This window comes from Nocardia sp. N2S4-5 (genome assembly GCF_044628355.1).
Lineage (GTDB): Bacteria > Actinomycetota > Actinomycetes > Mycobacteriales > Mycobacteriaceae > Nocardia > Nocardia wallacei_B.
In genome coordinates this window covers 512,795-740,156 of sequence record NZ_JBIUPM010000001.1, presented here as the reverse complement: position 1 = coordinate 740,156, position 227,362 = coordinate 512,795, and the positions used below count along the sequence as shown (strand labels likewise).

Here is a 227,362-nt window from a genome sequence, read left to right as displayed (position 1 = left end):
CCGGATGTGACAATGTTACGGGTGTCCGACCGATGGTTCGACTACATTCCTCTCGACCTACCTGGCGACGCTGATGCACTGCGTGCCAACCGAATACGCATTGATTGAGATGGATGTAGAGTTTCCGGGTATCGTCGGATAAATGTCGATCGATCACGTGCCCGGGGCCGTGTGGACGCAGAAATGGTGGTGATCACGTGCCTGTCGACGACGAGGACCGGGTGGTCGTCACCGGGCTCGGCCCGATCAGCAGTGTCGGCATCGGCGCCGCGGAGTTCCTGGCGGCGCTCGCGGCGGGCCGTTCCGGTGCGCGACCGATCAGCAGCTTCGACACGACCGGGTTCGCCCACAGCACCGGGTGCGAGGTCACCGGTTTCGACCCGGCGCCCTATCTGACCGGACACGAGCCCGGCGAACTCGGCCGCGCGACCGCGTTCTCCGTGGCCGCGGCCGCTATGGCGCTCGCCGACGCCGGCCTGACCGTCGCCCGATTACGCGAACTGCCCAGCGTCATCGCCATCGGGACCACCGACGGCGAATCGCGTGATCTCGATCTGCTCGTCGAATCGTGGCTGCGCACCGAACCCCGGCTGCTGCCCGGCGAGATCGCGGCCCGGGTGCCCGCCGCCCGGCTGTCGGCCGCCGTCGCCGAGGAATTCGGATTGTCCGACACCGAAGCGGTGACCCTGCCGACGGCGTGCGCGGCCGGCAACTACGCCATCGGCTACGGCTGCGACGCCCTGCGCAGCGGCGAGGTCGAGGTGGCGCTCGTCGGCGGCGCGGATGCCATCTGCCGCAAGACTTTCGCGGGGTTCTACCGGCTGGGCACCATCGCACCGCGGCACTGCCGCCCGTTCGACAGTGCGCGCCAGGGCATCCTGACCGGCGAGGGCGCCGCCGTCCTCGTTCTCGAACGCCGGGACCGCGCGCTGGCCCGCGGTGCGCGCGTCTACGCCGAGGTCCTCGGGTACGGCTTGAACTGCGACGCCGACCATCCGGTGGCGCCCAACCGGGCGAGCGTCGCCCGCTGCATCACCCTCGCCCACGCCAACAGCGGAATCACCCCCGGCGACGTGGATTTCATCTCCGCGCACGGCACCGGCACGAAAGCCAACGACGTCACCGAGGCGGCCGCGATTCGCGAGGTGTTCGGCGCGCACCCGCCGCCGACGATCTCCACCAAGTCGATGATCGGGCACACCATGGGCGCGGCCAGTGCACTGGCCGCGGTGGCCTGCTGCCTCGCCCTGACCCATCAATTCATCCCGCCCACCATCAATCACGAGCACACCGACCCGGAATGCGGTGGCCTGGACTGTGTTCCGAACCAGGCCCGCCCGGCCGCGCTGCGGGTGGTGCAGAACAACGCGCTCGCCTTCGGCGGCAACAACGCGGTGCTGGTCCTGGCCGCGCACGGCGGCACCGGACGGGAGGCGTCGTGACCGCGGCTTCTACCGCGCCGGTGATGATCGCGGGAACCGGCGCCATCGCCAGTATCGGCGCCGATGCCGCGACCCTCTACGAGAACCTCTGCGCCGGGCGCTCCGGGCTGGCGCCACTGCGGCGGTTCACGCCGGAATCACACATCTCCCGGCACGCCTACGAAATCGACGACGGAGGGCATCCGTCCGGCGATATCGGGCGGTGGCTGTGCGCGGCGATCGCCGAGGCCACGGCCGCCGCAGGACTCACCGAGGCCGAGCTCACCGCCGTCCCGGTTCTCGTCGGCACCGGACTGCGCGCGCTGCGCCGCGCGGAGGTGTGGTGGACCGGCGGCGCGACGCTGTCCGCGCCCGACCTGCATTTCGGACCGGTGCTGCGAGAACGGTTCGGCTGCACCGAGGTACACACGGTCAACAACGCGTGCTCGGCGGCGCTCTACGCGCTCGGGCTGGGTGCCGATCTGCTGGCCTCGGGCGCGCACGACACCGTGATCGTCGCCGGAGTGGACACCGTCACCGAGAGCATGTTCGGACTTCTCGATCGCGCCAACGGATTCGGCGTGGACCGCGTGCGGCCCTTCGACGCCGACCGGCGCGGCGTCCTGATGGGCGACGGGGCGGCGGCGGTCGTGCTGCGGCGGCACGGACCGGCACGGGCATTGCTGCGGTCGGTCGCATTGAACTGCGACGCGGGCCATGTCACCGCACCCGAGGGCACTGGGATCCGGGCGGCCATGCGGGACGCGCTGACGCGCGCCGGAATCGCGCCCGACCAAGTCGCCGTCGTCTTCGCACACGGCACCGGTACCCAGCTCAACGACCGCACCGAGGCCGAGGCGCTGGCCGAGATCTTCTGCACCGCACCGTGTTCGGGACCCTTGATCACCGCGATCAAGTCGATGATCGGCCACACCTCCGGCGCGTCCGGGCTGCACAGCCTCGTCGTCGCCGTCGAGACTCTGACACACGGTGTCGTCCCGCCGATACTCGGTTTGGCGACCCCCGCGGCCGAGGCGAGCGCGCTGCGGTTGTGTGAGCAGGCGACCGCGGCGACCGGAATCACGGTGGCACAGGTGGATGCGTTCGGCTTCGGCGGCGTGAACGCCGTCGCCCTCGTGGAAGCGGCGTCATGAGCGGGCGCGGGATGCGGGACGACGACGCACCGATCGCTATCACCGGGGTCGGTGTCGCCTCGGACCGGCATCACAGCGCGGACGATCTGCTCGATCCGGCGGCGCGAGCGCCCGGAGATGCCACCGACCGGCTCCGGCGGGAACTCGGCCGCGGGTTCCGCTACAAGGATCGGGCAACGAAACTCGGTGTGCTGGCGGCGATTCGAGCCCTGCGCGACAATGGGCAGGACAGCCCCGCGGCAACCACCGGCGTCGTGGTGAGCAGCAATCTCGGCAATCTGCAAACCGTGTGCGACACCGCACGGGTGATCCACGCGGAGGGCGCGGGCGCGACGAGCCCGATGGATCTCCCGAACGCCTCCAGCAATGTGATCGCCTCCACCATCGCCATCCACCTCGGCCTGCGCGGACCCAACGTGACACTCTGCAACGGCGCCCCGTCCGGCCTCGACGCACTGCGCTGGGCCACGGTCCTGCTGCGCACCGGCCGCGCGCGCCGAGTCGTAGTGGTCGGCACCGAGTCTGCCTCCGAAGCCGCCGCGGCCCTACAGAATTGCGCCCCCGACCACCTGTTCGACGGCGCCGCCGCCCTCATCGTCGAACATCCCACCGCAGCCGGCGCCCTGCACGTCCACCAATGCTGCCGCGGCCCCGACCCAGCCGAAGCAACCGCCCGAGCCCTAGCCGCCTCCGGCAACCCCCCGATCAACCTCTGGCTCGAAACAACCCGCACCCCCACCGATCCCGCGAATCCATCGGATGGTCCATGGTCCGCGGCCGCGGGGGCGGCGGTCGATCCCGAGGAGTATCTCGGCCGGGCCGGTGGCGCACTGGGTGTGGTGCAGGTCGTGATCGCGCACCGGTGGCTGATCCGGCATGGTGGCACGGCCGCCCTGGCCGTCGCGGGCAATGCTGTGGAGGGGGCGGCCGCTGTGGTGCTGTCTCGCGAGGAGGCGTCGTGACGCAGCGGGCCGCCGTACCGATCACCTTGCGCCGCCGGGCAATCGACGGTCACGCGCCGGTGCGCATGCTGTTGCTGCACGGGATGGGAGGCGGCACGAACAATTGGAATGCGCTGGCGCCGCATCTCGATCCGGCCGTGGAAGTGTGGGAGGCGGCGCTGCCGTGGGCCGCCACCGCGGACCCCGCCTGGGCGATCGATCGCGACGCCGCGATCTGGATCCAGCGTGCCCTCTCGCAGTGTCCCGGGGGCGCGCCGGATGTGATTGTGGCCCATTCGTTCGCCGCCAACGCGGTGCTCGAACTCATGGATCGGCACGGCAGTGGATGGGAACCGGCCACGGTGCTGCTCGCGCCGTTCTACCGCGCCGATGTCAGCGAATTCGAGTGGGACAGTGTGCGGTACTACTTCGACGGCTTCCGCGCCATGCTCGACCAGGGTGTCGCCCTGACCCTCGGCGACCGCGTCGACGCCGGCCTGCGCGCGGACATGGTCGAGCGCATGTGCACTTGGATGGGCCCCTACACCTGGCTGCGATTCTTCGACAGCTACCTGCGCACCCCGACCCTGCGCCTCGCCGAGATCACCTCTCCCACACTGCTGATCGGCGGCGCGCACGACCCGGGCGCGTTGCCCGCCGGCGTGCGCGCGCTGGGCACCGCACTCCCTCGCTCGGAGACCGTCATCCTCGACGACACCGGTCATTTCGCGATGGCCGAGCGGCCCGCGGAGGTGGCCGCGACGGTCAACGACTTCGTGTACCGCACCGCATCCCGCGCCCGTCCCCGCGTACGCCACCCCCGGCCGCATCCCGCCGATCCCCCAGGAGTCGCCTCATGACCAGCCAATTGCTCAGCGCGCCGACACTGCTGCGCGAATCGACCACGCACCACCTGCGCCCGCGCTACGAGGGCGCCAACATCTGCACCTGGATCGGCTTCAAACACGTCAACTATCTCGTTGAAGAGGCCGTGCTGGCGCATTTCCGGGAACTGGGCCTCTCGGCGCGGACACTGTACGAAACCCACGGGCTGTGTGTGGAATTCGTGGATCTGGACACCCGGATCGGGTCGGCATTCCATCTGGACGACGAAGTGATCGCCGAGGTGTCCGCCGCCAAGCGAGCCGCGCCGGACGAGCTGCGGTTCGCCGTCGTGCTGCGGCACCGGCGCGACGGTCGCGCCGTCCGGGCCGCGAGCGGCACCGTCGCCGTGGCGCTGCGCACCGATCTGCGGGGCGGCCCTCCGGCGACGCCTGTACCCCCGCAACTGACCCCGTTCGTCCGGCCCGATCTACGCCGGACGCTGCCGGACGCCCTGCCGCTGCCGGAGATTCGGCGCGGTTCGCTCGGCCGCGGTGGCGTCGGCGGCGACGAGGTACTACGGGAACTGACCCGCGGCACGAACGGCTTCGCCTGGCGGTGGCGCATTCCCTACCCCTACTGCCATTTCACCGAGCGCCTGCAGATGTCGGGGTACCTGCGCCAGATGGAGGAGGTCGTGGACCTGTTCCTGATGTCGCGCGGCGTCTCGATCAAACGACTGCTGGACGAACAGAACTGGATTCCGGTCGTGCCGCGATCGACTATCTCGATCACCGACGAGGCGCTCATGGAGGAGGACCTGTATACCGTTTTCACCGTCGAGGACATCTTCAAGCGCGCCACCTACACCGCGCGGATGGACTGCTACGTGCTGCGCGACGACGCCCTCCTCCGCACGGCGACCGGGCGAATCACGCACGGCTACGCCGTAATTCACGACCGCACCGACTGGTCGCTGGTCGACTTCGACGACCGATTGCTCACCGCGCTGCGCGGCTGACCGCCACCGTGCCCAGGAGGAGCCGATGACCTCGACGCTGGCGATCACCGGATGGTCGGTGATCTCCCCGTACGGGCCGGGCGGCGAGGCGTTCGCCCGGGGCGTCACCGAACGGCGCAGTGCCCTGCGCCCGCCGCGTGACGGCGAACCCCTGCCGCAGCCGCTGATCGGCGCGATCGACGACTTCGAGACCCGAACCCACCTGGGCCGCAAGGGCACCCGCTCGATGGACCGCGCCACAGGGCTCGCCGTGGCGACGGTCGGCATGATGCTCGGCGCGCACCCCGTCGACCCGCAGACGGCCGCCGGCACCGCCCTGGTGCTCGGCACGACGACCGGCAGCGCACGGTCGATGATGGAGTTCACCCGCGACTCGCTCACCCAGGACAAGCCCTACCACGTGGACCCGTCCCGCTTCCCCAACACCGTGATGAACTGTGCCGCAGGGCAATGCGCCATCTGGCACGGGATCACCGGCCCGAACGCGACCATCTCCAGCGGCCGCGCGACGGTGCTCGCCGCGCTCAACTACGCCCGCCGCCTGCGCCGCGGCGGGCACGCCACGACAGTGCTCTGCGGAGCGGTCGAGGAGCTGTCCGAACACCGCGCCTGGCTGGAATGGCACGGCGCGGCGGACCCGGCCCGGCGCTCGCGGCCCCTGGCCGAGGGGTGCGCGATTTTCCTGCTGGAGCCCGCCGAGACCGCGCGAGGCCCGGTGCTCGCCGAGATCCTCGCTGTCGCATTCCGGCGCGGGACTCCCGCAGACGCCCCCGAGTCGGCTCGCTCGGCGGTCCGGGCCTGCTTGTCTCGTGCGGGTGTGGATCCGAGCCAGGTGTGGGCGATAGCGCAGGAGAGCGACACCGGCACAATCGATGTCGACAGCACGCAAACACCACGGCATATCGCTGTCACCGGTCTGATCGGCGACATGGGCGCGGTATCCGCCGGAATGCAACTCGCCGCCACCCTCACGCACGCGCGCGCGGAGGACGCGATCGGCCGGGTCGCGATCGTCGTGACGGGGGACGACGATGGTTCGGTGACGGCGCTGGCGCTCAGGATCGGTGATCCGCGATGAGCGCCGTCCGACGCCGGGCCCCGCGCTTCTACTTCAATCTGCGCAGTCCGTATTCCTGGCTGGCCGTCTGCGATCTGGAACGGCGGTATCCCGATGTGGCACAGGCGATTCAGTGGCGTCCGTTCTGGGAGCCAGGACTTCGTGACCAGCAGTGGCTGACCGCGGCGGGCGGGTCGTTCCCGTACTCACCGATGACGAAGGACAAACATCTCTACATCCTCCAGGACGTCAAGCGGCTCGCGGCGGACCGGGGTCTCGCGGTGCGGTGGCCGGTCGACGTCGCTCCCCGGTGGGAGGTGGCCCACCATCCGTATTTCATCGCACGTCGGCACGGCCGGGAACTGGACTATGTCCGTGCCCTCGGCCGCGCGAGATGGGAACGAGGCGAGGACATCTGCGATATCGAGGTGGTCGCGGCGGTGGCGAGCGAGCTGGGACTGACCACCGAGGAGGTGCGCGGTGCGGTGGACGCGGAGAGCATCCGGGAGGAGGCCACCACGGCGTTGCTGCACCTGGATCGCGACGGAGTGTTCGGGGTGCCGTTCTTCATTGCCGGGCCCGAGAAGTTCTGGGGCATCGACCGGCTCCCGCGCTTCGCCGATGCCGTGCGGTCGGCCGGGGCGGCCGCCGCGCCGCTGCCCGAGGGCGCGCCCGCGGCAATGCCCCGCTTCGACGACGGGCACGCCGGTGGGTGCGGTTGAGCGCACCGCTCGGGCTACGCCGGTTTGACGGCGACGACGCACCCCGTCCAAGGTTTGAAGAACGTGAATTCGACGTTCTCCGAGCCGAGTTCGTGCAGTGGCTCCACGTATCGGCGCGGATCGATCGCCTGCATCACCGCGGCGCGACGGCGCCCGTAGGCGGTGCGTTCCTGCGGGTGCAGGTCGGCGATCAGCAGCCGCCCGCCCGGACGGACGACCCGATACAGCTCGGCGACCGTGGGTATGCGCTCCTCCTCGGGTAGGTGGTGCATGGCGAATGTCGTCGTGACGACGTCGTAGGCCCCGTCCGGCGCGTCGATGGATTGCGCGTATCCGACCCGGAATTCGCAGTTCGGTGTGCGGCGGCTCTTCTTGGCGGCGTACCGGACCATCGGCTCGGACGGATCCAGACCGACCACCCGGCCTTGCGGCCCGACCCGTTCGGCGAGCTGCCGCACCAGGAACCCCGGGCCCGCGCCCACGTCCAGGATCTGGTGACCGGCGGCCGCGCCGCTCTTCTCGACCAGGGCGCGGTCCAGCTTGCCGCGGCCGCCGAAGAAGAACATCGTGATGATCGAGTTGTAGACCCGCACGTGGGTGACGAGTTCGCCCGCGTACTTGCGCGATGCCGGCGGGACGGCCGGTCTTCCCTGGGACGAGCGCGTTTCGTTGGATGACATAGAACAACGATAGCCGATCGAACGCATTCATAGAGGTGCGGCAAGAAATATTCTTCGACGGCCACCCCGAGCGACACGCGCACACCAATACTGCTGTAACACAGGGCATTTCACCCGTCTATGAATGTGCTTTCAAGACACCGGAAGCGTGCGCTCGATCCGTGTGACGACAATGTTTCCCGCGCTAGACGCGGCAACGCACAATGACACCGGCGGCCCGTCCATCAGACCGGCGGCCACCTGCACCATCGGCTCCAGGCACCCGGACCGCGCGGCCACGACCGCGGTCTCCGGCCCCAGCGCCCGCCGCACAGCCCGGCCGACTCTCGAGTCGTCCACCACCACACCGACGGGCACCGCGGCATCGCGCACGCCAAGCCGCCCGAGCAGCTCACCGGCGCGGTCCGAATCGGCCTCGTCCGGCGGCAGGAAGCCCGAGACCGACGCGCACCGCCCGTACCAGCCCGCTCCCCGGGCGGCCGCGAGCCCGGCCGGTTCGACGACCAGCACCACCGATCCCTCTTCGGAGCGCGCGGCGCCGGGCTCGTCCTCGTCCACCGGACCCTCGGTGGCGCCGACCAGCATCCACCGCGCCCGCTCCGGCGTCAGCGACAGCGCACCGACGTGCAGCGCCTCCACCCCGGCGACATGCGGGCTGGTGAACGTGAGGGTGAATGCCGTCAGCTCGTGTTCGATGGCGAGCTGACCCGCGACGAGATTGATCGAGAAGAATGTCGCGGTCATCGGGCTCAGCTCGTGCGCGCCCGCTCCCACGATCGTCCGGTCCATCTCCGAATGCCACACCGACCCGGCGCTATTGGTTCCGACGGCCGCCGAACGCAGCGAGGACGCACAGTTGGGCGGCCCGCCCGCGTCCGCCACCGCCCGCCGCGCGGCGGCCAGCAGATAATGGCACGCCGGAGGGAAATATTTGTAGCCGCGGCGGCCGAGTTCAGTTCTGTAGTCGAACCACGGCGTCCCGGCCGCGCTGCCCCGCGGACTGACCACGCCGATGCCGGTGACGACCGGATCGTCCGGCGCGAACGTGGTGGTCATGCTTCCGCCAGCACGAGTGACACATTGTTGCCCCCGAAGCCGTACGCGTTCACCAGGATCGACGGGCTGGGCAGCCGCTCCCGCCGCGGTGGCAGCCACACCCGGCACTCGGGATCCTGTTGCCCGATCGGCGGATTCGGCGGGATGGTTCCGTGCTCGAGCATCAGGGCCGCGGCTACCGCCGCGAAGGCGCCCGCCGCGCCGCCGGTGTGGCCGGTCAGACCTTTCAGGCTGTATATCGGTGTGGTGGGAGCGTCCGCGCCGAGCACTCGCTCCAGGGCCCGCGCCTCGATCGCATCGTTGAGCGTGGTGCCGGTGGCGTGCGGGATGACGCAGCCCACCGCGGCCGCCGAGATCCCCGCCGCCGCGAGGGCCGCGGTCATCGCCCGTTCGATCCGCGTGCCCCCTGGCTCGGGCGCGTTGAGATGGAAACCGTCACTGCTCCACGCACTTCCGGCGAGCCGGGCATAGACCCGCGCGCCCGATCGACGGGCGGCCCGTGCGGCGGATTCGACCACGAGCATCGCGGCGCCCTCCCCGAAGATGGTGCCCTGCCGATCGATGTCGAACGGCCTGCAGCGGACGGGATCGACGGCGGCGAGCCGGTTGAAGCACCCCATCGACGTGCGGTGATAGGTCTCCACGCCGCCCGCCACCACCACATCGGCCTGCCCGGACCTGACGAGGTCCACGGCGAGCGAGAGTGCGTAACCGCCTGCGGCACAGGCATTGCTGACGCTGATATTGGGACCGCGCGCGGGCAACTCGGACCCGACCGCGGCGGCGACGGAGAAGGTCGGCACCCAGGCGTCGGTGTCCGGGAAGCCCTCGGTCCGCCACCGCTCGTGCAGCCGCCAATCGCCGAAACCGGTGCCGACGACCACCGCCCGCCGGTCCGGGTCGGTCTCGGCCGCACCCGCGTCATCGAGCGCCTGCGCGGCGGCGTCGATCGCCAGGCGTCCGGCGACGCCGATCGGCAGTTCGCCGACCGCGTCCGGTCCGGCGCCGACCGCTTCCCCCGGCACCGCATACAGTTTGCGGTGCGTCATGCGCGCGTGCTCGTCGGTGACCGGCACCGGCTCGCTGACCCCCGCGGCCATTGCCGCCCAGAGGGTGTCGACGCCCCGGCCGAAGCACGAGACCACGCCGAGCCCTGTGATCACGATGTCGTCCATGCGCTACCCCGCCTCGTCGTCACGCTCGGATGCCAGGGCGAGGGCCACGAGATCGGCGGTGCCCAGGGTGTCGACGGCCGAATACGCGTCCGGGTCCGGCTCGTCGGCCGGTTCCCGCGCGAGTTCGCGCAGCACGTCGAGGATTCCGGCCGCGCGCAACCGTGCGATAGGCACGGTCTGCAAGGCCCGGCGCAGTTCCGGATCGTCGGTTGCGGGCGCGGCGGACGGCCCGGCGCCGGGGAAGAACTGCGCCAGGACGTGGGCGGCCAGCGCGGCCGGGGTCGGGTAGTCGAACAGCAGGGTCGGCGAAAGCCGCAGTCCCGTGGCGGCATTCAGGCGATTGCGCAGTTCGACGGCGCTGAGTGAGTCGAAGCCCATGTCCTTGAAGTTCTGCTCCCCGTCGACCGCGGCCGCGCTGTGATGTCCCAGCACCAGCGCGATCTCGGCGCGCAGGACGTCGAGGACGACGCGGGAGTGGTTGCGGGCCGGGGTTTCTCGCAGTCGGCGAGCGAGACCGTCAGCCGCCCGGGTGGTGTCGCGGGTAGCCGTGACGATCATGTCGGACAGCACCGGCGCGAGCTGTCCGGCCTGTGCGCGGGCACGGAGCGCGGCCGTGTCCAGTCGCGCCGCGACGACGCGGTCGGGTCCCTGCTCGAACGCGGCGTCGAGCATGGCCAGCGCGTCCGCCGTGGACAGGGCCACCAGCCCGTCGCGGTGCATGCGCGCGGCGTCGACCGCGGCCAGCCGACCGGCCATCCCACCGGCTTCGCCCCACGGCCCCCAGGCGATGGACTGGCCGGGCAGTCCGCGGTCGCGCCGCCACGCGGCCAGGCCGTCCAGGAATGCGTTGGCGGCGGCGTAGCTTCCTTGACCGGCGCTGCCGAGCACTCCGGCGACCGAGGAGAACAGGACGAATGCCGAGATCGCCGCGCCGGCCGTCGCCTCGTGCAACTGCCATGCGCCGTCGACCTTCGGGGCGAGTACCGCGGCGACCCGCTCCGGTGTCAGCGATCCCACGACGCCGTCGTCGAGAATGCCCGCGGCGTGCACGATCCCGGTCAGCGGGCGCTCCGGCGGCACCGCGGCGACCAGGTCGCGGACCGCGACCGGATCGGTGACATCGCAGGCCACCGCGTCCACTACGGCACCGGCTTCGCGTAATTGCGCCAGCAGTTCCGCGGTGCCCGGCGCGGCCGCGCCCCGGCGGCTAGCCAGAATCAGATGCCTTGTGCCCCAGCGCATTACGAGGTGCCGCGCTACGGCCGCGCCCAGTTCGCCGGTCCCGCCGGTGATCAGAACGGTCCCGTCGCGCAGTTCGGCCGGGATCGTCAGCACGAGCTTGCCGACGTGCCGTGCCAGGCCGAAGAACCGGAATGCCGCGGGCGCGTCCCTGATGTCCCACGCCCGGGTGGGCAGCGGCCGCAGCACACCGCGATCGAACAGTCCGGTGATTTCGGCGAGCATGTCGCGCAATCGGTCCCGTCCGGCGTCGAACAGGTCGAAGGCCCGGTAGGTGACGCCGGGGTAGCGCTCCGCGACCGCACCAGCGTCGCGGATATCCGTCTTGCCCATCTCCACGAACCGGCCACCGCGCGGCAGCAGTCGCAGGGAGGCGTCGACCAGGTCACCGGCCAGGCAGTCCAGGACGACATCGAATCCCTCGCCCTGTGTCGCGGCGGCGAACTTCTCCTCGAACTCACCGGTGCGGGAGGAGGCGATGTGCGCATCGTCGAAGCCCATGTCGCGCAGCGTGTTCCATTTCGGCGGGCTGGCGGTGGCGAACACCTCGGCCCCCCGGTACCGGGCCAGCTGCACGGCCGCCGACCCCACGCCTCCGGTGGCGGCGTGGATGAGGACGCGATCGCCGGGACCGAGTTCGGCAAGGTCGGTGAGCGCGTATTCGGCGGTGAGGAAGGCGGCGCACACCCCCGCGGCGTCCGTGTCGGTCAGCCCCGCCGGAACTGGCACGAGCAGGCGGTGATCTGCCACGACGCGAGGGCCGACGCCCTGCTCGACCAGTCCCATCGCCCGGTCACCGGGCTCGAATCCGGTTACGCCCGGACCTGTCTCGATCACGACTCCCGAGACCTCGGAACCGATCGGCGTCCGGGTGTCGGGATACATACCCAGCGCGATCAGCACGTCGCGGAAGTTGAGGCCCGCGGCCCGGACCGCGAGGCGCACCTCACCGGGTCCGAGGGGCCGGGCGAGATCCGGGTACGGCGTCAATGCCAGCGCGTCCAGCGCGCCGCCGCCGGTCGCGTCCAGGCGCCAAGGCCCGCCCGATACCGGGGGAATCGTCAAGTGCCCGAATGTTTTCACGGCCTGGAGCCGCGCCGCGTGCGGCACACCGTCGCGGAACGACACGCGGGGTTCGCCGGTGCCGAGAATGCCCGCGACGTCGATCTCCCCCGGCGGCACGTCTGCGATCACCACGCGGCCCGGGTCTTCGGATTGGGCCGAGCCCACCAGACCCCAGACTGCCGCACCGGAGGCGTCGGTGACCTGGTCGCCCACTGCGCCCGATGTGACGATCACCAAGGTACTGGAGGCGAACCGGCGGTCGGACAACCAGCACTGCAACACCTCCAGCACGTGCGCGACTGCCCGGTGGGTGGCCTCCGCGACCGCGGTCTCACGTGCCACCGCACGGCAATCCAGCACGACCGCGGGCGGCACTACTTCCAGGTCGTCTATGTCCGGCCACTCGGCCCAGCGCAGCGGCGGCCGATCCTCCGAATCGACCGGCACCCACCGTAATCCGAGGAGCGGACTCGCTGTTCCGATTGTTCCCGCCGTCTCGGGCATCGGCCGCAACCGGACCGCCCCCACGGACAGCACCGTGCGGCCAGACTCATCGATCCCGTGCAGCGAGTACACATCCTCACCGGAGCGGCGCAACCACACCCGTGCCACCGAGGTCCCCGGCACCGGTACCGACACCTCCTCCCACGCGAACGGCACCACGGGGGCGTCCCCGGGGACCCGATCGAGCAGCAGGGCGTGCAGGACCGGGTCCAGCAGCGCGGGGTGGAGCACGAAACTCGCCGCCTCGGTAGCGGTCTCGCCGGTCAGCTCGGCCGCCGCGGCACGGTCGTCCGCGCCGGACCACGCGCCGTGCAAGCCTTGGAAGCGGGGGCCGTAGTGGTAGCCGAGGTCGGCGAGCCGGTCGTAGGCGGTGGCGGTATCCAGCTCCGTCAGCTGCTCCGGTGGCCAGGACGGCGCGGTGCCCGGGTGGGTACCGGCCTCGGCGCGCAGCACGCCTTCCGCATGCCGGATCCATTCGCCGTCGATGCCGTCGGCGGAATGGATTCGCACCGCGCGGTCGCCGGTGGCCTCCGGCGCCTGCACGACGACCTGGATCCGGCGTGGTGTGTCGTCCGGGAAAGCCAGTGGGGCAAGGATTGTCAACTCGCGGATGGCAGCGCATCCGGCCGCCGCGGCGGCGCACAGTGCCAGTTCGACGAAGCCGGTGCCGGGGAACAGGACCGCGCCGTGTATTCGGTGGTCGGCGAGCCACGGGTGCGTGCCGGGCGATATCCGTCCGGTCAGCCGCAGTTCTCCCGGCTCCGGCCCGTCGAGGACGGCACCGAGTATCGGATGGTCCGGACTGTGCAATCCCAGGCCCGTCGCGTCGCCGCCGTCCGGCATCGGCAGCCAATAGCGGCGATGCTGGAATGGGTATGTGGGCAACGGGATCCGACGCGCGCCGGTGCCCTCGAACAGCGCGGGCCAGTCGACACGTTGCCCGGCCGCGAACGCCCTGCCCACGCCCTCGAGGAGCGCTCGCGGCTCCGGCCGATCCTTACGCAGGGCCGGGACGACGGCCCCGATCTCCGGCGCGGATTCCGTGATCGCCGACACCAGGCTCGCGTCCGGGCTCACCTCCACGATCCTGGTGACGCCCCGGTCCGTCAGCGCCGCAATACCCTCGGCGAACCGGACCGCCTCTCGTGCGTGCCGCACCCAGTAGTCGGCCGTTCCGTAACCGTCCTCGGCGACCGCGCCGGTGACGTTCGAGATGATCGGCAGTCGCGGCGCGCGCACCGTGAGAGCCGCGGCCACACGGCGGAATTCGTCCAGCATCGGATCCATCAGCTGCGAGTGGAAGGCATGCGAGACGTCGAGACGTTTCGTCCGGCGTCCCCGCGCGACGAACCCCGCCGCGACATCGCGCACGCGGTCCTCGATACCCGAAATCACCACCGAGGCAGGCGAATTGACAGCCGCGATGCCGACACCGTCGGCCAGCAGCGGCGGCTCGGCGTCGGCGACAGCCGCCATGGACGCCAGCAGCAACGCCACCTCGTCAGGGCTCGCCTGTACCGCGACCATCGCCCCGCCGCCCGGCAGTTCGTCCATCAGCCGCGCGCGGGCCGCCACCAGCGTCGCCGCGTCCTCGAGCGACAGCACCCCCGCGACGTGCGCGGCCGTGATCTCCCCCACCGAATGGCCCAGCACCACATCCGGCCGCACCCCCCAGCTCTCGAGCAGCCGGAACAGGGCGACCTCGACGGTGAACAGCGCGGTCTGCGCGTACAGCGTCCGGGTGAGCGCCGCGGCGTCCGATCCCCACGCGATATCGGCGACCGCGCGGCCGGTGTGCCGTTCGATCGCCGCGGACGCGGCGTCCCAGGCGGCGGCGAAGGCCGGATACGCCCGGTACAGCTCGCGGCCCATCCCCGGCCGCTGCGATCCCTGACCACCGAACACGAACGCCGTCGCCCCGGTGTCGGCGGCCGCGGTCTCCCCCACCGAGGCCAGGCCCGCCAGGAAGTCACCGCGCTCCGTTCCGAGCAACACCGCCCGATGGTCGAGGGCGGCGCGACCGGCCAGCGACCGGCCGACGTCCACCGGAAGCGCGTCGGGGTGCGCGGACAACCAGACCGACAGGCGATCCACCTGCTCCGCCAGCGCCGACCGGCTGCGCGCCGAGAGCACCCACGGAATCACGGGCGGCGCAACAGGTTCCGGTGATGGCTCGCGCGACGGCGCCTGTTCGACGATCACGTGCGCGTTGGTGCCCGAGATACCGAACGAGGACACCGCGACCCGGCGCGGGCGGCCGGTGTCCGGCCACGGCTGCGGGTCGGTCAGCACGGCGACGTGGCCGGTGTCCCACTCGACATGCGGACTGGGCCGGTCCACGTGCAATGTGCGCGGCAGCACGCCGTGCCGCATCGCCTGCACCATCTTGATCACCCCGGCCACGCCCGCCGCGGCCTGGGTGTGCCCCAGATTCGACTTGATCGAGCCGAGCCACAGCGGCGCTTCCGCCCCGTCGCGCTGACCGTAGGTCGCCAGCACGGCCTGGGCCTCGATCGGATCGCCGAGCGTGGTGCCGGTGCCGTGCGCCTCCACGGCGTCGACATCGGTCACCGTGAGACCGGCGTTCGCCAGCGCCGCCCGGATGACCCGCTGCTGTGAGGGGCCGTTCGGGGCCGTCAAGCCGTTGCTGGCCCCGTCCTGGTTCACGGCCGAGCCCCGGAGCACGGCCAGCACCTCGTGCCCGTGCCGCTCGGCGTCCGAAAGTCGTTCCAGCACCAGCATTCCCACGCCCTCGGCCCAGCCGACACCGTCGGCCGCCGCGGCGAAGGATTTGCAGCGGCCGTCCGGTGCGACACCGCGCTGCCGCGAGAATTCGACGAACATCCACGGCGTCGCCATCACCGTCACCCCGCCCGCGAGGGCGAGTGCGGTCTCCCCCGCGCGCAGCGAGTGCACGGCCTGATGCAGGGTGACCAGCGACGACGAGCAGCCGGTGTCCACCGTTACGGCGGGACCCTCCAAGCCCAGGAAGTACGAGACGCGGCCGGAGGCCACGCTTCCCGCACTACCGGTCAACAGGTAACCCTCGGCCCCCGCCGCGGTCCGCATACCGCCGGAGAACCGCGCACCGTAGTCGCCGTGCATGACCCCGATGAATGCGCCGGTATCACTGCCACGCAGCGACTTCGGGTCGATACCGGCGGATTCCAGTGCTTCCCACGTCACTTCGAGCAACAACCGCTGCTGCGGATCGGTCGCCAGCGCCTCACGCGGGGACATGCCGAAGAAGCCGGCGTCGAAATCGCCCGCTCCGTAGAGGAATCCGCCCTCACGCACGGTAGACCTGCCCACCGCGCCGGGGTCCGGGTCGAACAGGTTCGCCAGGTCCCACCCGCGGTCCGCCGGGAACTCCCCCACCGCGTCACGGCCGTCGGCGACCAAGCGCCACAGATCCTCCGGGGACCGGACATCTCCGGGATAGCGGCAGCCCATTCCGACGATGGCGACGGGCTCGGACCGGGCGGCCCGCAGCGCGGCGAGTTCGCCGTGCAGGCGCTCGTTGTCCTTCGCGGCGACGCGGAGCGCTTCGAAGAGCCGGTCTTGCGGCGCGGTCATGGTGACACCCTCCGTCGATGGGTCGGAAGCGCGCGGTCAGGAACCGCTGTCGGACTGCAGGATGTGCCGGATGAGCGCCTCCTGATCCATCTCGTCGATCTGTGTGCCGCCGCGCTGCGCCAGCGCCTGCCGCGGCTCGGCCGCCAGACCCACGAGCGTGTCGAGGATGCCCGCGGCGCGGAACCGCTCGATCGGGACCGACCGCAACGCCCGGCGCAGGGCATCGTCGTCGCCCACCGGCTCCGACCGGCCCGGAGCTGTCGGGCCGAGTTGCTCGGCAAGGTGCGCGGCGAGCGCGTCCGGCGTGGGGTAGTCGAAGACGGCGGTGGTCGAAAGGCGCAGGCCGGTAACCTTTTTGATGCGGTTGCGCACCTCCACCGCGCTCAGCGAGTCGAACCCCATCTCCTCGAATTTCTGACCGGGGTCGATCGCGCCGGATCCGCTGTGGCCCAGCACTATCGCTATCTCGCCCCGGACCGCGTCGAGCACGAGGCGTTGCCGTTCGGAGGCGGGCGCGCGCCGCAAGCGCTCCGCGAGTCCCCCACCGGAGCGGGCCGGAGCGCGCGCGGGCACCAAGCCGCTCAGCATCGGCGGGAGTTCACCGGCGTGTGCCTGTGCACGCAGGACGGCCGGGTCGAAGTGGGCGGCCAGCACGGCCGCCGTCTCGGTGCGCACGGCGGCATCGAACAGTGCCAGGCCCTCGACGGTGGACATGGCCACCAGCCCGTCCCGTTCGACGCGGGCGAGATCGAGGTCGCCGAGTCGCTCGGTCATACCTCCGTCCTGTTTCCACAGTCCCCACGCGATCGACTGTCCGGCAAGGCCCTGCGCGCGCCGCCAGGCGGCCAAGGCGTCCAGGAACGTGTTGGCGGCGGCGTAGTTTCCCTGGCCCGGACCGCCGAGCACACCGGCCTCCGAGGAGAACAGCACGAACAGCCGCAGGTCCAGGTCCCGCGTCGCCTCGTGCAGCTGCCAGGCGCCGTCGGCCTTGGGCGCGAGCGCCGCGTCCAGCTGTTCGGGCGACAACGCGCCGACGAGACCGTTCGCCGCGACACCGGCGGCGTGCACGATCCCTCTCAGCGGGTGTTCGGGCGCGACCGCCGCGATCAGCTCGCGGACCGCGACCGGATCGGAGACGTCGCAGGCGGCCACGTCCACCGCCACGCCGGTATCCTCCAGTTGCGCAACGAGTTCCGCCGCACCCGGCGCCGCCGTTCCGCGCCGGCTCGCCAGCAGCAGTCGCCGTACACCCCACCGGTCTGCCAGGTGGCGGGCCAGCACCGCGCCCAATCCGCCTGTGCCACCGGTGATCAGCACCGTACCGTCCCGCAGATCCGGTGGCGGCGCGGTCGGCTCGCCGGGCAGGCGAGTCACCCGGGGCACGTGTACCACCCCGTCGCGCAGCAGCACCTGCGGTTCGCCGGACGCGAGAACCGCCTCGACATCTATTATATCGCCGGACGCCACGTCGGCCAGCACGATGCGGCCCGGGTCCTCCGATTGTGCCGAGCGCACCAGCCCCCATACCGCCGCGCCGGGGAGGTCGGTCACGTCCTCGCCCACCGCGCCACGCGTGACGATCACGAGGGTACTCGACGCGTACCGGTCCTCCGACAGCCAAGCCTGCACCACGGCCAGCACACCGGAAACTCTCTCGCGCAACCGTTCCGGCGCGACCGCCCCGGGTTCGCCGGACCGGCAGTCCAGCAGTACCACGGGCGGCACCTGCGCCACCCGCGCCACCTCGCGCCATTCCGCCCACGGCCGCGCGGCACGGCCGCCGACCGTCTCCGTAGCCACCCAGCGCACTTCGGCCAGCCGGTCCCGCGCGTCCGCCGCGCCCAGTTGCTCCGTCGACACCGGACGCCACCGCAGGGTGCCGACCGACAGCACCTCCCGGCCGGACTCATCGGTCCCTACCAGCGAGACCGCGTCGGGCCCGGTGAGTTTCATCCGTACTCGCAGCGCGGGCACACCCGGTTCGGTGACCGAGACGTCTTCCCACACGAACGGCAGCAGCACGTCGCCGTCGCCGCGGTCGGCCAGGAACGCGTGCAGCAGCGCGTGCAGGGACGCGTCCAGCAATGCCGGATGGATCGCGAAATCGCCTGCCTCGCCGCGTATCTCCGTCGGCAGCGCGGCCTCGCCGAAGATCTCGCCGGACTGCCGCCATGCCCCGGTCAGCCCGCGGAACAGCGGCCCGTACTCGAATCCCCACTCGGCCAGCCGCGCGTATCCGTCCGCCGTCTCCATCGGCTCGGCCGCGGCGGGAGGCCACGGACTCGGCTCGCCTAGGTCGGGAGCCGCCGCGCGTTCTCGTGCGAGCATGCCTTGCGCGTGGGTGGTCCAGCTCTGTCCCTGTGCGGTCCGGGAGTGCACGGAGATCGTCCGCTCGCCCGAGTCATCCGGCTCCCCGACCCGCACCTGCACCTGCCGCGGCGCGCGGTCGGGGAAGACCAGTGGCGCTTGCAAAGTCAGCTCCCGCACCGTCGCGCAGCCGGCCTCCGCGGCCGCTCGCAGCGCCAGCTCGAGAAATCCGGTGCCCGGCAGCAGCACGGTCGCACCGACCACGTGGTCGCGCAGCCAGCCGGGTGAGTCCGGCGCCAGTCGCCCGGTGAGCGTGAAGGCCGCCGAATCGGGCTGCGGCACCACCGCTCCCAGCATCGGGTGCGCGGCGGCGTCCAGCCCGGCGGCCGCGGTGTCGCCCGGGCCCGATCCGGTGTCGGCAAGCCAGTACCGGTCGGCGGCGAACGCGTAGGCGGGCAGCCGCACCCGCCGCGCCCCGGCACCGTCGAACAGCGCCTTCCACCAGACGTCCGCACCGGCTTCGAACACCGCGCCCGCCGCCGCCAGCACCGCGTCGACCTCCGGCCGCTGCCGCCGCAAGGTGGTGACGGCGACGATGTCGGTGCGCCGCACCGACTCCTGGACCGCCGCGGTCAGGCCACCGTCGGGCCCGATCTCCACGAACCTGGTCACCCCGGCGTCCTCGAGAAACCGGATACCGTCGGCGAAACGCACCGTTTCCCGGGCGTGCCGGACCCAGTATCGCGCGGACCCGAACTCCGCACCGGCCGGTGCGCCGGTCAGATCGGACACCAGTGGAATCCGCGGCGGCGTGGGTGTCAGATGCGCGATCGCCCGCTCGAACTCGCCGAGTATCGGCTCCATCGACTCGGAGTGGAAGGCGTGCGACACGGCGAGGCTCCTGGTGCGGAAGCCTTGCTCGCGCAACCAGATCACGACCTGTTGCACGGCATGGTCGACGCCGGAGACGACCACGGCTCCCGGCCCGTTCACCGCGGCGATATCCACGCCGTCGCCGACGAACGGACGCACCTCGGCCTCCCCGGCCCGCACCGCCACCATCGACCCGCCCGCCGGCAGCGACCGCATCAGGCGGCCCCGGACGGCGACCAGCGCGGCCGCGTCGTCGAGGGTCAGCGCACCCGCCACGTGCGCGGCCGCGATCTCGCCCACGGAGTGCCCGATCACCAGATCCGGTGTCACTCCCCAGGTTTCGAGCAGCCGGTACAGCGACATCTCGACCGCGAACAGCGCCGCTTGGGCATGATCGGTGCGCTCCAGTGCCGCCTCGCTCGAACCCCACACGACGTCCTGGATCGGCAGATCGTGCCGCGCCAGCGCGGCCGTCACCTCATCCCATGCCGCGGCGAACGCCGGAAACGCCTCGTACAGTTCGCGACCCATGCCTAGTCGCTGCGCCCCCTGTCCAGCGAAAACGAACGCCGTCTTCCCCGGCACCGGACCCGGTCTCGCACTGCCGATCTCCGCCAGCTGCGCGAGCAGCGCGTCCCGGCCGGTTCCGGCCACCACCGCCCGGTGCTCGAACACCGTCCGGTGCGCCAGCGACCAGCCGACGGCCACCGGGTCCAGATCCGCTCGCTCGGTGACGAATTCGCTCAGCCGGTGCGCTTGCGCGGCCAGCGCCTCCGGGCTGGGGCCCGAGACCACCCACACCGTCGCCCGCGACGGTGACCGCGGCGCCTCGGCGACGGGATCGGACGGCGGCGCCTGCTCGATGATCACGTGCGCGTTCGTGCCGCTGATGCCGAACGAGGACACACCCGCGCGCCACGGCCGGTCCACGGCGGGCCAGGGTCGCGCGCCGGTCAGCAGCTCGACGGCGCCGGCGGACCAATCCACGTGCGGCGACGGCTCGTCCACGTGCACGGTGGGCGGCAGCACCCCGTGTCGCAATGCGAGCACCATCTTGATGACACCCGCCACGCCCGCGGCGGCCTGGGTGTGACCCAGATTCGATTTCACCGACCCCAGCCACAGCGGCCGATCCGCCGGGCGGTCCTGCCCGTAGGTCGCCAGAATCGCCTGCGCCTCGATCGGATCACCGAGCGTCGTGCCCGTGCCGTGCGCCTCGACCGCATCCACCTCCGCGGCGGCCAGGCCGGACGCGGCCAGCGCCGCCCGCACCACCCGCTGCTGCGCGGGACCGTTCGGTGCGGTCAGGCCGTTGGACGCGCCGTCGGAGTTGACCGCCGAGCCGCGCACGACCGCGAGCACCTCGTGCCCGTGCTGGCGGGCGTCCGAAAGCCGCTCCAGCACAAGCACACCCACACCCTCCGACCAGCCCACGCCATCGGCCGCGGCGGCGAACGACTTGCACCGGCCGTCCGGCGCCAGGCCGCGCTGCCGGGAGAATTCGAGGAACAGCCACGGCGAACCCATCACCGTCACTCCACCGACCAGCGCCAGCCCGCACTCGCCCGCCCGCAGCGCCCGACCGGCCTGATGCAGGGCCACCAGCGACGACGAGCACGCCGTGTCGACCGACACCGTCGGCCCGTGCAGTCCCAGGAAGTACGCGATCCGGCCCGACGCCACGCTCAGCGCGCTGCCGGTCAGCCGGTAGCCCTCGCTGTCGCCGCCGGAGGCGTGCAGCCGGGGCCCGTAGTCCTGGCCGTATATCCCGACGAAGACCCCGGTGTCGCTGCCGCGCAACGACACCGGGTCGATGCCCGCGGTTTCGAGGGCCTCCCACGACACCTCGAGCAGCTGCCGCTGTTGCGGGTCCATACCGGTCGCTTCGCGCGGGCTGACGCCGAAGAACCGCGCGTCGAATTCCCCTGCCCCGTCGAGAAATCCGCCCCAGCGCACCGTGGACCTGCCACGCGCGTCGGGGTCCGGATCGAACAGTCCCTCCAGCTCCCAGCCGCGATCGGCGGGAAAGTCGCCGACCACGTCGCGGCCCTCGGCGACGACTTGCCACAGCTGTTCGGGCGAACGGATGCCGCCGGGGAACCGGCACGCCATCCCCACGATCGCGAGTGGTTCGTCGGTCGCGACCGCGGCGGGCAGGGCGGTCGGCTCGTCGGCGCCCACCGCCAATTGCGCCAGGCGCCGGCCCAGTTCGGCCGGTGTGGGGTAATCGAACACGGCGCTGGACGGCAGCGGCACACCGGTGCGGGCGCTCAGCCTGGCGACCAGGTCGACGGCCGTCGCCGAGACCATTCCCGCGGCCTTGAACGGCCGGTCGGAGGCGATCGCGTCGGCGTCGCGATGCCCGAGGACGCGCGCCGCCTCACGACGCACGATGCGCACGTAGTCGTCGGGTTCGGCGGGCGCGGGCTCGCCGGGGACGGGCTGCGATGCGGGCGTCGCCGAAACGGGCTGCGGCGGGGGCGTCGCCGGGGCGGGCGCGGGCACCACCACCGAGGTGTCCGGCCAGTGCAGTTGCCGCTCGAAAGCATACGGCGGCAACTCGATTCGCCGACCAGTCCCGGCCGTCGCGGCGAGCACACCCGCCCAGTCGACAGCGCCGCCACCGGCGAACAACCGCGCCGCCGAATCCAGCAGCCGGCCGGTCCCGCCGTCGGACCGCGACAGCGAGCCGACGGCCGCGACCCCCGGCACCGCCGACTCCGCCGCGATGTCCTGCACGCTGCCGATCAGGACCGGGTGCGGGCTCGACTCGAGGAATACGCGATCACCCGCGGCCAGCAACGCGGCCACGGCCGCGTCGAATCGCACCGGCTCCCGCAGATTCCGAAACCAGTACTCCGCACCGAGTTCCGCGCCGTCGAGCCGCCGGTTCTCGACGGTGGAATGGAAGGGCACCGTGCCCGGTCGCGGGCTGATGCCGTCCAGTTCGGCGAGCAGCGGATCCCGGACGGCATCGACATGCCTGCTGTGCGAGCCGTACCCGACCGGCAGCAGCTGGGTACGGATTTCCGCGGCGGCGCATTCGCGCGCCAGGTCGGTCAGGGCCGACACCGCACCGCTCACCACCACTTGGCGCGGCCCGTTGACCGCGGCGATATCGAGGTCCCGGCCGTTCAGCCGCCGCCGCATCCCGGCCTCGGACTCCGCGATCGACAGCATCCCGCCGCCGCGCGGGAGTCGTTGCAGCAGAGCCGATCTCCGCGCCACCACCCGCGCCGCATCGGCCAGCGACAGGATGCCCGCCACGTGCGCCGCGGCGATCTCACCCTGGGAATGCCCGATCACCGCCGCCGGCTCGACACCCCACGAGCGCCACAGCGCCGCGAGCGAGACCATCATCGAGAACAGTGCCGGTTGCAGCACATCGTCGCGCTCGGCGGTCCGTTCCTCGGCGCGTCCGGCCAGCACGTCGAGCAGTGACCAGTCGGTGAGCGGCCGGAACGCCTCGTGGCAGCGGGCGATCGAGGCCGCGAACACCGGTGAAGTCGCCAGCAATTCGCGTGCCATGCCGAGCCATTGCGATCCCTGCCCGGGAAACACGAAGACCACGCCGGACGCCCGCGCCGGGCGGGCGGCGGTGACGACCGTCTCGCCCGGATCACCATCGGCCACACCGCGCAACGCCGCCGTCAGCTGCTCCCGGTCCGCGCCCGACACCACCGCGCGATGTTCGAAGACCGTCCGGGTGGTGGCCAGCGACCAGGCCACGTCCACCGGGTCGGGTCCGGTCTCGTCGCCGACGGTCTCGAGCAGCCGCGCCGCCTGGCCGCGCAGCGCGGTGGCCGAACGCGCCGAGAGCGTCCAGGCGATCGGTGCACCGCGCGGGCGCGACACCGGCTCGGGCGCGACCGGTCCGGGCGCGGACAGCACCAGGTGGCAGTTGGTGCCACCGATGCCGAACCCGCTGACCCCCGCCACTCGCTCCCGGTCGTGGTCCGGCCAGTCGCCGAGCCGATCCTGGACCCGTAGACGCCACTGCTCCAGCGGAATTCGGGGATTGGGCGCGCGGTAGTTCAGACTCGGCGGGATCCGGCCGTGTTCGAGCGCCAGGACCGTCTTGATCATCCCGAGGACACCGGCCGCGCCCTCGAGGTGCCCGATATTCGTCTTGACCGAGCCGACCCGCAGCGGTGTCGCGGCGGTCCGCCCGGCGCCGAGCACCGCGGCGAGCGCGGCGGCCTCGATCGGGTCTCCCACTCGCGTTCCGGTGCCGTGCAATTCGACATAACCGACCCGATCGGGCGCCACGCCCGCGCGCTCGTACGCGGCGCGTAAGACTGCGGCCTGCCCGTCGATACTCGGCGTGGTCAGGCCCATCGTGGCCCCGTCGTTGTTGACGGCCCCGCCCCGCACGACGGCGCGGATGGTGTCGCCGTCGCGCATCGCCGCCGACAGCGGCTTCAACACGACGATGCCGCCGCCCTCCCCCCGCACGAACCCGTCGGCGCGGGAATCGAAAGTGTGGCACCGGCCCCGCGGGGACAACGCGCCGAGCCGCTCGAGCGATAACCCGCTGTCGGCGACCAGATTCAGGTGCACGCCGCCCGCGATCGCGTAATCGCACCCGCCCGAACGCAGGCTCTCGCACGCGAGCTGCACAGCGACCAGCGACGAGGACTGCGCGGAATCCACGGTCAGGCTCGGCCCGCCGAGGCCTAGGGCGTACGACACGCGGTTCGCGATCAACCCGCGGCTGGTGCCGGTGAGAGTGTGCGCGCCGACCCCCGCGCTGCCGAGTCTCGACAGCACCGTCGCGAAGTCGCCACCCGAGGCGCCGACGAACACACCGGCCCGCCCGCCGCGCAGCCGATCCGGCACGATGCCCGCCGATTCCACAGCCTCCCAGCTCAATTCCAGGGCCAGTCGTTGCTGCGGGTCGGTCGCCGCGGCCTCGCCCGGCGACATCCCGAAGAAGTCCGCGTCGAACTCCGCGGCATCGGGCAGGTAGGAGCCGCGGCGCAGGCCGGGCGGAAGCGGCTCGGCCCCGGCCCGGCGATCGGCCGGTGTGTCGCCGATGGTGTCGCGGCCGTCCACCAGCAAGCGCCAGAACTCCCGCGGCGTCCGGGCGTGCGGCACCCGGCACGCCATACCGATCACGGCAATGTCGCCGCGGTCGGTCACCGGCGTCGCGGCATCAGTGGTCTCCATCGCCTCGCGCTCCCCGGGTCGTGAGTGGGCACCGGGCCGGTCCCCCAATGAACGATATCCGATCGGCCGAAGAATGTGATCCCTTCTTTCGCCGAGCTGCCATAACATTGTTGCCGCGGCACCGCCGGCCAGGTCAACCTCCTTGTCGTACAGCATGTTCGGTCCGCTGCGGACGGTCGCTGCCGAGCATTCCTGCCGTGCCCCGCCCGCGAACGGGCCTCCGCATCTATGATGCCGACAATGCATTCTTCGGAGGCAGGCGAGCGATCTTCGGTCCCGGCCCGGCGAAGGGAAGGTCACCCCGATGGCACCAGAACCCCAGCACCTACGGACGATCCGCGAGTTCGTCGCCGAGGAGCTGATAGACCGGCAGGAGTACCTCGACTCGTTCGCCGACGCGCCCCTGCCGCTGTACGAGCGGTTCCACAAGACCGGACTGGCGAACTGGTGGCTCGCGGAGGATCTCGGCGGCCTGGGCCTCGGCCTCGCCGACAGCGTCGACATCGTGTCGGAACTGGCATACGGGGACGCGGGCGCGGCCTTCACCCTGTTCGTGTCGATCCTCGGCACCAGCATCGTCGAGCTGTACGGCTCGGCCGACCTGCGCACCACCTACCTGGAACCGATGGCCCGCCACGGCACGTTCTGCGCCACCGTCGGCAGCGAGGAGGAGGCGGGCAGCGAACTGTCACGGATCACCACCACCGCCACGCGGCACGGCGACGACGTCGTACTCACCGGCGAGAAGTACTTCTCCACCAACGCCGGGTTCGCGGACTTCTACATTGTCGTCGCCCGATCCGAAGCGGCCGCCGACGGATACCTCGCCGTGCTGGTGCCGCGTGACACTCCCGGACTGAGAGTCGTACGGCGCTGGGAAATGATCGGCCTCCGGTCCTCGGGCACCTATCAGCTGAGCCTGCGGGACTGCCGGGTGCCGGCGGCCAATGTGCTCGCGGGCCACGGCTTACGGCTGCTGGAGTTCGGCCTCAATGCCAGCCGGATCCTCATCGCCGCGACCGCGGTCGGCATCGCGCGCCGCATCCGCGACCTGAGCATGGAGTACGGCAGGCACAAACACGTCCGCGGCGAACCACTGACCGCCAACGCCGTCTTCGCCGCCAAGCTCGGTCAGATGGAAACCTGGATCGAGGTGATGCGCAATCAGTGCCTGGCCGCCGCGCGCGAATACGACACGCTCATGGCGACGCCGGACGCCGCGGCCGAATTCCGCCGCCAGGGCTCGCTGCGCTCGGCATTGACGACCAAGCTGTTCTGCGGCCAGACCGGCTGGTCGATCGCCGGGACGGGCTCGGAGATGTTCGGCGGCCTGGGATACACCACCGGTTCGATCATCGGCAAGCTGGTTCGCGACATGCGGTATATCGCAATCGTCGAAGGCGGCGAGGACGTCCTGCGCGACATTGTGTACAGCCGGTACGTGGTTCCGCCGACCAAGCGGATCTGAGATACGGAGCCATCGCACATTGCAAAGAATTTTCAGCTGCCGCGGACCGTGACGAAACGGCAACAACGCCACTTCGCTTTAGCCACACAAGGGTCGCGCGATGGCAACGTCCCATGATTAACGAGGCCGTCCCCGAGACCCGGCGAATATCCGCACTAACCGTACACATTTCCCTCGCATTGCGGACCATCGGCCCTTGCGCCGGTCACCGTGTTTGCTGTGACCTCCATCGCTATCCGCGCACGGGAGCGGCGGAGGAACTGTGGTAATCGTCGTGGTCGGCGTGGCCCGGTTGCATTTCGACAATGCGCGCGTTTACCATGTCCTGCACAAGGGTGTCCAACCTCCGTGAAAGGACTCTGGTGGCAAAAAAAGTCATCACAAAGACTGTCGTTACCGACGATTTCGACGGGAACGAAATCCAGGATGGGCACGCCCTAGAGGTCAAGATCAGCATCGCAGGCACGGAGTACCGGTTGGATCTGCGCCCGGAGAACGTCGACAAGTTCCGCGCGCACATCCGGAAATGGCTCGAGGCCGCCCAGTCCGGCGGCGCCTCGTCTCCGGAGCAGCCCGCCGAGCGCCGCGCCACCCCCGCACGGCGCACCGGCCGGCCGACCACGAAGCGCGGCAGCCGCCGCAAGGGCCCGTCGCCGCGCCGGCCGCGAGAGGAGATCCAGGCGGTCCGCGAGTGGGCGCTCGCGCACGGGTTCGAGGTCTCGCCGCGCGGCCGCATCTCCAACGAGGTGCACGACGCTTTCAAGGCCGCGCACTGAGCGCGAGTTCCGACATTTTCGGACATTTCCGATCATTCGGGCACCGAGAACGGTGCTCACGCAGCGGACGACATGGGCGAACAGGGGCATCGGCCGACCGATGCCCCTGAAACTGACGGCACCGCCGCGGCAGTGCCGCCGGTCCGGACACCCGCTCTCGGTCCTCGCGAGCGCGATGCCTCAACCACCAGCGCCACAACACCTTTCACCGTTCTCGCGACACCGGACGGGCCTCATCACCGTGCCGGTCCACGGCGACAGTGCGCCGCCACAGAACGTTGACAGGGCCTTCATACGCAGGCATCATCTCCCTAACCACGCCAGTCCGTTTCCGAGGAGCCCGCGGGGCCGACACAGCATTGTGTAGGCAACCCACCGATGCGTCCCGAATGGACCCACACCCTTGGTTTACTGCTTTATGTACGACGTATATGATCGAGTTCTGACCTTCGCGGGGGGAGCAAGCATTGCGCAATCAATCATCTTCGCGCCGGGACGAAGTGGTAGCCAAGGTCAGGCAAATTGCAATCAACACACTTCTCGGCCTCGGGGTGATCGTCGCGCCGGCGGCCTCGCTGGAACTGGTCGCGGTCGACGGCACCCGGTATTACTTGAAGACATTGTTGTCCAAGTGCCAGCAGGAGCCCGACACCCGGTGGCCGCACATCGTCTACGACCACTTCACCGCGGCCGGGGTGTGCGTGCCGTCCCAGCCCGCCCGGGATCGGGTCGCCGACCACATTCGCGTCCAGGTGGCGCCGCCGCACACCGCCGGGCGGCGTAACTCGAAGTTGTTGCACGCCAAACCGATTGCGTCCGACATCGATACCGCGGTACCGCTGGCCGGGTTACTCCTGGACGCGCCCGACCCCGCGGCGAGCACCGGCGAGCCCGCCGTGGGCAGCCGGGACGCCGACGAGTTGTGGACCCTCGCCTCGGCGAATACCGCGGCCGAGCCGATCGATCACCGAAACCGGTTGGAGCGCAACGATATCGTCATCGATGTGCTCGAAGGGGAATCACCCTTCGTCGCGTCGAAGATCGCCGTCATGTCCTACCTGGTCGCCAGCGAGATCGGCCCGGCGCCCTACGGGGTACTGATCGCTATCCCCGACCAGCACATGATCGCATTCCACCGATTGAGCAGCGCGGCAAACGCGCTGTTCACCGGCTACCTGCTGATCGATTTCGCGAGCCACTTCACCGAGCGCGGCCGCGCGCCGGTGACGCGCGAGATTTTCTACTGGTACGACGGGCAAATGCAGCAGTTGACCCGTACCGACCCCAAGGGGGTCACCGATCTGCACATCACCGGCGCGTTCGAGCAGGTGTACCGCGAAATGCCCTGAGCGGGCGGGTGTTCAGTCGCCCGCGGGATCGCCGGGGAGTCGCTCACCGAAGACCCGGGCGTAGATGTCCTCACCGTGGCTGGTGGCCTCGGGAGCGCCCGCGGCCACGCGATAGGTGCGACGGCCGTCGGCGGCGCGCTGGGCCCGCAGGAACAGATCGGTGTCCCGTCCCGCCGCGTACCGCTGCCGGACGAAGTCGTAGAGGTGTGTCACCAGTACGACCTTCGCGCCGGAGTCGAGCAGGGCCGACATGATCGGGTCGGCGATCGCCGCGGCCTCGCGGTCGTTGGTGGACGCGAACGGCTCGTTGCACAGCAACATTCCGCCAGGACGCAGGGCCTCGGTGAGTTCGCGCATGCGGGCCAGCTCCTCGTCCAGCCGCCCGTGTTCCATATCCGGATCCTCGGCGCGCACGAAATGCGTGAACACACCGTTCCGCACGTCCGCGCCGAAGTCCGCGGCCGTAACGAACATACCGGCCTGCATCATCAGCTGCGCCGTGCCGACACTGCGCAGGAATGTCGACTTGCCGCCGCTGTTGGCGCCGCTGACCACGAAGAATGTCACCCCGGCGGCCTCGACATCATTGCCGACCACGTCCGCTGAACACAGGCACAGCGCCGCGTCGCGCAGGTCACGGCACCGCACTGCCGGCGCACCCGGCACCGGCACGGGGTAGCACATCGGCGTGCCCGTCCGGCCGAGCCGGTCCCGCAGATTCAGGCAGCCCAGATAGAAGGCCAGCTCGGTGCGCAGGTGCCGGAAGAAATCCTGCACGCTGTCGGTCGCTCCGGACACCACCTCGGCGACCGTGTCGAGCGCGGGCTCGACCACGGCGCTCAACGGATCGTCGGGCAGTTCGAAATCGCTCGTCGCCTCGAAGGTGGCGCCCGAACGCCGCCCGAACAGCGACCGTTTGGCGTTGCGCGGCGGTTCGTGCAGCACGATGCGGTCGGCCTTGTTCCCCGGGCCCAGCGCCGCGCTGAACTGCACGCCGTCGTCGAAATACAATGCCGCCAAGTGGGTTTCCAGCCCGGCGAGATAGTCGTCGTCGAGCATGTCCGTCATCAGCTCGCGGAACCGCACGAGGCCGTCGGAGCTGCACGCGCCGGCGTACTTCTCGCACGTCTGCCTGAGTCTGCGCAGCTGGCCGACCAGGGCCTCGAGCGGTTGCAGCGCCAACCCCAGTTTGCTCCGGGGCGCGCGGCCGCGCCCGACCATCCAGCGCCGCACCGTGGTCGCCTCGGTGGCGACGGCGTACAGCGCGCGCAGCATTTCCGGTTCCGCGGAGAAGTTCGCCAGCACGCCCTGCCGGTAGCGGATGATCTCGATGTCGGTCAGGCTCGCGGGGACGACCGCCCGCACGACGCTCGCGACGAACTCGTCACCGGCGGCCATCACCGAGAACAGTTCGTCCAGGTTCAGGTCCGCCGCGACGGCGGCGCCGTTGCGGGCCACGTGCAGCGGGCGGTCGGGCGGCTGCAGCAGGCCTACGGGGATCATCGGACCCGCGCCCGGATCGCGTCGTAGGTCAGGCCGTGCCGCTCGGCGACGGCGGCCGCGTAGGCCAGCCCGTCCGGCGGCCGCCGCTCGATCCGGAATGTCCTGACGGCCTCGTCGCCCGCGGCGACTCCCGCGACCATGCTCACCACCTCCGGTCCCAGCTCCGCGAGTTCGTCCAAGAATGTCACGTACACGGCGACGGCGCCGCGCTCGACGATCCGGCGCACCACGTCGCCGCCGATCCGCAGCGCGTCGGCGGCCGCTGTGGTGCTGAAGCTTTCGTTCAATACCACGATGCTGTGCGCGGTGATTCCGTCCACGATGTCGCGCATCCGGAGCAGTTCCTGTGCCAGTGCGCCGTCCGGATCGCTGATGTCGTCGTCGTGGACGAAATGCGTGAACAATGCGTCCGGCAGCAGTACCCGCGCCCGCGTGCCCGGCACCGGGCAGCCCAGTGCGGCCAGGTAGAACAATTGCCCGAACATCCGGGCGAAGGTGCTTTTGCCGCCCTGATTGGGGCCGGTGACGACGAGTATCCGCTCGGGCCCCTCGAGCCGGAAATCGTTGCGCACCACGATGGCCGACTTACCGGCGAGCCGGACGGCCAGCGCGGCGTCGTACGCGCCCTCCACGTGAATGTCGGCGAAATCCGAGGTGACCTCGGGATAGCAGAACGGCGCCCCGTGTGCCGTGAGCTTCCGGACGAACCGGAGATAGTCGAGATAAAACTGTAGTTCGGTGTCGAAACGCGCGACGGCGGGCGCGATGAAGTCGCGGTGCCGCTCGGCGTGCTGTTCGAGCCGGCGGAACGGCCGCGCATGCTGACCGGCGACGAGCGCGATGACCTGCTCCTCGACTTCGTTCATATCGGGCCACGGGTCGACCACGCGCGGCCGGGAAACGACGGCGTCGGCCCGGAAGCGCGCGAACGCCTCCCCGATGATCGCGCTGTAGTCGGCCTGGTCGGCATACCGATCGATGACGAGTTGACGCCCGGTGACGTGCACGGTGTACCGCAGCGACTCCAGTTCCGCGCGCACTTCGGCGGCCTCGGCGACCAGCTCCCGATACGCCGGCGTGCCGATATGGTCGTGCAGCCAGTCCCGCCAGTGGCGCAATCCATTGGAGCGCAACGGCAATGCGGTCAGCGCGCTGTCCAGCTCCGCGAGCGTCCGGGAGTAGACCGCCTCGGCGTCGAGTTGCCATCGGTTGCGTTGCTGCGGGTGGTGCAGGCGTCGGCCGCGCTCCACATGCTCTCGTACCGAACGCATTCCGGCCGTGAAGGCCTCGAATGCCGCGCGCACGGAGTCGTCCTCCAGGTCCCGGAAGATCTCGTGCCGATAGGCCACCGAATCGATGTCGCGCAGCGGCCGACGATGGACCGCGTCGTGTGCGATTCCCCCTGTGGCCGTGAAGATCTGGTCAAGATTCAAATCCGCGAGCACATGCGGTTCGACATCGACCGCGTGTGCTTCGTCGCTGCCTCTCCACAGAATGCTCCCGAACTCGGCCAACGCTGCCCTCCCGACGGATGCCCCCAAACATAGCACGCACCCCATCGCCCCTCCGCGACAAACTTCGAACAATGTGCGAGCCGGGCAGCGGCCATTCCACCGACCGGCCCGGCGCGAACCGCTGTCGGCGATACGACACTATGGGCGTATGACAGACATGCCTTCCATGTTCACGATCGACGACGACGGGCGGTACCTCCCGCAGGGCTGGGCGTACGGTCGGTGGGGGGCGGACATGCTCAACGGCCCGGCGATCTGCGCCGCGGCGGCTCGCTCGCTCGAACGCGAGCACGGCCTGGCCGATTTCGTACCGGCGCGATTCACCATCGATATGTTCAAGGCGGCCAAGGGCGCTCCGCTCGAGGTGCGCACCGAGGTCGTGCGCTCCGGCCGGCGCATCCACATCGCCGCGGCTCACGTGCGGCAGGGCGACGTCGAGGTCGCCGAGGCCCGGCTGGTGCAGTTGCGCGCCACCGACGCGCCGCCCGGCGAGGAGTGGCACTCCGAGCACCCGTTCGATCCGCCCGCCGACTCGGGCGTCGACTGGTGGTATCGCAGTGACCACGACTGGTCGACCGCCCTGTCCGACCACCAGAATTCCGGCCGCAAGAGCCTGTGGGCGGTCCCGCTGGGCGCGGTCGAGGGCGAGGAGCGCAGCCCCTTCGTCCAGGCGGTGGTCGCCGCCGAATCCACGAGCCTGGTGACCAACTGGGGTTCGCGGGGCATCGGCTACATCAACGCGGACCTCACCGTCGCCCTCGACCGCGTCCCGGTCGGCGACCGCATCGGCCTGCACGCCGAAACGCACCTCACGAGCAACGGCATCTCGGTGGGCACGGCCACCCTGTTCGATTCCCGCGGTCCCCTCGGCACCGGCATGGTCACCGCGGTCGGCAATGCCGCCGCACAGATCGACTTCAGCGGTTCCTGACCGGCGGCACGGCGTTCCCGCCGTGGCGGACGTCACCCGGCGTGGCAGGAAAACCGCAGGCAAAGGCAGAATGAAGCACGTGAGAGCCTGGCAGCCGATCCCCCACGCCGACGATGTCTCCCCCGCGGACATGGGTCGGGTCACCATCGACGACGTTCGCGCGCTCCGCGAGCAGTTCCTCGATTTCATGCTCGGCTACAAGTTCGCGATCGACGAGATCACGACCAAGATCAATATCTTGCGCGAGGACTTCAACAGCACCCACGAGTACAACCCGATCGAGCATGTGGGATCGCGGCTCAAATCGCCGGAGAGTGTGCTGGAAAAGGTCCAGCGCAAGAATTACGCGATGAACCTGGCGTCCATCCGGGAGAACGTGCTCGATATCGCCGGGGTCCGGGTCGTGTGCAGTTTCATCTCCGATATCGCCCAGATCAGGGACATGCTGGTCGGGCAGGAGGACATCACGCTGCTGGAGGAGCGCGACTACATCACCCACCGCAAGCCGAACGGCTACCAGAGCCTGCACCTCATCGTGTCGATCCCGGTATTCCGCTCCAACCGCACCGAACGCATGCCGGTCGAAATCCAGATCCGCACCATCGCGATGGACTTCTGGGCCAGCCTGGAACACAAGATCTACTACAAATACCGCGGCGAGGTCCCACCCAACCTCCGCACCGACCTGACCCAGGCCGCCGAGGTAGCCGCCCAGCTGGACGAAAAAATGGAAGCCCTACACCGCCAGGTCGACCACACCACCCGCCCCCCGACCACCTCCCTCGACACCCTGGACCTGAGCACCCTGTACAACAGCCTCACCACCTCCCCCGGCCGTCCCACCACCTGACCGATCACCCGAACACGTCCGGCCGGGTCGAATCAGGGGGGACTGTCGGTTTAACGGCGGATCCGACCTCGGTGTGGGTTAGTTCCCGGTCGGGTGGATCCGGCCTTCGAAGGTGATGGCGAAGGCGTTCAATGCTGGTTTCCACCGCATCGCCCATCGTGCCCGACCCTTCCCGGTCGGGTCCAGGGAACGGGTCACCAGATACAGGCATTTCAACGCGGCCTGCTCGCTGGGGAAGTGGCCACGGGCGCGGATCGCGCGCCGGTAGCGAGCGTTCAGGGACTCGATCGCGTTGGTGGAGCAGATGATTCGCCGGATCTCGACGTCGTAGTCGAGGAACGGCACGAACTCGGGCCAGGCGTTGTCCCAGAGTTTGACGATCGCGGGGTAACGCTCGCCCCATTTCGCCGCGAACTCGCCGAACCGTTCGCGAGCCGCAGCCTCGGTCGCAGCGGTGTAGACCGGGTTGAGATCGCGGCTCATCTCGGCCCAATGCTGACGGCCCGCATAACGGAAACTGTTGCGCAGCAGATGGATAACGCAGGTCTGCACGATCGTCTGCGCCCAGACGGTGTTGATCGCCTCGGGCAGTCCTTTGAGTCCGTCGCAGACCGCGATGCAGACATCGGCCACGCCACGATTCTTCAGCTCGGTCAACACCTGCAGCCAGAACTTGGCTCCCTCACCGCCATCGCCGGCCCACAACCCCAGAATGTCACGTTCCCCGGCGGTGGTGACACCGATGACCACATAGACCGGTCGATTGGCCACCTGACCATCGCGGATCTTCACGTGGATGGCATCGATGAACAAGACCGGATAGACGGCGTCGAGGGGCCGGTTGCACCAATCGGTCATCTCCGCGACCACCTTCTCGGTGATCGTCGAGATCGTGTCCTTCGACACCGAAGCCCCATAGATCTCGGCGAGATGCGCCGAAACCTCGCCCGTGGTCAGGCCTTTCGCGGTCAGCGACAACACGATCTCGTCGACCCCAGACAGGCGCCGCTGCCGCTTTTTGACGATCTTGGGTTCGAACGAGGAATTGGTGTCGCGCGGCACGTCGATGCCGACCGGGCCGATCTCGGTGATCACGGTTTTCGTTCGGGTTCCGTTGCGGGAGTTGCCCGTTCCACGGCCGGACGGGTCGTGTTTCTCATAGCCGACATGCTCGGTCATCTCTGCCTCCAACGCGGTTTCGAGCACGGTCTTGGTCAGCTGGTTGAGCAGCCCGCCCGGCCCGACCAGGTCGATACCCTGTTCCTTGGCCTGCGCGAGCAGCTGCTCGGCCAGCTTCTTGGTGTCCACCGCGTCTTTCGCCACGGCAGCCAGTGTCTCCGACATCAGTCGGTCCTTCCTGCCGAACCATCAGGTCCGGCCGATCGGACCGAGATCAAGATCCGCCGTTGTTCCGACAGTCCCAATCAGGGGCAGCAATTGGGGTCTAGGACGGTGCAGAGGGCGGTGAGGGCTTCTCGGCGGGGGCGGTGGAGGGTGTTCATGCCTCGGCGTTCGGATTCTATGAGGCCGGCGTTGCGTAGTTGGGTGAGGTGGTGGCTGACGGTGGATTCCGACAGGCCGACCGTGGTGGCGAGGTCGCCGCCGTTCTCTTCGCCGCGCGGGCTGGTGAGTAGCAGGGACATCAGTTTCACGCGGACCGGGTCCGCGATTGCCTTGAGGCGCAAGGCGACTTCCAATGCGGCGGCGTCGTCGATCGGACCGGCGGCCACGGGTCGGCAGCAGACGGGGGCGGACATGTCGATCACGGGTAGCGCCTTGGGCATGGGACCAACTCTACCCAGTGCATTGACATATGTCGAAGAAGTGGTGCAGACTCAGGCCGTCGAGTTCTTCGACATATGTCTCACAAGTGGAGGTTCGTCATCATGTCCCGCATCCAACTCGCTCTCAATGTCGATGATCTCGAGCAGGCCGTCGCCTTCTACTCGACCTTGTTCGGCACGGCACCGGCCAAGCGCAAGCCGGGGTATGCCAACTTCGCGATCGCGGAGCCGCCGTTGAAGCTGGTGCTGCTGGAGAACACCGGCCAGGGCGGCACGCTCAATCATCTCGGGGTGGAGGTGGAGACCTCCGAGCAGGTGCACGGCGAGATCGCGCGCCTGTCGGAGGCCGGGTTGTTCACCGAGGAGCAGATCGCGACCACGTGTTGTTTCGCCACCCAGGACAAGGTGTGGGTCACCGGCCCGCACGGCGAGCGCTGGGAGGTCTACACCGTCCTCGCCGACAGCGAATCCTTCGGCGCCGCACCGCAACTCGGTGACGCGGAAGCCGTACAGACGTGCTGCGGCACCGCCGAGGAAGCAGCCACCGAGGGCGCGTGCTGCGGCAGCGCGGCGAAGTAGCAGGCGGTCGCGGAAACGAAACGGGGTTGAGCTTCCGGCCTGAAAGCTCGGGCGTCAGCGCTGCTGCGCCGCGCGCAGGTCCAAGGCGATGTCGGTGATCAGGTCCTCCTGGCCACCGACCAGCCTGCGCTCGCCCACCGCCAGCAGGATGTCGCGGGTGTCCAGGCCGTACTGTTTCGCCGCCGCTTCCGCGTGGCGGAGGAAGCTCGAGTACACGCCCGCGAAGCCGAGGGTCAGGGTTTCGCGGTCGACCTGCACCGGACGATCCTGTAGCGGGCGCACGATGTCGTCGGCGGCGTCCTGGAGGGCGAACAGGTCGCAATTGTGTTTCCAGCCGGACAGATCCGCGACCGCGGCGAAGGGTTCGATCGGGCAGTTGCCCGCGCCCGCGCCGTGCCCGGCCAGCGAGGCGTCGACCCGGATCGCCCCTTCCTCCACCGCCACGACGGAATTCGCCACCGACAGCGACAGATTCTGGTGCGCGTGGATCCCGATCTGGGTGCCGGGATCGAGGATGTCCCGGTAGGCGCGCACCCGCTCCCGCACCCCGTCCATGGTCAGCCTGCCGCCGGAGTCGGTGACGTAAACACAGTGTGCGCCATAGGATTCCATGAGTTTCGCCTGGCGGGCCAGCTCGGCCGGTTCGCTCAGATGCGACATCATCAGGAAGCCGCTCACGTCCATGCCGAGTTCGCGGGCGGTGCCGATGTGCTGGGCGGCCACGTCGGCCTCGGTGCAGTGCGTCGCCACTCGCACCGAGGTCACCCCGAGGGCGAAGGCCTGCTTCAATTCGGCGACGGTGCCGACTCCCGGCAGCAGCAGCGTGGTCAGCTTCGCGCGGTGCACGACCGCGGCGGCCGCCTCGATCCATTCCCGGTCGGTGTTGCTGCCCGGCCCGTAGGTGAGGCTGTGCCCGGCCAGGCCGTCGCCATGGGTGACCTCGATGGCGTCGACCCCGGCGGCGTCGAGGGCGGCGGCGATCCGGGCCGCGTTCTCGGGGCTGATCCGGTGCCGCAGGGCGTGCATGCCGTCGCGCAGGGTGACGTCCTGGATGTAGAGCGGGGCGCCGTCGGTGACATTCGGGCGGGTGGTCGTCTGGGTCATCGGGCCGTCTCCACAATCATGTTGTCGGCGATCTTCTCCGCGACTCGCAGGGCCGCGGAGGTCATGATGTCGAGATTGCCCGCGTAGGCGGGCAGATAGTGCGCGGCGCCCTCGACCTCGAGGAAGACCGATACCTTCCACAGGCCGGGCCCCCGGTCGACGCCGCCGGTGAGGGTGGCGACCGATTCGGCATCGTCCAGCTTCGTGAACTGCACATCCTGTTTGAGCCGATACCCCGGCACGTACGCCGCGACCGCGGCGACCATGTCCCGCACGGACTTTCGGATCGCCTCCTGGTCCGGATCGGTGACCAGGGTGAGTACGGTATCGCGCATGATCAGCGGCGGCTCGGCCGGATTGAGGACGATGATGGCCTTGCCGTGCTCGGCGCCCCCGACCCGCACGATCGCCTCCGAGGTGGTCTCGGTGAACTCGTCGATGTTCGCCCGCGTCCCCGGCCCCGCGGATTTCGAGGCGATGGAGGCCACGATCTCCGCGTAGTGCACCGGGGTGACCGCGGCCACGGCGGCGACGATCGGAATCGTCGCCTGTCCCCCGCAGGTCACCATGTTCACGATCGGGGCGTCGAGGTGCTCGTCCAGATTGACGGCCGGCACCACGAACGGCCCGATGGCCGCGGGCGTGAGGTCGATCAGCCGCTTGCCGTAGGGCCGCAGCGCCTCCTCGTTCGCCAGGTGCGCCTTGGCCGAGGTGGAGTCGAAAATGATTCGGATGTCGTCGAATTCGGGATGTGCGAGCAGTCCCCGCACGCCGTTGTCGATGGCATCGATGCCCAGCCGGCGGGCGCGGGCGAGCCCGTCCGAGGCGGGGTCGATGCCGACGAGCGCGGTGATCTCGACGTGCTGTGCGACGCGGAGGAGTTTGATGACCAGGTCGGTGCCGATATTGCCCGACCCGATGACCGCGGCCTTGATCCGGCTCATGGTGTCCTGCTTTCGGGTGAGATGGTCAATCCGTGAAAGTCGCGGTGACGGAGCCTATTTCGGAAATGTGCGCCTGGTAGGTCGCGCCCGGGGTCACCGGCACGATCGGCCCGAGCGCACCGGAGAGGATGACTTCGCCCGCGCGCAAAGGGGATCCGAACACACAGCAGGTGTTGGCCAGCCACGCCAGGGCCTCCCACGGGCTGCCCAGGCAGTCGGCGCCGCGGCCGGTCGAGAGCCGTTCGCCGCCGGAGGTCATGGTCATCGTGACCGCGACGAGGTTGGGGGCGTCGGCGATCGGTAGCGAGTCGCCGAGTACATACAGCCCCGAGGAGGCGTTGTCGGCGACCGTATCGGCGAACCTGATGTCCCAGTGCGCGATTCGGCTGTCGACGATCTCGAACGCCGCGTGCACCCGATCCACGAAATGCGGCGCCTCGGCCGCCGTGATCGGGCCGGGAATGTCACCGGACAGGGTGAAGGCGATCTCGGCTTCGATCCGGGGCTGGAGCAGCCTGCCGAGGTCGACCTTGTCGTCGTGGGTGCAGTCGAAATCGTCGAGCAGGACACCGAAATCGGGTTGGGCCACGCCCAGCTGGCGCTGCACGGCCGGAGAGGTCAGGCCGATCTTGCGGCCGATCAGCGTGCGGCCACCGGCGAGCAGTGCGTCGATATTGCGCTGCTGGATCTCGTAGGCCGCGTCCAGGTTGTCCGGCCCGATCAGGTCACGGATCGGCGCACACGGGGTCCGGGTGGCCGCCGCTGCCGCGAGTCGTTCGGCGGCCGCGCCGATCGTGTGGGGTTGCACCGTCGTCATGTCGTGCACGCTATGGCCGGGGATGCGCCGCGAATAGGATGTGTCCCATGAAACGGGACGATTTGTCGCTGCTCCAGCGCTCGGCGCTGGTGCTCGACGCCTTTCCCGGCGGCACGGCGCTGTCCCTGGCCGAGGTCACCGCCCGCACCGGGCTGCCCCGCTCGACCACGCACCGGGTGCTGACCGCCCTGGTCGAGCTGGGCTGGCTGACGCGCACGGGCAGCAAGTTCGAACTCGGCCTGGCCCTGTTCGAACTCGGCGAGCGCGTCGGCCTGAAGTACCGGCTGCGCTCGGCGGCGCTGCCGTTCATGCAGGACCTGTACGCGGTGACGGGGCAGACCGTGCACCTGGCGGTCCGCGACGGCCAAGACGCCGTCTACGTTGAGAAGATCCACGGGCATGCCGCCCTGCCGCTGCCCTCGCAGATCGGCGGGCGGCTGCCCCTGACGTGCACCGCGGTCGGCAAGGCGCTGCTGGGACCGGCGGAACCGGAGGTCCGCGCCCACGTCCTGAGCCTGCCGTTGCGCAGTTACACCGGCAACTCCATTACCGACCCGGCCCGCCTGACCCGTGAACTCGAGGCCGTGCGGCGGACCGGTGTCGCGATCGAGCGGGAAGAGGCATCCCCGGGCGGCTGCTGCCTGGCCGCGCCGGTGCTGCTCGCGGGACGCCCGATCGCGGCGCTGTCGGTGTCGGTGCCCACCGACAGCTTCACACCCGAGTTGCTCGCGCCCGCCGTCCGCACCGCGGCACTGGCGCTGGGCCGGACGCTGTCCCGCACCCCGGCCGAGCGCGCGGCCGCCGTCACCACCCGAAGGAACTCTGCCGCAGTGTGATTCGTGCGCCTGGTCACTCCGTGGCGCGCAAGGGCGCACCGACGTGGTGGAGATGCCGCAGTGCCTCGCGATAGGACTCGATCAGGCCCGTCTCGTGGTACGGCACACCGATTTCGGCGCAGTAGTCACGGACGATCACCTGGGCGTGCCGCAGATTCGGTGACGGCATGTTCGGGAACAAATGGTGCTCGATCTGGTAGTTCAGCCCGCCCAGCGCGAGGTCGGTGAGCACGCCGCCGCGCACATTCCGAGAGGTCAGCACCTGACGGCGCAGGAAGTCGGGGCGATCGTCGCCGGTCAGGGTCGGCATGCCCTTGTGATTCGGGGCGAAGATGCAGCCCATGTACACGCCGAACAGCACCTGGTGGACGACGAGGAACGCGAGGGCCTTGTCGGCGGGCAGCACGGCGAACAACGCGGCCAGATAGCCGATGAAGTGGCCGAAAAGCAGCGCGGCCTCGACTCGGCGGTGTTTGACGGATCGGTCCCGCAGTGCGCGGACGCCGGCCAGATGGAGGTTGAAACCTTCCAGCATCAGCAGGGGGAAGAACAGGAACGCCTGCGCCCGCCCGATGAGCCGGGGCAGGCCGCGGCTCGCTCGCGCCTGTCGTTGTGACCAGACCAGAATGTCCGGCGCGACATCGGGATCGAGTTCCTCGTGGTTGGGGTTGGCATGATGCCGGGTGTGCTTGTCCTGCCACCAGCCGTAGGCCAAACCGATCCCGGCGTTGCCGACCACCCGGCCCACGATCTCCGTCGGCCGGCGCAACCGGAAGACCTGGCGATGCGCGACATCGTGCATGACGAGGGCGACCTGTGCACTGGTCACGGCCATGAACGCCGCGATCAGCAGTGTCCACCACGAGTTGCCGACGACGACGAACGCCGCCCAGCCGGCGACGAACACGGCCCCGACCACGCTGAGCCGGATCGCGTAGTAGCGGGGACGCCGCTCCATCAACCCAGCGTCGGAGATCCGGCGCAAGAGGCGTGAGTAGTCACCGTCGGCGCCGCCGCGCCGCCGTGCGCGTGGTGCTGACTCTGGAACCAAGGCCGACGTCGTCATGAATCTCCGGAATTCGTTGGAACCGCGGGGTGGTCGCGGCGAGGTGTCCTCGACGCTATCGGCAGATTTCTCGTTCGATGTAGTCCCTCGGTACGGGAGGGGAATAGGACTGTGGGGTGACAGCCGGTCCCTACCGTACACAGGAGACGGGCGCTACGCGTGCCGTCGGGCGGTTTGGCGGAATTGCCCTGGCGGAAGGTCGTATTCGCGCACGAATGCCTCGTTGAACGCCGACATCGACCCGAACCCGGACTCGAAGGCGATGGCGCTGATACTGTCGGCCCGGAACGGGTCCTGTAACCGCTGCCGGGCCCGCCGCAGTCTGGTCTCGCGCAAGAGCCGCGCGGGGCTGGTCTGCACCGACTGCAGCGCGACCTCGAGCATCCGGCGTGAACAGCCCAGGTGTTCGGCGATCGAGGCGGCCGTCACGCCCGGGTCGTCGGAGCATTTCTCGACATAGCCGCGCGCGTCCCGCGCGATCGCGCCGAGCCGCGTCTCGTAGGGCGCACGCTGGTCGTCCAGCGATATCCCCAGCAGTTCGACGAGGCGCGAGCTGATCTGCAGGAACTCCCACGTCGACATCGTCTCGCGGTGCGCCGCCAGTTGCCCGGTCATCGCCGCCACAGTGCTCAGCAGCGCGTGTTTCGGGTCCAGCGCGAGCGGCGGGCGGTCGCGGCACCGCGCCGGCAGTTCCGCCGCGGGCACGGTGAGGATCCAGCCGTGCGCATTGTCGTTGTGCGCCAGGCTCATCGGGCGTCCCATGGTGATCATGCCGAGTTGCCCGGGCCGCAGCCACACCGTGTCCTCACCTTGCGACAGGCCGATGCCGCCCGCCAGCGTGATCACGAGCCGGGCGCTGCGGTCGTCGTCCATGCGGATGTGCCGCGTCGATCGTGCGTAGCGAATGCGCTTGGAGGAGAACTCGACCAGCTGGAAGTCCCCCAGTTGCGCATCGGCGAGGCGTTGCACCCGCGTGGTCCCGACGAAATCGCGGCTGTCGCCGAAGTCGAAATGCAGTGCGCCGTGGTTGCCGCGGACATGTCCCACCCAGAAGTCGGTTCGGTCCGCCTTCGACACCTCCGCGGTGGAGGCGTGCAACGGCTGATAATCCGAACGACTCACGGCATCCCCTCCAGTGCGCGAATCAGGCAAGGGTGTGCGCGTCTCCGGTCGAGCCGAAACGTCACGCCCGCATAACCTTTCGGCAAGTGTACGACGACGAGGCGGGCAGTCGTAGGCTCCCCCGGCAGTACGCGGGAATCCGGGACCCGGGCCCCCGATCGGGAAGGTCACCGGACGAGCGGCAGGCGCCGAGGGTGTGGAGGGGAGGTCAGCTCGGGACCGTGGCCCGGGGTCCCGAGCTGGCCGTGCGCCCGCGCCGGTCGCGGTGCGCACCGGGCCTCGGTATGTTTCCTGCATGACGCACTACCGGCGGTGGCGCGGTTCGATTCTCGGACTGTGTGTGCTCGCGCTGACCGCCACCGGCTGCATCGGCGCCGTGGATCGCGCCGACTTCGAAGAACTCGTGCAGGAGCGCGGTGGCGGTCTGGTCAGCGCGCTGCCCGGTGGCGCGATCACCGCGCTGCAGCGGCGTTGGGGGACGGCCGATCTCGAGGCGAGCGTGATCCTGCTGGCCGCGCCGAATTCGTCGCAGTTCCAGTTCATCATGCTCGACCAGCCCCCGCAGGTCACCGCGGCGCTGAACAGCGGAGGCGCGTTGTCGGGACGATATCCGGTGGCGCGCTTGCGCATTCGCGTCCCGCAACGGCCGGACGAGCTCGACGACTACACCTTCGCGCTGGACACCCTCAGCGAACCCGCGCCCGTGCAGGCGCTCTCGGGCGATCTGAACGGCACCACCTTCGCGATCGGCGAAGTACCCGCGCTACAGCGAGTCGAGGAGATCGTCGACACGTCGATCGCCCACAGCGGACTCGACGACGCGCACGTGTCGGCGTTGCTGGTGCACCGATCCGGGCAGAACGTTCTGGTGACGGTGAATGTCGTGGCGCCCCGCGGCGTGACCGTCCTCCAATTCGACCGCGCCGGAACCCTGCTCCGCACACAGCGGGCATGACCATGGCCAAGCCCTTCGCGATCCTGAGCGGCCTCGTTCCCGGCGTCTTCGTATTCAGCATCCTGCTCTCGGTGATCTGGCCCGGCGAAATCGAGCTGACCGCACCCCTGTTCTGCGCGGACCCGTACCGCGACCCGATCGTCGTCTCCGACACCTTCCACGACTCCGAGGGCACCTCGACCAACTTCACCCTGCACTGCGTCGGCGACCGCGGCGAACTCACCGACGAGGGCTTCATGTTCCCCTGGCTGACCCTCGTGGCGGCCCACACCGCCCTCATCGTCCTGATCGCATTCTCGGTCACCTTGGTACACCGCGTCACCACCGACAAACAACCACCGGACAGCCCGCAAATCGGCACCGAACTGTAGCCACACATCGCCATTCACCGGGTACTCCCGGCCGGAAAGCCTTATGCCGAAATGTGTTCGGCGGCGACGTCGAGGATCCAGGTGACGCCGAAGCGGTCGGTCAGCATTCCGAAGGCCGGTGCCCAGGGGGCGGGGGCGAAGGTCTCGATGATTGTGGCGTTGTCCGCGAGGCGGTCCCACAGCGCGCCGACCTCCTCGATGGATTCGCCGCGCACCGACAGGAAGAACGGCGCGTCGGTGAGGGTGGCGCCGTTCTCGCGGCGGGTGGTGGGCGCACTCGCGGCGGCCCGCGTCTCCTGGCCGGGGACGTCGTAGGCCATGACCCGGAACCCGTTGGCGGCGACGACCTGGCCGAACACCACCTTGCTCGCGTCGGGCAATTCGGCGGGCATCCCGAAGTCGCCGTAGGTGGCGAGGGTGAGCTGCCCGCCGAATACCGACCGGTAGAACTCCAGGGCCGCCCGGGCCTGACCGTGGAAGTTGAGATGGGCAACAGCATTGACCGACATGGCGATCCAGTCCTTCACGAGTGGTTTCGCGCCGGAGGGTTCCGGCGACGAAAGCCACACTGTCACCGGTAGCGGTCAGGGAATGTCCGCTACTCCTGACAGCATGGACGCATGCCGACTGCTTCCTCGACGTCGACCTCCCGGCGCCTGCTCGCATTGCTGTCGCTGCTGCAGGTCCGCCGCGATTGGCCGGGAGAGCTGCTCGCCCAGCGGCTGAGCGTCAGTGCGCGCACGGTGCGCCGCGATGTCGACCGCCTGCGCGAACTCGGGTATCCGGTCCAGGCCGCGAAAGGGCCGGACGGCGGCTATCGGCTGGAGGCGGGCAGCGAACTCCCGCCGCTGCTGTTCGACGACGAGCAGGCGGTCGCGCTCGCGGTGGCGTTGCGGACCGCGGCGGGGACGGGCGCGGGCATCGAGGAGGCCGCCGCCCGAGCCCTGGCGACCGTGCGCCAGGTGCTGCCTTCCCGCCTGCGCCGGCGCGTCGACGCCCTCGAGATCTCCGCGGTCGGGTCGGCCGGACCTCGCGCCGATTCCCAAGCCGATACCCACACCCTGCTCGCGCTCGGCGCCGCCCTCCGAGCCGGCGAGGAACTGCGATTCGACTACGCGTCCCCGGCACGGCCGGAGGCCACCGACCCACGCCCGCCGCGCCGGGTGCAACCCCATCACCTCGTAGCCCGCGGCGGCCACTGGTACCTCATCGGATGGGACCCACAGCGCGCGGACTGGCGGATCTACCGCGCCGACCGCATGACCCTGCGCATTCCCAACGGGCCCCGCTTCTCCCCCGGCCATTGCCGGGCGACGACATCGCCACATTTCTCTCCGCCCGGTTCAAGGGCTCCGACAGCACCGACGCCTGGCCGTGCAACGGCGAGGTGATCCTGGATCTCCCTGCCGCACAAGTTATTCCGTTCGCGGACGACGCCGTTGTCGAGGAATATGGACCCACCCGAACGAGAATGCTGCTCGGTTCCTGGTCCTGGCCCGCACTCGCGGCGACGCTGGCTCGTTTCGACACGGAAATCGAGGTCGTCGGCCCGCAGCTATTGCGCGACGCCTTCGCCGACCTCTCCCGCCGCGCGGCCCGCGCCGCGGGACGGCCGTGATTCACCGCGGCACGGCTGCCGGCGAGCCCGCCGGACTGGTCGCTCGGATCCACTGGTGCTCGAGAGTGTTTCACTTCTATTGCGGCGGAACAGCTTCCGTCGTGCTCGGTTTGTGGCTAGGTTGTTCGTGACCGCTGGCAGGGGGCGGTGATGATGAGGACCGAGTGTGGGAGGTTCGGCGGGGTGGATCCGGTGCGGGCGCCTCACGGTGGTGGTCGGCCCTTCGAAAGCGGGCAAGACCCGCAGCCTGTTCGAAGCCGTCAGCACGGTGCTGCCCACGGCCAGGGTGCTGGTGCCCACACCGGAATCGCTCGCCCGGATACCGGCCTGCGCGGAGTTCGCCGCCTGCCCGGAGCCGATCGTGGTCTGGCTGGACAACCTGGACAGGTTCCTCACCACCAGCCGCCCGCTGACGCCGTTGACACTCAGCCGTCTCACCGCGCGTCCGGCGCCGACGGTCGTGGTCGCTACGTTGCGGTGCGAGGTCCGAGACCGATTGCATTACGGCAGTGAGGATCTCGCGCACGACACCCGGGTGGTGCTGCAGCAGGCCATCCAGATCGATCTGTCCTCGACGAGCAACAGCCTGGTCGAGCACGCCGACGCCGCGGCCGCCTACCCGTCGCTGAACCTGGACCGGCACGGGCTCGCCGAAGTCCTGGCCGGCGCCCCCGAACTGCTGCAGCACTACGACGCTTCCCGCTACCGCAATCCGGTGCTACACACCGTGATCCAAGTCGCCGTGGACTGGGTCCGAGTCGGGCGTACGGACCCGATTCCCGAACCCGTCCTGGCCGAACTCGCCCTGACGATCGTCGAGGACCAGCACCCCGAACTCGAGGTCGGCGCCGATCAGGTGCAGGCCGCTATCGTCGCCGCCCGCACTCCGTTCCCGGGTGTCGGGCACGTCGCGCTGCTGCGCACCGATCGCCTCCCCGACCGTTCCCGCGGCTACCCGCCGTTCGATTACCTCGTCGCGGCCGACGACGGCCAGCACCGCTCCCCTCGGCCCATCGCGACCGATTTCTGGCACCTCGCCACCGAGGACGCCGACGTCGATGTGCTGGTTTCCGCGGGCCTGAACGCGTTCTTCCGCGGCCGCGCCTCGGTCGTGGAGAAACTCTGCCGCCGCGCCGCCGACGCCGGCGACCTGAACGCCATGTTCAATCTCGGCGTGCTGCTGTACGCGCGCGGCGACACCGACGAGGCCGAAACCTGGTGCCGCCGCGCCGCGGAGGCCGGCGACCTGTCCGCGATGTTCAACCTCGGCGTCCTGTTGCACGAGCGCGGCGATACGAACGGCGCCGAAAACTGGTGGCGGCGTTGCGCCGACGCCGGCGACCTGAACGCCATGTCCAATCTCGGTGTGCTGCTGCGGAAACGCGGCGCGGCACAGGAGGCGGAGGCCTGGTACCGCCGTGCCGCCGCGGCCGGTGACCTGTCCGCCATGTTCAATCTCGGTGTCCTGCTGGGTAAGCGGGACGAACTGGCGGAGGCGGAGGCCTGGTATCGGCGCGCGGCCGCCGGTGGTCACACGTCGGCCGAGTTCAATCTCCAGGTGCTGCTCGACAAGAAGGCGCCCGCGGCACCGGCCGGGCACGCCGACGACGCCACCCGGCACCCTGCGGCCAGACCGCGGGGCACGCTGTCGCGACCGGCGGCGTGGGCGTGGGTCGAATACCGAGCCGCCCGCCGCACACCGCCGCCGCGGCCGAGCGGCGACAACCCCACGTCCACGAACGATCGGGGGTGACCGCACCGAGCCGAACGCGGACCGTCAGCTCGCCGCGCGCACGGCCGGGTAGAGGCGGAAGGTGCCCTCGAATCCTTTGAGTTCCACTTCGCGTTCGGGGCCGAGGGCGATGTCGGGCTCCTCGCATACCGAGTCCCGAACGGTCTCGCTCACCAGCACCTCGCCGCCGGTGGCGCGGGCGGCGACTCGGGCGGCCATCGCGACATTGCGACCGTAGAGGTCGTCGCCGCGCCGCACCGACGGTCCCATGTGGATGCCGATGCGTACCAGGACACTCGGCCGTCGCGGCGAATCGGCGACGGCCAGCGCGGCCTGGACGTCGATGCTGCACCGGACCGCGTGCTCCGGTTCGGCGAAGGCGATCATGAAGCCGTCACCCTGGCTTTTCACGATGTGGCCGCGATGCGTGCCGACCAAATCTCGGACCAGCCGGTCGTGGCGGTCGAGCAGTTTGACCCAGGCGCGGTCGCCGAGCCGCTCGTTCAGCGCGGTGGAGCCCTCGATGTCGGAGAAGACGATCACCACGTTTCCGTCGGGGGTCAGCCTGGCCAGGTCGGGTCGTTCCACCCGCGCCCACGCCGCGAGTTCCTCGACCGAACTGAACACCGCGCCACGAAAGCCCTTCTCACGCACCAGGTTCGCGGTTTCCCACACGGTCTTCACCGCCAGCCTGCCGCGCGAAAGCAGAATCCGGCTCGCATCGGGCCGACGCCGCCTGGACCGCAGACGGCGATTCGCACGCGCCAGCAGTACGCCGAGCACGACCAGGCCGACGGCTTCGGCGGCGGCGATCACCACCAGCAGGATCACGATCACCGTGGGCATGAGCCGACCATAGCCGGGCCGGGGCGGCCGCGTATCGGCCAGGTACGCGGGCAGAATGGCGGGGTGGATTCTCTTGCCCGGCCGGACGCATCCGCCTCGTCGACCGCGTCGTTCGAGGCGCAGTTCAGCACCCTGCTCGGGCCGCTACGCCGTGCGGTACTGCGGCGCACTCGCACCGCCGAGGACTTGCCCGACCTGCCGGACGCGCAGATCGAACTGCTTCGACTGCTGGTCACGACGGGAGGGCTCGCACCGAGCCGGGCAGCCGCCGAACTGCGGATGGCGCAGTCGACCATCAGTAATCTGATTCGCACGATGGCCGCGGCCGATCTGGTGGAGCGCCGAAATCAGCCGACCGACGGCCGCGGCGCGCTGCTCGTGGCCTCGGCGCGCGCGCATCGACTGCTGGATCGGTACGACCACGCCAGCGCCGCGATACTGCGCGAGACGCTCGAAACCCTCACCGCCGCCGACCGCCACGCCCTGGAATCCGCGCTGCCCGCACTGCAACGCCTGGTACAGGCGTTGGGCGAATAGTCGGCGATCTTTCCCGAATCACCTCCCTCGCGCGGCCGTCGTCCTCTACAGTGCTTTTGTTTCAAAAGCACTTGCCCGCAGGGAGCTTCACATGCGAATCCGCACCGCCGGCCGTCCGCGGACCAGATGGCTGACGCCGCCGGCGATCCTGATCAGCGGCGTCGCCGCGGCGGCGGTGTCGGTGTTCGCACCGGCGCAGGCCGTGCCGGGCGGCGGCGGCCCAGAAGCGGTCGTGAGCGTCACCGGTGGCGCGATTCGCGGTATGCGGTCCGACGGCGTCGTGAAGTATCTCGGGGTGCCGTTCGCCGAAGCGGAGCGTTTCGCGCCGCCGCGTCCCGCGGCGCCGTGGGACGGTGTCCGGGCGGCGGTCGGGCACGGGCCGCAATGCCCGCAGTCGGCTCCGGCGCCCGGCGCTCCGGGATTGCAGCCGTCGAGCGAGGACTGTCTCAGCATCGATGTGTATGTGCCCGAACACCCGGCCGCCGCCACGCTTCCCGTCATGGTGTGGCTCTACGGCGGGGCGTTCGTGCTCGGCTCCAACGCGCAATACGATTCGCCCGCCAGGCTGGTCCGAGACGGGCAGGTCATCGTCGCCATCCCCAACTACCGCGTCGGGCCGTTCGGCTTCCTGGCGCTTCCCGAACTGGCGGCGGAGGGCGCGGCCGGCACCTTCGGCACCCTCGACCAGCAGGCCGCCCTGCGCTGGCTGCGCGACAACGCAGCGGCATTCGGCGGCGACGCGGGCAATGTCACCCTTTTCGGCGAGTCCGCCGGTGGCATGAGCGTCTGCACCCAGCTGGCCTCACCGTCGGCTCGCGGCCTGTTTGCGAAAGCGATCATCGAGAGCGGGTCCTGCGCCCGCAGCCCCCTGGTTCCGCCTACTGCCGAGGTCGCGTATCGGCGGTCGGCCGACTACGCCGCGAGTCTCGGCTGCGGTGACCCGGCGACCCGCCTGGCGTGCCTGCGCGCCCTGCCCGCGGATCGGTTGCTGGATTCGCCCACCACGACCCTGAACACCATGGCGGTCACGTGGACTCCCGTCCTGGACGGGATCGTGCTGACCGACACTCCCGAGAACGCCCTCGCCGGTGAGGCCGCGCGTGACATCCCGCTCCTCGTCGGCAGCAACGCCGACGAAGGCGCCACGTTCATCGCGCTGCTCGACTACCTGCGCGGCGCCATACCCACCGATGCCGACTACCGCGCGTGGGCCCGAGACCTGTTCGCCGACAACAGCGATTCGGTCCTCGACCGGTACCCCGCCGCCGCGTTCGCCTCGCCCGCCGCGGCGAAGGAACGCGTGATCACCGATGGATTCTTCGCCTGCCCAGCGCAATTCACCGCCGACGCCGCCCGCCGCGGTGGCGCATCCGTGTGGCGGTACCGATTCGGCGACACCCCGCTGCCCGCGAACCCGTTGCTGCCCGGCGCTTTCCACGGCGCGGAGGTTCCGTACGTCTTCTCCGCGCTGATGGGCATCCCCGTCCCGCTGCCGCCGGAGGCAGACCTGCTCTCCCGCCGAATCCAGCACAGCTGGGCACAATTCGCCCACAACGGCAATCCCGAAACCCCCGACTTCACCCCTTGGCCCCACACGAATCCCGCCACCACCCTCGAACTGAGCAGCCACCACATCGCCGTCACCGACTCGTTCGCCGACCGACACCACTGCGACCTCTGGGCATCCATCGACCGCATCGGATAATCGGCTCGGGTGCGCGGACGCGGTTTCCTCTGCGGGAACGAATGATCAGTGCCGCCCGGTATGGGTCAACCGATGCCGGTACACCACCACGGCCATCGCGATGAGCATCAGCACATGCCCGAGAATCATCAGGCCCGCGCCGGACAGAATACCCGCCCAATAGGGCGCCAAGAGCACCGCGAACGGCACATACATCGCCGCGGTCATCTCGGCGACTTCGGCGAAACCGTGACGGCGCACCAACATCCACGCCGCCATGGCCACGGCCATCTCCGTCGCCATGATCATCGCCCGGGCATCGGCGCGCTCGAAGACGGCCGACCAACCGGCAGCGGCGAATCCCCACCGCACCAAGGGCCCGAAGACGGCCATGCCGATGCCCATGGCGGCCGTCATCTCGAGATAGTGCAGCAATGCTCGTCGCGTGATCGAGCGTGACAGGGAGTGGTTCATACGGGCTTCAAGGGCGGTTGTCATTACAGACTCCATATCGGATAGTGCCTCTATCTATAATAGGAAGCTACACTATCCGTATTGCCGAGTCCAGCTTCGGCTCGAAGGAGGATCGGAAGCTGCGATCGGACCGGCGATCTCGCCGGTATCGACTTCCTTGCCGGGCGGGCAGACTGAGCCCCCTGCCGGTGGCAGACGAGTCCCGAGGAGATAGCGCGATGGGTGAGCTGCACGTCAATATGAACATCACGCTCGACGGGGTGATCCAGGCGAACGGTGGACCCACCGAGGAGGACAAGGCCTTCCGGTACGGCGGATGGGAACGCCCGTTCTGGGATCCGGAATCCGAGGCACAGATCACCGCCGATGTTCAGGCGTCCGACGCGCTACTGCTCGGCCGCACGACCTACGACATCTTCCGCCGATACTGGCCGGGCCAGCCCGACGAGGTCGGGCGGGCATTCGACCGCGTGCCCAAGTACGTCGCCTCCCGCGGCACGCCGGAACTGTCCTGGGACACCAGCTTTCAGCTCACCGACATCGCCCGAGAGGTTCGCGACCTGCGCCGGCGGCACGAGCAGATCCACACCTGGGGCAGCGCCGACCTGCTGCAGACGCTGTTCCGCGAACACCTGGTCGACCGGGTCAACCTGTGGATGTGTCCGGTAGTGATCGGCCAGGGCAAGCGACTGTTTCCCGACGGCACGCCCGCCGCCCGCTTCGAGTTGACCGAACCCCCGAGGTCCTACCCCGCGGGTGTGACGCTGCTGCGCCTCCGCCGCCTCGAGGGTGCTCCGGAAACGGCCGACACCGCCGAAACCGCCGCCGCGGCAACCGATCACTGAGCGGCAGGCGTCGACCGCGGATCCGGTCAGACGACCGCGTACGGGTAGGCCGCGGCGCGGCCCTGGAAGGAGAGGATGCGGAGGTTCTGGACTCGGCCCTCGCGGATTTCGATTGCGCGGCGGACGGTTTCGCTGCTGTCCCAGGCGTCGGGGCCGGCCATCACGATGGGCAGGTATTCCAGCAGCGCCTCGGAGTTCTCCCAGGTGGCGGAGTTCCACAGGAACGAGGGGCTGTGGTCGACGCCGTAGTTGTGCAGGTCGTCGCCGATGGTGAACATCGGGTCCGCGAACGAGGTCGGGCGTGCCCACTCGAAACCCATGCCCGCGTCGCAGGAGACGTCGACGAACAGCGTCCCGCGCGCGAACAGGTCCAGATCCGCGTTCCGGACGAACAGCAGCGGCTCCTCGGTGTCCTGGAGCATGCAGTTGACAACCACGTCGTACTGGGCCAGCGCCGCCGCCAGCGGTCCCGCTTCCGGCGCCTTCAGCGCGAGGGTCCGGCTGGGGTTCGTCGGATCCCGCTGGAAATGCTGCATCCGCACCGACGCGAACGGTGAGGCCACCGCCGACACGCTGCGCTGGGTGAACACCGTGACATCACTGATCCCGAGTGCCGAGAGCGCACGCACCGCGCCGCGGGCGGTGGCACCGAAACTGATGACCGCCGCCCGCATCCGCCGCCCGTAATCGCCGCAGGATCCACGCAGTTGCAGCGCGTGCAGGACCGAGCAGTAGCCCGCCAGCTCGTTGTTCTTGTGGAAGACGTGGACGCTGAAATTGCCCTCCTTCGTCCAGTGATTCATCGCCTCCCAGGCGATCAGGGTCAGGCCGCGGTCGACGGCCAGCTGGGTCATCCGCGCGTCCTGCACACAGTGCGGCCACCCCCACACGACCTGCCCCGGGCGCAAACCGTCGAGGTCTTCGGCCAACGGCTTCGGTATCAGCAGCACATCGCATTCGGCGAACAGCTCCGCGCGCGTGCGGTGGCCGCCGACCAGCGGCGCCAGGTGCTCGTCGCGGTAGCCGAACCGATCACCGTAGCCGCGTTCCAGGAAGACTCGATCGCGAAGCGTCGGGTCGATCCGGTCGAAATGCGCGGGGTGGATCGCCAACCGGTGCTCGGCCTCTTTGCGGGAGGTCGCCACTACACCGATGGTTAGTTGCTTCACCGAACAAGTCTACGCGAGACGGTAGCGAAATCCGCAGGTCAGCGAAACGGCGTCGACGCGGTCCGCCGTGTGAACGCGATCCTGCCGGACACCCGGTGACCGAGTTCCCACGGGTGGAAGTGCGGGCATCGGCCGGACCGAGATACCTTCTGCGTCCACCGGTCCATTGCTGCGAGTCCGCGAATCCGCGGTAGACGTGGGCTGCCGGGTGCGAGGAGCTGACATGGTCCGTGGCGACGTACATCTGTGCGGCAGTGTTCCGCTGCCGAACGCCGAGGCCGTATTCACCGCGGCGGCACGGCATCTCGGCCCCTGGCTCGAACGCATTCCGGACGGGGAGACCGGCGTGCGGGACAATTTCACGGTCTGGCAGCTGCCACGCATGGCCGCACATCCCGATCTGGAGGTCGCGCCGCCGCCGAGCCCGGAGTACGGGCCGAGCGAACGGGTGCGTCCGAAACCCGGTGTCGATCCGGCCACGATAGATTTCGGCCCGCTCGGCTACGCCGACGCCGCCCTGGAATCCTGGCGGGTATTCCGAAAATTGCGCGCGGAGGGAACCATCGGCGCGGGAGTCCGGTTCCAAGTGAGCCTGCCTTCGCCGATCTCCGTGGTCGGAGCCTTCGTCGGCGATCCGCAGGATGTTCTCGAAAGCCGTTACGAGGCGGCCCTTCTCACCGAACTCGACAAGATCGTGGCCGAGATCCCCGGTGCGGATCTGGCGGTGCAATGGGATTGCCCGGTCGAATTCGCCATTTTCGAGGGCATATTCCCCTCCTGGTTCGGCGACGGCTATCCGCGACAGCTCACCCAGGTCGTCGCTCGGCTGGCCCGGCTCGGCGCCGCGGTGCCCGAGGGCGTCGAACTCGGATATCACCTGTGCTACGGCGACTTCGGGCATCAGCACTTCGCCGAGCCCGCCGACACCGGCCGCATGGTGTCGGTGACGACCGGCATCCTGGAATCGCTGTCACGGCGAGTCGACTGGGTGCATATGCCGGTCCCGCGCTCGCGCTCCGACCGCGAATACTTCGCACCCTTGGCGGCACTGCGGCTCCCCGAACACACCAGGCTCTATCTGGGACTTGTCCACGCCACCGATGGCCGAGCGGGCGCGATGCGGCGTATCACCGCCGCCCGCAGCACAATCGGCGAATTCGGTATCGCCACCGAGTGCGGCTTGGGGCGACGGCCGGCCGAGCAGCTGTCGGCCCTGCTGGACCTGCACGCCGTCGTGGCCGCCGCCCTGTCCTGAGCGATGAATTTTCCCTTCGCCGACGTGACGTCGAATCAACTGTCGTTCGAAGAGCGCGACGCGTGGTACGGGCGGCTACACGAATGGCCGGACAGCAGTTATCGGCATCGCAGCGGACTGCGCCTGGTCTGGCGTTACGACGATGCACGGCAACTGCTCGAGGCGAGCGAATCCGGTATCTCGAACGCGAATTCACTCCAGCCGCTGGTCGGCTATCCGCGTATCGCCACGAATCCGCGTGCCGTCGGCCGGCTGTGCCGGCATCTGATTCCCTTGCCCGCCAAGGCAACCGCGGATTGCACCGATGACCTCCTGCACAAGCGCGTGTGGGACAGCATGGCCGGCCCGGACGGGCATTTCACGATTCCCGCCGGCCTGCGCGAGCAGCGGACGGCCGAGCTGACAGCGCATTTCCACGCGACAGTGGCGGGGTGCGTGCCACCGCGTGGAGTGGCGATCGACGCGACGGCGTTGTCGATCGCCTACGCCGCCCGGGTCGTCGGTGCGGCGGTCGGCCTGCCCGCGGCGGAATGGCCGTCGGTGGCGGAATGGAGTGGTGCGCAGTCCGGTCTGCTCGGTCGTCACCTGCGTGGCCGCGAGCTGGCCGACGCGGTGGGCGCGCTCGGGCAGTTGTTCACGGTGAGCGGCAGGACCGTGACCGCGGCGCGGCGGTTGCGGACCGCGGGTTTCGCCGAGCGGCTGGCTGCCGCCGGGATTCCGCATCGCGTCGCCGTCTCCGCGATGGCGAACTCGCTCGCCGCGGGCGTGCACACCGTCAGCGGCACCATTCAGCAAGGGCTGCAACGACTTCTGAGCGATCCCGCCCGACACTGGTGGGACCTGCTCGCCGGGCCCGACGCCGCGCGGGTTACCGCCAAGGTGCTCGCACTCGATCCCGGCCTGGTCGCGTGGAAACGCGATGTGCTCCGGCCGGTGCCGCTGCGCAGCGGCACCACGCTGCCCGCCGGGCCGGTGCTGGTGATGTTCGCCGCCGCGAACCGCGATCCGCTGGCCTTCGGCAATCCGCTGGATCTGCGCGCCTCCGGCAAACTGCCCCTGACCTTCGGCTTCGGCAGGCACGTCTGCCCGGGCAAGTCGCTGGCCCACCTGGCGATCGAGGTTTTCCTGCGAGAATGGCGGCTCCTCGCTCCCGAGTGCCGCCTCGGGCCCCTCCCCCGATCCCCGCGGGCACGCCCGAACGACCTGCTGTTCAGCGGCGCGGACGTGACTCTCGTCGGCGGCCCGGTCCAGTAGGCGGGCGCGACCGTCATCGACAGTCCGTCCAAGGGGCGAAGGTCACCACCAGCACGTCGCGATGCGCCGGCCGGTCCGGCCGTTCCGGGCACACCGGGGAGACGTCGTGCAACGTGCTCCGATCGTCCCCGAGCAAGACGGCGCCCGGTTCCCGCAATGTCGTGGTCAGCAGCTTCCGGCCGTCCGCGGTGCACACGGAACTCTCGCCACCGGCCGCGTTGTCCCGGCCGACCAGCAACGACGACACCAAGGTGACCCCGTCGCGATGGCGGCCCTCCGGCGCCGGTGACCCGGTCGCGGCGGCATGCGCGCTCACCCGGAACGGATGCACCTGCACGGTCCAGTGCGCCGGGTCGTCCAACACTGTCGCGAACCGTCCGAGCAAGCGCAGCAGCGCGCCGAACACCGGATCGGTCACGAACGCGTCGGTGAGGGGCTCGAAAACGCGATCCACCCCGATATAGAGCGGGTTGCTGTTCTCGGGCTGGACGAACGAAGCCGACTCGAGCCGGTCGAATCGTCCGGTCGCCGTGGTGAACGAGAAGCGGCCGTAGCGACGGAATCTGACAGTGCCCCGCTCTGCCGCGAAACCGTCCCGGCACAGCGCATTCCAATGGGACCGGAACCGCCGCCAGTCGCCGTCGGTCGTGCCGAGCACCGAGTTCGTCGCCGCCGCGGGCATGACATGCGCCCCGGTGGACAGCAATGCTTCCCGCGCCGCGTGCACGGGGTCCGCGAGCGACCCGAGCGCCGACGCTGTCGCAGGTTCGTCGAATGTCCTGTTCACAATTCAACCCACGTTTCCGCAGTCCGGTGCTCGCGTATTTCCCGTCGGCATCGCACGGAAACAGCAGGGACACCAGACTCTGACCAGCACCGAGGTCGGGCACGGCAGAGGGAAACAAGGCAGCGACGGCGGCACAGCCCCTGCCCGCCGGTGACCGAGATCGGGCATTATGGGCGCATGACAGAGCGCGACGAGGTGTCGCAGGCCGAGTTGAACCTCGTCGAGCGTGTGGTCGGGGTCGGCGATCCGCTGGCCGTGGGCCGATTCCGCTACTGGTTCGGCAGTCGGCGGTGGGAATGGTCCCCGGAGGTCGCGCGGATGCACGGCCACCCGCCGGGCACCGAACCCACTACCGCGTTGCTGCTCTCGCACAAACACCCCGACGATCGGGACCGGCTCGAAGCGTTGATCACCTCCGTCGAGGACGGCGGCGCGTTCTCCAGCCGCCACCGCATCATCGACGCCGCCGGGCAGGTGCGGGAAGTCCTCGTCGTGTCGGAGCCGATGACCGACGAGCGCGGCGCGGTGATCGGGACCCAGGGCTACTACATCGACCTGTCGGTCGCCGCGGCCGAGTACCGCAAGGAAGTGCTCGACGACGTCCTGCCGCAACTCGTCGACGCCCGCGCGGTCATCGAACAGGCCAAAGGCGCATTGATGCTCGGCTACGGCATCAACGCCGACCAGGCGTTCGCGGTACTGCGGTGGCGCTCGCAGGAGACCAACATCAAACTCCGCGCGATAGCCGACCGCATAGTCGCCGAACTACCGAGCATGGCGGACAACGAGATCAAGCTACGATCCCGCCTCGACCACGTACTGCTGACGGCACACAACGGCATCGACCGCGCACCGACGGGTAAATAGAAGCCGCCGGATCGATGGCCGCCAACCCGACAGGCCATCGATCCGGGAACGCGCGAACGGCGATCGGTAGACGGGCCACCGATCGCCGAGCGTGGTTATGGAGGTGTCACCGCGAGAGTGTGGCGCGCAGATCGGTGAGGGTGGCGCGGCGCTGGTAGGCGATCCAGGCGAAGAGTGCGGCGAGTGCCAGCGGGAAGATTCCCATCGCGGGCTCGTCGGCGATGAAGGCCTGGGTGGCGGCGGCGAGCACGGTGAGCACTGACAGGCCCGCGGCGGCCAGGGCGCTGAGCCGGGGCACCATCAGGCCGATCCCGCCGGCGACTTCGACGACACCGATGAAGATCAGCAGCCCGAGCGGGATGGTCAGGTTCTCGGGGGCGTTGTCGGCCAGGGCGGTCGGCATGACGAGTTTCGGTCCGCCCGAGGCGATCACGAAGAACAGGCCGAGCACGATCTGCAGGGTCCACAGGACACGGTTGCCGATCTTGCCGGGGCGGACGGTGGCGGGGGAAACGGTGGCGGTGGTCATGTCTGGTCCTTCTCATCGGTCGCGCCGGGTTGGTAGCGCGTTCACCCCATAGGACGGGGCGCCACCGCGAGAGTCATCGCTACCCACCGAAATTCTTCGGAACCGCCAGGCGGTCGAGGAGATGATCGACAAGCGCGAGCGCCGACTGCGCGGTGCCGTACCCCTGGAGCATGCCCTGGGCGAGTCCGCCGACGGCCATGGCGACGAGTTCGGCATCCAGTTCGGCATCGCCCGATGCGGCCGCGGGCCGCGCGCGCCGGAGCTGGTCGGCGACGAGGGTGATCAAAGCCCGTGGCGCGGCGAAGGTTTCCTCGGCCGCGATGCCCCGGCCGGTCACGTTCGCCCAGCCGAAGGCGCCGAGCACGATCGCCTCCTCCCGCCGTTCCTGGTCCAGCGGCAGCAATTCGGTCAGCACCGCGCGGACCGCCTCGCGGGGCGTGACGTCCGCGCCGAGGTCGGCCCAACGCCGGGCGAACCGCGCGCCGGCCGCTTCCATGACCGAGCGGTGGGTGGCCAGCAGAAATTCTCGCTTCGTGCCGAAGTAGTACTGGACCAGCCGCACCGAGATCCCGGCCGCCGCGGCGACGGTCTGAAAGGTGACGGCCTCCAGTCCGCCATCGACGATGACGCGCCGCGCCGCGTCGGTGATCTGGCGTCGCCGCTGCTCGTGATCGGCCAATCGTGGCACGGGATTCGTCACCTTTCTGCCGTGATGCTGGAGGGATACGACCATACCGCAGCCATGATACGGTCATATCAGCTTATGTGATACGTTCATACCAATATGCGGCGAAAGGTTCCGTCATGCCGAAGATCGGTCGATTCACCAGCGCGGAAGCGGAGGCGGCATTCCGGCACGCCTACGACGTCGTGGCCGCGAAATGGCCGGTGCCGTCCACGAGTGCCGATGTCGAAACCTCTTTCGGCACAACGCGAGTGCGCAGTTCGGGCAGCGGCCCGGGCGCGCCGATCGTGCTGCTGCCCGGCATCGGTGGCAATGGCCAGGTGTGGTTCCGGTTCATCGAGGAACTGGCGCGCGATCGCGTGGTGTACACGCCGGATGTCATCGGGTGGGCGGGGCGGTGCGTGCAGACCGCGCCGCTGCGTACGGCCGAGGATGTCGCGACGTGGATGGGCGAGGTGCTCGACGGGCTCGGCGCGGACCGCGTGCATCTTGCCGGGAACTCCCTGGGAGCCTGGCTGGCGGGCGCGGTCGCGGTGTATCGCTCCGACCGCCTGGCCAGCCTGACCATGCTCGAGCCGAGCGCTTCGACGTTCGCCAAGCCGCGCGCGCGTCTGCTACTCAAATTCATCGCCGCGGGGATACGGCCCAACGCCGAGCGGATGCGGAAGTTCAACAAATGGCTGGTGCCCGGATTCGACATGACCGAGGACGAATACGCGCTGGCCGTCGCGGCGCTGAAGTTCCGGCCGGCGATGCCGTGGGACCGCCCGTTCACCGACGAACAGCTCGCCGCGATCACCGTGCCGACACTGGTGCTCTTCGGTGCCGACACGGTCGTCAGCGATCCGGACCGCGGCGCCGCCCGCGTCCGCCGACACATCACTCGCTCGGATGTCGAAATCTATCCCGGCATCGGACACGACCTGCTGTGGGCGAATCCGGAGCAGGTACTCCCCCGCCTGCTCGACTTCGCCGGCAACCATGATCCGCTCCGGGCGTAACCGGCAGGGCTACAGGCGCAGCGCGGTGCGGGTACGTCCCCAGAGTGTTCGGCCGCGGTCGCGCTCGCGCTCGGCGAAGAGGAAGGCGAATTCCTTCTCCAATGCCTCGCGGACGACCGACTGGAGTTCGGGGGCGCGATCGTCCGGGCCGCGCCACTGTGCGGCATCGATCGGGGCGCCGAGGGAGAAGTAGAACCGTTGCGGTTTGGGCAGCAGTGTCGGGCCGAGGCCATGGAACAGCGGCGGCACCGGGTTCTGCCGCGGACCGGCCGCACCGAGCCGCCGCAACGGCCACATCAGGGCATGGTGGCCGTCGATCACGATGTCGAACGCGTCGTTGGAGCCGATCATCGCGATCGGGATGATCGGGACGCCCGCCTCGATGGCCATGCGCGCGAATCCCGTGCGGCCCTCCCATTTCAGCACGTACTTCTCGTGCTTGCGCCGGAACGCCTCCCGGGTGCCGCCCGGCAGCACCATGACGATCTCGCCGTGTTCCAGCAGGGCCCGGCAGATCTCGCGGGTGCCGCGCACGCCGCCGGTGCGCTGCACCAGTTTTCCCATCACCGGCTTGTCCATGAGCCCGTGATCGGTGATGCCGCGCACCAGGCGCCCGTGCCGGCGCAGCACCTCGTGGATCAGCAGCGGACCGTCCAGCGCGACCAGCGAATGGTTCGCGACCAGCAGTGCCGGGCCGTCCGCGGGGATGTTCTCCAACCCGTGGAACCGCGGACTGACCCAGGCCCGCAGCGGTGCGGTGATCACATCGATCAACCGCATGTCGTTGCGGCCGACCTCGATCGACAGCGGCGTGCCGTCCTCGAGTGCCGTCCGCCGCGGTACGGCGGCTGTGGCCGGAGGCCGCGCGGGCTCGATGCTTGCCTGCGCGGTGCCGGTGGTCTTTTCGGAACCGAATGTGTCAGTGGTGCAAGTCATTACGTCCCCAATCCGTAGCGTTGCCAAACCGGATATCCTGAAAGATATTGCAGCGCAGCGAATTTGGGTATGTAACAGCAATCACCGGAGTAGGGGCTTGATGCCTTCGCTCAGTAGGCCGCCTCGTGTTCCGGCTGCACCTCGACGTCCGGAGCAGCCGGGTCCAGGACGAAGTCGCGCCGGCGGATCAACAGCAGCGCCGCTACACCCCCTATCAGGCAGGCCACGCTGCCGATGGTCACGACACTGTGGAAGCCGGTCAGGAACGCGTCGACCGCCGCCTCGCGCACCGCGGCGGCCTGACCGGCCGGTACGCCCTCGACCACGGAACGGACGGCGCCCGCCGCCACCGCATCCGAGGCGGCCTCGGCTTGCTCGGCGGGCAGACCGAGCGTGTCGGAGAGGTCCGATTTGATCGATGCGTGCGCGACCGCACCGAGCGCCGCGATCCCCAATGCCGCCCCCACCTGCTGGAACGTCTCGTTGGCGCCGGACCCCATCCCCGAATCCTCGGCCGAGACCAATGCCACGGCCGCGTTCGCGCGCGGCGGATTGAACAGGCCCATACCGAGACCGGTGATCATGAAGGGCACGAGCGCACCGGTCCAGCTGTCGTTCGCGTCGATTCCGAGCAACAGCAGGAACCCGACCCCGGACAGAATCAGCGCCGTGCCGATCAACACGTTCATCGGCAGCCGGGCGCTGAGCACACCGCCCGCCACGGCCGCGACGAACAGCATGGCCGTCAGCGGCAGGAATCGAACACCCGTCTCGATGGCCGAATGACCGAGCACCCCCTGCATCCACAGCACGCCGAACAGGATCGCCGGCAGCACAGCGAAGTTGATCGCGAACGTCGCGATGGACAGCACGTCGAAGGTGCGGTTGCGCAGCAGTCCGAGGTCCAGCATCGGATAGCCGGTCCGCAGTTCCACGATCACGAAGGCGGCCAGCATCACCACGGAGAGCGCCAGCGAGACCAGCGTTGTCGCCGACGTCCAGCCGACGATCGGCGCGCGAATGATTCCGAAGACCAAGGCCACCAGCGCCACCGAGAACGAGACCACCCCGGCGTAGTCGATCGGATGCTCGCGCCGGCCCGCGCTCTCGGCCACCCGCGTCCAGACCACGATCAATGCGAGCACACCCAACGGCACGTTGATGAAGAACACCCAGCGCCAGTCCAGCTCGGTCAGCGCACCGCCGATGAGCGGCCCGGCGGCCACCGCGACACCCGTGACGGCGCCGAAGATTCCGAACGCCGCGCCGCGTTCCTTGCCGTGGAACTCGGCGGCGATGAGTGCCGGGCCGATCGCGTAGAGCACCGCTCCGCCGATCCCCTGTACGGCCCGAGAAATATTGAGCACCAAGGGCTCTCCCGCGAACCCGCAGGCCGCGGACGCCAGCGTGAACAACACCAGTCCGGCGGCGAACAACCGCCGCCGCCCGATCCGGTCACCGAGCGACCCGGCCGTCAGCAGGAACGCGGCCAGCCCGAGCGCGTACGCGTCGATCACCCACTGCATGTCCCCGAACGTGGCCGTCATGTCCACCTGAATGGCGGGCAACGCGACGTTCACCACCGTGATGTCGAGCAACAACATGAACGTCGCGACCGACACCGTCGCGAGGGTCCACCAACGATGGACGCTCACGGCGGGAGCGTCCGGTTTCAGGGCTGCCATATCGACCTCCATCGACATCGGTGTGGTTGCGGGCTTGCGGAGTCAGTTCGTCGAGTACTTGTCGAGCCAGTCGGACAGCGGGTCGAAAATCCGTGCCGGAGACTCGGATTGGCCGAGCAGATGGCCAGCTCCCGGGATGATCAGGGCCTTGGTTTCCGGCGCCGAGCCGAACCCGGCCAGTGCCTGGTCACCGCCCGTGGACCAGCGATCCCGCCCACCGTGGAGAGCGAGGACCGGCACCGAGATCTCGCCCGCCCTGGCGAGATTCAGCATGGCCCCCGGCGTCTGGCTCAGCAGGTCGCCGCACGGCAGCTGATTCTGTAGCGGCAGGGCGGCCGCGACGACGGCCGGATCGGCGTCGGCGAAGTTGTCCGACTCGAACGCGGCACGTCCCGGATCGAAGTACACGTATCCCGTTGCGCCGGAGCCGGATTCATGTGCCCCACCGCCACTCGCGCACTCCCCGGCCGCCGCCGCGACACGCGGCAGCACGTCGGCGGTGACCCCTCCATCCGACCACGCCATCAGGATGAGCGAGTCGACATCCCGGAACGTGTAGGCCTCGGTTTCGGCGAGCTGCGCGCCGTTGGAATGGCCGGCGAGGAACACCCGCTCGAAGTGCGGAGCGGGGCCACTGACCGCGACCCGCACGGTCCTGTCCAACCTGGACAACGACATCATGGAACTCGACGAAGCGGCGTTCTGAGCGAACGTCTCCTGGAGAGTCGATCGGTGCCGCGCGCGAGTGCTCACTGCTCGCGCGACGCCGCCTCGCCTCGTTCGACGACCGCACGACAGCGATTGACGGCGTCGATGCGCGACACCGCGCCCAGCTTCACGAAGATGCTCCTGAGGTGCCGTTTCACCGTGCCTTCGGTGATCGACAGGGTATTCGCGATCTGCCGGTTGGACATCGCGCCGGCGACCAACTCGAGCACCTCGATTTCCCGATGGGACAAGTTCCCGACGTCGGATTCGTCTGTGTTAGTGAGGAATTCCCTCGGAACGTTCAGCGTGACCCTGGTTCCCTCCGTCGTCACGCTCCGGATCGCGCTCGTCAGCTCGCTACGGGAGATGTCCTTGTGCAGGAAGCAGCGCACACCCGCCGCCAGCATGTCGTAGAGCACGGTACCCACATTCGTCGGGCTCAGGACGGCGAGCGCGGCTTCGCGCCGCGCATCGATCAACGATTGCGCGACCTCCACCGGACTCTTTCCCGCGCCGTCGATATCGAACAACACGACATCCGGGCGCAGGAGCGAGATCTTTTCCGCCGCCTCACCGCACTGCACATCCGACACGACGATGAAATCATCTTCAGTGATTCGCGCATGATCTCCCGGGTAAGCGAATGCTCGCCGACAATCAGAATACGAACAACCCGTTCGGCGTCGGCGTCCTGGCGTACCGCCTCCGGTACCGCCGCACATATCGTAATAGACGGGCGATCTCTCGAGTTGTACATCGAACGCTCTGATTCGCTTGCTCGCCGGCCTTCCATAAACTCCCCCTCCGCACCCTGGCTGCGGCCATTCGCGACATCATCGTCGACCCGCGCCGATATTCTCCGATCGCTACCGCGACCCATGCGGCAACAATATCCGGAATAATTACGCATCCGCCTCGCACCGAAGTATCGACCTGCCGCGCGAACCGAAAGGATAAATGGTGATGGTTTGATAATCCGAAGTCGCGATACCAAGGGTGTCCGATCCCAACGCTCGCCGCTGTCACAGCTCACGTTGTCCAGCCGTGAGAAAGGAGGGCACGTGCCGCAGACCAGCCCAACGACGAGCGATCGGACGCCGGTGCGGAGACAGGCCCGGGGCCTACGACGCCGTGAGCAGATCTTGACCACCGCGGAAGCGGTATTTTCCGAAGTCGGATTCGACCGGGCCACCACCAATCATATTGCCCGGCGCGCCAATATCTCTCCGGGTTCGCTGTACCAATTCTTCGGAAACAAGGAAGAAATTGCGTGCACACTTCTCCAGCGTTACGTTTCCGAATTGGAGGAAGCCCGCGCCGCCGCAGTGGGGACGGCCGGGCAGCCGGAACACGATTTGGCACAATTCCTGGAACGTTCCGTTGATCGAATGGTGATGTTCCACGCAGCGCATCCCGGGTTTATCCCGCTGTTCATGCGACCCGATAATCCGCCCGAACTGCGCGAGGCCATGGCACGGCTACAGCAAGCCTTGGTCGCACGCGTCCACGAGGTACTGGCCGCGCGAGCACCACACAAGTCCGAAGCGGAGATCGACCGTTACACGCTGATCGCATTGCAGATCGTTCGCGGCATCCTGCCGGTGATTGCGGAATCCCGAGAGCCGGAGCGCTCCCATCTGACCGCGGAGCTGAAGCGCGCACTACACAGCTACCTGACCGCGGTCCTCAATTAGTGAGGCGGGGCGGAGTCCGTCAGCTCGTCGGTGTGGGTTCACAACGAGCCTACGAACGTCGCGGTCTCTCGGGTCACATCCGAGAGCAGTTGGACGCGGTCCAGCCCGTCCTCTTCGATGATGCGCCCGCCAGGCACAGCCCAGCCCATCCGCCGATCGAGTGACCCACTACCACAACCTCGGCAGCCGGGCTGCCGTGCCGCCGCAAGGATTCGACGAGCCCCAGCGGACGCGCCCGCAACTCATCAACAGGAGGATCGGGCGTGCCGAAGCGCGCGAAGTAGGGCGCGACCACCCGCCATCCCTCGGCCGCCAGGTCCTCCAGCAAGGGTAGATACCGCTCGGGATCGCCGCCGGCCCCAGCGGCGAACAAGACAACACGTCGAGACGACGCCGGGCCAAGTGTCAGTACGTCCATCCCCACCGACCGTAGCCCGATCCCCACGGGGCCCTGGCACTGCCCATTCCGCCCGCATCCGGGCCGCCCTCCGGCCGTCACCTGGCGGAAGCGAATCGGCAAATGTCACCGATCGTATCCGCTGGAGCGAAGCTCCGACGCACCGATCTCGATCTGACAAGTCGAAGAATTTGCATTAACATCCTCTGTGCCTGACAAGGCAACGTCACTCAAATATGTTAGTGCACAGGACTATTCGGACTCATTCACGGGACGTTGGTCTCCACATGTCCAGAATAGGTGTTCGCGTCACCGCTTAGGAAGTGGATCGAGTCGCCGACCGGACTGTGACCGACGAAACCGACAGGGAGACAACCGCACCATGCCCGAACCATCCGTTTCGCCGCCACCGGCGCATTCGTCGGTCGATCACAACCGCGCGGTCGGCCGCCGGTCACTGCTGCGGGCGACGGCGGGTGCGGCCGCACTGGGAGTGACGCTCGGTGCGCCGTCCCGGGCGGCCCCGCCGGGCGGGGCGAGGCAGAGCGTGGCCGTGTTCGGCGGTGGAGTCGCGGGATTGTCGGTCGCGCAGGAGCTTGTCGAACGCGGGTTCGCCGTGACCGTCTACGAGCGCACCGCCGAGCTGGGCGGCAAGGCGCGGAGCAATACCGTGCCCGGATCGAGTGCCGACGGCCGACCGGAATTGCCTGGGGAGCACGGCTACCGAGGGTTTCTCGGCTTCTACCACAATCTCGACGAACTGATGAAACGCATCCCGTACGGTCCCGGGCGCACCACGTTCGACAACCTGGTGCCGACCGGAACGGGTCGATTCTTCCGCACGGGTGGCCGTCCCGAGGTCACCATCGCCAACGTTGCGCGCCCGTGGAATCCGGGACTCACTCTCGCCGAATTCTTCACCAACATGCTGTCTGTTCTCGACACGTCCGGCCAGATGCCTCCCGCCGAAGCCGAATTCTTCGCTCGCAAGCTGCTCGTATTCATGACCAGCAGTCCCGAACGCCGCGAACACCAGTGGGAGCATCTGACCTGGACCCAGTTCCTCTGTGCGGACACCAAATCCGCGGAGTACAACGCTCTGCTGGCACGTGGGCTGACCCGCAATCTGGCCTCCATCCGCTCAGAGGACGCCAATGCCCGCTCGGTCGGGATTATCGGCGAAGCCTTCCTGCTCAGCCTGCTGGGATTCGGAAACACGCCCGGCGCGGTCGCGGTACGCGTCCTCGAAGGCGCGACGAACGAACTGTGGATGCACCCGTGGATCACACATCTGCGCAACTGCGGCACAGTGTTCGAGACCGGCTGGGAGGCAACATCTCTCACCATGTCCGCCGGACAACTCACCGGCGTGCTGGTGCGAAACCCCCGAGGTGGCCTACGGACAATCGAGGCCGACTGGTACGTGCTGGCGATGCCTGCCGAACGAGCGGCACCCTTGTTCACCGGTCCGGTCCTGGACGCCGACCCCGCTCTCGAAGGCGTCCACTTACTGCGCACGGATTGGATGAGCGGCATCCAGTTCTATCTACGAAAACCCTTGCCCCTCACCGCGGGCGGCACCAGCTTCGTCGACTCGCCCTGGGCCCTGACCTCGATCAGCCAAGCCCAATTCTGGAAGCGCGATATGACCACCTACGGCGACGGGACCGTCCACGACATACTCTCCGTCGCCATCGCCGAATGGACGACCCCCGGCATCGTCTACAACAAACCCGCGCGCGACTGCACCCGCCAGGAAATCGCCGACGAAGTCTGGGCACAAATCCTCGCACACCTCAACGACAACGAACCAGGACTGCTTTCCGCGGCGGATCTGCACTCGTGGCATCTCGACCCGGCCATCACCGGGACCGGAACGCCCCACGCCGCCAACGACACTCCCCTGTTCATTCAACAACCCGGCTCCTGGCAGCACCGCCCGTCCGCGACCACCGCCGTGGGTAATCTGTTCCTCGCCTCCGATTACGTTCGAACCGATATCAACGTCGCCACCATGGAAGGCGCCAATATCGCCGGGCGCATGGCCGCAAACGCGATACTCGAGCGCTCCGGCCGCACCGAACCGCCGGCCCTCATCACCACCCTCCAGCATCCACCTTTGTTCGACGCGTTCAAGGCCGCCGACAGTGACCACTACCGGCGTGGGCTGCCACACGCCCTCGATACAGAACAGCCCGCGTTTCCGTAATCGCGAGGAAGACGAGGGAGCGCGCGAATACCGCTGTGCCGCAACGCCTCAGCTTGTTCCATGTCACGGAGAAGCGCACAAACCTCTCCGAGTAGCACGCACGCTACTCGGATGCGGTCTGCCGCATCAGCGGACAGGCAGTGACCCTGAGAGCCCCCTTGCGTAAGCGGAGTGTCTCTCCATATAGTACCCACTGAAGCGGAGAAATCTCTCCGATACTGGCGGGAGGGTCAGGGATGACAACAGTGACCGAGGCAAGGCAGCACCTGGGACGAATCGGCGTCTGGCTGAACAACGCGCTCACCGCGACCGCTCCGGCCGATGAGCAGCGGCGAGCCCTGGCGCGGATCGAACAGCTGGGGTATGGATCCGCGTGGACCGGCGAAAGTACCGGCGGCAGAGACATTTTCGCCAAACTCGGCATCTGGCTGGCGGCCACCGACCGGCTGGTGATCGGGTCCGGGGTGGCGACCATGTGGGCGCGGCCCGGGATCACGATGGCCGCCGGCGCGGCCACCCTCGCCGAAGCGTATCCGCAACGGTTCGTCCTCGGAGTCGGCGTCGGATTCCCCAGGCAGGCCGCGAGTGTCGGGCGGCAGTACGGCCGCCCCCTGACCCGCCTGCGCGAATATCTCGACGAGATGGACACCCAGCCGGAGGCAGCGCTGACACCTTCGGCACCCCGCGCCGAAATACCGTATCCCCGAGTGCTTGCCGCGGTCGGACCGAAGATGCTCGCCCTGGCGGGCGAACGCGCCGACGGCGCCCACCCGTACGCGTCACCGGTCGCCACGACCGCACAGGCACGAGCCATCCTCGGCCCCGGCAAACTGGTGATCCCGGAGCAACTCGTCATCTACCACCGCGACCCGGCACAGGCCCTCGCTCGAGCCCGCGAATACCGCGCGCAATCGCTCTCGGCCCTCCAGGTGATCGGCGGCGCCGCCGGTTCACCCTACGGCCGCAACCTGATTCGCCTCGGCTATACCGCCGAACAGGTCAACACGGTGAACGACACGGTCATCGACGCCATCATGGCCCACGGCGACGAATCCGCCATCGCCACCCGCCTACGCGAACACCTCGCCGCAGGAGCCGACCACATCCTCATCAACCCCGTAGCTCCCGACCTATCCACCACCGTCGACATTCTCGAACGCCTGGCCCCCGCTGTTCTGCACCTCTGAAACCGTCCAGATCTGCCTCCCAAGTGGGCACACCAATCCCCCATCGCTTCCTTAGATCTGCCCGCAATTCGAGTGGTGAGCCCAAGCGGTCACCAAGGGATCGTTAAGGATCGGCGGTCACTCTGACCTCCTCGAAACGTTCGAGATCGAAATTGTTTGGGGAGACAGACAATGCGGGAGATCAGCGTGCTTGCCGGTGTGCGGCTGCGCCCGAGAAGCGCCACATCCTTATCTACGACGCCATCCCATGCCGAGCCCCGTCAGGTCGACATCTTCGTGCGCGTGTTGGCAGTCCTGCTCGTGTGGCTGGCAGCCCTGGCGGGACTGCTCGCACCGGCCGCAGTGGCGGAACCGGTGGATTGTGCCGCGCTGGTCGGGCAGATCCAGGCCCATAATCAGGCGGCAGCGGCCCATAACGCGAACCCGCCGAACCCGAAGGATCCGGCCGCGGTCGCGGCCTACAATGCCGAAGCCGAACGCGGCAATGCCGAAGCGGCAGCCCTGAATGCCCAAGCCCAGCAATGCCGTTCACAAGGCCACGACGTCCCCGACGTCGGCGGCGCACCACCACCGAACACCCCCGCGCCCGCACCGGCTCCCGCACCGGCACCGGCTCCCGCACCGGCACCGGCTCCCGCACCGGCACCGGCTCCCGCACCGGCTCCTGCACCTGCACCAGCACCTGCACCAGCACCTGCACCTGCACCTGCACCGAAGGTGCCCGGCCCGCCGGCACCCGCCCCAGGACAGGGCGCGCCCGGGTTGAAGGCATCGCCCGCGGCTCCCGCCGCGCCGGTCGTAACACAGCCGCTGCCGGTCCCGGTGCGGCCCTCGCAGATCCTCGCGCCGCCGAGCATCCGCCCCGGCACCGCCTACAACCCGGCCTCCGCGACAGGTGCCACACTGAAAGCGCCCTCACCCCTGCCCGGTAGCGTGGCCTCGAACCCGCGCTTCACCCCCGCCCCCACCGAACCCATGCAAGCACCCGGACTGAATACTCCACCCGGCCAACCCGGCATGACCAGTACCCAACAGGAATTCTTCGCCTCCGCACCCCGGCTCCTCGATATCGGCAAAGCCGTTCCGACACCTTCGAATTCGGGCAACGGCCAGGTCTACCGACTCCCGGATCTCACCGGCACCGGCGCCACCAGCAACAGCGGCCCCGCCCTCTACGCCGGACCCGGAAACACCCGCGCGGTCGCCGGACCCCTCGACGCACTCGGCCGCCCCACCGGCTCCTACGGCTACCTCGACGCCGCCGGCGCCAAGAGCCCCCGCACCGGCGTCCCCACCATCGATGTCCCCGGCGCGACCGGCGCCTACCAGCGCGGGCACCTGTGGCCCAACCAATACGGCGGCCCCGGCAACATCCCGCAATTCCTCGCCCCCGAACTCGGCGCGACGAACACCGGCGCCATGCGGGTCTACGAGCAGTACCTCGGCAAAATCGTGCAAGGCGCCGTGGACGGAGTTCCGGCACAGAACGTCACCTATTCGAAGGTGCCGATCTACACCGACGACAAGGTCATCCCCGACTACTATCTGCTCCAAGCTTGGGGAGACCAGGGCTGGAACCTGCCACCGACCTACGTCCAGAACTACTGACACCGGCACAGGAAGACACCGAACCGATGACCGCACTGGATGACCTCACCGCTCTCCTCCCGCCCCCACCCGGCGCAGGCGCCGCCTTCGACTGGACCACCGTCGAACAACGCCTCGGCATCACCGCACTCCCCGACGATTTCAAACAACTCCTCGCGGCATACGGCGACGTGCGATTCTGCAACGCACTGCGCCTGTTCCGACCCGCCACCGAACCGTGGCTCGACCTCGCCGAGGCCACCTTCGCCGCACGAGAACCCCTCGCCGACACCGAATTCGGCGAACCACCGGCCGACACGCCCGCCGGAGTATCGACCGACGCGGCAACCCTGATCCAATGGGGCGGATCCTTCGGCGGCGACTATTGCCTCTGGGACGCCCACCACCCCGACCCAGCACAATGGACCCTGGTATTCACCGACGCCGACAAATTCGACTGGGGCTACTACCCCGGCACCGTCACCGAATACCTCCGCGACTGGCTCACCCGCCGAGCCACACCCATCCCCCTGTGGAACCTCGATACCGTCCTCCCAAACGGAGCCCGGCCGTTCTGCGAAATCTACGACCCCACCGACCCAGTAGCCCCCGTCACCGCCCGCGTCGACGCCAGGGCGGGCTGACCATCGCCGGCAGGGCTCGAGGTCTGCGGGCATGAGTATTCTCTGACATCCTTATCCGCAGGCGATGTTGGAATACTTTGCGCCCCAAGCATATCCAAGGAAGAGATGAAGCATTACCGCGTCGTGGGCACGGGGGAAACGCTGACGGGAAGGAACCTGCGTGGAGGACGATGAACGTCGGGTGTGGGAGCTTGCGGTGGGTCTGGGGCTCCCCGACGCCACCGGATCCGGTGCCCTCGACGGGGAGGGGATCCACCCGATCGCGCTGCTGCTGGAAGAGAGCGCCCATCGGATCCGTGGGGTGAACCGCATCCCCTGCTTCACCGCATTCGGGCCCGTCGTGGAACTCGACGAGTTCGCTCTGCGAGCATGGGAGGAATTTCACGACCCCGCACGTGTTCCGGTCGAATGCCGCCTCAGTGTCTATGTGACCGATACCGAGCTGGACGAACTGGTGCGTACGGTCGTGGACGATCTCGGCCTGGATCACGAGGGCAATTCGACAACGGTCGACCGGAAGGTCACTGTGGGCCTACGGCCCATCTCGTTGGAGTTGCACGAAAACCGCTTCTACCAGCACCTCGTCCATCAGTACGAAAACCGCTCCGACGCAACCTGATACAGCCCGATCAGATCGGAACTCGGACGGGCCGATCATCCGTCGATGTGCGGCAATCGTGACAGGCTCTCCCCGAACGTGTAATTCCTGCGCTCGGCCGCCCAGGGCACCGTTACCGCGCTCCGCTACTCGTTGCGGTGAGGTCGGGGAAGGCTTGGATCGCTTGGAGGGCGGCGGCGAGTTCGGCGAGTTTGAGGGGGTCGTCGAGGGTGGTTCCGAGGCGTTCCTCCAGGCGTCGCATTCGGTACCGGACGGTGTTCTCGTGGCAGTACAGGACGCGTCCGGCTTCGGCGGCGGAACCTTGGGCGTCGAGCCAGGCTCGAGCGGTAGCGATATGGGTGCTGCGGTCGTTGTCGGGTAGTTCGAGGATGCAGCGCAGGACCCGCCAGACGAAGGAACGGGTGTTGTCGGGGTTGCTGATGATGAGGTCGCTCAACGGCGTGTCGGGAAGTTGCCTGATGCCGGTGGTTCCGGCGGGCAGACTTTCCATCGCGACGCTGGCGAACCGGGCAGCGCGAGAAGTCCGGTCGAGACGATCGAATTCCGGGCTCACGCCGACGCGTGTGGTAGCAGCGCCCGCGACGATGTCGAAGATGTCTTCGGGTGTGCGTCGCCGGTTGCGGTAGACGATGCCGATCTCGCGGTCGTGCTGGGAGCGCCATGCGGAGGCGATGTCGCGGCAGCGCAGGCGTTCTTCCAGATGGAGCAGCGCCTCGCCTTCCAGGGGAGGCACTTCCGCGATCACCACCAAAAACGGGCCCTCGAAGGGGATGCCGAGCAGCTGGGAGATTTCCCACGCGGTGTACTGGTCGCTGAGTGTGCCGTCGACGAGGGCGGCGACCAGCGCGGAGCGGCGCCGGTCCAATGACACCGCGCGGGCGGTCATCTCCTCGCGATACGCCTCGGTGACGGCGTTGGCGAATTCGTCATTGAGTTCCCAGATGCCGGCCACGGCATCGAGCAGAGCGTGGGTCTCTCGGGGGCCGGCCGCGCGGGCGGAGTCGAGCAGCCGCTGCCACAGGTGCGCGAAACCCAATCGGTATGCGCGCAGCACCTCCGGCAACGGCGCACCTTGCGCGGCTCGCGCACGCCCGCTCGCCCGGGCGCTCTCGTGTTCGACCGTGTCTGGGCGCTCGAGCTGGCTCAGGCTGCGCGCCAGGTTCTGACGGACCGCCGACCATAGTTGAGTGCGAGTGACGAGGGCATCCTCGCTGTAGATGCCGATGTTGTCCTGGATGAGTGTGGTCACCTCATCGGTGAGTTCGTCGAGTTGTTCCCGGAGTGATGCCGCCAGCCGGGCAACGATGGTGTTCGGGTCGCGGTGCCGCACGGAAGGCGATGCTAGCGTGCGCTTCCAGCCCACGGGTCCTGTTGCCGCCGACACACTTCGCGAGACCACATTGTCGCCGGGAACATAGGCCTTCCCGGCGGCGACACCGAGAATAGGTGCACCGTCCGACCCCCACGGATACGAGGTCGGACGGTGCAGGGCTCCGCCGGATCAGCACGAGGTGATTCGCCGGAGAGCTTTCCGGAAAGGGCCGACACTGTCGGGATACGGCAGCCCAAGCCACCTTCGCGCAGCGTCGGCCCTTCTCCATCAGCCACAACGGCACAGCGGCGAACGCGATCACCGGCACGCGGCCCTCGACATCGGGGCGGCGGAATTCGAACGAGGGAGGAACGGGATTGCTGAGGTCACGGTCGGACATGTTGCATTTCGTGGAAGAGGTCAGCGCCCGCTACGGATCTCTCGACGCGTTCTTCGCGCAACTGCATACCGGAGTGTGCGACGCCGACGAGGAACCCACCGTCCAACTGCCGATCGTCACCGACTACCTGCCCGCTGCCACGGCATGGTCGGCGAGCGATCTCGCCACCCGCCAGACACCGCCGCCGTCCGGCGGAAAGCATCGTAAGACAGCAGCAGCCGCGTGGGCCCGACTCACCGGACGGCCATGAGCTTGGGGCCCATCCCCACCGGCGGTGCTGCCAGCCCGGCGCGCACGACAACTGTCCCGTCGTCCTCGACGAGATGACTCGCCAGGCACACTGCGGGCAGCGCGTCGCTGGTGAACAGCACCCGCCCGAACGACGCTCCCGGGAGCACATGTCCCCACGCGGAATAGGGAGCGAACAACACACTCACAAGCCCACGTCATCGGCCCCGGCGCGGCTCCGCACCAGTGTGCACCGTGCCGCGCATCAGGGGTGGACGGTGGGGCCCACTGCCCGGACGACACACCGGCGACAGAGGTGTCTTCGGCGGCCGGGGAGCTGAATAGTGGTCGCATGGGCAGTACAGTCGCGGCGACATTCGCACCTCTGCTGCGGCTCGCGTTCGGGTCGCGGCCGCCGCTGCGTTTCGAGTTCTGGGACGGCAGCGTGGTCGAGTCGACGGGCGAGTGTCGCGGAACAATGCGTATACGGTCGAAAGATGCGCTGAGCCATATGGTGTGGGCACCCGGCGAACTCGGAATGGGCCGCGCCTTCGTTTCCGGCGCCGTGGATATCGAGGGCGATATCTTCGAGGTCCTCCGTCAGCTGCAGTCCGCAGTGCCGGGCGACGCCCGCTTGGGTGTCGCCGGAGCGTGGCGCGCGGTCAGCGCGGCCGGGCGGCTCGGGGCACTCGGCCATCGCCCGCCGCGGCCACGCGAGGAGGCACGACCACGTCGTGGCCGGCGGCACACGCGGAGCCGGGACGCGCGGGCGATCAGCCATCACTACGACGTCGGCAACGAGTTCTACCGACTGGTCCTCGGTCCGAGCATGACCTATTCGTGCGCCCGATTCACGACCGAGGACGATGACGGACGCGGCCCCGCCGATGCGAGCGTCTCCCTGACCGATGCCCAGCGCGCCAAGCACGATCTGATCTGCCGCAAGCTGGGCCTGGCCGAGCGGCCGGGCATGCGCCTGCTCGATGTCGGATGCGGATGGGGCTCCATGGCGATGCACGCCGCCACGACGTACGGCGCACGGGTCGTAGCGGTCACGATCAGCAGTACTCAGGCCGAACTCGCACGCCGGCGAGTAGCCGATGCCGGCCTGTCCGGCAGCGTCGAGATCAGCTTGTCGGACTACCGCGACCTGCGCGGCGAACAGTTCGACGCCATCTCCTCGATCGGCATGTTCGAGCACGTCGGAGCGAACCGTGCCGGGGAATACTTCGACAAGCTGCACTCCCTGCTCCGGCCCGAAGGACGCCTCCTCAATCACGCCATCTCCTCCATAGGCGGATCCACGATGGGCGATCGGTCCTTCGTCGGACGCTATGTCTTCCCCGACGGAGAACTGCGCGATGTGTGCGATGTCGTATCAGCAATGGAGCGCGCCGGTTTCGAGGTCCGTGACGTCGAGGCGTTGCGGGAACACTACGCACTGACACTGCGGAAATGGGTCGCCAACCTGGAAGAGAATTGGCAGCAAGCGGTTTCACTCGCCGGGGAGGGACGTGCGCGAATCTGGTGGGTGTACATGGCGGCCTCGGCCCTGGGATTCGAAGACGGCGGGCTCGGGCTGCATCAAGTACTGGGTGTGGTCCCCGATTCACAGGGCCACTCGGGCATGCCCGGAAATCGACGGGCGTGGAAATGATCTCGAACCCCACAGTCGGCTATATCCGGCATCCTCCGACTTGCCTTGCACACATAGGTAAACCGTCAGGGCTGCAACCCAGTCCGGGTGGATCTGGTAGCGGGCCTACCGACGCTCAGCCCAGCAGCGCCCGGGCGTACCAGTCGCTGCTGTCCACCACGCCGGGCAGGGCCAGGAAGTACCCGCCCCCGAAAGGCTGGACGTAATCGGTCAGTGGCTCGTCCACCAGACGGGTCTGGATGGTTTCGAACTGGCGTTGGATGTCCTGCTGGAAGCAGGTGAAGATGTGGCCGGTGGCCATGTTGCCGTTGGGGTCCAGGCCGAGGTCGTAGTTGTAGGAGCGGCGGACGAGTTGCTGGCGGTCGGTGGCGGGGGTGCGTGGATTGGCAAGGCGGATATGGGAATCCAGCGGGATGATCGAGCCCTCGGGGTCGGCGGCGTAGTCGGGGGTGTCGAATTCCTGGTTGCCGTCCAAGGGTGCGCCGGAGTCGCGGCGGCGGCCGAACATGTTCTCCTGCTCGTTGATCGAGACGCGGTCCCAGAATTCCACCAGCATCCGGATCAGGCGGACCACCTGATAGCTGCCGCCGCGCGCCCACTCCGGAGCGTCGTTGCCGAGCCAGATCAGCGATTCCGCGTCGGCGCCGGTGGGATTGGCGGTGCCGTCCTTGAAACCCATCAGGTTCCGGCCGGTGCCCGACGGGCGCGGGGGCGAGTTGTAGCCCTCGATCTTCCAGCGCAGCTGCATCGCGCCGCGGGTCTGGCGGGTGATGTCGCGGATCGCGTGGTGGACGGTGTCGGGGTGGTGGGCGCACAGCTGGAGCAGCAGGTCGCCATGCATCCACCGGGGGTCGGGGAGGTCGTTGGGGAAGGTGCGCATCGGCGTGAGGCCGGCCGGCTTGTGCGCGGCCAAGCCGTAGCGGTCGTCGAACAGACTCGCGCCGAGGCCGGCGGTGACCGTGAGCCCGTCGGCGAGAACCTCGGGACCGAGCACGGCGCTGTCGGCGGGCGGTGCGCCGATGCCCAGATCCGGCGGGGTGCCACCGGCGGTGAGAGAGCGGGCGCGGCCGGTGAGCGATTTCATCAGCTCGGCGAGTTCGTCGCGATGGGCCACGGTGACGTCGAATGCGGCGTAGCAGGTGGCGTTCTGCTTCTCCGCGGGGCCCGGGGTCAGGATGCCCGCCTGATGCTCGCCGTGGAAGGGGTAGGTCGGCGCCGCGGTGGGCCGGTCCGCCGCGGCGGCCTCGGCGTCCTTGTGCGCGCCCTCGACGAGCATGCCCGCGGTGAGTGCGGTTCCGGCGGCACCGGTGGCGGCGCCGGAGAGGAAGCGGCGGCGGCTGACATTCATCGTTCGGTGTACCTGTCGTTCGTGGCGGTCAGTGGGCGACGGGGACTTCCAGCAGTCGGGGGACCCGGGCGAGGTCTTCCAGCGCGGCGCCGAGCGCGGCGAGGACCGCTTGCCGGGCGCTTGGCGGCGTCTGCGGGGGTGCACGCCAGTGCCCGGCGTCCTGGGTGGCGAGCAGTGCCCGCTGCAGCGTGTCGAGCCGACGCGTGAGCGTCGGACGCAAATCCGGAGCGCGGGCGTCGACGAGCGGGCCTACCGCGTCGAGAACCGCCCGGGTGACCTCCACATCCGCGAGCGTCACCGGGTAGGCGCTGCCCGATCCCTGATCGTCGATGCCCGAAACATGGTCGCGCAGTGCGTCTTCCAGGATCTCGTGCGCGCGCAGCGGGAGGTTCACCGCGTCGCCCGCGAGGTCCGGTGTGCCCAGATCCTTACGGACGGTGGCGATATCGGCCGCCAGCCGCTCGGTCACGGGCACCAGTTGCTCCGGTCGCTGGCCGTGCCACAGCCCGTACTCGAGCCGCCGCAGTCCGGTGAAGTCCGGATCGGTGACGCCGCCGGGCAATCCGTCGGGAAGGCCGGCGACGGCCGTGCCCGCGGCGCCGAAGCTGTTGTAGGAGGCGCCGACGTGCTCCCAATGCCACTGCGCAGTCAGCCAATCGGCCTGTGCCGCAGGGATGTCGTTGCGGCGCAGGTCGTTACCGAGTGCGGCCACGGTCTCCGACAATCGGGTCAGGGCCTGGGCGGCGTAGGCCTGGTAGACGTCGTTGGGGCCGGTGAGGTCGTCCTCGGTGACGCGCTGCACGGCCGGGGGCGCGTCGGGCGCGTCGCCGGTCACTTGGACCGTCGCCGAGGAGGTCGTCGGCGTTCCGGACATGAGGCACTGGATCCGGTAGCTGCCGGTGGCCAGGGTCGCGGTCAGGTCGGCGGTGGTGGCGGGGCCGAGGGTCTCGATCTCGCCGATGACCGCGCCGCCCGCGTCGACGAGGTTGATCTCGCCGGCCTTCTCGGTCTTGTTGTGCACCGCGAAGGTCTGGGTGCCCGCGTGCGCCGAATTCCATTCTGGCGCACAGGCATCCGCCGTCACCGACACGGTCTGCACCGCACCCGCGCCGCTCGACGGCAGCAACGCGATCGCGGTCGCCGCGGCGAGGACCGGGATCAGCACGAGTACCGCGCCGACCAGGACCGGTCGCGGGCCCGCCACCCGCTCCCACCGGTCCGGCGGGCGCGGTGTGTCCTCGGTCGCCACGGCCGGTGCGGTGCGGCCCGCGCGCAGGAACAGCGGGATCACCACGGCCAGGTAGCCCAGCCAAGCGACCACTTGGAGCATCGTCATCTTCGGCGTCAACTCGGTGATGCCGGTGATGATCGATACCCACCACGAATTCGGGTCGACGTGGGTCGTGAAGTCGAAGGCGATCCAATGGGCGCCCGGCAGGATTCCGGCGTCCTGCAGATCGCCGAGCCCATAGGACAGCACGCCCGCCGCGATCACGATCAGGACCAACGCCGTGCGGTTGAAGAACGTCCCGAGGTTGAGCCGCACGGCCTGGCGATACAGCAGACAGCACAGGACGACAGCGGCGATCGCGCCCAGCGCGGCGCCGATGAGCGGGGCGACCGTCGTGCCGGAGGCCTTGACGGCCGTCCACACGAACAGCGTCGTCTCCAGCCCCTCGCGCCCGACGGCCAGGAACGCGGTGATCGCCAGCGCACCGGCGCCGATGGTCGCCGCCCGGGCGACCTCGCCGCGCAGATGTCCCGACAGCGACGCGGCGGTGCGGCGCATCCAGAACACCATCGCGGTGACCAGCCCGACGGCCAGCACGCTGAGCACGCCGCCCACGGTCTCCTGCGCGGAACTGGACAGCACGCTGGTGGAATAGGTCAGCACCGCCGCGAAACTGCCCGCGAGCGCGAGCGCGGCGATCAGGCCCAGCCACACGGGCGACGTCGACGCCGGACGGCCCGCCGTCGAGGTCTTGCGGACGGCTGCCAGCAAGATGGTGACGACGAGCCCCGCCTCAAGTCCCTCACGCAGACAGATCAGAAGGTTCGGTAGTGCTTCGGCCCAGCTCACCGACCAAAGGTAAGGCATGCCTATTCGCCAGGTCCAGCTTCGGTCGCTACGACAAGCTGTAGCGCCACGCGAGCAGGCCGGGCATAACGCGCGGTTCGAAACGGCCACAGTCGCATTCGTGTTGCGGTCGTGTGCAACACGATTTTATGGGACGGTTTGTCGGGCCGCGGCGTGTCAGCGTTGCGGTTGCTGGAGCCGGAGGGAGTGGGAGAATGTCGATGGGGTGGGACGCCGATATCGCACGCGGCGGTCGACACGTGCGTCCGATCGGCGTGATCGGGGTGTGGGCAATCATTTTGATCGCGGGCGCGGTTGGCATGATGTTCGTGAGCGCGATCAACGACTGGATAATCCTCGCGGATTTCGAGGAGAGCTGGGGTCGGCCGGGCGCGGCCGGCACGGAGTGGGAGTCCTATACCTGGGCCGGAATAACGGCTCTCCTACTGCAGTTCGGCGCGGGCATCGCCGTCATCGTCTGGCTGTGGCACGCGCGCCGCAATGCCGAAACAATGTGCGCCGCACGGCATCGACGCTCCCTCGGCTGGGTGATCGGCGGCTGGTTCTGCCCTGTGGTCAACCTCTGGTACCCGCACATGATCATGGCGGATGTGTGGCGTGCGAGCGACCCGCGAACGCCGCCGGGGGCGCCGGATCTGCGTGGGCGGCCCACCGGCGGGTGGGTCACGGCGTGGTGGCTGTTCTTGCTGATCGGCTGGGTGCTCGGGTTCGTGGCCGTGGTGTTGAGCATTCCGGCGACGAGGGTGGAACGGACCGGCGGTTATGTCATGTACGGTTACAGCCCGGTCGGCGGGTTCGGCCTGATCGCAGTGGAATTGGTCCGCGCGGGCGTGCTCGCGGTCTCGGCATTCTGCCTGGGAGCCGTTATCGTCCAGGTGCGACGCTGGCAGGAAAGCCGCCCGGCCCCTATCCAAGCATCCCCGCCGGGACCAGTGCCATTCGTGGGGCCCGGTGCGCCGACCGGCCCGCGCACTCTGCCGTTGCGGTACGTCGACCCGCCGTCGATCGGCCCGTACACGCTTGTCGGCCGACTCGGCTCCGCCTCCGTCGGCGATGTCTACCTGGGGCGTGCCGGTGACACGCTCGTCACCATCCGGACCGTGCCCCTCGACCGCGCTGCCGGTATGTGCACTCGCGACGAGCTTGCCCGCCTCTTCGCCGCGGCGCGAAGGGTATCCAGTGACTTCACCGCGACAGTGCTCGACGCGGACGCCGAGGCTTTGCGGCCGTGGATAGCAACCGAGTACATTCCCGGACCCACACTCCAGGATCTGGTGACCGAGCGCGGTCCGCTACCGCTTCCGACAGTCGACTACATCGCCACGGGAATCGCCCACGCTCTCTTCGCTATCCAGGAGGCGGGCCTGACACACGGCGCCTTGAGCCCACATTCGGTGATCATTACCGAAAAAGGCCCCCGCATAGCCGATTCGGCATCCCCACACCACATCCCGAGCCGTCCGCATTCACCGCTCCTGAACGACTCTCCGGCGAACCAGCAGACCCCGCAGCCGACGTGTTCTCCCTGGGCGGTGTGCTCGCATACGCGCTCACCGGCCGTGCTCCGTTCGGGACCACGAACGACCCGAACCTACTGCACCGCATGACAACTCAGCCGCCGGACCTCTCCGGCATTCCCGAAAGTCTGCTCCGTTTCGTCATCACCGGCTGCCTCCACGAACAGCCCGGCGACCGCCTCACCACAGCTCAGATACTCAGCCAGTTCGCAACCACAACATCTCCGACATCACCACCCCGGCAACCGCTTCCACCATCGATGAATCGGACCGACCCATCCGAATCCGATTGGAGCGACCGTGTCCTCACCGTCGTCATTGTCGCCATCGCGGCGATCCTGGTAGTCATCGCCATCGTCATCGCGGCGGTGGAGATCATCGGCTCCGACGAGGCCGATCGCGCCGAGCAACAGTCACGACCGGAGGAATCGGCGCAGCGCGTCACGCACGGACGATTGTCGGCGACCGGCCTCGAGTTCCAGCAGCGCGGCTTCGGCGACCAGCCCGCCCCACAGTCGCGCACCGGCCGCGGGGTGCTGCCAGCCCAATGCGTCGAAATCCGGTTCGGTGAGTGCGGCATTGGCGGCGTGGCGCGCGTTCACCTCGTCGGCGATCAGCGGATCGGCCCGGACTTCCAGCAGTAGCGCTTTCACGCCACGATTGCGCAAGCAGGTGTCCAGATAGGCATATGTTCCCGTCAGCAGGCGTTCCCGGCCTGGCGCGATGTCGCCGATCGCCGCATCAATATCGGCCTGTAAGCGCTCCTGGAATTCGCGGTACAGGGCGAGCAGATAGTTTGTCCGCGAGCCGAAGTGGTGGAAGAACGCCCCTTTGGATACGCCGAGTTCGCCGACCAGGACGTTGACGCTGACACCGGCCAAGCCGACGCGTTCGGCCAACCGCAGACCGCTCTCGACCAGTGCGGCACGCGTGCGGGCGGCGGATTCTTCCCTCAGATTCATCGCGATTCAACCTAACCGAACACCACATCGTCCGATCGACCACCCGAGGGATCGTTACTCGCTGCTCCTTGTGCGCTTCGGCCCAGACCCGTACTTTACAACTTGACCGACCGATCGGTCAGTGAACGACCGACCGGTCACGATCGCTACGCAGCGGGAGCACAGATGTACACACTCCAGACCTCAGCAGGGCCGGTGGCCTACGACGACCTCGGCGCGGGACCACCTGTCGTAATGCTGCACGCGAACCTGCACGACCACCACGATTTCGATCCGATCGTCCCGGCACTGGCGCGAGAGCATCGGGTAATCGCCGTCGACTGGCCGGGACACGGTGCGTCCGTGGCGAATTCGGCGGTGACCGCGCCGTTGCTCGCCGACGTGCTCACCGAGATCGTCGACTCCCTGGACCTGACCCGCGCGGTGTTCATCGGCAATTCGATCGGCGGGTTCGCCGCCGCGCGCCTGGCTCTGGACCATCCGGATCGTGTCGCCGGGCTGGTCCTGGTCAACCCCGGCGGATTCGTCCCGCGGACGGTGTTCACCCGGGCCTACTGCCGGGCGTACGGTTCCCGGCCGGTAGCCCGGTGGCTGCTGCCGTACCTCGTCCCCTACTACACCAAGCCGACGAACGACCATGACCGGGCGCTGGTCGCGCGGGCAGTCCGCGCCGGCGCCACCGAGCACGGCCGGGCCGTCTACTCCTCGCTGTGGCGCAGCTTCACCGATCCCGCCTTCGACCTGAGCGCACGCGCGGGCGAGATCGCGGCGCCCACGCTCATCGTCTGGGGCCGGCGGGACCCGGTCGTCCCGGAGAGAATCGGCCGGAAGACTCACGAACGTATCCCCGGTTCCCGGATGGCCGTGCTCGACACCGGGCACGTCCCGTTCTCCTCCGCGCCGCAACCATTCCTGGAGATCGTCCTACCGTTCGTGCGATCCAACCAGGCTGCCGCCCAATAGTTTTGCGCTGCCTCTCGACCCGGCTCGGCCTAAGATCGACACAGCGATGGCTTCAGACGACAACGGAACGGAGACAAGTCGGTGGTCGACAAGGAACCGGTGGACCTCGGCATCGACCGAGCGCACGGTGCCCGTATCTACGACTACATCCTCGGCGGCAAGGACAACTACGAACCCGACCGGGCCGCCGGTGACGAATCATTGAAAGTGTGGCCCGCGCTGCGGGTCCATATGCGAGCCAATCGCGCCTTCATGCACCGTGTCGGCCGTTTCCTGGCCGCCGAACGCGGCATCCGCCAGTTCCTCGACATCGGCACCGGCATCCCCACCCAGCCCAATCTGCACGAAGTCGTCCAGGCGGTCGCGCCCGACGCTCGGATCGTCTACGCCGACAACGACCCGATCGTGCTCGCCCACGCCAGGGCGTTGATGACCAGCACCCGAGAGGGTCGCACCACCTACATCGACGCCGACATGCGCGACCCGGAAGCGATCCTCGCCGCCCCCCAACTGCGCGACACGCTCGACCTGAACGAGCCGATCGGGCTGTTGCTGATCGCGATGCTGCATTTCATCGAGGACGACGACGAAGCACTCCGGGTCGCCCGCCACGTGATCGATGTCCTGCCGCCGGGCAGCTACTTCGCCGCCACGATCGCCACCGACGACTTCGCCCCCGAACCACTCGCCAAGGTGCGCGACCTCTACCATTCGCACGGCGAAACCCTCCGGTGGCGCACGAAGGCGCAGGCCGAGCAATTCTTCGAAGGGCTCGAACTCGAAGAGCCGGGCCTGGTCCAAATGCACAAATGGCGTCCGGATCCCATCCACATCGGCTCGGTCGCCGACGCCGACATCGCAATGTACGGCGCGGTCGGACGCAAGCACTGACAAAACGAGAGTGGTCGGCAGCAATGCCCGGCCGCGTCTCGAACAGACGCGATCATGCCTCGGGAGCGAGTAGGGCGGGCTCGTGCGCTTCGACGTTCTCGGCGGACGGTTGAGGACACCGTGTCCAGAGCGTTCGGTTGGGACCGAATGTGGCGTAGCCGCTTGTCATACCGGTCCATCGATACCCGGGGCCATGGTAGCGAGGGGTGATCCAGGACCACCCGAGATTCCCAGCGCGGAGCAGTCCGAGGCCATCGAGCACTGTCCCGAGATCGTGTTCTGCCGGGTGGCCGCGGTATCGCAGGCGTAGATCATCGGAAAGCTGTGTGAGTTGCCGGTCGTCTTCCGCGGCCAGATCGCACACGGTGTAGACGGCGCTCTGCAGTGAGATGCCGCGGTCTCGCATCACGCACAGCACGGAATTGAACTCGTCGCCTGCGAGGATCTCTTTGCGCATCGACAGCAGATCGTTGGTGAGAGTTATGTGGTCACACGTCAGCCGGGCAGCTTGTGCGAGGTCAGGGTCGTCGCCGATACTTCCGAGATCGAGATCATGGAGATATTCCAGCAGAACAATATACGAGTACATACCGATGGATTGCTCGCGGATCCGGCGATAGTTCTCCAGATCTGGAAACTCGTTGCGGGAACGATAGGAGTTCTCTTCGGCGGTGTACTGGAACCAATCTTCTTGTCGGGCCACGAAGCGCTCCCATACATGCGGTCGCATGCGCGAACGTAAACGTCCAAAAATATCGGCGAAGGCCCGGCCGTAGGGATGCTGCTCTTGCCACGCCCGCTCGACCCGCTCGAAGAGCGCCTGCTCGACCAAAGCCAGATCGTCGATGGCGAAGAACAAGCTTGTCACACAGGATAATTCGAGAACTCGGTCGACCGGAGCGGTCGGGAATACCATAGCGTCCCACGGGATGTAGTGATCCTCGAGGAAGCGATCCATGGAACTCCCGGCCAGAGGTAAGAATTCGGTAGTCCAGAGTGCATTACCGGCTCGGATTCTGGGCCATTGCGGATGTAAGGCGACCGGTGTCGAGCAAGCGATCTCGGGCTGGTAATAACCCTCATTCCGAATATCGTGCACGATACCTCCCGTACCGGACCGGCTGTCGGGTCTCGAAGTCCGATGTCATATCATTTCACCCGCTTCGCCACTTGGATCCTTCGTCAGTGCGTACGACCGATCATCGTGAGGGTCTGTTCTCAGCGGAAGCTTGTGCGGTGCATACCGAGTATCTTGTCGGCGCATATCATTTCGGTTCCGCGTTACGACGGCTGCCGGGTCGGCATGATTGTGATCTGCTGCAGGTTCACCCGCGCGGGCTGGGCGGCCAGGAATTCGACGGCCGCGGCGATATCCTCCGGTTCGAGCCAGGTCATCGCCTGTTTCGACCCTTCGAGCCAGTCCTGGGCGCCGGCGTCGGTGACGTGGCTCTGCAACTCCGTGCCGACGATGCCCGGTTCGATCGCGGAGACACGGACGTCCTTGGCGCCGAGTTCCGCGCGCAAGGTGCGCGACAGGTGCGTCACGTAGGCCTTGGTGCCCGAGTACACCGCGAAGTTCGGGAAGATGTTCTGCGCGGCGATCGATGACGTGTTGACCAGGTCGGCCACGCCCTTGTCGGCGGCCGCGGCGATCAGCTGCGGGACGAACGCGCCGATGGCATTCATCAGCCCGGTCACGTTCAGATCGATCTGCCGCTGCCACTGCTCGACCGGCAGCTCCTCGACAGGCGCGGGCAGCATGACACCCGCATTGTTGAACAGCAGATCGACGGTGCCGAGTTCGGCGGCGACCCGCTCAGCCGCGTGACGCACAGCCTGCGCATCGGTCACGTCGACGGCCAGGGCCAGCGCCGTCCCGCCGGCCTGCTCGATCTCCTTGACCAGTTGCTCGAGTCGATCGGCCCGGCGCGCGAGCACGGCAACCTCGGCCCCGGAGGCGGCCAGCCGTTTGGCGGTGGCCTCGCCGATACCGCTGGAGGCGCCCGTCACGACGGCGACGCGTCCGGCGAGGGTGTTCTGGATAGTCATTGGTGATCTCTCCTCGGTGTGGTCCGCGGCGGTTGGGCCGCGTATTCGAGACAACCGCCGAGAGAGGCCCCGCAGACGGTCGAATCGCGCCCTGATCGACCTAGGTCCGGCGAACCTGGGTCCAGCAGACCGACCTTTGGTGGCGACAGGCGCTCCCGGTCCGGCCAGACTGGATCCATGGAGCACAACGCCGAGCTGAAGGAGTTCCTGCGCACCCGCCGTGCGCGCCTGAACGTCGAAGACGTGCAGATCGGTGGAACGGGCGGTGTGCGCCGGGTGCCGGGACTGCGGCGCGAGGAGGTGGCGCAGCTGGCCGGGGCGAGTGTGGACTATTACAGCCGCCTCGAGCAGGGACGCAACCTGAACGTCTCCGACGAGGTGCTCGACGCCGTTGCCCGCGCCCTGCGCCTGGACGAGGTCGAGCGGTCCTATCTGTTTCAGATTGCCCGGGCGAATCCGCGGCGTGCCCGGCGCCGCACTCCGGCGCGAGTGCAGCGCGTCCGCCCGGGGATCCGCCGCATTCTCGAGACGCTGGAGGACGTGACCCCCGCGTTCGTCTTCGGCCGCCGCATGGACATCCTCGCAACCAACCGTCTCGCCCGGGCGTTGATGACCGACTTCGAGGCGCTCCCGCCTCGGGACCGAAATATGTTGCGCTACACCTTCCTCGACGAATCCGCCCGCGAGCTGTACGTCGATTGGGAGGAGGTCGCCCGGGACAACGTCGCGGTCCTGCGCCTGGACGCCGGCCGCCACCCCGACGACCCGCTGCTCACCGAACTCGTCGGCGAACTCGCGGTCAAGAGCCCGGAATTCCGGCGTTGGTGGGCGGACCACAACGTCCGCGAGCGCAGTCACGGCACGAAGCGCTACCACCATCCCCTCGTCGGCGATCTCACCATCGACTACGAAAGCGTCTCTCTGCCAGGCGATCCCGACCAGACGTTGTGCATCTACACCGCGGAGGCGGGTTCACCGTCGGAGACAGCGCTCGAACTGCTCGCCACGTGGACCGGCGCACAGCGGCTGTCCGCGGCCGACGGCCCCGATCCGGAACACCTGTCGCGAGCCGAGCGGTCGGGCGCCCGGGAACGCTAGGGCGAGACAAGGGTGGGGAGGTCTTGGCGGCGATCCTGGCAGTAACGCCTGGTCTCCGGTTCCACGTGCCATCGCAGGGCTCCCCCGGTGCTGAGCAGCAAACTATCCCACCAAGCGGTTGCTCGGGCGGTTTCGCGAGGATCGAGTTGCAGCTCACCCAGTAGAGCAGGGAGGCGGGCTTGCTGAGCGAGCACGTTGTCGCACAGATCGAGGACCAGCCGGTAGGCGCTATCGATGGCGTCCTGCAGACCACAGGATCGGTCCTGCTGAATGGCGTAGACGACGTTGCTGTAGGGATTTTCTCGGGCGAGACTGCAGATGTCGTTCCACCAAGCAACGATCAATGTGCAGTCGGTGAGTGTCTGCTGAATGGTGGGGTGACGAATGAACCGCCGCGGCAAGAAGGCGGCATCGGTGAGTTCGATGTACTCCCAGTCGAACGACATCTCGGAGGCCCAGAACCGTTCTCGGCGTTGCTCGGTCACCGTGGCTACGCGTCGATCGACGCGTAGCCCGGTCTCCCACCGGTAGTGGTCCAGCCAGCCGAGCGTATGGGTGACGATGCGTTCCCACAGTTCGGCGCTCGCACGTTGTCGTATTTGTTCCCAGAGGTGCATCAGCGCATAGTTGAACGGGTCCGACGCCTGGTCGGGTACGTAGCCGGCGAAGACCTGTTTGCTGACCTCGACGGTCTCGGCGGTGGCGGCCTTGTCCCAGCCGAGGGGTCCGTCGAACCGGTCGTCGCAGGCGAAGAAGAAGCCGAAGATATCGGCGACCAGTTGCAGATCGTTCCGGCCGATTCGCGGATGCATCAATGATGCGACCCGCACGACGCAGGCGCCGGTGGCTTCCTCCAGGTGGACACCCAGGTCGGCAAGTCGGTTTCGGACCGGAGCGACTCGGTCTTGGAAGAGGTTGGCTTCGAACGGCAGCCGGATTTCGAACTCCGGGAATCGCACCCGCTCGCTGCGTGTGAACTTCGGATCGGCGAGCCCTCTCGACTGCGCACTGTCCATATCGCATTCTCGGTCCTGATTTTCGGTTGCCAATTCCTTGCCTCCAGGTGCGTCAAGGCTCTCGAACTCCATCGCGGCATCCACTCACCGGCGCCGGTGGGTAACGAGATGCGCCAACACGATGAGGTCGTCGACGTCTGCGCGATCGGCGAGCACCGCCAGAGCCGCGTCGATCTTCTGGTCGGCGTACCGCTGGGCTCGCTGTTTACCGCCCGCGGTGACTATCAGGTCCGCGGCGTGGGCCGCCCGCGTCGGTGTGATCGGCGTGCCCGACCGGTACAGCGCGGCGAGTTCGGCCGCCGCGGGGTCATTCGATTCGAGCGCTGCCACGACGGGGAAAGTGCGTTTTCGCCGGATGACGTCGTTTCCTGCCGGTTTTCCGGTGACACCCGGATCGCCCCAGATCCCGAGCAGGTCGTCGGTGATCTGGAATGCGATTCCGAGTTCGCGGCCGAATGTGTCCAGGGCGGTGACGGTGGCGGCGTCCGCTCCGGCGCAGGCGGCGCCGAGCGCGCACGCGCACCCGAGCAGGGCGGCCGTCTTGCCCTCGGCCATCGCGAGGTATTCGTCCACCGAAACCATCGAGCGGGTTTCGAACGAGCAATCCTCGGACTGCCCCTGACACAACTGTGCCGCAGCGCTTTCCACCCGGGCGACCGAGTCCGCGGCCACGGAGGCAGGCAGCGTCTCGACCAGCACGCGAACAGCCGCGGCATGCAATGCGTCGCCGAGGCAGATGGCGTCGGGCATTCCCCACACACTCCAGACCGTCGCACGGCCACGCCGGATCCGGTCCGCGTCCATCACATCATCGTGAACCAGCGTGAAATTATGGATCAGTTCGACAGCGACCGCGGCAGGCACCGCAACCACCGGATCCGCTCCGCAGGCAGTGGCCGCGGCGAACGACAACGCGGCACGCAAACCCTTTCCCCAGCCCGCTCCGGTCGGATTGCCGGATCGGTCCCTCCAGCCGAAATGGTAGGTCGCCATGCGCCCGAGCGGCTCGGGCAGTTCCGCGATCGCGTCCCGCAGTCCCGGCTCGCACCGCCGCCGAGCGCTCCGCAGCACCGTCTCGGCAGCATTCGCATCGAAACTCGTTGCTGTTCGGGTCATTACGCCTGCACCGTCCTCGGCTCTGATCTTCGCCCGCCAACCACGACGGCACGGCTAGGCCGATCCCGCACCCGGCCGGTTCGCACCGGATCGGAGCGATATTGATTCTCAGGATCGGCTCGCGGCCCGCCCGGAACAACGCAGTCCGGCGCATGCCTGCCATGCGGCACCCGCATAGCCACCGCATCTACCCACACCTATGAGTGCACGGAATCGATGCCGTCGCGGCGGTACCGGGCGACGGCCCCCACCGGCAGCCGGTGGCAGTCGGCGAGCACTGCGAGCTGATCGGCGAAGGATGCGGTGAGGCTGTCGAGTGCGGCTTGTCCTTTGGCCGCAGTCGCCAGCGACGGGTAACCGATGATGCCGCTGGCGGTGTAGCCGGCCATGCCGGTGACGAACAGATGCCGGCGATCACCCGTCGCGTTGTCGGCCGATCGGTAGGTGTCGCCGACGAGTTCGGGACAGGTGTGGAGCAAGATCGAGGTTTCCAACTCGCCGCCGTGCATATCGGTGTGGCTGTCGGTCCGCATGCCCGCGTATTCGCGTGCGGCGTTCCAGTCTTCCTTCGTCGGAAACAGCGCCATCGTGCGAGCGTCGGTGTTGCGCTCACAGACGACATTGGACAGCACATGGTTGCCACCGTGCCCATTGACGACCACCAAGGTAGTGACACTCGACCGGGCCAACGATTCGATGATGTCGTCCACGACCGCGACCAGCGTGGCTGCCTTGATCGACACCGTTCCGGCGAAGCCTGCGTGTTCGTGTGAACAGGACACGGTGATCGGAGGGAGCAGGAACAGGTCGTAGGCCGCGGAGAGTCTGTTCGCGATCGAACAGGCGATCGCCGTATCGGTCATCAGCGGAAGATGCTGTCCGTGCTGTTCGAAACTCCCGATCGGGAGAATCGCGGTACGGGCCCGAGAGACGGCCGCATCGGCAGAGGTCGCGGTGTTGATCCAGGAAGACAACGCGCCACTCCCCTGGGTTCGAGTTCGTGGTCGTCCGGATACGCGCTCCCAGACGGTTATCGTATCGTAGCGGTCGGCGCATGCGTCGGACACGGCTATGCAACACCTGCATATCGGTCATTCGCTATCGACGTAACTTGTTCTCGCCGTGCAGTTCTCGCATACACTTGAGCTATCGACCATCGCGAACGCACTACTGCAACCTCGATAGTGCGCACCGCGGTGCAGTGAGGCTGGCGGGCGAGCGCCGAACGATCTCGTGACGGCACAGTCGCGAGTTTCCTTGCGCGACAGTCTGTCGGACTCCCGGATTGGAGTCTCGATGGGGAATGCCAGGATTCAGACCTGTACGCGGTGCGGCACCCGGCTCGCTCGTGACAACGTGGGTCCGTGCTGCGGAGCATGCGCGCGGGCGAACGATACGGCCCCGCAGTTGTCGGCCGCCGACTGGCGCACCGCCGACGTGCGAACAGCATTGCGTAGCAAGGATATCGGTGCGGTCATCCGTGCGTGGCGGCACCATCCCGCCCACGGCCCGCGCCCTGTCCCCCAGACCGATCTCGCGCGCTGGCTCGACATCACGCAGGGCCAGCTCAGCCGAATCGAGAACGGCCGCAGCAGAGTTCGAGACATCGACAAGCTGAGCCGCTACGCGCGCGTTCTCGGCGTGCCGGCCGAGCTGCTCTGGTTCGAGATCGACGAGCCGGCGCCGAACCCGCCGCCCGCCACCGAACGACTCCGGCTCCCCAGCGGCACAGTCGATGTCGCTGCGCCGGCCGCGAAGCCGGTGCTCGCCGACTCGCTGCTGAGCACCCTCGACGAATACGTGCTCACCGACAACCTCGCCGGACCACACGCGCTGTTGCCGATCGTCACCCAGCAGGTGCAGTTCGTCGAACACCTGGCACGCGTCAGCCGCGGCCGGACCCGCACCAAACTCCGCGCCGTCCACGCACGATTCGCCGAGTTCCTCGGGTGGCTGCATCAGGACGCCGGAAACCTCCGCGCCGCCATCGAATGGACGACGACCGCGGCCGGTATAGCCCGCGAGGCCCACGACGACCGGCTGCTGTCCTACATCCGGATGCGGCAGTCCAATCTCGCCGCCGATTCCGGCAATCCGCACGCCACCATCGAACTCGCCCAAGCCGCCTTGCGCACACCGGCCAGACTGACGCCCCGATTACGCGCGATGGCATGGCGGCAGCTCGCCCACGGCCACGCTCAGCTCGGCGCCGCCGGGGACTGTGCCCACGACCTCGAGCAGGCCTGGGACCATGCGACCCAACCGGACGGGGAGAACGATCAACTCGCCGACTACTGCACGCCCGAATACATCGCCATGGAGGCTGCCGCCTGCCTGGTCGACCTCGGGCACCCCGACAAGGCCATCGCCACGCTCGAGCCCCGCCTACCCCGCTGGCAACCCGAGAACCGCCGAGACCTGGGCCGCGGACTGGCACTGTTCGCTGTCGCGCTCGCCCGCACGGGCCAGTCCGATCAAGCGCTCGACGTCGCGGAGCACGCCCTGACGATCACGGCCGAGACGCTGTCGAACAGGGCCGAACAACAGCTGTACCGCGTTGTACGGCAATTGATCAACGCAGACGCGCCCGATCATGCCGCGGAATTGCGCATCGCGCTCCACCAGGCACTGCGCTGACTTCGCCAGGGGCCTGTATGCCGCCCGCGCATGGTCTCCATGCGCGGGGAAACCTTCCGGCTACTTCGGCGGAGCACGATTCTGAAACTGCGTTCGATGCCGACTCCATCACGCGATGTTCGTTCATCGAATGACCGCACCGTCACGCCGGCCGGAAGCGGCCGCCAGGGTAAAAGGTAGCGCTGCAATGACTCTGACCGATACCGCCCCGGACCGTGCCACCGGGACAGGACGTGCACACGGCAAGGTCGTCCTGATCGGCGAGCACACCGTCGTCTACGGCATGCCCGCCATCGCGATTCCGATGTCCGGACTCTCAGCGCACGCCACGCTGCACCCGCCGGAGGCCGGCTCGCCTCCGCCTGCCCCATCCGCTCATTGGCTGGGGCACGACGACGCACTGGAAGTCCGGTTCACCTGCAGTGCCGACACGATCCCGGCCGGTTCCGGCGTGGCCGCCGCCACCGCGGCGGCGCTACGGTGCTGGGATCCCCGCGGCCGGCCGTGGGAGGTGCGGATTCGCAGCGACATTCCGCCCGCGCGAGGTTTGGGATCCAGCGCCGCGGCCGCCGCGGCATCGGTGCGCGCAGTCGCCGACCTGTGCGGCGCGGCGCTGGACGAGCGCTCGCTCTACAGGCTGGTGCAGACCGGCGAGAAGGTCACACACGGCCGACCCAGTGGCGTCGACGCCGCAGCGGTCACGGCCACAGGGCCGATCCGGTTCGCCGCCGGCATAGCCCGGCCGATCCCCACGCGTGTGGACGCCCGCCTCGTCGTGGCCGACACCGGCGAATCCGGCAGCACGCGGCAGGCCGTCGATTCGGTGCGCGCGAGACTGCAACACGACCACGCGAATGCCCGGCGGTTGCTGACCAAGGCGGCCGAACTCACCGAGGGCGCCGCCGCCGATCTGGCGGACGGAGACGCATCCGGACTCGGAGTGCGGCTGACGGAGTTCCAGCGGTTACTCCGCGAATTGGGTATCAGCACAACAGAACTCGACCGGCTGATCGCTGCCGCTCTGAAAGCCGGTGCGTGCGGCGCGAAACTGACCGGCAGCGGGCTCGGGGGCTGTGTGCTGGCACTGGTCGAACCACACCGCGCCGCGACCGTCCGCGAGGCGCTCACCGCAGCGGGCGCCCACCGGACATGGACCGTGCCGATGACACAGGAGACGTCATGAGTACCTCCGAAACCACCTCCCGCCCAATCCAATCCGCACGGGCGGGAAGCGGACCGGTCGCGATCGCCTACCCCAACATGGCGTTGGTGAAGTACTGGGGCAAACGCGACGAATCGCTGATCCTTCCGGTCACCAGCAGCCTTTCGATGACCCTCGACATCTTCCCCACCACGACCCGAGTCACGCTGCGACCGAAAGCGGCGGTGGATACCGTGACGCTCAACGGCCGTCGCGTGCCGCCACAGACCCGCGTGCGCGTCGAACGATTCCTCGACTTGGTGCGCGACATGGCGGGCCGGGCCGAGCCGGCCCGGGTGGAAACGAACAACACTGTCCCGACCGGCGCCGGGCTGGCCTCGTCGGCCAGCGGCTTCGCCGCGCTCGCCGCCGCGGCGACGGCCGCCTACGGTGTGGAGTTGGACGCGAGAGCGTTGTCCCGTCTCGCACGCCGCGGGTCCGGATCGGCGTGCCGCTCAATCTTCGGAGGTTTCGTCACCTGGCATGCCGGAACAGGTTTCGGCGCCGCCGGCGACGAGAGCTGCTATGCCGAGCCGATCGAATGCGCACTGGATGTCGCGCTGGTCGTCGCGATCGTCGACGCCGAGCCCAAGGCGCTGCCGAGCCGGACGGCCATGCGGCATTCGGTCGCGACCTCGCCGTTCTACCTCCCGTGGGCCACCGCGAGCCGCACCGACCTCGAGCAGGTCCACGCCGCGCTCGCCGCCGGAGACCTGGAGCGCGCCGGGCAGATCGCCGAACACAACGCACTGGGAATGCATGCGGTGCTGCTCGCGGCCAGGCCGGCGATACGGTACCTCGCACCTCGGTCGCTGCGTGTGCTCGACCGTATCGAGAGACTGCGGGCCGACGGCATCTCGGCCTACGCCACCATCGACGCCGGTCCCAACGTCGCCGTTCTGTGCGCTCGCCACGACGCGGCACGCGTGGTCGTAGCACTGCGCGAACTCGACGCCACGATGGCGATCCGTATCGCACACCCAGGCCCCGGTGTCACCGTGACAGGTGGCGACCAACGATGATCCGCCGCCGCGCACCCGGCAAGCTGTTCCTCGCCGGCGAGTACGCCGTCCTGCAGCCGGGACATCCCGCGGTCGTTGTCGCTGTCGACCGCTGCGCCACCGTCACAATAGCCGAAACCCATTGCGGAGAAACGATACTCGGCTCGGATCTCGGTGACGGGACGCGAATCCGATGTCTGCGCGACCGAGGTCGCTTGGTCCCGGCACCCGGACACAGCGACGAGAACTTCGAGTACATACTGTCGGCCGCGAACGTCGTGGAACGGCTCGTAATCGAATCAGGCGGGCGGCCACAGCCGTTCACCGCCACGGCCACCGGTGCCGACCTGACCGACGGCTCCGGCCGCAAACTCGGGCTGGGCTCCAGCGCCGCGATCACCGTCGCCACCGTCGCCGCCCTCACCGACTTCTATCTCCTCCCACTCACCCCTTCCGACCGTTACCGGCTGGCCATGCTGGCCACCCTCGCGATCGACCCGAGAGCGTCCGGCGGCGACATCGCGGCCGCCACATGGGGTGGGTGGATCGCCTACCACAGCCCCGACCGTGCCCGAATCCAGGAACTGGCCGGCACGGTCACCGGGGCGCTGCGCACCGATTGGCCTGGTTTGTCGGTCCGCCCACTACCGACGCCGCACCGCGCCCGCCTGCTGGTGGGGTGGACCGGGCAACCAGCCTCGACCTCGGCGCTGACCGGACGCACCGGCGGCAACCACCGGAGTATCCGAGCACACCCGACATTTCTCGCCGGGACCACGGCCTGCGTCGAACGTCTCATCACAGCCGTGGCCGCCGACGATGTCCTCGGCGTCCAGCGTGAGATATGCCAGGCCCGAACACTTCTCGAGGACCTCGACGCCGTCGCAGGTCTGGGAATCCGCACGCCCGAACTCGACGCGCTCTGTACCGCAGCCGATATCGTCGGCATTGCGGCCAAGTCCTCCGGCGCCGGTGGCGGCGACTGCGGTATCGCCGTCGTCGCCCGTGACCGCACCGAGCAGGCCGCCGCACTGATCCGCCGCTGGTCCGCCGCCGGAATCCGCCATCTCCCGCTGCAGGTATACCTCGGCGACAGCAATGCCGCCGAGTGACCCTGTCACCACCGGTCACTCGCGGGCGATCCGTCGGGTATGCGCACAACACATGCGGCGCATGCGCACCGGTGTCTTCTGTTCGGCTATCGAGAGCCCGAAGCTGAGATCACGCTCTCATTCCCGTGTAGCCGCCCAGCGGGCTCGGCGCCGGCGTGACGGCACGGATTCCCGTGAAAGGAGGCATGAATGACGACCCGCCCGGACTCGATCGGCGATCGCAAGGACGACCATGTGCGGCTGGCGGTCGACCAGCACCGGCAACCTGCCGAGGGCAACGACTTCGACACGGTGCGCTTCGTACACCACGCGCTGGCCGGCATCGATCGCATCGACGTCGATCCGACGGTCGAGGTCGCCGATTGCCGTTGGCCCGCACCGTTATACATCAACGCGATGACCGGCGGAAGCCACCGCACCGGCGCGATCAACCGCGAACTGGCCGTTGCCGCCGCCGAGACCGGACTGCCGATCGCGGCAGGTTCGATGAGCGCCTACCTGCGCGATCCGGCGCTTGCCGAGACTTATCGGGTGCTGCGCACAGAGAATCCGCGCGGCGTCGTGCTCGCGAACGTCAACGCCGACACCACGCCCGAGCAGGCCCGCCGCGCGATCGATCTCCTCGAGGCGAACGCGCTGCAGATCCACCTCAACGCCGTCCAGGAAATCGTCATGCCCGAGGGCGACCGCGACTTCGCCCATTGGGCAGGGCGGATCGAGGCCATCGCCGCGGCCGTGGACGTTCCGGTGATCGTGAAGGAGGTCGGATTCGGCCTCAGTCGAGCGACAGTGGCGCTGCTGGCCGATCTCGGGGTCACCGTCGCCGATGTCGGCGGACGTGGCGGAACCGACTTCGCGCGCATCGAGAATCGGCGGCGTGCCGACCTCGGATTCTCCTGCCTCGAAGGCTGGGGACAGTCCACGCCCTGCTGCCTGCTCGCGGCCACCGGCGTCGACGGCGTGACGCTGCTCGCCTCGGGCGGTATCCGCTCTCCGCTCGACACCGCGCGCGCACTCGCTTTGGGAGCCCGCGCGACCGGAGTAGCGGGAGCGTTCCTCACGGTCCTGCTCGACCGCGGCACCGACGCACTCGTCACGACGATCCGCGGGTGGCTCGATCACCTCGTCTCGATCATGACCGTGCTCGGCGCCGCCACACCGGATGCCCTCACAGACTGTGACCTCCTGTTGACCGGCCCCGTCGAAAGCTATTGCCGTGCAGCAGGTATCGACACAACGCAGTTCGCCCGCCGCAGTGGGTCCCGCGTCGCGACCCGCTCCGACTCGTGGCCGGGCGCACCGGCCGAAGGGACGGTTCTCGCATGACCACCTCGCACAGCCCGGCCACCGACCACGCCACCGTGCCGATGGCGTGGCTCGGCCCGCTCCGTATCCGCGGCAATGCGGTCACCGGCGAATTCGACATTCCCTTGGCCACTTTCGAAACTCCCCTGTGGCCCTCCGTGCGCCGCGGCGCCGCCGTGTCGAGACTCACCGACCAGGGCATCGTCGCCACGGTTCTCGATGACCGGATGACCCGCTCGATCCTGGTGGAAGCCGACGACGCGAGTATCGCCCTCGCCGCCGTCGGTCACGTCCGGGACCGGTTCGACGAACTCCGCGATCTCGTCGCCGCGGACAGCCGGCACACGCGGCTGATCGATCTGCATCATCAGATCGCCGGGAATCTGTTGTTCCTGCGCTTCGAATTCACCACCGGCGACGCCGCGGGCCACAATATGACCACCCAGGCCGCCGACCGGCTCGCCGCCCGGATACTCGCCGACATTCCGGGATTGCGCTACGAGTCGGTGTCGGGAAACTACTGCACGGACAAGAAGGCCAGCGCCGTCAACGGCATCCTGGGCCGCGGCAAGAACGTCGTCGCCGAGATCATGCTCCCCCGTGAGGTGGTCGAGCGCAGATTGCGCACCACGGCGGCCCGGCTTGCCACGCTGAACACCCGCAAGAACCTCATCGGCACCCTGCTCGCCGGCGGAATCCGTTCCGCGAACGCCCATTACGCCAATATGCTGCTCGGGTTCTACCTCGCCACCGGACAGGACGCGGCCAATATCGTCGAGGGCTCACAAGGCATCACCCGTGCCGACGACCGCGACGGCGATCTCTATTTCTCCTGCACGCTGCCCAATCTGATCGTCGGCACCGTCGGTAACGGCAAACATCTCCCGCATGTCGAGCAGGCGCTCACCCGCCTCGGCTGCCGCCAGGAACGGCCGCCGGGAGCCAACGCCCGCCGACTCGCCGCGCTCGCCGCCGCCACCGTGCTGTGCGGAGAGCTGTCACTGCTTGCGGCCCAAACCAATCCCGGTGAGCTGATGCGCGCCCACACCCGGTTCGAACGCACCCACCGCTGACACCGAAGGAGGACTCGGCCATGCCCCACCCGCGCGTCGGAATCGCCGACCTGTCCATCGCCACCACCCACTACATGATCGATCACGCCACCCTCGCCCGGCACCACGGTGTCGACGTCGCCAAATACCACCGCGGGATCGGCCAAGACGCGATGAGCGTCCCCGCTCCCGACGAAGACATCGTCACCCTCGCCGCCGCCGCGGCGGCGCCCGTCCTCGAACGCCACGGCACCAGCGCGCTGCGAACCGTGTTGCTGGCCACCGAAACTGGCGTCGACCAGTCCAAAGCCGCCGGCCTGTATCTGCATCCGTTGCTGCGGCTGCCGCACACCACCCGCGTCGTCGAACTCAAACAGGCGTGCTACGCCGCCACCGCGGGCCTGCAATTCGCCGCCGGACTCATCGCCCGCGACCCGGCCCACCAAGTGCTCGTCATCGCGACCGATATCGCCCGCTACGACACGGGCACTCCGGCAGAGGCCACGCAGGGCGCCGCGGCCGCGGCGATCCTGGTCACCGCCGACCCCTGCATCGCCGAACTCGAGTCCGTCACCGGCGTCCACTCCAGCCACGTGATGGATTTCTGGCGCCCCAATCACCGCACCACCCCGGTCGTCGACGGCAAGCTGTCCATCACGACCTACCTCGACGCCACCGCCCACGCCTACGCCGACTACCGCCGCCACGGCGGCCGCGACCTCGACGACTTCGCCGCTTTCTGCTACCACCAGCCATTCACTGCGATGGCCTACAAGGCCCACCGCCACCTGCTCGGCACGCACGGGCAGGCGACTTCCCACGACGACCTCGACACCGCGCTCGCCGCCAGCACTCATTACAACCGGGCGATCGGCAACAGCTACACCGCGTCGCTGTACCTGGCGCTGGCCTCGCTGCTCGACCACCGAGACGAGCTCGGCGGCCGGCACGTCGGGATGCTCAGCTACGGCTCCGGCTGTGTTGCCGAGTTCTTCTGCGCCACCGTCGTTCCCGGCTATCGCGACCATCTGCGTGCCACCGCCCACGACCACGCGGTCACCGCCCGCAAACCCCTCGCCTACGACGACTACCGGTCCCTGCACGAGTTCCGGATCCCCGTCGACGCAGGCCGCCACAATGTGCCCGAACACACCGCCGGCGCCTTCCGGCTCGCGGCCGTGGAGGGCCACGAACGCATCTACGAAACCCGCTGACCCGCACCACGGAAACGACATTCAGCAGATGACCGCACCCGACAACATCCGTCTCACCGCCATCGGCACCTACCTCCCCGACCTGCGGGTGCCGAACCTGCCCGCAGCGACGACTCTGGGTGTCGGCGAAGACTTTCTGAACACCAAGATCGGTATTCACACCCGCGCGGTCAAACAGCCGCAGCAGCGGACCAGTGACCTGTGTGTCGAGGCCTGCGAAGACCTGCGGCGGCACGCGAGCGTGGACCTCGACGCGACACAACTGCTGTGCGTCGTCACCCAGAATCCCGACCAGCGGATTCCACACACCTCCGCCATCGTCCACGAAAAGCTGGGGCTGCCCGGCGCGTGCATGACCTTCGACCTGTCCCAGGGCTGCGCCGGCTACACCCACGGCCTCGCGGCCACCGCCGCCCTCGCCGACCGATACGGGTTCGAACACGTCCTGCTGTGCACCTGCGACCCCTACACCACCATCACCGATCCGCACGACCGCAACACCGCGCTACTGTTCGCCGACGCTGCCACCGCGACCTACCTCACCACCGACGCCCCCGGCTACCGGATCGTCGACGCCGACTTCGGCACCGCACCCGGCACCACTTCCGTACTCCGTTGCGGCACAGAACATCTCACCATGGACGGCCGCGGCGTATTCCTCAACGCCGCTCGCGAGGCGCCCCGGAGCATCGAGCGACTCCTCGACCGCAACGGGCTCGGCCCGCACGACATCGACGTGATCCTGGCCCATCCCGGATCCAAACGCATCATCGACGTGGTCCGCGAAACACTCGGCGTCGACGAGGACCGGCTCCCGTTCGAGATCGCCCACTACGGCAACACCGTCTCCTCCTCCCTGCCCCTCATGCTCGCACCCCGCCTCCACACCCGGCCACCGGACACAGTCCTGCTCGCCGGCTTCGGAGTCGGCTTCACCTGGGGCACCAGCCTCATCCAACACACCCGATCGGAACGGAGCACCCGATGATCACCGCACACGACATCAGCGACCTCATGACCGGATTCGACACCGGCACCGAATCTCTCGAACCGCATGTCCCCCTGGAGGATCAGGGCGTCGACTCGATGGACATGACCACGCTGCTGACCCGCGTCGAAAAGACCTACGGCATCACCATCCCCACGGCCGACGCCGACGAACTCCACAGCCTCGACCAACTCGCCGACTACGTGAATTCGGTCCGCACCTGACCAGGGCCGGACATCAGAATGACGACGGCGCAACACCTTCCGATCACGGAGCCGCCCGGCTTCTACTGCCCGATCGAGCCGGCCATCCATCCGGACGCCGCTTCCGTCGAGGCGAAAGCCCATGCGTGGCTGGCGAAATGGAACCACTTCGACAAACACCCGGCCCGCGTGCTCGACAGCCGAGGCGCCGAGTTCTTCGCCCGGATGGTGCCGCACGGGCCGGCCGACCGACTACAGATCGCCGTCGAATGGACCTACTGGGGATTCGCGTTCGACGACACCTACTGCGACAGTGCGCCTTGGAACACCCGCACAGCCGAGTTCGCGCGGCTCACCGGGCGTATTCTGCGCATGCTGGAATCGCCGGGCTCGGACATCACCGAACCCGGCGACTGCATGCGCCCGCTGGCCGACGTAGCACGCAAATTCAGCGAGGTCGGCACGCCCGTGCAATACCGGCGCTGGGTGCTGGCTCAACGGGCCTGGTTGACCGGAGTGATCTGGCAGATCGGTAATCAGTCCCGCGCGGTCATGCCGTCGCTCGACGACTACCTGGCCATGCGCATCAACAGCGCCGCCGGAGAACCCGTCACCGCCATGATCGAATTGGTGACCGGACCGCAGATCCCGGCGGACGAATTGGATCACCCCGCGGTGCGTGCCTGCACCGAGATGGCGCGGATGCTGGCCTCGCTGGACAACGACCTCCAGTCCTACGCCAAGGACGTCCACCACGACGAGTCCGACCAGAACATCGTCAACGTGCTCGTGCACCAGCGCCACTGCCCTCGCGGCGCGGCGCTGCGCGACGCCGTCGCCCTCCGCGACCACATCATGTGCCGATTCCTGGAACTACGTGACAAGACCGCCCCGCACCAGTCCGAGCCCACCCGCCGGTATCTGACAGACCTGGGGCACGTCGTGCGGGGAAATCTCGATTGGGGCTTCAGCACGCCGCGCTACCGGGTACCCGGCGCCACACCAACCGGCCACTGGGTCGACCACCCCCACGACACCGGCACCGAACCACCCGCCTCCAGCCTCGCCTGGTGGTGGGACCGGCGCCTGTAGCCCGGCCCGGAAAGCCCATCCACTACCGAAGACGTTGCGCCGCAGCCACATACATTCAGGAGTACGACATGGTCGAGGTCCGGAACGAACTCAACGGCGTGCAGGCCGCGCGCGCACTCCAGCTCATGACGGTGGCCGGCCGCTGGTGCTCGAGCTACGGGTTTCACACCGGAGCCGCGATCGAGGCCACGGCAATGACCATCGCATTCTCCGCACCAGCCGCGATAGGCGTGGCGCGTTTGGTCCCGGCGCAGCTGGTGGGTGTGTGGCTGTCGGTCACCGACGACGTCTTCGACACTCAGCTCTCCGACCGGACCCGGTTACACAATCTGGTCCAGCGCTACGACGTAGCCGCCGCTACCGGCCGGTGCGCCGACGACACGGACCCGTACGAGAGTGCGCTCGTCGATATCGTCGGCCGTCTGAGTTCCTTACCCGATTACGCGCGGTGGAAGCCGTTCTGGCATCAACAACTGCACACCGTCCTGCGAGAATGGGAATGGGCCTGGCGGGCCGACCACGCCCAAGTTCGACCCGAGCTGGACGAATATCTGTCGCACAGTTCGGCGTATGGCGCGTGGCCGGTGGTGATCGCATTGTGGATGGCCGCCAGCGGCCCCGAGATCCTCGACCCGCTGCGAGAATCCTTCGACCACGCACAGACCGCCTTGATGCTGACCAACGATCTGGCCACCGCCGATCGAGAATACGAGCAGCACACCGTGACCAACGCGTTGTTCCTCGGCGCCGAACCATCCCGAATGCAGCACCTCATCGCCGACCACTTGCTTGAGCACAAACGCCTGGCCCAGCCGCACGCCGACACCACTGCCGGTCGGATTGTCACCCGGCTCACCGATTTTCTGATCGGCTTGCAGCAGATCGACATCCATCACCCGGAATGGCAGCACCGATGACGGACGCCGCCTCGATACTCGCCGATCTGGCCGCGACACCATGGGGGCAGCTCGCCGGTCCGTCGGTTTACGAAACCGGGCGACTCGTGGCATTGGCACCGTGGCTCCCTCTCCACCGAGAACGCGTCCGATGGCTGGTCGAGAGTCAGGCGCCGGACGGCCTGTGGGGAGACCCGGGCATGAGCGCGTACCGGATAGTGCCCAGTCTCAGCGCGATCGACGCTCTGTTGATCGACGGCACCGCACGAGGAAGGGCCACGGCGTGGCGTGCGCTCCATCGCCTCGACACCGACATCTCCGCACTACCGGATACGCCGGGAGCCGAAATCCTCTGCGCCGGCCTTGTCGAATCGATCAATCACCGAGTGCCGACACGGCTTTCCGCGCCGGCGGACTACTTCCGTCGCCTGAGCAAGGCCCGGCGAACTCTGCGGAGTCCGTCGACCCCGCCGACCAAATTGCTCCACATGCTCGAGGTGGATCCGGTTGCCGCACGGGATCACCCGTACATACGACCCGCGTCCAACGGCTCGATCGGTGCGTCACCCGCAGCGACGGCCGCATGGCTCGGCAGCGCTCCGGCAGGCGACCACCCCGCATGGCGATACCTGCTCGCCGCAATACACCGGTACCACGGGCCGGTCCCCTGTTGTCTCCCCATCACCACATTCGAACGCGCCTGGGTACTCGGTTGGCTTACCCAAACCAGCGTCGACGTGCCGTTATCAACCACGCTCATCGAGCCGCTCACCGCGGCTCTCGGACCCGACGGGGCGCCGACCGCCGACGGATTGCCGCCCGATGCCGACACCACGGCCTGCACACTGCACACCCTCGCCTTGCTCGGACACCCGCGCAATCCCGACGTCCTGCGCAGATTCGAACTCGACACCCACTACTGCACCTGGCCCGGCGAAGACGGAATGTCGGTCACTACCAACGCGCATGCGCTCGAGGCGTTCGGCATTCACGGTGACGACGCGACTGTCGGAAAGATCCGCGCCTGGCTGCTGGACCAGCAGAAAGACGATGGCAGTTGGCACGATCGCTGGCACGTATCGCCGTTCTACGCCACGTTCTGCGTGGCCCGCGCCCTGGCTGTCTACACGACGGACCAGGCCGCAGTCACCCGGGCCGCACGGTGGGCCGCACAGCAGTCCCCGGCAACGCGAGAAGAAGCCGCCTACGCAATCCTCACGACGCACCTCGCGCACGACTGTCCCTCGCCCCAGTCTCTCGCGGCGCTACGGTCCCCGAAACCACAGCCCGCGCTGTGGATCGACAAAGACCTCTACCACCCGACAGCCATCGTGCGCGCGGCGGAACTTGCCGCCATGTCATCGATCGGCATCCTCTGACATCGGCTGCTACATGCTGCGGCGGGGGATAACTGTTCGATTGCTAGCGTATGTTGATCTTGTGATGAGATTCGGAACACGGTCGAAGTGACTCCGGGACCGGTGTCTTCGGTGGGGGCTTCCGGTGCCCGGGTTCCGCCCGCGGCGATCCGTGCGCGGGTGGCCGTGGTGCTTCGTGGCACTCGGTCCGCGGCGGAACTCGTGACCTTCGACCGTCTCCTCGACGGGCGCGAGCACCTGGCCATCGTGGTGGCCGATGCGCCCGAGTCAGCGGCTCATCCGCCGCTGGTCCGGGTGCACAGCGAATGCTTGACCGGTGACGTGTTCGGATGCGATCGCTGCCGATGCGGACCACAGTTGCAGTACGCCTTGGGTGCCATCGCCGAACGTGGCGGTGCCGTGCTGTACCTGCGTCAAGAAGGCCGCGGCATCGGTCTCTACAACAAGCTCGACGCTTATGTGCTGCAGGACGATGGCTACGACACCTACGAAGCGAATCAGCTGCTCGGACGGGGCGCGGACGAGCGAGACTACGGCGTAGCGGCGCAGATGCTCTACGCGCTCGGCATGCCGCGCATCGAGTTGCTGACCGGAAACCCCGACAAGGTACGGCAACTGCGCACTCACGGCATCGAGATCACGGCCATCCTGGCGGCCGACGACGACGACCGTCCGGGCCCACCGAGACGAACCTTCACGTGACAGCTCACAGGGCGCTGTGCAGCGTGATTCGCAGTTTCGCCGCATGGTCGTGCGCTCCGGACACCTGTAGTTGCCGCATCAGCCGGTAAAGCTGGATTTCGGTTCTCGTGGAGTGCGTTTCGGCGGCGATGACGAGGGCGTGTCCCGCGACCTCCACTGCCCTGTCGGGCTCGCCGGTAGCGGCCAGAGCGGTAGCGAGAAGAGTCAGTCCACGGCCGAGGTCGCGGCGGTTTTCCGGATGCCAGCGTGGCAATCGCGGTTCCAGCACGTCGATTGCCTGTTCGGGGCGGCGTATTTCGATCAGGCAGTCCGCCGCTTCCAGGGCAACGTTGTCGGGTGTGCAGTGTCGCGCGAGGTCGGTGGCCTCGGCCGGATGCCCGGCGTGCCGAGCTGCCCGGTCGAGGGCACGCCGGCAGCTGTCGGCATCACCGAGACGGGCATGACCGCGGGCGAGCTGACACTGCGCCATCGCCCGGTGCCGGTGCGTCAGATCCGTCGGCGCGCGCAGTGCCGTCCGGGTCAGTTCGAGCGCCGCGGGCGCGTCCCCCGCGTCGGAGGCGACGCTGCTCTGCCGCAAGCGGACGTAGGACAGCAGCCGGCCGTCCCGGGTCGCACGGGCCAGTTCCACGGCACGAGTGGCCCATTCCGCCGCGGCGGAGAGGTTTGCGGAATCCTGATACAACCAGCTGAGGAATTCGGCAATTCTGGCCCGCACCATGCGCAATTCGGCCCGAGCGCTCGCACTGCTCGTCTCCTCGAGGTGTTCGACGAACCTCGCCTGCTGAGTCACGACCGGGAGCAGAGAATACGAACCGGCCAGCCTGTCGGTACGCACGTATTCGTCGAGAGTGGTCAGCAGCGATCCGGCAAGGACCGGTTCGGGCGCGCGGGCGGCGGTCGTGACGACTGCGCCGTTCGGCAGTCGAAGTCTTTCCGCGGTCGGCGCCGCCGGCCCGCCGGTGTCGTCCAGTTCGAACCACAGCAATTCGGCGGGCACCCCGAGCACGCGCGCATAGTGGATGAGTTTGTCCAGATCACGAACCCGGTTGCGGCCGTTCTCGATTCGGCTGAGCTGGCCCTGTGTGACATCGAGCGCATCGGCGAGGGCCGTCTGTGGAATCGGCCGGGGCCCGTGCGCCTCGTGATGTCGCCATGCCCGCAGCACAGCGCCGATGTCCTTGCTGTACAGGGCGTTACGCATCGCACCGGTTCTCCACGCGGCCGCCGGCAGAGAAGGAACTCGACGCTGAGGTCGGGTGCAGGCGACGCAAACGGGCCCTCGACAGCCCGCAGTAGTGAGTCCACAAGCGTGCACGTACGGGTAATAGCCCGAAAGTATCGAGGTAATCCAGCGAGCTGCCGGCTCTATGCCCCGGACCGGGTGACCGTGCTGTCCGCCGGAGCGAATCTTCCCTGGAAGAACCTCAGCACCGAGGGCTCATGGGTGAAGGTCAGGCCGGTGGTGATGGCGGCACGGTCGTTGTGCACGTTGATGATGCTGTCCGCGACGAAGTCGAGGTGGCTGCGGGTGTAGACACGGCGCGGAATCGTCAGTCGCACGAGTTCCAGTTTCGGGTAGCGATGTTCGCCGGAGGCCGGGTCGCGTCCGGCGGAGACCGTCCCGCGCTCGGCGGCCCGGGTGGCGGAGTCGAGATAGATTGCGGCGGCGAGGGTTTGAGCGGGAAACTGGGAGCGCGGGAGGTGTTCCAGGGTAGCGGCGGCGTCGACGCAGACCGCGTGTCCGCCGATGGGCCGCATGACGGGAACACCGGCGGCGATGAGTCGATCACCGAGGTAGCCGACCTGTTCGACGCGGGCCCGGATATTGTCGTGCTCAACCGATTCCTCGATGCCGCGGGCGACGGCTTCCATGTCGCGGCCGGCCATTCCGCCGTAGGTGTGCAGGCCTTCGTAGATGACCACGAGGTTGCGTGCCTGCTCGGCGAGATCCGGGTCGCGCACGGCCAGCCAGCCACCGATATTCGCGTAGCTGTCCTTCTTGGCCGACATGCAGGCGCCGTCGGTCAGGCGGCAGATCTCGGCGAGGATGTGGGCGATGCTCTGGTCGGCGCGGCCTGGTTCTCGCTGTTGGATGAACCAGGCGTTCTCCACGGCGCGGGCGGCATCGAGAATGATCGGGATGTCGTGTGCCGCAGTGAGTTCGCGCGTCTCGGCCAGGTTCGCGAGGCTGATCGGCTGGCCGCCGGCCATGTTGACGGTGGCGGCGAGCGAGACGTAGGGAATGTTCTCGGCGCCGACGGTTCTGATCAACCGGTCCAGTTTCGCGAGATCGACGTTGCCCTTGAACGGGTGCTCGTCGGCGGGGTCGTGAGCCTCGTCGACGATGATGTCGTGGAATGTGCCGCCGTTGAGTTCCTGGTGTGTGCGGGTGGTGGTGAAGTACATGTTGCCCGGAATGTGACTGCCGGGTCGCACCAGGATGCGCGAGAGGATGTTCTCGGCGCCGCGTCCTTGATGAGTCGGTATCACATGGTCATAGCCGTAGTAGTGCTGCACCGCCTGCTCGAGCCGGTAGAAGCTGCGGGAGCCGGCGTAGGCTTCGTCGCCGATCATCATGTCCGACCATTGACGATCGGACATCGCGTTGGTGCCGGAGTCGGTGTAGAGATCGATGAAGACATCGGCGGAACGCAGCAGGGAGGTGTTGTATCCGGCGGCGCGCAGTGCTGTCCGGCGTTCCTCCGGGGTAGGCAGCCGGATCGGCTCGACCATCTTGATGCGCCACGGTTCGGGCGGGTAGGGCGGGTACACAGGTCTCCTTCGCCGAGTGGTCAGGGTCAGCGTTTGCGGGCGACGAGAACACCGTTGGCGCCGAGTCCGTTGAACGCGTGCGTGTCGACGGTGTCGAATCCGGCGGTGTCCAGCCAGCCGGTGTATTCGGCCACGGTGTAGTTGCGTCCCCAGGTTTCGATGAGCATGTTCAGGCTCATCAACGCCGCCAAGGGCGGCCCGGTCTTGTCATCGGCGACGAATGATTCACAGATCAGCAGATATCCCTGAGCAGGAAGGGCTTTGGCGCACGCGCACAGAATGTCGCCTATCTCGGTTTCACCCCAGTCGTGAAGAATATTCGACAGCAGCACGGCATCGTGACCCACCGGTAGCGGGTCGGCGAAGAAGTCCCCCGAGACGATGTCGATGCGGTCGCCGAGTCCCGCCGCGACGACCGGGGCCTCGGTGAGTTCGCAGACGAACGGCAGGTCGAACACGGTGGCGCGCAGTGCCGGAAATCGCTGGCACAGTGCGATATCGAAGGCCGCGCCACCGCCGCCGACGTCGAGCATCCTGGTGATCGATGTGAAGTCGACGGTGTCGGCCAACAGCGTCGCGGTGTAGCGCGACAGCGAGTACATCCCGTCCCAGAATGTCTGCACCATGACCGGATCGTCCGGCGCGAACAGCGATTCCTGTTTCTCGACATCCCAGCTGGTCGGGTGATTACCACGCAGCGAGGTCGCGAGATGTTCGTAGGCGGGATATTCGTGGCGGTCGACCACCTTGATCCAGCCACCGAAGTAATGCGGGCGGCCCTCGACCAAGTACTCCTCGGCCAGCACCGTATCGCTGTAGTGACCGCTGTGATCGCGTTCCAGCAAGCCGATTCCGGCGCAGGCGGTGAGCAGCAGCTCCGCGGGGCGGGACGCGATACCCTGCCACGCGGCGAATTCGTCGATCGTGGCGGTCCGGCCGGACAGCCACGTGAACAGCCCGAGTTCGTCGGCGAGTGCCAATGCCTTGAATGCGTAGACGCCCGAGGTGATTTCCATCAGAGGCACGGGAGTGACGGACGGGTGTGGCTCGGTGGTCATCGGTTCTCCTGACCGTCGCGTTTGCGAGCGAGGGTGACACCGTCGGCAAGCGGGAGCATGACGACGTCGGTGCGGGGGTCGACGGCGGCGTGTTCGTTGAAGGCGCGAATCGCGGCGGCATTGCCTTCGGCGGCAGTGTTCACGACCGCACCGCCGTAGAAGACGTTGTCCACGACCAGCATTCCGCCGGGCCGGAGTCTGGGGACCAACTGCTCCCAGTAGTCGATGTAGCCGACCTTGTCGGCGTCGACGAACGCCAGATCGATGACAGGTTGCCGCGGCAGCAGGGCGAGAGTGTCTATCGCGCGGCCCAGACGCACGTCGATTCGGTCGGCGACACCGGCTCGCGCCCAGGCTTCGCGGGCCAGTGAAGTCCAGTCCTCGCGAATATCCAGAGTGATCACCTGCCCGCCGGCACGCAGACCGCGCGCCAGGCACAGCGTGGAATACCCCGTGAAGGTGCCGACCTCGACGATCATCCGGGCCTTCAGCAGGCGTGCCAGCATGGTGAGCAGCGCCCCTTGCTGCGGTGGGATCTGCATTTCCGCGACCTCGCCCAGCCGGAGGGTGTCGGCGATGAGGTCGGATGCTACCTCGTCGGGAGGACACCCGTAGGTCAGCATGTACTCGTGCAGAGCATCGGTCAGCGCGACCGTTTTCGACGCACCCGCGGTCATCACAACCCCCGGGTCGACAGCATGCCGGACGATGCCAGGCGTAGCGCATCGGATCGTTCGGTGAGCAGATCGGCGGCCCGGAATTCGAGAGCCGCGATCTCCTGGCCGGAACGACTCGGGGCGGTCGCCGATACCGGCACGGTGTGCGGGTAGAGGCCGTGTCGCTCGAGATCGTGAAGAACCGCTCTGATCCGGTGATACAACTGGCCGTACAGGACTCGGCGGCAGACCCCTCGGCGTCTGGTGCCGAAGAAGTCGTCGTAGAGCGCAGCCTCTGCGTCGGTGGGGCCCTGTCGTGGCGAGCGGCCGGCGCGGCGCAGCAATGACGGTCCGTCGGGCACGAGCCGGTCCGCAACCGCCATGTGCACTCGCTGCTGCAATCGCCAGCGCGTGGTGAATGCGCCGGCACACTGTGAATCGCCCGTGCTCACACGCCGCGCCAGACCGGGAAGCGGACGGTAGTCGACCGCCCATTCGCCGCTGAATGCCGGGTGCTGTCGAGACATGGCCGACCGCAGGGCCCTGTGGTACACCGGCGGTGGGCAGCTGCCGGTGTACAGGAACATCAGCGTTCCCAGGTCCGCCAGTGCGGCGCAGTCGCCGCCACCGCGGTGGCACGTCGCTCCGTCGAGGTGCCGCCGCAGCGATTCGGCGAGCAATCGCCAAGCGACGAAGGCGATCTGGTGGCCGATGATCCAGCGGAACCAGGCCAGACCCTGGAGATCCCAGGCCGGTATCGCCGCGCCCCAGCCACGGTTCGGACCGCTCCGGGCGATCCGGACTTCGAGCGGATCACCCATTCCCGGTGCACCGCATCCGCACGGCTCCGTTGCCGCACACTCCCCCAATTCCGTAGTGGGTGCGGGCATTTCGAGTATCTCGACGTGCGGCAGCGGCACCGCTTCCGGATAGGTAATTCCGCGTGCGTCGAGCGACGATCCCGGTGTGCGCGAACGTGTTTGCGGTTTCGGCACCATCTCAGACTCCCTTCCGGAGTGGCGCTGTTCAGCAGATACGGTGGACCGCACCGATCACCGGCTCGCACTCATACGGGTATGCGGCCCATTGCGAGAAGGTCGATCATCGCCGGACCACCGGTACTGCAGGTTGTCCCGCCGTCCACGGTGATACAGCTGCCGGTGACCAGACGGCTCGCGTTGCCCGCCAGATAGACGACGGTGCCGACGACATCGTCCGGGCTGCCCCATCGGCCCATCGGCACCGCCCGCATCAGCTCGGCGGACGCCGCGGTGTCCCCGGCGAACTTCTGTGTCAGGTCGGTGCTGACCCAGCCCGGCGCGATGGCGTTGACCCGCACGCCCGCATGGGCCCATTCGGCTGCCAGCGTCCGGGTCAGCGAGATCACGGCCGCCTTGGCCGCGGCATACGGAGACAGGGCCGCGACGCCCGCGGTACCCGCGATGGACGCGATGTTGATGACGGACCCGCCGTGCCGGAGCATGTGCGGCCCCGCGACGGCACAGACATGCACCGTCGAGTCGAGGTTGCTGCGCACCACCCGGTCCCAGTCCTCGGCCGACAATTCGAGGAAGGGGCCGATATGGGTGAATCCGCCGACATTGTTGACCACGATGTCGGGAGCGCCCCATTCGGCGACGAGGTCGGAGATCATAGGCTTCGTGGAATCGAGTTCCGTAGTGTCGCAATCGAAGACGAGCGCCCGTCGGCCGAGCGACTCGATGTCGGCGGCCACTTGCTTCAAGGGATCGAGATTGCGCGCCACCACGGCGACGTCGGCTCCGGCCGCGGCGAGGCCGACGGCGACGGCGCGGCCGATCCCCCGCGAGGATCCGGTCACCAGTGCGGTTTTGCCTTCCAGCCCGAACAGTTCGGTCAACGACATGTTTGTCTCCTCCGGATTGCGACATGGGGTACACGGTTACTCGAGCCGCCGCGGTGTCAGCGAGCCAGGTCGGGAAGGTCGAATGCCGCCGCGAGGTCGGCGGCGTGCGGCATGAGACTGTCGCAGAGCGCCCGTCGCTGATCCCAGATGTGGTCGGCCAGGGGCCTGGGCACGAGATCGAGTTCGCCGAGGATGCCCGCGTGTTTCTCGATCCAGGACAGGGCATGCAGGCGCAGGAGACCGCCGACGGGTTCGAGGGCGGCATCGTGAGCGGCGGCCGAGGCCTGCAGGACGATGCGATCGGAATAGGCTGCGGCGGCCGCTTGCGCGAGTGGCAGGTTGTCGTTCCACGCGGTGAAGTGGTCACTCCCGCCGGCGCGAGCGGCTTCCACCTCCACCGAGAGCTTCCGGCGGTATGCGCGCTCGACGGCCTGAGCCATCGACAGCCAGTTCCGGGGAGCGGTCAGGTCTGTGCGCACCGCGCCGTTACGATCGGCGATCGGCAGGTCATCGGCGGCGTCGCACAGGGCGTGCGCGGTATCCATGAGGATGAGGTCGTTGTCGCCGCCCGCGGTGCCGTAGACATGCGCCCATCCATGAAAGGCGTTGAGGCGGTTGTGCCCGGCGAATCCGTTCGCACCGCAGTGGGCGCGGCAGCTCGTGACGACCTCGGCGCACAGCCGGGTCGCCGCGGCTTTCAGCAAGGGCAGTTCGTGGTCGACCGCCGACCACGGCGCCCAGGTCGAGGCGCCGGCCGTGGTCGCTGTCGGACGTTCGCCATGAGCGTGCTCGCTGACGATCGCCAGAACGTAGGCGGCGGCCAGATTGCCGAGAACTGCCTCTCGGACGGTTCGGTACCGAAGTAGTGGCTGTTCGGGCGCGAGGCGTCCCATGGACAGCCGATCGGCCGTGTGCGAGTACAGGATTCGGGCCGCGCCCTGGGCGATGCTCGCGGCTGCCGCGATGATGCTGCGCCAGACATGTGGGGCACCCGCGCTCATGGTGCCGGCCCGCCGAGCGTCCGTGTCGGGGAGCGGATCGTGAAAGGTCCCGTCGTCCTCGAGACTTGCGCCGGCCGACAGCCACGCGTGCCGAGGAAGGCGCAGCTCGTGGAAGCGAACGTAGGCGTAGTCGGACGCGAGTGCGACAGTGTCGGGTGCCGGCTCGATGTCGACTCCGGGCAACACGGCACCGGTGGCGTCACGCAGGGGAACGATGAAGGCGAACATTCCCCGTTCGATGCCGTCGACGACCAATTGCGCATACACGGCACCGGTTTTCGATATCCCCGGGCTCGCGGTGTTGTTGGGGAACTTCCGGGCGTCGCGATCCGGGGTGTCCAGGACGAAGTCCCCGGTCGCCCGGTCGAACGTCGCGCGGGTACGCAGGTGCAGATGACTGCTGCTGCGATGCGAACACTCGCTCATCAGGGCAGCGCCGAACGTATCCATCGATTCGAGCGCGGCACGGATCTCGCGCAAGGCGGTCTGGGTGTTGTCCGGATCGTTTTCCACGATCGGCGCGAGGACCAAGGTGTAGTGCACCAGGCAGACATGGAATACGACCGGGTCGGCGACCGCCAGCCGGCTCAGCAATGCCGACAACATCCGCGGTTCGGCCAGAAGATGTTCCGCGCGCGGCGCGATCTGTCCGGCGCGGCGCGCTCTGGAGTAGCAGAGTTCCAGGCGGTCGTACAAAGTCGTCCCGTCCGGCCAGTAGAACGCGGAGTCGGGAACGGCGTCGTGCAGCCAGGTCGGCGACGACGCGGCGGGATTCCGTCCCCGCAGAAAGCTTTTCGGATCGGAATGACGGCTCGGGGAATCCGATTCGCGTTCGTAAGTTGTCATGATCGTTGCCTCGAACCCGCGTCGACGGCCTGCTGTACTTCCGCACCCGTCAGCCAGGAGATGTCTCCGGCGAGAGGGGCGATTGTGCGCGCTCCCGGGATGGTGGCCGCGGCGCAGCGCGCCAGGGTGTCTCCCGCGCCGAGATCGATGAACGTCGTCGGGGTATGCGCGCCGACGTCTCGGAGGGTCTCGGGCAGATGTACCGGCTTGATCACGCAGTCGGCCAGTGCCACGTGCAAGTCGTCCGCATCGGTGTAGGCACGCCGCCGCACCGGGGAATGCACCGGTACCCGCAACGGATGCTGCCGTATCCGGCGAATGCCCTCGAGAAAGCGTTCGGCGACGATACCGAGATCGGGGTGGTGTGAGGCGTACGGAACCGGGAAGCGAGAAGTCTCCGCTCCGTAGGCGCGGACAGTAGCGCCGCGATCGCATCCGTCGGACCGCTGACAATCGTCTGTTCCGGCGTATTGACACAGGCCACAACGAGTTTCGGGTGCCCCACCTCGTCCAGTAACTCGCGCGTGTCGCGCACGGACGCGTTGACCAGCACCATCGCTCCGCGACCCTCGAAGTCGCGGAAAGCGGCATTGAGCGCGCAGACGGCGCGGGCCCCGTCGGCGGTGTCGAAGACACCCGCGCATACCAGCGCCGCGATCTCGCCGAAGCTCTGGCCGACGACTGCGCGCGGTCGTACGCCCACGGTGCCGAGAACATTGTTCAACACCACCGATATCGCATAGTTGGCGATTTGCGGCAGACCAGGACCGGGCGTGCTGTCGCCGGTCTCGGTCAGCAGGTAGTCGCGAAGTCCGCGTCCAGCCGCACCGGATGCTCCCTCGATCTCGGCAAGCACTCCGTCTATCTCGGACCGAACGCCGGAAGCGGCGCGATGCAGTTGCGCGAGCGCCCCTCTCGGGTCCGCGCCCTGTCCCGGGACGAGGAATACCGCTGTGCTCGAATCTATTTCGGCTCGTCCGTTCATGGCTGCCGCTCCGGTTCGCCGGTTCCCCACGTGAGAACGGTGCTGCCCCAGGTCAAACCGGCGCCGAATCCCACGATGAGGATGCGATCGCCGGGGTGGAGCCGTCCGTCGGCATCAGCGGCGGCGAGCGCGTATGGCACCGATCCGGCGCCGATGTTTCCGACGTCGTCTCCGACGATGACCAGACGATCGGTATCGAGACCGGCCTGGGAACAGGCGTGCCGCAGTAGCAGCGGGTTGGGCTGATGAGCGACGACGGCATCGATTCGGCTCGCGTCGAGGCCCGACCGCTCCAGCGCTTCGTGGGCGAGCTTGGGAAAGATCTCGAGGATGAAGTCGCGGACGGCTTTACCGTCCATATGGATCAGATGCTGTCCGTTGCGGAGGGTTTCGGCAGTTGCGGGGCGCCGGCTGCCGCCCGCCGGAATCAGCACGTCACCGGCATGGCGGCCGTCCGAGCCGAGTTCGATCCGGCTGAAACCCGCGCCCGGCGCGACCGAGCCCAGAATCGTCGCACCCGCTCCGTCTCCGAAAAGCGAGGCGGTGGCTCGATCGGTGTCGTTCAAGAAGTGGGAATACGCTTCGACACCGACTACCGCGGCAAGACATCCCGGCCCTTCGGCGCGCAACCAGTTGACGGCGACGCTGGTGCCGAACAGCCAGCCGCTGCAGGCGGCGGAAACGTCGAAAGCGACCGCACGCGACGCTTTCAGCTGGGCTTGCACACGGCATGCTGTCGACGGGCCCAGTTCGTCCGGGGTCGATGTCGCCAGCACGAGCAGATCGAGGTCGTCCGGCCCGTAACCCGCGGCGGACAACGCGCGGCGCACAGCCGCCACCGCGAGATCGGAGGCCGCCTGGCCTGGTTCGGCGACATGGCGCCGGCGCACACCGGTCCGTTCGGCAATCCACTGCGCATTCACCCCGGCCCGCGCCGCGACCTCCTCGTTCGTGCGCACCCGGTCCGGGACGAAACCACCGACACCGAGAACACCGATGTCCTTGACTTGCACCATAATCTCCTTGCGTCGATTCACGGCAGGACAGTGCTGTTGCTTCTTTCATCGATCGCGATCATTGATTCCGGCCCACCCACTGCGGGCATTGCCGTGGCTCCAGCATCACCGTCCCCGCACCGCCGAGAGAAGGAGATTCGGCGCATAATGACCAAGCGTGCCGCGCATAGAAGCAGCAAGCACCTCTGATCAGCCTCGGCGTGATTCGTGATCAGCCGCAACTGAACCGGGCCTTCTGGAGCATCGCGACGCTGCGCTGACGACCGATTGCGCGCGCGCCGAATCCGCGGCGCGGTCGCACACCCTTTCCGATGCGTACAGCTCATGGCACGTATGTGCCGCGTGTCCTTCCGCGGTGCATTGCGCGGAAGGATCATGTGTGTCGCCGAGTGCAACACTCTCAATTGCCGGAACGCGTTCCGCTGTGGTCGATTCCTACACCGGAGGCACCGATGGAACCTCACGAGCCTGCTGCTGATCTCACTGACCTGGTTCGAGCACGACTTCGAACAGCCGCCGGAGAGTTCGGCCCTCGCGAGCGTGCCGTGTCCGCCCGGCTGGCCGCCGCCCCGGGTGGTTCCGGTGCGGTGTTCCGGGCCGGCGCGGCGCTGGCCGGTGCACCGCGGTCGTGGCCCGAGCCGGATGCGCAGGCCGTACAACGATTGCGGTGGTTGGAGGCGAGACTGTCCGGGATCGAAGCCGCCTTCCCCGACGTGGCCCCTGAGGTCGCGATGTGCCGCCTGACGTGCGAGCTACTCGAAGGAGTGTGGCACTGGCGGGTCCACGAGGTTCACGGCCGCGCCCCCGGCGCGCTCGCCGGTGATGAACAGCCATGCGACTGTGCCCTGTGCGCGAACCTGCCGACGCCTCCGGCGCGGGGCCCGGCCGACTACACCTGGCGACGCAGCGACGGGCGACCGCTGAAGACGAAGATCCTGCCTTATCTGCGAGCACTGGACTCCGTCCTGACCGGCGGCTGGAGGTGGACGCGGACGCTGAACGACGCGGACCGCGATCTGGGCCTGCGATGGCGGTACGAGGACGACGTTCTGGCCTTGCACGAGTACAAACGGGTGATAGCCGACTTGGACGCCGCTGTCGTGGACCAGAGGGTACGGAAAGGCCTGGCCGCCCGATTCAGCGTTCACGGGGCTCGTGCTCTGGTCGTGGGGTTGTTCGCGGCCTACAAGCGACGTGTCGACGAATTCTGGTTGGACCGGCACACCAGGGGCGCGGTTTCATTGACAGCGGACAACCCGTTGGACGCCGGCAGTTACGTACTGCTGCAGCTGATGGACTGCCTGTTCTGGCACGTCTCGCCGGACACCGAGCTGTGGTGGGAGCCCCATCTGGCGGCGCTGGTGATGTGCCGGGTGCTCGATGATATGACCGATGCGCGCGCCGACGCCGTCAGCGGTGAGATCAACAATTTCTGGCTCAGCGCCATGCCCGCCCACGACAAGGCGGTGTACGCGGCCTGCGCCATCGCCATGATCAAGTTCGGGTGCACTCCGGAAGCGCGTGGGCTGCTGTGGAACTCGTGGCTGATGCCGACCACGATGGGCTGGCTGGCCCTGACCGGTCGGCACGCCCTGTGGTTCGACGGCATCATGCCCGTCATCCCGCCCTGTGATGCCCGGCCGGCCGGGCCCTCGGGTCGGGACTGCCCGCTGTGCGGGCTGCGGCCACACAGCGGGGCAGGGCTGCTGACCAGCGGCCTGGCCCTGTCCTCGGGCCGGCGACCAGTGGTGGACAGGCTCGGAGACCACGCGGCTGATCTGGTCGAACTCTGCCGCCTGGAGTGCCCAGCGGTGTCGCCGCTGCTGAGCGAGGAGTTGGCCGCGTTCGAGGCACTGCACGGCCCTTGGCGCGGCCGAGTCGACAGCAGCTGGAAGATCCTGCGCCGCACCTACATTGCGGCAGCACTGGCTGTTGCGACCGGAGACACCGATGCCAGGCGGGCCCGGACGGTACAGGTCGACTCGGGAGCCGTCGGGGCTGAGCACTTCCACGCACTACACGAGACACCCACCGCATCCGAGGACACTGCTCTGCTGGCGTACATGTTCGGCTGCGCCCATCCTCATTTCCTGTGGAACTGCCTTGGGTGCGTCCCCGGGCAGGTACACGGCGACTGGCTCGACGGTTGACGTTTTCCGAACACGCCGCGTGGCCACCGAAGGCGATAATGAGAGCGGCGGTGAACGCCCCTGTACGAATACTCCGAGGCCCCTTCCGGCACGGAGCCGACCATCCCGCCGGCGGCCGCGGTTCGACGGCAGCGGTGCTGACCGGAGCCGCTGGCGTGGTCGCCGCGAAATTCGCTTGCCTGGGCCACCTCTCGCTCGTGTGCCGATGAAGACCCGCCTGACCCAGCTCTGCTGTGCGCGGCTACTGCGATGCCGCGCGCCTGATCAGTTCGGCGACGTCGGCCGGACGCGATACCGAGACCGCGTGGGAGGCCGATGTTTCGACGCTGACCGCGCCCGCGCGGGTGGCCATGTATCGCTGCGCCTCGATCGGGATGTTCTTGTCATCCGTGGTGAGCAGGGCGTAGGTGGGAAGCGTGCGCCAGGCCGCGGCAGTTGCGGGCTGTTGGAGGGCGGGGAGGGCTACCGGGCGTTGGGTGGCCGCCATCAGCCGCGCGGTAGCCGGGTCGACGTCCCCGGCGAACTGGCCGGGGAACTCGTCCGGGCGGATGTAGAGTTCGGTGCCGGTGGTGCCGTCGGGCAGCGGGTACTCGGCGGGCCGGGTCGTCGGGCCGAGGGTCGAGCCGGGGAATTTGTCGGTCAGTTCGAGGGCGCTCTCGCCGACGTCGGGAATGAACGCCGCGATGTAGGCCAGGGCGGTGACGTTCGTTTTGCCTTGTGCCGCAACGGTGATCACGCTGCCGCCGTAGGAATGCCCGGCCAGGACGCACGGGCCCGCGACGGTGTCGAGGACGGAAGCGACATAGGCGGCATCGGAGTCCAGCCCGCGCAGCGGGTTCGCGGCGGCGAGGACCGAATACCCTTGGGCCGTAAGGCGTTCCACGACGCCGTTCCAGCTGGATGAATCGGCGAAGGCGCCGTGTACGAGGACGACGGTGGTCATGAGGAGATTCCCCTTCTGGGACTGAGGTCGGAAACGAAGCGGTTCAGGACAATTCGGTGGCGGCGGCGGTGATCACGGCGGTCACTTCGTCGGGGTGGGTCTGCATGATCAGGTGCGGGCCGTCGAGCTCGGTGATCGAGCGCAGCCCGGCGCGCCGGTAGCCGAACCGCTCGACCTCGGGGTTGATGGTGCGGTCCGCGGTGGAGACGATGCCCCAGCCGGGCTTGGTCTTCCAGGCCGCGGCGGCGGCGGGCTCGGTGAAGGCGGCGGCGGACAGTGGGCGTTGCGACACGGCCAGAACCGCCGCGCGCTGCCGGTCCAGACCGGCGGCGAATATCTCCGGGAAGGCATCGACCTCGACCGAGACGTCGGTGCCGGTCTCCCCCTCGGCGGGGTAGGTCGAATACACCAGGTGGGCGGACAGGTCCGAGTCGGGAAATTCGCCTTGCAACTGCCCGAGACTCTCGCCTTCGTCCAGGGCGTAACCGGACACGTACACCAGCCCGGCGACGTTCTCGGCGAGACCCGCGACCGTGATGACCGCGCCGCCGTACGAATGCCCGGCCAGCAGCACCGGCCCGTCGATCTGCTCGGCGAAAGATCGGATATACGCGGCGTCGGCGGACAGGCTCCGGTTGAACACCGGCGGCGCGGCGACGGACAGGCCCGCGGCGAGCAACCGCTCGACGACCGGAGACCAACTGGAGGCGTCGGCGAATGCACCGTGCACGAGAACGATGGTGGGGGAGGTCATGGCGGCCTTTCCTCGATGCGCTGAAACGCCGTAAGTATCGAGCCGGGGCGGTCCTGCGCGCCCCGCTTGATCGGCCGTAAAACCCCCCTATTAGGCCAGGGCCGCAGGTCGCGGCCCTGGGAAGTAGCCGCGACCACCGCCGCGTCATGGCATCCGAACCGGCGATCCCACTGATATCTCCATTACGTACACGCGACGTACTGTGTCGACAGCCGGGTGGCATCAGCACCGTTCAATGCCACCGATGGTGCGACTACTGACGAGATCGAGAGATAATCTGTGAACAAATTCCGTGTGTGCGCGACGTTCGCTGGGATGGGCGTCCTCGCCTTACTGGGCACAGGAATCGCGGGCGCCAGTCCGCCGCCGCAGAACCCCTGGCCGAGCTGGTTGGACCCCATCATTTTATTCATCGGACAATTGCTCGGCTTGCCCGGATACATGCCCGGACACTGACCGATCGCATCGCTGGATCAGGTGAACGGCGGCCGGAAATCGCGACGGGTCGAGCCACGGCCGGCCGTGCGCCAGATCTTGGCGACCAGGTCCGAGTCGTCCGGGGTGACCAGATTTCCCATCAGCCGCACCATGAGGCGCAGCATCATCGGCGAACGCATGGCGATCGGACCGCCGACTCCGATGGCGTGCGGGCGGGTGGCCACATCGGCCAACCGGCGTGCGATGGAGAAGGCGGTTCCGTACTCGGCCGTCAGCAGGGCGGGCCAGGCGCGGCTCAGATCCGGATCGGCGAGGACATCGGCGAGCATGCGGCCACTTTCCAGGCCGTAATCGATGCCCTCGCCGTTGAGCGGGTTCACGCAGGCTGCGGCGTCGCCGAGCAATGCCCAGTTGCGCCCGGCGATTCCGGAGACGGCTCCGCCCATGGGCAGCAGCGCGGACGCGTAGGAGCGGATGTCGCTGCTGGTTTCGCACTCCGCGCGCCGCTGCGTCACGTAGCGATTCATCAACGGCCGCAACTGCACCCGGGCCGGCCGCTTGGCACTGGACAGCGACCCGACACCGATGTTCACCTCACCGTTGCCCAGCGGGAACACCCAGCCGTAGCCGGGCTGCAGCGCGCCGGCGTCGTCCCGCAACTCCAGATGTGAAGTGATCCAGCGGTCGTCGGCGCGGTCGGTTTTCATGTAGGCGCGCGCGGCGATGCCGTAGACACAATCGCGATGCCACACGCGCCCGAGCATCTTGCCCAGCGGCGAGCGGACGCCGTCGGCGACCGCCAGCGCGCCGCACGATCACGAGCAGCCGACTTCCCGGCGGAACTGCCGAATTCGTCCGTCGTGGAACGCTTTTCGAGCCGGTGCCGCCCGCGGACACCGCGGCGCTGACCCATGTGCTCGCGGCTCTTGCCACGGTGGACCGCTACGCTGCGGAAGTCGGGCATGAACCGCTGGGATTCGATCTCGACATCGACTCGCAGCTGGACGATTCGGCGACCGGGCGCAAATTCGGGCTGGGCTCCTCCGGGGCGGTGACGGTCGCCGTCGTGCGCGCCGCGGCCCGCGCGCACGGGTTGCGGGCGACTGCCGAGACGGAACTGAAACTTGCTCTGCTGGCGCTCTTCTCGGTCGATCCGCACTGTTCCGGCGGAGACGTCGCGGCGTCGGCGCGCGGCGGTTGGGTGTACTACAAGGCTCCCGACCGCGCGGCCTTGGCAACGGCGCTGCGGCAACCCGGGCGGTCACTCGCAGCGCTGGTGGCACGCCGGTGGCCATTGCTGGAAGTGCGGTCCGTACCGCCACCGCGAGAACTGTCGTTACAGGTGGGCTGGGTCGGGCGACCGGCTCGTTCGAGCGATCTGGTGCAGGCGATGAAACGTGCTGTGTCGGAGCATCCTTCGCGGTATCGGCAGTTCGTCACCGCCAGCGAGCACTGTGTCGACGAGCTGGCGGCGGCGTGCGACCGCGAAGACTCTCGCGCGATCACCGGCGCCCTGGACACCGCCGGACGGCTGCTGCGGGATTTGACGGCCCTGTCCGGGGTGGCGATCGAGAGCCCCGAACTCACGCGGTTGCGCCACATCGCCGAAGAACTCGGTGCGGTGGCCAAGAGTTCCGGCGCGGGCGGCGGCGACTGCGGGATCGCGCTGGCCGACCCTTCCGTAGTCCCCGCCCTGCAACGACGCTGGCGGGAAGCCGATATCGAACCCCTGAATCTGCGTACGATCGGCGGGTCGCTCCGCGTGCGCGTCGAGCGTTCGGCGAGCAAATCGGCGGGAAACACGCCAGACTGACGTGATGCGTGTTGTGATTCAGTTTCGGCCGGAGGCCGATTCCGCTGTTCGTCTCGCCGCGTCGGAGGTGGCCGGGGGTGAGCTGCCCGGATTTACGCTCGATCAGGACTACGGGCCCGTCGTCGTGCCGCAGGGTATCGAGCTGACCGGTTCGTCGGGGGCGCAATGGGATACGGTCGTCGTGCGGGGCGAGGTGGAGGACGAAGCCGCCGCGGCGGCGGTGCGGCAGTCGACCGGCGTGCTCGGTGTTTTCGCCGATCCGACCATTCAACCGGTAATCACATGCGGCGATTCCGGAGCCGTGGGGACCTGGCACGATGTCGAAACCCTGCTGCACGTACCGGATCTCGCCGCGGCGGGACTGGACGGCACGGGCGTGGCACTCGCGATCGTGGACACCGGCATCAACGCCGCGAAGGTCGGCCAGGTGCGCGGCAGCCGTCCGACCGTCGACGCGGCGCGCAGCTGGAATCCGCAGGGCGTCAGCGGCGCCGCGGGCCAGTTCCCCGTCGACCACGGCACGATGTGCACCTTCGACGCGATGATCGCCGCGCCCGCAGCCACCTTCCTCGACCTTCCCGTGCTGCGCAGTGCCCGGCGAGGCGGCTCGCCCACCGACGGATTGCTGTCCGACGCGCTGGCCGCCTACGCGCACCTGCGCACCGTGCTCACCGACCAGCCGGAGTCGAAGCGCGCCCTGGTGGTCAGTAACAGCTGGGGCGTGTTCTCCCCCGACACCGATTTCCCGGTCGGCAATCCCGGCAACTACTCCGACAATCCGAACCACCCGTTCAACACCATCGTCGGCGCGCTGGCCGCCGCCGGGGCCGACGTCCTCTTCGCCGCCGGCAACTGCGGGCGCGACTGCCCAGACGGCCGGTGCGCCTTCCCTGACCGGCCGATCAACGGAGCCAACTCGCACCCGAGCGTGCTCAGCATCGGCGGCGTCGACACCGGCAACCAGCGGGTGGGCTACTCATCACAGGGGCCCGGTCGCCTGGCCGAGCGCAAACCCGACGTGTGCAGCTACACGCATTTCCTCGGGTCGACGGCATTCGGCGCCGACGCGCCCGACACCGGCACGTCGGCGGCCTGCCCGACCGCCGCCGGGCTCATCGCGGCGTTGCGCACCAAGTATCCGGCCACGGTGGTCTCGCCGGAGCGGTTGCGCGATCTGGTGCAGCGCACCGCGACCCGCCCCGGCGGGACCGAATTCGACTTCGACTACGGATATGGAATCGCCGACGCCCCAGGACTTCTCGAGGCACTGCGCCAGGAGTCCGTACGCGCGTAGCGTGGTGGACATGCAGCTGCTCACCATTCAGCTCCCGCCGGGCGCGACCCTGGCCGACGCCCTGCGGGCGCTGCACCTCACCGCGGCCGACGTCGACGTCGATTACGGCCTGATCGCCGTCGACCCCGACCGGGGAACCTATGCGCTGCGAGTCGACGACCCGGCCGTGGCCCGTGTGGCGGCGGCCGGGGGCACCGTCTTCGCCGATCCGCGCATCGAGACCAACGAGTAAACCCCTCGACGCCCGGGAACAACAAGGACCTTCACGTTGTGGTTACCGCCGGTGGCCAGATGTGCGGTTCGATATTCGTCGGCTTCTCTCCGGCGTTGTGATTCCAGTCGAATTCCCGCTCGGGCGGGCCCCATCGTGCCGGGGCTTCGAAGACGACCGGCTCGGAGCCGAAGTCGGCGCTCGAGAAGCTGGCCGGCCCGGCGAACCGCACCCCGAGAATCCGGCAGGGCCGTGGAACACCGCCTCGTCGAATTGCGCCGTGTCGTTGAACGTGGACTGCTGGAATTCGGCGTGCCCGTTGAAAGTCGCCTTGCCCAGACCGGCAGCACCGTTGAACGTCACGTGCTGGAACCCCGCATGACCGTTGAAGGTCGCTCCGCGCAGCATCCCAGCACGATGGAAGGTCGCGTTGTCGAACCTCGCATGGCCGTTGAATGTCGCGCGGTAGAACTCGGAATCGCCCGTGAATACCGCCCATTGGAATCGAGCATGGCCGGAGAACGTCGCGCGGTAGAACCCCGCATCGCCGTTGAATGTCGCTTCCTGAAATGATGCGCTGTCATCGAAGCCGGCCTCGTCGAACCGAGCACGATGGTCGAAGACCGCGCCGGTGAACGCGACAGGACCGCCGAACGTGGCCCGCTCGAACCCGACAGGGCCGTCGAAGGTCGCCCTTTCGAATCCGGCGGGGCCGTCGAACGTAGCCTTGTCGAACCGGGTACGTCCGGAAAACACGGCGCCGCCGAAAGCCGCGTCCTCCAAGCGAGCGGCACGGAAGTCGAAGTCGCTTGTCGACCAGGAGAATTCGGCACCGGCCTGCAGATGGTCGGCGATCACCCGGATGATGGTTCGACGGACCTCGCGGTCATTCTGCCGGTATTCGACATGTTCCTCGGTTTCCCCGCCGCCATCGAGCGGAAGGGTGGTCACGAGTTTGGCGCGGCCGCTGTTGCCGTGGCCGGGATCGTAGGGTAGCCGCAGGTAGCCACAGAGGACGTCGATGCATTGTTGCCGACGTGGGCCATCGGATTCGTCGGCGGCACTTGCCATCGCGTACACCCCGGCGATCCGGACCGCGACATCGGTAGCGCCGAGCTGACCCGCTGCCGCTCCGAAACGTTCTATGAATCGGCTCTGCTCGATGTCGCGTTGGCGACGGTAGGCAATCAACGGTAGGCAATCACCAGTGCGACAATCCCACCGACACCGGCGACGATCGTCAATGCGACACGAGTGATATCGATCGGCGCCGCCTTGGCTTCGCTGGCGGGCAGAACGGCGTGCAATATCCCGTAGGGGCCACGAGCGCGACCGCGAGACCGGCGCCCAGTGCGAGGCCGACAGCCGAGAACAGTCCGACTCGACCGACCCTGCGGCCGAACATCTTGTAGCGCTTGCCGATCCCAGCACGCAGCGCGGTGGCTCGCTCGCGTCTCTTCGGGGTGGTGGCGCGGCTCGTGCTGCCCGGCATCGTTCGATTGTGACCGATCCCGAGACGGCGCACGCGCGGGACTCCCCCGTACGATCCCTCACTCCGCCCAGGCGGCGTAGTCCTTGGCCGTGATAGTGCGGGCGACTTTCTGGGGAGCGCCGCCGATGAGTCCGCGCCAGGGCAGGTAGGGCAGCAAGCGCACGTTGAGGTTGCGGAAGCCGATCATGGCCTTGCTGCCCGGGGCGTACCAGGCGCCGGTGCCTTCGGCGAACTTCTGGCAGGCGTGGACCATGGGTCGCATGACGCTCTCGTAGTTGGCGAAGGCGACGGTGTGATCGCCTGCGGCGGCGGCCAGTTCGCCGGCGAGAGTATAGGCCCCGACCAGGGACAGGTCCGCGCCCTGCCCGGACAGCGGGGAGGCACAGTAGCCGGCGTCACCGACGAGGCCGACGCGGCCGGTGTGCCAACTGTCCATGTGGATCTGGACCATGGCGTCGAAGTAGAAGTCCGGCGCGTCGTCGAGGTGTGCGAGCAGTTGCGGTACCTGCCAGCCCTGCCCGGCGAAGGTGTCGGCAACGATCTTCTTCTGCTGCCCGGCGTCGCGGTAGTCGTAGTCGATCGGATCCGACGCCCACGCGAAGATCGCCTTGGCTTGGGTGTTGCCGCGGGCGCTGTAGGCCCCGGCGATGGTGCCGGGGGTGTTGTAGTCCTGCTCCCAGTGGTCAAGTCCGAGGAAGTTGGGGATGGTGTAGATGCTGATGTAGTAGCCCATGTGCTCGGCGAACCGGGGTTCGGGGCCGAAAGCCAGTGTGCGCGTGTGGGAATGGGCACCGTCCGCGCCGATGACCAGGTCGAAGGTGCGCGGTGCGGCGTGTTCGAAGCTCACCCGCACCCCGTTCTCGTCCTGCACCAGCTCGGTGATCGAGTCACCGAAGAGGTACTCGACATTCTCGCGGGTGGCCTCGTACAGCACCCGCGCCAAGTCGCCGCGCTGGATCTCGGTGTCCCCGTTCGCGCCGACACCGTTGAACGTCTCGCTCGAAATGCTCGCGCGGGCTTTGCCGTCGGCGTCGACGTAGGAGGTGCCGCGCTTGCCCGTGCTCAGTGCGTGCACCGCGTCGAGCAGGCCCATGCGCCGCACCACCTCGGTAGCGGTGCCGAGCACATCGATGGCCTGGCCGCCCTCGCGCAGGGCCGGGGCCTTCTCCACGATCGTCGGGTGAAAGCCGTAGCGCTGCAGCCAGAACGCCAGGGCTGGACCGGCGATGCTGGCGCCGGAGATCAGGACACCGCGATTGCTCATCTGCATGCCCAGAACGCTACAACCGATTTGCACAAGTGCGCAATACGAATGTCTGAGGCGTTTGCTCTACCATGTGTGGCATGGGAAATCGTGAGGACCTACTGGCCGGTGCGCGGGCTTGCCTGCTCGACAAGGGCTACGCCCGCACCACCGTGCGCGACATCGCCACCGCCGCCGGAGTGAGCATGGCCGCCATCGGATACCACTTCGGCACCAAGGAGGCGCTGCTCACCGAGGCGCTGGCCGACGCCACCCGCGAATGGGGAACCGCCCTCGAGCGGGCGCTGACCCTGATGCCCGAGGGCCCGGCCGATCCGTGGCAGCGATTCGCCGACCGCTGGGACGCGGTGCTGGCCACGATTGCCGCCCACAGGGGGGTGTGGTCGGCAACTTTCGATGTCCTCGCCCACCCCGACGTGCGCGCACAACTCGCCGCGAACCTCGGTGAAGCGCGCGCCGGCCTGGCGCGCCTGTTCGACGGCATCGACGAGAACGACACCGCCGCCCGCAGTTCCGGGACCCTCTACCAAGCCCTGCTCACCGGAATCGCGGCCCAATATCTGATCGACCCCGACCACGCGCCCACCGGCCGCGATCTCGCCGATGCCCTGCGCCGAATCACCGAGGCCCCGCATTGAGCGGGTGGAACCTCACCAGGCACCACGGCTGTCCCGCGACGCGGGTGCTCCCAGCACTGGACGCTTCCGCGCTGTTCGGGCGATTTCCGAATGGAAGAATCCGGTCTGTACGACGCCACGCGCGGCAGGGCAACGCGGGGCGTGCATATCGAGAAAGGACCTCATGCAGGCATCGAAGATCCTTGGTTTCGCCACCGCGCTCGTCGCGGCGCCGGTCATGTTGGCAGCGACGGCGGGCGTCGCCGCTGCCGATGCGACCGCGACAGTCACCGCGGGTAACAAGTGGATTGTCGTCTCGGTGACCACCACCAACGGAGACCTGCCCGAATGGTGCCGGGTCGACCCCTATTTCGGTACGCCGCAAACGGTCAGCCTGGAGGTCGCCCCCTCAGGGAACCTCTTCGTCGACAACGTGCCGCCCGGGCCGAGGAAGGTATCGGTATGGTGCCCGAACGGGGGCGCAAGTGTGCACGACGTAGTCGTCCAGGGCTGAGCTGAACGGTCTACCGCCGCACCAGTGCCGTGCCCGGCATCGGCACACGAATGCCGGGCAATGCCACCCCGATCACCGAGTTCTGTTGCGGCGCTTCGTCGCTCGATGGGTATCGAGCCCAGGCCAACCGACCGGCCGGACACGAGGATCCCGATAACAGACAGAATCGTCAGGACAGTGCCCACCGGCATCGGGGAATGTTGCTGTGCAGAGTTTCCTGAATCGCCTCAGGAGCCGAATGATCCGGACGGCGGTTGCGAAATGTCAGGCGGCACTGTCACTTCCTGTGTCGGTGCGACCACCTGGTGCGGATCGGTTTCGGTGGCACCGCAGCCGCCGCCGAGGAGATATCGGCCTGCCGCCAGGTCGCCGCGGCTGACTTGAATCGTTTGTCCCGCTTGCGCGTAACCCGCACCGCCGTGTTCGGCGAATTCGTGCACGGAGCCATCTATCCCGATTGTCGCCCAGCAGATCCCCGATCCGTTCGGATTACGGACTGTCGCGGTCACCTCACCCGGGCCGGTGACAGCAAAGCTGAGTTCCGGCACCTGGTAGCCGCCCGGCGACACAGCGAATGACGGCCCGGCGCCAACGGAGACAGCGGCAACCGCCATCACGACGACGCTTGCTGACAAGATCGTGGAAATCCCTGGCACAGAGCCGATTCTGTCAGAACCACAACGCACACGGGGATGCATTGTCACACCAGCCAGAATTCCGCAGCCACGGCACCAGCTGAGCTACACATCCGCCGTACTCGACACCAACGCATTGATTCACATCGGAGACAGTGAGCGATACCTGCCTGTGCGGTACCGACTCCCCGTAGAGTGGTTAACGAAGCGGGCGGGCGCCTAGGGGGAGACTTGGATACTGGTCTGGTGGTGGCGATTACCGGTGGTGATCGAACCGGTGGCGTTGAATCCTTGATCGCGTGGTTGCGCCAAGAGCCGGAGTTACGGGGCAGGATCCACACTGCCGCAAGGGTTCCCGATCCGGGTGAGATGGGATCGTTGATCGATGCGGTGACCGTCGCGGTAGGCGGTGGCGGGACGGTGTCGGTGCTGGCGATGTCGTTGAAGACGTGGCTTGCGCATCCCAGGCGCTCGGATGTGACGATCGAGATCCGGCACCCGGACGGACGGTCGGTGACCGTCGAGGCCAAACGGGTGGACGACGCCGAGGCACTGCTGCGCACCGTTCTGGACGCCGGCGAATAGCCTACCGATACAAGGATTCTGGATGCGTCTGCCGGACCGAGCGACATCGTGGGCGGTGCTGATCGGAATCGATCACTACGACCATCTCCCGTCTTTGACCGGTGTGCACGCAGGTGCCCTGGCGCTGGCCGATGTTATTACCGACCCGCTGGACGGTTCTCTGCTTCGCGAGCAGTGCATGGTGCTGCCGGAGAATACGACACCGCGCGAGATCGGGGACGCCATCGCGCACGCGGCGGAGAACGCAAGAGACCTGCTACTGATCTACTTCGCCGGCCATGGCGTCCTCGGCCCGCGCCGCGGCGAACTGCACCTCGCTGTTACCGACACCCACCCACACCGGCCCGGGATCGGCGGCATTCCGTTCGATGCGGTCCGCGATCTGTATATCGACAGTCCTGCGGCGGCGCGGGTTGTTATTCTCGACTGCTGCTATTCCGGCCGCGCGTTGGGTACGAACCAGTCGAACGACGGCACGGCGATCCTGAACGAGATCGTCGCCGAAGGCACAGCCGTTCTCACCTCGGCACCACCCAACGGGATCTCCAAAAAACTCGACGCCGAGACCTACCCGGCCTATACCCATCGGCTCATCCGGCTGCTGCGGAACGGAATCCCCGCCGCAGGCCCTCTACTCACACTGCCCATGCTGCACCGTCGACTGTGCCGCGAACTTGCCGAGGCCGGCCTCCGCCAACCCCAGGCCGACCTCAATCCACTACTGGACCATCTGGCATTACTCCGTAACCGTGCGGAGCCGGCGGGGCCGACTTTCGAAGTACAGCTGGCCGAGGCCGTCGACACCGATCAGCTCACTCTGTACTACCAGCCGGATATCGATCTGAGCACCGGTGCCATCGTGGGTGTCGAAGCATTGGTCCGATGGAACCATCCCACCGAGGGTTTCCTGCCGGCACTGGCTTTGTACCGGCAGCCGAGCGCGCAGGCTTGGCCGGCCGACTGGGCTGGTGGGTAATTCGCCGGGCGTGCACCGACTTCGCCCACTGGCATACCGGGATCGGCGCGGGACTGCTGTTGCGTATCAACGTCTCGCCGGTACTACTCGACGAGCCAGGTTTCGTTCACGGCCTCGGCGCCATATTGGACACTTCCGGGGTCCGGGCCGGGGCGGTGTGCATCGAGATCGTCGAACGTGAAGGCACCGATTTCGATGCGACGGTGGCCACAGTACGAGCACTGAAATTCCTGGGCGTGCAGGTTGCTATCGACAGTTTCGGTACGTACCACAGCTCGCTCTCGATGATCCAGCGCCTGCCCGTGGACTCTCTGGAAATCGACCGCACCTTCGTCCAGGGACTGTCCACCAATACCGACGACATCGCCATCGTGCAGGCCATTATCAGCATGGCCCGAAGCTTCGGACTAGGTGTGTCCGCCGCCGGCATCGAAACCCTCGATACCGCGCGCACCCTGATCGACCTTGGATGCGACCGAGGGCAAGGCTTTCTCTACAGTCCCCCCGTCTCACCGGACAGCATGACCGCACTCATCGCAATCGGATCCATTCACCCGCACGGACTCGCTCCCGACCGCCACGCCATCGAATCCGATATCCGACACACAACCAGCAACAACAGTCGTGCTCCACATCGAGACGGCCCCTGAAACCCCGCGGGTCGAGGTTGAACGGCTGCGGGGAGGCGCACGTCAGGGCACGATCAACACAAACTTCCCGGTGAACCGAGACCAGGACCGGACTACCTACATCGAGTCGATCTTCTTGACGAACTCCGGGTGGACCAATGTCCGAGAGGATGCCGAGACTCGCCCCTGCTGCGTCTACTGAGGCGATGCGGCGATGCCGGGTGATCGCGGCGAGTACGGCGGATCCTCATGGGAGATAAGCAGATTTCGCCACCACTCGACGGTTCCGACCCGGGCCGGTTCGCGCGTCGAAGTCGAATTCGATGTCGGTGCCCGCCCGTATTGTCGTGTCATGACCGATATCGGCCCGCTAGCCGCGTTCGTGCGGGCAAGTTTTGGAGATCCTGGAGTGCACGCGGTCGTCCACCGCGGCCGCACCGTGCATGCGGTGCGCTTGGGGCGGTGGATCGGCACCGAGGAAGCTCCGGAACTGATCTGCCATACCGGTGTGGCCGGATGGTCTCCTGACGCTCTGCACCCGACTCGCGCGGCCGTCACCTGCGGCCGCTGCCTCCGGATCCTCGGCGACCATGCCCCGGAAGCCGGTGCGGCGCAGCTGCCGCTGTTCGCCCGCGACCAGCAGCCCGGAATTGTCTAGCAGCCCAGCACCTTTCAGCATCGATCACCGTCACGCGGTCCGGTCACCTCACCGGCAGTCATCTATTCCCGCAAGCTGTCCGGCCGGCGCTTACACGCACACGCGGCCGCGTGCCCGATGGGGCGGCGGCTCAGCCGAGGTTGTCGATGCCGAGGGAGAAGTCGAAATTCCCGACGCCGTTGCGGGCCAAGCCCATCGTCAATACGCCCGCTCCCTCTACCCAGTGGGCCATGCTCAGGTCGCCGACGTCCCGCGGGCGCAGTCCGAGGCTCTCGACGAACGCTGACACGCTCGCCTTGGCTTGCGCATCGTCGCCGGCCATGAACACGTCCACCGGGTCGCCTTTGGCCAGGACGTGACGGAAAAGGGTGTTGAACGCCTTCACGACATGTGCGCTCGTGGGCGCGGCCTCGGCCACCCTTTGCGCGATGGAGGTGTCGTGCGGGACGGCCAGCCCGGTGCCGGTGGCGTCGAAGGGGTTGGTGATGTCGACGATGATCTTCCCGGCCAGCGCGTCGCCGAACTCGCGGACGGCCGGCACGGCGCTGTCGAACAGCACCGCGAGGATGACGATGTCGCCGGCCGGGGCGGCACCGAATGTTCCGGCTGTGGCGCCGCCACCGAGTGTTCTGGCCAGGGCCGCGGACTTGGCCGCGTCGCGGCCGATCACCTCGACGGTGTTGCCGCCCTTGATTGCCAGGGTGCCGATGGCGCCGGCCATGTTCCCCGAGCCGATGATGCTGATGCTGCTCATGATGTGTCCTTTCTCAGGTCCAGTGCGTCGGTCGTTGTCTCGCGGTCAGATCGCCGTGGTGCCGCCGTCGGCAACCAGCTCGAGCCCATTCACATAGCTCGAGTCGTCCGAGGCGAGGAACAGCGCGATCGCCGCGATCTCTTCGGGGCGGCCCATCCTTCGCCGCGGGATCAGCGACTCGAACGCCGCCTTGGTCTCCTCGTCGAACAGTTCCTCCTGCTTCGCAGTGGCGACCTGGCCGGGGGTCAGAACGTTCACCCGGATCCGCCTGTCCTTCAACTCGTTCAGCCACACGCGGGCCCAGGCCTGCTGCACCGCCTTGCTCCCCGCGTACAGGCTCCACCCGGGGAAGGCCCCGAGCGAAGCGTTCGACCCGGTCATGAAGATCGACCCCTCGTCGTTGATCAGCGGCAGCGCCTTCTGCACCGTGAACAGCGTCCCCCGCGCGTTCAGCCAGAAGGCGGCATGGAACTGCTCCTCGGTGATCTCGCCCAGCTTGCCCGGCTCGCCCATTCCGGCGCTTGCCCACAGGACGTCGATGGAGCCCTTTTCCTTCTCGACCGTGGCGTACAAACGGTCGAGGTCGTTCAGGTCGGCGGCATCGCCCTGCACGGCGGTCACGTTCCGGCCGATCTGCTCGACGGCGTCATCCAGCGCGTCCTGCCGCCGGCCCATGATGAAGACATCGAGCTCCTTCGTCTACGAACAACTCGGCGCCGGCCAGCGCCATGCCGGTTGATCCGCCGGTGATCACCGCTACCTTGCCATCGAGCTTTCCCACGATCACTCCCTCGAATTTGTGAATACCCGGAACAGCCAGATGTCGAGAATTTCTTCGACCGAATTCGCTTGCGTCTCTTTGACGATGTCACCGGCCGGAGTGCGTGTCCAAGACCTCTTTCAGCCGTGGTGATACCTTGGGGGCATTGCCGGACCGGGAGGTTCCATGGATCTGGACCTGCGCAAGCTGCGCTACTTCGTCGCTGTCGCCGACCGGCTGCATTTCGGCCGCGCCGCCGAGGAGCTGCACATCGCGCAACCGGTACTCAGTCGCCAAATCCGCGCTCTGGAAAAGGATCTCGGTGCCGCGCTGTTCACCAGGGACACCCATGGCGTGGAGCTGACCGACGCGGGCCGGCAACTGCTGGACGACGCCGGCCCGCTGCTCGCCTCAGTGCGCGGGGTCCGGCGCCGGGTGTCCGTGGCCGGCCGCGGGAGCCGGCGGTTGGTCGTCGGCTTCCGGGCCGGTATCCCGGTCATCCCGGCGGCGCGGGCGTTCGAGGCCCGGAACCCGGACGTGGTCGTGGACGTGCAGCGGATGGAGTGGGACGACCAGGCTCTGATGCTGCTGGATGGCCGTGTCGACGTCGGTTACGTGCGGCTGCCGGTCGACGAGACCGGGCTACACCTCACCCCGCTCTACACCGAGCCACTCATGGTGGCCCTGCCCGCCGACCACCGATTGGCCGGCAAGGAAGAACTCGCCGAGGCCGACCTGGACGGTGAGCCGGTGATCTGGCATGCCGACCCGAGTACGCAGCCCACCAGGCGCCCGCACCCCGACTCCGGACTCAGGGCGCGCGGGGTGGAGGAGAAGCTCGAGCACGTCGCGGCGGGCCGGGGCGTCTCGTTCGTCGGGCGGTCGGAGACCGTGTTCTACTCACGTCCCGACATCAGCTATGTGCCGATCCCGGAACTGGCGCCTGAACAGGTGTGCCTCGCGGTGGCGGAATCGCGCACCTCGCGACTGGTCGACGACTTCTCCGCCGCGGCGCGGGAAACGGCCGAGATCACCGCGGAATGTGGAAACTACGCGATGTGGCAGGCCGCGAAGTAGGCGACGGGGAGGTCTCGGCTTCGGAGGAATTCGTCGACCAGTGCGGGTCATGTATCGGCCGTAACGACGAGAACGTCCACAGCGGGTGTTACGGATTCGTTGGATCCACGGCACCCGAGTGTTAACGACCTCCGGAAGAGTACTGGACGATGTTTACGCGGCGATTACCCGTACCTCTGAAAATCTTCGCGTTCACATCGCGGCGGCGTCGAAATACGTTGCCGCACAGTTGGTTACGAGCCGAAGCGCATATCGCGGCCGGTGAGAACTCGGCAATGTCCAATTCTTCCGGATGTGACCAACACGAAATGCGCCCGGCGTCAACTAGTTCCAGCGGTGAACCACATCCCCGAACCGAAATCACCGATTCCGCCGAACCTTCCCCAGGAGTTGCACCATGTCCGCACCCACCGAGACCACCTCCGACATCGACAAGGCGATCGAGGAGAACATCGCGAAATCGCTGGCCGAGATCCCGCACCCGGCGCTGCCCAAGGGCACCAACATCTACGGCGCCACCAAGATCTTCCCCGACTACCGCGCCGAGGCCGGGGAAACGTACTTCACCCTCGTGCACGGTATCGCGCACGAATCCTCGGTGAGTTTCGTGGCCGTCCTCCAGGCCACCCGGGCGCTGCGGAAGGGCTTCGAATCGGCCATCTATTTCTACGGTCCCGGCGCGATCAACTGCGTCGCCAACCGCGGCTTCCCGACCACCGGTGACAGTGGCTTCCCGGGCGAGCAGAACATCAACGAGGCGCTGTCGACCTTCATCGCCGAGGGCGGCAAGGTGTTCGCCTGCCGGTTCGGCCTGGCCCTGCACGGCGCACGCGAGGAGGACCTCATCGAGGGCGTCATCCCCGCGCATCCGCTCGACGTGCAGGACGCGCTGATCCACTACGCGCGCAAGGGCGCGATCATCAACTCCACCTATCAGGTGTAGGCGTCGGCCATGACCGAGGTATCCACACGAGTAGACCTGGCGCTACTCGGAATTCGCGTCGACGTGCCGGTGCAGCGCCGTTCCGGAGCCGGGCCCAGCGACGACGGTCATGTGCTGTTCGGGGGCGCCGGCGCTGCCGTTCCCATCAGGTCCGACAGCCCCTACACCCTGCGCGGCAACCGGCTGCTGCGCGACGGCGCCGATCTCGGTGTCGCCGTCGAGCCGGTGCGGCGGCCGCGCTTCTACGAATTGCGCACCGCCGACGGCATCGCCTACGAGCAGATCGCCAAGCTGCACGGCGCGGACGTGCTCGCCACGACCGTGGTGCAGACCTGCGTTCGATACGACGAGGACCAGCGCTGCCGGTTCTGCGCGATCGAGGCGTCGCTGGCGGCGGGCTCGACGGTCGCGGTCAAGCGGCCCGAGCAGCTCGCGGAGGTCGCGGCGGCCGCGGTCCGGCTCGACGGGGTCCGCCAGATGGTGATGACCACCGGCACCACGGCCGGAAAAGACCGCGGCGCACGGCATCTGGCGCGCTGCGTGCGGGCGGTGCGGCGGGCCGTTCCCGGCCTGCCGATCCAGGTGCAGTGCGAACCGCCCGCCGATCTGTCCGTCCTCACGGCACTGCGCGAGGCGGGCGCGGAGTCCATCGGCATCCACGTCGAATCCCTCGACGACCGGGTGCGCGCCCGGTGGATGCCCGGCAAGTCCACGGTGCCGCTGGCGGAGTACCGGGCGGCCTGGGCCGAAGCCGTGCGGGTGTTCGGCCGCAACCAGGTGTCGACCTATCTGCTGGCCGGTCTCGGCGAGGATCCCGACGACCTGGTCCGTGGCGCGCGGGAACTCATCGAGATGGGCGTCTACCCGTTCGTCGTCCCCTTCCGGCCGCTGGCCGGGACGCTCGCCGCCGACGTCGACGGCGCGGCGGCACCCGCGCCCTCGCTGCTCGAGGACGTGACCCGCAGGGTCGCAGAGGCATTGCGCCGGGCCGAGATGCTCGGCGCGGATCAGAAGGCGGGCTGCGCGGCGTGCGGCGCGTGCAGCGTGCTCCGGACCGCGGGAGGCTGACATGGTCACCGTCGACACCTCCCGGGCATCGTCGTCACCGGACCACTGCGTCCTGTCCGGACACCGAAATCCCACCGAACCTGCGGACGGATTCCTGATCCGCCCGGCCGACTTCCGCCACCTCACCGCGTATCGCGCACTGCGCCGCGAGAGCTTCGTCCTCGACCAGGGGCTGTTCGAGGGCAGCGACGCCGACGACACCGACGACGATCCGCGCGCCATCGTCCTGGTCGCGCTCGCCCCGGACGGCACCGTCCTCGGCGGCGTACGCCTGGCCCCCGCCACCACCACCGATCTCGGCTGGTGGACCGGCAGCAGGCTGGTCGTGAACCGCGAAGGCCGCAGCCGCGGAGTCGGCAACGCGCTCGTGCGCGCGGCGTGCGCCTACGCCGAGAACGCCGACGTCCTGCGCTTCGAGGCGACGGTGCAGCGCCGGTACGCCGCGATGTTCACTCATCTGGGCTGGAATCGCCTGGAGGACATCATGATCGGCGGCACCCCGCACGTCCGCATGCGCTGGCCGATCGACCGGATCGACCGGCTGGCCCGGACCACCAAGGCACTGCTCGGCCCGCTGCTGAACGATCTCGGTGTGCAGCCGATGTCGTTGGGCGGCACCGGTTTCCGCGGTGACGACGGCGCGCCGGTGCCGGGCAGCGATCTCGTCGCGGCCTGCGACGCGATTCTCGCCTCCACGGTCGAGCGCGATCCGGAGTGGGCGGGCTGGTGCGCGGCGCTGGTGAATCTCAACGATCTGGCCGCCATGGGCGCCGAGCCCGTCGGGCTGCTCGACGCGGTCGCCGCCCCCACCGGGTCGCTGCTCACCCGCATCCTGCGCGGCCTGGCTCGGGCGAGTGAGGCCTGGGGCGTGCCCGTGCTCGGCGGGCACACTCAGATCGGCCCCGCCGCGCTGTCGGTGACAGCACTGGGCCGCACCGCGCGGCCGGTGCCCGGCGGTGGCGGCCGGGTAGGCGACGAGTTACGTCTCACCGCGGACCTCGGCGGCCGGTGGCGTCCGGGTTATACCGGGCGGCAATGGGATTCGTCGTCACAGCGGACCGGCGCGGAATTGCGGGCGCTCGGCCGCTTCGTCGCCGACACCGCACCGGCCGCCGCGAAGGACGTCAGCATGGCCGGGATGGCCGGAACCGCGGGCATGCTCGCCGAGGCGTCCGGAGTCGGCGTGGAACTGGACGTGGCGCGCATCCCGCGTCCCGCCGACACCGCTGTCGCGGAATGGATCACCTGTTTCCCCGGCTTCGCCATGCTCACCACCGACCGTCCCGGCGCGGCGATCGGCGCCACCGGACCCGCCACCTCCGCGGTGTGCGGCGTCCTGACCACCGCCCCCGGCGTGCGACTGCGCTGGCCCGACGGAACCACCACCACAGCGGTGCCCGGCACCGTCACCGGATTGGGACTCTCATGACCGACCTGACCATCTCCGTCGCCGCCGCCGAATTCGGCCGCGACATGGAAACGTGCTACCGCACCATCGGCGACCTCATCGATCGGGCCCGCGCACGCGACAGCCGACTGCTGGTGCTGCCCGAAGCCTGCCTCGGCGGCTATCTGCCCAGCCTGGGCGGGGACACCGAGAGCGAGGAGGCGCGCCGGCGACGGCTGCGCAGCCTGCCGCCCGCTCTCACGCTCGGCGGGCCCGAACTACGCCGGATCGCCGCCATGGCCGGTGATCTCGTCGTCACCCTCGGCTTCTGCGAGGCCGACGGCGAGGACCGCTACAACGCCGCGGTCACCCTCACCGGCGACGGCGTGCTCGGCTCGTACCGCAAGGTGCATCAGCCGCTCGGCGAAAATCTCTGCTACACAGCGGGTTCGCAGTTCCGCGCCTTCGACACGCCGATCGGCCGGATGGGTATGCAGATCTGCTACGACAAGGCGTTTCCCGAGGCCGCGCGGGCGCTGGCTCTGGACGGCGCGGAGATCGTCACCTCGCTGTCGGCGTGGCCGACCGCCCGCACCGCCACCGCCGAACGGCTCGAGGACGACCGCTGGACCCAGCGCTTCGACATCTTCGATCGCGCGCGGGCCGTGGAGAACCAGGTGGTGTGGATCGCCTCCAACCAGGCCGGCACCTTCGGCTCGCTGCGCTTCGTGTGCAGCGCCAAGATCGTCGGCCCCGGCGGCGACGTCCTCGCGACCACCGGCACCGAACCCGGCCTGGCCACCGCGACCGTCGACGTCGAGCACGCGCTGGAACTCGCCCGCGGCGGCGGCATGTACAACCTGCGCGACCGTCGGCCGGAAATCTACGACAGCGTGGTCGCGCGGCACGGCGTGGTCGGACAGCCGCCCGTACCCGAGGGATTGGCGACCGCTCATGCCTGAGATGACCTTCGACGTCCGCTGGCCGGACGGCACCGTGCAGTCCTGCTACTCCCCCTCGCTGGTGATCCACGATCATCTCGACGCCGAAACCGATTACGCGGTGGACGATTTCGTCCAGCGGGCCCGGACGGCGCTGCGGGCGGCCGCCGAACGCGTCCGGGAGCGGTACGGCTTCTACTGCGCCTCGGCCATGCAGACCCTCGCCGAAATCGAAGCGGCCGCCGCCGCGGTCCGTCCGTCGTCCGGCACGGTCCGGGTGCTGTCGATGGCCCCGCCGTCCGTGCCGGCCGCGACCGGAGGCCGATCGTGAGCCGCGACCATCACGAGGTCGTCGTGATCGGCGGCGGGCAGGCCGGGCTGTCGATCAGCTGGCATCTGACCAGCCGCGGGATCGATCATGTCGTCGTGGAACGCGACACCGTCGCCCACGAGTGGCGCGACACCCGCTGGGACAACTTCACTCTCGTCACCCCGAACTGGCAGTGCGTGCTGCCCGGCTATCGCTACGACGGTCCCGAGCCGCACGGCTTCATGACACGCGACGAGGTCTACGCGTGGGTGCGCGGCTACGCCGACACCTTCGATCCTCCGGTGCGCGAGCACGTCACCGTCACGGCGGTGACCGTGGCGAGCGACGGCGGCTTCGACATCGAAACAACCTCGGGGCCGGTGCATTCCGATCAGGTGGTGGTGGCCGTCGGCGGCTATCACACGCCCACGATTCCGCGCTTCGCCGAACGGCTGCCCGGGACGATCCGGCAGCTGCACTCCGCCGAATACCGCAGTGCCGCCGACCTTCCCGAGGGGGCGGTCCTGGTCGTCGGCACCGGGCAGTCCGGCGCCCAGATCGCGGAGGACCTGCATCTGGCCGGGCGGAAGGTGCACCTCGCGGTCGGCAGTGCGCCGCGCGTCGCGCGCTTCTACCGGGGCCGCGACTGCGTGGCGTGGCTCCAGGACATGGGCCACTACGACATTCCCATCGAGGACCAGCCCGGCGGCCTCGGCAAGCGCGAGAACACCAATCACTACGTCACCGGCCGCGACGGCGGGCGCGACATCGACCTGCGGCGCTTCGCCCTCGAGGGCATGTCCCTCTACGGCCGCATGATCGATGTCACCGGCGGCACAGCGCATTTCGAGCCGACCCTGGAGAAGCAACTCGACGCCGCGGACGCCGTGGCGGAGAGCATCAAGGATTCCATCGACGCCTACATCGCCCGCGAGGGCATCGACGCACCCACCGAGGGGCGCTATCGACCGGTGTGGCGGCCACAGCGGGAGGTGACCGAGAGGGACTTGGCGGCGAGCGAGATCACGTCGGTGGTGTGGTCGGTCGGCTTCCGCACCGACTACCGCTGGCTGCGCGTCGGCGTCTTCGACGGCGAGGGACACCCTTGCCACAATCGCGGCGTCACCAGCACCGCGGGCTTGTATTTTCTCGGGCTGCCGTGGCTGCACACGTGGGGGTCGGGCCGGTTCGCGGCCATCGCCCGCGATGCCGAACACCTCGCGGAGCGGATCGTGCGCGCCGGCCGCACGAGCGCCGCGGCCTGACCGGGTTCCCATGGCCGTCACCCGGATCGCCGCCGTCGCGGCCCATTTCGGCAGCGACATCGCCCGTGCCCTCGACAAGATCACCGGCATCATCGACCGGCTCGCCGCCGACGGCGTCGACCTGCTGGTCCTGCCCGACGCCACGCTCGGCGGCTACATCGGCGACCTGCGCAATCCCGATCCGACGACTGCCCCCGAGGCCATCGACCCCGACGGCCCCGAGATCCGGCTGCTGTGCCGGCTGGCCGGCGCGATGACCCTCTGCGTCGGCTACGCCGAGCACAGCGACGGCACCCGCTACAACGCCGCGGTCTGCGTGACCGGTGACGGCGTCCTGGGCCGCCACCGCAAGGTCCACCAGCCCGCGGGCGAACACCTCGCCTACGCCGCGGGAGATCGCTTCACCGCCTTCGACACTCCCGTGGGCCGCCTCGGAATGCTCATCGACTACGACAAGACCTTCCCCGAATCGGCTCGCGCCCTGGCCCTCGACGGCGCTCGCACGATCGCGGCCCTGTCCGCCTGGCCCGCCAGCGTCACCGACCGCGCCTCCCGCATGCCCAACGACCGCCAGTCCCGCCTGTTCGACCTCTACGACCAGGCCCGCGCCGCCGAGAACCAGGTGGTCCTGGCGTCGTCCAACCAGACCGGCATCACGGGGTCGCTGCGGTTTCTGGGGCAGGCCAAGATCGTCGGCCCCGGCGGTGACATTCTCGCCAAGACCTGGTCCAAGGGCGGGCTCGCGGTCGCGGACATCGATATCGACGCGGAAGTGGAGCGAGCCCGGCGCGTCCTGCGCCATCTGGACGAACGCCGGGTGGACACGTACCACAACCTGATGCGCGACACCGGTGGGATCTGATGCGGGTCGCGTTGCTCACCTATTCCACCAAACCCCGTGGGGGCGTAGTGCATACGCTGAATCTCGCGGAGGCGATGGCCGGGCTGGGCGTGGACGTCACGGTGTGGACATTGGGCCGCGGCGGCGATTCGGCCTTCTTCCGGCCCGTCGATCCCGCCGTGACCGTGCGCGTGGTCCCGTTCGAGGCCGCCGACGGTGAATCGGTCGGCGCGCGAATCTTGCGCTCCATCAGCGCATTACGCTCCGCCTTCACCCCCGACGCCTACGACATCGTGCACGCCCAGGACTGCATCAGCGCCAACGCGGTCGATCGCTGCATCCGCACCATCCACCACCTCGACACCTTCACCACACCCGAGCTGGCCGCCTGCCACGAGCGCGCCATCGTCGAACCCTATGCGCACATCTGCGTCTCGGCCGCCGTCGCCGCGGAGGTCCACGCGGGCTGGGGCCTGCGCCCCACGGTGATCCCCAACGGCGTCGAATACGACCGCTTCGCCGCGGCTTCCGCCTCTAACACCCGCCTGGACTGGTCACGCCGGCTGGGCCCGTACATCCTGGCGCTAGGCGGCATCGAACCCCGCAAGGGCAGCCTCGATCTCCTGGAGGCCTTCGCCCTGCTCCGCCGCGACCATCCACACCTGCGCCTCGTCTACGCGGGCGGCGAAACACTCTTCGACTATCGCGCCTACCGGTCCGCTTTCGACTCGCGCGCAACACAATTGGCCATCCAGCCGACGATCCTCGGGACCGTGCCCCACGACTCCCTGCCCGCTCTGGTGGCCGGGGCCGCCCTGGTTCCCTTCTTCTCCACGAAGGAGGGGTTCGGCCTGGCGGCCATGGAGGCCCTCGCCGCGGGCGTGCCGGTGGTCGGGCGTGATCTGCCCGTACTGCGGGAAGTGTTCGGAGACGCTATTTCCTATGCCACAAACCCCAGCGAGATGGCCACCGCCATGGCACGGAATCTGTGCCGAGAACCTTCCGCCGCCGAACGCGGTAAGGCCCTCGCCGCCCGATTCGGATGGGACAAGGCAGCGACAAGTCACCTCGAGTTCTACCGCGCCCACGGCGGGAGTGAACCGTCCTGGGTTGGTTGGAGACTCCCGTTTTTGCAAGGGAGACTGCATTCATGGGTGCACCACGGAAGTTCGACGAGGAGACCCGTGCTCGGGCGGTTCGGATGTATGAGGACCGGATCCGCGAGCACGGCGAGTCGATGGCCGCGGCGCGACGGCATGTGGGCGCGTTGCTGGATATCAAGCCGGCGACGCTGCGGAACTGGGTCGAGAAGTCCGAACGACCGGCCGCCGACCGGGATCCGGTGTCGGTTTCGGAGTCCGAGGAGTTGAAGGCGCTGCGTCGCGAGGTCTCCGAATTGCGAAGGGCCAACGACATTCTGCGGACGGCGAGCGCGTTTTTCGCGGCGGCGGAGGTCGACCGCCGACTGCGGTGATCGTCGACTACATCGACGCTCACAAGAACCGGTTCGGGGTCGACCCGATCTGCCGCGTGTTGACCGAGCACGGCGTGGCGATCGCCCCGTCCACCTACTACGCCGCACGCAAGCGCGGTATCAGCGCCGCGGTGTGGGCCGACGCGCACACCGCGAACGTCTTGTTGGACCTGTGGACGGCCAACCGGGGTGTCTACGGTGTGCGCAAACTCTGGCTCGCCGCACGCCGAGCCGGCCACATTCTCGGCCGTGATCAGGTCGCGCGCTTGATGCGGCTGGTCGGGGTCGACGGGGTGGTGCGTGGGCGGCGCACCACGGTCACAACCGACCGCGGCCGTGACCGACCCGCGCGGCACCCGGATCTGATCGGGCGGGCCTGGTCGCGGCCGACGCGTCCGGATCAGTGGTGGGTCGCCGATTTCACCTACTGCTGGACGCTGGCCGGGTTCTGCTACACCGCGTTCTGCGTGGACGTGTACTCGCGGCGGATCCTGGGCTGGCGTGTGATGACCTCGAAGGCGACGCCGTTGGTGACCTCAGTGCTCGAGCAAGCTCTGTTCACTCGCCGCAGGACCGATTTCCGTTTCACGGCAACAGGATTGATACATCATTCCGATGCCGGAAGCTCAATACACCTCACTGGCCTTCACCGAAGCATTACAGGATTCCGGAATCACCGGGTCCATCGGCAGCGTCGGCGACGCCCTCGATAACGCGCTCATGGAATCGGCGATCGGGCTCTACAAAACCGAGTTGATCGACCGCCACCCCGCCTTCACCAGCCGAGCCGAACTCGAACGGGAAACAGCCTCGTGGGTGCATTGGTACAACACCGGGCGCCTGCACTCTGCGATCGGATACCTACCGCCGGTCGAATACGAACACCTCTACCATCAACAGACCATCTCGACCGAGGCGGCCTGAACCCGAGTCTCTACCGGATCCAGGACGGTTCAGGAGTCCGCGGTGACGTGCCCAGTCCATGACCTCGCCTACTCGGTCAGGCTGCGGGCACGGTGAGTGCCGCGTCTTGCCGACATCATGACACCAGCGGTGGTGTCCTACACCGCTGCCGAACACACCGGCAACGCCACCCTTCTCGGATACAGCGACGCGGTCATGCTTTCCTGTTCCAGTACGCCGAAGCCTTCGCCGCTCAGGTAACCCCACTTCATCGACAATTGACGAGCTCCAGTCGAATACAGCACTCCCCCACCCGAATCAGCATCAGCCTGGACACCAGGCAACTCGAAGGAGATCCCCCTTGCTCGCTGCAGTGCAGATCTTCGCGGTTTTGTCGGCACTAGTACACGGCTTCATCTTCGTGCTGGAGTGCTTCCGCTTCACCGACCCCAACGTCCATCGGAAGATCTTCCGTGTTTCCGAAGCCGACCTGGCCGGCGTGCGGAACTGGGCCTTCAATCAGGGCTTCTACAATCTGTTTCTCGGCATCGGCGCTCTGGTCGGCGCGGTGCTGGTACGCACTCACGCCGCCTCCGGCTGGTCGCTTATCCTGCTGAGCTGCGGCTCGATGCTCGGAGCAGCCGTAGTGCTTATCGCCAGCGACCGCACCTTCATCCGCCCCGCCTTTATACAAGGCATCTTTCCGACCTTGACCCTCCTGGCTGCCTTGACCCAGATCTAAACCGCCATTTCACCTTCCAGAACGGCACGAAACCGTCCGCCGCATAAGGTCTTGCCGTCGATGTCCAACGTGCCTCCAGATGCCGCCACAAGTCCACCGCTCCCAGACTGGTTCGGTCATTGCGGCGTCGAAGAAGACGGACCGCGACGCTGCTGATCCGACAACGTGACAGCCTCATCGAACCGGCCTGCCGACCGGTACACACGAGCGAGGTCGTCGCGAGCGGCGCGCGCAAAGGGATTGTCGTGCCCGACAAGCTGTTCCCGGTAGGACAGAATCTCTTCGAACAAAGCAATGGCCTCCTCCCAGCGGCCCGCGGCCTCGTATGCGGCGGCGAGACAACAACGGTCGTGGTGGATTTCCTCGTAGGGTTGGTCGTCGTGGGCCAAGTTCTGTTCGAACAGGGCGATGGCTTCGCCGAACCGCCCCGCTGACAGATACATCTCGGCAAGTTCGCGGCGGGTGCCGACGGTAGGACGCAAATTGGGTCCGAGGATCCGTTCCCGGCACTCCAGAACCCGCTCGAGCATCGACCTGGCCGCATCCAGTCGGCCCGCAGATCTATAGACACCGGCGAGTCGGTTGCGTACACCGTTGGTCTCTAGCTCGTCGAGGTCATCGTGACCAGAGAAACGCTCACGGTACGCCAGAACCTGCTCCAACACCGGAATGGCTGCGTCCCACCGATGCGCCGAACAATAGGCGTCGGCGAGCCGGCGGCGCGTCTCGTTGGTGTCGTGGTGGTCGTGGCCCAGGACTCGCTCCTGTACGGCCAGGGTCTCTTCCACCTGCGGGATGAGATCGGTCTCGGGCCGTGTCGTCGCAGCTTCGCTCGATATGTTCTGCAACCGCCGACGCCTAGCGGCCCACAGCCTGTTCATCCGCTCGAACACGCTGCCCCCTCTCTCCAATGGACTCCCACTCCATCCTTGGGCAGCACCCGGGCGAGCACCAACTGGTCGAGCTCTGAGGTGATGTCGCCTCGATCACAGGAGGGTTGACCCGAACAATAGTTGAGGTTGGAGGCTGTGGACAGCGCCAACGCTGGTGCGATCGTTCAGAGGGAGGGCCTCATGAGCAACTGGCACGTCAATACCGAAGGGCCGCACCGCGGTCGGGCCACGGCTCCGCTGCGGGTCACGGTTGTCGTCGGCAGCACCCGGGAGGGCCGCTTCGGCACGACGATCGCGGACTGGTTCGTCGGTCAGGTCCGGCGCCTCGACATCTTCGAGGTCGAGATCGTCGATACCCGGCAGGTCGCGCTGCCGCACGCTTTCGGTGCTGTCACCGATCACCCGTCACGGGCGGAGACCACCGAAAAGCTCTCCCGCGCTGACGCATTCGTGGTGGTGACGCCCGAGTACAACCACAGCTACCCGGGCACGCTGAAGAACCTGATCGACGAACATCACGTCGAATGGCAGGCCAAGCCAGTGGGTTTCGTCTCCTACGGCGGCATCTCCGGTGGTCTGCGCGCGGTGGAACACCTGCGGCCGGTCTTCGCCGAACTGCACGCGGTCACCATCCGCGACACCGTCAGTTTCGCGAACCCGTGGCGCAGCTTCGACGGTGCGGGTGAGCCGGCCGAACCGGCCGACGCGGTCACCGCCACCAACGCCCTGCTGAAGCAATTGACCTGGTGGGCTGAGGCATTGCGCGCCGCCCGTGCCGCCAACCCGTACGGAGCGTGAGGATCGTGACCACTACCGCAACGGATTCCACGTCGCCGGTCGCAACCCGCAACCCGATCACGATCGTCCTGGTGCTGGTGCTCGGCGCGATCATGGCCACGCTGGACCAGACCATCGTCAATGTCTCGATCAACACTCTGTCCGCGCAATTCGACGCGGGCCTGAACACCGTCCAGTGGGTGGCGACCGGCTATTCGCTCGCGCTCGGCGCGGTGGTGCCGACCTCGGCGTGGCTGGTCGGCCGGTTCGGCGCCAAACGGCTGTACCTGACCGCGGTCGCTGCCTTCGCGTTCGGCTCGATGCTGGCCGGTCTGGCTTGGAACCTCGAGTCGCTCATCGCTTTTCGAGTCGTGCAGGGCGCCGGCGGCGGGCTGCTCATGCCGGTCGCGATGACGATTCTGCTGCGCGCGGCCGGGCCGGATCGGCTCGGACGGCTGATGAGCACCCTGGGCCTGGCCATTCTCGTCGGCCCGCTGCTCGGGCCCGTGATCGGCGGCTACCTGATCGATGCGGTGTCGTGGCGGTGGATGTTCTTCATCAATCTGCCCATGGGTGCGCTGGTACTGGTCCTGGCCGCCCGGACCGTGCCCGACGATCTGCCGGAACCGCGGCACGCGCTCGACGTGCCCGGACTCCTGTTGATGTCGCCCGGCCTGGCCCTGCTGATCTACGGGGTGACCGCGGCCGGTGAGCAGGCCGGAGCCGCCACGCCCGCCGTGCTGGTCCCGCTGCTGGCCGGGGCCGGGCTCATCGCCGCCTTCGTCCGCCGATCGCTGACCACCGCGCAGCCGCTGCTGAATCTGCGGGTGCTGGGCAACCGGGTCAGCGGCACGGCCGCGCTGCTGCTGGCCCTGTTCGCGAGCGGCTACTTCGGTTCGATGCTGTTGCTGCCCTTGTATTTTCAAGTGGTTCGTGGCGAATCGGCGCTGGTGGCAGGCGCATTGGGTATCCCGTTCGCGCTGGCCTCCGGTCTGACCATGCAGGTGGCGGGCCGATTGATCGATCGGATTCCGCCCGGCCGCTACCTGCCGGTGTCGATCACGGTGGCGCTCACCGGGTTCGCACTGTTCATCGTCCAGCTGGACGCGGACGCGCCGTACTGGGCGCTCGGCGCGAGCATGCTGCTCATGGGCGCCGGGGGCGGCGGCACCATGATGCCGGTCATGACCACCGCGACCCGGTCGCTCAGCCGGGCGGATCAGCCGGCGGGATCCACGGTGCTGAACATGATCAGCACCACGGCCCTGGCGGTCGGCACCGCGGTCTCCTCGGTTACTCTGGGCGCGCTGCTCCCGGTGACCGGCGGGCTGCAAGCGCTGCACGGTATGGCACCGGCGCAACGCGCCGAGATCGCTCCCGCGCTGGCCGAGTCGTTCCAGCACACCTACCTGATCGCTCCGGTCGTGATCGCGCTCGCATTGATACCGGCCTTGCTCCTACCGCGCCGGTCGGTCGGCGGGTGAGATTCGTTGCGGCTCAGGACATCCGCGTCGGCCGATCGAGAACTCGTTCCACCAGTGCGGTGTCGCAGTGTTCGATCACTTCGGTTAGTTTTCCATCGGTGACACGGAAGATGAAACAGTAGTTTTGCGGATAGGGGTCGCCGCTGGTGGTCGTGGCGGACGCGCGTGCCTGAACTACCACACGATCTCCCTCAGCGATGATCTGGACTGCTTCTGCCCGGTAGTGGCTGAACTGCGCCATCAGTGGCCGCAGCAGTCCGTCGAGCACCACCTGTTTCGGTTCCCAGGTCCCCGACCATGACCAATTTCCCGGAAATTCCCATCGGAAGTCATCGCTCATCGCCTCGCTCAGCGCACGAGCGTCGCCCTGGCTCATTCGCTCGAAAATATCTCTCAGCAGATTTTTGTTGTTCTCAGCACTCACGAAGACCAAGCTATACAGGAAAGAGACATGCAACAAACAATTGTCTCGCATGACTGGTATTACTATTACGCATGGCTGAGTTCACAATCGTTGGTCTGCGAGTGTTGCGAGAGGCGGCCCGCCACGGCTCGTTCTCCACAGCAGCGGAAAGACTGGGCTACACGCAGTCCGCCGTGTCCCGGCAGATCGGTCTCATGGAGCAAGCGGCCGGGCGGGCGTTGTTCGTACGGCACGCCCGCGGTGTCGCACCTACCGCTGCAGGCAAAGCCGTGCTGCTGCGCGCCGAAGCGGTTCTCGGTGAAATCGAGGCTGCGCGCCAGGACTTGCACGCTCTCGATGCGGGACCGCCGGCCCGCCTGCGTGTCGGAGCCTTCTCCACTGCCATGGCCGCGCTGGTTCCCCGGGCACTCGCCGATCTCGCCGAGCAGACACCGCACGCGCGAATACTGTTGCGGGAAGGGCTGAGCGCCCGACTCTTGATCGCCGTTGCGCGGGGGCGGATCGATGCCGCGGTGGTGAACCGCCCTCAGGACATACCGACCGACATCGAAATGATCCCCCTCCTGGACGACCCACTACTCCTGGCCATTCCCTCCGACCACACCTTCGCAAGTCGGACAAGTATTGAACCTGAGGAACTTGTTGATGAGCCATGGATCGCCGGAAGCACCGAACGCGGTACGACGCTGCTGGGAGCGTGGAGCGACAGTTCGTGGAAGCCACACATCGCCTTTGTCGCCCGGGACTGGGTTGCCAAACTCGGCCTGGTCGCCGCAGGATTGGGCGTTACCGTCATTCCCGGCATTGCCGCGCCGACGGTACCTTCCGGTATCGCGCTCGTCCGGATAGATCACCCCTCCGCTCAACGCACTACGACGCTGGTGCAGCGGCAAGGGATACCCGACGAACCACTCCTACGGCTTTTCACCGAGGCGCTCCGTGACGCCGCCGCGGAGCAGTCCGCCGAACTACGCCGTCGGATTCGATAACGCAATCCGATAGGGCGGCCGGGTCTCGGGGCCAGCGGTTACGCACTCGATTCGGGCTTTGCCGGGGCGAAGACGACCAGCCGTCGGCGCGGATCTCCCGGGAGGTCGAAGTTCTCGTAGTCGACGACGACGACGCCGAGACGCGGGTGCCGAAAGCTCTTGCTGCCGTGCGTACGCACGTCGACCCGCCCACTCCCCCACAACGAGGCGAAATCCGTGCTGCATTTCGAAAGATCCTCGATCAATTTCGACAGCTCGGAATCTGCGGGATATCGGCCCGCGACCATCCGCAATTGTGCGGCCGTTGCCGCAGCCACCTGATCCCACTCGACGTAGAACTCCCGTGCGGCGCCGTCGGTGAACAGGGCGCGGGCCAGGTTCGCAGGCCGGCCGAGAGGTTCGAAAAGATCATCGGCCCGAGCATTCGAGGCCAGCAAATCGAAAGTGTCGGTGATGATGACAGCGGGAACATTGTCCAACAGTTCGAGCATACGGCGCAGCTCTGGACGGGCGTCACATCCGGCGATTTCCGCGGCCTCAGGGGGACGTGCCAGATGGCGCAAATACTCACGTTCGACCCGGCTCAAATCGAGTGCCTCGGCGAGCGCGTCGAGGACCTGGTCGGACGGGTTGGCCGCGCGCCCTTGCTCGAGACGCTGATAGTACTCGGCACTGATTCCCGCCAGCTGGGCCAGTTCCTCGCGGCGCAACCCCGGGACACGGCGTCGGCTACCGGTACGAAATCCCGCGCCACCGGGCTCGATACCACTGCGCCTGGCGAAGAGAAATCGGCCGAGTTCGGTCACCGGATCAGTCTACAAACAGCCTCGTACTGGCAGTACGAGGAAAACGCGGACCTGGTTGCCCGCCCATCACTGCATGATGCTCGTTTCCATGAGCACCATCGACGACGCCAAGGAGTTTCACATGCCGACCGCGCAAGACCGTACCGACATCATCGAAGCAGTCACCCGGCTGTTCTGGTACGTCGATGTCCGGGACTGGAATGCTCTCCCCACGGTCTTCGCCGATCCAGTAGTGCTGGACTACACGAAGATCTGGGGCGGTGAGCCGATGGTCCGAACCCCGGAGCAGGTCGGGGAGGAATGGTCGAAGCTGCTGGGAGCTTTTGATGCCACCCAGCATCTACTCGGCAATCACCTGGTTCGAGTAGACGGCGATCGGGCCGTGCTCACCGCGGTGTTCCAGGCGATCCATCTGATGTCGAATCCGCTCGGGTCACCACGTTGGACACTCGGCGGAACCTATCGGATCGAACTCGCCCGCAGCGCGAACGACTGGTTGATAGACACCGTAGTCATGACCCCGACCTGGGCGGACGGCAACAAGGACATTCTCGCCCAGGCTGCACAATCCTGGTGACCGGCGAAGGTGGGACGTCGGGCGATGTTGCTACTCAGGCGAACTCACGCTCTCCCGGTCGCTTACCCGGTGGTGGGAGCTGTCGAGTTCTCCGGCTGACTTCCGCGCAACGCTCTCGGCAGGACCAGCGCGACCACCGCCGTGACCATGACGCCGCCGGCGCCCGCTGCGATCAGCGTGGTCGGCGCATCGGTGGCGTCGAGCAGGAACCCCCCGGCGACATAGGACACCGCGGCGGCGATACCGATGGCGCCGTAGAGGTTTCCGAAGACCCGACCGAGCAGCGCACCTGGCACGATACGTTGCAGTAGCGTATTCGACGCGACATCCATAGCCGCGATGCCGATTCCGCGCACGGCCTGCACAGAGAAGGCGGCGGCCACCGACCACGCCAGACCGGTGAGCAAATTTCCTGCGCTGCTGATGAAGAAGCCACCGACCAGCAGCACTGTCAGCGACAGGCGGGTGTCGATTCGCCCGAGCAGTGCGTAGCCGATCAATAGGCCGATGCCCACGGCGCCGAGGAGCAGACCGACTGCTGAATCACCGGTTTGCAGAGTGTCTTTCGCCAGCAATACCAACGCGACATCATCTACGCCGTTGCAGGCGACAACCGCGCAGAAGCCGAGGCAGATGATGCGCACGGCGGGGGTGCGCACGATGTAACCGACCCCTACGCGGGCCTGGGAGAGAAGAGATTCCGTATCGCCCTCCGTTCGGGTCGGTGGCAGCGCCGGAATCGCAAGCAGGACAACCGCGGATACCAGGAACGACGCGGCGTCGACGACGAGTACACCGCGAATACCGAGAACCGGCAGCATCGCTGCCGCGAGGAACGGGCCGAATGCCTCGGCGGCATTGGCGCCGAATCCGATCGCGGAGTTCGCCCTCGGCAGATCCTTGTCGGCGACCAGGTCCGGAACCGCGGAACGGGAGGCGGGCATGAAAATGTTCGCTGCGGTGGATCGGGCGGCGACCAGCAGGAGCAGCAGCGGAAGCGGTGGCAACGACAGCGCGATAAGCAGAACGAGCGCGCCTTGGAGAATTTCACAGGTGATCATCACGCGGCGCCGATCGAAGCGATCACTGATCGCGCCCGCGATCGGGCTCAGCAGTGACGGCACGAAGTCACCGACCAGCAGCAGTAGCGCGACCGCCAGACCTTGGCCGGTGGTGGCGGCAACGTGCAGCATGAGCGCAACCAAGCTCAGCGAATCGCCGGCATAGGACACAGTTCTGGCGGTGAACAGGGCACCGAGGGGGCGGTTCGATCCTAGGAGCTGTTTCCTCGAAGCGGGCATTTCCGGATCGTGGCCCACATCAAACATCTGCCGCCGACTCGAGAACCGGACGCACCTCGATAGCCTCAGGTGTCGCAATGGCGCAGGCCAACTCGATCGCCTCCGCTGCGCTGTCCACTTCGACAATGAACCATCCCCCCACAGTCTCACTCCTGCCAGTCACCGTCCCTTCGCCGGCGACCATCGCTCCGTTCACCCGCCGCACCACCACCGGAACGGCCAGTTCGGTGTCGAGCGCGTCACCGCCTACCAGCTTTCCGGACGCAGCGACCGCAGCGATCCACTCGAGATACGCCCTTCGATGCTCCTCCCGATTCGTCGCGATCATCCGACGCGACTCCTCGGTCTCGAAGACCACCAACGCGTACTTCACATCATCTCCTCACAACGAGTACCGCCCCAACGCGGAGTCGACTCTATTCGCCCCGACAACCCGAGCACGCCTTCCCAGGCGGTATTGCCATTCCCGGCCGACGGCTCCGGCAGGTGGTGCAGGACCCGCAGAGCCAGCTCCGAATGCGGTCGATACGGGAGCTCGAGCGCGTGCGCCAAGTCCCAAGTGTGCAGAACCGCATCCCTTATCTGCCCCTCATAAAGTGTCTCGGCATCGACCTCGGCACCGTTGAACGAGTAACGCTGACCAGCAGGACGCAGCGACGCGAAAGCGGCCCTCATATCCTGTGCGGTACGGCGATACAGCCCTTCGAACCCGCCGCCGTAAAGATTCACCGAGGCGTCGAGAGTCGCTCTGCTGATCGAATCGCGTTGCCCCCCTGTCTCGTTCGCGAGGGCTCTGGCCACGGCGTTGTTCTGATCGATGAGGTGCACGTACAGGTCGCCGATATCCCGGCCGGGTACGGGCGTCGCACATTTGAGATCTGCGTGGGTCACCTCGGAAAGGTAGGCCGCAAGTTCTTCGGTAACGGTGTACAGGGTGGATACATCCACAATGGTTCCTCTCGCATCGGCGGGCTCGATCTCCGAGACGCGGCGAGGGCGTCGGCGGATACCTACAGCGGCAGGTCGGTGACTTAACGTGACACGTACAGACATGAGACCCGAATCATCTACCGTGGTAGACGGTCGGATCGTCTACGAGAGTAGACGGTAATTTGGAGGTTGTCCATGACCGATGCGAGCGAGACGGTGCCCGATGAGCCGGACCTGGGCGCACTCATGGCCCGCGTACTGCCCCGTCTAGCCGCTCTGGAGGGGCCGATCCTGAGCGCTGCCGGCCTGTCCATGTGGGAATACGCCATCATGACCGAAGTAGCCTCGAGCGCAGCGGTGTCTCAGCGGGAACTGTCGCGCCGGACACGACGCGACCCCACTCGACTGGGGCAGCACCTGGACGACCTCGTAGCACGGGGACTCATCAGCCGACGGCGATCACGCGACCAGCGCCAGCGCACCGTCTGCATCACCCCCAGCGGGAGCGCCCTGCTCACCGAAGTCAGGCTGAGCATCAGGGCAATGGAAGACGAGCTTCTCCACACAACCTTCTCCGCAACCGACGCCACGAACCTCCGGCACCTGCTCGCCCGGCTCGCCAAAGCTTGTGAATGACACGAGACCACAGGCTTTGCGGCCGAGTGGGGGCGCCGGCCCTCTGGGCGCACCGAGCCGCAGCGCGCAGGCTCAGATACCGGCCACGCCAAGCGATCTCAGCTGGCCTTGTTGTACGCCGCCACCGTTGGCGCGACACTCACTTCAGCGGCGCTCAGCGCGGATCAGCCGATACATCGAAGAGCGCGAGATGCTCGGCAGGAATGTCAGTACCAGCAGCGTGATGCTGAATGCCACGCCGAGCGACGGCACTCGCAGGAAATCGACGGTTACCAAAACGGAGTCGCCGACTCGAACGGTGATGACCGACAAGGCAAAAATGCCGATGCCACCCACCCCGAGCAGAACACGCGCAGGCTTCTTGCGCAGAAACATCCCGATCCCCCCAACCGTCAGCAGCAACCCGAAGGCCCCGAGCAGCAGGTCTCCGGGAACGTACGCGAAACCGCGGGGGGCACTGGGTGGGTCGTAGGCGCTATCCAAGTCGAGCCGTAAGAGCATGGGCACATACCACAAAATGGTCAGCCCGCCGAGGAGGGCCAGGACGCCCGCAATGAACAGGGTGACGCCGAGTTCGGGTTTCCGATCGGTCTGAGGGTCGATCAACTACTCCTCCAAACCAACTGTTCAGCACATGCCCTGGCGGCCTCGACACAGAATCGAGACGGTGCCGACGCCCCAGGCTACGCGGTAGATCCATCACATGGACGGGCTTCCAGATCTCCCGCCTTCTCGAGGCAAATCCGCCCGAACTCCTCGACGGAACCGAGCCGCCGCGCGACGACCATCGACCCGGTCCACCCACCCGGCGGGCGCCGACCGCGACTCCTCGTCGGTGCCGTCGCGCAGACGGCGACGAACCGACTCGCCGGGAACGAGTTGCGACGCCGCACAGCGTATTCCGGCACGTGCCCGGCTGATATGTGCCGGGCGTATAACCATCATGCGTCCCGCGCGGGACGATCCCGGACCGCCGTGGTCGACCCTGTCAGGGTTGGATCAATCTCCGGTTCCGTGCCACGCCTGGTCGCCGGGTGCTGGAACGTTCCGGTGAGAGAGGTGGCCGATGCCGCGGGCGACGTTCGATATTCCGATAGGTCTGGAGATCAATCCGGATGCGGGGCGGGCGATGACGTACAACCTCCACTGGATGCGCCGGTTCGGCCTGATCTCCGATGGATCAGCCGAGCGACGGTACCTGGAGAACCAGGTGGCCGACGCCGTAGCCTTCTACTTCCCCTACGGGAGCGGTGATTACCTGGATCTGTGCTGCGATATCTTGGGCTGGTTCTTCGTATTCGACGACCAATTCGACACCGGCGGTTTCGATACCGCCGCCGAGAACACGATCGTCGCCCTGGAAGCGCTGACCGAAGGTGCGGCCGCGTCCTGCCCGTCTCCGCTGGTCCACGGCTTCCGGGACTGCTGGCTGCGGTCGACGCGAAACATGTCGGCGGCGTGGCGGCGACGGGCCCGGATCAGTTGGACGCAGTACTTCGCGTCGTATCGCTCGGAGGCCGTCGATCGCCTGATAGGGAGCGTTCTGTCGCCGGAGGATCTTCTTCTCGTGCGGCGCAAGTCCGTCGGGACGGAGACCTTGTACGACCTCGCCGAACTGTCGTGCGGCGAGGTACCACCCCTGGTGTGGCACAGCAGTCTTGTGCATTCCATTCGAAACCTGGTCACCGACATCATCATTGGTGTGCAGGATGTGTATTCGCTGGACAAGGAGATAGGTTCGGAGGCTCGACTGAGCAACCTGGTCGTCGCCCTCGCGACCGACCGCGCGATATCGCTGGACGACGCCGTGCGGCTCGTGGTCGACCGCGCCGGTGAACAGTGCCGCGCGCTGCTCGAGTTGACCGGAAAGGTCCCCCGGCTGTCACGGTCGCTGGGGCTGTCCGAGGCCGAAAGTGACACGGTCGCCCGATATCTCGGTGCGCTGCTTGCTTTCACCCGCGGAAACTACGAATGGCATCGATTCGCGGGCCGCTACCGATCGGCCGAACCTCTCGCCCTACAGAACCATTTCGCACCGAAGCCAGACGCACGGAGGTAAAACGAATGCGACCACCGACAATTCTGGACTTCGCCGTCAGGACCGATCCGCCGTTGATGATCGGCGCCATCGCCCATCTGACCGGTGCCGCACCGACGACATCCGAACTCATCGGGCATATCGGTAGCATTCTCGGCCGGACGCCGACACTGCGCACGTCGCTTGCCGACCGCTGGATCGTCGAATCCCCGCAGCTGGACACCAGAATTCACCACTGGACCGTCCCGGTATGGGACGACGCCGCCCGCGACCTGACCACGACACCGCTGCCACACGACGGCCCACGCTGGGACCTCATCGTCGTCGACGGTTACGAGCCGCTGTCGTACGCGCTGTGTTTCCGGGTGGATCACTGCGTATTCGACTACGGTGCCTTGGCGCACCTGGTGGAGGTGGTGCTCGGGCCGGTCCCGGCATCCTCTGCCGTGGTGCCGGACCGGCGCCCGGCCGCCGTGATTCCCCGAATCCCGGCAGCGGCAAGCCGTTTGGCAGGATCGTTCTCCCGCTCGACGACTTGGCCGATCGCGGCCTACGGCCATAGCCCGCAACGCGCATACCACTGGTCACGCACGGCGGCCGGAGACCTGGACCATCCGCGGGCCACCCGCAACGACGTGTACATAGCCGCAATGGCCGGTGCCGTCGGACGCTGGCTGAGTGAGCACGGTGTGCCCAGCCCGGATTCCGGTATCGAGGTCCTGGTCCCGGTCAACGTCCGCCGCCCGCGCCAGGCCGCGGATCCCGGAAACCACACCGCACCGCTACGCATCAGGGTGCGGGCACCGCACCCGGAATCGGTTGCCCGCGTGATGAATCCGATACGAGAACCCGGCACCCGGCAGGCGCTGCGCGTGCTGCTCGATCTCGCACCACGCCGACTTCTCCTCCGAAGTCTGCCGCGGCTGCTCGACCCGGCCTACGCGACGGTCGTGGCGTCCAGTTTCCGGCTTCGCCACGCATTGTCCTATCGTGGCGACCCCGTGGTACGGATGGATCCGATCGTGGTGGCCCCAAACGGATACCCAGTCGCCGCGCTGGCACTGACCTACGGGGAGAACCTTTCGGTCTCCTTTGCGACGGACAGCGCATTGCCCGATATGGACCGGTTTCATCAGCACTGGGCCGACCAGGTCGCTCGCGTTTCGAACGCGACAGAATCCTGAATGTGTCCACCCTTTGCTATGCGGCTCAACGACACGTTCTGGAGAGCCGCGCGAGACGGACTCGACACTCTAGGCACCTTCGCCGAGCCGGTCGGCTACGCGCAGCACCAGATCGGCAGCGGTGAGCCGTACCGCCGCTGCAGCGATGCGCATTCGCCATCGTCGGGCTCGCTTCCAGACCAGGGCTGCACAGGCGACGACGTGGAATTGCCAGAAAGCTCGACGCGCGAACAGTGTCCCGAGTCAAGATCTTGGCAGGATCTGGCTGGTCATACGGTTGATGCGACGGCGGGCGAGATGTGCCGGTGGCGGGGTTATTTCGCCAGGGGGTGTCGATCAGTCGGGGTGTCGGCGGTGGGGTCGTGGTGGAGGTATTTGTCGAACCAGACGGTGGTGTACCAGGTCACGAGGTCGAGGCCGCGTGGTGAGGTCGAAGTGGTTGCCGCCGCGCAGGATTACCGCGGCGGTGTACACGGATGGCCCAGCACATCGACAAAGTCCCGTCGTAGACGCACGATCTCTCATGCGGGCCCTACCGCCGTCCCGACGGCGTGGACCGTCACGAGTTCGGTTGGCATGGTCGGGACTCCGGGCCAGTTCGTCGCGTCGATGTAGCTGTGGTCCTCGACGACTTGTCCATTGTCGATGGTGAGGATCGCGCACCAGGGGGTGTGCCAGGTGTGGCCGTCGTGCGGGTCGGTGCCGAAGAGGACGCATTCCACGATGACTTTGTTGCCGGTCGTGATGCTGTCGTCGATGCGGAATTTCCGATCGGGCGCGGCGTCGAGCACGTGCTGCTCGATCTCGTGGAAGTTCTTCTTGTCCGTGATTTCCAGGAGGCCGGGACACACTACGCGGAAGGTGTCGGCATAGCTTTCGTCTATCATGCGGTGGACATCGGTGTTGTACAAGGTCATCCATTGCTGGACGATGTCGAGGTTCGACTGCGTGGACATAGCGTGCTCCCGGGTGTGCTTATCGATGTGACGGTTCTCGTGGATTCAGCAGTTCGTCAATCACGTCGATGGATGCGTGGAACGCGAGTGCGCCTGCGCCGACCACGCTTTCGGTGTGGGTCTGGTCGAATGACTTGTCCGAGATGATGTATGGATAATGGAAGGCGATCGTGTTCGCCAGCAGTCGGTCCACTGCGTCGAGATCGTCTGCCTCCTCGACGAATTGGGGCGGCATGAGGTCGGCCGCGGCGAGCACCGCGTCGTAGACCTCACGTGCCCGGGGCGCGCTGGGGTTGGTGGTGTGGAAGATGGTGTGAGGTGGACCGGCGAGCCCGGTTCGGACGATGGCCGAGGCCGCGTAATCGAGGGGGACGAGGTTGATCTCGCAGTTCTCATCGCCGCACAGCCGGATGGGCCGCGCCTCGAGTATCGCTCCGTATCTGCGCTGATATTGGCGGCGGAATCGCTGGACCTTCGCAGCGAGGTCGTACAGTCCGGAGGTGTGTCCGGTGCGGCGGGTCCGGCTGCTCGCGATCACAGCGCTGGGGCGGACGATACGCCAGTTCAACCGAGATTGCGCAACAACGTGTTCGGCAACGGCTTTGGTCTGTTCGTACGTGTTGTTGAAACGCTGCCGCGGGTCGGGCAGCAGTTCGAATTGGACTCCGCGACGAGTGCCGCTGACATAGGCGGTGCTGACGTGGACGAGTTCGGCCTCGTTTGCTCGGGCTGCGGCCACCACGTTGCCCGTTCCCGTGACATTGGCGTGGTGGGTTTCCGCGGCGAACGCGGATTCGTAGCGCAGCGTGGCGGCACAGTGCCACACGCGCGAAATGCGCTCGTGGGACGAGAGGCCACAACCGGGTACGCCGATGTCGCCGGGCACTGCCTGCACGCGACTTCGAGCATCCCGTAGTTGCAGCCCGGCTTCCAGGCCGAGATCGTCGGTGGTGGCCGCCAGCGCTTTCCACAGTTTCGCCGCGGCCGATGCCGCGTCGCGCGCTCGGACCAGGCAGCGGATGTCGGAATCGGTACGGGACAGCAGTTCGAGCACCAGTGCGCTGCCGAGCATCCCGGTCGCGCCGGTCACCAACTCGACCTTCATCGGCATCGGACGTGCACCACCTGCTCTGCCAGCTGGCCTACGGTGCGGGCCATCGGGAGTTCGTCGGTCATGAGCTGGACGTCGAAGTGTTGTTCCACGAGGCTGAGCAGGCGCAGCATGCGGACCGAGTCGGCTCCCTCGATGTCCATCATCACCGTGTTGTCGTCGAGGTCGTGCACTGATGCGGCGAAGACCTCGCTGCACCATTGTGTGAGGCGGTCCACGACGTCTCGGTATTCGATTTCGTCAGCGTAAGTGGTCATTTCGTCTCCTCCGATAGCAGTGTTTTCGCGGCTGCCCGCCGCACCTTGCCGCTGGTGGTACGAGGTATCGACCCGCGCGGTACCACTCGGACCCGGATCCGGTCGAGGCCGAGTCGGCGGACGACCCGTCTGTGAATCTCCGTGGTCAGCTCGCCGGCGTTCACGCCGTCCCGGCTTTCGACGGCGATGACCATCTCCGCGTCCTCGGAGAACGCCACGCAGCGTCGTTGACGGACTCCCGGCACAGTGGAGGCGACCGCCTCGGCGTCTTCGGGGAAGAAATTGCGGCCGTGAACGATGATCATGTCTTTGCGGCGTCCGGCGACAAAGAGATCGTCGTCGAGCTGGAAACCCGTGTCTCCGGTGCGCAGCCACCGGCCGTCGAACGCCTCGGCGGTGTGTTCGGGCGCCCGGAAATATCCCGAAGTCACTGCGGGACCACACAATTGGATCTCGCCGAGTTGCCCGTCGACCGCCGGTCCTCCCTGCTCGGTCACCAGCCGCAATCGGAGGCCATCGACCGGTGCACCGACCGACACCAGTGCGCTGGCACCAGTGCTTTCGGGGCCGACCTCGACAGCCTGTGCGTCTTCGGCGAGCCGGCCGGGATCGATGTGAACGATCCGGGGTGTGGAGCCTGGCTCGGGGAATGCGGCCGCCAGTGTCGCCTCGGCGAGTCCGTAGACCGGGTACATGGTCGATTCGGCGGCACCGTACGGGCGCATGGTCGAGGTGAATTCGGCGACGGTCCGGGCGCGGACCGGTTCTGCTCCGTTGTAGGCGATCCGCCAGCGGGCCAGGTTCATGTCTTCCGGGGGCCGTGCGCGGACAGCTTCGGTGAGCAATTCGTAGGCGAAGTCGGGACCGGTCATCGTTGTCGCGCCCGCGGCGGCGAAGTACCGCAGGAACGCCAGTGGATCCTTGATGAAGGAGGCCGGCGTGAAGGTGTGTGTCGGCAATCCCGCGAGCCAGTACCCCAAGGGGGTGAACAGGCCCATGTCGTGGTGGTGTGGCACCCATTGCACGAGGCTGTCGCTCTCGGTGACCCGCGCGGAGGTCAGGATGCTGCGGAGTCCGGCCAGAACAGTGCGATGCGACAGGGTGACCCCCTTCGGTTGCGCGGTGCTGCCCGAAGTGAACTGAACGACCGCGAGGTCATCGGGGTTCGGGCCGGAACCCGGCAGTGGTCGTGCCGGCCCCTCCGTCATCGGCAAGCAGCGCAATTGTGGATTGCGGCACCGCAATTCGCCGACGAGAGTGTCGTAATGCGGATCTGCCACCAAGGTGCGGATATCTGCGGCTGCCATGATCGTGTCGATGTGGGCGGCGTCGATGCTCGGGTCGGCGAACGGCCGGGTCGGCATGACGCTCACGGCCGCGCCGATACCGGTGATCGCCAGCAGTCCCAGAAGGACCTGGGGGCCCGACGGAACCAGCAGCGCGACGCAGTCTCCACGGCGGACGCCCGCCGAGTAGAGAGAGTTGGCCACCCGTGTCGCCCGAACGACCATGTCCGCGGCCGTCGTCTCCGTTCCCGCCTTCGGGAACACGAGGGGCGTGTCAGGGCGGCGTCGGCCTACTGCTGCGAGCGCGTCCGGCAAGGTTTCGCCGTCGATACGGGCCGGCTCCGGGTCGCCGCCGGCACCGCCACTTCCCGTCGGCACGGTCACCGGAAGACGTTCGTACCCGTGGACGACCAGGCCGCCGGTCCGAACGGCATGTCCCGCTGTCCTGAGTCCCGTGCAGCGTCGCGCGAGCATCGGAAAGGTGACCTCACCGATGAGCTTCGCGAGTCCCGCTCCGATGCAGAAGTGCTGGCCCACACCGAAACTCAATGTCGGCGGGGGTGGGGTCGTCTGAAATCGGCGAAGCTCGAAACGATCCGGCTCATCGAATTGTTCAGGATCCCGGCATGCCGCACCGAGGAAAACCAGCACCATCGTCCGAGCGGGCAAGGACCGTCCGGACAGTTCCGTCGCACGACCGGTCCAGCGCGCAGTGAACTGAACCGGAGGATCGAAGCGCAGTGTTTCGTCGACGAACGGACTGGCGAGCTTCCGGATTGTCACCTAATTGCTGTGCCAGAGAAGGGTTTTCGGCCAGAATCGTGACTCCCGTGCCGAGCATGGACGCGGTCGTGTGTGTCCCGGCGCCGGCGGCGAACATGATCGTGTCGAGAACGTCGGCGCGATCCTCGGCCGCCCAGTTCGCGTCCAACATGCGGTAGAGGTCACTGTCGCGACAACGTGTCTCGACGTAGTCCCGGAATTCGGCGACGGCGGCGTCGCTCTTGTCCAGGCCGTGTCCCGGATAGTTGAAATCGTTCGCCTCCATCAACGCCGACGTCCACTCCTGCAGGCGTGTCAGGTCGGCATCGGGAATGCCGAGGATATTCGCCATCACCGCATGAGGGAGGGGCAGCAGTTGCTCCACCGCGTCGCTCGGGCGGCCACGAGCAGAAACATGGAATCGTTCGACGTAGCGAGCGGCCAACTCCTCGACCATGGGGCGTAGCGTCGCGATCCCCCGGCGGCCGAAGAACTTGCTCAGCAGTCGCCGCGCCGGTTGATTATCGGGCGGATCCTGGCGATTCAACTGATTGAAGACGCTTCCGATCGCCGGATGAGCACGCCAACCTTCCCACGCATGGTCCGCCCATTCGGCCCCGCACACTCGGAACACGTCCGTTCCACGGAGCACTTCATCGCATACCGCGAAGCCGAGTGCCATCACACGGCGGGGGCCGATGGGGATCAGCGGAGATTCGGCCTGCAACGCGCGATAGTAGGGATAGGGGTCTCGATGTCCGTCGGCACTCCACAACGCTTGCAACGAATCCCACGGTTCAGTGGGGATCTTCGACATAGCGCTCCCATCCTGGTGCGGACTGCGCAATTCGGGGATGACCCAGGGTAGCGACCCGCTCGTTCATGGCATCCACCAGCAGTCGGTGGTCGATTCGGCCGGGACGTTCGGCAACAGCTTGGAACGAACGTGCGCGTCCCGCGGTTTCCAGAGTGATCCATTCGCCGACTGAGCTGAATGTCCTGGCACGCATAATGGTTATGCATTCTCGGCATCCACGCGAATGGCCGCGACAGACGTGGAATGCCAAGGAGAAATCCGCTGTATGGAGCACGGTCCCGATCGTTCTCGCGCAGACGAAAAACGACTTGATGGACCGCTCCGGTATGTGCGCGCCGTATCGGAACCATGCGCCGAGATGCTGTCCCGGGGATACGCAATCAGTGAATCTGTAAATAGTCCTGAAGAGAGGAGACTCCAGTGGCGACGCAGTCGAATTCGGTGGAGGACATGAGCAGATCGAAGACCGGAACGGCTGTCAGGAGGGCCGGGGCGAAGCTGGCCGATCTGGTTCGGGCGAATCTGCAGCCCGCCTCCGGCGACTACGTACTCCGTGAACAGGCCGCACAGGCGCGGCTGGCGGCTTCGTCCGGAGAGAAGGGCCCCGACATCGAACGGTTGCGGCTCAGAGGAATGTTGAATTCGGTGCCGCGGCAATGGCCGAGACCCGATTCGGCAGGTACGGCACGGCTGAACGAGTTGCAGGCCGACCTGGCTGCCGTCGGCCGATTGTTTCCCGAGGTGGAAACCGAGATCACGATCTGCTGGCTGACATGTTCTCTACTGGAAGGCGCGTGGCGGGCACGGGCCGAGAAGATCCCGTCCACGGATCGACAAGAATGTGACTGCGCCTTGTGTAGCAGCCTACCGGTGCCGCCCCCACGCAAGAGAGGCGATTACGCCTGGCGGCGTAGTGATAGCCCTCCTCTGGCGGTGAAGACCTGGCCCTACCGTCAGGAACTCGACTCTGTCCTGACCGGCGGGTGGGTATGGGCAAGGAAGCTGAACGACTCCGACCTCGACCTCGGCCTGCGCTGGCGGTACGAGGACGACATCTTGACCTTCCACGAATACAAGCGCGTCATCGCCGCCCTGGACACCGGCGCAGCCACCCGCCGCGTTCGAGATCAGCTGGCCACGCAGTTCAGCGTGAACGGCGCGCGCTCCCTGGTAAGTGGCCTGTTCGCCGACTACAAGCGCCGCGTCGATGAGCACTGGCTGCGCCGGCATGCCAACGGCGAGCTCACGCTCGACCCGTTCAACCCGCTCGCCAAGGCCGACTACGGGTTGCTGCAACTGATGGATTGTCTGTTCTGGCACGTCTCCCCCGACAGCGAGCTATGGCGAGAAGAACACCTCGCCGCACTCGTTCTGGCCCGCGTCATGGACGACATGACCGACGTGCGCGCCGACGCGGTCACCGGAGAAATCAGCAATTTCTGGCTCAGTGCCATGTCCGCCCACGACAAGACGCTGCACGCGGCATGCGTCATCGCCTCGATCAAATACGGTTGTACGCCCGAAGCCCACGGTCTGATGTGGAACACCTGGCTGCCTCTGACCAACATCGTGTGGATGGGCCTGACAGGCCGCCACGCTCTGTGGTTCGACGGCATCGTCGCGCCCCGATCTCACGACGATTGCCTATTGTGCAAGCTGCGTCCCAACGCATGCACCGGCCTGCTGGCCGACACCGTCGACCTCGCCTTCGGACCCCAGCCGGCCGTCGACGTCCTCTCCGACCACGCCGCTGAACTCGCCGACCGCTGCTACCGCGAGAACCCCGTGACTTGGCCGCTGTTCTGCAAAGAACTGGCCGCCTTCGAAGCCCTTCACGGGCCTTGGCACGGCAACACCGACACCACCTGGGAGATCCTGTCCCGCACCTACATCACCGCAGTGACCGCCACTCTGACGCGTGACCAAACCCGCCCACGCTGTATCCAGACCGACTCCGCAGCCGTCGGAGCGGAGCTGTTCCACAACCTCCACCAAATCCCCACCGGCAAGGAAGACACCGCTCTGCTCGCCTACATGTTCGGCTGCGCCCATCCACACTTCCTCTGGAACTGCCTCGGCCATGCCCGCACGCTCGTGGAAGGTGACTGGCTCGACGGGTGAGATACCGAGACGCAATCAGGCCAATCTCCATAGCGCTTGGTGCCGGTCGAGCCACGAATCCACTCCCACGCTCACTACAGCCTTCCTACCGGAAAGGGTCCGTTTCACCTTCGGGATACGCTGCGGAGAACGGGTTCTCGGGGCCGGATCGATGGTCGACGTGGCGTGTGGACAGTGTATGGAACTGCAAGCTTCCCGCGACCCAGGCCAGGAGATCGTCGACCGAGCGGTCCAGACGCCGACGATGATCGTCCGGCAGTCCGACCGCGTCCTCGTAGTCCCTGATCCGATCGGCCAACAGCCTTATGGCGTACATGCGCTCGTTGGTCATGCGGGTGGCCTCGGCCAGCGCGGTGGGCCGGTCGTGGTCGTAGGTGCGCTCCAGGACGAGCACGAGGTTGTGGACGTCGCCTCGTTGTTCTTCACGTTCCAGCGACAGCAGGTCGTTGGCCCAGCAGATGTGGTCTGCGGCCAGCCCGCGCAGCGCCGACAGTGGCCCGGCATAGTAGAGCTCGGCGGGCAGGCAGGCGGTGCCCAGCCCCTCGGTGAGTATCAGGGCCAGGTAGGTCGCTCCGGCGGTCGCCCGGTTGGCGATGTAGTCGTCCAGCAGCGGTGCGCGCCCGGCGCGGCGGTTGGCGGCTTCCCAACCCATGCTGTCCGCGCACCGGGTCCAGATACCGGCCACACGGGACCGCCATTCGTCCGGCATCCCGGTTCGGGTCCGCTGCCACAGGTCCGCGAACGATTCGGCGAACGGGCCGGCACCGCGTCCGGCGGCCGGGTCGTCCTGGGCGAGAACGTTGGTGATCGGTGCCAGCGCCGCGGCGATCTCCGGTTCGGACAGGGTCTCCACTCTGTCGTCGACGATATTCATCCACATGATCCATTGCGCCGCCAGTGCCAAATCACCCGCGCCGCAGTACACCCGGCCGGCGAACTCTGCCACATTCCACGCCGCAGCCCGCGACACCTGGGCATGGGTGCGCGCCGGTCCCGCGGTCTGCGCCCAGGCCACGGCGGCATCCTGCGCTCGCTGTCTGTTCTCCCGGCTGGCACACCGCGCGGCAATCGGACACAGCAACCCAGCCACGGGGCCCACTTCTCCCGTCGGTTGTCGATGTGTCATGTGCGCGATCCCTTCAGGGGCATGTCAATTGCAAGGACGAGAGGCGTCTTCCGGGTAGGCCCGATCGTTGCCGGTCTTTCCGGGTTGTGCTTCCACCAGGCTTCCGACGCCGATCGCGAACAGGATGCCGGACCACCATTGTTCCATCACCAGAAAAATGAGCGCGGTGACGAATTCCGTGCTGAATCGTGAGCGATGGGCGGCGTCCAGGACGACAGCGTGATGCTTGCAGTACGACCGGTCCATATGAGAAAGGAACTCCGTCGCGGTGATCGACCTCCGGAACAACAGCATCGGAACGATCAGCTGATATTCCAGAGCCGCTGTGGGGAAGACACCGCTCTCGACTGCGTCCGCCACCGCCGTGTGAATCTCGATTTCACCGCAGTGCCGTGCCCCCGCAATTGTGCAGTCGTAACGTATAGTGCGGCGCGGCACGGTGATTCGCGCGGCGGTAACCGGTGTCGTGGGTCGTAGGTCCTCGGAATAGCAGTCCGCGAACTGACAGGATCTGTAGAGGTCGAGGCTTCGCGTGTACGCGCGTGCTTCGGCGGCGATCGAGTAATAGCGCCAGATGTCGTGTCGGTGGTTGGCCATGCCCCACACACAGGTCGACATGGTGAGCGCGGAGGCCGAGAAGCGCTCCGGCGCGATATCAGCCGACGGCGTGAGCTGCGCATTGAGCATCCACACCGAGCGTTCATAGCACTGCAGGAGGTCGGAACCGGCGATTGATCCTCTGGTCAGCGCCAAGACGCTCTGGGCGCACTCACCGTTGCGTAGGTCGGGGCCGATATCGATCCAGTCGTTCACCACTCCGGCGACCATCAAATCGTCACGGCCCACGGTGCCGGGACGGAAAGACAGATAGTGACCGAATAGCGCGGAGTCGCAGGCCTTGTAGTCGCGCCACAGATCCCGGTTGTCGAATACCCACGCCGTCATTCCGGTGGTGGGACGCGTGCGCAGCGCAGCCTCGCTTCGGCGCTTGCGGTCGAAGTACGCCATGTTGCACAGCATGTGTGCCTTCCTGGCGCGCAATTCCGGCGGTAGGCCCGGCATTTCCCACATGCACGCCAGGTCGCGAAGAACGTCATTGCGCTGATCGCCGCCGATCGTGTCCAGGTTGTATTCGAGATAGAACCCGTAGATCAAGGTGCACAGGTAATCCTGACGCCAGTCGCCGTACTCGCCGGTACTGAGGCCGCCGAGCCAGGCGCCGCAGGCGAACGTCGGGGCTCCCGCAGTCCCCTGCAGTCCGTACTCCTCCGACACCCGCTGCCACAATGGGTGCGAGCAGGTATCCAGGCCGGCTGATTTCGTACTGTCCCCGCCGTTGGCTCCGGCCCGGGCACGTTCGACTACCTCCCGGACGATGCCGTCCTCGCCGAAGACAGCGACCGGACGCACCAGCCTGCCATCGGCGGCGTCGGCCCCCGCACCACAGGTGCGAATCGCGTCGATGTGCTCTTGGACCGCGCAACCATTTTCGACGATGTCACTACACTCTCTGGTCCTGGCCTCGAACGTCCGGCCGAAGGCTCGGGGATCGGTGCGCATGACCGTCCTGATTCCCTGCGGGTCGTAGCTGCACTCCGGCGCTTCCGCTGTTACCGCGCCGGACCGGTGCGGCTCTGTCCGCAGCCGGGCGAGATGCTCAGCGAACGGCGATTTCCCGATCGCCGCTCGCGGCCGCAATACGTCCAGCAGAGCGTCGTCGAATCGCGTGTTCGAGTTCTCGCCCACGGCAGCCACCTCGGCGCGCAGTCGCTCGCTCAGCGCCGGCAGGGGTCCTTGGCCGTCATCCCTATTAGGCATCGCTTTTCTCCTGTCACGGCAAGTCGGATCAATGTCACCTTTCCGTGCGGCGGCCCCATGGTGGTCGGTTATCGACCGGCTCGACGTAGGCTCCGGGGGTGTAACGTCGACTGGTCCGCTGATGCCAGGTGTTACAGCCTTGAATGTTGATGCTCAATGCTGTGACATAGCGTTCGGCGGTGTCCTGCCACGGACCGAAGTCGGGCAGGTTCTGTTGCAGGACAACGAATTCCCATAGTACGGAGTCGTGTAACTCGATCGCGGCGTACCAGGCGTCTTCGTAGCAGATCGAGTGTTCGCGGGCGAGTACGGCGACAATGTTGATGACGTCACCGTGGCGGGTGAGTTCGCGGGGAAACGAGTAGAAGTCGTTGTGCAGACCGACCAATTCGCTCACGAGTTCGTGCAGGCGCCGGATGTGCGGGTGGGTAAGGACGGACTCGGGCAGGTTGCGGTAGTCGTGTTGGAGGGCGGTGTATTCGCAGTAAGGGATGACGCCGGCGGTGCGGATGCGCAAAGTGGTGTAGACAGGCAGCGGCGGCGGGGTGTCGGTTTCTTTCCATTTCTTCTCGTCGGCGTACGCGGTGACGAGGTGATCGATGGCGGTGACAAAACGGTCGTAGATACTTTCGGGCACTTCGGCTGCGCGGGCGTCGTCGTAGACGAAGCGGAACTGGCGATAGAAACCGTGCTCGTCCGGTCCGGGAGTGACGCGGCCGCGGAGGCAGTCGCGGATCCGGTCGCCGACAGCGAGCGTCTCGTTGCGGCCGGTGTGGTCGAGGTAGTCGTCGAGGATGGCACCGAAGCAGGTATAGCGGCTGGGTGGCAGCTGTTCGGCGTAGGTGAGGTACGGCATCGAGCACGCGGACAGGTCGGTGAAACGATGACGTTTGTGCCGCGTCCTGTCGGCGGGACCGTTGAACAAGCAGTCCTCGTCGATCCACCGATCCGCTTCCACACGCAGCTGTTCGAGGTAGTCCGGGATGATGTCGGGGAAGGGATATTTCGGCCGGGGAAAGTCGTCGAAGATGTCATACAACTGCGACTCGGACATCCCCCGCTGAGCGTGGGGAGTTCGGCGCGACTGCTGGTGCTGTGGTGAAGGTAGATGGTGACGAGTGCCTGGAGGAATCGAAAGTGATCGCTGCGCGATGGGCTGATCGGTCATACGGCTCCTCTCATCGGCCACATCTTTTTGCAGGATTGCCACACGTGGACCGAAATACGCGACCTCACATGTTCGTCGAGTCCATTATCGCCCGGCAGCTACACGATCCGAGACCGGCCTGCGCATACGGATAATTCCCCTCGCGCATATCGGGCGATCAATGCGCCGCGATCCGAATTGCCGGCGATGCCAGCCGGTCAATACTGAACCAATCTTTGGTGACCTGTGGACCGGGCAGGACGACGGGCGGAATCAGAGCGCATTGTGAACCGCGGTCCGGAGTTCGGCTGCTTTATCCGTTCCCCCGAGGAGGTGGAGTTGTCGTATGAGACGATACAGCTCGCGTTCGATTCGGGCCGAGCGGATTTCGGCGGTGATGGCTAGGGCGTGGTCGGCGACCTCGAGGGCGTGGTCGAGTTCGTCGGTCCGCGCCAGCGCGACGGCCAGCAGGGCCAGGCTGCGGCCGAGGTCGCGGCGGTCTTCCGGGGCCCAGTCGGGCAGCCGGGGCTCGAGGATATCGATGGCCTCCGCCGGGCGGTCCAGCTGGATGAGACAGTCTGCCGCTTCCATGGTGATGTATTCGGTTGTGCAGTGACAGGCGAGATTGCCGCTGCCGTTATCCGGATGTCTTGCATGATGGATCGCGTGGTCGAGAGCCCGGATGCAGTCGTCGGTGTTGCCGAGCCGGGCATGTCCGCGGGCGAGTTGACACAACGCCATCGCGCGCTGCGGGTGTGTCAGTTCCGCCGCCGCACCCAGCGCCGAGCGAGCAAGGTCTACCGCAGCGTGGCCGTTGTCGGCGTCGGCGGCCAGACTGCTTTGTCGCGCACGGACATACGACAGCAGGTGATGGTCGCGAGTCTTCTGAGCGAGACGCGCGGCGCGCGCTGTCCATCGAGCGGCGTCGGGGAGGTTTCCGGCATCTTGATGCAGCCAGCCGAGGAACTCGTCGAAACGGGCCTGTACACCTCTCAGTTCCGCACGGGTACCGGCCTGTCCGGTGCGTTGAAGGTGGTCGATGAACCTCGTCTGCTGGGTGACGATCGGCAGTAACGCACGCGAGCCGGCGAGCCGGTCTGCGAGCACATATTCGTCGAGAGTCGCCAATAGCGAATCGGACAGCCCGGGCTCCGCGACCGAAGTGACGGCGGGTATTTCGGCGCCGTTGCGAAGTTGCAGCGGCTCGGCGACCGGCAGACGCGGTACCGGTTCGTCGAGTTCGAACCACAACAGTTCGGCCGGCACGCCGAGTGTGCGGGCGTAGTGTGTGAGTTTGTCCAGATCGCGAATGCGGTGGCGGCCGTTCTCGATGCGGCTGAGTTGGCTTTGCGTGATGCCGAGCTCGTGCGCGAGCACGGTTTGTGGGACGGGGCGGGATCCATGTGAGGCGTGGCGTCGCCATGCCCGCATGACACCGCCGATATCTTTGTCGCGCAAGGCATGACGAATCTCGCCGCTCCGCCATGCCTCTGCCGGCAGTCGTGGGATTCCCGGCCCGGAGCGTCCACAGGCAGCACAGAGTGAAGTATCGTTGTCGCGCGCCAGCCGAGTTCCACACCGCATACATGCACGAGAATCGCTGTGGGCCGCGGGCCGTCCACCACTGAAGAACAAAGCAGGGTGGTTGGTTCGGATCCCCGATAGGTTCGTCATTCCATAAACCAGCCTTACCGGCCTCCACATCTATCGCAGAGCGCCGCCATTACCGTGGTGGCACGCTCGAGATTCGTCCGGACGACAGTTCAATATTATCCGAGCGGTGAGGCAAAAAACCAACGCTTTACATAACAGATAGGAGTATGCGCAGGACGCATATCCGGCAATACCCTCGAAATCAGAAGAATACCGACCGGCTGCTTATCTACGCCGCGACACCATTTATCCCACCTCGACGTAAGCGGAATCGCGGTCCGTCACGTCTCGTGTAGGACTAGAGGGCCCTGTGCAATGTGATGCGAAGTTCGGCTGCCTGGTCGTGCGCTCCGATGGCGTGGAGTTGCCGGATCAATCGGTAGAGCTGGGTTTCGGTTCGCGTGGAATGGGTTTCGGCGACGATGACCAGGGCGTGCGCTGCGGCCTCGACCGCCCGGTCGGGTTCGCCGGTGGCTGCCAGTGCGATGGCCAGGATTGCCAGGCTCCGGCCGAGGTCGCGCCGGTCTTCCGGTCGCCAGTGCGGCAATCGGGGTTCCAGAGCGTCTATTGCCTGTTCGGGATATCCGATATCGACCAGGCAGCCGGCCGCTTCCATGGCGACATGGTCGGGTGTGCAGTGTTGGGCGGGCTCGGCCGCTTCACCGGGTCGCGTGGCGTGCCGAGCCGCCCGGTCGAGGGCGCTGCGGCAGTCCTCGACGTTACCGAGACGGGCATAGCCGCGGGCGAATTGACACTGTGCCATCGCACGGTGACGGTGCGACAGATCCACCGGAGCTTGCAGTGCTGCCCGGGCCAGGTCGAGCGCCTGGTGCGCATCCCCTGCGTCGACCGCGACACTGCTCTGCCGCAACCGGATGTAGGACAGGAGGTTGTCGTCGCGGGCTTCGCGGGCCAGCGCCGCGGCGCGAGTTGTCCACTCCGCCGCGGCGGGGAGGTTCGCGGAATCCTGGTGTAACCAGCCGAGGAACTCGGCGTATCGAGCGTGCACCGTGCCCAATTCCGAACGGACCGCCGCATCGCCCGATTTCTCGAGCTGGTCGATGAATCGCTCCTGCTGAGCCACTACCGGGAGCAGCGACGACGACCCGGCCAGCCTGTCGGCACGCACGTACTCCTCGAGTGTGGACAGCAGCGACCCGACCAGGATCGGCTCGGGCGCACGAACGGAGGTCGCGATGAGGGCACCGCTGGGTAATCGAAGTCTTTCCGCGGTCGGCGCCGACGGTTGCGGTTGCGCGGTGTCGTCCAGTTCGAACCACAACAACTCGGCGGGGATACCGAGCACCCGCGCATAGTGACTCAGTTTGTCGAGATCACGAACCCGGTTGCGGCCGTTTTCGATTCGGCTGAGCTGGCCCTGCGTGACGCCGAGCGCACCGGCGAGCATCGCCTGCGGAACGGGTCGGCGTCCGTGGTCTTCATGGTGTCGCCACGCACGCAGCACGACGCCGATGTCCTTGCTCTGCAGCGCTTTACGCATCTCGTCGGTCCGCCAGGCCGCCACTGGCAGCTGAGGAACCCGATGCGGCCGGCCGTACACGGCGTAATGCGCGGTGGAACCGTCCTGGACAAGTAGGGGCTCGGCGCGAGCGGTGGAACGACACCCGTTGCCGGACAGGCCTTCTACGCCGCCGTCACGGTCCGGCGTTGCGTCGTTCGCGACGTACCCGATACCCCGGCCTCCCGGGGCGGTCTTGTTCCGGTTCTCACTCGCCGTGAGGTGACCTCGGTTGCCCGCAGTATTGAGTTCACAAGAGTGCACGTTCGTGTAATAGCCCGAATCTATCGAGGAAACCCACGGAGCTGTCGAAACTTTCAGCAAATTCGAGCCGGCGCGGCGGGTTCCGGAGCTACGCCTGAGACCGGACCATCCGGTCGGCCGGGCTGAATCTTCCTTGGAAGAGTCTCAGCACCGATGGCTCATGGGTGAAGGCCAAGCCGCTGGTGATCGTGGACGAAGTCGATGTGTCCGCGGGTGTAGACGCGGCGGCCGGGAATCGTCAGAAGGGCGACAGACGGTTCACGCTGGCCCTCATCGTCGGATGGCTCAGGTCATTGGGAGACACGACCGAGTCGTGCAGAGGGCCGAAAGGTTATGCAGGCGGCGCATGACGATCATGCGTGTGGCTGGGTTCTCCTCGGGCTGCCGACCGCCGATCCTGAGAGTCGATATCTCCATCCATCTCGTCGCGGCTGGGCCAGTGCACGACGTCCCGGATCGATGTGGTTGGTGGTTACCGAGGTGAGGGTCAAGGACGGTGCGACGAAATATCGCAGATAGCAGCACTTTTCGACACCGATGTGGCCGAAGCGCGATGTGGCCGAAGCGGTCCCCGCGCGTGCCCGGCGGTGTGCACCCGGGCTGCGCGACGCCGTTACTGCGCTGCCCGACTGTCGCGGTGTCCAGCCCGACGGCTGTCCGAGCAGCCCACTCCGAGTCCGAACACCTTCTTCTGCAACCAGTTACGCATGAACAGAGAGGGATCTCATACCTATGGCACGCGTGCCGTACCCCGACAACCTGTCCGACAATCCCGAGACCGCGGCGGCACTTGCCGACTTCCCGGCGGTCATCAACATCGTGCGGCTCACGGCCCATGCGGCATCGCTCACTCCCACCTTGCTGGAACTCGCGGCACGCATGATGACGACACTCGACCTGTCCGCGAGACATCGAGAACTTCTGGTCATGCTCGTATCCCACGAAACGCACTGCGACTACGAGTGGATCCAGCACCTTCCTCAAGCCACCGCGGCCGGAGTCGGGGGCGCCGATCTGGACCGGCTGAGCGGCAAGGATCCCTCGCCCTGGCCGGATACCGCCGACGCTGCCCTCATCCGCGCCGGAACCGCGGGCCTGCGCTCCACCGGCTGCGATGCCGACACCATGGCCGACCTGGTTGCCCATTTCGGGGTCCGCCGTGCGATCGAGGCCCTCTACGTCGTCGGGATCGTGCGCATGTTCACTACCGTCATCAATTCCACCGACCCCGAAATCGACGCGGCCGGTGAGCAACTCACGTCCGCCTGGCGAGCCCGATCCCGGCAGGCGGCACGATGACGCCGCGCCCGGCGCTGCGGATCGCGGTGCTCGGTGGCAGCGTGGCCGGTTGCGCGATGGCCTTGGCGGCGCACCGCGCCGGTGCTTCGGTCGTCGTCGCCGAACGCAGCACGCACCGGCTACAGGAACGCGGATACGGGATCGCCATGCCACCCACCACGATCGGAGCACTCGCCGAGTCGGGATTCCTGGACCCGGCAATGCCGAACCATCCCGTGACGCAGCGAATCTGGATCGTTCGCAACCCTCGATCCACCGGTGCGGAACAGGTGCTGTGGCACCAGCCGAGCCCGGTCGCATTGTGCAATTGGGCAATCCTGTGGCAGACACTGCGCGCAGCCATCACCGAGGTCGACTACCGCGCCGGAACCCGGGTCACGGACATCGAGACCATCGACGACGGCTGTGCGGCAATCGTTTACGGCAACAGTGTCACCGAGCAGTTCGACCTCGTGATCGGAGCCGACGGCTACCGTTCCACCGTACGGCCTGCCGTCGTCCCCGGCACCGCACCGCAACCCGTCGACTACGTGTTGTGGCGCGGGACATATCCCGAATCTGCTGTACCGCAGCCGGTTCCCGAACTCGAGAATGCCTATGTCACCGTCGTGTTTCCACACGGCCAGGCCGTGTTCTACCTGATTCCCGACGGCAGGGGCGGCCGAAACTTGAATTGGGCCCTGTACGCGTACCCGCCGACACCCGTCAGCGCTGCCCGCTTCGAACCGGACGGCACAGACCCCGAACACACCGGCTTCGTCGAACGCCTTGCCGCCGAATCGCTCCCGCCGCGATGGGCCGAACTGATCGCCGCGACCCGCACCGTTGCGATACATCCGATTTTCGACCTCACCACCACGCAATACACTCGCGGACCGTTCGTCCTCGCCGGCGACGCCGGCGCCCTGGCCCGACCACACACCGCCAGCGGAGCGGTCAAAGCGCTCGACGACGCGCGATGCTTCCAAGAAGCATTAGGTGCGACCAGCTCACCGACGGCCGCCCTGGCCTTCTACGACCGGCAACGCTGCCCGGCCGGAAACCGGCTGACCCTCCTCGGCCGCCGCATCGGCCGCGATCAGATCGAAACACCACCGCACTGGAGTGACATGAACGCGGCGACGATGCACGCCTTCACCCAGCACACCCTCGACGGCACCACCCACTATCTCTACACCGACACCTCAGTAAGCGAGGTTTGACCACATGCCGAGCCTGAGCCCGCCCACCGTCGCGCTCCCACCCCACCGCGTCTCGACCGACGAACTGATCACCCACTTCCGCCAGAGATATACCGACCACCCGCGTCTGGATCGAGCATTAGCTCTCATGAGGCGAACCGGGGTGGACAACCACTGGGTCAGCCGCCCACTGATCGAACTCTCCGACACCAACGGCCGTCACGACGACCGGGCCCGCCGCCATCACGAGGACGCGCTCGCCCTCAGCGAGACCGCAGCCCGGGGCGCTCTCGACGCCGCGGGTGTCTCGAGCCGCGACGTCGGATGGTTGATCTACGCCGGCGCCGGCGGGCACACCATCCCAGGCATCGACGTCGCGCTCATCGACCGTCTCGGCCTCCCGGAACACACACGCCGCTTGCCGGTCACTCAAATGGGCTGTGCCGGTGGCGCATTCGCCATCGCCCGAGCCACCCAGCTCGCGGCATCGGCACCCGGCGAACACATCCTCATCGTCTGCGCCGACGTCTTCTACCCCTACATCCACCCCGACGACACCGGCACGGACACCATGATCTTCCGCGGACTGATCTCCGACGCCGCGGCCGCCTGCGTCGTCCGCACCGACACCCCCGACGCACCCCGGCTATCGATCACCGACACCTGGGAACGCACCGCGCCCGGCACCAGCGACATCGTCGGCGCCGCAACCCGCACCGACGGCTGGCACCTGTTCAACTCCCCAGCTCTCTACGACACCCTCACCGACGCACTGCCAGAGCTCGTCGAATGGTTCGGCGCCACACCGGAATTCGTGATCAGCCATCCCGGCGGACCACGCATCCTCGACACCCTCGGGAAAGCCCTCGACCCCCGTCTACTCCAGCTCTCCCAGCACAGCCTCCGCGACCTCGGCAACGCCGGCGCAGCCTCCGTCCTCGACGTCGCCGCCCGCTTCTTCACAGACCCACCCACGAACTCCGGGGAGGGCCTCATCTTCGGCGTCGGCCCCGGCCTCACCCTCGTCGCCTGCCGCTGCCACTGGCACACCAACTGACCACACCGCGCACGAGCATGCATGACGCCGTGGACGAACGGGCAGCCACAACGGGTCTCGATGAACCGGACCACGTCGGCGTACGTCCGACCTGTTCTGGGTATCGCGAACAAGCAAGCGGCCGACCTGTTCGGGCTCAAGGGCGGCGGCTACCGATCCGCAGTGCCGCACAGCCACGAAGTGAACCTCTGGCCCAGAGTGCACGCCGCAGCCATGGCAACCATACGAGCGCCGACGCCGCACGTTCCGGACTGGCTCGATAATCTGCGCCGCGACCACAATGAGACATTGATGCCTATCCGGACGCGAAGCGCCGCAGCGATTCTCAACGCGTGTACGAACTGGCGGACCGGAGAAGTCCGTCGACCTGGTCGTTGGGACACACGCGGAAATGACCACCGCCGGAAGACAAGCCGGACCCTGGAGAGACCGGCGGCTGGCCCGGGTTACGAGTCGCTCGGGTTGGAGGAACTGTCGACCTTCGCCCGCAGCTCGGCGAGTTCCTCAGGAGTGAAGTTGAGGACGAGCATCGTCTGCCACGGGTGCGACCGGTTGTCGATCCACGCCCCGGCCTTGGTCTGGCGCAGCATGACCTCCCGGAATCGGACTTGATCGGCCGCCGACATGCTCGGCGCGGCGGCTTCGTAGTCGCGCATCTTCTCAGCGCGGATGGTGTTGGCCCACCCGATCTGCGGAGGCGTGCCGGTCAACTCCGGCCATCCAGCGGCCTGGGCCGCGGCGATGCTGGCTTCGTTGGTGCTGTCGTGCGCGCTCATGGAACCGATGGTGCGGCAGCGCACCGACAAACGACACGAAACAACCGGAGAACCGTTGCGACGTGGGCGTTACTAGCGGACAAACCCACCGACCGAGCGGGCGGAGGCGTGAACTTGTCCGGCCACTTCGTGGACTCGCGCCGACGACCTCGCCGACCGGCTCGACCGCGCGGCGGCGCGGCAGACGCGCACCACCCTGCCCCACCGATACCCGGACGCTGACCGACATTCCCGTCAAGGGTGAGGGTTTCCCCTCATATCCTGTACTCAATGTAAGGCTGTGACCAGTGGGTTCGCTAGTAGGAGTACAGGAAATCCCCGAGAGCGCCTGCTTTACTCAATCCGTTAACCGGTTGAGTCTCCACTTGTTGATAGGCAGCGGGACGACGCTCCTGAGCGTCGAGAAGGGCCCGATGAGGTTCACCCCGGATGGTGGACAGGGGCTTACAGATTTTCAGGCGGCAGCGGTTCGAAGTGAACGCTCGTAGTTGTCGGGGCTTTGGTTCCCGATCGCGGAGTGCCGCCGGGTAGTGTTGTAGTAGTTCATCCACTTGTCAACCGAGACAACGAGTTCGGTCTTCGTCGCGTAGGTGTGCCGGTAGTAGTGCTCGTGTTTGAAACTTGACCACAGCGATTCGGAAGGGCTGTTGTCCCAGCATATTCCGGTCGCTCCCATCGACCGGCGCAGCCCGTGCCGCCGGCAGGCTTGCGCGGTCAGATGCGCGGTGAACTCCCCGCCGCGATCCGAGTGCAGGATCGTGCCCTGGGCTCGGCCGCCGCGCACCGCGACCGCGGCATCGATGGCTTCGGTGACCATATCGGCGCCGATATGATCGGCCAGGCTGTAGCCGAGCACCTTGCGGGTGTGGCCGTCACGGATAGCGCAGAGGAACAGATCCCCGTGACCACAGGTCAGGTAGGTGATATCGGTCGTCCAGACAGCGTCGGGGCGGCCCTGGTCGAAGCAGCGCTTCACCAGATCCGGCGGGAACGACGCCGCCGGATCGGCCACGGTGGTGCGCACTTTGAACGTTCGGGGACTGATCCCTTCGAGCCCGGCGGAGGCCATGATCTTGGCGACGGTCTTGGCTGAGACCCGTTCGCCCTGATCGCGTAGCTCACCGGTGATACGCGGTGATCCGTAGGTGCCGTGCGATTCGCGATGCACCGTGGCGATCTTCGTTTCCAGATCCGCACGCCGCTGCTGCCGGTCGGTGAGAACCGTTGCCGCCCTGCGCTTCACATACGCGTAGTAGCCCGACTTCGACACCTGCAGCAGTCGTGCCATGCGGCGAATCGAAAACCGGTGCCCTGCAGGCTGATCAGTACCAGCAACGCCGGTGACAGTGTCGGGGCCGGCGTACTCGGCCATCAGATCGAACCGGGCCGGTTCGTCTGCATCGCGGCAAAGTACGCCGACGCTTTTTTCAGGAACGCGATGTCTTTGTCCTGGTCAGCGACCTGCCTTCGCAGTCGCTGCAACTCGGCTCGCTCCGCCGCATCGAGGGGTTTTTCACCATGAATCTCGGCGGCAGCGATCCTGCGCCGCTCGTCTTTGACCCACGTCCCCAGCAGACTCTCGTGAATGCCCAGTTCCCGGGCAACTTCGGCGACCGTGCGACCGGAATCGATCACACGATGCGCAGCCTCGACCTTGTACTCGGCCGTGAACGACCGGCGCTTACGAGGAGGCATGCAGACATCCTTTCAACAGGATCAGTGATCCTGTCAACTCGGTGTCCACAACCCGGGGTGAACCTCACGAACCCGCTGTGTCACCAGCAGATTCGGGCCCTCGGCACCGCACTCGATCAGCTGATCAGGCCAAGGATCGAGTGCAGCAGCTGCACCACCGGCTCGGCGGTCAGCACGATCATCGGGCCGGTGGTGTCGTTTCCAGCCTCATGAGGCCAGAACCTTGTCACCACGACTACCGCGCTGATCAGGGTGCGGAGCCACGATAAGCGCTCCTTCCACCGGGCGACAACCACGAAAGCACCACGGCGGCAGGCGCATTCACCCCGCATACCGCCCCATTCTGCCGTCACCGCGGCATCACCACCGAATTGGGATAGTTACAGTACCGTCGACCCCGGCTTCAGTGTCGAGCTACGAGGTCCCACCACCACGCGATGGAGGGCGATACGGGGATGAGGCGCCCGTCGGTGGGGTGGTCGGTGTAGTCGAAGGCGGGGCCGGGTCCGGTGCTGTAGCGCGGTGTCTCGCGTTGGAAGTCGAGATTTCCTCGGATCTTGTTGGACAACTGGGTGAGGTATCGCCGCAATTGCTGGCTGGCGGTGGGCCAGCACTGGTCGCGGAGTGTGAGGAAGAGAGTCATGACGCGGTCCAGCATTGCGGCGGCGTCGGCCATGGCGTCTCGAGGTGTGCGGTGGTGGGCAGTTTGCAGGAGATAGACGAGGTCGGACTCGGGGGCGTCTTGCTGGACTTCGCGGTGGTAGGAGCCGATGTCGTTGTAACAGGTCTCGAGGATATGCGCGGCTCCTGTCAATGCTCTGACGTGTGGGAGGTCGCGCTCGGCCGTCGGCAGTTCGGTGCCTTCGCTGATTTCGATCATCGTGGTGGTGAGTGCGCTGGCGCGGTCCAGCGGCCCGATGATCATGTGGTCATCGACGGATCGGACACGGCCGGCAGAGCGGTCACTGACCGAGCATGCGCTGCCCAGCAGCCAGACGTAGTGGCAACTGAGCCAGTGCTGGAACAGAGTTGGCGAGGTGGTGGCGCTGCGGTAGCGGGTTACGAGATCGGTGAGTGCGGTGGAGAAGGGTTCGCCGTCAGCGGTCTCGGGGTGGACCGCGGAGTGGAGTACGCGACACATCAGTGGGTTGCACTCAGCGGGTACGCGTGCAATAGACCCATCGTCGATGTACTGGTCGTCGAAGAGGAAGGCCCAGCATGCCCAGCATGCCTGGATCACTGTTCGTCCGAGGTCGCCGTCGGGAGCGACACGGCTGGCCCAGCTACCAGAGCGGGTGGCAACGCCGCGCCGGCGAATTTCCGGGGCGAACTCGAAGTTGTTCAGCCATTCGATGACGGCGGTTTCGATCTGCGACTGCTGGGGATGGACGCGGGGCTCAATGGGGCACCAGATGGGTGGAATGGTGACCTCTGGAGCTGCCGCGCGAGTTGTCATGGTACGGCCCCATGGGCCGACCGATGTGGGAAGCGTGCGGTGAGATTCATGCGCACCATTTCGGTCATGGCGAAGGTGTCGCCCACGCATTTGCGAGGACCTGCGATGAACGGTAGATACGCGTGGGACGGAGGCTGGGCGTTGTCCCGCCGGTCGGGGTCGAATGCCTCGGGGTCGGGGTACACGTCGCTGCGGTGGTGGATGAGGTAGGGGCTAACATCGACTCCACCGCCGCGTGCGAGGTAATTTCCGAGTCTCTGCCGCAACATCTAGGACCTGTCCCTCGCGCCAGGATCCGACCACCTCATCGATATGCTTGGCCATCGCCAGTTCGTAGTAGCGGAAGCGGTCGCGATGAAACGCCGGCTGAATCGCACGCCGTTGCCGTCGGTGTTCACTGTAGGGACACGAGCCGACTCCGTTTCCCAGCACCTCCCGGGCCCGGTCGAACGTCGGGCCGCCTTTGTCGAATATCCGGTCCTCCCGAAGTACCTTCCACGTGAGCTCGGGAGTACATACAAGTACGGCCTCGGTCGCTCCGATTCGTAGTCGGACCAGGTCCTCCTGGGTGGACAGCGACCGTAGGAAAGCCAACGGATCACGCAGCAGTGGCAGCACATGACCGACCAGCGGTAGCCCTCCCGGAGCTGCGGATATATGTGAAACAGATGAACCAGTCATCGAAAATTATCCGCTCCATGAAGCCTCGAACGCGAGCACCCCGGCAGCCCACACCTTTCTTCGAAAGTGCTGGCGCCGACGCCTCAGCAGATGGGGTCGTCACCGTTATCGTCGACCACAGCTCCGCTGCGGAGAACACCGCAAGACGAATATTCGACATTCGCCCCGTACATATGTCGGCGGCGCACCATCTCTTCGATCATGTCGCTCGGCTTGCGGATTCAGATGGCGATGTTCGGGTTGTGCTGACGGCAATGCCGCAGAACGAACGTGCAGTACAACTCCCCGGCGCAGCCCCACCATGTCGCCAAGCTGGCAAGTGCCACCGTGCTGGACAAGGACACCTACGCGCCCGGCCTCAAGCACGCGGTGATGCAGTGGTTGACCGGCGACCCCCACAACCGCGACCACTTGCACTGACCAACCGCGGGGCCGCGGCGGCCGCCGACCCGGTCGCGCTGGCCCGATCGGGCCGAACAGCGGTCAGCCGCACAGTTCGCGTTCATGACCGACCGCCCGGTAGTCAGAGCCGTGCTGATGTTGCCCGCCACAGACTGCCCGATCCCACCTGACCAGCACCATCATGGCCACAACCGGCAGCGACGCGAGTTGGACCACGCCGGCGCATCGGCACATGCGGACTGAGCGAACCGGGCGGGCCGTGGCGGGACTGTCGGTTTAACGGCGGATCCGACCTCGGTGTGGGTTAGTTCCCGGTCGGGTGGATCCGGCCTTCGAAGGTGATGGCGAAGGCGTTCAATGCTGGTTTCCACCGCATCGCCCATCGTGCCCGACCCTTCCCGGTCGGGTCCAGGGAACGGGTCACCAGATACAGGCATTTCAACGCGGCCTGCTCGCTGGGGAAGTGGCCACGGGCGCGGATCGCGCGCCGGTAGCGAGCGTTCAGGGACTCGATCGCGTTGGTGGAGCAGATGATTCGCCGGATCTCGACGTCGTAGTCGAGGAACGGCACGAACTCGGGCCAGGCGTTGTCCCAGAGTTTGACGATCGCGGGGTAACGCTCGCCCCATTTCGCCGCGAACTCGCCGAACCGTTCGCGAGCCGCAGCCTCGGTCGCAGCGGTGTAGACCGGGTTGAGATCGCGGCTCATCTCGGCCCAATGCTGACGGCCCGCATAACGGAAACTGTTGCGCAGCAGATGGATAACGCAGGTCTGCACGATCGTCTGCGCCCAGACGGTGTTGATCGCCTCGGGCAGTCCTTTGAGTCCGTCGCAGACCGCGATGCAGACATCGGCCACGCCACGATTCTTCAGCTCGGTCAACACCTGCAGCCAGAACTTGGCTCCCTCACCGCCATCGCCGGCCCACAACCCCAGAATGTCACGTTCCCCGGCGGTGGTGACACCGATGACCACATAGACCGGTCGATTGGCCACCTGACCATCGCGGATCTTCACGTGGATGGCATCGATGAACAAGACCGGATAGACGGCGTCGAGGGGCCGGTTGCACCAATCGGTCATCTCCGCGACCACCTTCTCGGTGATCGTCGAGATCGTGTCCTTCGACACCGAAGCCCCATAGATCTCGGCGAGATGCGCCGAAACCTCGCCCGTGGTCAGGCCTTTCGCGGTCAGCGACAACACGATCTCGTCGACCCCAGACAGGCGCCGCTGCCGCTTTTTGACGATCTTGGGTTCGAACGAGGAATTGGTGTCGCGCGGCACGTCGATGCCGACCGGGCCGATCTCGGTGATCACGGTTTTCGTTCGGGTTCCGTTGCGGGAGTTGCCCGTTCCACGGCCGGACGGGTCGTGTTTCTCATAGCCGACATGCTCGGTCATCTCTGCCTCCAACGCGGTTTCGAGCACGGTCTTGGTCAGCTGGTTGAGCAGCCCGCCCGGCCCGACCAGGTCGATACCCTGTTCCTTGGCCTGCGCGAGCAGCTGCTCGGCCAGCTTCTTGGTGTCCACCGCGTCTTTCGCCACGGCAGCCAGTGTCTCCGACATCAGTCGGTCCTTCCTGCCGAACCATCAGGTCCGGCCGATCGGACCGAGATCAAGATCCGCCGTTGTTCCGACAGTCCCGCCGTGGCGGGCCGAACTGGTCGAGCGCCGAATCGCCTCGTCCAAGCCTCCGCTCATACGGACTTCATCCCGATCCTCCTATCTTCGGGTGGCCCCGCTTCAGCCCTGGGGTGGGTTCTTTCGCGACGTCGGCTGCGGGATCGTTGCTACTACAACACCCACGGCCCCGAACACGAGGATGACATCATGAACCGTCCTGGATCCGGTAGAGACTCGGGTTCAGGCCGCCTCGGTCGAGATGGTCTGTTGATGGTAGAGGTGTTCGTATTCGACCGGCGGTAGGTATCCGATCGCAGAGTGCAGGCGCCCGGTGTTGTACCAATGCACCCACGAGGCTGTTTCCCGTTCGAGTTCGGCTCGGCTGGTGAAGGCGGGGTGGCGGTCGATCAACTCGGTTTTGTAGAGCCCGATCGCCGATTCCATGAGCGCGTTATCGAGGGCGTCGCCGACGCTGCCGATGGACCCGGTGATTCCGGAATCCTGTAATGCTTCGGTGAAGGCCAGTGAGGTGTATTGAGCTCCGGCATCGGAATGATGTATCAATCCTGTTGCCGTGAAACGGAAATCGGTCCTGCGGCGAGTGAACAGAGCTTGCTCGAGCACTGAGGTCACCAACGGCGTCGCCTTCGAGGTCATCACACGCCAGCCCAGGATCCGCCGCGAGTACACGTCCACGCAGAACGCGGTGTAGCAGAACCCGGCCAGCGTCCAGCAGTAGGTGAAATCGGCGACCCACCACTGATCCGGACGCGTCGGCCGCGACCAGGCCCGCCCGATCAGATCCGGGTGCCGCGCGGGTCGGTCACGGCCGCGGTCGGTTGTGACCGTGGTGCGCCGCCCACGCACCACCCCGTCGACCCCGACCAGCCGCATCAAGCGCGCGACCTGATCACGGCCGAGAATGTGGCCGGCTCGGCGTGCGGCGAGCCAGAGTTTGCGCACACCGTAGACACCCCGGTTGGCCGTCCACAGGTCCAACAAGACGTTCGCGGTGTGCGCGTCGGCCCACACCGCGGCGCTGATACCGCGCTTGCGTGCGGCGTAGTAGGTGGACGGGGCGATCGCCACGCCGTGCTCGGTCAACACGCGGCAGATCGGGTCGACCCCGAACCGGTTCTTGTGAGCGTCGATGTAGTCGACGATCACCGCAGTCGGCGGTCGACCTCCGCCGCCGCGAAAAACGCGCTCGCCGTCCGCAGAATGTCGTTGGCCCTTCGCAATTCGGAGACCTCGCGACGCAGCGCCTTCAACTCCTCGGACTCCGAAACCGACACCGGATCCCGGTCGGCGGCCGGTCGTTCGGACTTCTCGACCCAGTTCCGCAGCGTCGCCGGCTTGATATCCAGCAACGCGCCCACATGCCGTCGCGCCGCGGCCATCGACTCGCCGTGCTCGCGGATCCGGTCCTCATACATCCGAACCGCCCGAGCACGGGTCTCCTCGTCGAACTTCCGTGGTGCACCCATGAATGCAGTCTCCCTTGCAAAAACGGGAGTCTCCAACCAACCCAGGACGGTTCATCATGGTGATCAAACGAACCAGCCGGCGCCCCTTCGCAATTGCCTGCATTGCCGCCCTTGCCGCACTGGGATGTGCGGTAGGCGGAACGGCCGCCGCCACCACCGATATCGGCACCGCTGAAGCCGCGTTCGTCGACGAGATCACCCTCAACAACGCGACACTGCCCGGACGGTCGACGGCCGAGATGATCACCGCGGGACACGCCACCTGCGACCACCTGCGCGCGGGCGTGTCGGTTCTCGACGAGGAATCCGCGGTCGAGCGGGCTTACCAGTTCAGCCAGGGCACGCTGTTCGTCAGCGCGGCGACGACGAACTTGTGCCCGAACTTCGCATCGTGAATCGGACATCGCGCACCGGCAGCGCGCATTCATGCTGCCAAGGAATCACACGACCGCTCGCCTCGAGTACGAGGGCGTCGGCGGCGACGAAGGTGTATGGACCTTGATCGAGTGGGTGGGTGCGGAACGCTTCGACCTGGGCATCGAGATCGCGTGCCATCATCGACACCTGTGACTTGGAAAGAGTTGTGATACCCAGGGATTCGACGAGCTTCTCCATCCGGCGGGTGGAGACACCGAGCAGATAGCAGGTCGCCACCACCGAGGTCAGGGCCCGTTCGGCGCGTTTGCGTCGTTCGAGCAGCCAGTCCGGGAAATAACTGCCTTGGCGCAGTTTCGGGATCGCGACATCGAGGGTGCCGACGCGGGTGTCGAAGTCGCGGTGGCGGTAGCCGTTGCGGTGGTTGACACGCTCGTCGCTGCGTTCGCCGTAGCCGGCACCACAGACGGCGTCGGCCTCGGGCGCCCATCAGGGTCTGCACGAACGTGGACAGCAGAGTACGCAGCAGATCGGGACTGGCGGCGGCCAATTGGTCGGACAGCAGCTGGCTGGGGTCGATACGCTGAATATCGGTCATCGCGTGGGACTTTCTTCCTTCAGTGACTTTGGTCGGTCTCTTGAAGGATCACGCGATGACCACCCTCATGTCCGGGGTTCGACACTCACCGGTCGAATCGACGAGCTGCTACACCACTCTGCCGGACGCAACCCCGTGGCCTGCTGTGCCGCCGATGCAACAACGGCGTCGACCACTGTCCACACGTCTGCGGCTGCCCGTGGGCGGACTACCTCAACAACCCACCCGCTCAGCACCTGCAGATTGCCTACCCCATACGCGGCAGACTGCGCATACCATCCACTAGGCACTCATCAGGCACCGCGAAGGGCGTCCCGGGCACCGGTTCGCCCAGCCTTCGGGACGACTTGGCTTGTCCCGCAACTCCTACACGGATAGTCACCTCAAAATGCCCGAACACCGGATGAACTCAGCTCCCTCCCTTCGTGACGGCTGTGTCTTCGACAGGGCGGGCCGGGGGATTGCCATCTACGCTTTTCGTGCGATCGTTGCGTTGTGAGTACTCACCCTCGCGATCGCGATCTCGAGAAGGATCTGTCCGAGCAACTGCGTTTCCTTGCCAGCTCGGCCACTGCTTTCGACGGGGGTGAACTACCCGAATCGAAGCGCATCGCCCTCGTCATCAGGGTATTGGTCCACGACACCAGCGCCAGTCACAGCCTGCTGGACCAACTCGGGATCAAAGACAGCCTCAGGTGGGCAGACAGCGCTCCGGTCATCGACCGCGATCCGAACATCGTCGCTCGTAGTCCGGGTCTGACGACCATGGGCATCGATCACGATGATGGGATGACCTTTCTGGCAAGAACCGCCGATCAGATCGAACAGTCGAACTCGACTCGTTACGTGAGCTTCGACGACTGGTGGCGTCGCCCCGTTCTGCTCGACGCCAACCGTGCCGAATTCAGCCGGAAGGACCTTGTCCTGGCTCTCACGAACAAGGACGGCGGAGCCCATATTGATCGGCTGAACGAGACGACCCACGCGCTCGTACACTCGAACAGCGCCGGATTCGTACGCTTCGGCACTGGTGCCTCGGAGGCTGAACCGATCCCGACGCCAATCTACGCATCTGTGCGGACTATCGCCGAGGAACTTCTTCTAACGCTGCGTCGCAGCGGGCGAGAAGTCCCCCGGTCGACAGCGGCTCCCCTGCTGGGGACGCTCGACGGATTCCAGGCAGGCGACGTCGTCGGCCCGGCACCGGTATTCGACAAATCCCGAGACGGCGTTGCGAACACGACCTTCAAATTCGACACACTTCCCGACGTGACATTCACGGTGTGGCGGGCGAAAGACAACCAATCCGATATTGACGGCGGAGGCGCATTCCCTGCCGGCTATCTCGAGATCGTCGGCGTTCTCGACGCGACAGGCGACACAGTCCACGGGTCGGGATTCGCTGGACCCACCGAAGAGTCCACCCCACCCGGAGCCTCAGTCCATTCGCTGCCACTGTCGTGTATCCGATTCGTCTTCGACAACTTCCCCGAAGCAATGTTCTACGCCAACCGATCAGCCGAGCAACGGGAAACACTCGGCCCGTTCGGCCAACAGATACAAGAAGCCGGATGGGTCGACCTCTTTGTCACACTGCGCGGCTCGACATGGCTGATCGGCGGGTTCGCCGGGCCGCCCGGATCCTGAAGGGCTTCGCTACTCGCGACACCTCACCGGACCCTTCCCAACCCACAGCTCGCAAACCCTTTCGCCCGCCATCCCTCAGCCGCCTGCCTCTCCTCTCAACGCACAATGACGGCTATGACCGAGCAGACCCACCCTGCACACACTCCACCCCCCTACGACGCCGCGCCCCAGACCGACCGCTACCGTCCAGATCCACGTCGTCGACGGCGAAGACGGCGAACGCCTCGCCCACCAACAAGCCAGCGCCCTACTCAAGATCACGCAACGGCAGGCCCATCAACGAGCCTCAACCACCGACGATGCACCATCGACCGATCCATAACCATCAACCCGACGTGGAATAGCCAAATCCCGCTTCGATGGTCAACGTTCCCCACGAAAACCGCTGATCAACACCGGTCCCATCCTTATAGAGCCCTGCCGACGGCACGAACCTGCGGCAGTCGACTACACCCGGGGTCGCCCCTGGCTGTCCCTCGTAGAAATCCCGCGTTCGCGAAGCTTATTCAGAACAGTCATAGCATCAACGCCAAGATGCTGGCCAACACGTGCGAGGGACCAGCCCACGCCGTAGAGACGGATCGCCTCATCCACTTGCTCGGACGTCAGACCACGACGGCGCATCGGCACATGGTGGCGACGCAAAATCTCACTGACCGTTCGCCGCTCGATCCCGAACCGCTCTCCCAACTCGTACACCGTCTCCCGCCCTCATACCCGGTGATCAACTCCCGAACCTGACTGTCATCGAGACGACGAACCCGCCCATCCACACCGATCGGCTTGATCCGAAGTTCCGGACCGTCGGCCGCCGGATGGTTCGGATTGATTAGCGTTAGGCCCGGCGACGTGGAACCGAACCAAGGATGTCCAGCGCGGCCAAATGCCTCACCTACCCGGCTCTATGACAGCGCACACCGCCTTCGACGCGGCCGTCCGGCTCGTCGCAGACGAGCGTGGCCACCCGCCGCTCACGTTCGCCTGTACCAGCGGAACTGATTCCCGTTCCGTACCACCGACGTCGCCAAAACCTTCGGGGAGACGACCGTCCACGGGCTCCGGCGGCGCGGGCAAGGGCGCGCCGCCGGCAATCATCAGGCGGATCAAGATCTGGAATGTAGTCGTCGAAAAGCTTTGTGCGCCAGCCTTTCCGCCCGAGACTAACCGGGCAGCCAGCTCACCGATCCCGGCCGGCCCGCAATCGTGCCCCGCGGTCATGCCATCGGTGAGGGAGACCCGGCAGCCCAGTGTCGGGCTGGGCGCGAACTCCTCCCATGTCCCGCAAGGGCTGTGCGCCACCGAACTCGGTGACCGGCGTGGTCCAGGCGTCGCCGGTCTGGTTCTATCGGTGAATCGCGAGACCGTTGATCGGTGAATCCCGGCACCGGCCCGGTCTGGAAGATGTTGGTATCGGCGAATTTTGGCACCACCTGACGGGTTGCGGTGGCAAGATCACCCTGCTATCCGTCTGTCACGGCCCGTAGGAGCTGACCCGTGCCGCCGAACCAATCCAAGGCACAGCTGTACGCGGCGATCCGCCGGGACTCACGAGCGGGGATGTCGGGGCGGGAGCTACGGCGCAAGTACAACGTCGGCTACCACACGGTCAATGCCGCGCTGAACTCGGTGTTCCCCGAGAAACGCAAGGAGTATCCGGCGCGGGCGTCGAAGCTGGATCCGTTCAAGGCGTTCATCGACGAGACACTGCGGGCGGATCTGGACGCGCCCCGCAAGCAGCGGCACACGATCAAGCGGATCTTCGAGCGGCTGATTGATGAGCACGGGATGACCGATATCGCCTATCAGACGGTGCGTGATTACGTTGATCGGCGGAAACCGCAGATCAGGGTTGAGGCGGGCCGCGAACCGCCGCAGGTGTTCATCCCGCAGACCCACCGTCCGGGCGCCGAAGCCGAGGTCGATTTCGGTGAGGTGACCGTTGAGCTGCGGGGCGAGCGGGTGGTGCTCTACCTGTTCTCGTTGCGAATGTCGTTCTCGGGCCGCTCTGTTCAGCGGGTGACGGCCTCGGGCGGGCAGGAAGCGTTCCTGGAAGGCCACGTTCATGCGTTCACCGTGCTGGGCGGGGTGCCGCACGGCAAGATCCGCTACGACAATTTGAAGGCCGCGGTGGCGAAGGTTCTCGGGTTGAGCAGGGCCAGAACCGAATCCGAGCGCTGGACCGCGTTTCGCAGCCACTACGGCATCGACGATCCGTTCTACTGCATCCCAGGCATCGAGGGGGCGCATGAGAAAGGCGGGGTCGAGGGGCAGATCGGCTACTACCGGCGCAACCACTTCGTCCCGGTCCCGAAGGTCGAGTCGCTCGAAGAACTGAACTTGCTGGTCGAGGGGTGGGACACCCAGGAGTTGGCGCGGCGGATCGGGGCCCGCCCGCACACGATCGGCGAGCATTTCGCGGTCGAGGCGCCGACTCTGAAACGGCTGCCCACCGAGGAGTTCGAGACCGGGTCGTGGCTGGCGACCCGGGTGGACCGCTATTCGATGGTCGCGGCGCGGACCAATAAATACAGTGTCCCGATCCGGTTCATCGGCCGCCCGGTCCGGATCCTGCTGCACGCCTCCTGGCTGGTCGTCTACGACGGCCGCACCGAAATCGCCCGCCACGAACGCCTGATCGGCAAGGCGTTGACGCGCGTGGAGCTGGATCACTATCTCGAAGCGCTGATCCGCAAGCCCGGCGCCATGGCCGGGGCCACCGCGCTCGAACAAGCCCGCCAGAGCGGCAAATTCACCAAGAGCCACGACGCCTGGTGGGCCGCGGTCCGCAAGGCCCACGGCGAACGCGATGGCACCCGCGCGATCATCGAAGTTCTTCTGCTGCATCGCAGCATGCCCCACGAGCAGGTCGTCGCCGGCCTGGACGCCGCGCTGCGCGCGGGCGCGCTGACCGCGGACGCGGTCGCTCTCGAGGCCCGCAAGGCCGCCGAAGCCACACCGCGGCTGGCCCACGTCGTCGATCTGGACGAACCCGACCCGGACCATGATCCGGTTGCGTCGCTGACCGCGCGCCGCCTGGCGCAACTACCGCCGGACACCCGGCCCCTGCCCTCGGTCGCCATCTACGACCAGTTGCTCCGCATCACCAAACCGAGAACCGCAGAAGGGAATTCCTAGATGACTAGCCCGAGCCCACGCCGCCACGGCATGACCGACCAGGCCGCCGACACGGCCGTCGACCAGGCATGCCGGCTGCTGCGGCTGCCCAGCATCCGCACCCAGTTCAACGACATCGTCGAAACCGCGACCCGCGACCAGATGAGCTATCGGGCGTTCCTGGCCGAGCTGCTACTGGCCGAATGCGACGACCGCGCGCGGCGCCGCTCCGAACGCCGCATCCGCGCAGCCGGATTCCCGCGCGATAAATCGTTGCGGGCCTTCGACTTCGAGGCCAACCCCAACATCGACCCCGCCGTGGTCAACACCCTCGCCAACTGCGAATGGGTCAAGAAGGGCACCCCGCTCTGCCTGATCGGGGATTCCGGGACCGGCAAGAGCCACCTGCTGATCGCGCTCGGCACCGAGGCCGCGATGCGCGGCTACCGCGTGAAATACACTCTCGCAACGAAACTCGTGAACGAGCTGGTCGAGGCCGCCGACGAGAAGGTGCTGGCCAAGACGATCGCCCGCTACGGCCGCGTCGATCTCCTCTGCATCGATGAACTCGGATACATGGAGCTCGACCGCCGCGGCGCCGAACTGTTGTTCCAGGTTTTGACCGAGCGTGAGGAGAAGAACTCTGTCGCGATTGCCTCGAACGAGGCGTTTTCGGGCTGGTCGAACACGTTTCCCGAACCGCGGCTCTGCGCCGCGATCGTCGACCGCCTCACCTTCGGCGGGCAGATCATCGAAACTGGCACCACCAGTTACCGACTCACCCGCACCGCCGCACTCAACAACACCACAGCGCAGGCACCGGCGCCGCAGCAACCGGAATTCACCGATGCCCAACAGCCACTGGAAACCGTTCGCTGACCAGCACTCTATCGGCGAATTACGAGCCACCCCAACTGCTGCGAACGCAACCGGGCCCCGGTTCCCACGAGCCCTGGCCCGGCCAGCACAAGGCGCGACGATCCCACCTACGGTCGATCTGAATCACTCCGCCCCGGCACTCGGCGCACTACCACCACCCCCGCCGACGCCACCACAGCTCACCCTCTGACACGCCCGGTGACCTGACACGCCCGACCGGAGCGACCTCAAAATTCACCGATACAGCCGCCCCGAACGCCGCTGAGTGACCCCGAAATTCACCGATACGTGGTCTCAGAATTCACCCTTACAGCCACCGGTCACACTAGCGCCCCGGACAGCGCTATGTGCATGCTGCGCGTCCGGGCCATTAGTGTCGTTGCCCGCGCGGGAACCGACAGGGATCGAGCTGCGAACCTGCGACGATTGAGAATCCGACGTACCGTTGGAAACGCCGAGATATCAACGCCTCCAGGGGGTCTGCCATGCCCAGTTGGGAAGAGCTGTACAACGAGCTCATCGCAAAGACCAAGCGACTCGGCCACGACCCCGCCCCCGCCCGCCTGCGCGTGCTACGTGAAGAACTCGACCACATCGACCACCAGATCCGTCACGAAGTACCCGCCGGCGAGCGACGCTACGAACTGGCTCTGCTGAGCCAAGAAGCCGATACCTTCCTCACCGCCGCCGAATCCCGCGGCCAGATCGCCCGCAACGTCGCCCGCGTCCAGCGCGAACGCGAAGCCCACGACGCGGCGCACCCGAACATCCTGAGCCCACGCAGTGCGCTCGCAGACTGGACCCCCGACCCGATCGCCCGGGCCGGGCGCAACCACCGCGAGGGCAGCGAGCGCGACCACTGACCGCTGAAATCCTATGCGCGATCGGCCATTCGTGTCGGCGCCCGCAGGAATAATGCTCGGGCATGGGGTTCGAGACACCACGCGCGTACGGGGGCCGTTCGCACAAGATCGGCGGCCGATCGGTGGGCCCGACGACCCGGTTCACCGACCGCCGCCGCGCGGGGCGTCCGGGGCGCTACCGATCCATGCACGTCCACGGCATCCGCAGCGCGTCGCCCATGCCGATCCTGTGGGTCGGCGCGACGGTCCTCGGCGGCGTCGCTCTCCTGCTGGCCGTGCTGACTGTCGTCCTCGCACTCACTTCCGGACCGCCGGCGGCCGACACCCGGCCGGCCGTGTCCTCGACCGTCGCGCCCGCGCCCGTCCGGCAAGCCCCGCCGATCGCGCCGGCACCGTGCTACCCGTTCCAGCCGTGCTGACCACGTAGACCGGGGCGGGCTATTCGCTGTCAACCGGGACGAGATCCTGGACGCGCATCGAGAACGGATAGCGGCCTGGCACGTCCGCCTCGGCGTACTGGATGAGCACGTGGGCGGCGTCCTCGATCTCGACGACCTCGAACACCGACACGCCCCGCTCGCCGATTCGCACTCGCTGCCCAATTTCCAGCACGTGTCAACAATAGCGGCGCGAGCACCATATCCTCGAACATGCGTACTAATGCGAGAGCGTGCCGCGCGCCGAGGGCACCGAGCCGCAGCTGCTCAACCCGGACGGCGGGCACCGATCAACGGCTGCCGACACCACGCCTGATCGGCGTTTATCCAGCGAAAGTGACACCAAAGTGACACTTTGAGGCCCTGGTCAACCGACCAGAAGCCCCTGACCAGCGGAAAAGACCTAGTCCTTCTTCATCAGCTCGTAGATGGAAGGAATCACACGACCACTCGCCTCTGTCCCGCAAGAACCTGCACCGCCCGAGCCGATTGATCCGAAAACACTGGGGCACAAGCTAATCCAGCTCACCCTGGGCTGACGAACGTACGAAATCACACTGGTGGGCGGTGCTATTCGCAACGTGCGCTATTCCCTTGCCCCGCGACGGCCGTCGATTGGGTCGTCTGCGATTGGGAGTAACTGCCCGAACGGTGCAACCACTGGGTAGTCGATACTCTGCTGTGGCCGTAGCCTGTGGCGCGCGACCGTGGTGACTTGGCTCCGGCGCGAACGATGTGTGTGCGCCAGTTCAGTATCCGACGGATGATGAGCCCGGCTCCTCGGCGAACCTGCGCTGCCAGGGAGGCGGGCGGGCGGGTTTCAGTGTGAGCGTTCGGACCACAGGGCGCAGTGGTGTGCGGTAGCGAATCCTTCGGACATGACGCTTCCCGTGGCGCGCATTTTCAGCGGTGCCCCGTCGACTTCATGGTCTGCGGGAGAGGGCCAGGACGCCCACTGTGGTCCTTCGGGTGTGTTCGGGTTTCCGGTGTGGGCGAAAGTGGTCCACCACCGTTGCATCTGGCGGGCGAAGGCATCCGATTGCCCGGTCCAGGGGATCGGGACGTTCATCAAACTCGTGAACAGGTACGGCAGTTCGCTGGCGTGGAATGCGCCGGGCAGCAGCGGGTTCGCCTCGCCCAGGGGGGCTTGGTCGAATTCGTACTGCCATACCGGGTGCCCGGTGTCGCGGGCGAGGCGACTGGTGAATAGGGCGGGACATGCGAACAGTCCGTCGGTGATGACCGCGGATTGCGCGGCGGCGGGGGTGGGGTATTGCTGGACGGGATACTGTGCGAGGACCTGGTCGGCGAAGGTCCCGAACGATCGGCGTACGTATTGTTCGTAGCTGGCAGTGTCCGGGACGTGGCCTTGTGCGTAGTCCGATCGTGCGATGAACAGGGCTCCTTCGTTGCTGTTGCTGCCGACGATGAGGGGGACTTGTCGTTCGGTCGACCGGGCCAGTGCCGTGTCGAGGTTTCGTGTCACGACCACTCCGTCGATGTTGGGTACCCAGGTGGGTGTGGACCCTCCGAATTGCGTGGTCGGGGAATCGAGCAGTGTCGCCGCCGGCAGGTTTCGAAGACACGTCAACTGGGTTGCGGGGTCGGTGCATCCGAGGCTGTCGGCGTAGGCCTGTGACCGGGCGAAGGACTTCTCGCGGTCGCTGGGTGTCAGCGGTGACCGGGAGCAGGCGCCGCTTTCCACGATGGCCTTGGTGTAGAGGTCGTCGGAGGCGGGTGAAGCCAGGTGTGTGCACACGCTGCCGCCGCCTGCCGATTCGCCGAAGATCGTGACGTTGGTGGCGTCGCCACCGAATGCGTGGGCGTTGTCGTGTATCCAGCGCAGGGCAGCCTGTTGGTCTTGGATGCCGAGTGTTCCTGTCGCCCCGCCTGTTTCGGCCGCCAGCTCCGGTAGGGACAAGAATCCGAAAGGCCCGAGCCGATAGTTCGGGATGGCGACGATGACATCTCCTTCGGCGACCATCCGTGCCGGTGCGTCGTATTGGCTGTTCGCTCCGGTGACGTAGCCGCCACCGTAGATGAACATCATGACCGGCAGGTTCCGCCCGCGCGCCCCCTGCGGCACGTAGAGGTCGATGCTCAGGCAGTCCTCGCTGGTCGGTCCGGTTGGTGCGGTGCCGGGAACGAACCCTTTCTGCGGGCATTGCGGCCCGTGACCGGTCGCGGAGCGGACTCCGGGCCACGGCGGCACGGGGCGGGGCGGGGCGAATCGCGTGTCACCGCCGGTGGGTGCGGCGTAGGGGATACCCAGATACTTGACGATTCCGTCGGCTGCCACACCGCTGACATCGCCGCCGGTCACGGTGACGATGTCAGCGGGTTGCGCGGTCGCGGGATTGCCGGGGCCGGTGAGGACGATCGCGGCCCCTGCGAGCACGACGCAGAACGCCATTCTGGCTATCGCGGAAATCATTGTTGCTCAACACCTTCGGCTTTCGGTCTCATGCCGGCTCGTCGGATTCGGGACCTGGTGCGGGCGGGAAACGCAGGACGCCTTGCGGCCATGCCCGGGGCATCAACATGAACGAGATCAACGCCAGCCAGCCCTCGGGGCAGTCGCCGCATGCGGGCTCCCCGTGAGCACCCGGCTCGGCCGCGGTCAGGAGGACGGCATCGGTGATGAGCCGGGTGTGCGGGAGCCGAAGCCGCGGGGCGGTGCGGTCATCGGGTCCGGTTACGCGATCCGCGTTCTCGGGTGTGTCGGCGGTGTCGTTGTCGGGTACGAGCGTCAGCCATCGTTTGTCGCGTCGCGGCATGAGATCTCCTGATCGGCCGAGTCGTCCCGGGAAATATCTGCACAGGAGCAGGTGCCGGAACGGCTGGGGCCGAGGAACAGCATCGAGTGGCCGGGCGGGGGTCGTCGGCGGTCGTTGAGGGTCTGGAGGCGGGAATGCGCCGGAGCCGGTGAACCCGGCAGGCCGCTACTTCGCTGGGATGAACGGGGAATTCACCGTGGCGGAGTATTGGATGAACGCGGCCAGGGCGACGGGGGCATCGATGAGGATGATGCCGCCGAGCGCTCCGATCGGGGCGAGCGCGCCCGCGCCGATCAGGCAGCCCGCCAGCGGTCCGGCGCCGAACAGCGTCGCCAGCGGGCCGGTCAAGGCCGTGCCGGCCGCGCCGCCCAGGAGACATCCGAGGGCGCCGGAGGCGACAGCGCCGGCGATCGCCCCGATCCCCGCGCCCAGGTTGATGGTGGAGGTCATGCGCGCCCACGCGGCGACTTCCCGGTCGTAGGGTGTCTTCCATAGCGCTTGGTCCTCGAACGGCAGCGCGGCCGGGCGGTAGTGGGCGCGGGTGAAATCCACCGACGGTGCCAGGGTGGCGGTATTGCCGTCGATGGTCACGTCTATCGGAAAGGCGATGTCGTCGACAGCGAATTCCAGCGGTATCCCCGCGAGGATCGTGCCCGAGTTCGCGCGGATCTGGAACTGCCCGTTGTCGACGGTCAGTTGCCCGCTCTCGACGGTGATGACTGCGGCAGTGCCGTCCTTATACGCCTGGTAGCGGATACCGCGCGTGATATCGATATCGATGCCTTGGCCTTCTGCGGTGTCCGCAGCAGCGGTCGACGGTGTTCCCAAGACCGCCATCGCCGCCATGGTGGCCACCGTGATCTTCCTGGCAATCATCATGCCGAATTCCTCTCGTCGAGCCCCGCCGCGCGGTCGAGGTGGCCAGTGCCGGACCGGTGTGGTCCCCGCATCGTTCACCTTGACGACCGCGGAGCCAGATTCTTTCGGCCAGAACAGCTTTGGGGCGGCGGGGCGGTGGTTTCATCGTTCGCCGTCCACGGCGAAGTCCGCGAGCGCGGTGGAGACGGGTTCGCTGCGGTTGTCGTTCTGGTGCGCGCTGGCGGTGAGGACGTCGAGGTGGTGGTAGCCGGGCGCGACCACGGTGGTGAGGGTGCCGACCGTTCCGTTCGGTTTCGGTTCGGTGCCGACGGCGAGTCCGGAGCCGCCGAGGAGATCGATCGTGTGGTGCGCGGTGAGGCCTTCGGGATGGGTAAGGTGGCTTTGCAGGTGGGTCGGGCCGAGCACGGTTTCGGCCAGCAGCACGGTCGGGAAGTACTGCTCGGTGAAGTCCAGCGGGTGGTCGGCGAGGTTGCCGGCCAGCTGTGCGACGTCGGTGACCTCTCTGTCGGGTGAGGTGTACGGTTGCCCGTCGGAGGCCCGCGGCACATCGGCCGGTAGACCGTCGTAGTTGTGCCACCCGTACAACGGTCCGTGCGCCGTCGGCACCACGTAGCGGTCGGGTCCCAGCAGTGACGCTGTCAGGGGCCGTTGGGCGCTGTTCACCGCGTTCGGTATCGGAAAGTCCTTGTCGGCGACCGGCCCGCCGCTGTAGAAACCCATGGATGCTTGCAGGAACGCCAAGGGCTGAGAGTTGTTGTCCAGCAAGCTCGCCAGCGCGGCCGTATTGGTCAATCGCACATTCCGGATCGCCACGTCGCCGGGTTGCAGCGCTTGGCCGATTCCGCTGGAGAACAGGAGCCGCAGGCTCGCCTCGATGTTCAGGTTCCGCAGCTGCAGCAGCGAACTCTCGCCCTCGGGCGCGATCTGCGCGGCCGCACCCGCGATCGCGAGCAGATTCATCGTTTCCGGATTGATCAGGGCCGGTGCGTTCACCGAGGCCGGGATGATTCCGGCTTGGACGGCTGCGCGCGCACTGTCGGCGCCGCTGAAATCCGAGATCAGCGCGGCCAGTTCGGCTTTCAACGCGAACGGCAGGTTGGGGCTGATCGCCGAATCCAGCGCGAAGTATCCCGAGCACTGCTCATAGCCGGGATCTCCATCGAAATCCCATTGTGCGAAGTACGCGGTGACAGCTCCGCCGAGCGAATGCCCGCCACACAGCACCTTGTCCCGGCGTATTCGCTTGTCCGGCAGCTCGGCGGCCATCAGGTCGTATTGGTCGCGGACCGTTTGCTCGACTCCCATCTCGGACAACCACTTCACCTGCGGACCGGATTGGTAGCCATCGAATCTGCGCCCGTCCACGCTGTCGCCGCGGTAGTAGTACCCCACGGCGACCTCGGGGTTCGCTTCGGTGACGGCAGCCTCGATTCCGGTGTGGTCTTCCAGGCAATTCGAGCGGCGGTCCAGTGCCCAGAACTCCACCTGCTGTCCCCGCTGGGCCGCGGCGGCAACGGTATTGCGGGCGACGGTGTCGAACGCGGACGCGCCCTCGAGCACGCCCGGTTGCGCGATCAAGATCCGGTCGGCCTCGGCGGCGTTCTGCGGACCGTTCACGTGCCTGTATCGCAGGTAGGAAAGCCAGTCGCAGGCGGCGGGATGCGGCCCGGCCGAGTCCGGCAGCGGCACCTTCACCCGGACAACGGACTCACGCACGTCGGAGCCGGCATCGGAGATCGCGACATCCTGTTCAGTGCGCTCGGAGCCCGGTGCCGCGGACGAGATCGCGGCGCCGTGGGCCAGTAGGCTCGCGGAAAGTACGACCACAGCAAGACCCGGCCGAATATAGCGAGTATGCATTGCTACCTCATTGGTTGAAGCCGCTATATGCCGCCTGAACAGCAGTAACATATCGCAGCGTACATTGTTCGCTAGGAGGTTAGTGAGGCGTGGCACAGTATGTCAACCTTTCGGTGGTGGGTTCGGCCGCATGGTGGGCAGAACGGCTCACACGGCAACAGGCGATGCACACGCGCTCGCTCACCATGGATGCCATCAACCAGGCCGCCTGCCGGATCCTCGACCGTGACGGCATCGACAGCCTGACCATGCGCCGGCTGGCGACCGAATTGGACTCCCGCGCTTCCTCTCTCTACCGGCATGTGACCGGTCGCGAAGAACTGCTCGTCCACGTCACCGACCACATACTCGGCGAAATATCCACACCCGAGCAGCACACCCACTGGCAACAGTCGATCGAGCAGATCGCGATCTCGCTGCGCCAAGCCATGATCAGGCACCCATGGATCACCCAGGCAGGAATCCAATCGCCACTGTTCGGACCCAACGCGATGCGTCTACGCGAATTGTTCTGGCGGCCAATGGATCAGGCCGGATACCCGCCCGAAGTCACCGTCCGCACCTACTACGCCGTACTGCACTACACGATCTGCTCGGCGCTGTTGGCTCTGACCGCATTCCCACCCCAGTACCGAGACCCACAGCAACGACCCAGCACAGACCTGGACAAGCTACTCACCCTGCTGCCTGCCGACAAATACCCGACAGTCGTGAAACTGGGCGGACACGCACTCCACCCCGACCTCGAACGAGACTTCCTCCAAGGCCTGCGAGCACTCATCGAAAGCTTCGCCGCCTCCGAGGCATGACCCTGGCGAGTAGTACCAGCGGGCTTTGTCGACTCACCCGACCGAAACCGGCTCGGGCGAATACGGGATCGGCACCGAACTCCCTGCCCGACGAAAGGTATGGTGCCCCAAGCACTTACAGACGCGCGACCAGGATCGGTTCCGGTCTCCGCGCCCGGCCCGAATATTTCGCGCTGGCCGGATGGCCGACCGGAACCGCTGCGCGAGAAGGTAATCGCGCAGCGGCTCGGGTCAGATTCGTGGTGCAGTGAGGTCGTAGACCGTGACACCATCGATCCGGGTGGAGTCGTAGTGATCCTCCACCCACTGGGTGATTTGCGACGCCGAGGAGTCCGACGAGGACCCGGGGCCGCCACGGATTGCGCTGGGGATGAAGTAATGTATCTCGCTGCGAGCGACATAGTCCCTGAACTGTTGCAGTGTCGGAGACGGATCACCACCGGAGAAGCCGCCGATGGCCATGACCGGCAAGTCGATAGCCAGCTGATAGTCCGCTGCCGTGCCCGAGCCGATGGTCGCGAGGGCCCAGGTGTACGAGCCACCATTCTGTTCGAGCACGGTCACCATCGCATCGCTCGGTGTGAAACCCACAGGTGGTCCGCCCGGACCGGGCCGACCGGCTTGCCGACCGTCGGCCGGAATATCGCCGTCCGGCTCGTCGAATGCCATGTCGCCCCCTGGACCGGCACCCGCGGGGCCACCCGCCGGAGGACCTCCCACCCCATCGTGCCGGTCCGAACCGGCGCTCGGCCCGGCCAGAGGTATCGGCCCCGTGTGTGCCGTAGCCAGCGTGTGCGCGGTGTAGGCGACCGGGCCGGCCAGACCGACCGAGGCTGCAGCCAGGACAGTTACGATCGTGAGCTTCCGCGATCCTTCCCACAGCATCGCCACGGCCGCGAGCACACCCACCGCCAGCGCCACCCAGCGCAATCCCGAGACGAAATCGGGAGTGCGAGAAAGGAACACCCACGACGTCACGGCGGTGAGCGTGACACTCAGCGCGAGTGCCACGCGCACCCACCAGCGCTCGCGTTCGCGCCAGAGCACGATGCTCCCCGCGCCGACAACACCAGCGATCGCGGGGGCCAGGGCCACGGTGTAGTACTGGTGGAAGATGCCGGTCATGAAACTGAAAACCAGCCCCGTCACCAGCCCCCAGACACCGAACATCAGCAACACCGCCCGGGGCCCGTCGGTACGGGACGCCTTGCCCCGCAGCGCGATTCCAGCCAGCAGCAGCACCAGCGCCGCCGGAATCAACCAAGCGACCTGACCACCCACCGAGGCGGTGAACAACCGGACGATCCCCGCATCGTGGCCGAAACCAGGGCCTCCGAGAGACCCTCCACCAGATGAACTGATCCGATCAAGCCCGTTGTATCCGAGAGTCAGCTCGATGATCGAATTGTGCTTCGAGCCACCGAAGTACGGCCGCGAGTCCGCAGGCCACAGCTGAGCGACCAGAACCCACCATCCCGCCGCGACTATCATCGCCGCCCCCGCTGCCAGCAGCTGCGCAATACGCTTACCGAGCTTCGGCGGGCCCGCGAACAGATAGATCAACGCCAGCGCCGGCAACACCAGCAGCACCTGCAATTGCTTGGCCAAGAACCCGAATCCGACGAAGGTTCCGCACAGCACCAGCCACCGCCAACGGCCGTCCTCGACCGCGTGGGTCATCGCCCACACCGCAGCGATCATCAACAACACCAGCAGCGCGTCGGGATTGTTGAACCGGAACATCAGTGCCGCAATCGGAGTCACCGCCAGCACCAGGCCCGACAGCAGACCCGCCGCGGCACCGAACGACCTCCGTATCGTCGCCCACAGCAGCGCCACCGAAGCGACACCGAGCACAACCTGTGGAGCCAGCACACTCCCGCTGCTGAATCCGAAGACTCGCGCCGAAATCTCCATCGGCCACAACGCCGCCGGTGTCTTGTCCACGGTGATCGAGTTGGCCCAATCAGACGAGCCGAACAACAACGACTCCCACGACTTCGAACCGGCCTGCACCGCGGCCGTATAGAACGAGTTCGCGTAACCGTTGGCAGTGAGATTCCAGAAATAGGCCACCGCGGTGCCGAGCAGCAACACAGCCAAACATGCCCACTCGCCCCTTGATCCGCGCCACCACGCCGTGCCCGGCCCCACCTCGCGACCTGACACCGCCGACCTAGACACCGACAATCCCCGCGCCGTCATCGCCCGGTCTCCATACCGTCCGCGACCGGCCGTGCCCCCGGCTCCTCGACGCGCCCCCTGCACGGCGCCTCGCCCGCATCTCGGAAGACCCACCGCGCACACGCACCGAGATCACGCTCCTCGTTGTACACAGGAATCACCACATCGAGAACAGGAACGATCGATGCCTCGCCGACGACATCCACAGAGGAAGTTTCGGCCGAAATGTCGGTCATGCCAATCAGGCTCGCCCCTGGACCTCTTTCCTCGATGGGAACAAGCTGCGAGCTTGCTGTGAACCCCAGCAATCAGGCCATATCGGCGCCCAGCCGGTCGGAAACACGAATTCGGCCCAGGCACGGCGCCACGCGCAGAGGCTGGGGCTGGGGCTGATGTGACACGGCTCGGCGCCGAGCTGTTTCACCACACCAATACCCGCGCGGATATCGCGACGAGGCCGCGCACCAGGTCGCGACGGCACGCCGCGACCGCGTCCTCGACAAGACGATCCACCGCTGTCCACTGCACGCCCGCTGTCTGGGCGACCGCCGTCGGTTAGTGCCGCGTCTGCCCTCGCCGTCGGCGTGTGCACGTACGAAACCCGCCCACACAGCAACTTGACTACGCAGCATGATCGCGCGCAGGTGATCCGTGTGGTGTGCCGCGGCCCTACGGCCGACTGGCCCAGTTCCCGGAACCGGCGGCCGTAGCCGCGGCGGCGGTTACGCTGCCTCGTCTACGTATGAGACGCGGAAGTATCCGCCCGCCCGGTCCTTGGGCGGGCGCCAACCGGTGATGCGGAAACGGTTGGCTCGGGGAGTGTGCCCGATGATTTCTCTGATCTTCTGCCCGATCACTGCCGGGTCGGTGACGTCGTATTCGAAGTCGACGTCTTCGCACTGGCGCTTTGCCATCGCTGGGTGTTTCTCCTACTCGCAGGCCGCGGGGACCTACTCGCGAACCATTATGCACGAGCGCGACGACGGGTCCGCTGTTCACGGAAACATGGCAGCTGTCGTGACCGCCGCCCTCTCTAGCGAGTCAAACTTCTTGGCAGGGTTGCTCGGTTTACGCTTCGGGCACATCGAGCCAGGAAGGAGCCGGTCTGTGGCACGATCACGGCGGTTGAAGATTCCGGTCGAGGACAAGGTACGAGTGGTGTTGTCGGTGCTGGCCGGGGAGATGAGTCCATGGCCCGCGCCGAAGGTCGACCGGTTCGAACCGATCGCAGCGAAATACGCCGAGGAATGGCCGGCGTGGGGGCATCGCAAGATCGCGGCGCTGATGCGCGCCGACGGCCCACGAAGTCTCGGCGTCAACGGTGCAGCGGGCGCTGCGACGTTGCAGACTGTTGCTGCCGCAGGGCTATCGCGCGGACCGCAAGTCGTGGGCGATGCTGCGGCGCAAGGTCTTCCACGATCCACCGACGCGACGCAATCGAGTCTGGCAAACCGATTTCAGCGAATTCGAAACCAGCGGTGGCGGCATCTGGCGGATCTGCGCGGTCATCGACTACGCGACGAAATATTGCCTGGCCATCACCGTGACTCCGACGGCCCGCGGCGCCGACGCACTGGCCTGCCTGCGGCTCGCTGTCGCCGAGGCCGAGCGGATCCTCGACGTGGACGACCTGCGTGCCGATCGTGGGCTGACCGAGGTCCTCGGGCCGTGCGGTGAGATGCTCGGCAGGGCGCCCGCACCGATCGCAGTGGTGTCAGACAACGGCCCATGCTTTCGCGGTGAGGTGTTCAAGACCGCGTTCGCCGGACCGGACCTGCTGCTGCGACACGTCCGCACCCGGGTGCGATCACCTCAGACGAACAGCGTGATCGAGCGATTCTTCGGCACCTTGAAATACGAGCACCTGTTCCGTGGCGTGATCGCCGACGGCGATGCCCTGGACATGGAGGTCCACCGATTCCGAGTCATCTACAACACGATCAGGCCACACCAGGCCATCGACGATCAGGTACCCAGCGCCGCCTTTACTGGCTGCGACCAGCCGAGAACCGCTCGATAGCGGCATGACCGCTTACTCGTGCTAGCTGAAGTCGGCCAGCGCGGAGGAGTTCGTGGCGTGTGGATTCATGTCTGGCCACGGACCGAGGGTGCATCATCGGTTCGTGTCTGCGAGCTGTCAGCTCTGCTCGGGTCGGGTGAGGATTTCGAGCAGTTCTTTGCGGGTGTCGGGCCAGCGGTCTCGGTGTGATTCGAGGTTTCGTCGTGGTTCGAGGCGTTGCCACAGCGCGAGCCCTCGGATCGTGTTGAAGGCGAGGTTCATTCGCCGATACCACGTTCGCGGGGAGATCCCGTCGGGGATCCGCCTGCCGAGCAGGGGCTTGATGGCGGTCACGAGGCGCTCCTCGCAGGAGGTGAGGGCCTCGTGCAATTCGGGGTCTTCGGCGGCGGCCAGCCAGACCCGCACCCACACGATGAACAGCTCTCCGCCGATTGTGTCCCATGCGATATCGAGGGAGTCGGCGAGTTGGTTCTCGCTGTCCGCGGCGACTTCACCGAGCCGATGTTCGACGTCTACGCGGAGACGCTGGCCGACTTCGTCGAGCGCTGATGCGATCAGCGCTACCCGGGTCGGAAAGTGATATCCCAGCGCACCGATGGTGACCCCGGCCAGTTCGGCGATATGGCGAGTGGTCGCCGCCCCGTAACCCTCGTCGCGGATGCACGCGATCGTCGCGTCGATCAACGCGGCTCGGGTCGCCGCGCGACGCTGTTCCTGGGGCCGGCGTACCGGTCCCCGATTGGTGGTGGTCATCGTGATACTTCACTCTAGACAAACATGTCACGTGAAAGGTAATTTCGCCCGGCGGAACTTACCTATCACTTGACATGGAAGTGAGTGCGCTCGGATGAACGCTCGGATCGGGGTCAACGCGCCCTGGTATCGGCAACGTCGGGTTCGTCGCGGCGCGCGGGCTCAGCTGGTGACGGCGAGCTGGTTGGCGTGTGTGCTGGCGTTCGCCTCACCCGCGGTCGCGGACCCGGGGCACTGGGTGGATCCTGAGGCCGAAGCGCGCAATGTGCTGATCATGGCCGAGACCACCGGGGATACCGCCGGCAAGCTCGGGACCTCCTACCCCGGCGACCTCGCGGCGGCGACGCTGGACTATCAATCGCAGCGGCTCGCGGCAGTACGGGCCGACCCTGAGCGTCAGCCCACTCCCAACTCCTGCACACTCGTGCTGACCTGCCCGATCAATCCCGAGCACAGCATCACGCGCTGGCAGGCACAGGGCGGACTGGTCGAGCCCGTGCTGTTCACCTCCCGGTCCGGGGCGACCCTGTCCGGACATGTGTGGGCGACACGGGAAGGACCCGAGCGGCGTCCCGGGGTGGTGTTCTCGAACGGTTCGATCGCCTCCTACGAACAGGTCCACTGGTCACTGGCGCAGGCCTTGGCGCGTGCGGGTTACGTCGTGCTCACCTACGACCCCCAGGGCGAAGGCATGTCCGACCAGTTCGGTGCGGCGCCCGACCAGCTCGAGGACGCTTTCGCGGGAGTGCCGATCCTGGGATTCGTCGGTCCGCAAAGCGTCACCGGCGCGGCACTGAACGGCACCCACAGGCCCGTGGGCGACGGACTCGGCGTGGGCGGCAACGGATTGCCGTTCTACGACGGTCAGATCGATGCCCTCGACTTCTTCCTGTCCACTCCCGATCAGATCTATGCGCCGCGCCCGAGCCGCACCACCGGCACCAGCCACAACGCCAAGCAACAACGTCGAGTGGCCGCAGGCCTCGACAGCGCCCACAACCCGCTGTGGCAGCTGCTGGATCCGGACCGGATCGGTTTGGCAGGGCACTCCTACGGCGCCCAGGCAGCGAGCTGGAACGGCCAAGCCGATCCTCGGGTCAGCGCCATCGTGGCACTCGACAGCCTGTGCGTCCCCGGACCGCCACTCGACGAGGAGGTCGCTTTCACCACCGCACCGGTCAACAACTTTCTGGGGGCCCAGTTGCCGTCCATCTACGGATTCCCGCAACAGTGTTTCGGCTCGCCCAACGAGCCGCCACCCGCGTTGAGCAAACCCGCACTCCATATGACCGGTGACTACCTGCTCCTCCCGGAAGCGCCGTACCTGCAGCAGCCCGTGCCTGAGAACAAGTCCGGCGCATCGCTTGCCTACTCCGCAGCCGGCGTGGACACCGCTGCGGTAATCCTGCGCGGCGGCAACCACTTCGACTACGTCGACAGCACCGGTGTTCTGCCCACCTCACTACGCGGCCTCGACCTCGTGACCTGGTACACCACCGTCTGGTTCGACAAATACCTCCAGCACGACCCCACCGCCGATACCCGACTGATCGACACCCCCTGGCGAAACGACCCCGCCACCGGCACCGTCGACCCGTCCCACGACCCGAATGTGTACTCCTACCACTACCTTTCGAGACTCGACATCACCCGCGGCGACGGCACCCGCTACCGATGCGAGGACCTGCGCGACGGTTGCCGATGAACATTCAGAACGATTCACCCGAAGAGCCGTGGATTCGTATATATCGCCCGAGCGCTCTCATACGATCTCGCCCGCCGTCGCATCAACCGTATGGCCAGCCAGATCCTGCCAAGATCTTGACTCGGGACACCTCATCGCGGCCACCGCTACCGCTGTCACCGCGGCCTGCTACAAGACGCCACCCGGAAGGTGAAGCGTTGTCTAGCCACCGAAATCCTATGGCAGACAACCTTTTGGGCTCTGTCCGCACGCACTCGGGTTCTCCCGTCAGAACTCCGGCCGCATTCCGGGCGGCAGGGAGGCGTCGAATTCGGCCTTCGGCCGCACGCGGACTTGTCGCATCGTGGGACAGGCCCACCCGTCTTCCCCGGGCTTGGCTCCCCATTCATCGAGCCACCACGGCATGATCCGCAGTACGATCTCGATGGACCTGTTGTCGGGCCAGACCGCAAACTCGACTCCGAACTTGCGCAGCGCGAAGATGCAGTCGTTGACGTAACTCAGGCCCGCCAGCACCTCTCGGGCATCACGTTCGGTGATGGTGATGGTTCGTCGGTTGTGCCATGCCCAGCCGTCGCGCACGGTCATCTCGTCCGGCTCGCGGTAGGGTACTCGCAACAGGGTCACGGACTGGTTGGGCGTCGATCCGTCGATCGATTTGAAGTGCAGCATATGGCCGAGATCGTCCCGCATTGCCTTGGCGCGTTTGCATTCTGCGGTCCATTCCGAGTCGCTCGGCAGGCGGAGGTTGACCTTCCGCGCGATTCTGCGCATATCCCGAGCGACGTTCTCCCCGTCGGGATGGACGAACGGAGGATCGGTCGGCGGGTCCTCGGCGAGCACGTAATGGAAGAAGCGGACCTGCTCTATCACCGTCTCCCATGCTCCACACACCTGCCAAAGCAGGCGATCGATGATCGGAGAGGGAACGAACAGGCGCTCCTCCGCCTGCTGGTTCGCGCGGATCTGCCGACGGATCTCGTCGGCGGTGAGCCGCGGTGACGTGCCAGAGCCGTCATCGCGCGCGTCGTCGCCTTCGCTGGTCACACGGTGGACGTCCGATCTGACGGCGTTGTCGTTACAGCGTCTCCGCCGCGGCGGCGTCGGTTGTCGGTCGCGCTGGTACCGATGCGTTCCCGGCCGGGGATGCGGTGGTCGCGACGTAGTCGGTCCAGTTGGCCTGGGCGTATTGGGCCCATCGGTGCGCGGTGGTGAGGCCGACGCCGAACAGGTCGCTGACGACCACGGTGGGGAGTTCGTTGACGATGGTCAGCATGGCGGTATTGCGGGTGCGGATGACCGACAATCCGTGCTGGCGCAACCGGTTACGGAATCCCGCGGTGTGGCGTGGTCGGGTAGCCGGCCGACCGGGCAGCAGGTAGATCGGTTGATCGGCTGCCGTGGGGACGATCGATGCGGGTCGTTGGACGCCGTGTTGCCGCCCTGAACCCGCTAAGCTCTTGACCAGGCGCGACAACGGCATCTCTGGAGGCTGAATTGCTGTATCGGATGCAATTCAGCCCGTTCCCCCGACACCGCACGGAACCACCGTCACACAGACACTTCGCGCCCAACGGCTCGCCTAGCGGCGGCCGGCACCCTCACCCAACCGGACACCGGCCACGCCAAGTGATCTCAACTGGCCTTGTTGTACTCCGCCACCACATCCGCCTGAATACGACCCCGGCTCGACACGTTGTAACCATTCCTACGAGCCCAATCCCGGATCGCCGCGGTCTGCTCACGATCTGTCGACGAACGACCCACCACCCGGCCGCTCTTACCCTTCGGGATACGACCGACCTTCCGCGCCGGCTCGGCCCACTGCGCGAACACCTCCCGCATCTTTCCGGCATTCTTCACCGACAGATCGATCTCGTACTCCACACCGTCAAGCGCGAACCGAACCGTCTCCTCCGCCTTCGACTTACCGTCGTAGTCGTCCACCAACTCGACGATGACCTTCTTCGCCATTCAACCCGCCTTCTTCCGTGAAAATACAAGAACAAACAACCTTAAACCGCTCAGGAAACAACAATCAATTCGACAAGCAACTACGACACAGACACGCTCACCTAACTCCTCCTGGATCTGGGCTGTCCCACTGGCCGCCAAGCGCTTCTCGACAGCGTGCCGGACAGCTCCGACGCCGACCAATCCGGTCATCGGCCGCCGTCGTCACCACTGTCGCGCCTCACCGCAACATGGTCGAACAACAGACGCGATGGCCCGCAAGACGATATTCCGACAGCACCGACACAATCACCCGGCAAAGATGCTAACGGCCACTCATGCCTGCCCACGCGCCAGTGCACGAAGACAGAGACCGATCGACACACAGCCACGCCACCAACCGCAAGCCAAATACCCGCACGATCATCGCACCCACCTCAACGTGCGACACGCCCGGCGACACGCCGAAGATTGGTCGCAGCGATACCCCAGCGGCAACCGTCCCAGGCGCATAATCCCAGGCCCGAACCCCGATTCCCAAGCCGTGTACAGGCCGTCACAGGGCCGCCAGCGACACCTACCAACACCCACCAACACCCTGAAACCGCAGGTCACGACGAAACGCGTGCGGAGGAGGTGGAGTCAAAAGTACAGTATCCGTATGCGCTCCATCTGGAAGGGGTCGATTGCATTCGGCCTGGTGAATGTCCCGGTGAAGGTGTATACCGCCACCGAGGACCATGACATCAGGTTTCATCAGGTGCATGCCAAGGATGGGGGGCGGATCAAATACGACCGGGTGTGCACGGTGTGTGGGGAGTCGGTGCAGTACGCCGATATTGATAAGGCGTACGAGTCCCCGGAGGGGGACAAGGTCGTGCTCACCGATGAGGATTTCGCGAAACTCCCGGTGGCGGAGAAGCACGAGATTCCGGTGTTGCAGTTCGTGCCGTCGGAGCAGATCGATCCGATTCTGTTCGACAAGAGCTATTACCTGGAGCCGGACTCGAACACGCCGAAAGCCTATGTGCTGCTGGCCAAGACGCTGGACCAGGTCGATCGGGTAGCGCTGGTGCATTTCACGCTGCGCCAGAAGACCCGGCTGGCCGCGCTGCGCGTGCGCGACGGCGTGCTGGTGCTGCAGACGCTGCTGTGGCCGGACGAGGTGCGCTCGGTCGATTTCGAATCGCTCGACGGGGCGGGCGAGCCGCGCAAGCAGGAGATCTCGATGGCCGAAACGCTGGTCGAGAGCATGTCCGACGATTTCGAACCGGATCTGTACACCGACGAATATCAGATCGAGCTGAAGCGGATGCTCGACGAGGCCATCGCGTCGGGGTCGAACAAGGTGATCCGGCCCGAGGAGCCCGCGCCGCAGGAAATGGATGCCGAGGTCGTGGATCTGGTGGCGGCGTTGCAGCGCAGCCTCGAGGCGACCGGTCGCCGGTCCGGCACGAAGTCGGAATCGGGCGATAAGGCCGCCGAGAAGAAGCCGGCGAAGAAGGCCACCAAGAAAGCCGCGCCCAAGGCGGCCGCCAAGACGGCGCGGAAAGCCACCAAGCAGTCGGCCCGAAAAGGCGCCTGAGCGGCGTGCCGGACACGGCCATTGTTCCGATGGGGCTCGGGCACCTGCGTGAGGTGCTGGACCTGGGGGCCGAGGTGTTCGACACCGACGCCAAGCCGTACACCTCGTGGTCGCTGACGTCGGTGGCCGAGCACCTCGACAGTCCGGACGGCTCGTGCTGGGTGGCGCTGGATTCCGATCGGGTGGTCGGTTTCGTGCTCGGCTCCATGGAGTTCGAGTTGCGCGACGACTGGGCGTATCTGGAGTGGATCGCCGTCGCGCCGGACATGCAGGGCCGCGGTATCGCCGGGCGGCTGGTGGAGGTCTGCTGCGCGACGCTGTTCGCGCGCGGCGCGCGGCGCATCGTCACCGATGTCGAATCCGGCAACACGGCGTCGGCGACCATGATGACGCGGCACGGCTTCGCCGACACCACCACGGTCACCCTGTTCGTGCGCCCGAACCCGGACGAGCCGGACCCCGCCCTCGCCGACGCCACCCCGGGCCTGTCCCCCGCCACCAAGCGCACGTTCGCCCGCACGGGGCGGCTGCGCCGCTGATTTCTGTCGGTGGCTGCCCGTACGGTGATCGGCATGACACAGACCGATGCGACGATGGCCGCCATCTCCGAGGCGGTTACCCTTGGGCGGCAAGGTGATTCGGCTACTGCTCGGGAGCGGTTGACGGCCCTGTGGGAGTCGATCGGCGCCGACGGCGACCCGTTGCATCGCTGCACCCTCGCGCATTATCTGGCCGACCTCTGCGAGCACGCCGCCGAATCCCTGACCTGGGATGTCCGCGCCCTCGACGCCGCCGACTCGCTCACCGACGAGCGCACCCAGCAGCACCACGCGTCGTTGAGCGTGCGGGGGTTCTATCCGTCGCTGCACCTCAACCTGGCCGACAACTATCGCCGGCTGGGCGCCTTCGAGGCCGCCCACCGCCATCTCGCGGCCGCCGAGGCCCGCACCGAGGTGCTGGCCGACGACGGCTACGGCGCCGGAGTGCGCGGGGGAATCGACAACGTGCGCCGGGCGCTCGCCGAGGGCTCCACCGAACGCCTTCCGACACACTGATTTTCGCTCCACGCGGCGCTTCGATCCACAGCGTCTCCAGCCCGTGCCCGCATTACCTCCACGGCAACCCGACCCGTCATCCGGCCCGCTCCCGAGCTCCGGTGCGGCGGGCCGTGATACGCCAGGCGGGACGGCGGGCGCCCGCACCGAGCCGTTTACCCCAACTGGAGCCGAACGCCGTGACCTCGTCCGGCGTGGCCGGGTGGATGTCCGTGACCGAAAGACCGTGCCTCGCATAGGAGTCCGCCAGTGCAGACAGAGCATCCGGGCCCGAGATCGCGGGTAACCCCGCCAGGCCGTCGCGCTCCACGACCGACAGCAGGATGTCCAGTGCCGCATCGGGTTTCATCAAGCGGGCCACTCCGTCGAGGACGGCCGGGTCGGCCGTCAGCAGGCCGCGCAGGAGCGAACCCCACGGAAAGAGCACGGTCACCTCGTCGGCCACGCCGTCCAGTTCGGGCGGCGGGTTCTCCACGGCCGCGGCGACGAATACCGCGTTCGGCAAACCCTGCCGAGAGCGTGCCGCCCTGCGGGACGATTCGGCCATTCCGGCCGCGTGGGCATCGATACCGATCACCAGCCGGTCGGGGTCGGCCGCCGCGGCGGCCAGTACCGCCCGGCCGTCGCCGGTGCCCATATCGATCCGCACCGCCCGGTGGCGGGCGATCAGCTGTTCGGCTTAACCGATGTCCACGTCCTGGATTCGCTTGCCACATACGATTCGCATGCCGACACGCTAGCCACACCGGACCCGGCCGCGCATCCGATTTTCCGGCCCGCGGACGACGACGGCCGGTCCGGAGCATGTCCGGACCGGCCGAGTCGGCGCGACGATCAGGCGGCGTTCGCGGTGCAGGCGTGCAGCACGATGGTCGCCGGGCGCGGGCTGGCGCTGCCCAGGTCCGGGAACGGCGGGGCACTGGGGCCCAGCACGTCGCGGGCCTGCTTCTCCGCCTCCGCCTGGGTGGGGCCCCAGCCGACCGCCACCTTCCGGTCGACGCCCTGCGCCACCGCGCCGCATCCGTCGGTGAAGTGCAGCACGACACGGCAGTCACGGACCCCGCAGTGCGAGTTGGCGGCGGCGTCCGCGGCGCCGGGGTCGTCGTAGTTGACCGCCGACGCCACCGTTCCGGTGCTGTCGGACAATGCGATCGCACCGTGCAGGGTGCCGGCGGCCGAGGCGGGCCCGGCGACCCCGAAGCCCGCGACCGCCGCGCCGGCCAGCACGACGGCTGCCTTGGATACCAAGGACATAGAAAGTTCCACTCCAATCGAGACGGCAATCTGACGACTGGATCTTTCTCCACCGCGCGTGGTTCTGTCCACCACCTGCCGGCGGGCGCTACCGTTTCGAAATGTTCCGGCCGACGCGGCTTTTACACGCCCGTGACACGGGCGAGCCCTCCCGACATACGAGTACAAGATTCTGACAGCCAGTCGTCCGATCGAGAGGAGCAGTCCGTGACCTTTCACGTGCCGATCATCGATATCTCGCCCTACACAGAGGGTGGCGGCGACACCGCACGCGCCGCGGTCGCCCGCCGGATCGACGACGCCGCTCGCACCGTCGGTTTCATGCAGATCCGCGGCCACGGCGTCCCGGACGCGGTGATCGCGGAATTCGCGGCGGCCGTCGATTCCTTCTTCGCCCTCGATCCGGACACCAAGAACAATTACCGCACGCCGCCGGAGATCAATCGCGGATACTCACCGCCCCGCAGCGAAAGTCTGAGCCTCAGTCTGGGCGTTCAGGCGGCCGACGGGATGAACGACTATTTCGAGGCGTTCAATGTCGGGGTCACCGCCGACCGATATCCGGATCTCGATCTGCCTACGTCGGATTACGCGGAAAACCTCTGGCCGCAACAACTTCCGCGTTTCCGCTCGCGGGTGCAGGCGTATTTCGAGGAGGCCGCCCGGGTGGCGCGGGTGCTCACCACCATCTTCGCCGACGCTCTCGCCCTGCCGCCGGGCTACTTCGACCGGTTCACCGATCACTCCCTCGACGTGTTGCGCATGAACAACTACGCGCTGCCGCCCGGCACCGTCGACCTCGACGGTGAACTCACCGGCATGGGCGAGCACACCGACTACGGGATCGTCACGGTGCTCTGGGCCGACCGGGCGCCCGGACTCCAGGTGCTCGGCGCCGACTCCCGCTGGCACGACGTGCGGCCCGCCGACGGCGCGCTGCTGGTGAATCTCGGGGATCTGATGGTCCGCTGGACCAACGATCGCTGGCTGTCGACGCTGCACCGGGTGCGGCCGCCGATCACGCACGGCACCATCGAAAGGCGCAGGAGCGCCGCGTATTTCCACGACGGCAATATCGACGCGGTGATCGAGACGCTGCCGTCGTGCGTCGGTGCGGGCAGCCGGTACCGTCCCACGACCGTCGCCGAGCACATTCGCGCGAAATTGGCGGGTTCGCGTGCGCTGCAGCCGAATACCGGCGCGGCGCGGGAGGCCGCCCGCGTCCTCGCGGCCACCGAAGACCCGTAGCGGATTGTGAGGCGAGACAAATTAGGGGATTTCGGATATTCGAACCCCGCTTGTCTGAAACCATGTTCTCATGCTAGGAAGTCGGATTTCCCGCCGGGCCGCGGGGACCGCCGCGGCGCTGATCGCCTGCGCCGCATGCGTAGTGGGCGGCGCCCACGCGGACGAGCCCGCACCGGCCGCCTCCGACGGTTGCGCGGCCGCGGCGGCGCCGGGGGAATCGCTCCAGCAGTTCGCGGCGGCCGGGAAAGCGGGCAGCTACATTCTGGACGTGCCGAACCACACCGGCCCGCTGCCCGTGGTGGTCGATCTGCACGGCTACATGGAGCCCGCCGTCATCGCGCACGACGTCTCCGGCCTGAGCCGCCTCGGCGCCGAGGCGGGATTCGTGACGGTCACGCCGCAGTTCGAGGAATCCGGTGCGCCGCGCTGGGATTTCGGCCCCGGCAGCGCCGATATCGCCTATCTGTCCGACCTGCTCACACACGTGGAATCGACGTTGTGTGTGGACCGCGCCCGGGAGTACGTCGCGGGAATGTCGATGGGCGCCTTCACCGCGTCCTCGATCGCGTGCCAGCTCTCCGGTCGGGTCGCGGCCATCGCCGCCGTGGCCGGGCTGCAGGACTTCGACTGGTGCCGGCCCGACCGGGCCGTCCCCGTCATCGCCTTCCACGGCACGGCCGACCCGATCGTCGCCTATACCGGCGGCCTGGGCGCGCACGTCCGCTTCCTGCCGAAACCGGACGGCACCGGATCGGTCGATCCCGACGACCACAGCGGCTCGCCCGGTGGCCCCGGCCCGCGGAGCATTCCGGACAACGCGGCCGCGTGGGCGCGGCGCAACGGCTGCGGCACGGATCCCGCGACACAGCGGGTAGCCCGGGATGCCACCCTGACCGTCTACGCATGCCCCGCGGGCGCCGACGTCGAGTTGTACTCGGTCGACGGTGGCGGACACGCCTGGCCGGGCTCGCCCGCCACGCTGTATCCCACTCTCATCGTCGGTGCTTCCATGAACTCGATCAGTGCCACCACCCTCATATGGGACTTCTTCCGGGCGCATCCGCTGCGGTCCTGAAATGCGCCCGTAACATTTGCCCGCTCATCGCTGAAACCGGCAGTGCGACAACGCAATGCGGCGGGCACGCCTGGCGAATCCGGAGCGCATGGCCTAGCCTGCAAGGGCAGCACTTCAGCCGTGGTCGAGCGATGCGGACGCAGGCCCGCTCAGGAGGGGACACCTGAAATGGATCCGAAGACCATGGTGGCCGAGGTGTCTGCACCGGTGCACGTCGGCGACGCGAGCAATTTACCGCCGGACACACCGCTTTCGATTCCCCTATCACGCCTCAGCGCGAATCCCGTTGTCCTGACGGGTTGTCCGGTCCGGACGTGAGCACGGCGCGCCGAAACCGGTAGCCCCACAGACGAAACCGAACCCCGCTGGGTTGTTTCAGGCCGACCGCGGCCGCGACCCGGGTCGATCACCGGCTCGGGCATCACGATGCCGAGACCCACGACGGCCCGCCGGCGGGTGCAGCGCGAACGATCTTCCATGTCAGGAGACACCAACAGTGAGAATTGACGTGCCGTTCAGGCCCGCGCCTACGCTTCGCACACCGGCGCACCGCGGCCGGAAATCATGCAGTCCCCCACCCGCACAACGGGTTTCGGCCGAGCAGGCGGTGGACTGACTCGATGTCGTCACCACAGCAACAGGGCGCGTGCCCGGTCGGGTACGGGTCGCCCACCTCGATCCACAGCACCGGCGTGGCATTGAGCGGCTCGGAGTTCGCCGCCGATCCGCACGGCGCGTACCGCGACATGCGCAAGCGGTACGGCTCGCTGGTGCCGGTCGAACTGGCGCCGGGCGTCCCGGCGACCCTCGTACTCGGCTACCGGGCCGCGCTGGAGATCCTCAACGACGAGTTCCACTTCCCCGCCGATCCGCGGATGTGGCAGAGCAACGTGCCCGACGACAGCCCCGTCAAGCAGATGCTCGAGTACCGGCAGAACGCGCTGCGCACCGCGTTCGACGAGCACGACCGCTACCGGCGCGCGCTGTCCTGCCTGGCCACGGTCGATCTCAACAAGATGGAGCGGGCGGTCGATCGCGCGGCGGAGGAGCTGATCAACGGCTTCTGCGCGTCGGGCACCGCGGACATTCGGATGGATTACGCGCTCCCGCTGACCTTTCGGGTGCTCAGCGAGGTGATGGGGTTCCCGCACGAGGCCGCGCAAAAGGCGTACCAGGGCATGGCCGCCATCCTGGAGGGCATCGGCGCCGAGGAGGGCAACGCGATCTTCGCCGCCACCCTGTACGAGGTGATCGTGCAGAAGCGCGCCGCGCCGGGCGACGACCTCACCTCTCGGCTGATGGCCTCGGCCGAGCAGCTCGACGATATGGAGATGGTGCAGCAGGCGGCCCTGCTGTACGCGGCGGGCACCGAACCGACCACCAATCTCATCCTCAACACGCTGCGCCTGGCGCTGACCGACGACCGGTTCGCCGGCGGCGTGATCAGCGGCACTCTACACACCCGTGACGCGGTCGACGAGACGCTGTTCAACGATCCCCCGCTGGCGAACTTCTGCGTCAGCTATCCGCGGCAGCCGATGCTGATCGACGACGTGTGGCTGCCCGCCCATCAGCCGGTGGTGATCAGCCTGGCGGCCTGCAACAACGACCCGGCGATCAATCGCGGCGACCGCACCGGCAACCGGTCGCACCTGGCGTGGGGCGCGGGCCAGCACGCCTGCCCGGCGCAGCCGGTGGCCCTGGTCATCGCCCAGCGCGCGCTAGATCAGCTGCTCGACGCACTGCCGGACATGCGACCGGCCGTCCCCGCGGCCGAATTGTCCTGGCGGCCCGGACCTTTCCACCGCGCCCTGGCCGCGCTGCCGGTGGTGTTCCCGCCCTCGGCACCGATGATCCTCACCCGTTAGGAGTCCCGATGACGATTGACCACGAAACTCCGCTGATCCTGGACGCGACCGGAGCGGACGTGCAGGGCGAGGCCGCGCGCATCCGGGCGCGCGGGCCGGTCGTGGCGGTCGTGCTGCCCGGTGCGGTCACGGTGTGGTCGGTGACCGACCAGGCCGTACTGCGCGGGCTGATGACCGATCCGCGGGTGTCCAAGGATCCGAACCACTGGTCGGCGTATCGCGACGGCGAACTGCCGCCCGACTGGGTGATGGTGCCGTGGGTGGCGGTCCGCAACATGCTCAACGCCTCCGGCGCCGACCACCGGAGGCTGCGTCGGCTGGTTGCTCCGGCCTTCACCGACAAGCGAACTCGCGATATGCGCCCGCGTATCGAGGCGATCACCGTGGACCTGCTGGACCGGCTGGCCGAGACCGCGCCGGGCGACATCGCCGATCTCCGTGCGGAATTCGCCCGGCCATTGCCGATCCGGGTGATCACCGAACTGATGGGCGTACCGGCCGAACTCGGCGCCACGCTGCAGGTGTGCGCCGACCGGACGCTCGACACCACACTCGGCCCGGAGGCGGCGGTCGCCAACTTCGTCCAGCTCAACACCGCGCTGGCGGAGCTGATCGCGTACAAGCGCAACCATCCGGGCGACGACCTCACCACCGTGCTGATCAGCACCAGCGACGAGGACGGCGCCCGGCTCAGCGAGCAGGAACTCAGCGACACCCTGGCGCTGATCATCACGGCGGGCCACGAGACGACCACCAACCTGCTCGATCACGCCATCCACGCGCTGCTCACCCATCCGGGCCAGCGCGCGGACCTGGACGCGGGGCGGATCACATGGTCCGACGTGATCGAGGAGGCGCTGCGGCACGAACCGCCGATCGCGCACATGCCGTTCCGATTCGCGGTGGCCGACATCGATCTCGGCGACGGTGTGCGCATCGCGCGCGGCGAGGCGTTCATGGCCTCGTTCGCGGGCGCCAATCGCGACCCACGGGTGTACGGGGACACCGCCGACGAGTTCGACGCGGACCGGGAGACCAAGAGCCACTTGGCCTTCGGGCACGGTGTCCATCACTGTCTGGGCGCGCCGCTGGCCCGGATGGAGGCGTCGGTCGGGCTGGCGGCGCTGTTCGAGAGGTTCCCGGAGATGCGCCTGGCCGCCGAACCGGCGGCGCTGGGTCACCTACCCAGCGTCGTGATGAACGGACACCGCACGCTCCCGGTTCAGCTGCGATAGCCGGTCTACTTCTCCTCGCCCGACTCGCCGCCGCTGTGCAAGGCCTTGTCGAGTTCCTTGCGCAGCCGGTCGGCGGTCTCCTCGTCACCGGCGTCCGACGCGGTGGTGATGTCCTGGCGGAGCTGGGCGATGATGTCCTGGAACGCCACGGTCATGTTCTCCTTTCCGTGCGGGGGCCTACCTCCCTCGGATGTCCGGTCTGCCAAGATCGAAACGGCCGGGCCGTGCGGTGAACCGGATCACAGGCTGTCACGGCGGGCGGGCCCGCGGTGTCCTATGGTCGATCGCATCGAGCCGCACGATCGGCGGCCGGCTAGGAAGAGGACCTGCTGTGGATACCGACCACGCCACCGACCCGGCGACCGAGGCGTTCGTCGCCCACCGCAATCTGCTGTTCACCGTCGCCTACGAGATGCTCGGCTCGGCGGCCGACGCCGAGGACGTGCTCCAGGAGACCTGGCTGCGGTGGAGCCAGGTCGACCCCGGGCAGGTCGAGGACGCCCGCGCCTACCTGGTCCGGATCACCACCCGGCAATCGCTGAACCGGTTGCGAACCCTGAAGCGCCGCAAGGAGTCCTACGTCGGTCCCTGGCTGCCCGAGCCGCTGCTCACCACTCCCGATGTCGCCGAGAACGTGGAACTCGCCGAGAGCATGTCGATGGCGCTGATGCTCGTCCTCGAGACGCTCTCTCCCACCGAGCGCGCCGTCTTCGTGCTCCGGGAGGTCTTCGACATGGGCTACGACGACATCGCGGCGGCGGTCGACAAGACACCCGCGGCGGTCCGTCAGATCGCGCACCGCGCCCGCGGGCACGTCGATGCCCGCCGGCCGCGCACCACCGCGACGCCCGCCCAGGCCAAGGCCGCGCTGGAATCGTTCCAGCGGGCCATCGAGACCGGCGACCCGCAGGGCCTGCTCGACGTCCTCGCGCCGGAGGTCGTCCTGCTGGGCGACGGCGGCGGCGTCAAACGCGCCGCGCCGCGCCCGGTCGTCGGCGCGGAGAAGGTGGCGCGCTTCATGGCCGCCGGCCTCCGCAAGGTCGGCGCCACGCTCACCACCGAGGTGACCACGATCAACGGCAACCCCGCCCTCCTCTTCCGCCTCGATGGCGAGATCGAGGGGATCATGGCGTTCCGGATCGAGGACGGCCGTTTCACCGGCCTCTATTTCGTCCGCAACCCGGAGAAGCTGACCCGCATCGAATCCGCGACCACACTGAGCCTCGGCTGAAGTCGTTACCTTTCCGTGGCGGCTCGCGTCATATCGGCGACGACCGATCCATTCGTGGTCGTCGAGCGAGACGAAGGAGAGCGGAATGTTGGCGAACATCATGTTCGTGACGATCTATGTCACCGATCAGGACCGGGCATTGCGGTTCTACACGCAGGGGCTCGGCTTGGAGAAACACATCGACCACTCGGGTCCCGAGGGACGGTTCCTGACCGTGCGGCCCGCCGGGAGTCCCGTCGACATCATCCTCTGGTCGCACCGGCCGGCGGCGGGGCAGCCGTTCGAGCCGGAGGGCGTCCCCGGGCCGATCGTGCTCGAATCGATCGATCTGCGAAGGGATTTCGAGGAGCTTCGCCGCCGCGGAGTGACGTTCACCCAGGCCGAACCGGAGGACTACCCGTTCGGTGTGCGCGCGGAGGCGGTGGATCCGGACGGCAACCGCATCGCCCTGCGGCAACAGCGCCGGGCACTCCGCGCCGATGGCTGACCCCGCCCGCGCGGACCCGCTGGCGGAGGCGTTCGAAGCCCAGCGCGACCGGCTGCACGCCGTCGCCTACCGCGTGCTGGGCTCGCACGCCGACGCCGAGGACGTGGTGCAGGAGGCGTGGCTGCGGCTCGCGGCGCAGGACACCGCGACCATCGGCAACCCGGCCGCCTGGCTGACGACAGTGGTCGGGCGGATCAGCCTGGACCTGCTGCGGTCGCGCCGCGCGCGTCCCGAGACCGCCTATGGCGACGAGGTTTCCGAGTTGGTGACCGCGGACGACGACGCGGAGCCCGCGGCCGCGGCCGCGCTCGCCGATTCGGTGGGGCTCGCGCTGCTCGTCGTGCTGGACTCGCTCGGCCCGAGCGAGCGATTGGCCTTCGTGCTGCACGACATGTTCGCGGTGCCGTTCGCCGAGATCGGCCGGATCCTCGGCAAATCCGCCGACGCCACCAAGATGATCGCCAGCCGCGCCCGGCGGAAGGTACAGGCCACCGAGCACCGTGCGGTCGCCGGGCGCGAGCACCGGGCAGTAGTCCATGCCTTCCGTGCGGCCGTGACCGAGGGCGATTTCGAGGCGCTGCTGCGCGTGCTCGACCCCGAGGTGCGGCTGACCGCCCACACCGCGAACGGCGTGGCCGTCACCCTGGGCGCCACCGAGGTCGCGGCCGGCGCCCGGATGTTCTCCGGCGCCGCGGCGCGGCACCGGGCCGTGCTGGTCGACGGCCTGCCCGGTTACGTGTCCTGGCGCGAGGACGGGACGCCGCTGTCGATTATCTCGTTCGCGGTCACCGGCGGCCGGATCGCCGCGATCACGATCATCGTGGATCCGGCTCGGCTCCGGGCGATGCGCCTGCCGGACCCGATGTGATCGGCACGGGGCGCTCTGCGGATGCCGAGGGCTGGTGACCGTGGATATCGGTCACATTTGTCGGGTGCGGCTGCTAATTTGCGGGCGTGGATCTGTTCTCACGTGCTTGGGCGGCGTTGCGGGTGGCGGTGGCCGGACTCTCGGACGAGGATTTCACCCAGCCGTCCGGATGCACCGGGTGGCTGGTGCGAGATCTGGTGTGCCACTTGGTCATCGACGCTCAGGACGTGCTGATCACGCTCGTCACACCCGCCGATTCCGAACCTACGCGCGACGCGGTGACCTACTGGGAGGTCACCGACAAACAACCGACCGGCGAGGAGCCGCTCGACGCCCTGACCGTCCGGCTGGCCGCCGCCTACGAGGATCCGCGCCTGCTGCAGTTCCACCTCGACGATGTCGGCTCGGCGGCCGGGCGCGCGGCCGAACTCGCCGACCCGAATCTATGGCTGCGCACCCGCGACGAGGTCATCACCGCGGGCGACTACCTCGCCGCCTACGTCCTGGAATGGACGCTGCACCATCTCGACCTCGTCGCACACCTGCCGCATGTCGCCGCACCGCCGGAGGAGACGCTCGCCCGGTCCCGGCGAATTCTCGAAAAGATCGCCGGGACAGCGTTTCCCGCGACGTGGTCCGACAGCGACGCGCTGCTGATCGGTACCGGGCGGCGCGTCCCGACCGACGCGGAAGAAGCCGAAATGGGAGACCTGGCGGGCAAGGTTCCCCTGATCCTCGGCTGAGGGACGCGCACGCCGATTACCAAGGGCCGATGACGAATTCGAGCGTCGCCAGGACGACCGCGGCGACTGTCGCCACGGCGAACGCGCCGAGCGTGGTCAGCGCGGCGGACCGCCACGGGTTCCGGGCGCTCCCCCGCTGCACGAGCATCCCGACCACCGCGCCCGCGAGGGCGAGCACGAGCGCACCGCCGAGTATCAGATAGAACACGCTCGCCAGGGCGGCGTCGGCCGCACCCGACGGCCCGCGGGCGTACTCGGCGAACGGAACCGGGAACCGGTACACGCACGCCACCACGGCCGCGGCCAACGGCGCGGTCAGTAGAGCCGCCACCGCACCCCACAGCGGCACCGCCCAGCCGCGGCGCGGCGGGCTGGTCACCGGCGCGCTGTCAGACCGTGAAACCGAGGGCCCGCAACTGCTCCCGGCCGTCCTCGGTGATCTTGTCCGGGCCCCAGGGCGGTATCCAGACCCAGTTGATCTTCAAGTCCTCCACCAGGCCGCTGCGCACCAGCGCGTTGCGGGACTGGTCCTCGATGACATCGGTGAGCGGGCACGCCGCCGACGTCAGCGTCATATCCAGCACCGCGACCTCGTTCTCCAGGCGCAGGCCATAGACCAAGCCGAGGTCGACGACATTGATGCCCAGCTCCGGGTCGACGACGTCGCGCATCGCCTCTTCGATGTTCTCGAGCTGCTCCTGCTCCTCGGCGGACAGCTGCCGCTCGTCGGCGGGTGCTCGAGTCTCTGCGGGTGTATCAGTCATGGCGTTCCCCGTTCGTGGAAAAGCTGTTGCGCTCGTTCTGCTCTGCGGAGGTTATCCGCACCACGGCATCCTTGAACGCCATCCAGCCCAGCAGCGCGCATTTGACGCGCGCCGGGTACTTCGAGACGCCGGCCAGGGCGATGCCGTCGCCGAGCACCTCCTCGTCGCCCTCGACGGTGCCGCGGCTGGAGATCATCTCGCTGTACGAGTCGACGGTCTTCAATGCCTGCTGCACCGGCAGGCCGATGACCTGGTCGGCGAGGATGGACGTGGCAGCCTGGCTGATCGAGCAGCCCTGGCCGTCGTAGGAGACGTCGGCGACATCGCCTTTGCCGTCGATGTGGACGCGCAAGGTCACCTCGTCGCCGCAGGTCGGGTTGACGTGGTGCACCTCGGCGCCGAACGGCTCGCGCAGCCCGCGGTGATGCGGGTGCTTGTAGTGGTCCAGGATCACTTCCTGGTACATCTGCTCCATGCGCATGATCTATGCAACTCCGAAGAAGCTCTGGGCCTTCCGCACCGCGGCGACCAGCGCGTCCACCTCGTCGACGGTGTTGTAGACGGCGAAGGAGGCACGCACGGCGGCGGGCACGCCCGTGCGCCGCAGCAGCGGCCACGCGCAGAAGTGCCCCACCCGCACCGCGACACCCTCGTCGTCGAGGATCTGGCCGACGTCGTGCGCGTGGATGCCGTCGACCACGAACGACACCGCGCCGCCGCGTTCGACGTTCTCGACCGGACCGACGATTCGCACGCCGTCCAGCGCGCTCAGGGCCTCGAGTGCCGCGCCGGTGAGCGTGTGCTCGTGCGCCGCAACGGCTTCCATGCCGAGTTCTTCCAGGTACCGCACCGCCGCGCCCAGGCCGACCACCTGCGAGGTCATCGGCACACCGGCCTCGAACCGCTGCGGCGGCGGGGCGTAGGTGCTGTGGTCCATGTAGACGGTCTCGATCATGGAGCCGCCGGTGATGAACGGCGGCGTCTGCTCCAGCAGCTCGTAGCGGCCGTACAGCACGCCGACGCCGGACGGGCCGAGCATCTTGTGCCCGGAGAACGCGGCGAAGTCGACGCCCAGCGCGCGGAAGTCCACCGGCATGTGCGGCACCGACTGGCACGCGTCCAGCACGGTCAGCGCGCCGACGGCCTTGGCGCGGCGGACCAGCTCCTCGACCTGGCCGAAGGCGCCGGTCACGTTCGAGGCGTGGGTGAAGGCCACCACCTTGGTGCGCGGGGACAGTTCCAGCGAATCGAGATCGATGCGGCCGTCGTCGGTGACGCCGTACCACTTCAGCGTGGCGCCCGTGCGGCGCGCCAGCTCCTGCCAGGGCACGAGGTTGGCGTGGTGCTCGAGTTCGGTGGTGACGATCTCGTCGCCGGGGCCGACATGGAACGGAAACCTGTTGTCCGCGAAGGAATATGCCACCAGGTTCAGCGATTCGGTCGCGTTCTTGGTGAACACGATCTCGTTCGCGCCGACGCCGACGAAGCGGGCGATGTCGGCGCGGGCGCCCTCGTAGGCGTCGGTCGCCTCCTCCGCGAGCTGGTGGGCGCCGCGGTGCACGGCGGCATTGTGCTCGGTGAGGAACCGGCGTTCGGCGTCGAGGACGGCCACCGGCCGCTGCGAGGTCGCTCCGGAATCCAAGTAGACCAAGGGTTTTCCGTCGCGCACGGTGCGGCTGAGGATCGGGAAATCGGCCCGGATCTTCGCGACGTCGAGGGCACGCGACCCGGGGACCCGGCTATCGGAAACCGTAGCGGTCATATCAGGCTCCAGCGGTAGCGGCCGCGGCGGAGGTGAAGCGCACGTAGCCGTTGGCGTCCAGTTCGTCGGCGAGTTCCGGCCCGCCCTCGGCGACGATCCGGCCGCCCACGAACACGTGCACGAACTGCGGCTGGATGTAGCGCAGGATGCGGGTGTAGTGGGTGATGAGCAGGATGCCGCCGTTCTCGCGCTCCTTGTAGCGATTGACGCCCTCGGAGACGATGCGCAGCGCGTCCACGTCCAGACCGGAGTCGGTCTCGTCGAGGATGGCGATCTTCGGCTTGAGCAGGCCCAGCTGCAGGATCTCGTGGCGCTTCTTCTCACCGCCGGAGAAGCCCTCGTTCACCGAGCGGTCGGCGAAGGCCTGATCGATCTCCAGCTCGGACATCGACTCCTTCACTTCCTTGACCCAGTGCCGCAGCTTGGGCGCCTCGCCGCGCACCGAGGTGGCCGCGGTGCGCAGGAAGTTCGACATCGAGACGCCGGGCACCTCGACCGGGTACTGCATGGCGAGGAACAGGCCCGCGCGCGCCCGCTCGTCGACGGACATCTCCAGCACGTTCTCGCCGTCCAGGGTGATCGAGCCCTGGGTGACGGTGTACTTGGGGTGGCCGGCGATGGCATAGGACAGCGTCGACTTGCCGGAGCCGTTGGGGCCCATGATGGCGTGCGTCTCACCGGATTTCACGGTGAGGTCGACGCCCTTGAGGATCTTGATCGGCTCCCCGGCTTCGTCGGGGTTGGCGACCTCGGCGTGCAGGTCCTTGATTTCGAGGGTGGTCATTGCGTTCCTTCTGGACTGTGCGAGTGGGGTGTCAGACGCCGATCGCGGCGAGTTCGGCCTCCACGGCCGCCTCGAGCCGCTCCCGGATCTCGGGGACCGCGATCTTCTGGATGATCTCGTGGAAGAACCCGCGCACCACCAGACGGCGGGCGGCCTCCTCCGGGATACCGCGAGCGCGCAGATAGAACAGCTGCTCGTCGTCGAAACGGCCGGTGGCCGAGGCGTGCCCGGCGCCGACGATCTCGCCGGTCTCGATCTCCAGATTCGGCACCGAGTCGGCGCGGGCGCCGTCGGTGAGGACCAGGTTGCGGTTCACCTCGAAGGTATCGGTGCCCTCGGCCGCGGCGCGGATCAGCACGTCGCCCACCCAGACGGTGCGGGCGTCGCCCTTCGGCGACCGCGGATCGCCTTGCAGCGCACCCTTGTACATCACGTTGGACTTGCAGTTCGGCACCGCGTGATCGACCAGCAGCCGCTGCTCGAAATGCTGGCCGGCGTCGGCGAAGTACAGGCCCAGCAGTTCGGCGTCACCGCCGGGACCGGCGTAGCGGACCGTGCCGGTGAGCCGCACCAGGTCGCCGCCCAGGGTGACCACGGTGTGGCGCAGCGTGGCGTCGCGGCCGAGGCGCGCGTGGTGCGCCGTGGCGTGCACCGTGTCGTCGGCCCAGTCCTGCACCGCCACGACGGTCAGCCGGGCGCTGTCGCCGAGCACGAATTCCACGTTCTCGGCGTAGGTGCCGCTGCCGCGCTGGTCGATCACCACGGTGGCGACGGCGAAGGCGTCCAGCCGGATCTGCACGTGGCCGTACGCGGTCCGGTCCACGCCGGGACCGGTGACCGTCACCGAAATCGGTTCGGCCACTTCGGTTTCCCTGCCGACCGACACGATGGTGGCCTGCTCGAAGCCGGAGTAGGCCTGCGCGGCGACGCGATCGGACGGGACACCGGCCTCGCCGAGGCGGGCGTCGTCGCGGCCGACCGTCTCCACCGTGACGCCCGCGACCGGGCGCACCTCGACCACGGCGCGGCCGTCGGCCTCCGCGGTGCCGTCGTGCAGGCCGCGCAGCCGGCGCAGCGGGGTGAACCGCCACGCCTCGTCCTTGGCGGAGGGCACCTCGAAGGCGTTCACGTCGAACGACGCGAACACCTCCCCCTTGTTGATCGCGGGGGTGCGAGCCGCAGCGCCCTCTAGGGCCTCGGCCACGTTCTCGACCGGCATCAGCCGACCGCTCCTTCCATCTGCAGTTCGATCAGGCGGTTGAGTTCCAGCGCGTACTCCATCGGGAGTTCCTTGGCGATCGGCTCGACGAAGCCGCGCACCACCATCGCCATCGCCTCGTCCTCGGTGAGGCCGCGGCTCATCAGGTAGAACAACTGGTCCGCGGACACCTTGGAGACCGTCGCCTCGTGGCCCATCGTGACGTCGTCCTCGCGGATGTCGACGTAGGGGTAGGTGTCGGAGCGGCTGATCGTGTCGACCAGCAGCGCGTCGCACTTCACCGACGAACTCGAGCCGTACGCGCCCTTGTTGACCTGAACCAGGCCGCGATACGAGGCCCGCCCGCCGCCGCGCGCCACCGACTTCGACACGATGTTGGAGGAGGTGTGCGGCGCCAGGTGCAGCATCTTCGCGCCGGTGTCCTGGTGCTGGCCCTCGCCCGCGAACGCCACCGACAGCACCTCACCCTTGGCGTACTCGCCGGTCATCCAGACCGCCGGGTACTTCATGGTGACCTTGGAGCCGATGTTGCCGTCGACCCACTCCATGGTCGCGCCCGCCTCCGCCTTGGCCCGCTTGGTGACCAGGTTGTAGACGTTGTTCGACCAGTTCTGGATGGTGGTGTAGCGGCAGCGTCCGCCCTTCTTCACCACGATCTCCACGACCGCGGAGTGCAGCGAGTCGGACTTGTAGATCGGCGCGGTGCAGCCCTCGACGTAGTGCACGTAGGCGCCCTCGTCGACGATGATCAGGGTGCGCTCGAACTGGCCCATGTTCTCGGTGTTGATCCGGAAGTAGGCCTGCAGCGGGATGTCGACGTGCACGCCCGGGGGCACGTAGATGAACGAGCCGCCCGACCACACGGACGTGTTCAGCGCGGAGAACTTGTTGTCACCGGCCGGGATGACCGAGCCGAAGTATTCCCGGAACAGTTCCGGGTGCTCCTTGAGGCCGGTGTCGGTGTCGAGGAAGATGACGCCCTGCGACTCCAGGTCCTCGCGGATCTGGTGGTAGACCACCTCGGACTCGTACTGCGCGGCCACACCGGCGATCAGCCGCTGCTTCTCCGCCTCCGGGATTCCCAGCCTGTCGTAGGTGTTCTTGATGTCCTCGGGCAGCTCCTCCCAGGAGGCCGCCTGCTTCTCCGTCGAACGCACGAAGTACTTGATGTTGTCGAAGTCGATGCCCTCGAGGTTGGAGCCCCAGGTCGGCATCGGCTTGCGGTCGAAGATTCGCAGCGCCTTCAGGCGGACGTCGAGCATCCAGTCGGGCTCGCTCTTCTTGGCCGAGATGTCGCGCACGACCTCTTCGGACAGGCCGCGCTTGGCGACGGCACCTGCGGCATCCGAGTCGGCCCAGCCGTAGCCGTAGTTACCCAGCGAGGCAATGGTCTCCTCCTGGGTGAGAGGCGGCGCCTGGACTGTGCCAGATTCGCGGCCTGCGGCGGCGGTGGTCGTCATTCGGCACTCCTTCCGGAGTCGTTCGTGTTCGCCGCTGCGGGCTGTGCAGCGGTCTGTCGGGCGTTCGGGATGGCTGGGTCGGGAGTGGCGGCGTTGGGCAGCACGAACAGCGGTACGTGCGTGGTGCAGGCGCAGTCGCCGTTGGCGATGGTGGCCAGCCGCTGGACGTGGGTGCCCAGCAGCTCACGGAACGCCTCCAGCTCGGCGGCGCACAGTTCGGGGAACTCCTCGGCCACGTGCGAGACCGGGCAGTGGTGCTGGCAGATCTGGACGCCCGCACCGACCTTCCGGGTGGAGGCCGCGAAACCGGCCTCCGAGAACGCCTCGGCGATCTCCTCGGCCTTCGCGGCGGTGGATTCGGGGGTGTGGCGGGCGAGTTTGTCGATCCCCGCGACGATCGTCGCCACCCGCTTGCGGGCGAATTCGCCGATCGCGGAGTCGCCGCCCAGCTCGCGCAGCTGGCGCATGGCCGCACCGGCGAGATCGTCGTAGGCGTGGCCGAGCCGGCCCCGGCCCGTCGCGGTGAGCTGGTACTGCTTGGCGGGACGGCCACGGCCCTGCTGCTGCCAGGGCGCCGAGCGGGTGGCGCGGGCCTCGCCGGATTCGATCAGTGCGTCGAGATGGCGCCGGACCCCCGCCGGGCTCAGGCCCAGCCGCTTGCCGATGGCCGTCGCCGTGATCGGGCCCTGCTCCAGCAGCAGCTGGATCACGGCCTCCCGGGTATGCCCCTCGCCCACGGGCGCCGCGGGCGCGACAGGGTTCCGGGCGCCTTCGCGACGCCCGGTGCCTGTCTCAGTCCGCAAACCCACGGTTTTCACAACATCAGTGTGACGGAATTCCTTCCCGCATTCTAGTAAGGGTGACCTGACCAGCCGGTCCGGAACCGCATTGCCCGCGCGGTTGCCGACGGGTGAGCCACGGGCCCGCGGCGGCCCGGCGGCGGCCGATCGTGGAGCGAAAGTCCTGGTGTCGCATGGTTTTACGACACCGATAGATACCGACGACCGGTCTCCGAATGTTCGCGACAGGAATCGGGCCGCCGGGTACGTTCCGGGATTGCGACGAAGCCCACACGCGTGCCGGGTGGCCCCGCCGAATTACGAAACAGTCGCATGTCGTGACCGGACCGTGCGCGAACTAGGCTCTTGGTCCGTGGCGGTACTCGAGGGCGCGCGGCGCAGAACAATCGACGTGGGGCGCCGGGCGCTGGGCCTGGACGTGCCCGCCGCCGATCACACCATCGCCGTCCTGCACACGGCCGAGTCCGAGGTGCCGGGGCTGGATCCCCGGGAGACGGTGCAGTTCAAGCGGATTCGGCTGCTGGGGGCCACGGGGTCGGTGCTGATGGCGATCAGCGCGCTCGGCGTGGCCGCGCAGCCGGTGGTGCAGAACCCGGTGTCGGGCGTGCGGGTGATCGGGGTGTTCGCGCGCTGGCAGACGTCGTCGCTGGCGCTGTGCATGATCGGCACGGTGCTGGTGGTGATGGCGTGGCTGCTGCTGGGCCGGTTCGCCGTCGGCGGGTTCGGCGGGGCGCCCGTGCACCGGCTCAGCCGCTCGCAGCTGGACCGGACGCTGCTGCTCTGGATCATCCCGATGTCGGTGGCGCCGCCGCTGTTCTCCAACGACGTGTACTCCTACCTGGCACAGAGCGAGATCGCCGCGCGCGGGCTGGACCCGTACGAGGTCGGCCCGGCCACCGGGCTCGGGCTGCACAACGTGCTGACCTACAACGTCCCCAACATCTGGCGCGACACCCCCGCGCCCTACGGGCCGCTGTTCCTCTGGATGGGCCGCGGAATCGCGGAGCTGACCGGGGACAACATCATTCTGGGCGTGTGGGCGCACCGGCTGCTGGCGCTGGCCGGCGTGGCGCTAATCGTGTGGGCGCTGCCGCGGCTGTCGCGGCGGTGCGGGGTGGCGCCGGTGAGCGCGCTGTGGTTGGGGGCGGCCAATCCGCTGGTGCTGTTCCACCTGGTCGGCGGCGTGCACAACGACGCGCTGATGCTGGGGCTGATGCTCGCGGGCATGGAGTTCTGCCTGCGGGCGATCTCCGGGGAACGCTGGGTGGGCTCGCCCACCGACCCGCCGCCCACCAACGGCACGGAGGCTATCGGCACGCCCTTCGACCGGCGGGCCTGGTCGCTGCTGATTTTCGGGGCGGTGGTGATCACGCTGTCGTCGTCGGTCAAGTTCACCTCGATCATCGCGCTGGGGTTCGTCGGCATGGCGCTCGCGCGGCGCTGGGGACGCGGGCTGCGGCCGCTGCTCACCGCGGCGCTGGTGCTCGCCGGGGTCGTGGTGGTCACGACGCTGTTCGTGAGCTGGGCCAGCGGACTCGGATTCGGGTGGACGCACACCCTCAATACCGCCAGCGCCGTGCGCAGTTGGATGTCGCTGCCGACCGCGATCGGCATCGTCACCGGATTCGGCGGCGTGCTGCTGGGACTGGGCGATCACACCACCGCGCTGCTGAGCATCACCCGTCCGATCGCGGGCGCGGTCGCGGCGTTCCTCACGCTGCGCATGCTGATCGCGACCTGGACCGGGCGGCTGCAAGCGGTGGGCGCCATGGGCGTCTCGCTCGCCGCCATCGTGCTGCTGTTCCCCGTGGTGCAGCCGTGGTACCTGCTGTGGGCCATCGTGCCGCTGGCGGCGTGGGCCACCACCCCGGCGTTCCGGGTGCCCGCGGTGGTGTTCTCGGCGGTGGTGAGCGTGATGCTGATGCCGCGCGGCGCGGACTTCGGGGTGTTCCAGATCATCGAGGCCGCTGTCGCCGTCGTGATCGTCGGCGTGGGCTTCATCGTGTTCACCCGGAACCTGCTGCCGTGGCGGAACCGGCCGGGGGTGTCTGCTCGGTCACAGCGGCCCGCGGCATACGGTGTGTCTTCGTGAGTGCTGCCTCGCCACCGGCCGTCTGTATCGACGGCGTCGTGAAACGCTTCGGCGATGTCACCGCCGTCGACGGGATCGGTTTCGAGGTGCGCCGCGGCGAGGTGCTGGCGCTGCTGGGCCCCAACGGCGCGGGCAAGACCACCACCGTGGAGATGTGCGAGGGGTTCACCGCGCCCGACGCCGGATCGGTGCGGGTGCTGGGGCTGGACCCGATCGCGGATTCCGACCGGCTGCGCCCGCGGATCGGGGTGATGCTGCAGGGCGGCGGGGCCTATCCGGGGTCGCGGGCCGGGGAGATGCTCGATCTGGTCGCCGCCTACTCGGCCGATCCGCTGGACCCGGAATGGCTGCTGCGCACGCTCGGTCTGCAGGACGCGCGCCGCACGCCCTACCGGCGGTTGTCCGGCGGGCAGCAGCAGCGGCTGGCGCTCGCCTGCGCGCTGGTGGGCCGTCCGGAGATGGTGTTCCTCGACGAACCGACCGCCGGGATGGACGCGCAGGCCCGGCACCTGGTGTGGGACCTGATCGACGCGCTGCGCCGCGACGGGGTCGGCCTCCTGCTCACCACGCACATGATGGACGAGGCCGAGCAGCTCGCCGACCGGCTGGTCATCATCGACCACGGGCGCATCGTCGCCCAGGGGACGCCGGCCGAGGTCACCTCCACCGGCGCCGAGGGCCAGCTGCGCTTCACCGCTCCCCCGAAACTCGACCTGCGACTGCTGAAATGCGCGCTGCCGGAAGGTTTCTCGCCGTGCGAGACCACGCCCGGGGCGTATCTGCTGCGCGGCGACATCACGCCGCAGGTGCTGGCCACCGTGACGGCCTGGTGCGCGCGAATCGACGTACTGCCCACCGATATCCGCATCGATCAGCGGCGGCTCGAGGACGTGTTCCTCGATCTGACCGGACGGGAGCTGCGCGGCTGATGACCTCCCCCGACGCCACCCACCGCTTCGCCCCCGGCACCTTCACCCCCGCGCCCCGGCCCGCCGCCCGCGCGGCGATGCTGGTCGCGCAGACCCGCATGGAGCTGATCCTGTTGCTGCGCAACGGGGAACAGCTGCTGCTGACCATGTTCATCCCCCTCGCGCTGCTGATCGGGTTGACGCTGCTGCCGCTGGGCAGTCTCGGCGACGACCGGATCGAACGGGTGGTGCCGGCAGTGATGATGGTGGCGATCATGTCCACCGGGTTCACCGGCCAGGCCATCGCCGTCGGGTTCGACCGGCGCTATGGGGCGCTGAAACGGCTGGGCGCCACCGCGTTACCGCGCTGGGGCATCGTCGGCGGCAAGTGCGCCGCGGTGCTGATCGTGGTGGTGTTGCAGTCGATTCTGCTGGGGCTCATCGGGATCGCGCTGGGCTGGCGCCCGGGGCCGGACGGGCTGGCGTTCGGCGCGCTGGTGATCGCGCTCGGCACGGCGACCTTCGCGGCCATGGGCCTGCTGCTGGGCGGCACGCTGAAGGCCGAGGTCGTGCTGGCGCTGGCGAACATCCTGTGGTTCGTCATGCTCGGCACCTCGAGCCTGGTGTTCGCCGCCGACGACGTCCCGGACTGGCTCAGCCTGCTGGCCCGGCTGATTCCCTCGGGCGCCCTTGCCGAGGCCCTCGAACAGGCCATGCGCCTGAGCGTCGACTGGTACGGGCTGGCCGTGCTGGCGGTGTGGGGTCTGGTCACCGGGTTCCTGGCGGCGCGCTGGTTCCGGTTCGAATAGCTCCGCGAATGCCCTGTGATCAGGGCTGATTCCGTGTCAGCGGGCATATCAGCCCGGTGTCAGGCCGGTATCAGGCGCGAGCGCGACGGTTACCGGCATGAACAGCTCAGCGATCGCGGCCTCCGGGTTGCGGAAAGCCTACGGGGACAAGACGGTTCTCGACGGCATTGATTTGACCATCGCCACCGGCACGATCTTCTCGCTGCTCGGCCCGAACGGGGCGGGCAAGACGACGACGGTGAACGTCCTGACCACCCTGCTGAAGGCCGACGGCGGCACGGCGCGGGTCGCCGGGCACGACATCGCCACCGAGACCAAGGCGGTGCGCGCCTCGATCGGCGTCACCGGCCAATTCGCGGCGGTGGACGACCTTTTGACCGGGGAGGAAAACCTGCGGCTGATGGCCGATCTGCATCGGTTGCGGGGCGCCGAGAGCAAGCGGGTGATCACCGAGTTGCTGGATCGGTTCGACCTGGCGGCCGCGGCGGGCAAGCGGGCGGCGACCTATTCCGGCGGCATGCGCCGCAAGCTGGACCTGGCGATGACACTGGTCACCCGCCCGCAAATCGTCTTCCTGGACGAGCCCACGACCGGGCTGGACCCGCGCAGCCGCCGCACCATGTGGGAGATCGTGCGGGACCTGACCACCGACGGTGTGACGATCTTCCTCACCACCCAGTACCTCGAGGAAGCCGATCAGCTCGCCGACCGGATCGCGGTGCTCGACCAGGGCCGCATCGTCGCCGAAGGCACCGCCGACGAACTCAAGCGCCGGGTCCCCGGCAGCCACATCCGGCTGCGTTTCACCCACGCCGCGGACTTGGCGACGGCGGCGCGGATCGTGCCCGGCGCCACCCGCGACGACGACGCCCTGGCCCTGCGGGTGCCGGGCGACGGCGGCTCGAAGTCGTTGCACCAGTTGCTGAATCGGCTCGACGAGCACTCGCTCGAGGCCGAGGAGGTCTCGGTCCACACCCCCGACCTCGACGACGTTTTCCTTTCTCTGACCGGACACGCCACCACGAAGGACACCGCACAATGAGCACCCTCTACGCACCGCTGGCCGACTCGTCGATCATGTTGCGGCGCAACTTCACACACACCGTCCGCACCCCGGTCACGATCTTCAACGCGGCGCTGATGCCGGTCGTGATGATGCTGATCTTCGTCTACGTGTTCGGCAGCGCGTTCGACGTCGGCGGTGACTACATCGTCTACGCGACACCGGGATTGATTCTGCTGGCGATCAGCTACGGGTTGTCGGGCACCGCGGTCGCGGTGAGTTCCGATATGGCCAAGGGCGTCATCAACCGCTTCAAGGTCATGGATGTCTCCCGTGGCGCCGTCCTGACCGGGCACGTGGTGGCCACCATGGTGACCAATGTGGTCGCCATCGCGGCGGTCGTCGGGGTGGCGTTCGCCCTCGGCTTCCGGTCGCCGGCGACGGCCGTCGAATGGCTCGGCGCGGTCGGGGTCATGCTGGCGACCTCGTTCGCGGCGTCCTGGCTGACGGTCGCGCTGGGCATGGCCGCGAAGACGCCGGAGTCCGCGGGCATGAGCGTGGTGCCGCTGATCATGCTGCCCTTCGTGAGCAGCGCGATCGTCCCGGCCGACAAGATGGGGCAGGGCGTGCGGCAGTTCGCGCAGTATCAGCCCTTCACCCCGATCATCGAGTCGCTGCGCGGGTTTCTCACCGGGAACCCGTCCGGCGGCTACACCGCGGCCGCGCTCGCCTGGTGCGTCGGCTTCGCCGTGGTCGGCTACCTGTGGTCGCGCGCCACGTTCAGCAAGCGAGCGTAGCCGCGACGAGCTCCCGCCAGTCCGCCTTCGCACCCTCTTCCGCCGCCTCGGTGAACCGCGCGTCACCGAGGCGGCCTCGTGCTGTCCGCTCGATGCGGGCCGCGTCCGGCTGGGATCGGTCGGGCAGTCCGCGCACCGCGTCGCTCGCCGCGAGCAGCCGGGCGGCCTGCTCGTCCTGTTCGCCGCGCAGCGCCAGGTCCGCGACGCCGACGAGAATCTGCGCGACGAGGGGCGCATGGCCCGCGGCGGCGGCCGCCCGGAAGGCCGCGGCCCGCTCCGCGCGGGCCGTGTCGAGATCCGTGGCGAGGTAACCGAGTAGGTCGTGGATCACCGCGCCGGCGTTCGGCTGTTCCGCGTCGGCGCCGAGCAGGGTCGTCGCGACCTCGAGCTGCCGGCGGGCCGCCGCGCCGTCGTCGCGCCAGCGGGCCAGTTCCGCTCGCGCCAAGGCGAGTTCGGCCAGTGCGCTGGGCCAGGCGGACTGATCCGCGTGGCGCTGTGCCTCGGTCATGGCGGCCGCGCTCGCCTCCACCTCGCCCGACAGCCAGTACAGCTGGGCCTGCCGCGACCGCATCCCGGCCACGTCCTCGATCGCGCCGACCTCGGTGACCACCGCGATCGCCTCGTCGAAAAGCGCGCAGGCGCCGGTGAATTCGCCGCGCACGGCCATCCGGTTCGCCAGTTCGGTCAGCGCGAACGAGGTCCCCCAGCGCTCGCCCAGGGCACGGAACTCGGCCAGCGACGTCTCGAGGTAGGCGTCGGCATCCTGCCCGTCCTGTCCGAGCATGATCCGCGTCTTGCCCATCTGCAGCCGGGCGAGCGCGCGGACCCACGGGTCGTCGTCGGTGAGCAGCGGTTCGAACGCGGTCAGCAGCGCGTCCGGGCCCTCGAGCATGCGTTCCAGGGCGTCCACGAAACCCAGCAGCGGGTGCCGGGCCCGCACGTTCCGGCCGAACCGGTACGCCTGGTGGATCCAATCCTCCAGTTGCTGTGCGTCGTTGCGGCCGGAACTCACGAAGTGCACGACCAGCCCGTACACCATGGCCCGGGTCTCGTCCTCGACCTCGCCGGGCATTTCGGCGGTAGCGGTGACCAACTCCAGGCCCTCGGCCTTGTGGCCGCCGAGCCACCAGTACCAGCCCGCGGCCGCGGCGAGCCGCATCGCCCCGGCGGTGTCGGCGGCGGCGAGCGCCTCGCGCATCGCGACGGTGATGTTGTCGTGGTCGGCCGCGAGCGTGGCGAGCCACTCCAGCTGTTCGGCGCGGCGCAGGTGCGGATCCGCGGTGTTCGCCAACCCGGTGAAGTACGCCAGGTGCGCGCGCCGGGCCAGGTCCGCCTCGCCCGACTCGGCGAGCCGGTCGCGGGCGTACTGCCTGATCGTGTCGAGCATCCGATAGCGCGGCCCGTCGGCCTCCTCGGCGCGCAGCAGCGATTTCTCGGTCAGCGCGGTCAGCAGCTCGAGTATCTCCCACGACTCGACCGTCGTGGTCGCGCCGCCGGGCTCCTCCGGCGTGCTCGCGCAAACCTGTTCGGCCGCTTCCAGACTCGCGCCGCCCGCGAAGACCGAGAGCCGGCGCAGCACCATCCGTTCGGCGTCGGTGAGCAACTCCCAGCTCCAGTCGACCACCGCGCGCAGCGTGCGGTGCTGTGGCATTGCGGTGCGGCTGCCGCCGGTGAGCAGGCGGAACCGGTCGTCGAGGCGATGGGCGAGCTGGTCGAGGGACATGGTGCGCAGGCGGGCCGCGGCCAGTTCGATCGCCAGCGGGATTCCGTCGAGCGCGCGGCACACCCGCGCCATCGTCGCCAGGGTGCGGGAATCGTCGGTGAGATCCGTGCGGACGGCGCCGGCCCGGTCGCGCAGCAGCCGCACGGCCGGGGAGGACTCGATCTGCCCGGGGTCCGCGTCCACCGCGGGCAGCGCCAGCGGCTCGACCCGCCAGATCGCCTCGCCCGTGATGCCGAGCGGCTCGCGGCTGGTGGCCAGGATCCGCAGCCGCGGGCACTCCCCTAGCACCCGGTGAGCGAAGGCCGCGGCGGCGTCGATCACGTGTTCGCAGTTGTCCAGGATCAGCAGTGTTTCGCGGTCGCGGATCGCCGCGACGAGCCGGTCCATCGGTTCGGCGTTCGGCGGGCC

The 227,362-nt window shown here is 67.4% G+C and carries 205 protein-coding genes, 9 pseudogenes and 2 other annotated features (1 of these 216 only partly in view); of the genes and pseudogenes, 109 read left to right on the top strand and 105 right to left on the bottom strand.

Annotated elements, in window-relative coordinates; all coding sequences use genetic code 11:
• The first annotated feature begins 197 nt into the window (after positions 1 to 197).
• Genes ACFMRZ_RS03460 through ACFMRZ_RS03430 form a run of 7 tightly spaced genes read left to right on the top strand, consistent with a single transcriptional unit; the run spans position 198 to position 7,138 of the window.
• Positions 198 to 1,442 (top strand): beta-ketoacyl-[acyl-carrier-protein] synthase family protein, encoded by a 1,245-nt coding sequence (locus tag ACFMRZ_RS03460; RefSeq protein ID WP_400177873.1) that lies wholly within the window; start codon positions 198 to 200, stop codon positions 1,440 to 1,442.
• Positions 1,439 to 2,575: a beta-ketoacyl synthase N-terminal-like domain-containing protein gene (locus ACFMRZ_RS03455; protein ID WP_400177872.1), complete on the top strand. Its 1,137-nt coding sequence runs from the start codon at positions 1,439 to 1,441 to the stop codon at positions 2,573 to 2,575. The genes ACFMRZ_RS03460 and ACFMRZ_RS03455 overlap by 4 nt, the downstream gene beginning before the upstream one ends.
• Complete coding sequence (locus tag ACFMRZ_RS03450; RefSeq protein ID WP_400177871.1) at positions 2,572 to 3,537, top strand: beta-ketoacyl synthase N-terminal-like domain-containing protein; 966 nt, start codon at positions 2,572 to 2,574, stop codon at positions 3,535 to 3,537. Before ACFMRZ_RS03455 ends, ACFMRZ_RS03450 begins: the two co-directional genes overlap by 4 nt.
• Positions 3,534 to 4,376, top strand: a complete 843-nt coding sequence (locus tag ACFMRZ_RS03445) for an alpha/beta fold hydrolase (protein WP_400177870.1) — start codon at positions 3,534 to 3,536, stop codon at positions 4,374 to 4,376. The genes ACFMRZ_RS03450 and ACFMRZ_RS03445 overlap by 4 nt, the downstream gene beginning before the upstream one ends.
• Entirely contained in the window at positions 4,373 to 5,359 is a 987-nt protein-coding gene (locus ACFMRZ_RS03440; RefSeq protein ID WP_400177869.1) for a hypothetical protein, read from the top strand. The genes ACFMRZ_RS03445 and ACFMRZ_RS03440 overlap by 4 nt, the downstream gene beginning before the upstream one ends.
• A gap of 25 nt (positions 5,360 to 5,384) precedes the next feature.
• Complete coding sequence (locus ACFMRZ_RS03435) at positions 5,385 to 6,437, top strand: beta-ketoacyl synthase N-terminal-like domain-containing protein (RefSeq protein ID WP_400177868.1); 1,053 nt, start codon at positions 5,385 to 5,387, stop codon at positions 6,435 to 6,437.
• The gene (locus tag ACFMRZ_RS03430; protein WP_400177867.1) at positions 6,434 to 7,138 is read left to right on the top strand and encodes a 2-hydroxychromene-2-carboxylate isomerase; all 705 of its coding nucleotides are present in this window, start codon (positions 6,434 to 6,436) and stop codon (positions 7,136 to 7,138) included. The genes ACFMRZ_RS03435 and ACFMRZ_RS03430 overlap by 4 nt, the downstream gene beginning before the upstream one ends.
• Positions 7,139 to 7,152: 14 nt before the next feature.
• On the opposite strand, the gene ACFMRZ_RS03425 is transcribed toward ACFMRZ_RS03430, so the two are convergent.
• The 5 genes from ACFMRZ_RS03425 to ACFMRZ_RS03405 all read right to left on the bottom strand — a co-directional run bounded on the left by ACFMRZ_RS03425 (position 7,153) and on the right by ACFMRZ_RS03405 (position 24,782).
• Positions 7,153 to 7,818, bottom strand: a complete 666-nt coding sequence (locus tag ACFMRZ_RS03425) for a class I SAM-dependent methyltransferase (RefSeq protein WP_400177866.1) — start codon at positions 7,816 to 7,818, stop codon at positions 7,153 to 7,155.
• A 132-nt stretch (positions 7,819 to 7,950) separates the two neighbouring features.
• Complete coding sequence (locus ACFMRZ_RS03420) at positions 7,951 to 8,874, bottom strand: beta-ketoacyl synthase N-terminal-like domain-containing protein (protein ID WP_400177865.1); 924 nt, start codon at positions 8,872 to 8,874, stop codon at positions 7,951 to 7,953.
• Positions 8,871 to 10,049: a beta-ketoacyl-[acyl-carrier-protein] synthase family protein gene (locus ACFMRZ_RS03415; RefSeq protein ID WP_400177864.1), complete on the bottom strand. Its 1,179-nt coding sequence runs from the start codon at positions 10,047 to 10,049 to the stop codon at positions 8,871 to 8,873. The genes ACFMRZ_RS03420 and ACFMRZ_RS03415 overlap by 4 nt, the downstream gene beginning before the upstream one ends.
• Before the next feature lie 3 nt (positions 10,050 to 10,052).
• Complete coding sequence (locus ACFMRZ_RS03410) at positions 10,053 to 16,433, bottom strand: type I polyketide synthase (RefSeq protein ID WP_400177863.1); 6,381 nt, start codon at positions 16,431 to 16,433, stop codon at positions 10,053 to 10,055.
• Between the two features lie 36 nt (positions 16,434 to 16,469).
• Positions 16,470 to 24,782 (bottom strand): type I polyketide synthase, encoded by an 8,313-nt coding sequence (locus ACFMRZ_RS03405; protein WP_400177862.1) that lies wholly within the window; start codon positions 24,780 to 24,782, stop codon positions 16,470 to 16,472.
• Between the two features lie 304 nt (positions 24,783 to 25,086).
• Between ACFMRZ_RS03405 and ACFMRZ_RS03400 the strand changes: the two genes are divergently transcribed.
• The 3 genes from ACFMRZ_RS03400 (at position 25,087) to ACFMRZ_RS03390 (ending at position 28,375) form a co-directional block, all read left to right on the top strand.
• Positions 25,087 to 26,250, top strand: a complete 1,164-nt coding sequence (locus ACFMRZ_RS03400; RefSeq protein ID WP_400177861.1) for an acyl-CoA dehydrogenase family protein — start codon at positions 25,087 to 25,089, stop codon at positions 26,248 to 26,250.
• A 362-nt stretch (positions 26,251 to 26,612) separates the two neighbouring features.
• Positions 26,613 to 27,026: an Lsr2 family protein gene (locus ACFMRZ_RS03395; RefSeq protein WP_280276807.1), complete on the top strand. Its 414-nt coding sequence runs from the start codon at positions 26,613 to 26,615 to the stop codon at positions 27,024 to 27,026.
• 551 nt (positions 27,027 to 27,577) lie between these two features.
• Entirely contained in the window at positions 27,578 to 28,375 is a 798-nt protein-coding gene (locus ACFMRZ_RS03390) for a hypothetical protein (RefSeq protein WP_400177860.1), read from the top strand.
• Between the two features lie 12 nt (positions 28,376 to 28,387).
• On the opposite strand, the gene ACFMRZ_RS03385 is transcribed toward ACFMRZ_RS03390, so the two are convergent.
• Together ACFMRZ_RS03385 and ACFMRZ_RS03380 are read right to left on the bottom strand one after the other, a co-directional pair.
• Positions 28,388 to 29,878, bottom strand: coding sequence for a DNA mismatch repair protein (locus tag ACFMRZ_RS03385; RefSeq protein ID WP_400177859.1), 1,491 nt, complete (start codon positions 29,876 to 29,878; stop codon positions 28,388 to 28,390).
• Complete coding sequence (locus ACFMRZ_RS03380; RefSeq protein ID WP_400177858.1) at positions 29,875 to 31,311, bottom strand: DNA mismatch repair protein MutS; 1,437 nt, start codon at positions 31,309 to 31,311, stop codon at positions 29,875 to 29,877. The genes ACFMRZ_RS03385 and ACFMRZ_RS03380 overlap by 4 nt, the downstream gene beginning before the upstream one ends.
• A gap of 229 nt (positions 31,312 to 31,540) precedes the next feature.
• Here ACFMRZ_RS03380 and ACFMRZ_RS03375 point away from each other — a divergent pair, with 229 nt between their 5' ends.
• On the top strand, positions 31,541 to 32,323 hold the full coding sequence (locus ACFMRZ_RS03375) for an acyl-CoA thioesterase domain-containing protein (protein ID WP_400177857.1): 783 nt from the start codon (positions 31,541 to 31,543) through the stop codon (positions 32,321 to 32,323).
• A 70-nt stretch (positions 32,324 to 32,393) separates the two neighbouring features.
• Entirely contained in the window at positions 32,394 to 33,173 is a 780-nt protein-coding gene (locus ACFMRZ_RS03370; RefSeq protein WP_400177856.1) for a GTP pyrophosphokinase family protein, read from the top strand.
• A 78-nt stretch (positions 33,174 to 33,251) separates the two neighbouring features.
• On the opposite strand, the gene ACFMRZ_RS03365 is transcribed toward ACFMRZ_RS03370, so the two are convergent.
• Both ACFMRZ_RS03365 and ACFMRZ_RS03360 read right to left on the bottom strand, forming a co-directional pair.
• Positions 33,252 to 34,517, bottom strand: a complete 1,266-nt coding sequence (locus tag ACFMRZ_RS03365; protein WP_400177628.1) for an IS256 family transposase — start codon at positions 34,515 to 34,517, stop codon at positions 33,252 to 33,254.
• 80 nt (positions 34,518 to 34,597) lie between these two features.
• Positions 34,598 to 34,957 carry an Rv2640c family ArsR-like transcriptional regulator gene (locus tag ACFMRZ_RS03360; protein WP_400177855.1) on the bottom strand — a complete coding sequence of 120 codons (360 nt, stop codon included), beginning with the start codon at positions 34,955 to 34,957 and terminating at the stop codon, positions 34,598 to 34,600.
• A 102-nt stretch (positions 34,958 to 35,059) separates the two neighbouring features.
• Between ACFMRZ_RS03360 and ACFMRZ_RS03355 the strand changes: the two genes are divergently transcribed.
• The gene (locus tag ACFMRZ_RS03355; RefSeq protein WP_400177854.1) at positions 35,060 to 35,536 is read left to right on the top strand and encodes an ArsI/CadI family heavy metal resistance metalloenzyme; all 477 of its coding nucleotides are present in this window, start codon (positions 35,060 to 35,062) and stop codon (positions 35,534 to 35,536) included.
• Between the two features lie 54 nt (positions 35,537 to 35,590).
• On the opposite strand, the gene dmpG is transcribed toward ACFMRZ_RS03355, so the two are convergent.
• The 3 genes from dmpG to ACFMRZ_RS03340 are packed head-to-tail and all read right to left on the bottom strand — an operon-like array spanning position 35,591 to position 38,401.
• On the bottom strand, positions 35,591 to 36,640 hold the full coding sequence (gene dmpG / locus ACFMRZ_RS03350) for a 4-hydroxy-2-oxovalerate aldolase (RefSeq protein ID WP_400177853.1): 1,050 nt from the start codon (positions 36,638 to 36,640) through the stop codon (positions 35,591 to 35,593).
• Complete coding sequence (locus ACFMRZ_RS03345; protein ID WP_400177851.1) at positions 36,637 to 37,584, bottom strand: acetaldehyde dehydrogenase (acetylating); 948 nt, start codon at positions 37,582 to 37,584, stop codon at positions 36,637 to 36,639. The genes dmpG and ACFMRZ_RS03345 overlap by 4 nt, the downstream gene beginning before the upstream one ends.
• 25 nt (positions 37,585 to 37,609) lie before the next feature.
• On the bottom strand, positions 37,610 to 38,401 hold the full coding sequence (locus ACFMRZ_RS03340; RefSeq protein WP_400177850.1) for a 2-keto-4-pentenoate hydratase: 792 nt from the start codon (positions 38,399 to 38,401) through the stop codon (positions 37,610 to 37,612).
• Positions 38,402 to 38,448: 47 nt separating this feature from the next.
• On the opposite strand from ACFMRZ_RS03340, the gene ACFMRZ_RS03335 reads away from it, so the two are divergent.
• Positions 38,449 to 39,237: an IclR family transcriptional regulator gene (locus ACFMRZ_RS03335; RefSeq protein WP_400177849.1), complete on the top strand. Its 789-nt coding sequence runs from the start codon at positions 38,449 to 38,451 to the stop codon at positions 39,235 to 39,237.
• 13 nt (positions 39,238 to 39,250) lie between these two features.
• Here ACFMRZ_RS03335 and ACFMRZ_RS03330 read toward each other — a convergent pair whose 3' ends face one another.
• Both ACFMRZ_RS03330 and ACFMRZ_RS03325 read right to left on the bottom strand, forming a co-directional pair.
• The gene (locus ACFMRZ_RS03330) at positions 39,251 to 40,195 is read right to left on the bottom strand and encodes a fatty acid desaturase family protein (RefSeq protein WP_400177848.1); all 945 of its coding nucleotides are present in this window, start codon (positions 40,193 to 40,195) and stop codon (positions 39,251 to 39,253) included.
• 261 nt (positions 40,196 to 40,456) lie between these two features.
• On the bottom strand, positions 40,457 to 41,425 hold the full coding sequence (locus ACFMRZ_RS03325) for a helix-turn-helix domain-containing protein (RefSeq protein ID WP_400177847.1): 969 nt from the start codon (positions 41,423 to 41,425) through the stop codon (positions 40,457 to 40,459).
• Positions 41,426 to 41,720: 295 nt separating this feature from the next.
• Here ACFMRZ_RS03325 and ACFMRZ_RS03320 point away from each other — a divergent pair, with 295 nt between their 5' ends.
• Together ACFMRZ_RS03320 and ACFMRZ_RS03315 are read left to right on the top strand one after the other, a co-directional pair.
• Positions 41,721 to 42,380 carry a hypothetical protein gene (locus ACFMRZ_RS03320; protein ID WP_400177846.1) on the top strand — a complete coding sequence of 220 codons (660 nt, stop codon included), beginning with the start codon at positions 41,721 to 41,723 and terminating at the stop codon, positions 42,378 to 42,380.
• Positions 42,377 to 42,751, top strand: a complete 375-nt coding sequence (locus ACFMRZ_RS03315) for a hypothetical protein (protein ID WP_400177845.1) — start codon at positions 42,377 to 42,379, stop codon at positions 42,749 to 42,751. Before ACFMRZ_RS03320 ends, ACFMRZ_RS03315 begins: the two co-directional genes overlap by 4 nt.
• A gap of 41 nt (positions 42,752 to 42,792) precedes the next feature.
• Here ACFMRZ_RS03315 and ACFMRZ_RS03310 read toward each other — a convergent pair whose 3' ends face one another.
• Positions 42,793 to 43,326, bottom strand: a complete 534-nt coding sequence (locus ACFMRZ_RS03310; protein ID WP_400177844.1) for a VOC family protein — start codon at positions 43,324 to 43,326, stop codon at positions 42,793 to 42,795.
• A gap of 45 nt (positions 43,327 to 43,371) precedes the next feature.
• Here ACFMRZ_RS03310 and ACFMRZ_RS03305 point away from each other — a divergent pair, with 45 nt between their 5' ends.
• From ACFMRZ_RS03305 to ACFMRZ_RS03295, 3 genes are all read left to right on the top strand, one after another.
• Complete coding sequence (locus tag ACFMRZ_RS03305; protein ID WP_400177843.1) at positions 43,372 to 44,142, top strand: helix-turn-helix transcriptional regulator; 771 nt, start codon at positions 43,372 to 43,374, stop codon at positions 44,140 to 44,142.
• 80 nt (positions 44,143 to 44,222) lie between these two features.
• Entirely contained in the window at positions 44,223 to 44,369 is a 147-nt protein-coding gene (locus ACFMRZ_RS03300) for a hypothetical protein (RefSeq protein WP_400177842.1), read from the top strand.
• A gap of 166 nt (positions 44,370 to 44,535) precedes the next feature.
• Positions 44,536 to 46,122, top strand: coding sequence for a tetratricopeptide repeat protein (locus tag ACFMRZ_RS03295; protein ID WP_400177841.1), 1,587 nt, complete (start codon positions 44,536 to 44,538; stop codon positions 46,120 to 46,122).
• 24 nt (positions 46,123 to 46,146) lie between these two features.
• On the opposite strand, the gene ACFMRZ_RS03290 is transcribed toward ACFMRZ_RS03295, so the two are convergent.
• Entirely contained in the window at positions 46,147 to 46,947 is an 801-nt protein-coding gene (locus ACFMRZ_RS03290) for an adenylate/guanylate cyclase domain-containing protein (protein WP_280276824.1), read from the bottom strand.
• 63 nt (positions 46,948 to 47,010) lie between these two features.
• On the opposite strand from ACFMRZ_RS03290, the gene ACFMRZ_RS03285 reads away from it, so the two are divergent.
• Both ACFMRZ_RS03285 and ACFMRZ_RS03280 read left to right on the top strand, forming a co-directional pair.
• Positions 47,011 to 47,484, top strand: coding sequence for a MarR family winged helix-turn-helix transcriptional regulator (locus ACFMRZ_RS03285; protein WP_280276825.1), 474 nt, complete (start codon positions 47,011 to 47,013; stop codon positions 47,482 to 47,484).
• Positions 47,485 to 47,575: 91 nt separating this feature from the next.
• Complete coding sequence (locus ACFMRZ_RS03280; RefSeq protein ID WP_400177840.1) at positions 47,576 to 49,189, top strand: carboxylesterase/lipase family protein; 1,614 nt, start codon at positions 47,576 to 47,578, stop codon at positions 49,187 to 49,189.
• Positions 49,190 to 49,234: 45 nt separating this feature from the next.
• Here ACFMRZ_RS03280 and ACFMRZ_RS03275 read toward each other — a convergent pair whose 3' ends face one another.
• Positions 49,235 to 49,666: a hypothetical protein gene (locus tag ACFMRZ_RS03275; protein WP_400177839.1), complete on the bottom strand. Its 432-nt coding sequence runs from the start codon at positions 49,664 to 49,666 to the stop codon at positions 49,235 to 49,237.
• Positions 49,667 to 49,860: 194 nt separating this feature from the next.
• Between ACFMRZ_RS03275 and ACFMRZ_RS03270 the strand changes: the two genes are divergently transcribed.
• Complete coding sequence (locus tag ACFMRZ_RS03270; RefSeq protein WP_400177838.1) at positions 49,861 to 50,487, top strand: dihydrofolate reductase family protein; 627 nt, start codon at positions 49,861 to 49,863, stop codon at positions 50,485 to 50,487.
• Between the two features lie 26 nt (positions 50,488 to 50,513).
• Here the strand turns inward: ACFMRZ_RS03270 and ACFMRZ_RS03265 are convergent, their stop codons facing one another.
• Positions 50,514 to 51,656: a N(5)-(carboxyethyl)ornithine synthase gene (locus ACFMRZ_RS03265; RefSeq protein ID WP_400177837.1), complete on the bottom strand. Its 1,143-nt coding sequence runs from the start codon at positions 51,654 to 51,656 to the stop codon at positions 50,514 to 50,516.
• 223 nt (positions 51,657 to 51,879) lie between these two features.
• Between ACFMRZ_RS03265 and ACFMRZ_RS03260 the strand changes: the two genes are divergently transcribed.
• Entirely contained in the window at positions 51,880 to 52,911 is a 1,032-nt protein-coding gene (locus ACFMRZ_RS03260; protein WP_400177836.1) for a hypothetical protein, read from the top strand.
• A gap of 24 nt (positions 52,912 to 52,935) precedes the next feature.
• Complete coding sequence (locus ACFMRZ_RS03255) at positions 52,936 to 54,165, top strand: hypothetical protein (RefSeq protein WP_400177835.1); 1,230 nt, start codon at positions 52,936 to 52,938, stop codon at positions 54,163 to 54,165.
• 13 nt (positions 54,166 to 54,178) lie between these two features.
• Here the strand turns inward: ACFMRZ_RS03255 and ACFMRZ_RS03250 are convergent, their stop codons facing one another.
• Positions 54,179 to 54,847: a 2OG-Fe dioxygenase family protein gene (locus tag ACFMRZ_RS03250; RefSeq protein WP_400182757.1), complete on the bottom strand. Its 669-nt coding sequence runs from the start codon at positions 54,845 to 54,847 to the stop codon at positions 54,179 to 54,181.
• Between the two features lie 282 nt (positions 54,848 to 55,129).
• Between ACFMRZ_RS03250 and ACFMRZ_RS03245 the strand changes: the two genes are divergently transcribed.
• The gene (locus ACFMRZ_RS03245) at positions 55,130 to 55,819 is read left to right on the top strand and encodes an ANTAR domain-containing protein (RefSeq protein ID WP_400177834.1); all 690 of its coding nucleotides are present in this window, start codon (positions 55,130 to 55,132) and stop codon (positions 55,817 to 55,819) included.
• 106 nt (positions 55,820 to 55,925) lie between these two features.
• Here the strand turns inward: ACFMRZ_RS03245 and ACFMRZ_RS03240 are convergent, their stop codons facing one another.
• Positions 55,926 to 56,348, bottom strand: a complete 423-nt coding sequence (locus ACFMRZ_RS03240; RefSeq protein ID WP_400177833.1) for a DoxX family protein — start codon at positions 56,346 to 56,348, stop codon at positions 55,926 to 55,928.
• A gap of 79 nt (positions 56,349 to 56,427) precedes the next feature.
• A complete protein-coding gene (locus ACFMRZ_RS03235) occupies positions 56,428 to 57,036 on the bottom strand; it encodes a TetR/AcrR family transcriptional regulator (RefSeq protein ID WP_400177832.1) in 609 nt (202 codons plus the stop codon).
• A 116-nt stretch (positions 57,037 to 57,152) separates the two neighbouring features.
• On the opposite strand from ACFMRZ_RS03235, the gene ACFMRZ_RS03230 reads away from it, so the two are divergent.
• Positions 57,153 to 58,034 (top strand): alpha/beta fold hydrolase, encoded by an 882-nt coding sequence (locus ACFMRZ_RS03230; RefSeq protein ID WP_400177831.1) that lies wholly within the window; start codon positions 57,153 to 57,155, stop codon positions 58,032 to 58,034.
• Positions 58,035 to 58,043: 9 nt separating this feature from the next.
• Here the strand turns inward: ACFMRZ_RS03230 and ACFMRZ_RS03225 are convergent, their stop codons facing one another.
• The 4 genes from ACFMRZ_RS03225 to ACFMRZ_RS03210 all read right to left on the bottom strand — a co-directional run bounded on the left by ACFMRZ_RS03225 (position 58,044) and on the right by ACFMRZ_RS03210 (position 61,893).
• On the bottom strand, positions 58,044 to 58,970 hold the full coding sequence (locus ACFMRZ_RS03225) for a lysophospholipid acyltransferase family protein (RefSeq protein WP_400177830.1): 927 nt from the start codon (positions 58,968 to 58,970) through the stop codon (positions 58,044 to 58,046).
• A 110-nt stretch (positions 58,971 to 59,080) separates the two neighbouring features.
• Positions 59,081 to 60,655, bottom strand: coding sequence for an MFS transporter (locus tag ACFMRZ_RS03220; protein WP_280272602.1), 1,575 nt, complete (start codon positions 60,653 to 60,655; stop codon positions 59,081 to 59,083).
• Between the two features lie 42 nt (positions 60,656 to 60,697).
• Positions 60,698 to 61,327, bottom strand: coding sequence for a hypothetical protein (locus ACFMRZ_RS03215; protein ID WP_400177829.1), 630 nt, complete (start codon positions 61,325 to 61,327; stop codon positions 60,698 to 60,700).
• A 77-nt stretch (positions 61,328 to 61,404) separates the two neighbouring features.
• Positions 61,405 to 61,893 (bottom strand): LuxR C-terminal-related transcriptional regulator, encoded by a 489-nt coding sequence (locus tag ACFMRZ_RS03210; protein ID WP_400177828.1) that lies wholly within the window; start codon positions 61,891 to 61,893, stop codon positions 61,405 to 61,407.
• Positions 61,894 to 62,424: 531 nt separating this feature from the next.
• Between ACFMRZ_RS03210 and ACFMRZ_RS03205 the strand changes: the two genes are divergently transcribed.
• On the top strand, positions 62,425 to 63,057 hold the full coding sequence (locus ACFMRZ_RS03205; protein WP_400177827.1) for a TetR/AcrR family transcriptional regulator: 633 nt from the start codon (positions 62,425 to 62,427) through the stop codon (positions 63,055 to 63,057).
• A 73-nt stretch (positions 63,058 to 63,130) separates the two neighbouring features.
• Here ACFMRZ_RS03205 and ACFMRZ_RS03200 read toward each other — a convergent pair whose 3' ends face one another.
• A complete protein-coding gene (locus ACFMRZ_RS03200; RefSeq protein WP_400177826.1) occupies positions 63,131 to 63,475 on the bottom strand; it encodes an alpha/beta fold hydrolase in 345 nt (114 codons plus the stop codon).
• Positions 63,476 to 63,836: 361 nt separating this feature from the next.
• On the opposite strand from ACFMRZ_RS03200, the gene ACFMRZ_RS03195 reads away from it, so the two are divergent.
• The 5 genes from ACFMRZ_RS03195 to ACFMRZ_RS03175 all read left to right on the top strand — a co-directional run bounded on the left by ACFMRZ_RS03195 (position 63,837) and on the right by ACFMRZ_RS03175 (position 69,700).
• On the top strand, positions 63,837 to 65,663 hold the full coding sequence (locus ACFMRZ_RS03195; protein WP_400177825.1) for an FAD-dependent oxidoreductase: 1,827 nt from the start codon (positions 63,837 to 63,839) through the stop codon (positions 65,661 to 65,663).
• 236 nt (positions 65,664 to 65,899) lie between these two features.
• The gene (locus tag ACFMRZ_RS03190; RefSeq protein ID WP_400177824.1) at positions 65,900 to 66,850 is read left to right on the top strand and encodes a TIGR03620 family F420-dependent LLM class oxidoreductase; all 951 of its coding nucleotides are present in this window, start codon (positions 65,900 to 65,902) and stop codon (positions 66,848 to 66,850) included.
• A 1,017-nt stretch (positions 66,851 to 67,867) separates the two neighbouring features.
• A complete protein-coding gene (locus ACFMRZ_RS03185; RefSeq protein ID WP_400177823.1) occupies positions 67,868 to 68,458 on the top strand; it encodes a DNA/RNA non-specific endonuclease in 591 nt (196 codons plus the stop codon).
• Positions 68,459 to 68,484: 26 nt separating this feature from the next.
• Positions 68,485 to 69,081: a hypothetical protein gene (locus tag ACFMRZ_RS03180; RefSeq protein WP_400177822.1), complete on the top strand. Its 597-nt coding sequence runs from the start codon at positions 68,485 to 68,487 to the stop codon at positions 69,079 to 69,081.
• 160 nt (positions 69,082 to 69,241) lie between these two features.
• Complete coding sequence (locus ACFMRZ_RS03175) at positions 69,242 to 69,700, top strand: hypothetical protein (RefSeq protein WP_400177821.1); 459 nt, start codon at positions 69,242 to 69,244, stop codon at positions 69,698 to 69,700.
• Between the two features lie 112 nt (positions 69,701 to 69,812).
• Here the strand turns inward: ACFMRZ_RS03175 and ACFMRZ_RS03170 are convergent, their stop codons facing one another.
• A complete protein-coding gene (locus tag ACFMRZ_RS03170) occupies positions 69,813 to 71,030 on the bottom strand; it encodes a PucR family transcriptional regulator (RefSeq protein WP_400177820.1) in 1,218 nt (405 codons plus the stop codon).
• Positions 71,031 to 71,410: 380 nt separating this feature from the next.
• On the opposite strand from ACFMRZ_RS03170, the gene ACFMRZ_RS03165 reads away from it, so the two are divergent.
• Positions 71,411 to 71,662 (top strand): hypothetical protein, encoded by a 252-nt coding sequence (locus tag ACFMRZ_RS03165; RefSeq protein WP_400177819.1) that lies wholly within the window; start codon positions 71,411 to 71,413, stop codon positions 71,660 to 71,662.
• Here the strand turns inward: ACFMRZ_RS03165 and ACFMRZ_RS03160 are convergent.
• Positions 71,646 to 71,849 carry a hypothetical protein gene (locus ACFMRZ_RS03160; protein WP_400177818.1) on the bottom strand — a complete coding sequence of 68 codons (204 nt, stop codon included), beginning with the start codon at positions 71,847 to 71,849 and terminating at the stop codon, positions 71,646 to 71,648. The genes ACFMRZ_RS03165 and ACFMRZ_RS03160 overlap by 17 nt on opposite strands.
• Positions 71,850 to 71,992: 143 nt before the next feature.
• Here ACFMRZ_RS03160 and ACFMRZ_RS03155 point away from each other — a divergent pair, with 143 nt between their 5' ends.
• Positions 71,993 to 73,297, top strand: a complete 1,305-nt coding sequence (locus tag ACFMRZ_RS03155) for a class I SAM-dependent methyltransferase (RefSeq protein ID WP_400177817.1) — start codon at positions 71,993 to 71,995, stop codon at positions 73,295 to 73,297.
• Positions 73,298 to 73,412: 115 nt separating this feature from the next.
• On the opposite strand, the gene ACFMRZ_RS03150 is transcribed toward ACFMRZ_RS03155, so the two are convergent.
• Positions 73,413 to 74,645 carry a Dyp-type peroxidase gene (locus ACFMRZ_RS03150; protein ID WP_400177816.1) on the bottom strand — a complete coding sequence of 411 codons (1,233 nt, stop codon included), beginning with the start codon at positions 74,643 to 74,645 and terminating at the stop codon, positions 73,413 to 73,415.
• Between the two features lie 28 nt (positions 74,646 to 74,673).
• On the bottom strand, positions 74,674 to 76,743 hold the full coding sequence (gene efeU / locus ACFMRZ_RS03145; protein WP_400177815.1) for an iron uptake transporter permease EfeU: 2,070 nt from the start codon (positions 76,741 to 76,743) through the stop codon (positions 74,674 to 74,676).
• Between the two features lie 128 nt (positions 76,744 to 76,871).
• Here efeU and ACFMRZ_RS03140 point away from each other — a divergent pair.
• Both ACFMRZ_RS03140 and ACFMRZ_RS03135 read left to right on the top strand, forming a co-directional pair.
• Positions 76,872 to 77,459 (top strand): annotated as a pseudogene (locus ACFMRZ_RS03140) (DUF4328 domain-containing protein); the annotation flags it as partial.
• 512 nt (positions 77,460 to 77,971) lie between these two features.
• Positions 77,972 to 78,403: pseudogene (locus ACFMRZ_RS03135) on the top strand (hypothetical protein); the annotation flags it as partial.
• 270 nt (positions 78,404 to 78,673) lie between these two features.
• Here ACFMRZ_RS03135 and ACFMRZ_RS03130 read toward each other — a convergent pair.
• On the bottom strand, positions 78,674 to 79,222 hold the full coding sequence (locus ACFMRZ_RS03130; RefSeq protein WP_400177814.1) for a TetR/AcrR family transcriptional regulator: 549 nt from the start codon (positions 79,220 to 79,222) through the stop codon (positions 78,674 to 78,676).
• A gap of 165 nt (positions 79,223 to 79,387) precedes the next feature.
• On the opposite strand from ACFMRZ_RS03130, the gene ACFMRZ_RS03125 reads away from it, so the two are divergent.
• On the top strand, positions 79,388 to 80,185 hold the full coding sequence (locus ACFMRZ_RS03125) for an alpha/beta fold hydrolase (RefSeq protein WP_400177813.1): 798 nt from the start codon (positions 79,388 to 79,390) through the stop codon (positions 80,183 to 80,185).
• An 81-nt stretch (positions 80,186 to 80,266) separates the two neighbouring features.
• Entirely contained in the window at positions 80,267 to 81,076 is an 810-nt protein-coding gene (locus ACFMRZ_RS03120) for an SAM-dependent methyltransferase (protein ID WP_280270766.1), read from the top strand.
• Positions 81,077 to 81,128: 52 nt separating this feature from the next.
• Here ACFMRZ_RS03120 and ACFMRZ_RS03115 read toward each other — a convergent pair whose 3' ends face one another.
• Both ACFMRZ_RS03115 and ACFMRZ_RS03110 read right to left on the bottom strand, forming a co-directional pair.
• Positions 81,129 to 82,034 carry a hypothetical protein gene (locus ACFMRZ_RS03115; protein ID WP_400177812.1) on the bottom strand — a complete coding sequence of 302 codons (906 nt, stop codon included), beginning with the start codon at positions 82,032 to 82,034 and terminating at the stop codon, positions 81,129 to 81,131.
• A gap of 323 nt (positions 82,035 to 82,357) precedes the next feature.
• Complete coding sequence (locus tag ACFMRZ_RS03110; protein ID WP_400177811.1) at positions 82,358 to 83,125, bottom strand: SDR family oxidoreductase; 768 nt, start codon at positions 83,123 to 83,125, stop codon at positions 82,358 to 82,360.
• A 177-nt stretch (positions 83,126 to 83,302) separates the two neighbouring features.
• Between ACFMRZ_RS03110 and ACFMRZ_RS03105 the strand changes: the two genes are divergently transcribed.
• Complete coding sequence (locus tag ACFMRZ_RS03105) at positions 83,303 to 84,223, top strand: helix-turn-helix transcriptional regulator (protein ID WP_400177810.1); 921 nt, start codon at positions 83,303 to 83,305, stop codon at positions 84,221 to 84,223.
• On the opposite strand, the gene ACFMRZ_RS03100 is transcribed toward ACFMRZ_RS03105, so the two are convergent.
• The 3 genes from ACFMRZ_RS03100 to ACFMRZ_RS03090 form a co-directional block, all read right to left on the bottom strand.
• Positions 84,220 to 85,311, bottom strand: a complete 1,092-nt coding sequence (locus tag ACFMRZ_RS03100) for a terpene synthase family protein (protein ID WP_400177809.1) — start codon at positions 85,309 to 85,311, stop codon at positions 84,220 to 84,222. The two genes, ACFMRZ_RS03105 and ACFMRZ_RS03100, sit on opposite strands and share 4 nt — an antisense overlap.
• A 12-nt stretch (positions 85,312 to 85,323) precedes the next feature.
• Positions 85,324 to 86,355 carry a polyprenyl synthetase family protein gene (locus ACFMRZ_RS03095; RefSeq protein WP_400177808.1) on the bottom strand — a complete coding sequence of 344 codons (1,032 nt, stop codon included), beginning with the start codon at positions 86,353 to 86,355 and terminating at the stop codon, positions 85,324 to 85,326.
• Between the two features lie 197 nt (positions 86,356 to 86,552).
• Complete coding sequence (locus ACFMRZ_RS03090; RefSeq protein WP_400177807.1) at positions 86,553 to 87,329, bottom strand: creatininase family protein; 777 nt, start codon at positions 87,327 to 87,329, stop codon at positions 86,553 to 86,555.
• Between the two features lie 433 nt (positions 87,330 to 87,762).
• Here ACFMRZ_RS03090 and ACFMRZ_RS03085 point away from each other — a divergent pair, with 433 nt between their 5' ends.
• From ACFMRZ_RS03085 to ribA, 13 genes are all read left to right on the top strand, one after another.
• Positions 87,763 to 88,992, top strand: coding sequence for a helix-turn-helix domain-containing protein (locus ACFMRZ_RS03085; protein ID WP_400177806.1), 1,230 nt, complete (start codon positions 87,763 to 87,765; stop codon positions 88,990 to 88,992).
• 187 nt (positions 88,993 to 89,179) lie between these two features.
• Positions 89,180 to 90,175, top strand: a complete 996-nt coding sequence (gene mvk / locus ACFMRZ_RS03080; RefSeq protein ID WP_400177805.1) for a mevalonate kinase — start codon at positions 89,180 to 89,182, stop codon at positions 90,173 to 90,175.
• The gene (gene mvaD, locus ACFMRZ_RS03075; protein ID WP_400177804.1) at positions 90,172 to 91,215 is read left to right on the top strand and encodes a diphosphomevalonate decarboxylase; all 1,044 of its coding nucleotides are present in this window, start codon (positions 90,172 to 90,174) and stop codon (positions 91,213 to 91,215) included. The genes mvk and mvaD overlap by 4 nt, the downstream gene beginning before the upstream one ends.
• A complete protein-coding gene (locus tag ACFMRZ_RS03070; RefSeq protein ID WP_400177803.1) occupies positions 91,212 to 92,306 on the top strand; it encodes a phosphomevalonate kinase in 1,095 nt (364 codons plus the stop codon). Before mvaD ends, ACFMRZ_RS03070 begins: the two co-directional genes overlap by 4 nt.
• Positions 92,307 to 92,495: 189 nt before the next feature.
• Positions 92,496 to 93,632 (top strand): type 2 isopentenyl-diphosphate Delta-isomerase, encoded by a 1,137-nt coding sequence (fni, locus tag ACFMRZ_RS03065; protein ID WP_400177802.1) that lies wholly within the window; start codon positions 92,496 to 92,498, stop codon positions 93,630 to 93,632.
• A complete protein-coding gene (locus ACFMRZ_RS03060) occupies positions 93,629 to 94,684 on the top strand; it encodes a hydroxymethylglutaryl-CoA reductase (protein ID WP_400177801.1) in 1,056 nt (351 codons plus the stop codon). Before fni ends, ACFMRZ_RS03060 begins: the two co-directional genes overlap by 4 nt.
• Before the next feature lie 20 nt (positions 94,685 to 94,704).
• Positions 94,705 to 95,877: a hydroxymethylglutaryl-CoA synthase gene (locus ACFMRZ_RS03055; RefSeq protein WP_400177800.1), complete on the top strand. Its 1,173-nt coding sequence runs from the start codon at positions 94,705 to 94,707 to the stop codon at positions 95,875 to 95,877.
• Between the two features lie 28 nt (positions 95,878 to 95,905).
• The gene (locus ACFMRZ_RS03050; protein WP_400177799.1) at positions 95,906 to 96,865 is read left to right on the top strand and encodes a ketoacyl-ACP synthase III; all 960 of its coding nucleotides are present in this window, start codon (positions 95,906 to 95,908) and stop codon (positions 96,863 to 96,865) included.
• Positions 96,862 to 97,089, top strand: a complete 228-nt coding sequence (locus ACFMRZ_RS03045) for an acyl carrier protein (RefSeq protein WP_400177798.1) — start codon at positions 96,862 to 96,864, stop codon at positions 97,087 to 97,089. The genes ACFMRZ_RS03050 and ACFMRZ_RS03045 overlap by 4 nt, the downstream gene beginning before the upstream one ends.
• A gap of 18 nt (positions 97,090 to 97,107) precedes the next feature.
• Positions 97,108 to 98,160, top strand: coding sequence for a terpene synthase family protein (locus ACFMRZ_RS03040; RefSeq protein WP_400177797.1), 1,053 nt, complete (start codon positions 97,108 to 97,110; stop codon positions 98,158 to 98,160).
• Positions 98,161 to 98,228: 68 nt separating this feature from the next.
• Entirely contained in the window at positions 98,229 to 99,077 is an 849-nt protein-coding gene (locus ACFMRZ_RS03035; protein ID WP_400177796.1) for a terpene synthase family protein, read from the top strand.
• Positions 99,074 to 100,435 carry a prenyltransferase/squalene oxidase repeat-containing protein gene (locus ACFMRZ_RS03030; RefSeq protein WP_400177795.1) on the top strand — a complete coding sequence of 454 codons (1,362 nt, stop codon included), beginning with the start codon at positions 99,074 to 99,076 and terminating at the stop codon, positions 100,433 to 100,435. The genes ACFMRZ_RS03035 and ACFMRZ_RS03030 overlap by 4 nt, the downstream gene beginning before the upstream one ends.
• Before the next feature lie 111 nt (positions 100,436 to 100,546).
• The gene (gene ribA, locus ACFMRZ_RS03025) at positions 100,547 to 101,137 is read left to right on the top strand and encodes a GTP cyclohydrolase II RibA (protein ID WP_400177794.1); all 591 of its coding nucleotides are present in this window, start codon (positions 100,547 to 100,549) and stop codon (positions 101,135 to 101,137) included.
• Between the two features lie 4 nt (positions 101,138 to 101,141).
• Here the strand turns inward: ribA and ACFMRZ_RS03020 are convergent, their stop codons facing one another.
• From ACFMRZ_RS03020 to ACFMRZ_RS02975, 10 genes are all read right to left on the bottom strand, one after another.
• Positions 101,142 to 102,338 carry a helix-turn-helix domain-containing protein gene (locus ACFMRZ_RS03020; protein WP_400177793.1) on the bottom strand — a complete coding sequence of 399 codons (1,197 nt, stop codon included), beginning with the start codon at positions 102,336 to 102,338 and terminating at the stop codon, positions 101,142 to 101,144.
• A 164-nt stretch (positions 102,339 to 102,502) separates the two neighbouring features.
• A complete protein-coding gene (locus tag ACFMRZ_RS03015) occupies positions 102,503 to 103,909 on the bottom strand; it encodes a tryptophanase (protein WP_400177792.1) in 1,407 nt (468 codons plus the stop codon).
• 26 nt (positions 103,910 to 103,935) lie between these two features.
• Positions 103,936 to 104,967, bottom strand: a complete 1,032-nt coding sequence (locus ACFMRZ_RS03010; RefSeq protein ID WP_400177791.1) for a methyltransferase — start codon at positions 104,965 to 104,967, stop codon at positions 103,936 to 103,938.
• On the bottom strand, positions 104,964 to 105,644 hold the full coding sequence (locus tag ACFMRZ_RS03005) for an O-methyltransferase (protein WP_400177790.1): 681 nt from the start codon (positions 105,642 to 105,644) through the stop codon (positions 104,964 to 104,966). The genes ACFMRZ_RS03010 and ACFMRZ_RS03005 overlap by 4 nt, the downstream gene beginning before the upstream one ends.
• Positions 105,644 to 106,444 (bottom strand): hypothetical protein, encoded by an 801-nt coding sequence (locus tag ACFMRZ_RS03000; protein WP_400177789.1) that lies wholly within the window; start codon positions 106,442 to 106,444, stop codon positions 105,644 to 105,646. The genes ACFMRZ_RS03005 and ACFMRZ_RS03000 overlap by 1 nt, the downstream gene beginning before the upstream one ends.
• Positions 106,445 to 106,689: 245 nt before the next feature.
• A complete protein-coding gene (locus ACFMRZ_RS02995; protein WP_280270903.1) occupies positions 106,690 to 107,508 on the bottom strand; it encodes an SDR family NAD(P)-dependent oxidoreductase in 819 nt (272 codons plus the stop codon).
• Between the two features lie 56 nt (positions 107,509 to 107,564).
• Positions 107,565 to 109,355 (bottom strand): acyl-CoA dehydrogenase, encoded by a 1,791-nt coding sequence (locus tag ACFMRZ_RS02990; RefSeq protein ID WP_400177788.1) that lies wholly within the window; start codon positions 109,353 to 109,355, stop codon positions 107,565 to 107,567.
• Complete coding sequence (locus ACFMRZ_RS02985) at positions 109,352 to 109,588, bottom strand: hypothetical protein (protein WP_400177787.1); 237 nt, start codon at positions 109,586 to 109,588, stop codon at positions 109,352 to 109,354. Before ACFMRZ_RS02985 ends, ACFMRZ_RS02990 begins: the two co-directional genes overlap by 4 nt.
• Positions 109,567 to 110,340: an acyltransferase domain-containing protein gene (locus ACFMRZ_RS02980; protein ID WP_400177786.1), complete on the bottom strand. Its 774-nt coding sequence runs from the start codon at positions 110,338 to 110,340 to the stop codon at positions 109,567 to 109,569. Before ACFMRZ_RS02980 ends, ACFMRZ_RS02985 begins: the two co-directional genes overlap by 22 nt.
• On the bottom strand, positions 110,337 to 111,356 hold the full coding sequence (locus ACFMRZ_RS02975) for a 3-oxoacyl-ACP synthase III family protein (RefSeq protein WP_400177785.1): 1,020 nt from the start codon (positions 111,354 to 111,356) through the stop codon (positions 110,337 to 110,339). The genes ACFMRZ_RS02980 and ACFMRZ_RS02975 overlap by 4 nt, the downstream gene beginning before the upstream one ends.
• A gap of 545 nt (positions 111,357 to 111,901) precedes the next feature.
• Here ACFMRZ_RS02975 and ACFMRZ_RS02970 point away from each other — a divergent pair.
• Positions 111,902 to 113,506, top strand: coding sequence for a hypothetical protein (locus ACFMRZ_RS02970; RefSeq protein WP_400177784.1), 1,605 nt, complete (start codon positions 111,902 to 111,904; stop codon positions 113,504 to 113,506).
• A gap of 241 nt (positions 113,507 to 113,747) precedes the next feature.
• Here ACFMRZ_RS02970 and ACFMRZ_RS02965 read toward each other — a convergent pair whose 3' ends face one another.
• The 3 genes and pseudogenes from ACFMRZ_RS02965 to ACFMRZ_RS02955 all read right to left on the bottom strand — a co-directional run.
• Positions 113,748 to 114,449, bottom strand: coding sequence for an alpha/beta fold hydrolase (locus ACFMRZ_RS02965; RefSeq protein WP_400177783.1), 702 nt, complete (start codon positions 114,447 to 114,449; stop codon positions 113,748 to 113,750).
• 43 nt (positions 114,450 to 114,492) lie between these two features.
• Positions 114,493 to 115,203, bottom strand: coding sequence for an alpha/beta fold hydrolase (locus ACFMRZ_RS02960; protein WP_400177782.1), 711 nt, complete (start codon positions 115,201 to 115,203; stop codon positions 114,493 to 114,495).
• 473 nt (positions 115,204 to 115,676) lie between these two features.
• Positions 115,677 to 116,453 (bottom strand): annotated as a pseudogene (locus tag ACFMRZ_RS02955) (FAD-linked oxidoreductase); the annotation flags it as partial.
• A gap of 2 nt (positions 116,454 to 116,455) precedes the next feature.
• Between ACFMRZ_RS02955 and ACFMRZ_RS02950 the strand changes: the two are divergent.
• From ACFMRZ_RS02950 to ACFMRZ_RS02940, 3 genes are read left to right on the top strand one after another with little or no spacing between them, the layout of a single operon-like run.
• Positions 116,456 to 117,454: a phosphomevalonate kinase gene (locus tag ACFMRZ_RS02950; protein WP_400182756.1), complete on the top strand. Its 999-nt coding sequence runs from the start codon at positions 116,456 to 116,458 to the stop codon at positions 117,452 to 117,454.
• A gap of 4 nt (positions 117,455 to 117,458) precedes the next feature.
• The gene (locus ACFMRZ_RS02945) at positions 117,459 to 118,748 is read left to right on the top strand and encodes a S8 family serine peptidase (RefSeq protein ID WP_400177781.1); all 1,290 of its coding nucleotides are present in this window, start codon (positions 117,459 to 117,461) and stop codon (positions 118,746 to 118,748) included.
• A gap of 10 nt (positions 118,749 to 118,758) precedes the next feature.
• The gene (locus ACFMRZ_RS02940) at positions 118,759 to 118,980 is read left to right on the top strand and encodes a hypothetical protein (RefSeq protein WP_280362469.1); all 222 of its coding nucleotides are present in this window, start codon (positions 118,759 to 118,761) and stop codon (positions 118,978 to 118,980) included.
• 42 nt (positions 118,981 to 119,022) lie between these two features.
• Here the strand turns inward: ACFMRZ_RS02940 and ACFMRZ_RS02935 are convergent, their stop codons facing one another.
• Positions 119,023 to 120,030: a pentapeptide repeat-containing protein gene (locus tag ACFMRZ_RS02935; protein WP_400177780.1), complete on the bottom strand. Its 1,008-nt coding sequence runs from the start codon at positions 120,028 to 120,030 to the stop codon at positions 119,023 to 119,025.
• 479 nt (positions 120,031 to 120,509) lie between these two features.
• Positions 120,510 to 121,721 carry an FAD-dependent monooxygenase gene (locus ACFMRZ_RS02930; protein WP_400177779.1) on the bottom strand — a complete coding sequence of 404 codons (1,212 nt, stop codon included), beginning with the start codon at positions 121,719 to 121,721 and terminating at the stop codon, positions 120,510 to 120,512.
• Positions 121,722 to 121,795: 74 nt separating this feature from the next.
• Here ACFMRZ_RS02930 and ACFMRZ_RS02925 point away from each other — a divergent pair, with 74 nt between their 5' ends.
• Both ACFMRZ_RS02925 and ACFMRZ_RS02920 read left to right on the top strand, forming a co-directional pair.
• Complete coding sequence (locus ACFMRZ_RS02925) at positions 121,796 to 122,353, top strand: TetR/AcrR family transcriptional regulator (protein ID WP_280275261.1); 558 nt, start codon at positions 121,796 to 121,798, stop codon at positions 122,351 to 122,353.
• A gap of 163 nt (positions 122,354 to 122,516) precedes the next feature.
• Positions 122,517 to 122,846: a hypothetical protein gene (locus ACFMRZ_RS02920; RefSeq protein ID WP_280275262.1), complete on the top strand. Its 330-nt coding sequence runs from the start codon at positions 122,517 to 122,519 to the stop codon at positions 122,844 to 122,846.
• Between the two features lie 227 nt (positions 122,847 to 123,073).
• Here ACFMRZ_RS02920 and ACFMRZ_RS02915 read toward each other — a convergent pair whose 3' ends face one another.
• On the bottom strand, positions 123,074 to 123,502 hold the full coding sequence (locus tag ACFMRZ_RS02915; RefSeq protein WP_400177778.1) for a hypothetical protein: 429 nt from the start codon (positions 123,500 to 123,502) through the stop codon (positions 123,074 to 123,076).
• Positions 123,503 to 123,676: 174 nt separating this feature from the next.
• Between ACFMRZ_RS02915 and ACFMRZ_RS02910 the strand changes: the two genes are divergently transcribed.
• The 3 genes and pseudogenes from ACFMRZ_RS02910 to ACFMRZ_RS02900 all read left to right on the top strand — a co-directional run bounded on the left by ACFMRZ_RS02910 (position 123,677) and on the right by ACFMRZ_RS02900 (position 126,329).
• Positions 123,677 to 124,066 carry a hypothetical protein gene (locus tag ACFMRZ_RS02910; protein WP_400177777.1) on the top strand — a complete coding sequence of 130 codons (390 nt, stop codon included), beginning with the start codon at positions 123,677 to 123,679 and terminating at the stop codon, positions 124,064 to 124,066.
• Positions 124,067 to 124,088: 22 nt separating this feature from the next.
• Positions 124,089 to 125,692: pseudogene (locus ACFMRZ_RS02905) on the top strand (EAL domain-containing protein).
• A 331-nt stretch (positions 125,693 to 126,023) separates the two neighbouring features.
• Complete coding sequence (locus ACFMRZ_RS02900; RefSeq protein ID WP_280275263.1) at positions 126,024 to 126,329, top strand: hypothetical protein; 306 nt, start codon at positions 126,024 to 126,026, stop codon at positions 126,327 to 126,329.
• A gap of 130 nt (positions 126,330 to 126,459) precedes the next feature.
• Here ACFMRZ_RS02900 and ACFMRZ_RS02895 read toward each other — a convergent pair whose 3' ends face one another.
• Together ACFMRZ_RS02895 and ACFMRZ_RS02890 are read right to left on the bottom strand one after the other, a co-directional pair.
• The gene (locus ACFMRZ_RS02895) at positions 126,460 to 127,083 is read right to left on the bottom strand and encodes an NADPH-dependent F420 reductase (RefSeq protein WP_400177776.1); all 624 of its coding nucleotides are present in this window, start codon (positions 127,081 to 127,083) and stop codon (positions 126,460 to 126,462) included.
• 45 nt (positions 127,084 to 127,128) lie between these two features.
• Positions 127,129 to 127,864: pseudogene (locus ACFMRZ_RS02890) on the bottom strand (SDR family NAD(P)-dependent oxidoreductase).
• A 165-nt stretch (positions 127,865 to 128,029) separates the two neighbouring features.
• Here ACFMRZ_RS02890 and ACFMRZ_RS02885 point away from each other — a divergent pair.
• The 11 genes and pseudogenes from ACFMRZ_RS02885 (at position 128,030) to ACFMRZ_RS02835 (ending at position 138,794) form a co-directional block, all read left to right on the top strand.
• Entirely contained in the window at positions 128,030 to 128,920 is an 891-nt protein-coding gene (locus ACFMRZ_RS02885; protein ID WP_400177775.1) for a LysR family transcriptional regulator, read from the top strand.
• A gap of 397 nt (positions 128,921 to 129,317) precedes the next feature.
• Positions 129,318 to 129,863 (top strand): MSMEG_0572/Sll0783 family nitrogen starvation response protein, encoded by a 546-nt coding sequence (locus ACFMRZ_RS02880; protein ID WP_195104430.1) that lies wholly within the window; start codon positions 129,318 to 129,320, stop codon positions 129,861 to 129,863.
• A gap of 9 nt (positions 129,864 to 129,872) precedes the next feature.
• Positions 129,873 to 130,931: an MSMEG_0568 family radical SAM protein gene (locus ACFMRZ_RS02875; RefSeq protein WP_400177774.1), complete on the top strand. Its 1,059-nt coding sequence runs from the start codon at positions 129,873 to 129,875 to the stop codon at positions 130,929 to 130,931.
• Position 130,932: 1 nt separating this feature from the next.
• Positions 130,933 to 132,360 carry an MSMEG_0567/sll0787 family protein gene (locus ACFMRZ_RS02870; protein ID WP_400177773.1) on the top strand — a complete coding sequence of 476 codons (1,428 nt, stop codon included), beginning with the start codon at positions 130,933 to 130,935 and terminating at the stop codon, positions 132,358 to 132,360.
• Positions 132,357 to 133,280, top strand: a complete 924-nt coding sequence (locus ACFMRZ_RS02865) for a carbon-nitrogen hydrolase family protein (protein ID WP_400177772.1) — start codon at positions 132,357 to 132,359, stop codon at positions 133,278 to 133,280. Before ACFMRZ_RS02870 ends, ACFMRZ_RS02865 begins: the two co-directional genes overlap by 4 nt.
• Positions 133,273 to 133,590 carry an MSMEG_0570 family nitrogen starvation response protein gene (locus tag ACFMRZ_RS02860; RefSeq protein ID WP_280276555.1) on the top strand — a complete coding sequence of 106 codons (318 nt, stop codon included), beginning with the start codon at positions 133,273 to 133,275 and terminating at the stop codon, positions 133,588 to 133,590. The genes ACFMRZ_RS02865 and ACFMRZ_RS02860 overlap by 8 nt, the downstream gene beginning before the upstream one ends.
• The gene (locus ACFMRZ_RS02855) at positions 133,584 to 134,834 is read left to right on the top strand and encodes an MSMEG_0569 family flavin-dependent oxidoreductase (protein WP_400182755.1); all 1,251 of its coding nucleotides are present in this window, start codon (positions 133,584 to 133,586) and stop codon (positions 134,832 to 134,834) included. The genes ACFMRZ_RS02860 and ACFMRZ_RS02855 overlap by 7 nt, the downstream gene beginning before the upstream one ends.
• Positions 134,835 to 134,844: 10 nt before the next feature.
• Positions 134,845 to 135,696, top strand: a complete 852-nt coding sequence (locus ACFMRZ_RS02850) for a carbon-nitrogen hydrolase family protein (protein WP_400177771.1) — start codon at positions 134,845 to 134,847, stop codon at positions 135,694 to 135,696.
• Positions 135,696 to 136,757: pseudogene (locus ACFMRZ_RS02845) on the top strand (MSMEG_0565 family glycosyltransferase); the annotation flags it as partial. The gene ACFMRZ_RS02850 and the pseudogene ACFMRZ_RS02845, both read left to right, overlap by 1 nt.
• Positions 136,758 to 136,825: 68 nt before the next feature.
• Positions 136,826 to 138,073, top strand: a pseudogene (locus ACFMRZ_RS02840) (IS3 family transposase).
• Positions 137,107 to 137,238, top strand: a sequence feature (AL1L pseudoknot). It overlaps the preceding pseudogene by 132 nt.
• 340 nt (positions 138,074 to 138,413) lie before the next feature.
• Positions 138,414 to 138,794 carry a DUF1304 domain-containing protein gene (locus ACFMRZ_RS02835; RefSeq protein WP_400177770.1) on the top strand — a complete coding sequence of 127 codons (381 nt, stop codon included), beginning with the start codon at positions 138,414 to 138,416 and terminating at the stop codon, positions 138,792 to 138,794.
• Between the two features lie 116 nt (positions 138,795 to 138,910).
• Here ACFMRZ_RS02835 and ACFMRZ_RS02830 read toward each other — a convergent pair whose 3' ends face one another.
• Positions 138,911 to 139,687 carry a tetratricopeptide repeat protein gene (locus tag ACFMRZ_RS02830; protein ID WP_400177769.1) on the bottom strand — a complete coding sequence of 259 codons (777 nt, stop codon included), beginning with the start codon at positions 139,685 to 139,687 and terminating at the stop codon, positions 138,911 to 138,913.
• Between the two features lie 180 nt (positions 139,688 to 139,867).
• Between ACFMRZ_RS02830 and ACFMRZ_RS02825 the strand changes: the two genes are divergently transcribed.
• Together ACFMRZ_RS02825 and ACFMRZ_RS02820 are read left to right on the top strand one after the other, a co-directional pair.
• On the top strand, positions 139,868 to 140,485 hold the full coding sequence (locus ACFMRZ_RS02825) for an NADPH-dependent FMN reductase (RefSeq protein ID WP_400177768.1): 618 nt from the start codon (positions 139,868 to 139,870) through the stop codon (positions 140,483 to 140,485).
• A 5-nt stretch (positions 140,486 to 140,490) separates the two neighbouring features.
• Positions 140,491 to 141,948 carry a DHA2 family efflux MFS transporter permease subunit gene (locus tag ACFMRZ_RS02820; protein WP_400177767.1) on the top strand — a complete coding sequence of 486 codons (1,458 nt, stop codon included), beginning with the start codon at positions 140,491 to 140,493 and terminating at the stop codon, positions 141,946 to 141,948.
• Between the two features lie 13 nt (positions 141,949 to 141,961).
• On the opposite strand, the gene ACFMRZ_RS02815 is transcribed toward ACFMRZ_RS02820, so the two are convergent.
• The gene (locus ACFMRZ_RS02815; RefSeq protein WP_400177766.1) at positions 141,962 to 142,372 is read right to left on the bottom strand and encodes a nuclear transport factor 2 family protein; all 411 of its coding nucleotides are present in this window, start codon (positions 142,370 to 142,372) and stop codon (positions 141,962 to 141,964) included.
• A gap of 71 nt (positions 142,373 to 142,443) precedes the next feature.
• Here ACFMRZ_RS02815 and ACFMRZ_RS02810 point away from each other — a divergent pair, with 71 nt between their 5' ends.
• Positions 142,444 to 143,361, top strand: a complete 918-nt coding sequence (locus tag ACFMRZ_RS02810; protein ID WP_400177765.1) for a LysR family transcriptional regulator — start codon at positions 142,444 to 142,446, stop codon at positions 143,359 to 143,361.
• 38 nt (positions 143,362 to 143,399) lie between these two features.
• On the opposite strand, the gene ACFMRZ_RS02805 is transcribed toward ACFMRZ_RS02810, so the two are convergent.
• Positions 143,400 to 144,167, bottom strand: coding sequence for a helix-turn-helix domain-containing protein (locus tag ACFMRZ_RS02805; RefSeq protein WP_400177764.1), 768 nt, complete (start codon positions 144,165 to 144,167; stop codon positions 143,400 to 143,402).
• A gap of 88 nt (positions 144,168 to 144,255) precedes the next feature.
• Here ACFMRZ_RS02805 and ACFMRZ_RS02800 point away from each other — a divergent pair, with 88 nt between their 5' ends.
• Positions 144,256 to 144,744 carry a nuclear transport factor 2 family protein gene (locus ACFMRZ_RS02800; protein WP_400177763.1) on the top strand — a complete coding sequence of 163 codons (489 nt, stop codon included), beginning with the start codon at positions 144,256 to 144,258 and terminating at the stop codon, positions 144,742 to 144,744.
• Positions 144,745 to 144,806: 62 nt separating this feature from the next.
• Here ACFMRZ_RS02800 and ACFMRZ_RS02795 read toward each other — a convergent pair whose 3' ends face one another.
• Genes ACFMRZ_RS02795 through ACFMRZ_RS02785 form a run of 3 tightly spaced genes read right to left on the bottom strand, consistent with a single transcriptional unit; the run spans position 144,807 to position 146,993 of the window.
• Positions 144,807 to 146,072, bottom strand: coding sequence for an MFS transporter (locus ACFMRZ_RS02795; RefSeq protein WP_400177762.1), 1,266 nt, complete (start codon positions 146,070 to 146,072; stop codon positions 144,807 to 144,809).
• Entirely contained in the window at positions 146,065 to 146,418 is a 354-nt protein-coding gene (locus tag ACFMRZ_RS02790) for a YciI family protein (RefSeq protein ID WP_400177761.1), read from the bottom strand. Before ACFMRZ_RS02790 ends, ACFMRZ_RS02795 begins: the two co-directional genes overlap by 8 nt.
• Positions 146,415 to 146,993 carry a maleylpyruvate isomerase family mycothiol-dependent enzyme gene (locus ACFMRZ_RS02785; RefSeq protein ID WP_400177760.1) on the bottom strand — a complete coding sequence of 193 codons (579 nt, stop codon included), beginning with the start codon at positions 146,991 to 146,993 and terminating at the stop codon, positions 146,415 to 146,417. The genes ACFMRZ_RS02790 and ACFMRZ_RS02785 overlap by 4 nt, the downstream gene beginning before the upstream one ends.
• 177 nt (positions 146,994 to 147,170) lie before the next feature.
• Between ACFMRZ_RS02785 and ACFMRZ_RS02780 the strand changes: the two genes are divergently transcribed.
• On the top strand, positions 147,171 to 147,611 hold the full coding sequence (locus ACFMRZ_RS02780; RefSeq protein ID WP_400177759.1) for a MarR family winged helix-turn-helix transcriptional regulator: 441 nt from the start codon (positions 147,171 to 147,173) through the stop codon (positions 147,609 to 147,611).
• A gap of 144 nt (positions 147,612 to 147,755) precedes the next feature.
• On the opposite strand, the gene ACFMRZ_RS02775 is transcribed toward ACFMRZ_RS02780, so the two are convergent.
• A complete protein-coding gene (locus tag ACFMRZ_RS02775; protein ID WP_400177758.1) occupies positions 147,756 to 148,217 on the bottom strand; it encodes a hypothetical protein in 462 nt (153 codons plus the stop codon).
• A 460-nt stretch (positions 148,218 to 148,677) separates the two neighbouring features.
• Between ACFMRZ_RS02775 and ACFMRZ_RS02770 the strand changes: the two genes are divergently transcribed.
• Together ACFMRZ_RS02770 and ACFMRZ_RS02765 are read left to right on the top strand one after the other, a co-directional pair.
• The gene (locus ACFMRZ_RS02770; protein WP_400177757.1) at positions 148,678 to 149,670 is read left to right on the top strand and encodes a hypothetical protein; all 993 of its coding nucleotides are present in this window, start codon (positions 148,678 to 148,680) and stop codon (positions 149,668 to 149,670) included.
• A gap of 5 nt (positions 149,671 to 149,675) precedes the next feature.
• Positions 149,676 to 150,833: a hypothetical protein gene (locus ACFMRZ_RS02765; RefSeq protein ID WP_400177756.1), complete on the top strand. Its 1,158-nt coding sequence runs from the start codon at positions 149,676 to 149,678 to the stop codon at positions 150,831 to 150,833.
• Positions 150,834 to 151,354: 521 nt separating this feature from the next.
• On the opposite strand, the gene ACFMRZ_RS02760 is transcribed toward ACFMRZ_RS02765, so the two are convergent.
• The 5 genes and pseudogenes from ACFMRZ_RS02760 to ACFMRZ_RS02740 form a co-directional block, all read right to left on the bottom strand.
• On the bottom strand, positions 151,355 to 151,789 hold the full coding sequence (locus ACFMRZ_RS02760; RefSeq protein WP_400177755.1) for a nuclear transport factor 2 family protein: 435 nt from the start codon (positions 151,787 to 151,789) through the stop codon (positions 151,355 to 151,357).
• A gap of 19 nt (positions 151,790 to 151,808) precedes the next feature.
• On the bottom strand, positions 151,809 to 152,900 hold the full coding sequence (locus tag ACFMRZ_RS02755) for an SDR family oxidoreductase (RefSeq protein ID WP_400177754.1): 1,092 nt from the start codon (positions 152,898 to 152,900) through the stop codon (positions 151,809 to 151,811).
• On the bottom strand, positions 152,891 to 153,157 hold the full coding sequence (locus ACFMRZ_RS02750) for an acyl carrier protein (protein ID WP_400177753.1): 267 nt from the start codon (positions 153,155 to 153,157) through the stop codon (positions 152,891 to 152,893). The genes ACFMRZ_RS02755 and ACFMRZ_RS02750 overlap by 10 nt, the downstream gene beginning before the upstream one ends.
• A complete protein-coding gene (locus tag ACFMRZ_RS02745; RefSeq protein ID WP_400182754.1) occupies positions 153,154 to 154,827 on the bottom strand; it encodes an AMP-binding protein in 1,674 nt (557 codons plus the stop codon). Before ACFMRZ_RS02745 ends, ACFMRZ_RS02750 begins: the two co-directional genes overlap by 4 nt.
• A gap of 150 nt (positions 154,828 to 154,977) precedes the next feature.
• Positions 154,978 to 155,226: pseudogene (locus tag ACFMRZ_RS02740) on the bottom strand (cytochrome P450); the annotation flags it as partial.
• Between the two features lie 1,216 nt (positions 155,227 to 156,442).
• On the opposite strand from ACFMRZ_RS02740, the gene ACFMRZ_RS02735 reads away from it, so the two are divergent.
• Positions 156,443 to 158,143 (top strand): hypothetical protein, encoded by a 1,701-nt coding sequence (locus tag ACFMRZ_RS02735; protein WP_400177752.1) that lies wholly within the window; start codon positions 156,443 to 156,445, stop codon positions 158,141 to 158,143.
• Positions 158,144 to 158,228: 85 nt separating this feature from the next.
• On the opposite strand, the gene ACFMRZ_RS02730 is transcribed toward ACFMRZ_RS02735, so the two are convergent.
• The 5 genes from ACFMRZ_RS02730 to ACFMRZ_RS02710 form a co-directional block, all read right to left on the bottom strand.
• Positions 158,229 to 159,158, bottom strand: a complete 930-nt coding sequence (locus ACFMRZ_RS02730; RefSeq protein ID WP_400177751.1) for a terpene synthase family protein — start codon at positions 159,156 to 159,158, stop codon at positions 158,229 to 158,231.
• Between the two features lie 135 nt (positions 159,159 to 159,293).
• Positions 159,294 to 161,015 carry a hypothetical protein gene (locus ACFMRZ_RS02725; protein WP_400177750.1) on the bottom strand — a complete coding sequence of 574 codons (1,722 nt, stop codon included), beginning with the start codon at positions 161,013 to 161,015 and terminating at the stop codon, positions 159,294 to 159,296.
• A gap of 106 nt (positions 161,016 to 161,121) precedes the next feature.
• Positions 161,122 to 162,297, bottom strand: a complete 1,176-nt coding sequence (locus ACFMRZ_RS02720) for a hypothetical protein (RefSeq protein ID WP_400177749.1) — start codon at positions 162,295 to 162,297, stop codon at positions 161,122 to 161,124.
• A 210-nt stretch (positions 162,298 to 162,507) separates the two neighbouring features.
• Positions 162,508 to 163,692, bottom strand: a complete 1,185-nt coding sequence (locus tag ACFMRZ_RS02715; RefSeq protein ID WP_400177748.1) for a helix-turn-helix domain-containing protein — start codon at positions 163,690 to 163,692, stop codon at positions 162,508 to 162,510.
• 493 nt (positions 163,693 to 164,185) lie between these two features.
• Positions 164,186 to 165,388 carry a helix-turn-helix domain-containing protein gene (locus ACFMRZ_RS02710; RefSeq protein ID WP_400177747.1) on the bottom strand — a complete coding sequence of 401 codons (1,203 nt, stop codon included), beginning with the start codon at positions 165,386 to 165,388 and terminating at the stop codon, positions 164,186 to 164,188.
• A 1,014-nt stretch (positions 165,389 to 166,402) separates the two neighbouring features.
• On the opposite strand from ACFMRZ_RS02710, the gene ACFMRZ_RS02705 reads away from it, so the two are divergent.
• From ACFMRZ_RS02705 to ACFMRZ_RS02695, 3 genes are read left to right on the top strand one after another with little or no spacing between them, the layout of a single operon-like run.
• Positions 166,403 to 166,969, top strand: a complete 567-nt coding sequence (locus ACFMRZ_RS02705) for a carboxymuconolactone decarboxylase family protein (RefSeq protein ID WP_400177746.1) — start codon at positions 166,403 to 166,405, stop codon at positions 166,967 to 166,969.
• Positions 166,966 to 168,171, top strand: a complete 1,206-nt coding sequence (locus tag ACFMRZ_RS02700; protein ID WP_400177745.1) for an FAD-dependent monooxygenase — start codon at positions 166,966 to 166,968, stop codon at positions 168,169 to 168,171. Before ACFMRZ_RS02705 ends, ACFMRZ_RS02700 begins: the two co-directional genes overlap by 4 nt.
• Before the next feature lie 4 nt (positions 168,172 to 168,175).
• Positions 168,176 to 169,207 carry a hypothetical protein gene (locus tag ACFMRZ_RS02695; protein ID WP_400177744.1) on the top strand — a complete coding sequence of 344 codons (1,032 nt, stop codon included), beginning with the start codon at positions 168,176 to 168,178 and terminating at the stop codon, positions 169,205 to 169,207.
• A gap of 446 nt (positions 169,208 to 169,653) precedes the next feature.
• On the opposite strand, the gene ACFMRZ_RS02690 is transcribed toward ACFMRZ_RS02695, so the two are convergent.
• The 7 genes from ACFMRZ_RS02690 to ACFMRZ_RS02660 all read right to left on the bottom strand — a co-directional run bounded on the left by ACFMRZ_RS02690 (position 169,654) and on the right by ACFMRZ_RS02660 (position 173,815).
• A complete protein-coding gene (locus ACFMRZ_RS02690) occupies positions 169,654 to 169,983 on the bottom strand; it encodes a hypothetical protein (protein WP_400177743.1) in 330 nt (109 codons plus the stop codon).
• A 454-nt stretch (positions 169,984 to 170,437) separates the two neighbouring features.
• Positions 170,438 to 171,355, bottom strand: coding sequence for an IS3 family transposase (locus tag ACFMRZ_RS02685; RefSeq protein WP_400177742.1), 918 nt, complete (start codon positions 171,353 to 171,355; stop codon positions 170,438 to 170,440).
• Complete coding sequence (locus ACFMRZ_RS02680; protein WP_280330709.1) at positions 171,355 to 171,678, bottom strand: transposase; 324 nt, start codon at positions 171,676 to 171,678, stop codon at positions 171,355 to 171,357. The genes ACFMRZ_RS02685 and ACFMRZ_RS02680 overlap by 1 nt, the downstream gene beginning before the upstream one ends.
• 116 nt (positions 171,679 to 171,794) lie before the next feature.
• The gene (locus tag ACFMRZ_RS02675) at positions 171,795 to 171,974 is read right to left on the bottom strand and encodes a hypothetical protein (protein WP_400177741.1); all 180 of its coding nucleotides are present in this window, start codon (positions 171,972 to 171,974) and stop codon (positions 171,795 to 171,797) included.
• A gap of 107 nt (positions 171,975 to 172,081) precedes the next feature.
• A complete protein-coding gene (locus ACFMRZ_RS02670) occupies positions 172,082 to 173,134 on the bottom strand; it encodes a hypothetical protein (RefSeq protein WP_400177740.1) in 1,053 nt (350 codons plus the stop codon).
• Positions 173,131 to 173,403 carry a cytochrome P450 gene (locus ACFMRZ_RS02665; RefSeq protein ID WP_400177739.1) on the bottom strand — a complete coding sequence of 91 codons (273 nt, stop codon included), beginning with the start codon at positions 173,401 to 173,403 and terminating at the stop codon, positions 173,131 to 173,133. Before ACFMRZ_RS02665 ends, ACFMRZ_RS02670 begins: the two co-directional genes overlap by 4 nt.
• On the bottom strand, positions 173,348 to 173,815 hold the full coding sequence (locus tag ACFMRZ_RS02660; RefSeq protein WP_400177738.1) for a cytochrome P450: 468 nt from the start codon (positions 173,813 to 173,815) through the stop codon (positions 173,348 to 173,350). The genes ACFMRZ_RS02665 and ACFMRZ_RS02660 overlap by 56 nt, the downstream gene beginning before the upstream one ends.
• 270 nt (positions 173,816 to 174,085) lie before the next feature.
• Between ACFMRZ_RS02660 and ACFMRZ_RS02655 the strand changes: the two genes are divergently transcribed.
• On the top strand, positions 174,086 to 174,235 hold the full coding sequence (locus ACFMRZ_RS02655; RefSeq protein WP_400177737.1) for a hypothetical protein: 150 nt from the start codon (positions 174,086 to 174,088) through the stop codon (positions 174,233 to 174,235).
• 286 nt (positions 174,236 to 174,521) lie between these two features.
• Here ACFMRZ_RS02655 and ACFMRZ_RS02650 read toward each other — a convergent pair whose 3' ends face one another.
• Both ACFMRZ_RS02650 and ACFMRZ_RS02645 read right to left on the bottom strand, forming a co-directional pair.
• Positions 174,522 to 175,787 carry an IS256 family transposase gene (locus tag ACFMRZ_RS02650; RefSeq protein ID WP_400177628.1) on the bottom strand — a complete coding sequence of 422 codons (1,266 nt, stop codon included), beginning with the start codon at positions 175,785 to 175,787 and terminating at the stop codon, positions 174,522 to 174,524.
• Positions 175,788 to 176,084: 297 nt separating this feature from the next.
• Positions 176,085 to 177,331 (bottom strand): IS3 family transposase gene (locus ACFMRZ_RS02645; RefSeq protein ID WP_400177736.1). Its coding sequence is split into 2 segments (ribosomal slippage): positions 176,085 to 177,037 and positions 177,037 to 177,331, totalling 1,248 coding nucleotides; the frame shifts between segments, so codons are not numbered across the junction.
• Positions 176,919 to 177,050: a sequence feature (AL1L pseudoknot), on the bottom strand. Its footprint overlaps the gene before it by 132 nt.
• Positions 177,332 to 177,333: 2 nt before the next feature.
• On the opposite strand from ACFMRZ_RS02645, the gene ACFMRZ_RS02640 reads away from it, so the two are divergent.
• Complete coding sequence (locus ACFMRZ_RS02640; protein WP_400177735.1) at positions 177,334 to 177,726, top strand: DUF732 domain-containing protein; 393 nt, start codon at positions 177,334 to 177,336, stop codon at positions 177,724 to 177,726.
• A 43-nt stretch (positions 177,727 to 177,769) separates the two neighbouring features.
• Here ACFMRZ_RS02640 and ACFMRZ_RS02635 read toward each other — a convergent pair.
• Positions 177,770 to 178,304: pseudogene (locus ACFMRZ_RS02635) on the bottom strand (transposase); the annotation flags it as partial.
• Between the two features lie 495 nt (positions 178,305 to 178,799).
• On the opposite strand from ACFMRZ_RS02635, the gene ACFMRZ_RS02630 reads away from it, so the two are divergent.
• The 5 genes from ACFMRZ_RS02630 (at position 178,800) to ACFMRZ_RS02610 (ending at position 185,226) form a co-directional block, all read left to right on the top strand.
• Positions 178,800 to 179,951, top strand: coding sequence for a hypothetical protein (locus tag ACFMRZ_RS02630; protein ID WP_400177734.1), 1,152 nt, complete (start codon positions 178,800 to 178,802; stop codon positions 179,949 to 179,951).
• A 1,494-nt stretch (positions 179,952 to 181,445) separates the two neighbouring features.
• A complete protein-coding gene (istA, locus tag ACFMRZ_RS02625) occupies positions 181,446 to 183,086 on the top strand; it encodes an IS21 family transposase (RefSeq protein ID WP_400177732.1) in 1,641 nt (546 codons plus the stop codon).
• Positions 183,087 to 183,944, top strand: coding sequence for an IS21-like element helper ATPase IstB (gene istB / locus ACFMRZ_RS02620; protein ID WP_400177731.1), 858 nt, complete (start codon positions 183,087 to 183,089; stop codon positions 183,942 to 183,944). It abuts the gene before it with no gap.
• A 485-nt stretch (positions 183,945 to 184,429) separates the two neighbouring features.
• The gene (locus tag ACFMRZ_RS02615) at positions 184,430 to 184,807 is read left to right on the top strand and encodes a hypothetical protein (RefSeq protein ID WP_400177730.1); all 378 of its coding nucleotides are present in this window, start codon (positions 184,430 to 184,432) and stop codon (positions 184,805 to 184,807) included.
• Positions 184,808 to 184,869: 62 nt separating this feature from the next.
• Positions 184,870 to 185,226 carry a hypothetical protein gene (locus tag ACFMRZ_RS02610; protein ID WP_400177729.1) on the top strand — a complete coding sequence of 119 codons (357 nt, stop codon included), beginning with the start codon at positions 184,870 to 184,872 and terminating at the stop codon, positions 185,224 to 185,226.
• Positions 185,227 to 185,245: 19 nt separating this feature from the next.
• Here ACFMRZ_RS02610 and ACFMRZ_RS02605 read toward each other — a convergent pair whose 3' ends face one another.
• The 5 genes from ACFMRZ_RS02605 to ACFMRZ_RS02585 form a co-directional block, all read right to left on the bottom strand.
• Positions 185,246 to 185,419, bottom strand: coding sequence for a hypothetical protein (locus ACFMRZ_RS02605; RefSeq protein ID WP_400177728.1), 174 nt, complete (start codon positions 185,417 to 185,419; stop codon positions 185,246 to 185,248).
• Between the two features lie 645 nt (positions 185,420 to 186,064).
• Complete coding sequence (locus ACFMRZ_RS02600; RefSeq protein WP_400177727.1) at positions 186,065 to 187,678, bottom strand: carboxylesterase/lipase family protein; 1,614 nt, start codon at positions 187,676 to 187,678, stop codon at positions 186,065 to 186,067.
• Positions 187,679 to 187,706: 28 nt separating this feature from the next.
• Positions 187,707 to 188,021: a hypothetical protein gene (locus tag ACFMRZ_RS02595; RefSeq protein WP_400177726.1), complete on the bottom strand. Its 315-nt coding sequence runs from the start codon at positions 188,019 to 188,021 to the stop codon at positions 187,707 to 187,709.
• A gap of 165 nt (positions 188,022 to 188,186) precedes the next feature.
• Positions 188,187 to 188,900, bottom strand: a complete 714-nt coding sequence (locus ACFMRZ_RS02590; RefSeq protein WP_400177725.1) for a hypothetical protein — start codon at positions 188,898 to 188,900, stop codon at positions 188,187 to 188,189.
• Positions 188,901 to 189,041: 141 nt separating this feature from the next.
• Positions 189,042 to 190,760, bottom strand: a complete 1,719-nt coding sequence (locus ACFMRZ_RS02585) for a hypothetical protein (RefSeq protein ID WP_400177724.1) — start codon at positions 190,758 to 190,760, stop codon at positions 189,042 to 189,044.
• Positions 190,761 to 190,849: 89 nt separating this feature from the next.
• Between ACFMRZ_RS02585 and ACFMRZ_RS02580 the strand changes: the two genes are divergently transcribed.
• Entirely contained in the window at positions 190,850 to 191,569 is a 720-nt protein-coding gene (locus ACFMRZ_RS02580; RefSeq protein WP_400177723.1) for a TetR/AcrR family transcriptional regulator, read from the top strand.
• A gap of 231 nt (positions 191,570 to 191,800) precedes the next feature.
• Here ACFMRZ_RS02580 and ACFMRZ_RS02575 read toward each other — a convergent pair whose 3' ends face one another.
• The 3 genes from ACFMRZ_RS02575 to ACFMRZ_RS02565 all read right to left on the bottom strand — a co-directional run bounded on the left by ACFMRZ_RS02575 (position 191,801) and on the right by ACFMRZ_RS02565 (position 194,667).
• Positions 191,801 to 193,774, bottom strand: coding sequence for a glycosyltransferase family 39 protein (locus tag ACFMRZ_RS02575; protein WP_400177722.1), 1,974 nt, complete (start codon positions 193,772 to 193,774; stop codon positions 191,801 to 191,803).
• Complete coding sequence (locus tag ACFMRZ_RS02570; RefSeq protein ID WP_400177721.1) at positions 193,771 to 193,989, bottom strand: hypothetical protein; 219 nt, start codon at positions 193,987 to 193,989, stop codon at positions 193,771 to 193,773. Before ACFMRZ_RS02570 ends, ACFMRZ_RS02575 begins: the two co-directional genes overlap by 4 nt.
• A 486-nt stretch (positions 193,990 to 194,475) precedes the next feature.
• On the bottom strand, positions 194,476 to 194,667 hold the full coding sequence (locus ACFMRZ_RS02565) for a hypothetical protein (RefSeq protein ID WP_400177720.1): 192 nt from the start codon (positions 194,665 to 194,667) through the stop codon (positions 194,476 to 194,478).
• A gap of 407 nt (positions 194,668 to 195,074) precedes the next feature.
• Here ACFMRZ_RS02565 and ACFMRZ_RS02560 point away from each other — a divergent pair, with 407 nt between their 5' ends.
• Entirely contained in the window at positions 195,075 to 195,773 is a 699-nt protein-coding gene (locus ACFMRZ_RS02560) for a transposase (protein ID WP_400177719.1), read from the top strand.
• Between the two features lie 117 nt (positions 195,774 to 195,890).
• On the opposite strand, the gene ACFMRZ_RS02555 is transcribed toward ACFMRZ_RS02560, so the two are convergent.
• Positions 195,891 to 196,526, bottom strand: a complete 636-nt coding sequence (locus tag ACFMRZ_RS02555) for a TetR/AcrR family transcriptional regulator (RefSeq protein WP_400177718.1) — start codon at positions 196,524 to 196,526, stop codon at positions 195,891 to 195,893.
• A 94-nt stretch (positions 196,527 to 196,620) separates the two neighbouring features.
• On the opposite strand from ACFMRZ_RS02555, the gene ACFMRZ_RS02550 reads away from it, so the two are divergent.
• The gene (locus ACFMRZ_RS02550) at positions 196,621 to 198,231 is read left to right on the top strand and encodes an alpha/beta hydrolase family protein (protein WP_400177717.1); all 1,611 of its coding nucleotides are present in this window, start codon (positions 196,621 to 196,623) and stop codon (positions 198,229 to 198,231) included.
• Positions 198,232 to 198,498: 267 nt separating this feature from the next.
• Here ACFMRZ_RS02550 and ACFMRZ_RS02545 read toward each other — a convergent pair whose 3' ends face one another.
• The 3 genes from ACFMRZ_RS02545 to ACFMRZ_RS02535 form a co-directional block, all read right to left on the bottom strand.
• A complete protein-coding gene (locus tag ACFMRZ_RS02545; protein WP_400177716.1) occupies positions 198,499 to 199,278 on the bottom strand; it encodes a hypothetical protein in 780 nt (259 codons plus the stop codon).
• Between the two features lie 31 nt (positions 199,279 to 199,309).
• Complete coding sequence (locus ACFMRZ_RS02540; RefSeq protein WP_400177715.1) at positions 199,310 to 199,552, bottom strand: hypothetical protein; 243 nt, start codon at positions 199,550 to 199,552, stop codon at positions 199,310 to 199,312.
• 314 nt (positions 199,553 to 199,866) lie between these two features.
• The gene (locus ACFMRZ_RS02535; protein WP_400177714.1) at positions 199,867 to 200,205 is read right to left on the bottom strand and encodes an Lsr2 family protein; all 339 of its coding nucleotides are present in this window, start codon (positions 200,203 to 200,205) and stop codon (positions 199,867 to 199,869) included.
• Positions 200,206 to 200,845: 640 nt separating this feature from the next.
• Here ACFMRZ_RS02535 and ACFMRZ_RS02530 point away from each other — a divergent pair.
• From ACFMRZ_RS02530 to ACFMRZ_RS02520, 3 genes are read left to right on the top strand one after another with little or no spacing between them, the layout of a single operon-like run.
• Entirely contained in the window at positions 200,846 to 201,769 is a 924-nt protein-coding gene (locus ACFMRZ_RS02530) for a Ku protein (RefSeq protein WP_400177713.1), read from the top strand.
• A gap of 5 nt (positions 201,770 to 201,774) precedes the next feature.
• Complete coding sequence (locus ACFMRZ_RS02525) at positions 201,775 to 202,308, top strand: GNAT family N-acetyltransferase (RefSeq protein WP_400177712.1); 534 nt, start codon at positions 201,775 to 201,777, stop codon at positions 202,306 to 202,308.
• A 33-nt stretch (positions 202,309 to 202,341) separates the two neighbouring features.
• Entirely contained in the window at positions 202,342 to 202,824 is a 483-nt protein-coding gene (locus ACFMRZ_RS02520) for a hypothetical protein (RefSeq protein ID WP_400177711.1), read from the top strand.
• A gap of 76 nt (positions 202,825 to 202,900) precedes the next feature.
• On the opposite strand, the gene ACFMRZ_RS02515 is transcribed toward ACFMRZ_RS02520, so the two are convergent.
• Together ACFMRZ_RS02515 and ACFMRZ_RS02510 are read right to left on the bottom strand one after the other, a co-directional pair.
• On the bottom strand, positions 202,901 to 203,461 hold the full coding sequence (locus tag ACFMRZ_RS02515) for a hypothetical protein (protein WP_400177710.1): 561 nt from the start codon (positions 203,459 to 203,461) through the stop codon (positions 202,901 to 202,903).
• A gap of 197 nt (positions 203,462 to 203,658) precedes the next feature.
• Positions 203,659 to 204,078 (bottom strand): DUF4189 domain-containing protein, encoded by a 420-nt coding sequence (locus tag ACFMRZ_RS02510; RefSeq protein WP_280270408.1) that lies wholly within the window; start codon positions 204,076 to 204,078, stop codon positions 203,659 to 203,661.
• Between the two features lie 207 nt (positions 204,079 to 204,285).
• Here ACFMRZ_RS02510 and ACFMRZ_RS02505 point away from each other — a divergent pair, with 207 nt between their 5' ends.
• The 4 genes from ACFMRZ_RS02505 to ACFMRZ_RS02490 all read left to right on the top strand — a co-directional run bounded on the left by ACFMRZ_RS02505 (position 204,286) and on the right by ACFMRZ_RS02490 (position 209,504).
• Entirely contained in the window at positions 204,286 to 205,326 is a 1,041-nt protein-coding gene (locus tag ACFMRZ_RS02505; RefSeq protein ID WP_400177709.1) for an isopenicillin N synthase family dioxygenase, read from the top strand.
• Between the two features lie 70 nt (positions 205,327 to 205,396).
• Positions 205,397 to 206,401, top strand: coding sequence for an alpha/beta hydrolase family esterase (locus ACFMRZ_RS02500; protein WP_400177708.1), 1,005 nt, complete (start codon positions 205,397 to 205,399; stop codon positions 206,399 to 206,401).
• 620 nt (positions 206,402 to 207,021) lie between these two features.
• Positions 207,022 to 208,269, top strand: coding sequence for a cytochrome P450 (locus ACFMRZ_RS02495; protein ID WP_400177707.1), 1,248 nt, complete (start codon positions 207,022 to 207,024; stop codon positions 208,267 to 208,269).
• A gap of 8 nt (positions 208,270 to 208,277) precedes the next feature.
• Complete coding sequence (locus ACFMRZ_RS02490) at positions 208,278 to 209,504, top strand: cytochrome P450 (RefSeq protein WP_400177706.1); 1,227 nt, start codon at positions 208,278 to 208,280, stop codon at positions 209,502 to 209,504.
• A gap of 5 nt (positions 209,505 to 209,509) precedes the next feature.
• Here the strand turns inward: ACFMRZ_RS02490 and ACFMRZ_RS02485 are convergent, their stop codons facing one another.
• Positions 209,510 to 209,659, bottom strand: a complete 150-nt coding sequence (locus ACFMRZ_RS02485; protein WP_280270403.1) for a hypothetical protein — start codon at positions 209,657 to 209,659, stop codon at positions 209,510 to 209,512.
• Between the two features lie 176 nt (positions 209,660 to 209,835).
• On the opposite strand from ACFMRZ_RS02485, the gene ACFMRZ_RS02480 reads away from it, so the two are divergent.
• The 4 genes from ACFMRZ_RS02480 (at position 209,836) to ACFMRZ_RS02465 (ending at position 212,833) form a co-directional block, all read left to right on the top strand.
• Complete coding sequence (locus ACFMRZ_RS02480) at positions 209,836 to 210,735, top strand: RNA polymerase sigma-70 factor (RefSeq protein ID WP_400177705.1); 900 nt, start codon at positions 209,836 to 209,838, stop codon at positions 210,733 to 210,735.
• 85 nt (positions 210,736 to 210,820) lie between these two features.
• Positions 210,821 to 211,222 carry a VOC family protein gene (locus ACFMRZ_RS02475; protein ID WP_400177704.1) on the top strand — a complete coding sequence of 134 codons (402 nt, stop codon included), beginning with the start codon at positions 210,821 to 210,823 and terminating at the stop codon, positions 211,220 to 211,222.
• Positions 211,215 to 212,090: a sigma-70 family RNA polymerase sigma factor gene (locus ACFMRZ_RS02470; protein ID WP_400177703.1), complete on the top strand. Its 876-nt coding sequence runs from the start codon at positions 211,215 to 211,217 to the stop codon at positions 212,088 to 212,090. The genes ACFMRZ_RS02475 and ACFMRZ_RS02470 overlap by 8 nt, the downstream gene beginning before the upstream one ends.
• Before the next feature lie 86 nt (positions 212,091 to 212,176).
• Positions 212,177 to 212,833 (top strand): maleylpyruvate isomerase N-terminal domain-containing protein, encoded by a 657-nt coding sequence (locus ACFMRZ_RS02465; protein ID WP_280270401.1) that lies wholly within the window; start codon positions 212,177 to 212,179, stop codon positions 212,831 to 212,833.
• A 16-nt stretch (positions 212,834 to 212,849) separates the two neighbouring features.
• Here the strand turns inward: ACFMRZ_RS02465 and ACFMRZ_RS02460 are convergent, their stop codons facing one another.
• From ACFMRZ_RS02460 to ACFMRZ_RS02425, 8 genes are read right to left on the bottom strand one after another with little or no spacing between them, the layout of a single operon-like run.
• The gene (locus ACFMRZ_RS02460) at positions 212,850 to 213,212 is read right to left on the bottom strand and encodes a hypothetical protein (RefSeq protein WP_400177702.1); all 363 of its coding nucleotides are present in this window, start codon (positions 213,210 to 213,212) and stop codon (positions 212,850 to 212,852) included.
• A 10-nt stretch (positions 213,213 to 213,222) separates the two neighbouring features.
• Entirely contained in the window at positions 213,223 to 213,597 is a 375-nt protein-coding gene (locus tag ACFMRZ_RS02455; RefSeq protein ID WP_280270399.1) for a metal-sulfur cluster assembly factor, read from the bottom strand.
• Positions 213,590 to 214,078 carry a Fe-S cluster assembly sulfur transfer protein SufU gene (gene sufU, locus ACFMRZ_RS02450; protein ID WP_280270398.1) on the bottom strand — a complete coding sequence of 163 codons (489 nt, stop codon included), beginning with the start codon at positions 214,076 to 214,078 and terminating at the stop codon, positions 213,590 to 213,592. The genes ACFMRZ_RS02455 and sufU overlap by 8 nt, the downstream gene beginning before the upstream one ends.
• Positions 214,079 to 214,081: 3 nt before the next feature.
• Positions 214,082 to 215,359, bottom strand: a complete 1,278-nt coding sequence (locus tag ACFMRZ_RS02445) for a cysteine desulfurase (RefSeq protein ID WP_400177701.1) — start codon at positions 215,357 to 215,359, stop codon at positions 214,082 to 214,084.
• A 1-nt stretch (position 215,360) separates the two neighbouring features.
• Positions 215,361 to 216,143 carry a Fe-S cluster assembly ATPase SufC gene (sufC, locus tag ACFMRZ_RS02440; RefSeq protein ID WP_280361763.1) on the bottom strand — a complete coding sequence of 261 codons (783 nt, stop codon included), beginning with the start codon at positions 216,141 to 216,143 and terminating at the stop codon, positions 215,361 to 215,363.
• A gap of 31 nt (positions 216,144 to 216,174) precedes the next feature.
• Entirely contained in the window at positions 216,175 to 217,362 is a 1,188-nt protein-coding gene (sufD, locus tag ACFMRZ_RS02435; protein WP_400177700.1) for a Fe-S cluster assembly protein SufD, read from the bottom strand.
• Positions 217,362 to 218,822, bottom strand: coding sequence for a Fe-S cluster assembly protein SufB (gene sufB / locus ACFMRZ_RS02430; protein ID WP_280272821.1), 1,461 nt, complete (start codon positions 218,820 to 218,822; stop codon positions 217,362 to 217,364). Before sufB ends, sufD begins: the two co-directional genes overlap by 1 nt.
• The gene (locus tag ACFMRZ_RS02425) at positions 218,819 to 219,640 is read right to left on the bottom strand and encodes a helix-turn-helix transcriptional regulator (RefSeq protein WP_400177699.1); all 822 of its coding nucleotides are present in this window, start codon (positions 219,638 to 219,640) and stop codon (positions 218,819 to 218,821) included. Before ACFMRZ_RS02425 ends, sufB begins: the two co-directional genes overlap by 4 nt.
• 334 nt (positions 219,641 to 219,974) lie before the next feature.
• Between ACFMRZ_RS02425 and mptB the strand changes: the two genes are divergently transcribed.
• From mptB to ACFMRZ_RS02400, 5 genes are all read left to right on the top strand, one after another.
• The gene (gene mptB / locus ACFMRZ_RS02420; RefSeq protein ID WP_280272819.1) at positions 219,975 to 221,714 is read left to right on the top strand and encodes a polyprenol phosphomannose-dependent alpha 1,6 mannosyltransferase MptB; all 1,740 of its coding nucleotides are present in this window, start codon (positions 219,975 to 219,977) and stop codon (positions 221,712 to 221,714) included.
• On the top strand, positions 221,711 to 222,643 hold the full coding sequence (locus ACFMRZ_RS02415) for an ABC transporter ATP-binding protein (RefSeq protein ID WP_400177698.1): 933 nt from the start codon (positions 221,711 to 221,713) through the stop codon (positions 222,641 to 222,643). The genes mptB and ACFMRZ_RS02415 overlap by 4 nt, the downstream gene beginning before the upstream one ends.
• On the top strand, positions 222,643 to 223,431 hold the full coding sequence (locus ACFMRZ_RS02410; protein ID WP_400177697.1) for an ABC transporter permease: 789 nt from the start codon (positions 222,643 to 222,645) through the stop codon (positions 223,429 to 223,431). Before ACFMRZ_RS02415 ends, ACFMRZ_RS02410 begins: the two co-directional genes overlap by 1 nt.
• Before the next feature lie 97 nt (positions 223,432 to 223,528).
• On the top strand, positions 223,529 to 224,473 hold the full coding sequence (locus ACFMRZ_RS02405; RefSeq protein WP_400177696.1) for an ATP-binding cassette domain-containing protein: 945 nt from the start codon (positions 223,529 to 223,531) through the stop codon (positions 224,471 to 224,473).
• On the top strand, positions 224,470 to 225,231 hold the full coding sequence (locus tag ACFMRZ_RS02400; protein ID WP_280361768.1) for an ABC transporter permease: 762 nt from the start codon (positions 224,470 to 224,472) through the stop codon (positions 225,229 to 225,231). Before ACFMRZ_RS02405 ends, ACFMRZ_RS02400 begins: the two co-directional genes overlap by 4 nt.
• Here ACFMRZ_RS02400 and ACFMRZ_RS02395 read toward each other — a convergent pair.
• A protein-coding gene (locus ACFMRZ_RS02395) for a BTAD domain-containing putative transcriptional regulator (protein ID WP_400177695.1) crosses the window boundary here: on the bottom strand, positions 225,215 to 227,362 show its 3' portion. It continues 1,017 nt past the right edge of the window; only the last 2,148 of its 3,165 coding nucleotides appear in the window; its start codon lies off the right edge, out of view — the gene reads right to left on this strand; its stop codon occupies positions 225,215 to 225,217. The two genes, ACFMRZ_RS02400 and ACFMRZ_RS02395, sit on opposite strands and share 17 nt — an antisense overlap.

What these genes read in the sequence shown, in the direction of transcription:
- ACFMRZ_RS03245 (WP_400177834.1), top strand. Translation starts at nt 55,130, where the DNA reads ATGACAGAGCGCGACGAGGTGTCGCAGGCCGAGTTGAACCTCGTCGAG.
- ACFMRZ_RS02510 (WP_280270408.1), bottom strand. Translation starts at nt 204,078, where the DNA reads ATGTCCTTGGTATCCAAGGCAGCCGTCGTGCTGGCCGGCGCGGCGGTC.
- ACFMRZ_RS03430 (WP_400177867.1), top strand. Translation starts at nt 6,434, where the DNA reads ATGAGCGCCGTCCGACGCCGGGCCCCGCGCTTCTACTTCAATCTGCGC.
- ACFMRZ_RS02610 (WP_400177729.1), top strand. Translation starts at nt 184,870, where the DNA reads ATGGGGTTCGAGACACCACGCGCGTACGGGGGCCGTTCGCACAAGATC.
- ACFMRZ_RS03105 (WP_400177810.1), top strand. Translation starts at nt 83,303, where the DNA reads ATGGAGCACAACGCCGAGCTGAAGGAGTTCCTGCGCACCCGCCGTGCG.
- ACFMRZ_RS03055 (WP_400177800.1), top strand. Translation starts at nt 94,705, where the DNA reads ATGCCCCACCCGCGCGTCGGAATCGCCGACCTGTCCATCGCCACCACC.
- ACFMRZ_RS02920 (WP_280275262.1), top strand. Translation starts at nt 122,517, where the DNA reads ATGCAGGCATCGAAGATCCTTGGTTTCGCCACCGCGCTCGTCGCGGCG.
- ACFMRZ_RS03070 (WP_400177803.1), top strand. Translation starts at nt 91,212, where the DNA reads ATGATCCGCCGCCGCGCACCCGGCAAGCTGTTCCTCGCCGGCGAGTAC.
- sufU (WP_280270398.1), bottom strand. Translation starts at nt 214,078, where the DNA reads ATGCGCATGGAGCAGATGTACCAGGAAGTGATCCTGGACCACTACAAG.
- ACFMRZ_RS03275 (WP_400177839.1), bottom strand. Translation starts at nt 49,666, where the DNA reads ATGACAACCGCCCTTGAAGCCCGTATGAACCACTCCCTGTCACGCTCG.
- ACFMRZ_RS02665 (WP_400177739.1), bottom strand. Translation starts at nt 173,403, where the DNA reads ATGTTGCGGCAGAGACTCGGAAATTACCTCGCACGCGGCGGTGGAGTC.
- ACFMRZ_RS03110 (WP_400177811.1), bottom strand. Translation starts at nt 83,125, where the DNA reads ATGACTATCCAGAACACCCTCGCCGGACGCGTCGCCGTCGTGACGGGC.
- ACFMRZ_RS02710 (WP_400177747.1), bottom strand. Translation starts at nt 165,388, where the DNA reads ATGCGTAAAGCGCTGCAGAGCAAGGACATCGGCGTCGTGCTGCGTGCG.
- ACFMRZ_RS02940 (WP_280362469.1), top strand. Translation starts at nt 118,759, where the DNA reads ATGCAGCTGCTCACCATTCAGCTCCCGCCGGGCGCGACCCTGGCCGAC.
- ACFMRZ_RS02945 (WP_400177781.1), top strand. Translation starts at nt 117,459, where the DNA reads ATGCGTGTTGTGATTCAGTTTCGGCCGGAGGCCGATTCCGCTGTTCGT.
- ACFMRZ_RS02885 (WP_400177775.1), top strand. Translation starts at nt 128,030, where the DNA reads ATGGATCTGGACCTGCGCAAGCTGCGCTACTTCGTCGCTGTCGCCGAC.
- ACFMRZ_RS03300 (WP_400177842.1), top strand. Translation starts at nt 44,223, where the DNA reads ATGCTGCTCGGTTCCTGGTCCTGGCCCGCACTCGCGGCGACGCTGGCT.
- ACFMRZ_RS03125 (WP_400177813.1), top strand. Translation starts at nt 79,388, where the DNA reads ATGTACACACTCCAGACCTCAGCAGGGCCGGTGGCCTACGACGACCTC.
- ACFMRZ_RS03400 (WP_400177861.1), top strand. Translation starts at nt 25,087, where the DNA reads ATGGCACCAGAACCCCAGCACCTACGGACGATCCGCGAGTTCGTCGCC.
- ACFMRZ_RS03345 (WP_400177851.1), bottom strand. Translation starts at nt 37,584, where the DNA reads ATGAGCCGGATCAAGGCCGCGGTCATCGGGTCGGGCAATATCGGCACC.
- ACFMRZ_RS03415 (WP_400177864.1), bottom strand. Translation starts at nt 10,049, where the DNA reads ATGGACGACATCGTGATCACAGGGCTCGGCGTGGTCTCGTGCTTCGGC.
- ACFMRZ_RS02895 (WP_400177776.1), bottom strand. Translation starts at nt 127,083, where the DNA reads ATGAGCAGCATCAGCATCATCGGCTCGGGGAACATGGCCGGCGCCATC.
- ACFMRZ_RS02470 (WP_400177703.1), top strand. Translation starts at nt 211,215, where the DNA reads ATGGCTGACCCCGCCCGCGCGGACCCGCTGGCGGAGGCGTTCGAAGCC.
- ACFMRZ_RS02570 (WP_400177721.1), bottom strand. Translation starts at nt 193,989, where the DNA reads ATGACCGACATTTCGGCCGAAACTTCCTCTGTGGATGTCGTCGGCGAG.
- ACFMRZ_RS02520 (WP_400177711.1), top strand. Translation starts at nt 202,342, where the DNA reads ATGACACAGACCGATGCGACGATGGCCGCCATCTCCGAGGCGGTTACC.
- ACFMRZ_RS03305 (WP_400177843.1), top strand. Translation starts at nt 43,372, where the DNA reads ATGCCGACTGCTTCCTCGACGTCGACCTCCCGGCGCCTGCTCGCATTG.
- ACFMRZ_RS03340 (WP_400177850.1), bottom strand. Translation starts at nt 38,401, where the DNA reads ATGACGACGGTGCAACCCCACACGATCGGCGCGGCCGCCGAACGACTC.
- ACFMRZ_RS02475 (WP_400177704.1), top strand. Translation starts at nt 210,821, where the DNA reads ATGTTGGCGAACATCATGTTCGTGACGATCTATGTCACCGATCAGGAC.
- ACFMRZ_RS03365 (WP_400177628.1), bottom strand. Translation starts at nt 34,517, where the DNA reads ATGTCGGAGACACTGGCTGCCGTGGCGAAAGACGCGGTGGACACCAAG.
- ACFMRZ_RS02770 (WP_400177757.1), top strand. Translation starts at nt 148,678, where the DNA reads ATGCCGCGGGCGACGTTCGATATTCCGATAGGTCTGGAGATCAATCCG.
- ACFMRZ_RS03450 (WP_400177871.1), top strand. Translation starts at nt 2,572, where the DNA reads ATGAGCGGGCGCGGGATGCGGGACGACGACGCACCGATCGCTATCACC.
- ACFMRZ_RS02825 (WP_400177768.1), top strand. Translation starts at nt 139,868, where the DNA reads ATGAGCAACTGGCACGTCAATACCGAAGGGCCGCACCGCGGTCGGGCC.
- ACFMRZ_RS03045 (WP_400177798.1), top strand. Translation starts at nt 96,862, where the DNA reads ATGATCACCGCACACGACATCAGCGACCTCATGACCGGATTCGACACC.
- istB (WP_400177731.1), top strand. Translation starts at nt 183,087, where the DNA reads ATGACTAGCCCGAGCCCACGCCGCCACGGCATGACCGACCAGGCCGCC.
- ACFMRZ_RS02980 (WP_400177786.1), bottom strand. Translation starts at nt 110,340, where the DNA reads ATGAACGGACGAGCCGAAATAGATTCGAGCACAGCGGTATTCCTCGTC.
- ACFMRZ_RS03165 (WP_400177819.1), top strand. Translation starts at nt 71,411, where the DNA reads ATGTTGCATTTCGTGGAAGAGGTCAGCGCCCGCTACGGATCTCTCGAC.
- ACFMRZ_RS02615 (WP_400177730.1), top strand. Translation starts at nt 184,430, where the DNA reads ATGCCCAGTTGGGAAGAGCTGTACAACGAGCTCATCGCAAAGACCAAG.
- ACFMRZ_RS03000 (WP_400177789.1), bottom strand. Translation starts at nt 106,444, where the DNA reads ATGGGTGATCCGCTCGAAGTCCGGATCGCCCGGAGCGGTCCGAACCGT.
- ACFMRZ_RS02405 (WP_400177696.1), top strand. Translation starts at nt 223,529, where the DNA reads ATGAACAGCTCAGCGATCGCGGCCTCCGGGTTGCGGAAAGCCTACGGG.
- ACFMRZ_RS02530 (WP_400177713.1), top strand. Translation starts at nt 200,846, where the DNA reads ATGCGCTCCATCTGGAAGGGGTCGATTGCATTCGGCCTGGTGAATGTC.
- ACFMRZ_RS03290 (WP_280276824.1), bottom strand. Translation starts at nt 46,947, where the DNA reads ATGCCCACGGTGATCGTGATCCTGCTGGTGGTGATCGCCGCCGCCGAA.
- dmpG (WP_400177853.1), bottom strand. Translation starts at nt 36,640, where the DNA reads ATGACCCAGACGACCACCCGCCCGAATGTCACCGACGGCGCCCCGCTC.
- ACFMRZ_RS03370 (WP_400177856.1), top strand. Translation starts at nt 32,394, where the DNA reads ATGAAGCACGTGAGAGCCTGGCAGCCGATCCCCCACGCCGACGATGTC.
- ACFMRZ_RS03440 (WP_400177869.1), top strand. Translation starts at nt 4,373, where the DNA reads ATGACCAGCCAATTGCTCAGCGCGCCGACACTGCTGCGCGAATCGACC.
- mvk (WP_400177805.1), top strand. Translation starts at nt 89,180, where the DNA reads ATGACTCTGACCGATACCGCCCCGGACCGTGCCACCGGGACAGGACGT.
- ACFMRZ_RS02515 (WP_400177710.1), bottom strand. Translation starts at nt 203,461, where the DNA reads ATGGGCACCGGCGACGGCCGGGCGGTACTGGCCGCCGCGGCGGCCGAC.
- ACFMRZ_RS03200 (WP_400177826.1), bottom strand. Translation starts at nt 63,475, where the DNA reads ATGGACGTACTGACACTTGGCCCGGCGTCGTCTCGACGTGTTGTCTTG.
- ACFMRZ_RS02650 (WP_400177628.1), bottom strand. Translation starts at nt 175,787, where the DNA reads ATGTCGGAGACACTGGCTGCCGTGGCGAAAGACGCGGTGGACACCAAG.
- ACFMRZ_RS02990 (WP_400177788.1), bottom strand. Translation starts at nt 109,355, where the DNA reads ATGACAACTTACGAACGCGAATCGGATTCCCCGAGCCGTCATTCCGAT.
- sufD (WP_400177700.1), bottom strand. Translation starts at nt 217,362, where the DNA reads ATGCCGGTCGAGAACGTGGCCGAGGCCCTAGAGGGCGCTGCGGCTCGC.
- ACFMRZ_RS02690 (WP_400177743.1), bottom strand. Translation starts at nt 169,983, where the DNA reads ATGAGCGCGCACGACAGCACCAACGAAGCCAGCATCGCCGCGGCCCAG.
- ACFMRZ_RS02445 (WP_400177701.1), bottom strand. Translation starts at nt 215,359, where the DNA reads ATGACCGCTACGGTTTCCGATAGCCGGGTCCCCGGGTCGCGTGCCCTC.
- ACFMRZ_RS02780 (WP_400177759.1), top strand. Translation starts at nt 147,171, where the DNA reads ATGACCGATGCGAGCGAGACGGTGCCCGATGAGCCGGACCTGGGCGCA.
- ACFMRZ_RS02705 (WP_400177746.1), top strand. Translation starts at nt 166,403, where the DNA reads ATGGCACGCGTGCCGTACCCCGACAACCTGTCCGACAATCCCGAGACC.
- mvaD (WP_400177804.1), top strand. Translation starts at nt 90,172, where the DNA reads ATGAGTACCTCCGAAACCACCTCCCGCCCAATCCAATCCGCACGGGCG.
- ACFMRZ_RS02695 (WP_400177744.1), top strand. Translation starts at nt 168,176, where the DNA reads ATGCCGAGCCTGAGCCCGCCCACCGTCGCGCTCCCACCCCACCGCGTC.
- ACFMRZ_RS02600 (WP_400177727.1), bottom strand. Translation starts at nt 187,678, where the DNA reads ATGATTTCCGCGATAGCCAGAATGGCGTTCTGCGTCGTGCTCGCAGGG.
- ACFMRZ_RS03155 (WP_400177817.1), top strand. Translation starts at nt 71,993, where the DNA reads ATGGGCAGTACAGTCGCGGCGACATTCGCACCTCTGCTGCGGCTCGCG.
- ACFMRZ_RS02455 (WP_280270399.1), bottom strand. Translation starts at nt 213,597, where the DNA reads ATGACTGATACACCCGCAGAGACTCGAGCACCCGCCGACGAGCGGCAG.
- fni (WP_400177802.1), top strand. Translation starts at nt 92,496, where the DNA reads ATGACGACCCGCCCGGACTCGATCGGCGATCGCAAGGACGACCATGTG.
- ACFMRZ_RS03195 (WP_400177825.1), top strand. Translation starts at nt 63,837, where the DNA reads ATGCCCGAACCATCCGTTTCGCCGCCACCGGCGCATTCGTCGGTCGAT.
- ACFMRZ_RS03435 (WP_400177868.1), top strand. Translation starts at nt 5,385, where the DNA reads ATGACCTCGACGCTGGCGATCACCGGATGGTCGGTGATCTCCCCGTAC.
- ACFMRZ_RS02755 (WP_400177754.1), bottom strand. Translation starts at nt 152,900, where the DNA reads ATGCCGATGAAGGTCGAGTTGGTGACCGGCGCGACCGGGATGCTCGGC.
- ACFMRZ_RS02555 (WP_400177718.1), bottom strand. Translation starts at nt 196,526, where the DNA reads ATGACCACCACCAATCGGGGACCGGTACGCCGGCCCCAGGAACAGCGT.
- ACFMRZ_RS03405 (WP_400177862.1), bottom strand. Translation starts at nt 24,782, where the DNA reads ATGGAGACCACTGATGCCGCGACGCCGGTGACCGACCGCGGCGACATT.
- ACFMRZ_RS02640 (WP_400177735.1), top strand. Translation starts at nt 177,334, where the DNA reads ATGCAGTCTCCCTTGCAAAAACGGGAGTCTCCAACCAACCCAGGACGG.
- ACFMRZ_RS02850 (WP_400177771.1), top strand. Translation starts at nt 134,845, where the DNA reads ATGGCCGTCACCCGGATCGCCGCCGTCGCGGCCCATTTCGGCAGCGAC.
- ACFMRZ_RS03425 (WP_400177866.1), bottom strand. Translation starts at nt 7,818, where the DNA reads ATGTCATCCAACGAAACGCGCTCGTCCCAGGGAAGACCGGCCGTCCCG.
- efeU (WP_400177815.1), bottom strand. Translation starts at nt 76,743, where the DNA reads ATGCCTTACCTTTGGTCGGTGAGCTGGGCCGAAGCACTACCGAACCTT.
- ACFMRZ_RS03360 (WP_400177855.1), bottom strand. Translation starts at nt 34,957, where the DNA reads ATGCCCAAGGCGCTACCCGTGATCGACATGTCCGCCCCCGTCTGCTGC.
- ACFMRZ_RS03260 (WP_400177836.1), top strand. Translation starts at nt 51,880, where the DNA reads ATGGTCCGTGGCGACGTACATCTGTGCGGCAGTGTTCCGCTGCCGAAC.
- ACFMRZ_RS03270 (WP_400177838.1), top strand. Translation starts at nt 49,861, where the DNA reads ATGGGTGAGCTGCACGTCAATATGAACATCACGCTCGACGGGGTGATC.
- ACFMRZ_RS03240 (WP_400177833.1), bottom strand. Translation starts at nt 56,348, where the DNA reads ATGACCACCGCCACCGTTTCCCCCGCCACCGTCCGCCCCGGCAAGATC.
- ACFMRZ_RS03130 (WP_400177814.1), bottom strand. Translation starts at nt 79,222, where the DNA reads ATGAATCTGAGGGAAGAATCCGCCGCCCGCACGCGTGCCGCACTGGTC.
- ACFMRZ_RS02750 (WP_400177753.1), bottom strand. Translation starts at nt 153,157, where the DNA reads ATGACCACTTACGCTGACGAAATCGAATACCGAGACGTCGTGGACCGC.
- ACFMRZ_RS02400 (WP_280361768.1), top strand. Translation starts at nt 224,470, where the DNA reads ATGAGCACCCTCTACGCACCGCTGGCCGACTCGTCGATCATGTTGCGG.
- ACFMRZ_RS02875 (WP_400177774.1), top strand. Translation starts at nt 129,873, where the DNA reads ATGACCGAGGTATCCACACGAGTAGACCTGGCGCTACTCGGAATTCGC.
- ACFMRZ_RS03095 (WP_400177808.1), bottom strand. Translation starts at nt 86,355, where the DNA reads ATGACCCGAACAGCAACGAGTTTCGATGCGAATGCTGCCGAGACGGTG.
- ACFMRZ_RS02700 (WP_400177745.1), top strand. Translation starts at nt 166,966, where the DNA reads ATGACGCCGCGCCCGGCGCTGCGGATCGCGGTGCTCGGTGGCAGCGTG.
- ACFMRZ_RS02485 (WP_280270403.1), bottom strand. Translation starts at nt 209,659, where the DNA reads ATGACCGTGGCGTTCCAGGACATCATCGCCCAGCTCCGCCAGGACATC.
- ACFMRZ_RS02575 (WP_400177722.1), bottom strand. Translation starts at nt 193,774, where the DNA reads ATGACGGCGCGGGGATTGTCGGTGTCTAGGTCGGCGGTGTCAGGTCGC.
- ACFMRZ_RS03280 (WP_400177840.1), top strand. Translation starts at nt 47,576, where the DNA reads ATGCGAATCCGCACCGCCGGCCGTCCGCGGACCAGATGGCTGACGCCG.
- ACFMRZ_RS02490 (WP_400177706.1), top strand. Translation starts at nt 208,278, where the DNA reads ATGACGATTGACCACGAAACTCCGCTGATCCTGGACGCGACCGGAGCG.
- ACFMRZ_RS02595 (WP_400177726.1), bottom strand. Translation starts at nt 188,021, where the DNA reads ATGCCGCGACGCGACAAACGATGGCTGACGCTCGTACCCGACAACGAC.
- ACFMRZ_RS03225 (WP_400177830.1), bottom strand. Translation starts at nt 58,970, where the DNA reads ATGACTTGCACCACTGACACATTCGGTTCCGAAAAGACCACCGGCACC.
- ACFMRZ_RS03410 (WP_400177863.1), bottom strand. Translation starts at nt 16,433, where the DNA reads ATGACCGCGCCGCAAGACCGGCTCTTCGAAGCGCTCCGCGTCGCCGCG.
- ACFMRZ_RS03150 (WP_400177816.1), bottom strand. Translation starts at nt 74,645, where the DNA reads ATGAATGTCAGCCGCCGCCGCTTCCTCTCCGGCGCCGCCACCGGTGCC.
- ACFMRZ_RS03035 (WP_400177796.1), top strand. Translation starts at nt 98,229, where the DNA reads ATGGTCGAGGTCCGGAACGAACTCAACGGCGTGCAGGCCGCGCGCGCA.
- ACFMRZ_RS02685 (WP_400177742.1), bottom strand. Translation starts at nt 171,355, where the DNA reads ATGGCCGAGTACGCCGGCCCCGACACTGTCACCGGCGTTGCTGGTACT.
- ACFMRZ_RS02975 (WP_400177785.1), bottom strand. Translation starts at nt 111,356, where the DNA reads ATGGTGCAAGTCAAGGACATCGGTGTTCTCGGTGTCGGTGGTTTCGTC.
- ACFMRZ_RS02550 (WP_400177717.1), top strand. Translation starts at nt 196,621, where the DNA reads ATGAACGCTCGGATCGGGGTCAACGCGCCCTGGTATCGGCAACGTCGG.
- ACFMRZ_RS02860 (WP_280276555.1), top strand. Translation starts at nt 133,273, where the DNA reads ATGCCTGAGATGACCTTCGACGTCCGCTGGCCGGACGGCACCGTGCAG.
- sufC (WP_280361763.1), bottom strand. Translation starts at nt 216,143, where the DNA reads ATGACCACCCTCGAAATCAAGGACCTGCACGCCGAGGTCGCCAACCCC.
- ACFMRZ_RS02585 (WP_400177724.1), bottom strand. Translation starts at nt 190,760, where the DNA reads ATGCATACTCGCTATATTCGGCCGGGTCTTGCTGTGGTCGTACTTTCC.
- ACFMRZ_RS02765 (WP_400177756.1), top strand. Translation starts at nt 149,676, where the DNA reads ATGCGACCACCGACAATTCTGGACTTCGCCGTCAGGACCGATCCGCCG.
- ACFMRZ_RS03010 (WP_400177791.1), bottom strand. Translation starts at nt 104,967, where the DNA reads ATGACCACCGAGCCACACCCGTCCGTCACTCCCGTGCCTCTGATGGAA.
- ACFMRZ_RS02500 (WP_400177708.1), top strand. Translation starts at nt 205,397, where the DNA reads ATGCTAGGAAGTCGGATTTCCCGCCGGGCCGCGGGGACCGCCGCGGCG.
- ACFMRZ_RS03030 (WP_400177795.1), top strand. Translation starts at nt 99,074, where the DNA reads ATGACGGACGCCGCCTCGATACTCGCCGATCTGGCCGCGACACCATGG.
- ACFMRZ_RS02900 (WP_280275263.1), top strand. Translation starts at nt 126,024, where the DNA reads ATGACCGATATCGGCCCGCTAGCCGCGTTCGTGCGGGCAAGTTTTGGA.
- ACFMRZ_RS02760 (WP_400177755.1), bottom strand. Translation starts at nt 151,789, where the DNA reads ATGTCCACGCAGTCGAACCTCGACATCGTCCAGCAATGGATGACCTTG.
- ACFMRZ_RS02660 (WP_400177738.1), bottom strand. Translation starts at nt 173,815, where the DNA reads ATGACTGGTTCATCTGTTTCACATATATCCGCAGCTCCGGGAGGGCTA.
- ACFMRZ_RS03355 (WP_400177854.1), top strand. Translation starts at nt 35,060, where the DNA reads ATGTCCCGCATCCAACTCGCTCTCAATGTCGATGATCTCGAGCAGGCC.
- ACFMRZ_RS03320 (WP_400177846.1), top strand. Translation starts at nt 41,721, where the DNA reads ATGACGCACTACCGGCGGTGGCGCGGTTCGATTCTCGGACTGTGTGTG.
- ACFMRZ_RS03330 (WP_400177848.1), bottom strand. Translation starts at nt 40,195, where the DNA reads ATGGAGCGGCGTCCCCGCTACTACGCGATCCGGCTCAGCGTGGTCGGG.
- ACFMRZ_RS03420 (WP_400177865.1), bottom strand. Translation starts at nt 8,874, where the DNA reads ATGACCACCACGTTCGCGCCGGACGATCCGGTCGTCACCGGCATCGGC.
- ACFMRZ_RS03020 (WP_400177793.1), bottom strand. Translation starts at nt 102,338, where the DNA reads ATGCGTAACGCCCTGTACAGCAAGGACATCGGCGCTGTGCTGCGGGCA.
- ACFMRZ_RS02680 (WP_280330709.1), bottom strand. Translation starts at nt 171,678, where the DNA reads ATGCCTCCTCGTAAGCGCCGGTCGTTCACGGCCGAGTACAAGGTCGAG.
- ACFMRZ_RS02535 (WP_400177714.1), bottom strand. Translation starts at nt 200,205, where the DNA reads ATGGCGAAGAAGGTCATCGTCGAGTTGGTGGACGACTACGACGGTAAG.
- ACFMRZ_RS03180 (WP_400177822.1), top strand. Translation starts at nt 68,485, where the DNA reads ATGACCGCACTGGATGACCTCACCGCTCTCCTCCCGCCCCCACCCGGC.
- ACFMRZ_RS03040 (WP_400177797.1), top strand. Translation starts at nt 97,108, where the DNA reads ATGACGACGGCGCAACACCTTCCGATCACGGAGCCGCCCGGCTTCTAC.
- ACFMRZ_RS03185 (WP_400177823.1), top strand. Translation starts at nt 67,868, where the DNA reads ATGACCAGTACCCAACAGGAATTCTTCGCCTCCGCACCCCGGCTCCTC.
- ACFMRZ_RS02590 (WP_400177725.1), bottom strand. Translation starts at nt 188,900, where the DNA reads ATGATGATTGCCAGGAAGATCACGGTGGCCACCATGGCGGCGATGGCG.
- ACFMRZ_RS02565 (WP_400177720.1), bottom strand. Translation starts at nt 194,667, where the DNA reads ATGGCAAAGCGCCAGTGCGAAGACGTCGACTTCGAATACGACGTCACC.
- ACFMRZ_RS03230 (WP_400177831.1), top strand. Translation starts at nt 57,153, where the DNA reads ATGCCGAAGATCGGTCGATTCACCAGCGCGGAAGCGGAGGCGGCATTC.
- ACFMRZ_RS03115 (WP_400177812.1), bottom strand. Translation starts at nt 82,034, where the DNA reads ATGGATCGCTTCCTCGAGGATCACTACATCCCGTGGGACGCTATGGTA.
- ACFMRZ_RS02495 (WP_400177707.1), top strand. Translation starts at nt 207,022, where the DNA reads ATGTCGTCACCACAGCAACAGGGCGCGTGCCCGGTCGGGTACGGGTCG.
- ACFMRZ_RS02810 (WP_400177765.1), top strand. Translation starts at nt 142,444, where the DNA reads ATGGCTGAGTTCACAATCGTTGGTCTGCGAGTGTTGCGAGAGGCGGCC.
- ACFMRZ_RS03220 (WP_280272602.1), bottom strand. Translation starts at nt 60,655, where the DNA reads ATGGCAGCCCTGAAACCGGACGCTCCCGCCGTGAGCGTCCATCGTTGG.
- ACFMRZ_RS02930 (WP_400177779.1), bottom strand. Translation starts at nt 121,721, where the DNA reads ATGCAGATGAGCAATCGCGGTGTCCTGATCTCCGGCGCCAGCATCGCC.
- ACFMRZ_RS02935 (WP_400177780.1), bottom strand. Translation starts at nt 120,030, where the DNA reads ATGGCAAGTGCCGCCGACGAATCCGATGGCCCACGTCGGCAACAATGC.
- ACFMRZ_RS03250 (WP_400182757.1), bottom strand. Translation starts at nt 54,847, where the DNA reads ATGCCCGCGGCGGCGACGAACTCGGTGCTCGGCACGACCGACGGCGAC.
- ACFMRZ_RS03375 (WP_400177857.1), top strand. Translation starts at nt 31,541, where the DNA reads ATGACAGACATGCCTTCCATGTTCACGATCGACGACGACGGGCGGTAC.
- ACFMRZ_RS02870 (WP_400177773.1), top strand. Translation starts at nt 130,933, where the DNA reads ATGGTCACCGTCGACACCTCCCGGGCATCGTCGTCACCGGACCACTGC.
- ACFMRZ_RS03005 (WP_400177790.1), bottom strand. Translation starts at nt 105,644, where the DNA reads ATGACCGCGGGTGCGTCGAAAACGGTCGCGCTGACCGATGCTCTGCAC.
- ACFMRZ_RS03385 (WP_400177859.1), bottom strand. Translation starts at nt 29,878, where the DNA reads ATGATCCCCGTAGGCCTGCTGCAGCCGCCCGACCGCCCGCTGCACGTG.
- sufB (WP_280272821.1), bottom strand. Translation starts at nt 218,822, where the DNA reads ATGACGACCACCGCCGCCGCAGGCCGCGAATCTGGCACAGTCCAGGCG.
- ACFMRZ_RS02865 (WP_400177772.1), top strand. Translation starts at nt 132,357, where the DNA reads ATGACCGACCTGACCATCTCCGTCGCCGCCGCCGAATTCGGCCGCGAC.
- ACFMRZ_RS03190 (WP_400177824.1), top strand. Translation starts at nt 65,900, where the DNA reads ATGACAACAGTGACCGAGGCAAGGCAGCACCTGGGACGAATCGGCGTC.
- ACFMRZ_RS02880 (WP_195104430.1), top strand. Translation starts at nt 129,318, where the DNA reads ATGTCCGCACCCACCGAGACCACCTCCGACATCGACAAGGCGATCGAG.
- ACFMRZ_RS02960 (WP_400177782.1), bottom strand. Translation starts at nt 115,203, where the DNA reads ATGACCTCCCCCACCATCGTTCTCGTGCACGGTGCATTCGCCGACGCC.
- ACFMRZ_RS02410 (WP_400177697.1), top strand. Translation starts at nt 222,643, where the DNA reads ATGACCTCCCCCGACGCCACCCACCGCTTCGCCCCCGGCACCTTCACC.
- ACFMRZ_RS02800 (WP_400177763.1), top strand. Translation starts at nt 144,256, where the DNA reads ATGAGCACCATCGACGACGCCAAGGAGTTTCACATGCCGACCGCGCAA.
- ACFMRZ_RS03335 (WP_400177849.1), top strand. Translation starts at nt 38,449, where the DNA reads ATGAAACGGGACGATTTGTCGCTGCTCCAGCGCTCGGCGCTGGTGCTC.
- ACFMRZ_RS03050 (WP_400177799.1), top strand. Translation starts at nt 95,906, where the DNA reads ATGACCGCACCCGACAACATCCGTCTCACCGCCATCGGCACCTACCTC.
- ACFMRZ_RS02995 (WP_280270903.1), bottom strand. Translation starts at nt 107,508, where the DNA reads ATGTCGTTGACCGAACTGTTCGGGCTGGAAGGCAAAACCGCACTGGTG.
- ACFMRZ_RS02795 (WP_400177762.1), bottom strand. Translation starts at nt 146,072, where the DNA reads ATGTTTGATGTGGGCCACGATCCGGAAATGCCCGCTTCGAGGAAACAG.
- ACFMRZ_RS02965 (WP_400177783.1), bottom strand. Translation starts at nt 114,449, where the DNA reads ATGACCACCGTCGTCCTCGTACACGGCGCCTTCGCCGATTCATCCAGC.
- ACFMRZ_RS02925 (WP_280275261.1), top strand. Translation starts at nt 121,796, where the DNA reads ATGGGAAATCGTGAGGACCTACTGGCCGGTGCGCGGGCTTGCCTGCTC.
- ACFMRZ_RS02670 (WP_400177740.1), bottom strand. Translation starts at nt 173,134, where the DNA reads ATGACAACTCGCGCGGCAGCTCCAGAGGTCACCATTCCACCCATCTGG.
- ACFMRZ_RS03100 (WP_400177809.1), bottom strand. Translation starts at nt 85,311, where the DNA reads ATGGAGTTCGAGAGCCTTGACGCACCTGGAGGCAAGGAATTGGCAACC.
- ACFMRZ_RS03060 (WP_400177801.1), top strand. Translation starts at nt 93,629, where the DNA reads ATGACCACCTCGCACAGCCCGGCCACCGACCACGCCACCGTGCCGATG.
- ACFMRZ_RS03315 (WP_400177845.1), top strand. Translation starts at nt 42,377, where the DNA reads ATGACCATGGCCAAGCCCTTCGCGATCCTGAGCGGCCTCGTTCCCGGC.